Annotated in this window: 243 protein-coding genes, 2 tRNA genes and 5 pseudogenes (1 of these 250 cut by a window edge); 167 read left to right on the top strand and 83 right to left on the bottom strand. The window is 47.2% G+C overall.

All coding sequences use genetic code 11. The features are described from left to right. Positions 1-10: 10 nt before the first annotated feature. The 9 genes from D8S85_RS06825 to D8S85_RS06785 all read right to left on the bottom strand — a co-directional run bounded on the left by D8S85_RS06825 (position 11) and on the right by D8S85_RS06785 (position 9,505). Entirely contained in the window at positions 11-898 is an 888-nt protein-coding gene (locus tag D8S85_RS06825) for a hypothetical protein (protein WP_106480057.1), read from the bottom strand. A 58-nt stretch (positions 899-956) separates the two neighbouring features. Further along, positions 957-1,370 carry a molecular chaperone DnaJ gene (locus D8S85_RS06820; protein ID WP_106480056.1) on the bottom strand — a complete coding sequence of 138 codons (414 nt, stop codon included), beginning with the start codon at positions 1,368-1,370 and terminating at the stop codon, positions 957-959. 12 nt (positions 1,371-1,382) lie between these two features. Beyond that, the gene (locus D8S85_RS06815) at positions 1,383-1,772 is read right to left on the bottom strand and encodes a hypothetical protein (RefSeq protein ID WP_106480055.1); all 390 of its coding nucleotides are present in this window, start codon (positions 1,770-1,772) and stop codon (positions 1,383-1,385) included. 22 nt (positions 1,773-1,794) lie between these two features. Then, the gene (locus D8S85_RS06810; RefSeq protein WP_127074904.1) at positions 1,795-3,291 is read right to left on the bottom strand and encodes a hypothetical protein; all 1,497 of its coding nucleotides are present in this window, start codon (positions 3,289-3,291) and stop codon (positions 1,795-1,797) included. Positions 3,292-3,381: 90 nt separating this feature from the next. Then, the gene (locus D8S85_RS06805; RefSeq protein ID WP_106480053.1) at positions 3,382-3,573 is read right to left on the bottom strand and encodes a hypothetical protein; all 192 of its coding nucleotides are present in this window, start codon (positions 3,571-3,573) and stop codon (positions 3,382-3,384) included. A gap of 17 nt (positions 3,574-3,590) precedes the next feature. Continuing rightward, positions 3,591-4,208: a hypothetical protein gene (locus D8S85_RS06800; RefSeq protein ID WP_106480052.1), complete on the bottom strand. Its 618-nt coding sequence runs from the start codon at positions 4,206-4,208 to the stop codon at positions 3,591-3,593. Positions 4,209-4,420: 212 nt separating this feature from the next. Further along, entirely contained in the window at positions 4,421-5,566 is a 1,146-nt protein-coding gene (locus D8S85_RS06795; protein WP_106480051.1) for a hypothetical protein, read from the bottom strand. Between the two features lie 446 nt (positions 5,567-6,012). Beyond that, a complete protein-coding gene (locus tag D8S85_RS06790) occupies positions 6,013-7,740 on the bottom strand; it encodes an ABC transporter ATP-binding protein (RefSeq protein WP_106480050.1) in 1,728 nt (575 codons plus the stop codon). Next, positions 7,733-9,505 carry an ABC transporter ATP-binding protein gene (locus D8S85_RS06785; RefSeq protein ID WP_106480049.1) on the bottom strand — a complete coding sequence of 591 codons (1,773 nt, stop codon included), beginning with the start codon at positions 9,503-9,505 and terminating at the stop codon, positions 7,733-7,735. The genes D8S85_RS06790 and D8S85_RS06785 overlap by 8 nt, the downstream gene beginning before the upstream one ends. A gap of 274 nt (positions 9,506-9,779) precedes the next feature. Between D8S85_RS06785 and D8S85_RS06780 the strand changes: the two genes are divergently transcribed. After that, positions 9,780-9,962 carry a hypothetical protein gene (locus D8S85_RS06780; RefSeq protein WP_106480048.1) on the top strand — a complete coding sequence of 61 codons (183 nt, stop codon included), beginning with the start codon at positions 9,780-9,782 and terminating at the stop codon, positions 9,960-9,962. 231 nt (positions 9,963-10,193) lie between these two features. Further along, a complete protein-coding gene (locus tag D8S85_RS06775; RefSeq protein ID WP_106480047.1) occupies positions 10,194-10,535 on the top strand; it encodes an RNA recognition motif domain-containing protein in 342 nt (113 codons plus the stop codon). A 178-nt stretch (positions 10,536-10,713) separates the two neighbouring features. Here the strand turns inward: D8S85_RS06775 and pgl are convergent, their stop codons facing one another. Further along, a complete protein-coding gene (pgl, locus tag D8S85_RS06770; protein WP_106480046.1) occupies positions 10,714-11,412 on the bottom strand; it encodes a 6-phosphogluconolactonase in 699 nt (232 codons plus the stop codon). Between the two features lie 114 nt (positions 11,413-11,526). Further along, positions 11,527-12,873 (bottom strand): MATE family efflux transporter, encoded by a 1,347-nt coding sequence (locus D8S85_RS06765; protein ID WP_158641517.1) that lies wholly within the window; start codon positions 12,871-12,873, stop codon positions 11,527-11,529. Positions 12,874-13,087: 214 nt separating this feature from the next. Here D8S85_RS06765 and D8S85_RS06760 point away from each other — a divergent pair, with 214 nt between their 5' ends. The 16 genes from D8S85_RS06760 (at position 13,088) to atpG (ending at position 27,008) form a co-directional block, all read left to right on the top strand. Continuing rightward, positions 13,088-13,480 carry a hypothetical protein gene (locus D8S85_RS06760; protein ID WP_106480044.1) on the top strand — a complete coding sequence of 131 codons (393 nt, stop codon included), beginning with the start codon at positions 13,088-13,090 and terminating at the stop codon, positions 13,478-13,480. Positions 13,481-13,732: 252 nt separating this feature from the next. Beyond that, on the top strand, positions 13,733-14,548 hold the full coding sequence (locus D8S85_RS06755) for a MotA/TolQ/ExbB proton channel family protein (protein ID WP_106480043.1): 816 nt from the start codon (positions 13,733-13,735) through the stop codon (positions 14,546-14,548). 23 nt (positions 14,549-14,571) lie between these two features. Then, positions 14,572-15,174: an ExbD/TolR family protein gene (locus D8S85_RS06750; RefSeq protein ID WP_106480042.1), complete on the top strand. Its 603-nt coding sequence runs from the start codon at positions 14,572-14,574 to the stop codon at positions 15,172-15,174. Between the two features lie 30 nt (positions 15,175-15,204). Further along, positions 15,205-15,876: an ExbD/TolR family protein gene (locus D8S85_RS06745; RefSeq protein ID WP_106480041.1), complete on the top strand. Its 672-nt coding sequence runs from the start codon at positions 15,205-15,207 to the stop codon at positions 15,874-15,876. 4 nt (positions 15,877-15,880) lie between these two features. Beyond that, on the top strand, positions 15,881-16,702 hold the full coding sequence (locus D8S85_RS06740; protein WP_106480040.1) for an energy transducer TonB: 822 nt from the start codon (positions 15,881-15,883) through the stop codon (positions 16,700-16,702). A 95-nt stretch (positions 16,703-16,797) separates the two neighbouring features. Further along, complete coding sequence (locus D8S85_RS06735) at positions 16,798-17,736, top strand: PstS family phosphate ABC transporter substrate-binding protein (protein WP_172726480.1); 939 nt, start codon at positions 16,798-16,800, stop codon at positions 17,734-17,736. 17 nt (positions 17,737-17,753) lie between these two features. Further along, positions 17,754-19,409 (top strand): tetratricopeptide repeat protein, encoded by a 1,656-nt coding sequence (locus D8S85_RS06730; protein ID WP_106480039.1) that lies wholly within the window; start codon positions 17,754-17,756, stop codon positions 19,407-19,409. Positions 19,410-19,556: 147 nt separating this feature from the next. Beyond that, a complete protein-coding gene (locus D8S85_RS06725; protein WP_127074903.1) occupies positions 19,557-19,949 on the top strand; it encodes a hypothetical protein in 393 nt (130 codons plus the stop codon). 137 nt (positions 19,950-20,086) lie between these two features. Beyond that, positions 20,087-21,598: a F0F1 ATP synthase subunit beta gene (gene atpD / locus D8S85_RS06720; protein ID WP_106480036.1), complete on the top strand. Its 1,512-nt coding sequence runs from the start codon at positions 20,087-20,089 to the stop codon at positions 21,596-21,598. A gap of 101 nt (positions 21,599-21,699) precedes the next feature. Then, a complete protein-coding gene (gene atpC, locus D8S85_RS06715) occupies positions 21,700-21,933 on the top strand; it encodes an ATP synthase F1 subunit epsilon (RefSeq protein ID WP_106480035.1) in 234 nt (77 codons plus the stop codon). Positions 21,934-21,940: 7 nt separating this feature from the next. Continuing rightward, positions 21,941-23,074: a F0F1 ATP synthase subunit A gene (atpB, locus tag D8S85_RS06710; protein WP_106480034.1), complete on the top strand. Its 1,134-nt coding sequence runs from the start codon at positions 21,941-21,943 to the stop codon at positions 23,072-23,074. A gap of 60 nt (positions 23,075-23,134) precedes the next feature. Further along, positions 23,135-23,392 carry an ATP synthase F0 subunit C gene (gene atpE / locus D8S85_RS06705; RefSeq protein ID WP_027202959.1) on the top strand — a complete coding sequence of 86 codons (258 nt, stop codon included), beginning with the start codon at positions 23,135-23,137 and terminating at the stop codon, positions 23,390-23,392. A 9-nt stretch (positions 23,393-23,401) separates the two neighbouring features. Further along, positions 23,402-23,899, top strand: coding sequence for a F0F1 ATP synthase subunit B (gene atpF / locus D8S85_RS06700; protein ID WP_106480033.1), 498 nt, complete (start codon positions 23,402-23,404; stop codon positions 23,897-23,899). An 11-nt stretch (positions 23,900-23,910) separates the two neighbouring features. Continuing rightward, positions 23,911-24,459, top strand: coding sequence for a F0F1 ATP synthase subunit delta (locus D8S85_RS06695; protein ID WP_106480032.1), 549 nt, complete (start codon positions 23,911-23,913; stop codon positions 24,457-24,459). Positions 24,460-24,543: 84 nt separating this feature from the next. Then, complete coding sequence (atpA, locus tag D8S85_RS06690; protein ID WP_127074902.1) at positions 24,544-26,118, top strand: F0F1 ATP synthase subunit alpha; 1,575 nt, start codon at positions 24,544-24,546, stop codon at positions 26,116-26,118. Positions 26,119-26,135: 17 nt separating this feature from the next. Next, entirely contained in the window at positions 26,136-27,008 is an 873-nt protein-coding gene (atpG, locus tag D8S85_RS06685) for an ATP synthase F1 subunit gamma (RefSeq protein ID WP_106480030.1), read from the top strand. 20 nt (positions 27,009-27,028) lie between these two features. Here the strand turns inward: atpG and D8S85_RS06680 are convergent, their stop codons facing one another. After that, entirely contained in the window at positions 27,029-28,189 is a 1,161-nt protein-coding gene (locus tag D8S85_RS06680) for a DUF6051 family protein (RefSeq protein ID WP_106480029.1), read from the bottom strand. A 182-nt stretch (positions 28,190-28,371) separates the two neighbouring features. Between D8S85_RS06680 and D8S85_RS06675 the strand changes: the two genes are divergently transcribed. From D8S85_RS06675 to D8S85_RS06665, 3 genes are all read left to right on the top strand, one after another. Then, positions 28,372-29,226, top strand: a complete 855-nt coding sequence (locus D8S85_RS06675) for a LytR/AlgR family response regulator transcription factor (RefSeq protein WP_205702821.1) — start codon at positions 28,372-28,374, stop codon at positions 29,224-29,226. Continuing rightward, positions 29,219-30,052, top strand: coding sequence for a helix-turn-helix domain-containing protein (locus D8S85_RS06670; RefSeq protein ID WP_106480026.1), 834 nt, complete (start codon positions 29,219-29,221; stop codon positions 30,050-30,052). Before D8S85_RS06675 ends, D8S85_RS06670 begins: the two co-directional genes overlap by 8 nt. A 105-nt stretch (positions 30,053-30,157) precedes the next feature. Beyond that, positions 30,158-30,541, top strand: coding sequence for a VOC family protein (locus D8S85_RS06665; RefSeq protein ID WP_106480025.1), 384 nt, complete (start codon positions 30,158-30,160; stop codon positions 30,539-30,541). Positions 30,542-30,644: 103 nt separating this feature from the next. Here the strand turns inward: D8S85_RS06665 and D8S85_RS06660 are convergent, their stop codons facing one another. Further along, the gene (locus D8S85_RS06660; protein WP_106480024.1) at positions 30,645-31,796 is read right to left on the bottom strand and encodes a DUF4468 domain-containing protein; all 1,152 of its coding nucleotides are present in this window, start codon (positions 31,794-31,796) and stop codon (positions 30,645-30,647) included. A 281-nt stretch (positions 31,797-32,077) separates the two neighbouring features. Here D8S85_RS06660 and D8S85_RS06655 point away from each other — a divergent pair, with 281 nt between their 5' ends. Beyond that, the gene (locus D8S85_RS06655; RefSeq protein ID WP_106480023.1) at positions 32,078-32,491 is read left to right on the top strand and encodes a hypothetical protein; all 414 of its coding nucleotides are present in this window, start codon (positions 32,078-32,080) and stop codon (positions 32,489-32,491) included. A gap of 154 nt (positions 32,492-32,645) precedes the next feature. Here D8S85_RS06655 and D8S85_RS06650 read toward each other — a convergent pair whose 3' ends face one another. Continuing rightward, positions 32,646-34,490: a biotin/lipoyl-containing protein gene (locus D8S85_RS06650; RefSeq protein WP_106480022.1), complete on the bottom strand. Its 1,845-nt coding sequence runs from the start codon at positions 34,488-34,490 to the stop codon at positions 32,646-32,648. A gap of 200 nt (positions 34,491-34,690) precedes the next feature. On the opposite strand from D8S85_RS06650, the gene coaD reads away from it, so the two are divergent. The 8 genes from coaD (at position 34,691) to D8S85_RS06610 (ending at position 45,764) form a co-directional block, all read left to right on the top strand. Next, complete coding sequence (coaD, locus tag D8S85_RS06645) at positions 34,691-35,164, top strand: pantetheine-phosphate adenylyltransferase (RefSeq protein WP_106480021.1); 474 nt, start codon at positions 34,691-34,693, stop codon at positions 35,162-35,164. Between the two features lie 347 nt (positions 35,165-35,511). Then, positions 35,512-36,039, top strand: coding sequence for an RNA polymerase sigma factor (locus D8S85_RS06640; RefSeq protein WP_240648897.1), 528 nt, complete (start codon positions 35,512-35,514; stop codon positions 36,037-36,039). Between the two features lie 86 nt (positions 36,040-36,125). Then, positions 36,126-37,277 carry a FecR domain-containing protein gene (locus tag D8S85_RS06635; RefSeq protein WP_106480019.1) on the top strand — a complete coding sequence of 384 codons (1,152 nt, stop codon included), beginning with the start codon at positions 36,126-36,128 and terminating at the stop codon, positions 37,275-37,277. A 160-nt stretch (positions 37,278-37,437) separates the two neighbouring features. Then, positions 37,438-40,734 carry a SusC/RagA family TonB-linked outer membrane protein gene (locus tag D8S85_RS06630; protein ID WP_172726479.1) on the top strand — a complete coding sequence of 1,099 codons (3,297 nt, stop codon included), beginning with the start codon at positions 37,438-37,440 and terminating at the stop codon, positions 40,732-40,734. Positions 40,735-40,742: 8 nt separating this feature from the next. Next, on the top strand, positions 40,743-42,179 hold the full coding sequence (locus tag D8S85_RS06625; RefSeq protein WP_106480017.1) for a RagB/SusD family nutrient uptake outer membrane protein: 1,437 nt from the start codon (positions 40,743-40,745) through the stop codon (positions 42,177-42,179). Between the two features lie 19 nt (positions 42,180-42,198). Next, positions 42,199-42,975, top strand: a complete 777-nt coding sequence (locus D8S85_RS06620) for a DUF4843 domain-containing protein (protein WP_127074900.1) — start codon at positions 42,199-42,201, stop codon at positions 42,973-42,975. Between the two features lie 36 nt (positions 42,976-43,011). After that, positions 43,012-44,421 (top strand): hypothetical protein, encoded by a 1,410-nt coding sequence (locus D8S85_RS06615; protein ID WP_127074899.1) that lies wholly within the window; start codon positions 43,012-43,014, stop codon positions 44,419-44,421. Continuing rightward, complete coding sequence (locus D8S85_RS06610) at positions 44,418-45,764, top strand: TlpA disulfide reductase family protein (protein WP_106480014.1); 1,347 nt, start codon at positions 44,418-44,420, stop codon at positions 45,762-45,764. The genes D8S85_RS06615 and D8S85_RS06610 overlap by 4 nt, the downstream gene beginning before the upstream one ends. 83 nt (positions 45,765-45,847) lie before the next feature. On the opposite strand, the gene D8S85_RS06605 is transcribed toward D8S85_RS06610, so the two are convergent. From D8S85_RS06605 to D8S85_RS06590, 4 genes are all read right to left on the bottom strand, one after another. Beyond that, positions 45,848-46,438, bottom strand: a complete 591-nt coding sequence (locus tag D8S85_RS06605) for a DUF4251 domain-containing protein (protein WP_106480013.1) — start codon at positions 46,436-46,438, stop codon at positions 45,848-45,850. Positions 46,439-46,717: 279 nt separating this feature from the next. Further along, entirely contained in the window at positions 46,718-47,278 is a 561-nt protein-coding gene (locus D8S85_RS06600; protein ID WP_127074898.1) for a hypothetical protein, read from the bottom strand. A 12-nt stretch (positions 47,279-47,290) separates the two neighbouring features. After that, the gene (locus D8S85_RS06595; RefSeq protein ID WP_106480011.1) at positions 47,291-47,932 is read right to left on the bottom strand and encodes a DUF6266 family protein; all 642 of its coding nucleotides are present in this window, start codon (positions 47,930-47,932) and stop codon (positions 47,291-47,293) included. Positions 47,933-48,326: 394 nt separating this feature from the next. Further along, entirely contained in the window at positions 48,327-49,265 is a 939-nt protein-coding gene (locus tag D8S85_RS06590) for an Rpn family recombination-promoting nuclease/putative transposase (RefSeq protein WP_106480010.1), read from the bottom strand. Between the two features lie 551 nt (positions 49,266-49,816). Between D8S85_RS06590 and D8S85_RS06580 the strand changes: the two genes are divergently transcribed. Beyond that, entirely contained in the window at positions 49,817-50,392 is a 576-nt protein-coding gene (locus tag D8S85_RS06580; protein ID WP_106480008.1) for a flavin reductase family protein, read from the top strand. An 83-nt stretch (positions 50,393-50,475) separates the two neighbouring features. On the opposite strand, the gene D8S85_RS06575 is transcribed toward D8S85_RS06580, so the two are convergent. The 4 genes from D8S85_RS06575 to D8S85_RS06565 all read right to left on the bottom strand — a co-directional run bounded on the left by D8S85_RS06575 (position 50,476) and on the right by D8S85_RS06565 (position 53,539). Further along, complete coding sequence (locus tag D8S85_RS06575) at positions 50,476-51,885, bottom strand: polysaccharide deacetylase family protein (RefSeq protein WP_127074897.1); 1,410 nt, start codon at positions 51,883-51,885, stop codon at positions 50,476-50,478. A gap of 239 nt (positions 51,886-52,124) precedes the next feature. Beyond that, positions 52,125-52,727 (bottom strand): ORF6N domain-containing protein, encoded by a 603-nt coding sequence (locus D8S85_RS06570; RefSeq protein WP_106480006.1) that lies wholly within the window; start codon positions 52,725-52,727, stop codon positions 52,125-52,127. Positions 52,728-52,729: 2 nt separating this feature from the next. Further along, complete coding sequence (locus D8S85_RS21650; RefSeq protein ID WP_158641514.1) at positions 52,730-52,879, bottom strand: hypothetical protein; 150 nt, start codon at positions 52,877-52,879, stop codon at positions 52,730-52,732. A gap of 474 nt (positions 52,880-53,353) precedes the next feature. Continuing rightward, complete coding sequence (locus tag D8S85_RS06565) at positions 53,354-53,539, bottom strand: hypothetical protein (RefSeq protein ID WP_228423350.1); 186 nt, start codon at positions 53,537-53,539, stop codon at positions 53,354-53,356. Between the two features lie 107 nt (positions 53,540-53,646). Here D8S85_RS06565 and D8S85_RS06560 point away from each other — a divergent pair, with 107 nt between their 5' ends. Genes D8S85_RS06560 through D8S85_RS06545 form a run of 4 tightly spaced genes read left to right on the top strand, consistent with a single transcriptional unit; the run spans position 53,647 to position 56,863 of the window. Beyond that, entirely contained in the window at positions 53,647-54,228 is a 582-nt protein-coding gene (locus D8S85_RS06560) for a uracil-DNA glycosylase family protein (protein ID WP_181951183.1), read from the top strand. A gap of 4 nt (positions 54,229-54,232) precedes the next feature. Further along, entirely contained in the window at positions 54,233-55,015 is a 783-nt protein-coding gene (locus D8S85_RS06555) for a cysteine hydrolase family protein (RefSeq protein WP_106480004.1), read from the top strand. An 11-nt stretch (positions 55,016-55,026) separates the two neighbouring features. Next, positions 55,027-56,187, top strand: a complete 1,161-nt coding sequence (pncB, locus tag D8S85_RS06550; protein WP_106480003.1) for a nicotinate phosphoribosyltransferase — start codon at positions 55,027-55,029, stop codon at positions 56,185-56,187. Positions 56,188-56,200: 13 nt separating this feature from the next. Beyond that, on the top strand, positions 56,201-56,863 hold the full coding sequence (locus D8S85_RS06545; protein WP_106480002.1) for an HD domain-containing protein: 663 nt from the start codon (positions 56,201-56,203) through the stop codon (positions 56,861-56,863). 30 nt (positions 56,864-56,893) lie between these two features. Here the strand turns inward: D8S85_RS06545 and D8S85_RS06540 are convergent, their stop codons facing one another. The 7 genes from D8S85_RS06540 to rsfS form a co-directional block, all read right to left on the bottom strand. After that, entirely contained in the window at positions 56,894-57,592 is a 699-nt protein-coding gene (locus tag D8S85_RS06540) for an RluA family pseudouridine synthase (RefSeq protein ID WP_181951148.1), read from the bottom strand. Between the two features lie 85 nt (positions 57,593-57,677). Continuing rightward, the gene (gene panB / locus D8S85_RS06535) at positions 57,678-58,493 is read right to left on the bottom strand and encodes a 3-methyl-2-oxobutanoate hydroxymethyltransferase (RefSeq protein WP_106480001.1); all 816 of its coding nucleotides are present in this window, start codon (positions 58,491-58,493) and stop codon (positions 57,678-57,680) included. Positions 58,494-58,524: 31 nt separating this feature from the next. Beyond that, positions 58,525-59,196 carry a phosphatidylserine decarboxylase family protein gene (locus D8S85_RS06530; protein ID WP_106480000.1) on the bottom strand — a complete coding sequence of 224 codons (672 nt, stop codon included), beginning with the start codon at positions 59,194-59,196 and terminating at the stop codon, positions 58,525-58,527. Between the two features lie 36 nt (positions 59,197-59,232). Next, positions 59,233-60,048, bottom strand: a complete 816-nt coding sequence (locus D8S85_RS06525; RefSeq protein WP_106479999.1) for a phosphatidate cytidylyltransferase — start codon at positions 60,046-60,048, stop codon at positions 59,233-59,235. Then, positions 60,035-60,244, bottom strand: coding sequence for a putative signal transducing protein (locus tag D8S85_RS06520; RefSeq protein WP_106479998.1), 210 nt, complete (start codon positions 60,242-60,244; stop codon positions 60,035-60,037). The genes D8S85_RS06525 and D8S85_RS06520 overlap by 14 nt, the downstream gene beginning before the upstream one ends. Before the next feature lie 59 nt (positions 60,245-60,303). Next, positions 60,304-62,280 (bottom strand): ATP-dependent zinc metalloprotease FtsH, encoded by a 1,977-nt coding sequence (gene ftsH / locus D8S85_RS06515; RefSeq protein WP_106479997.1) that lies wholly within the window; start codon positions 62,278-62,280, stop codon positions 60,304-60,306. 8 nt (positions 62,281-62,288) lie between these two features. Then, positions 62,289-62,645, bottom strand: coding sequence for a ribosome silencing factor (gene rsfS / locus D8S85_RS06510; RefSeq protein WP_106479996.1), 357 nt, complete (start codon positions 62,643-62,645; stop codon positions 62,289-62,291). 758 nt (positions 62,646-63,403) lie between these two features. Between rsfS and D8S85_RS06505 the strand changes: the two genes are divergently transcribed. The 5 genes from D8S85_RS06505 (at position 63,404) to miaA (ending at position 66,916) form a co-directional block, all read left to right on the top strand. Further along, a complete protein-coding gene (locus D8S85_RS06505; RefSeq protein WP_106479995.1) occupies positions 63,404-64,495 on the top strand; it encodes a pyridoxal-phosphate-dependent aminotransferase family protein in 1,092 nt (363 codons plus the stop codon). Between the two features lie 165 nt (positions 64,496-64,660). Beyond that, on the top strand, positions 64,661-64,966 hold the full coding sequence (locus D8S85_RS06500) for a DUF2752 domain-containing protein (protein ID WP_106479994.1): 306 nt from the start codon (positions 64,661-64,663) through the stop codon (positions 64,964-64,966). A 10-nt stretch (positions 64,967-64,976) separates the two neighbouring features. Beyond that, complete coding sequence (locus tag D8S85_RS06495) at positions 64,977-65,303, top strand: CCC motif membrane protein (RefSeq protein ID WP_106479993.1); 327 nt, start codon at positions 64,977-64,979, stop codon at positions 65,301-65,303. A gap of 13 nt (positions 65,304-65,316) precedes the next feature. After that, complete coding sequence (locus D8S85_RS06490) at positions 65,317-65,922, top strand: IS1096 element passenger TnpR family protein (protein ID WP_106479992.1); 606 nt, start codon at positions 65,317-65,319, stop codon at positions 65,920-65,922. A gap of 94 nt (positions 65,923-66,016) precedes the next feature. Continuing rightward, on the top strand, positions 66,017-66,916 hold the full coding sequence (gene miaA / locus D8S85_RS06485; protein ID WP_106479991.1) for a tRNA (adenosine(37)-N6)-dimethylallyltransferase MiaA: 900 nt from the start codon (positions 66,017-66,019) through the stop codon (positions 66,914-66,916). Between the two features lie 132 nt (positions 66,917-67,048). Here miaA and D8S85_RS06480 read toward each other — a convergent pair whose 3' ends face one another. Then, positions 67,049-68,041 carry a DMT family transporter gene (locus D8S85_RS06480; RefSeq protein ID WP_106479990.1) on the bottom strand — a complete coding sequence of 331 codons (993 nt, stop codon included), beginning with the start codon at positions 68,039-68,041 and terminating at the stop codon, positions 67,049-67,051. A gap of 278 nt (positions 68,042-68,319) precedes the next feature. Between D8S85_RS06480 and rd the strand changes: the two genes are divergently transcribed. Then, entirely contained in the window at positions 68,320-68,484 is a 165-nt protein-coding gene (rd, locus tag D8S85_RS06475; RefSeq protein ID WP_065219960.1) for a rubredoxin, read from the top strand. Positions 68,485-68,537: 53 nt separating this feature from the next. Here the strand turns inward: rd and D8S85_RS06470 are convergent, their stop codons facing one another. Continuing rightward, entirely contained in the window at positions 68,538-70,148 is a 1,611-nt protein-coding gene (locus D8S85_RS06470; protein WP_106479989.1) for a fumarate hydratase, read from the bottom strand. A gap of 153 nt (positions 70,149-70,301) precedes the next feature. Continuing rightward, positions 70,302-72,869 (bottom strand): zinc-dependent metalloprotease, encoded by a 2,568-nt coding sequence (locus D8S85_RS06465; RefSeq protein WP_127074896.1) that lies wholly within the window; start codon positions 72,867-72,869, stop codon positions 70,302-70,304. Between the two features lie 191 nt (positions 72,870-73,060). On the opposite strand from D8S85_RS06465, the gene D8S85_RS06460 reads away from it, so the two are divergent. The 7 genes from D8S85_RS06460 (at position 73,061) to D8S85_RS06425 (ending at position 80,666) form a co-directional block, all read left to right on the top strand. Then, positions 73,061-74,302 carry a M48 family metallopeptidase gene (locus tag D8S85_RS06460; protein ID WP_106479987.1) on the top strand — a complete coding sequence of 414 codons (1,242 nt, stop codon included), beginning with the start codon at positions 73,061-73,063 and terminating at the stop codon, positions 74,300-74,302. A gap of 12 nt (positions 74,303-74,314) precedes the next feature. Next, on the top strand, positions 74,315-75,559 hold the full coding sequence (locus D8S85_RS06455) for a competence/damage-inducible protein A (RefSeq protein WP_106479986.1): 1,245 nt from the start codon (positions 74,315-74,317) through the stop codon (positions 75,557-75,559). Between the two features lie 1,093 nt (positions 75,560-76,652). Next, the gene (locus D8S85_RS06450; RefSeq protein WP_005681366.1) at positions 76,653-77,510 is read left to right on the top strand and encodes a helix-turn-helix transcriptional regulator; all 858 of its coding nucleotides are present in this window, start codon (positions 76,653-76,655) and stop codon (positions 77,508-77,510) included. Between the two features lie 105 nt (positions 77,511-77,615). Then, positions 77,616-78,476, top strand: coding sequence for an RteC domain-containing protein (locus tag D8S85_RS06445; RefSeq protein ID WP_004303821.1), 861 nt, complete (start codon positions 77,616-77,618; stop codon positions 78,474-78,476). A gap of 398 nt (positions 78,477-78,874) precedes the next feature. Continuing rightward, on the top strand, positions 78,875-79,186 hold the full coding sequence (locus D8S85_RS06435; RefSeq protein WP_004295488.1) for a helix-turn-helix domain-containing protein: 312 nt from the start codon (positions 78,875-78,877) through the stop codon (positions 79,184-79,186). Positions 79,187-79,189: 3 nt separating this feature from the next. Then, entirely contained in the window at positions 79,190-79,516 is a 327-nt protein-coding gene (locus D8S85_RS06430) for a helix-turn-helix domain-containing protein (RefSeq protein WP_004295487.1), read from the top strand. Between the two features lie 136 nt (positions 79,517-79,652). Then, positions 79,653-80,666, top strand: a complete 1,014-nt coding sequence (locus D8S85_RS06425; RefSeq protein WP_004295486.1) for a PDDEXK nuclease domain-containing protein — start codon at positions 79,653-79,655, stop codon at positions 80,664-80,666. 63 nt (positions 80,667-80,729) lie between these two features. On the opposite strand, the gene D8S85_RS06420 is transcribed toward D8S85_RS06425, so the two are convergent. From D8S85_RS06420 to D8S85_RS06400, 5 genes are all read right to left on the bottom strand, one after another. Next, positions 80,730-86,852, bottom strand: coding sequence for a helicase-related protein (locus tag D8S85_RS06420; protein ID WP_005681365.1), 6,123 nt, complete (start codon positions 86,850-86,852; stop codon positions 80,730-80,732). Beyond that, positions 86,839-87,288, bottom strand: coding sequence for a DUF1896 family protein (locus D8S85_RS06415; RefSeq protein WP_004295482.1), 450 nt, complete (start codon positions 87,286-87,288; stop codon positions 86,839-86,841). The genes D8S85_RS06420 and D8S85_RS06415 overlap by 14 nt, the downstream gene beginning before the upstream one ends. A gap of 143 nt (positions 87,289-87,431) precedes the next feature. Beyond that, entirely contained in the window at positions 87,432-89,531 is a 2,100-nt protein-coding gene (locus tag D8S85_RS06410; RefSeq protein ID WP_005681364.1) for a type IA DNA topoisomerase, read from the bottom strand. Between the two features lie 15 nt (positions 89,532-89,546). Further along, a complete protein-coding gene (locus D8S85_RS06405; RefSeq protein ID WP_005681363.1) occupies positions 89,547-89,762 on the bottom strand; it encodes a hypothetical protein in 216 nt (71 codons plus the stop codon). Between the two features lie 3 nt (positions 89,763-89,765). Continuing rightward, positions 89,766-91,223, bottom strand: a complete 1,458-nt coding sequence (locus D8S85_RS06400) for a DUF3945 domain-containing protein (protein WP_005681362.1) — start codon at positions 91,221-91,223, stop codon at positions 89,766-89,768. 87 nt (positions 91,224-91,310) lie between these two features. Here D8S85_RS06400 and D8S85_RS21465 point away from each other — a divergent pair, with 87 nt between their 5' ends. From D8S85_RS21465 to D8S85_RS06315, 18 genes are all read left to right on the top strand, one after another. Next, complete coding sequence (locus D8S85_RS21465) at positions 91,311-91,478, top strand: hypothetical protein (RefSeq protein WP_004303813.1); 168 nt, start codon at positions 91,311-91,313, stop codon at positions 91,476-91,478. 58 nt (positions 91,479-91,536) lie between these two features. Beyond that, positions 91,537-92,655, top strand: a complete 1,119-nt coding sequence (locus D8S85_RS06395; protein WP_004319196.1) for a tyrosine-type recombinase/integrase — start codon at positions 91,537-91,539, stop codon at positions 92,653-92,655. 75 nt (positions 92,656-92,730) lie between these two features. Further along, a complete protein-coding gene (locus D8S85_RS06390) occupies positions 92,731-93,222 on the top strand; it encodes a YfbM family protein (protein ID WP_127074895.1) in 492 nt (163 codons plus the stop codon). Between the two features lie 91 nt (positions 93,223-93,313). Beyond that, positions 93,314-94,207: an immunity 22 family protein gene (locus D8S85_RS06385; protein WP_004319190.1), complete on the top strand. Its 894-nt coding sequence runs from the start codon at positions 93,314-93,316 to the stop codon at positions 94,205-94,207. Positions 94,208-94,279: 72 nt separating this feature from the next. Then, positions 94,280-94,891 carry a hypothetical protein gene (locus D8S85_RS06380; RefSeq protein WP_004319185.1) on the top strand — a complete coding sequence of 204 codons (612 nt, stop codon included), beginning with the start codon at positions 94,280-94,282 and terminating at the stop codon, positions 94,889-94,891. A 45-nt stretch (positions 94,892-94,936) separates the two neighbouring features. Next, a complete protein-coding gene (locus D8S85_RS06375; protein WP_032842961.1) occupies positions 94,937-96,001 on the top strand; it encodes an ankyrin repeat domain-containing protein in 1,065 nt (354 codons plus the stop codon). A gap of 73 nt (positions 96,002-96,074) precedes the next feature. Next, a complete protein-coding gene (locus tag D8S85_RS06370; protein WP_127074894.1) occupies positions 96,075-96,581 on the top strand; it encodes a hypothetical protein in 507 nt (168 codons plus the stop codon). 74 nt (positions 96,582-96,655) lie between these two features. Then, entirely contained in the window at positions 96,656-97,093 is a 438-nt protein-coding gene (locus tag D8S85_RS06365) for a hypothetical protein (RefSeq protein WP_016212890.1), read from the top strand. Between the two features lie 80 nt (positions 97,094-97,173). After that, the gene (locus D8S85_RS06360; protein WP_004295267.1) at positions 97,174-97,737 is read left to right on the top strand and encodes a hypothetical protein; all 564 of its coding nucleotides are present in this window, start codon (positions 97,174-97,176) and stop codon (positions 97,735-97,737) included. A 68-nt stretch (positions 97,738-97,805) separates the two neighbouring features. Further along, entirely contained in the window at positions 97,806-98,474 is a 669-nt protein-coding gene (locus D8S85_RS06355) for a hypothetical protein (RefSeq protein WP_127074893.1), read from the top strand. Positions 98,475-98,581: 107 nt separating this feature from the next. Further along, positions 98,582-99,277, top strand: a complete 696-nt coding sequence (locus D8S85_RS06350; RefSeq protein ID WP_115484191.1) for an Imm19 family immunity protein — start codon at positions 98,582-98,584, stop codon at positions 99,275-99,277. Positions 99,278-99,373: 96 nt separating this feature from the next. Then, a complete protein-coding gene (locus tag D8S85_RS06345) occupies positions 99,374-99,829 on the top strand; it encodes a macro domain-containing protein (RefSeq protein ID WP_004319182.1) in 456 nt (151 codons plus the stop codon). A gap of 100 nt (positions 99,830-99,929) precedes the next feature. Next, entirely contained in the window at positions 99,930-100,181 is a 252-nt protein-coding gene (locus D8S85_RS06340; protein WP_004319180.1) for a hypothetical protein, read from the top strand. 70 nt (positions 100,182-100,251) lie between these two features. Continuing rightward, the gene (locus D8S85_RS06335) at positions 100,252-101,007 is read left to right on the top strand and encodes a DUF6630 family protein (RefSeq protein WP_004295472.1); all 756 of its coding nucleotides are present in this window, start codon (positions 100,252-100,254) and stop codon (positions 101,005-101,007) included. Between the two features lie 58 nt (positions 101,008-101,065). Then, positions 101,066-101,686, top strand: a complete 621-nt coding sequence (locus tag D8S85_RS06330; protein ID WP_004295471.1) for a hypothetical protein — start codon at positions 101,066-101,068, stop codon at positions 101,684-101,686. A gap of 65 nt (positions 101,687-101,751) precedes the next feature. Further along, positions 101,752-102,357 carry a hypothetical protein gene (locus D8S85_RS06325; RefSeq protein ID WP_004295470.1) on the top strand — a complete coding sequence of 202 codons (606 nt, stop codon included), beginning with the start codon at positions 101,752-101,754 and terminating at the stop codon, positions 102,355-102,357. 75 nt (positions 102,358-102,432) lie between these two features. Continuing rightward, positions 102,433-102,978: an imm11 family protein gene (locus D8S85_RS06320; RefSeq protein ID WP_004295469.1), complete on the top strand. Its 546-nt coding sequence runs from the start codon at positions 102,433-102,435 to the stop codon at positions 102,976-102,978. Positions 102,979-103,070: 92 nt separating this feature from the next. Further along, positions 103,071-103,661, top strand: a complete 591-nt coding sequence (locus tag D8S85_RS06315; RefSeq protein WP_004319175.1) for a DUF4948 family protein — start codon at positions 103,071-103,073, stop codon at positions 103,659-103,661. Between the two features lie 28 nt (positions 103,662-103,689). Here the strand turns inward: D8S85_RS06315 and D8S85_RS06310 are convergent, their stop codons facing one another. From D8S85_RS06310 to mobA (D8S85_RS06285), 6 genes are all read right to left on the bottom strand, one after another. After that, positions 103,690-104,076 (bottom strand): hypothetical protein, encoded by a 387-nt coding sequence (locus tag D8S85_RS06310; protein WP_004295467.1) that lies wholly within the window; start codon positions 104,074-104,076, stop codon positions 103,690-103,692. Continuing rightward, a complete protein-coding gene (locus tag D8S85_RS06305) occupies positions 104,073-104,468 on the bottom strand; it encodes a hypothetical protein (protein WP_004295466.1) in 396 nt (131 codons plus the stop codon). The genes D8S85_RS06310 and D8S85_RS06305 overlap by 4 nt, the downstream gene beginning before the upstream one ends. Before the next feature lie 4 nt (positions 104,469-104,472). Next, positions 104,473-104,754: an Imm17 family immunity protein gene (locus tag D8S85_RS06300; RefSeq protein WP_004295465.1), complete on the bottom strand. Its 282-nt coding sequence runs from the start codon at positions 104,752-104,754 to the stop codon at positions 104,473-104,475. 154 nt (positions 104,755-104,908) lie between these two features. Continuing rightward, positions 104,909-106,918: a conjugal transfer protein MobC gene (gene mobC, locus D8S85_RS06295; protein WP_127074892.1), complete on the bottom strand. Its 2,010-nt coding sequence runs from the start codon at positions 106,916-106,918 to the stop codon at positions 104,909-104,911. A 37-nt stretch (positions 106,919-106,955) separates the two neighbouring features. Beyond that, positions 106,956-108,101, bottom strand: a complete 1,146-nt coding sequence (gene mobB / locus D8S85_RS06290; protein WP_004295463.1) for a conjugal transfer protein MobB — start codon at positions 108,099-108,101, stop codon at positions 106,956-106,958. After that, a complete protein-coding gene (gene mobA, locus D8S85_RS06285; RefSeq protein ID WP_004295462.1) occupies positions 108,095-108,517 on the bottom strand; it encodes a conjugal transfer protein MobA in 423 nt (140 codons plus the stop codon). The genes mobB (D8S85_RS06290) and mobA (D8S85_RS06285) overlap by 7 nt, the downstream gene beginning before the upstream one ends. 703 nt (positions 108,518-109,220) lie before the next feature. Between mobA (D8S85_RS06285) and D8S85_RS06275 the strand changes: the two genes are divergently transcribed. The 18 genes from D8S85_RS06275 (at position 109,221) to D8S85_RS06185 (ending at position 123,965) form a co-directional block, all read left to right on the top strand. Beyond that, positions 109,221-109,973 (top strand): ParA family protein, encoded by a 753-nt coding sequence (locus D8S85_RS06275; RefSeq protein ID WP_004295460.1) that lies wholly within the window; start codon positions 109,221-109,223, stop codon positions 109,971-109,973. Between the two features lie 6 nt (positions 109,974-109,979). Continuing rightward, positions 109,980-110,402, top strand: a complete 423-nt coding sequence (locus D8S85_RS06270; RefSeq protein WP_004319163.1) for a DUF3408 domain-containing protein — start codon at positions 109,980-109,982, stop codon at positions 110,400-110,402. A gap of 41 nt (positions 110,403-110,443) precedes the next feature. Continuing rightward, positions 110,444-110,863 carry a DUF3408 domain-containing protein gene (locus D8S85_RS06265; RefSeq protein ID WP_004295458.1) on the top strand — a complete coding sequence of 140 codons (420 nt, stop codon included), beginning with the start codon at positions 110,444-110,446 and terminating at the stop codon, positions 110,861-110,863. Beyond that, positions 110,860-111,600, top strand: a complete 741-nt coding sequence (locus D8S85_RS06260; RefSeq protein ID WP_004303801.1) for a hypothetical protein — start codon at positions 110,860-110,862, stop codon at positions 111,598-111,600. Before D8S85_RS06265 ends, D8S85_RS06260 begins: the two co-directional genes overlap by 4 nt. A gap of 145 nt (positions 111,601-111,745) precedes the next feature. Beyond that, positions 111,746-112,048: a DUF4134 domain-containing protein gene (locus D8S85_RS06255; RefSeq protein WP_004303800.1), complete on the top strand. Its 303-nt coding sequence runs from the start codon at positions 111,746-111,748 to the stop codon at positions 112,046-112,048. Between the two features lie 20 nt (positions 112,049-112,068). After that, the gene (locus D8S85_RS06250) at positions 112,069-112,395 is read left to right on the top strand and encodes a DUF4133 domain-containing protein (protein ID WP_029427933.1); all 327 of its coding nucleotides are present in this window, start codon (positions 112,069-112,071) and stop codon (positions 112,393-112,395) included. Further along, entirely contained in the window at positions 112,392-114,887 is a 2,496-nt protein-coding gene (locus D8S85_RS06245; protein ID WP_127074891.1) for a TraG family conjugative transposon ATPase, read from the top strand. Before D8S85_RS06250 ends, D8S85_RS06245 begins: the two co-directional genes overlap by 4 nt. 14 nt (positions 114,888-114,901) lie before the next feature. Further along, positions 114,902-115,216: a hypothetical protein gene (locus D8S85_RS06240; protein WP_004295453.1), complete on the top strand. Its 315-nt coding sequence runs from the start codon at positions 114,902-114,904 to the stop codon at positions 115,214-115,216. A gap of 35 nt (positions 115,217-115,251) precedes the next feature. Further along, entirely contained in the window at positions 115,252-115,872 is a 621-nt protein-coding gene (locus D8S85_RS06235) for a DUF4141 domain-containing protein (protein WP_004295452.1), read from the top strand. Between the two features lie 19 nt (positions 115,873-115,891). Beyond that, on the top strand, positions 115,892-116,971 hold the full coding sequence (traJ, locus tag D8S85_RS06230; protein ID WP_005681344.1) for a conjugative transposon protein TraJ: 1,080 nt from the start codon (positions 115,892-115,894) through the stop codon (positions 116,969-116,971). Between the two features lie 11 nt (positions 116,972-116,982). Next, positions 116,983-117,606 carry a conjugative transposon protein TraK gene (gene traK, locus D8S85_RS06225; RefSeq protein ID WP_004295450.1) on the top strand — a complete coding sequence of 208 codons (624 nt, stop codon included), beginning with the start codon at positions 116,983-116,985 and terminating at the stop codon, positions 117,604-117,606. 4 nt (positions 117,607-117,610) lie between these two features. After that, positions 117,611-117,910 carry a TraL conjugative transposon family protein gene (locus D8S85_RS06220; RefSeq protein ID WP_004295449.1) on the top strand — a complete coding sequence of 100 codons (300 nt, stop codon included), beginning with the start codon at positions 117,611-117,613 and terminating at the stop codon, positions 117,908-117,910. Beyond that, complete coding sequence (gene traM / locus D8S85_RS06215) at positions 117,885-119,165, top strand: conjugative transposon protein TraM (protein WP_005681343.1); 1,281 nt, start codon at positions 117,885-117,887, stop codon at positions 119,163-119,165. Before D8S85_RS06220 ends, traM (D8S85_RS06215) begins: the two co-directional genes overlap by 26 nt. A gap of 72 nt (positions 119,166-119,237) precedes the next feature. Next, positions 119,238-120,158 (top strand): conjugative transposon protein TraN, encoded by a 921-nt coding sequence (gene traN, locus D8S85_RS06210; protein WP_004303795.1) that lies wholly within the window; start codon positions 119,238-119,240, stop codon positions 120,156-120,158. Position 120,159: 1 nt separating this feature from the next. Further along, entirely contained in the window at positions 120,160-120,744 is a 585-nt protein-coding gene (locus tag D8S85_RS06205; RefSeq protein WP_004319140.1) for a conjugal transfer protein TraO, read from the top strand. Between the two features lie 13 nt (positions 120,745-120,757). Further along, positions 120,758-121,201, top strand: a complete 444-nt coding sequence (locus D8S85_RS06200) for a DUF3872 domain-containing protein (RefSeq protein ID WP_004295445.1) — start codon at positions 120,758-120,760, stop codon at positions 121,199-121,201. Between the two features lie 63 nt (positions 121,202-121,264). Further along, a complete protein-coding gene (locus D8S85_RS06195; RefSeq protein ID WP_005681342.1) occupies positions 121,265-123,217 on the top strand; it encodes a DUF4116 domain-containing protein in 1,953 nt (650 codons plus the stop codon). Positions 123,218-123,578: 361 nt separating this feature from the next. Beyond that, a complete protein-coding gene (locus tag D8S85_RS06185; RefSeq protein ID WP_004295441.1) occupies positions 123,579-123,965 on the top strand; it encodes a hypothetical protein in 387 nt (128 codons plus the stop codon). A 56-nt stretch (positions 123,966-124,021) separates the two neighbouring features. Here D8S85_RS06185 and D8S85_RS06180 read toward each other — a convergent pair whose 3' ends face one another. The 9 genes from D8S85_RS06180 to D8S85_RS06140 are packed head-to-tail and all read right to left on the bottom strand — an operon-like array spanning position 124,022 to position 128,429. Then, positions 124,022-124,225 (bottom strand): hypothetical protein, encoded by a 204-nt coding sequence (locus tag D8S85_RS06180; RefSeq protein WP_004295440.1) that lies wholly within the window; start codon positions 124,223-124,225, stop codon positions 124,022-124,024. After that, a complete protein-coding gene (locus tag D8S85_RS06175; protein WP_004295439.1) occupies positions 124,209-124,388 on the bottom strand; it encodes a hypothetical protein in 180 nt (59 codons plus the stop codon). Before D8S85_RS06175 ends, D8S85_RS06180 begins: the two co-directional genes overlap by 17 nt. Positions 124,389-124,392: 4 nt before the next feature. Then, on the bottom strand, positions 124,393-124,659 hold the full coding sequence (locus tag D8S85_RS06170; RefSeq protein ID WP_004295438.1) for a DUF6956 domain-containing protein: 267 nt from the start codon (positions 124,657-124,659) through the stop codon (positions 124,393-124,395). Positions 124,660-124,705: 46 nt separating this feature from the next. Further along, a complete protein-coding gene (locus D8S85_RS06165) occupies positions 124,706-125,023 on the bottom strand; it encodes a hypothetical protein (RefSeq protein ID WP_004295436.1) in 318 nt (105 codons plus the stop codon). Positions 125,024-125,063: 40 nt separating this feature from the next. After that, positions 125,064-125,390 (bottom strand): hypothetical protein, encoded by a 327-nt coding sequence (locus D8S85_RS06160; protein WP_004295437.1) that lies wholly within the window; start codon positions 125,388-125,390, stop codon positions 125,064-125,066. Positions 125,391-125,430: 40 nt separating this feature from the next. Continuing rightward, positions 125,431-126,714, bottom strand: coding sequence for a PcfJ domain-containing protein (locus tag D8S85_RS06155; protein ID WP_004303775.1), 1,284 nt, complete (start codon positions 126,712-126,714; stop codon positions 125,431-125,433). Between the two features lie 2 nt (positions 126,715-126,716). Then, positions 126,717-127,127 carry a PcfK-like family protein gene (locus D8S85_RS06150; RefSeq protein WP_009132163.1) on the bottom strand — a complete coding sequence of 137 codons (411 nt, stop codon included), beginning with the start codon at positions 127,125-127,127 and terminating at the stop codon, positions 126,717-126,719. Positions 127,128-127,172: 45 nt separating this feature from the next. Further along, positions 127,173-128,165 carry a hypothetical protein gene (locus D8S85_RS06145; RefSeq protein WP_004295433.1) on the bottom strand — a complete coding sequence of 331 codons (993 nt, stop codon included), beginning with the start codon at positions 128,163-128,165 and terminating at the stop codon, positions 127,173-127,175. Between the two features lie 12 nt (positions 128,166-128,177). Beyond that, positions 128,178-128,429, bottom strand: coding sequence for a hypothetical protein (locus D8S85_RS06140; RefSeq protein WP_017141503.1), 252 nt, complete (start codon positions 128,427-128,429; stop codon positions 128,178-128,180). Positions 128,430-128,661: 232 nt separating this feature from the next. Here D8S85_RS06140 and D8S85_RS21645 point away from each other — a divergent pair, with 232 nt between their 5' ends. The 3 genes from D8S85_RS21645 (at position 128,662) to D8S85_RS06125 (ending at position 129,573) form a co-directional block, all read left to right on the top strand. Next, a complete protein-coding gene (locus tag D8S85_RS21645; RefSeq protein WP_205702820.1) occupies positions 128,662-128,880 on the top strand; it encodes a hypothetical protein in 219 nt (72 codons plus the stop codon). Positions 128,881-128,971: 91 nt separating this feature from the next. Further along, positions 128,972-129,265 carry a helix-turn-helix domain-containing protein gene (locus D8S85_RS06130; RefSeq protein ID WP_004319131.1) on the top strand — a complete coding sequence of 98 codons (294 nt, stop codon included), beginning with the start codon at positions 128,972-128,974 and terminating at the stop codon, positions 129,263-129,265. After that, the gene (locus D8S85_RS06125; protein WP_004295430.1) at positions 129,262-129,573 is read left to right on the top strand and encodes a helix-turn-helix domain-containing protein; all 312 of its coding nucleotides are present in this window, start codon (positions 129,262-129,264) and stop codon (positions 129,571-129,573) included. The genes D8S85_RS06130 and D8S85_RS06125 overlap by 4 nt, the downstream gene beginning before the upstream one ends. Positions 129,574-129,609: 36 nt before the next feature. Here D8S85_RS06125 and D8S85_RS06120 read toward each other — a convergent pair whose 3' ends face one another. Both D8S85_RS06120 and D8S85_RS06115 read right to left on the bottom strand, forming a co-directional pair. Next, positions 129,610-129,975 (bottom strand): hypothetical protein, encoded by a 366-nt coding sequence (locus tag D8S85_RS06120; RefSeq protein ID WP_004289443.1) that lies wholly within the window; start codon positions 129,973-129,975, stop codon positions 129,610-129,612. Positions 129,976-130,003: 28 nt separating this feature from the next. Continuing rightward, positions 130,004-130,252: pseudogene (locus D8S85_RS06115) on the bottom strand (tyrosine-type recombinase/integrase); the annotation flags it as partial. 279 nt (positions 130,253-130,531) lie between these two features. On the opposite strand from D8S85_RS06115, the gene D8S85_RS06110 reads away from it, so the two are divergent. The 3 genes from D8S85_RS06110 to D8S85_RS06100 all read left to right on the top strand — a co-directional run bounded on the left by D8S85_RS06110 (position 130,532) and on the right by D8S85_RS06100 (position 133,444). Next, positions 130,532-131,761 carry a site-specific integrase gene (locus D8S85_RS06110; protein WP_004292747.1) on the top strand — a complete coding sequence of 410 codons (1,230 nt, stop codon included), beginning with the start codon at positions 130,532-130,534 and terminating at the stop codon, positions 131,759-131,761. A 64-nt stretch (positions 131,762-131,825) separates the two neighbouring features. After that, the gene (locus tag D8S85_RS06105) at positions 131,826-133,037 is read left to right on the top strand and encodes a site-specific integrase (RefSeq protein ID WP_004322054.1); all 1,212 of its coding nucleotides are present in this window, start codon (positions 131,826-131,828) and stop codon (positions 133,035-133,037) included. A gap of 17 nt (positions 133,038-133,054) precedes the next feature. Beyond that, entirely contained in the window at positions 133,055-133,444 is a 390-nt protein-coding gene (locus D8S85_RS06100; RefSeq protein ID WP_004292749.1) for a hypothetical protein, read from the top strand. A 191-nt stretch (positions 133,445-133,635) separates the two neighbouring features. On the opposite strand, the gene D8S85_RS06095 is transcribed toward D8S85_RS06100, so the two are convergent. Both D8S85_RS06095 and D8S85_RS06090 read right to left on the bottom strand, forming a co-directional pair. Next, positions 133,636-133,938 carry a helix-turn-helix domain-containing protein gene (locus D8S85_RS06095; RefSeq protein WP_004292750.1) on the bottom strand — a complete coding sequence of 101 codons (303 nt, stop codon included), beginning with the start codon at positions 133,936-133,938 and terminating at the stop codon, positions 133,636-133,638. A gap of 37 nt (positions 133,939-133,975) precedes the next feature. Beyond that, positions 133,976-134,290 carry a helix-turn-helix domain-containing protein gene (locus tag D8S85_RS06090; RefSeq protein WP_004292751.1) on the bottom strand — a complete coding sequence of 105 codons (315 nt, stop codon included), beginning with the start codon at positions 134,288-134,290 and terminating at the stop codon, positions 133,976-133,978. Between the two features lie 354 nt (positions 134,291-134,644). On the opposite strand from D8S85_RS06090, the gene D8S85_RS06085 reads away from it, so the two are divergent. The 33 genes and pseudogenes from D8S85_RS06085 to D8S85_RS05915 all read left to right on the top strand — a co-directional run bounded on the left by D8S85_RS06085 (position 134,645) and on the right by D8S85_RS05915 (position 168,994). Further along, positions 134,645-135,154: a helix-turn-helix domain-containing protein gene (locus tag D8S85_RS06085; protein ID WP_004292752.1), complete on the top strand. Its 510-nt coding sequence runs from the start codon at positions 134,645-134,647 to the stop codon at positions 135,152-135,154. A gap of 8 nt (positions 135,155-135,162) precedes the next feature. Next, on the top strand, positions 135,163-135,456 hold the full coding sequence (locus tag D8S85_RS06080; protein WP_004292753.1) for a DUF3408 domain-containing protein: 294 nt from the start codon (positions 135,163-135,165) through the stop codon (positions 135,454-135,456). A 32-nt stretch (positions 135,457-135,488) separates the two neighbouring features. Next, positions 135,489-137,075: a DUF3945 domain-containing protein gene (locus D8S85_RS06075; protein WP_004292754.1), complete on the top strand. Its 1,587-nt coding sequence runs from the start codon at positions 135,489-135,491 to the stop codon at positions 137,073-137,075. A 149-nt stretch (positions 137,076-137,224) separates the two neighbouring features. Then, the gene (locus tag D8S85_RS06070) at positions 137,225-139,327 is read left to right on the top strand and encodes a type IA DNA topoisomerase (RefSeq protein ID WP_004322053.1); all 2,103 of its coding nucleotides are present in this window, start codon (positions 137,225-137,227) and stop codon (positions 139,325-139,327) included. A 237-nt stretch (positions 139,328-139,564) separates the two neighbouring features. Then, positions 139,565-140,017, top strand: coding sequence for a DUF1896 family protein (locus tag D8S85_RS06065; RefSeq protein ID WP_004292755.1), 453 nt, complete (start codon positions 139,565-139,567; stop codon positions 140,015-140,017). After that, a pseudogene (locus D8S85_RS22325) lies at positions 140,004-141,453 on the top strand (N-6 DNA methylase); the annotation flags it as partial. The gene D8S85_RS06065 and the pseudogene D8S85_RS22325, both read left to right, overlap by 14 nt. Positions 141,454-141,674: 221 nt before the next feature. Next, positions 141,675-145,829: pseudogene (locus D8S85_RS06060) on the top strand (helicase-related protein); the annotation flags it as partial. A 215-nt stretch (positions 145,830-146,044) separates the two neighbouring features. After that, on the top strand, positions 146,045-147,259 hold the full coding sequence (locus D8S85_RS06055; RefSeq protein ID WP_004292757.1) for a site-specific integrase: 1,215 nt from the start codon (positions 146,045-146,047) through the stop codon (positions 147,257-147,259). A 920-nt stretch (positions 147,260-148,179) separates the two neighbouring features. Continuing rightward, positions 148,180-148,731, top strand: coding sequence for a UpxY family transcription antiterminator (locus D8S85_RS06050; protein ID WP_004292758.1), 552 nt, complete (start codon positions 148,180-148,182; stop codon positions 148,729-148,731). Positions 148,732-148,834: 103 nt separating this feature from the next. Beyond that, positions 148,835-149,224 (top strand): hypothetical protein, encoded by a 390-nt coding sequence (locus D8S85_RS06045; protein ID WP_004292759.1) that lies wholly within the window; start codon positions 148,835-148,837, stop codon positions 149,222-149,224. Between the two features lie 19 nt (positions 149,225-149,243). Next, complete coding sequence (locus tag D8S85_RS06040) at positions 149,244-150,065, top strand: polysaccharide biosynthesis/export family protein (protein WP_004292760.1); 822 nt, start codon at positions 149,244-149,246, stop codon at positions 150,063-150,065. Between the two features lie 18 nt (positions 150,066-150,083). Further along, positions 150,084-150,860: a helix-turn-helix domain-containing protein gene (locus D8S85_RS06035; RefSeq protein ID WP_127074890.1), complete on the top strand. Its 777-nt coding sequence runs from the start codon at positions 150,084-150,086 to the stop codon at positions 150,858-150,860. Between the two features lie 24 nt (positions 150,861-150,884). After that, entirely contained in the window at positions 150,885-151,655 is a 771-nt protein-coding gene (locus tag D8S85_RS06030; protein ID WP_002578723.1) for a nucleoside phosphorylase, read from the top strand. 24 nt (positions 151,656-151,679) lie between these two features. After that, positions 151,680-152,456, top strand: a complete 777-nt coding sequence (locus tag D8S85_RS06025) for an ANT(9) family aminoglycoside nucleotidyltransferase (RefSeq protein ID WP_002578722.1) — start codon at positions 151,680-151,682, stop codon at positions 152,454-152,456. A gap of 199 nt (positions 152,457-152,655) precedes the next feature. Beyond that, positions 152,656-153,201, top strand: a complete 546-nt coding sequence (locus D8S85_RS06020) for an AAA family ATPase (protein ID WP_127074889.1) — start codon at positions 152,656-152,658, stop codon at positions 153,199-153,201. A 59-nt stretch (positions 153,202-153,260) separates the two neighbouring features. Then, complete coding sequence (locus D8S85_RS06015) at positions 153,261-154,178, top strand: aminoglycoside phosphotransferase family protein (RefSeq protein ID WP_002779679.1); 918 nt, start codon at positions 153,261-153,263, stop codon at positions 154,176-154,178. 4 nt (positions 154,179-154,182) lie between these two features. Next, a complete protein-coding gene (locus D8S85_RS06010) occupies positions 154,183-154,602 on the top strand; it encodes a pyroglutamyl-peptidase I family protein (protein ID WP_057991049.1) in 420 nt (139 codons plus the stop codon). Positions 154,603-154,758: 156 nt separating this feature from the next. Then, positions 154,759-155,304 carry an AAA family ATPase gene (locus D8S85_RS06005; protein ID WP_004292764.1) on the top strand — a complete coding sequence of 182 codons (546 nt, stop codon included), beginning with the start codon at positions 154,759-154,761 and terminating at the stop codon, positions 155,302-155,304. A 33-nt stretch (positions 155,305-155,337) separates the two neighbouring features. After that, entirely contained in the window at positions 155,338-156,216 is an 879-nt protein-coding gene (locus D8S85_RS06000; RefSeq protein ID WP_007215979.1) for a class I SAM-dependent methyltransferase, read from the top strand. 35 nt (positions 156,217-156,251) lie between these two features. Continuing rightward, positions 156,252-157,013, top strand: coding sequence for a 23S rRNA (adenine(2058)-N(6))-methyltransferase Erm(B) (erm(B), locus tag D8S85_RS05995; protein ID WP_127074888.1), 762 nt, complete (start codon positions 156,252-156,254; stop codon positions 157,011-157,013). Between the two features lie 145 nt (positions 157,014-157,158). Continuing rightward, positions 157,159-157,488, top strand: a complete 330-nt coding sequence (locus D8S85_RS05985; protein ID WP_205702830.1) for a topoisomerase DNA-binding C4 zinc finger domain-containing protein — start codon at positions 157,159-157,161, stop codon at positions 157,486-157,488. A gap of 186 nt (positions 157,489-157,674) precedes the next feature. Next, positions 157,675-158,469: an aminoglycoside O-phosphotransferase APH(3')-IIIa gene (aph(3')-IIIa, locus tag D8S85_RS05975; protein ID WP_001096887.1), complete on the top strand. Its 795-nt coding sequence runs from the start codon at positions 157,675-157,677 to the stop codon at positions 158,467-158,469. Between the two features lie 85 nt (positions 158,470-158,554). Next, positions 158,555-158,692 (top strand): annotated as a pseudogene (locus D8S85_RS05970) (hypothetical protein); the annotation flags it as partial. Between the two features lies 1 nt (position 158,693). Continuing rightward, positions 158,694-159,560, top strand: a complete 867-nt coding sequence (locus tag D8S85_RS05965) for a methyltransferase domain-containing protein (protein WP_007857419.1) — start codon at positions 158,694-158,696, stop codon at positions 159,558-159,560. Further along, entirely contained in the window at positions 159,557-159,796 is a 240-nt protein-coding gene (locus D8S85_RS22230; RefSeq protein ID WP_071585656.1) for an aspartate/glutamate racemase family protein, read from the top strand. Before D8S85_RS05965 ends, D8S85_RS22230 begins: the two co-directional genes overlap by 4 nt. Before the next feature lie 156 nt (positions 159,797-159,952). Continuing rightward, positions 159,953-160,819, top strand: coding sequence for an aminoglycoside 6-adenylyltransferase AadE (locus tag D8S85_RS05955; RefSeq protein ID WP_001255868.1), 867 nt, complete (start codon positions 159,953-159,955; stop codon positions 160,817-160,819). Between the two features lie 87 nt (positions 160,820-160,906). Next, positions 160,907-161,380 (top strand): hypothetical protein, encoded by a 474-nt coding sequence (locus D8S85_RS21640; protein ID WP_021416145.1) that lies wholly within the window; start codon positions 160,907-160,909, stop codon positions 161,378-161,380. 282 nt (positions 161,381-161,662) lie between these two features. Continuing rightward, positions 161,663-162,622, top strand: a complete 960-nt coding sequence (locus D8S85_RS05940) for a hypothetical protein (RefSeq protein ID WP_004292788.1) — start codon at positions 161,663-161,665, stop codon at positions 162,620-162,622. Next, complete coding sequence (locus D8S85_RS05935) at positions 162,619-163,383, top strand: YjbH domain-containing protein (RefSeq protein ID WP_004322045.1); 765 nt, start codon at positions 162,619-162,621, stop codon at positions 163,381-163,383. Before D8S85_RS05940 ends, D8S85_RS05935 begins: the two co-directional genes overlap by 4 nt. An 80-nt stretch (positions 163,384-163,463) precedes the next feature. Further along, complete coding sequence (locus D8S85_RS05930; RefSeq protein WP_004292790.1) at positions 163,464-164,666, top strand: beta-sandwich domain-containing protein; 1,203 nt, start codon at positions 163,464-163,466, stop codon at positions 164,664-164,666. Between the two features lie 529 nt (positions 164,667-165,195). After that, positions 165,196-167,511: a hybrid sensor histidine kinase/response regulator gene (locus tag D8S85_RS22225; protein WP_004292791.1), complete on the top strand. Its 2,316-nt coding sequence runs from the start codon at positions 165,196-165,198 to the stop codon at positions 167,509-167,511. Further along, complete coding sequence (locus D8S85_RS05920) at positions 167,499-168,800, top strand: sigma-54-dependent transcriptional regulator (RefSeq protein WP_004292796.1); 1,302 nt, start codon at positions 167,499-167,501, stop codon at positions 168,798-168,800. Before D8S85_RS22225 ends, D8S85_RS05920 begins: the two co-directional genes overlap by 13 nt. A gap of 26 nt (positions 168,801-168,826) precedes the next feature. Beyond that, positions 168,827-168,994, top strand: a complete 168-nt coding sequence (locus tag D8S85_RS05915; protein WP_008673580.1) for a hypothetical protein — start codon at positions 168,827-168,829, stop codon at positions 168,992-168,994. Positions 168,995-169,136: 142 nt separating this feature from the next. Here the strand turns inward: D8S85_RS05915 and D8S85_RS21845 are convergent, their stop codons facing one another. Next, positions 169,137-169,304 carry a hypothetical protein gene (locus D8S85_RS21845; protein ID WP_232305454.1) on the bottom strand — a complete coding sequence of 56 codons (168 nt, stop codon included), beginning with the start codon at positions 169,302-169,304 and terminating at the stop codon, positions 169,137-169,139. Positions 169,305-169,328: 24 nt separating this feature from the next. On the opposite strand from D8S85_RS21845, the gene D8S85_RS21840 reads away from it, so the two are divergent. The 3 genes from D8S85_RS21840 (at position 169,329) to D8S85_RS05900 (ending at position 172,486) form a co-directional block, all read left to right on the top strand. Further along, positions 169,329-169,703 carry an RteC domain-containing protein gene (locus D8S85_RS21840; protein WP_229070404.1) on the top strand — a complete coding sequence of 125 codons (375 nt, stop codon included), beginning with the start codon at positions 169,329-169,331 and terminating at the stop codon, positions 169,701-169,703. Between the two features lie 163 nt (positions 169,704-169,866). Next, positions 169,867-171,330 (top strand): ATP-binding protein, encoded by a 1,464-nt coding sequence (locus tag D8S85_RS05905; protein ID WP_004292801.1) that lies wholly within the window; start codon positions 169,867-169,869, stop codon positions 171,328-171,330. Position 171,331: 1 nt separating this feature from the next. After that, a complete protein-coding gene (locus tag D8S85_RS05900; protein ID WP_004292804.1) occupies positions 171,332-172,486 on the top strand; it encodes a GNAT family N-acetyltransferase in 1,155 nt (384 codons plus the stop codon). A gap of 100 nt (positions 172,487-172,586) precedes the next feature. Here the strand turns inward: D8S85_RS05900 and mobC (D8S85_RS05895) are convergent, their stop codons facing one another. The 3 genes from mobC (D8S85_RS05895) to mobA (D8S85_RS05885) all read right to left on the bottom strand — a co-directional run bounded on the left by mobC (D8S85_RS05895) (position 172,587) and on the right by mobA (D8S85_RS05885) (position 176,441). Beyond that, positions 172,587-174,596: a conjugal transfer protein MobC gene (mobC, locus tag D8S85_RS05895; protein ID WP_004292806.1), complete on the bottom strand. Its 2,010-nt coding sequence runs from the start codon at positions 174,594-174,596 to the stop codon at positions 172,587-172,589. 172 nt (positions 174,597-174,768) lie between these two features. Further along, positions 174,769-176,016, bottom strand: a complete 1,248-nt coding sequence (gene mobB, locus D8S85_RS05890; protein WP_004292807.1) for a conjugal transfer protein MobB — start codon at positions 176,014-176,016, stop codon at positions 174,769-174,771. Next, a complete protein-coding gene (gene mobA / locus D8S85_RS05885) occupies positions 175,995-176,441 on the bottom strand; it encodes a conjugal transfer protein MobA (RefSeq protein WP_004292808.1) in 447 nt (148 codons plus the stop codon). Before mobA (D8S85_RS05885) ends, mobB (D8S85_RS05890) begins: the two co-directional genes overlap by 22 nt. A 336-nt stretch (positions 176,442-176,777) precedes the next feature. On the opposite strand from mobA (D8S85_RS05885), the gene D8S85_RS21460 reads away from it, so the two are divergent. Then, complete coding sequence (locus D8S85_RS21460; protein WP_172726478.1) at positions 176,778-177,122, top strand: hypothetical protein; 345 nt, start codon at positions 176,778-176,780, stop codon at positions 177,120-177,122. Positions 177,123-177,369: 247 nt separating this feature from the next. Here D8S85_RS21460 and D8S85_RS05880 read toward each other — a convergent pair whose 3' ends face one another. Beyond that, the gene (locus D8S85_RS05880; protein ID WP_155143598.1) at positions 177,370-177,597 is read right to left on the bottom strand and encodes a hypothetical protein; all 228 of its coding nucleotides are present in this window, start codon (positions 177,595-177,597) and stop codon (positions 177,370-177,372) included. A gap of 23 nt (positions 177,598-177,620) precedes the next feature. Between D8S85_RS05880 and D8S85_RS21455 the strand changes: the two genes are divergently transcribed. From D8S85_RS21455 to D8S85_RS05775, 21 genes are all read left to right on the top strand, one after another. Beyond that, positions 177,621-178,067 (top strand): hypothetical protein, encoded by a 447-nt coding sequence (locus D8S85_RS21455; protein ID WP_155143600.1) that lies wholly within the window; start codon positions 177,621-177,623, stop codon positions 178,065-178,067. A gap of 13 nt (positions 178,068-178,080) precedes the next feature. Beyond that, on the top strand, positions 178,081-178,842 hold the full coding sequence (locus D8S85_RS05870) for a ParA family protein (protein WP_004322043.1): 762 nt from the start codon (positions 178,081-178,083) through the stop codon (positions 178,840-178,842). Positions 178,843-178,846: 4 nt separating this feature from the next. Then, on the top strand, positions 178,847-179,257 hold the full coding sequence (locus D8S85_RS05865) for a DUF3408 domain-containing protein (protein WP_004322040.1): 411 nt from the start codon (positions 178,847-178,849) through the stop codon (positions 179,255-179,257). Positions 179,258-179,286: 29 nt separating this feature from the next. Beyond that, positions 179,287-179,640 carry a DUF3408 domain-containing protein gene (locus D8S85_RS05860; protein WP_004322038.1) on the top strand — a complete coding sequence of 118 codons (354 nt, stop codon included), beginning with the start codon at positions 179,287-179,289 and terminating at the stop codon, positions 179,638-179,640. A 2-nt stretch (positions 179,641-179,642) separates the two neighbouring features. Next, positions 179,643-180,356 (top strand): hypothetical protein, encoded by a 714-nt coding sequence (locus tag D8S85_RS05855; RefSeq protein WP_004322036.1) that lies wholly within the window; start codon positions 179,643-179,645, stop codon positions 180,354-180,356. A gap of 175 nt (positions 180,357-180,531) precedes the next feature. Then, the gene (locus D8S85_RS05850; RefSeq protein WP_004322034.1) at positions 180,532-180,843 is read left to right on the top strand and encodes a DUF4134 domain-containing protein; all 312 of its coding nucleotides are present in this window, start codon (positions 180,532-180,534) and stop codon (positions 180,841-180,843) included. Positions 180,844-180,884: 41 nt separating this feature from the next. Next, positions 180,885-181,220, top strand: a complete 336-nt coding sequence (locus D8S85_RS05845) for a DUF4133 domain-containing protein (RefSeq protein ID WP_004322031.1) — start codon at positions 180,885-180,887, stop codon at positions 181,218-181,220. After that, a complete protein-coding gene (locus D8S85_RS05840; protein WP_004322029.1) occupies positions 181,217-183,721 on the top strand; it encodes a TraG family conjugative transposon ATPase in 2,505 nt (834 codons plus the stop codon). The genes D8S85_RS05845 and D8S85_RS05840 overlap by 4 nt, the downstream gene beginning before the upstream one ends. 125 nt (positions 183,722-183,846) lie before the next feature. After that, on the top strand, positions 183,847-184,260 hold the full coding sequence (locus D8S85_RS05835; RefSeq protein ID WP_004322027.1) for a DUF3876 domain-containing protein: 414 nt from the start codon (positions 183,847-183,849) through the stop codon (positions 184,258-184,260). Between the two features lie 27 nt (positions 184,261-184,287). Next, positions 184,288-184,926, top strand: a complete 639-nt coding sequence (locus tag D8S85_RS05830; protein ID WP_004322026.1) for a DUF4141 domain-containing protein — start codon at positions 184,288-184,290, stop codon at positions 184,924-184,926. Positions 184,927-184,929: 3 nt separating this feature from the next. Beyond that, a complete protein-coding gene (gene traJ, locus D8S85_RS05825; RefSeq protein ID WP_007841019.1) occupies positions 184,930-185,955 on the top strand; it encodes a conjugative transposon protein TraJ in 1,026 nt (341 codons plus the stop codon). A gap of 81 nt (positions 185,956-186,036) precedes the next feature. After that, positions 186,037-186,660, top strand: coding sequence for a conjugative transposon protein TraK (gene traK / locus D8S85_RS05820; RefSeq protein ID WP_004322024.1), 624 nt, complete (start codon positions 186,037-186,039; stop codon positions 186,658-186,660). Beyond that, a complete protein-coding gene (locus tag D8S85_RS05815; RefSeq protein WP_008761198.1) occupies positions 186,660-186,926 on the top strand; it encodes a TraL conjugative transposon family protein in 267 nt (88 codons plus the stop codon). The genes traK (D8S85_RS05820) and D8S85_RS05815 overlap by 1 nt, the downstream gene beginning before the upstream one ends. Next, positions 186,923-188,011 carry a hypothetical protein gene (locus D8S85_RS05810; protein WP_004322022.1) on the top strand — a complete coding sequence of 363 codons (1,089 nt, stop codon included), beginning with the start codon at positions 186,923-186,925 and terminating at the stop codon, positions 188,009-188,011. Before D8S85_RS05815 ends, D8S85_RS05810 begins: the two co-directional genes overlap by 4 nt. A gap of 19 nt (positions 188,012-188,030) precedes the next feature. After that, positions 188,031-189,362, top strand: a complete 1,332-nt coding sequence (traM, locus tag D8S85_RS05805; RefSeq protein ID WP_004322021.1) for a conjugative transposon protein TraM — start codon at positions 188,031-188,033, stop codon at positions 189,360-189,362. 79 nt (positions 189,363-189,441) lie between these two features. After that, complete coding sequence (gene traN, locus D8S85_RS05800; protein WP_004322020.1) at positions 189,442-190,440, top strand: conjugative transposon protein TraN; 999 nt, start codon at positions 189,442-189,444, stop codon at positions 190,438-190,440. Continuing rightward, on the top strand, positions 190,437-190,994 hold the full coding sequence (locus D8S85_RS05795) for a conjugal transfer protein TraO (RefSeq protein WP_004322018.1): 558 nt from the start codon (positions 190,437-190,439) through the stop codon (positions 190,992-190,994). Before traN (D8S85_RS05800) ends, D8S85_RS05795 begins: the two co-directional genes overlap by 4 nt. A gap of 12 nt (positions 190,995-191,006) precedes the next feature. Continuing rightward, a complete protein-coding gene (locus D8S85_RS05790) occupies positions 191,007-191,900 on the top strand; it encodes a toprim domain-containing protein (RefSeq protein WP_007841022.1) in 894 nt (297 codons plus the stop codon). A gap of 5 nt (positions 191,901-191,905) precedes the next feature. After that, entirely contained in the window at positions 191,906-192,415 is a 510-nt protein-coding gene (locus tag D8S85_RS05785; protein WP_004322015.1) for a DUF3872 domain-containing protein, read from the top strand. Continuing rightward, positions 192,412-192,933: a glycoside hydrolase family protein gene (locus D8S85_RS05780; RefSeq protein ID WP_004322014.1), complete on the top strand. Its 522-nt coding sequence runs from the start codon at positions 192,412-192,414 to the stop codon at positions 192,931-192,933. Before D8S85_RS05785 ends, D8S85_RS05780 begins: the two co-directional genes overlap by 4 nt. 94 nt (positions 192,934-193,027) lie before the next feature. Next, the gene (locus D8S85_RS05775; RefSeq protein WP_004322013.1) at positions 193,028-194,011 is read left to right on the top strand and encodes a phage exclusion protein Lit family protein; all 984 of its coding nucleotides are present in this window, start codon (positions 193,028-193,030) and stop codon (positions 194,009-194,011) included. A gap of 122 nt (positions 194,012-194,133) precedes the next feature. On the opposite strand, the gene D8S85_RS05770 is transcribed toward D8S85_RS05775, so the two are convergent. Genes D8S85_RS05770 through D8S85_RS05725 form a run of 10 tightly spaced genes read right to left on the bottom strand, consistent with a single transcriptional unit; the run spans position 194,134 to position 198,298 of the window. Then, positions 194,134-194,337 carry a hypothetical protein gene (locus D8S85_RS05770; protein ID WP_008156960.1) on the bottom strand — a complete coding sequence of 68 codons (204 nt, stop codon included), beginning with the start codon at positions 194,335-194,337 and terminating at the stop codon, positions 194,134-194,136. Positions 194,338-194,397: 60 nt separating this feature from the next. After that, on the bottom strand, positions 194,398-194,643 hold the full coding sequence (locus D8S85_RS05765; protein WP_004322012.1) for a DUF6956 domain-containing protein: 246 nt from the start codon (positions 194,641-194,643) through the stop codon (positions 194,398-194,400). Then, positions 194,640-194,858 carry a DUF3873 family protein gene (locus D8S85_RS05760; protein WP_004322011.1) on the bottom strand — a complete coding sequence of 73 codons (219 nt, stop codon included), beginning with the start codon at positions 194,856-194,858 and terminating at the stop codon, positions 194,640-194,642. The genes D8S85_RS05765 and D8S85_RS05760 overlap by 4 nt, the downstream gene beginning before the upstream one ends. 11 nt (positions 194,859-194,869) lie before the next feature. Next, complete coding sequence (locus D8S85_RS05755) at positions 194,870-195,127, bottom strand: hypothetical protein (protein WP_004322010.1); 258 nt, start codon at positions 195,125-195,127, stop codon at positions 194,870-194,872. Between the two features lie 27 nt (positions 195,128-195,154). Then, complete coding sequence (locus D8S85_RS05750) at positions 195,155-196,489, bottom strand: PcfJ domain-containing protein (RefSeq protein ID WP_004322009.1); 1,335 nt, start codon at positions 196,487-196,489, stop codon at positions 195,155-195,157. Between the two features lie 4 nt (positions 196,490-196,493). Beyond that, entirely contained in the window at positions 196,494-196,916 is a 423-nt protein-coding gene (locus D8S85_RS05745) for a PcfK-like family protein (RefSeq protein ID WP_004322008.1), read from the bottom strand. Between the two features lie 17 nt (positions 196,917-196,933). Next, positions 196,934-197,527, bottom strand: a complete 594-nt coding sequence (locus tag D8S85_RS05740) for a hypothetical protein (RefSeq protein WP_004322007.1) — start codon at positions 197,525-197,527, stop codon at positions 196,934-196,936. Positions 197,528-197,536: 9 nt separating this feature from the next. Then, a complete protein-coding gene (locus D8S85_RS05735) occupies positions 197,537-197,827 on the bottom strand; it encodes a hypothetical protein (RefSeq protein ID WP_004322006.1) in 291 nt (96 codons plus the stop codon). 19 nt (positions 197,828-197,846) lie between these two features. Next, positions 197,847-198,068 carry a hypothetical protein gene (locus D8S85_RS05730; RefSeq protein WP_004322005.1) on the bottom strand — a complete coding sequence of 74 codons (222 nt, stop codon included), beginning with the start codon at positions 198,066-198,068 and terminating at the stop codon, positions 197,847-197,849. An 11-nt stretch (positions 198,069-198,079) separates the two neighbouring features. Beyond that, the gene (locus D8S85_RS05725; RefSeq protein ID WP_004322004.1) at positions 198,080-198,298 is read right to left on the bottom strand and encodes a hypothetical protein; all 219 of its coding nucleotides are present in this window, start codon (positions 198,296-198,298) and stop codon (positions 198,080-198,082) included. A gap of 287 nt (positions 198,299-198,585) precedes the next feature. Here D8S85_RS05725 and D8S85_RS21635 point away from each other — a divergent pair, with 287 nt between their 5' ends. Further along, entirely contained in the window at positions 198,586-198,753 is a 168-nt protein-coding gene (locus D8S85_RS21635; RefSeq protein ID WP_205702819.1) for a hypothetical protein, read from the top strand. Positions 198,754-198,762: 9 nt separating this feature from the next. On the opposite strand, the gene D8S85_RS21630 is transcribed toward D8S85_RS21635, so the two are convergent. From D8S85_RS21630 to D8S85_RS05710, 3 genes and pseudogenes are all read right to left on the bottom strand, one after another. Further along, positions 198,763-199,014, bottom strand: coding sequence for a hypothetical protein (locus D8S85_RS21630; RefSeq protein WP_032850301.1), 252 nt, complete (start codon positions 199,012-199,014; stop codon positions 198,763-198,765). Positions 199,015-199,354: 340 nt separating this feature from the next. Continuing rightward, positions 199,355-200,422 (bottom strand): annotated as a pseudogene (locus D8S85_RS05715) (site-specific integrase); the annotation flags it as partial. Between the two features lie 31 nt (positions 200,423-200,453). Then, a complete protein-coding gene (locus D8S85_RS05710; RefSeq protein ID WP_004303751.1) occupies positions 200,454-201,677 on the bottom strand; it encodes a site-specific integrase in 1,224 nt (407 codons plus the stop codon). A gap of 412 nt (positions 201,678-202,089) precedes the next feature. Between D8S85_RS05710 and D8S85_RS05705 the strand changes: the two genes are divergently transcribed. Both D8S85_RS05705 and D8S85_RS05700 read left to right on the top strand, forming a co-directional pair. Next, positions 202,090-203,151, top strand: coding sequence for a hypothetical protein (locus D8S85_RS05705; RefSeq protein ID WP_106479985.1), 1,062 nt, complete (start codon positions 202,090-202,092; stop codon positions 203,149-203,151). Between the two features lie 367 nt (positions 203,152-203,518). Next, positions 203,519-204,700, top strand: a complete 1,182-nt coding sequence (locus D8S85_RS05700) for an OmpA family protein (protein WP_228423143.1) — start codon at positions 203,519-203,521, stop codon at positions 204,698-204,700. Between the two features lie 212 nt (positions 204,701-204,912). On the opposite strand, the gene D8S85_RS05695 is transcribed toward D8S85_RS05700, so the two are convergent. Further along, positions 204,913-204,986: transfer RNA gene (locus tag D8S85_RS05695), tRNA-Asp, on the bottom strand. A gap of 298 nt (positions 204,987-205,284) precedes the next feature. Here D8S85_RS05695 and gcvH point away from each other — a divergent pair. Further along, positions 205,285-205,659: a glycine cleavage system protein GcvH gene (gene gcvH / locus D8S85_RS05690; protein WP_106479984.1), complete on the top strand. Its 375-nt coding sequence runs from the start codon at positions 205,285-205,287 to the stop codon at positions 205,657-205,659. A gap of 100 nt (positions 205,660-205,759) precedes the next feature. Then, positions 205,760-207,142: a phosphoglucosamine mutase gene (gene glmM, locus D8S85_RS05685; RefSeq protein WP_106479983.1), complete on the top strand. Its 1,383-nt coding sequence runs from the start codon at positions 205,760-205,762 to the stop codon at positions 207,140-207,142. A gap of 52 nt (positions 207,143-207,194) precedes the next feature. Here the strand turns inward: glmM and D8S85_RS05680 are convergent, their stop codons facing one another. Together D8S85_RS05680 and D8S85_RS05675 are read right to left on the bottom strand one after the other, a co-directional pair. After that, complete coding sequence (locus D8S85_RS05680; protein WP_106479982.1) at positions 207,195-208,373, bottom strand: class I SAM-dependent rRNA methyltransferase; 1,179 nt, start codon at positions 208,371-208,373, stop codon at positions 207,195-207,197. 150 nt (positions 208,374-208,523) lie between these two features. Further along, positions 208,524-208,772 carry a DNA-binding protein gene (locus D8S85_RS05675; protein WP_106479981.1) on the bottom strand — a complete coding sequence of 83 codons (249 nt, stop codon included), beginning with the start codon at positions 208,770-208,772 and terminating at the stop codon, positions 208,524-208,526. A 235-nt stretch (positions 208,773-209,007) separates the two neighbouring features. On the opposite strand from D8S85_RS05675, the gene D8S85_RS05670 reads away from it, so the two are divergent. From D8S85_RS05670 to D8S85_RS05660, 3 genes are all read left to right on the top strand, one after another. Beyond that, positions 209,008-210,312 carry a DEAD/DEAH box helicase gene (locus D8S85_RS05670; RefSeq protein ID WP_106479980.1) on the top strand — a complete coding sequence of 435 codons (1,305 nt, stop codon included), beginning with the start codon at positions 209,008-209,010 and terminating at the stop codon, positions 210,310-210,312. Between the two features lie 248 nt (positions 210,313-210,560). Further along, complete coding sequence (locus D8S85_RS05665; RefSeq protein ID WP_106479978.1) at positions 210,561-211,937, top strand: tryptophanase; 1,377 nt, start codon at positions 210,561-210,563, stop codon at positions 211,935-211,937. A gap of 536 nt (positions 211,938-212,473) precedes the next feature. Then, on the top strand, positions 212,474-213,262 hold the full coding sequence (locus tag D8S85_RS05660; RefSeq protein ID WP_106479977.1) for a phosphatase PAP2 family protein: 789 nt from the start codon (positions 212,474-212,476) through the stop codon (positions 213,260-213,262). 916 nt (positions 213,263-214,178) lie between these two features. On the opposite strand, the gene D8S85_RS05655 is transcribed toward D8S85_RS05660, so the two are convergent. Then, positions 214,179-214,673: a GNAT family N-acetyltransferase gene (locus tag D8S85_RS05655; protein WP_106479976.1), complete on the bottom strand. Its 495-nt coding sequence runs from the start codon at positions 214,671-214,673 to the stop codon at positions 214,179-214,181. Between the two features lie 285 nt (positions 214,674-214,958). Between D8S85_RS05655 and D8S85_RS05650 the strand changes: the two genes are divergently transcribed. Beyond that, positions 214,959-215,588, top strand: coding sequence for a helix-turn-helix domain-containing protein (locus tag D8S85_RS05650; protein WP_158641511.1), 630 nt, complete (start codon positions 214,959-214,961; stop codon positions 215,586-215,588). 253 nt (positions 215,589-215,841) lie between these two features. On the opposite strand, the gene tpx is transcribed toward D8S85_RS05650, so the two are convergent. Beyond that, complete coding sequence (tpx, locus tag D8S85_RS05645) at positions 215,842-216,342, bottom strand: thiol peroxidase (protein ID WP_106479905.1); 501 nt, start codon at positions 216,340-216,342, stop codon at positions 215,842-215,844. Between the two features lie 261 nt (positions 216,343-216,603). On the opposite strand from tpx, the gene D8S85_RS05640 reads away from it, so the two are divergent. Both D8S85_RS05640 and D8S85_RS05635 read left to right on the top strand, forming a co-directional pair. Next, a tRNA-Arg gene (locus tag D8S85_RS05640) sits at positions 216,604-216,677 on the top strand. A gap of 150 nt (positions 216,678-216,827) precedes the next feature. After that, entirely contained in the window at positions 216,828-217,592 is a 765-nt protein-coding gene (locus tag D8S85_RS05635; RefSeq protein WP_106479904.1) for a LuxR C-terminal-related transcriptional regulator, read from the top strand. Between the two features lie 33 nt (positions 217,593-217,625). Here the strand turns inward: D8S85_RS05635 and D8S85_RS05630 are convergent, their stop codons facing one another. Both D8S85_RS05630 and D8S85_RS05625 read right to left on the bottom strand, forming a co-directional pair. Then, positions 217,626-217,928 (bottom strand): TIGR04076 family protein, encoded by a 303-nt coding sequence (locus tag D8S85_RS05630; protein ID WP_106479903.1) that lies wholly within the window; start codon positions 217,926-217,928, stop codon positions 217,626-217,628. An 81-nt stretch (positions 217,929-218,009) separates the two neighbouring features. After that, the gene (locus D8S85_RS05625; RefSeq protein ID WP_106479902.1) at positions 218,010-218,603 is read right to left on the bottom strand and encodes a hypothetical protein; all 594 of its coding nucleotides are present in this window, start codon (positions 218,601-218,603) and stop codon (positions 218,010-218,012) included. Between the two features lie 338 nt (positions 218,604-218,941). Between D8S85_RS05625 and D8S85_RS05615 the strand changes: the two genes are divergently transcribed. Beyond that, positions 218,942-220,177: a site-specific integrase gene (locus D8S85_RS05615; protein ID WP_004291422.1), complete on the top strand. Its 1,236-nt coding sequence runs from the start codon at positions 218,942-218,944 to the stop codon at positions 220,175-220,177. 11 nt (positions 220,178-220,188) lie between these two features. Next, positions 220,189-220,551 carry a hypothetical protein gene (locus D8S85_RS05610; RefSeq protein WP_004291423.1) on the top strand — a complete coding sequence of 121 codons (363 nt, stop codon included), beginning with the start codon at positions 220,189-220,191 and terminating at the stop codon, positions 220,549-220,551. Between the two features lie 77 nt (positions 220,552-220,628). Here the strand turns inward: D8S85_RS05610 and D8S85_RS05605 are convergent, their stop codons facing one another. Together D8S85_RS05605 and D8S85_RS05600 are read right to left on the bottom strand one after the other, a co-directional pair. After that, positions 220,629-220,934 (bottom strand): helix-turn-helix domain-containing protein, encoded by a 306-nt coding sequence (locus D8S85_RS05605; RefSeq protein WP_004291424.1) that lies wholly within the window; start codon positions 220,932-220,934, stop codon positions 220,629-220,631. Between the two features lie 31 nt (positions 220,935-220,965). Further along, positions 220,966-221,265 (bottom strand): helix-turn-helix domain-containing protein, encoded by a 300-nt coding sequence (locus D8S85_RS05600; RefSeq protein ID WP_004291426.1) that lies wholly within the window; start codon positions 221,263-221,265, stop codon positions 220,966-220,968. Between the two features lie 138 nt (positions 221,266-221,403). Here D8S85_RS05600 and D8S85_RS05590 point away from each other — a divergent pair, with 138 nt between their 5' ends. The 6 genes in view from D8S85_RS05590 to D8S85_RS05565 are tightly spaced (at most 60 nt apart) and all read left to right on the top strand, a layout consistent with a single transcriptional unit that may run on beyond the window. Then, entirely contained in the window at positions 221,404-221,829 is a 426-nt protein-coding gene (locus tag D8S85_RS05590; RefSeq protein ID WP_004291432.1) for a helix-turn-helix domain-containing protein, read from the top strand. A gap of 3 nt (positions 221,830-221,832) precedes the next feature. Then, on the top strand, positions 221,833-222,183 hold the full coding sequence (locus tag D8S85_RS05585; RefSeq protein ID WP_004291454.1) for a helix-turn-helix domain-containing protein: 351 nt from the start codon (positions 221,833-221,835) through the stop codon (positions 222,181-222,183). Positions 222,184-222,203: 20 nt separating this feature from the next. Next, entirely contained in the window at positions 222,204-223,775 is a 1,572-nt protein-coding gene (locus D8S85_RS05580; RefSeq protein ID WP_004291455.1) for a DUF3945 domain-containing protein, read from the top strand. A gap of 60 nt (positions 223,776-223,835) precedes the next feature. Beyond that, positions 223,836-225,923: a type IA DNA topoisomerase gene (gene topB, locus D8S85_RS05575; protein ID WP_004291456.1), complete on the top strand. Its 2,088-nt coding sequence runs from the start codon at positions 223,836-223,838 to the stop codon at positions 225,921-225,923. A 27-nt stretch (positions 225,924-225,950) separates the two neighbouring features. Continuing rightward, the gene (locus D8S85_RS05570; protein WP_004291461.1) at positions 225,951-226,538 is read left to right on the top strand and encodes a DUF1896 domain-containing protein; all 588 of its coding nucleotides are present in this window, start codon (positions 225,951-225,953) and stop codon (positions 226,536-226,538) included. Beyond that, positions 226,528-229,051: the beginning of an N-6 DNA methylase gene (locus D8S85_RS05565; RefSeq protein WP_127074885.1), read on the top strand. 3,293 nt of this gene lie beyond the right edge of the window; the window shows 2,524 of its 5,817 coding nt (coding positions 1-2,524); its start codon is at positions 226,528-226,530; its stop codon lies beyond the right edge, outside the window. Before D8S85_RS05570 ends, D8S85_RS05565 begins: the two co-directional genes overlap by 11 nt.

Below are 229,051 nucleotides of genomic sequence, written 5' to 3'. Positions count from 1 at the left end.
ATTTTGGGGCTCACGGTTCTGGTTCTTCTATAGTATAGGACAGGAAAAGATCAGTTATTTCGGACCACACATTGTCAACCTCTTTGAGTTTGATAATTGAACGGGCTGCATTTTTAAGAATTTTGTATTTATAGATACAGTTCCTCCACCAACAAAGAAGAACACCTTCTTTCGGTGCGATTAAAAGTCGTATTGCTTGGTCTAATTTTTCTTTCGAGATGGATTTTAATTGAATTTTTCGGGAAGTTTCCCGTATATCATAGATTCGAAATCCACAAGTACCCCAATAAGGAGAGAAGATAATCAATTCGTCTTTCCCGTCCACATCTATGTCGATGAAACAAAAAGTAAGATGCGTAGAATTTCCGTAGTCTATATATTCTTTGGCGGAATCAAAATGCAAGTTGTAGGCCTTGAGGCAAAGACTGTCTCGCGATTCTTTCAAGAGTTTAAAGGAGTGGGGGGTAATGATGTTTCCGCCGGGAACTCCCTCATAATCCATGCTGTCGATCGTGTGTGCTTTGTTTTTCGTGCATATCTCTGCATGTCTGTAACCATCTCCTCCGACAAAGAATTTTTTGTTCCCTTTTTCAAAACATAAGACATACGCATTACAGCAATCATCGTTTAGTGCATGTATTTCCTTGACCATGTAACCGTTTATGGGTTGCGTGTATTTTTTGAAATACAGGGTGTCTTGTTTCGAGAAACCGGGGAAATCTATGACCTTATATTTAAACATGTCTGCAAAGCATTCGAATCCGGGAGGAAGATATTTGAATCCGGTTATAAATTCCGGTTGCTTTTCCAGTGTTCCGTGGATGTGGTTGTCTCTCTCGGCGTGAAGAAAGAGACAACACAATGATAGGTACAAAAATGTTGTGATGATTCGTTTCATTGCTTATCAGTTCTAAGATGGGATATAGATTTTATCTATTGTTTCATAGGACTATGTCTTAAAAGTTTATATTCAATTCATGTTTTGCTTGTTCTTTCAACTCAAGCAATCTTTTCATGTTATGCTTGTTTTTCGTGATTTCTTGAAAGAACATTTCTGCCGTTCTGCTTTTCTCCGGGTTCATCGGGAAACGGTCCGGATGGCATTTGACTTTCAACTCATCATAAAGTTCCTCTGCATGAAAAGCACTGCTGATGGTGTTGTTGAAATCTATTTCATGATTCATGCTTTCGTTTTTGAAGCGTTGCAGCCTTTCATTCTTGGGCAAACTCTTTTTGCTTAAAACAAGAATAAGCAAAATAACAAATTCCGCTATCGCTATCCACATCCACCAATCAACTCTGCCGTCTGATACGTTATTCTGTGTATGTTGCGCCATTATATTCAAAGAATCTTGTATTGTTGTATCCATAAACCTAATAATTTATTCAGGAAGTAAAATAAAGTCTTTCAATTGCCATTTGCAGCCATAAGTCCCTTTGTCTCCATGCACTTCAAGTGTGTCCCAACCTAATATCACCAACTTCCGCACAAGGGTTTCGTCAGATAGAATCACCTTGCCGATGGTTATAATTTCTGCCCTTGTCAAGACTCTTCCCGTAAATACTTGTATCCGAAAACCGCTGTTTAACCAGCTTGAAAACTGATGCTTAAAAGCACTGTCACCTTTTGACATACTCGCTTTCAAAAGGCTGGGCGCAATCCCATTAATAAAAGCATGACGTGCCGACTCATTAAAACTTCTGATGAGTTTCGCCCGCTCACTCCGATCTTTAAACCAAGTAATGATGTTGTTCCAAGTATTTGCAAACATGATGTTTTTATTTTAAGTTTAATTATGGTATTCTTCTAAAGTTGTACGGCCAATAATTATTGGAATTGAATGTATTTGAAGGTTTAAACACATTGTTTTTTGGGGAGGGAATAGGGTAAGTTGTTTTATATAGACCGCCATTTACGTTTATACTTCCAACAAAAATTTTTTGAAGTAATAAATCTTCTGGAGAAGCTTCTTCTCTATCTAAGATATCCCTATATCCGTATACAGATGGACTCCCTTTTAACTTTGTTACTACAACTATTTGATAACTGCCATTAGGAATTGTAAGACTGAAACTTTTTCCTGCTTTAACGATGATTTCTGCAGATACTTTTCCACTATAGCATACACTTAAATCGTAGTACATATTATTAATGAACACAATGGTTGATGAAGTTATATCATATTTATTTATAGAATAGAGTTTTGCTATTGAAGCATATTCTCCTTTTTGCAAAAAATCCTTTACATATAAATCTACACATTTTTTCTTTAATATTGGTGTATATTTTTTTTCCTCGAAATCAAGAGAATGCAATAATGACATACATTCGCTATGTGAAGCAACTTTATGTATTTTGTCCATCATCAGTTCATCTTTTAATTGACTTCTTTGTTTTTGCGCTTCACCTATTAAATAAGGTGGCTTTAATTGTATGAATTCATCCCAACAATCAATAGTGTTAATACTTAAACATTTTGCAAACATTTGCTCACATAAATCTTTTAATTTCAAACTTGCTTGTTTGTATTGTTCTGAGAATTTTCCTGCATCTTTAAAATTAGTTATGAATACTTTCAATGCAGGTATGCCACCTTCAATTGCAGTATTTAAAAAACTGTTACAAATTTCGTCTGTATCATATTTGCTGTTAGGATATTTATGTATAAAATCCACTAATGTACGTTCGGAATATATATCTTTAAATTCCATTTTTTCTTTTATCACATTGTCTAGATAGCAGAATAGTGGTATCCCTATTATGATTGAAATGATAATGGCTAAGGGTATTTTAATGTCTTTGGATGTAAGTGAATCATCTTGGGGTGTATTAACTTGTTCCGTATTCGTGTCTGTAGATTTTGTTAAAGTTTCACTATCTTGCAAATCCATCTCAAACACCTCGCATTCGTAAATCTGCAAATTCCTCTTTATAAGGTTTTGAAATGAGTGTAGCAATTCTTCAGAATAAAGATAAACAAATGGAGCGTGCTCTTTTTGTAATCGATATTTGACATATTCAGTCAAAGTGTTTGTTGGAAAGATATCTCCTCGATTTTCCTCCAATGCTTCAATTTCACAAATTGCATCTTTAGCAGTATATCCTTGTTTTAAATATAGATAATAGGAGGTCACTATATTAAAAATCGTCCCTTCTGGAAACCCCCATATTAATAATTCCGGACAGTTTTTCAATTCAGAGAAGGAAAGATCCCCCGGCTGGGGAGTATATTTCATTCTTTCGGTTATCGTCTCTCGAATTATTTCTGTACGTTGGTGTAATGTCAACATATTATCTAGGTTTAATGTTGAATACTATTTTTTATTTGTAATAGTCAAGACTTGTGCTGACAGTTGTTCTTACTATCGGACAAAAAACTATCAGATGTCTCTTACAACATGGGCTGCAACTCGTTTTGCTACAGAAATCTCTGTTTTAATTTTTTCTTCAGTTTTATCATGCACTTTTTTCAAAATTTCTTCATCTGTTGAATAGAAATCATTTGCTTTTAATTGCTGATAGTATTGTTTAAATGTGGAGTAGAATGAATTTACCGAACATACATGTAACATGTTTCATATCTTTTTAATTATATTTTATTTTGATTATAATACTCTTCAATCTCTTTAACTGCTACTTTTATATCCTTTTGTTTTGCCCAACAAGCGTATTTATATTGATCTAAGATAAAATCAAAATTGCTTTTTACTGGTGATTTTATCCAATCGTCAGAAGAGAAATTCAATCCCGCTTTTATTTGTTTCTTTGTGGCAAGTAAATCTTGTAATGAAACATTATATTTCCTAGCGAAGAGAAGTTCGTTAAAACCTCCAATATTTATCAACGCCCATTTAAAATATTCTTCATCCTTAGACTTCACCTCTTCAGCATTCATTCCCTTATATTTACCAAAGGTCAAGTTGTTATTTTTATCAAGACAATTCCATTTTAGTTCATCAATGTTTTCTATAAGATTTTCAATGAGTTCCCAATTTCCACAACCACAGCATTCAATGATTTCTTCATTGGTATTACCATTCTCTGGTTTCCCATCAGTTAATCTATATCCATAGGCTTCTCCATAATATCCTTTGGGTTTTACTTTTGTTACCATATACGAAAGATGATACCATCCATTCCTTCTTACAATGAAAGGTGTTCCCTTTCCTAAGAATCGCCAAATATCAAAAATATTTTCACTATTCATTAATGTTTAAATATTTCGTTATTTTTCCACCTTTTGCTTTTATACCACTTCTTGCTTAGAGGTGGTATAAAAACTGAAATTTTACATATGCGTAAAGTTATAAAATAATTTTTAATTAAATCTAAGATTGACTGTTTATATCAGCAGACAAAGATAGCGTATAACAGTTTTCATCTATATTTTTTGCAAGACTTGCAAAAGTTTAATAATATCTATATATTAGGTATTCCTTTTATCAGAGCCGATATTATATCCATGTTTTGTCTTGTAATTCGCTGATCATTAGATATATTTTTTAATGCATCGGGAATTTCGACCAATGAACGAGAAAGGGAGATGCGTTTAGGTTCATTGATTTCTCCGAAAACATAATAGTTTTTTGCAATATCATCCGACAAATCTTGTAAAAAGGCTCGCTTGATACGTGAACATTTCTCGTAGATAGAATTGTCGGACGGGTCAGCCAAACGTCTAATGCTTTCGGCCATATCATCTAAATTGCTCCGTCCTGACACCAATCTATAGATTTCTGTCAATTCACAATGATAATACGATAAACTATTCAGGGAAATACCCCAAGGATTACACAGAAAAAGGAAATATACCGTCTTGGACAAAGGATTCATTTTTATTTCCATATTCCGATAATCGGGAAGGAATATCCTGTAATCATCGGTAATATGCAAACGACTCAGTTGTGGCAACAGCATGGGGGCAATTGTCTCGGAGAGCAAATGGAATAATCCCTTCTCTTTCAAATAACGTATTCTCTCATCAATTTCAGAAACAATGCGTGCAATATCTTCATTAAAATGTAGTTCCGGATCCTTGGATGGGGTATCATCCATATCAGGCCATCTATCATCGGTAAGAACCGTACTATATTTACGATTATCCCAAATTTTAGATAATGACGCATGCTCTATTAAAAATGCTTTCATTGTAAAACCTTTCACCATCAACGGTGTAAGCGTCATTGTATTTCCATTACCTGTCCGAGTAAGTAGCATCCCTCCTTGGCAATCCGTAGAAATATTCAATTCTGCAAATAATTTGGTAGTAACGATCGGCGTTATATTCTGACTTGTGACTGTTTCATCAATAACCGCAAGAGGCTTGAAATAGGGTAACAAATCCGTCATCTCCAGTAAAAGGGCTGGAAGATACACAAAAGTTTTACCTGCATCTGCATATATTTTTTCAATAGTAGGCAAGTTTTTCTGAATAACTCTATTCAGATTTGGAGAAAAAACAGTCTCAAGATATACTACAAGAGAAGTTGGAAAATCAAGATTTCTAGCATATCGATCATAATCAAAACTAAATGATTTTGATTCAATTATTTTCTTCAATTCCATAGCCAACCATTTGTCAAATTAACTTTACAAAGATAAACATTTTATCTCCCAAATTATATTTGACAATAGCTCTCAAGTCGCCTTGGAAAAGAAGGGAAAACAAAAGTTACTAAAATAGATGTTTGTAAAAAGACTGCAAAAGGAGGTGGGAAAGATTGAATCTATGGTGGATACACCTGTACATTTTCCAAGTACCACATGTTTTACAATTCCGGAATAAAGCATGAGCAGAATCGTTATGCAAATTTACTTCCGTATTATTACTCAAATCTTACCCAAATAAAGTAGTAAACAAACCCCAATAATCCCACTTACCCAGAGATCATTTGAAGTCCACCCGAAGCTCAACCGTTCCGGAACGGTTGAGCAACGTATGCGCGTTGGTTGAGCAACGAATAAGGGGGATTATTTCCCTAGTATTTCAGTAGGATTTCCCTAGGTTTTTATTATAAGTTAATCGGGTGGAGTAATTTTGCAAATATTCCTTTTTGCTTTTTCAAATATTCTGCCGATCCACTTTCCACTACCTGACCGTCTTTCAGTACGATTATGTTATCGGCATTGACCACGGTACGCATCCGGTGGGCGATAATCAGTACTGTTTTATCCCGTACGAGTTCGGATATCCCGGCTTGAATCTTGGTTTCGTTTTCCACGTCGAGGGAGGCGGTGGCCTCGTCAAGCAGGATGATCGGGGCATCTTTCAGCAGGGTGCGGGCGATCGAGATACGCTGGCGTTCTCCACCGGATAGAGTTTCTCCATTTTCTCCGATAATGGTTTGATAGCCTTTAGGCATCTTGCAGACGAATTCATCACATTGGGCAAGCCGTGCGGCACGTAGTACTTCCTCATCACTGGCATCCCGTTTCCCTATACGAATGTTGTCCATGATGGAGGTGTTGAAAAGAACCACGTCTTGGAACACAACGGAGTAGTTTTTCAACAAGGTTTCCGGATCGATTCGACTGATATCCTGTCCACCTAAGGTTATTTTTCCCGATTGTATGTCCCAAAAACGGGCAGCCAGTTTGGCAGCGGTGCTTTTACCGCTACCGGATGGGCCTACCAGAGCCGTCTTTTCTCCTTGTTTTGCCGTGAAAGAAACTTTATTTAAGATGGGTTTACCTTGCTCATACGAGAAGTCAACTTCTCGGAATTCGATATTGAAATTTTCAGGTTTAAAGTTCGTGTCTCCTTGTTGGATGGGGAGTGCTTCCATTTCATTCATCCGGTTGATACGGACATCCAGATAGAACAAGGCAGCGAGATTGTTCATGACTTCATTTAACGGGTTGTAAATCCGTGAACCGATCACCATGAATATCAAGTAAGTGAACAGGTCGATACTACCGTTTGCCAGCATGTCGGCCCCCACGATGATCACGCTTGCCAGCCCGAGTTTCAGGATACTTTGAGAACCGTTTACCAAGATGCCGAGGGTTAATTCGTTGCGAGTCAATATCTTTTCGTAGGAATCGATTCTCGTGTCCAGTTTTTCCAGGTAATCACGTTCTTGGTTGTAGGACTTAATCTCTTGAATCGTGTCCAGCCCTTCCTGTATATGTTCGGTTACGGCTCGTTTTTTCAGATAATTGGTTTTGTTACTTTTGAAAATTGCATTTTTCGAGATGAGGATAATGGCTATAGCCAATGGGACCACCCAGAATAGGGAGAGGGTTAGTTGCCAGTTGTAGAAAGCCATTCCGATAGCAATCAGTAACAGGCTGATGAGCGAGGCAAACAGTTGGGGGACGGTATGAGAGAACGTGTGTTCCAAATCCGTGCAGTCGTCCATGATCGTGGCGGTTAAGTCGGAAAGGTTTTTCTCCCCGAAAAATGCCAAAGGTAGTTTACGCAGTTTTTCAGCCAAGGAGATCCGTCGGTTGGCGCTTTCATCGTAGACAGTGGTGTAGGTGGCACGATACTGTAAAACGGCGATGATGTACATGACGATCATGAAGAAAATTCCTAGAAGGCTGTAATAGAGAATGTCGTGTGTTACGGATGCCGATGGAGTAAATACCGGACGGAGATAGTCTTCGAGAAACAAGAATACGAAAACGGCTGGCAACATCAGCGCGATGTCAAGCAGAACGGTGAAAAATGTTCCTTTGCAGAAGTCTTTCGCTCCTTGTGTCGAAAGGGCAAAACGTTTTTTTATAGTGTTAAGCATGGGTGACCTCCTTTCCTATGGTCCAGCGAACGGATTGCAGGTATTCGTTCCACATGTGATTGTAAATTCCTTGTTGTTGGATTAATTTGGCATGTGTTCCTTGTTCTGCTACTTTTCCTTTATCTATGACCAGAATATTGTCGGCATCGGTTATGCTCGACAAGCGGTGAGCGATCATCAGCACGGTTTTTCCTTTGGTCAATTCTTTCAGGGCTTGTTGTATCAAGTGTTCGTTTTCCGGGTCGGCAAAAGCGGTAGCCTCGTCGAGTACGATGATGGGAGCATTTTTCAAGAAGGCTCGGGCTAGTACGATACGTTGTTGTTCTCCTCCGGAAAGGTATGTCCCTTCCGAGCCAATTTTCGTGTTTAGTCCCAGGGGAAGTTTATCGATGATTTCCCGACATTGGGCCATGTCCACGGCTTTCTCGATTTCGGGTAGTGTGGCAGTGGGGTTGCCGTATTTAATGTTTTCGAGTAAGGTCGTTTTGAATAATTTCGTGTTTTGGAATACAAATGATATATTTCGCATCAATTCGTTCGGGGCGATATCTTTCACGTTGATGTTACCTATCATCACTTCTCCTTCCGTGGTTTCCCAAAAGCGGGGGACGAGTCGGGCCAAGGTGGTTTTGCCTCCACCTGATGCTCCGACGAGGGCCACTCTTTTTCCTTGGGGAATCTTGAAACTGATCCCGTCTATCGCTTTTTGTGTCGTTCCCGGATAGCGGAATGATACCCGATTAAATTGAATACTGAAGTCTTTTAATGGTTTAGGGGAGGGCGGGACGGGGAGACTTTCGTAAGAAACTAGGTTTTCGAGACGTCCGATGGCCTCACTAGCCTGTCCTAGGGCTTGGTTTAAATACATGCTTTTCATGATGCTTTGCGAGAAGACGGGAGTAATGAGAACGAATAGGAAAAAGTTAAGCAGTACCGGTGTCGGGTTTCCCGCGTGTCCGATCAATAGGATGGCCAACGGGGCTAGAAAGAACACGAAACCATTGATAATGACGGTGTAGAATGACATGGGTTTTTCCCACATTCGGGTGTAGCCGAATACCATCTTATTATAGTTTTGAATGCTTTTGTGGAAGTTTTTGAACGAGTAGATGGTTTGCTGGAAAACTTTTACCACGGGAATTCCTCTCACGTATTCCACGGCTTCCGTGTTCATTTCTTCAAGGGCAGTCATGTAGTTTTGCATGAATTGCCGCCCTTTTGTACCCATCATGAATCCCATCACGGCCATGGATATGATGACGGGAAGTATGCAGGCAAGGCCGAGTTGCCAGTCGAATGAAAAGATGAGTATGGCCGCAACGAGAGGGACGAGGAACGTGGCAGCCAGATCGGGCATCTGGTGGGCTAGAAAACTGTGGGTGATTCCCGCGTTGTCATCAATAATTTTGCGGATGCGTCCGCTGGTGTTGCTATCGAAAAAACCGAGAGGCATGTGTACGATTTTATGCATGGCTTCGCGACGCAGGTTGGATTCGACACGGAACGCAGCCAGATGCGAGGCCATCAGGGCTGCAAAGTAAAGAATCACGCTACCCACGGCCAGACCAACAGCCCACCACGCGTAAGTTGTCGTGTTGTCGGATACGATAGTTTCACCAGGGACGAGTAATTCTCTTACGATAAACCAGATCAGTATATACGGCAACATCCCTGTCAGTGCACTAAGGGCAGATAATGTCATGGATACGGGTAAAAGTGCTTTTCGATTACCCATGTATTGCTGAAGTTTTTTTAATGTATTCATGATATCTTTTCGTTTTTTCCTTCGTCATGTGGTAATATGAATTTTGTTTTAAGCAAAATTACAACTCCGGGAAGAACGGAACAATCCCTAAAAATAGTGAATCCGTAATTGGAAATCCCTGATTTATAGTAAATATGGAACTCCCTATAGGTCATTTCCCGAGTTCTGGTATATAAAAGGGAAGTATAGGATGTAACCATTTATTTTTGAGAACGTATACGAACTAGATCGTGTGGGAAATTTATCCCATGGATTAATAATAAATTAGAAGGTTATGAGAGAACGTGAAGAAAAGAAGAAGAAAGTGGCGAGTGATGATCGACGAGCCCGGGATATTCCTTCAAAACAAGACAAAAGTTGGGTTGGTGAGCAACAGATGCAACAAGAACAATTTGACAAGACCGAATTCGAGAAACGGGAAGCTAAAAGGCATCCGAGAAGAAGGATATGTCACTGATTTAGTAGCTGTTTTCGAGGGTAATATATTTTTATTACCCTCGTGTTGTTTTTACGACGTGGATTATTTGTTTATAAAGAATATTATCGTAGATTTGTCACGATTTTGAGTTTTGATTTGATCGCTACAGAGCGTTTGCCTTCGTCGTATTATTAATGTATCGTTAAGCAGACTTTTCTAGACAATATCCGACCTCAAGTATTTAAATTATTAATTTTAAAGTTTGTATTAATGAACATTTACATTTCAAATTTAAGTTACGACGTGAATGATAGTGACTTAAGAGAGTTATTCGAAGAGTACGGTGAAGTTTCTTCAGCTAAAGTTATCATGGATAGAGAAACCGGAAAGTCAAGAGGTTTCGGATTCGTGGAAATGTCTGATGATGCGCAAGGACAAAAAGCTATCGATGAATTGAATCAAGCTGAATACGATGGTAAGGTGATCAACGTGAATGTTGCAAAACCGAGAACTGATCGTCCTGCCGGTGGTCGCGGAGGTTTTAACCGTAACGGTGGCGGTCGTGATCGTCGCGGTAATGGTGGTGGCCGTGGTTTCGAGAAAAAATTCTAAAAATATCTTGGATATAGAAGAGGGGAGAAAGTAAGTCTTATTCTGTATCACGAGCTACCCCCTCCAACTTCCCCTTACACAGGGGGAGGGTTGATTACCAAGCGGTTTCCCCTCCTGTGTAGGAGGGGTTAGGGGAGGTAGTCGTTAAAAAATAGACTTGTTAGTCCCCCCCCCCTTTTTATTCTATAATCCGATCCGTGAAGAGGGTTGCTGTAGACGAGCGAGATAAGATGTAGGATGCCGGATATACTCCTTGTTTATGGATGAGATGTTCCATGATTTCCTGTTTATCTGCTCCAATAACAGGAATTAATATGGCCGAACTTTTTAAGATTGCGGTCCCTGTCATTGTGATTCTTTGTTGTCCGGTCTTTGGGTGCTGTGAAACCGCGTAAACCCGCGGGTCAGTCAGTAAATCCATCGAATCGTTGAATATGGAGGCCACGTGTCCGTCGGCCCCAATGCCTAGTATTGTACAGTCGAAACGAGGCATGTTCGAGTAGCCGGGAAGTTCCCATTTCACCATTTCCGAATATCGTTCTGCTTCGACTTTAGGTTCTTGTTCTCCCCAGATGCGATGGATGTGATCTTGAGGTATATCCAAGGGCATGAAAAGGAGACGGTCGGCATGTTTGAAATTGCTCTCGTCGTCTTCCGGCGATACGCATCGTTCGTCTACCCAGTAAAAGCGAAGAATGTCCCACGGAATGTCATTCCGGTATTCTTTTACCCATAATTTGAAGAGTTGTTGTGCCGTAGACCCTCCGGACAAGGCGATATGAAAAGGTTTCGATTTACTTTTCTTAATTACCGATATCAAAGTTCCGGTCATTGAACGTAGTGCTTCTTCGGCAGTTTTGTATGCTTCTATTTTCATGGTTATATGTAACTAGTTCGTGCCTGTTTATACGATGCAATTTACAGTTTATTCATGATATAAACAAGAAAAAAAGTTAAACCCGTTACCGATTTATGATTTGAGATTTATGATTTAAGATTCTCGTCGCAAGCGAGTGTTGCTCACTGATTTGTTGAATCTACGGATGAAGAGGGTGGCAGCAAACATGAGGCCGCCACAGAAGCCTGATAGCAGTCCGGGAGCCCCGAAATCGAGTAGGATTCCGGCAATATATGCTAGTGGTACGGCGACAAATAAATAGGAGACGAGGGCATAGATCATGGGACGCTGCACATCGGTGATACCTCGCAAGGCTCCGAGCGCGGTTACCTGTAACCCGTCGAAGATTTCAAACACGGCAACCACGAAGAATAGGTTGCGGGCTACTTTTATCACTTCAGGATCCGGGGTGAAAATGGATGCAATGGGTGCTCCGAAAAGAGCGTAAATTACCGCCGCTCCTGCCATAAAAATGACGGCAAGGCGGAAAGAGGCATGGGCGTACCGGCGCATTTTACCGATATTTCCCCGTCCGAATTCATGACTTACAAGTATGGTCGTGGCTCCGGCGATACCACTGGAAATCATGAAGGTAAGTGAAATCATGGACATGACAATTTGGTTTGCAGCGAGGGCAATGGTGCCTAGCCATCCCATCATGACGGTGATGAGGCTGAGGGATAGAAATTCCACGACCATTTGTCCGGCAATGGGGTAGCCGACTTGTAATAGTTGTTTGATTTTCCGGCTACTTGTGTTGCTAAATCGGAAGAAGCGGAATACTGGGCTATATATTTGGGAGCGATGGATGTATAGAAAAAAAGCAACAGGCATCATCAAACGGGAGATTAGCGTGGCTAGTCCCGCACCTGCAACCCCGAGGAATGGTGCGCCAAATTTGCCATATATAAATATGTAGTTTAGTAAAATATTTAGCACGTTGCATGAAATCGTGATCACCATGGCAACCTTCGTGTTTCCAACTCCTTCCATGTATTGTTTGAATGTCATGAACAGAATAAACGGGATGACCGAGAATGAAGTCAGAATATAATATCCTTTGCATAGTTCCACGACTTCAGCGGGTTGGCCCATCATGGTAAGGTAGGGCATGAGTAGGAACAAGAAAAGAGTGAGTACGAGTGACACGGTCGTGTTCAGTAAAAGTGAGTTTTGGAAAAATCCCGCGATACGTTCTTTGTCATCGAGTGCGTGAGCCTGGCCCACGAGTGGGGTAAGGCCGGTGGCAATACCCATGCCGACGACCATGGTGTTCATGATAATTGCTCCCGCTAATGACACGGCTGCCAATTCCGGGGCCCCGAGTTGTCCGACCATGATGTTGTCTGCCATTTGTACGATCGCCTGACCGGCTAATGATAGCATGATCGGAAATGCAATATTGATGTTCTGTTTGTAATACAGTGAGTTAATTCTCATGACGTAGATCTTAAAAACGGGGACAAAGATGTACATTTATTGGCATAAATAAAAATGTTCAAATGCTTTTGCAAGAAATGCAACTAAGTTCGTCATCGTTTTCGTATAACGAATAAATGAAACGCAAAAATTTGAGAAATTTAACTATATATTAAGTCAAAAAATTGCGAGGATTAGAAAATATGTGTATTTTTGATAGTGTAAATAGAGTGACATGAAAAGACTGATTTTTCGATATTTTTCGTTGTTATTCCTCTTTTTGGTAATTGGGGTTAATCTCTTTGGAAGTGAAAATTCCAAAGGGGAGATTCCTGTTCCAGATAAGGAGAATATAGAAAAAGCATCGGATAAATTTCAGGTTTCGATGAACCCATTCGATCAGCATGGGATCTTTGAACGATCGCTGGAATTTTCAAGTCGGCAAGTCGTTGCTAGTAGTAGTCGGATACAATTTTCTCTTTCATTTCATAAAAGAACAGAACTTATATCACGTAAAAGTGAATTCCAAACGTTAGAAGGAAAAAACTACAAGTATTTTTCCGATCTGTTGGGGCTTCGACATCTTCAAGGTTTTTACGTGTTCGATTTGTGCAAAATTATTATTTAGCCATTCTTCGATTTGTGCTGTCCAGTATCATGAATGTGGTATTGGTGGGTTGTGCTTGCTCATCTGAAAGCGTGTTTTGATATGATATACCGATACGTGGGTAATTTATGTGATTGTGGTATCTTTCTTCGGATACTGATGGACGAGTTATTACCCAATCGTAATCATGTTGATCCTATTGGGATTGGGTTTCTTGGCACTATACGTGGCATTATAATAATTTAAAGTATTAAATATAAAAAAGATATTTCTATGAAAAAGACTACAATAAAAGAAGGGACAAAGAGAAGTTTTAGTATTTCTGCATTTCCGATAATCATTCTGTGTTTTATTTTGGCAATGGTTATTTATCATTTCGTGTATGGTAATCCGACTAATTTTATAAATAATGACCCGAATAATCACCCGGTTCAAGGGAATTTGTTGGGTACAATTTACAAGGGGGGTATTATTGTTCCGGTTATCCAGACTTTGTTGTTCACGGTATTGACGTTAAGCGTGGAGCGATTGATTGCTTTGAAAAGAGCAAAAGGAAAAAGGAATTTGCAACGATTCGTGACCAAGGTGAAGAGTGATCTTGAGGAGGGAAATATCGAGGCTGTCCGTCAGGCTTGTGATAAACAGAAAGGTACCGTGGCAAACGTGATCAAGGCATCGCTGTCCACTTATTCGCAAGTGTCATCATGTGATACGCTGTCGAAAGAAGAGAAACAGTTGGCTGTACGAAAAGATCTGGAAGAGGCTACCATGCTTGAGTTGCCGACAATGGAACAGAATCTGGGTGTAATTGCCACGATCACGACTTTGGGGACTTTGATGGGATTACTCGGAACGGTGATCGGTATGATCAAGTCTTTTGCTGCCTTGTCATCTGCCGGGGGAACGGATTCTATCGCTCTTTCAACCGGTATTTCCGAGGCGCTTGTGAACACGGCTTTCGGTATCGCAACCGGAGCTTGTGCCGTAATTGCTTATAATTTCTTTACCAGTAAAATTGATGGAATCACGCATAGTATTGACGAGATCGGTGCTTATCTGGTACAGAGTTTCACGATTAAACAACGTTAGTATACATATTTATATTATACGTTATGAGTCAGAAAATTAAAAAGAAATCAACGTTTATCGACATGACTGCCATGAGTGACGTGACGGTGCTGTTGCTGACGTTTTTCATGCTGACTTCCACGTTCATTCAGAAAGAACCGGTGCAGGTGAACCCGCCGCAGTCGGTTTCCGAGATTAAAATTCCCGAAACCGATATTGTCTCTATTTTGGTAGAGCCGACGGGGAAGGTGTTCATGGGACTAGACAAACCACAGGATCGTGTTGAAGTGTTGAAAAAAATGGGAGAGAGTTATCAGATCGAATTTACAGATCAGGAATTGAAGAAATTCAGTCTATGTAATTCGTTCGGAGTGCCCATTCAGGGAATGAAGCAATTCCTTGCGTTATCGTCGGAAGAACAGGATAAAGTGATCATGAATTATGGAATTCCGTGTGATAGTACGAATAACCAGTTTAAATCGTGGATGCAATTTGCCCGAGAGGTGAACAAGGATTTGGTGATCGCTATCAAGGCGGATCAGAAGACTCCCTACCCGCTAATCAAGGATATTATGGCAACATTGCAAGATCTGCGAGAGAATCGTTATAACTTGATTACTTCGTTGCGCAATATGCCGGAGGTATGATAGAACCTTATAACTTGTAATTTATTTATTATGGCAGAAATACAACAAAAGGATAGCGGGGAACGCAAGAAAGGGAAACAGAAGAAATTTAATGTCCGGGTGGATTTTACCCCTATGGTGGATATGAATATGCTGCTGATTACTTTCTTCATGCTCTGCACGTCCATGAGTAAACCCCAGACCATGGAAATCAGTATGCCGAGGAAAGATTTGCTGAATGAACAGGAACAGAACAAGGTAAAGGCTTCTAAGGCAATGACTATTTTGCTAGGTAAGGAGGGGAAAGTGTATTATTATATGGGAGAACCGGATTACGAGAATCCCGAAATGGTGCAGGAAACAGATTTTTCCCCGAATGGTTTGCGTGCAATCCTGTTGGGACGTAATCAAGCGGTGATGCAGAAGATTCGGGAATTGAAACAGAAAAAAGCAAATTTGGAGATCTCGAACGAGGAGTATTTGAGAGAATCTGCCGAAATTCGGAAAGCCAAGGACTCTCCCGTCGTGTTGATCAAGGCGACTGATTTTGCAAATTACAGAAATTTAATTGATGTCCTCGATGAAATGCAGATATGTAATATCGGACGGTACGCGATTATGGATATTACTCCGGGGGATTTGCGTTTGTTACAGGATAAGACACACGACGGGTATGCCGATGATTTGAAAGAAGTGATCGAGTACCGGGAGTTAAAACCGTAAGACCATGGCAAAGGATATAAATGTAAATTCGATAGAATGGTGCGATCTGATATTCGAAGGAAAGAATAAAGATTACGGGGCTTACGAGTTGCGCAAACACTCGGCCCGACGGCACTTGACAGCCTATTTCGTGATTATTGGCTGTGTGATTCTGGCAATGGTGCTTCCGGCATTTATCCGTTTCCTGACCCCTGTTAAGACGCAGGAAAAGATGGTGACGGTAACTGAGTTGTCTGATTTGAAGATGGATTTACCGGAAGTGAAGGAAGAGAACAAGATCGTGGCAGTGAATGTTCCGCCGCCACCGACACTGAAGACAACGATTAAGTTCACGGCTCCCGTGATTAAGAAAGATGAAGAGGTGCGAGAGGAAGACGAGATCAAAACGCAGGATGAGGTGAACCAGGCGAAAGCTGCAATTTCCGTGGCGGACGTGAAGGGGAATGACGAGGAAAACGGTAAGGATATTGCCGATTTGGAAGATCACAAATTGATCGTGGCAAGTGAAGACGAGGTTTTTCAAGTGGTGGAACAAGCTCCCGAGTATCCGGGAGGTATGGCTGCTTTGATGAAATGGATCAGTAAAGAGATCAAGTATCCTGCTATTGCCCAGGAGATGAATATTGAGGGAAAAGTAATTGTGCAATTCGTGATCGGACGAGACGGGGCGGTGCGTGATGTACAAGTGTTGCGTACTGTCGACCCGACGCTGGATAAGGAAGCCGTTCGCGTGGTAAAGGCCATGCGTAAATGGATTCCCGGAAGACAGCGAGGTGAACCGGTTTCCGTGCGGTTCACCTTACCGATCACGTTTAGATTGCAATAATGAAACAAAGAATTTACGATTGATGTTTTGGATTAAAAAAAGGCGTTGGTTCGTGCAGTTGGGATCATAAATCGTAAATCATAAATCTAAAAGGTATGAATATTCGAATCGGTTTTTGGCTGTTATGCCTGATCTCCCTTGTGGCTTGTAAAGGAAAGAAGTCCGGGGAACCAGACACCTTGTTTGGCGGGGTAATTCGAGTTGCAGTCGACGAAACGCTGTCTCCCTTGGCAGAGGAAGAGATAGCTGTTTTTGAAGCTCAATATAATCAGACAGGTATTGTCCCGATATACACGAGTGAGGTAGATGCAATCACCTTGTTGTTACGCGATAGCGTGCGCTGGGTGCTGGCAACACGCCCTTTATCGGGGGACGAATTAGAGTCATTCCACAGCAATAAGTTTTTTCCGGAGTCCATTAAGATAGCTATTGATGGTGTTGCTTTGATTGTAAACAGACAAAATGCCGATTCGATATTTAACGTGAGTACTTTAAAGAAAGTATTTTCCGGTGAGATTACACGTTGGAACCAATTGTCGACAGACTCGAAATTGGGAGATATACAAGTCGTGTTTGATCATCGAAATTCCAGTACGGTACGCTACGTGCTAGATTCGATATGTGGAAGAGGTAACTTGTCTGATCGGTGTCATGCCGCCGGGACGAATCGGGATGTTATCGAGTATGTTACCCGGACTCCCGGTGCGATAGGGGTGATCGGGGTCAACTGGATCGGTGACGAACAGGATTCTTTATGTCGGGATTTTCGAAAAGAGATACAGGTAGCACGGATCAGTCGTGCAGAGTTGCCTACTTGCGGGAATAGTTATCAGCCTTACCAGTATTACCTCTATACGGGACAATATCCATTATCCCGCCCGATATACATTTTACTGAACGATCCTCGGAGTGCTCTTCCAACCGGGTTAACTTCCTTTTTCGCTGGAGCGAGAGGACAGCGGATTATTTTGAAAGCCGGATTGTTACCGGCCACGATGCCCGTGAATATCGTGAACGTGCGGGATCAACTTTAACGAATAATTTTAAGATTATGAAAACGAGATTAATTATATGCGGACTGTTTTGTTTGCTGACAACCACGAGTCTGAAGGCAACGGAGAATAAGGTCGGGATAGATCTTTATGAATCGGGGATGATCGGGGCTGCCAAAGCTTTTTTCCTGGATAATTTGAAACAACAACGAGAGGGAATTTTGCAAGCAGAAACTTGTTACTACTTGGGGGAATGTTATTGGGTGTCTGGATTCCGTGATTCTGCCGAGATGTATTACCGGAAAGGGATAGAGTTTATGCCTGACTATTCTTACAATCGAATCGGGTTGGTCGGGTTGAAATTGGGGAAGGATGTGGATGGTGAAGAGTTATTCAAGGAAGCATTTACAAATAAAAAAGACAAGAAAGATGCCGGTGTACAGTTGGCAATAGCTAGAGCTTACTTGCATGCAGGTAATATGGTAAAGGCAATGGAGCACGTGAATCAGGCGAGGGGGGTGGATGATGAGGATGGATTACCGTATTTGGTGGAAGGAGATATTCTGTCTGCACAGGGCAAGGTTGGAGATGCTTGTGCCAAATACGAAATGGCTGCTTATTTTAGTCCGGATTGCGTGGGGGCATGCTTGAAGCAGGCTCGTTTGTACATGTCTACGAATCGTTCTTTGGCACGTGAAAAGTTGGATAAAGCCCGGGAGGTATGCCCGGAGTTTTGTGGTATTTATTGTATGTTAGGGGAGTTACATGAAATGGTTGGAGATAGTAAGGCTGCTGCTGATAATTATTCAAAATTTATTCAGTCGGGGCATTATGATCAAGATAATTTGTTGCGATATGCCGGTATACTGTATTTTGATAAACAATATGAAAAGATGTTGCCCGTACTTCAATCCGTACTGAAAGTGCAACCGGAGAGTTTGGTGGCCAAGCGTTTACATGTCTATTGTCTTGCTAAACGAGAGGAGGGGGAAAAATGTCTGGAGGCCATAAAGTATTTTATCGAATCTACTCCTGAAGAGTGTCAGATTTGTCAGGATTATCTTTGTTATGCGGAGCAGTTGACCCTGAAAAAAGAATACAACGAGGCGATTACTTATTATAAAAAGGCGTTGTGTGCGGATTGTAAACGTCAGGAATTATTGAAAGATATTGCAGATCTTTTCGTGAAAAACAGGGATTTGGATTCGGCCGTGGTCTATTATCGGCAATATTTTGATTTTGTGAAGGAACCGGCCGCGGAAGATTTGTTGAAACTAGGGAAATGTTATTATAATTTGGCTTGCCAGGATTCGGTTCCGGAATTGCAAAAGGAGGAGTTGATAAAAGCAGATTCCTTATTCAAGGAGCTAAGCGTTCAAGTCCCCAATAGTTACGTGAGTTATTTTTGGCGGGCCCGGGTAAATTCCATGCTTGACCCGGAAACGACAAAAGGGTTGGCAAAACCATATTACGAGAAAGTAATAGAAATCGGGTCGGTACAGCCGGAACGTTATAAACGGGAGTTGATAGAAAGTTATAAGTACTTGGGGTATTATCATTACGTGATTGCTGATGCTATCACGACAAAAAATAATGGGAATCCAGATCCGGCAAAAGAAGAATACGGGGAGGCGAAGTTGTTTTTCTCTAAAGTATTAATGTTGGATGCTAAGGATGAAGTCGCATTGAAAGCTCTTGAGAGCATTAAGCTGTGAATCGGTATTTCATTTATTGTAAAATGGTATATAATTACCTTTATTTTTACAAAATGAAAATTTAGAATTTGTAAAAGATGGTGTTTTGGAACGAAAATTGCTTTATAAGGGAAGAGTTGTTTATTGAATATTTAAATAAATGGAATTATGAAGTGGATTTTGCGGGTGATACTAATTTTACTTTTGATGGTTTGTTTTGGCAGGCAAGCTATGCCGGAGGGCATGCCAAGAGAAAGAAGAATGGAGGTTACCGGGGAATCAATAAATAGTTCAGAGATTACAGCTACTTTTTCGACCGTGGATCTGACGGCCGTATATGATTTTTTAGAGAAGTCATTTATGTTGACGGATACCGTGGATTTACCCGAGGATGTGGAAATTCAAAAAGACAAACGAGTGAGTGCTGCAAAAGAGATGCTTGAACAAGATCTCGATGGAAAGAATAGTCATGATGCGTGGCGTGATGAAATCTTTGACTACTTGTCTATAAAGTATATCCAGGGATTTTATATTTATTGGATGAATAAGATGATTATTTAATTGGTAATAATCATACAAACGTGTAAAACGGAGTCCGGTACATGATTTGAGTATAATGTGACCGGAAGGAAACCATTTCGAGTGAATATACGTTAAAGCTAAGAGCTGGTATTTAAAGAACGTTTAAATCATATACTATGACACAGAAAGTCGGATACGTGACACAAGTGATTGGGCCTGTTGTGGACGTTATTTTTGAAGGTGGAGGGGTTGATTTACCTCCTATTTACGAGGCACTGGAGATTGAGAGGGAGAATGGCTCGAAGTTGATTGTTGAGGTGGAACAACACGTGGGGGAAGATACAGTGCGTTGTGTAGCTATGGATACAACCGACGGTTTATATCGCGGTATGAAGGTCTTGGATTTAGACCGGACGTTGACGATGCCTACGGGCGATCAGATTAAAGGACGTTTATTGAACGTAACCGGTGATGCCATTGACTACTTGGCACCATTGGATTACAAGGAGACAAATTCGATACACCGCGAAGCACCGAAATTTGAGGATTTGTCTATTAAGGAGGAGTTGTTACTTACGGGAATTAAGGTGATCGATTTGTTGGAACCTTATTCGAAAGGCGGAAAGATCGGTTTGTTTGGGGGAGCCGGAGTTGGTAAGACCGTGTTGATCATGGAGATGATTAATAATATTGCCAAAGGACATAATGGGTATTCCGTTTTTGCCGGGGTGGGAGAGCGTACTCGGGAAGGGAACGATTTGTTGCGGGAGATGATTGAGTCGGGGGTTATCAATTATGGTGATAAGTTCAAGGAAGAGATGGCAAAGGGCAAGTGGGATTTGGAGAAGGTAGATATGGAGAAGGTAAAACAGTCGCAGGCAACGTTGGTTTTCGGGCAGATGAATGAACCTCCCGGAGCACGTTTACGAGTGGCTTTGTCCGGTTTGACAGTTGCGGAAATGTTTCGGGATTCAAATGCCGGTGGAAAAGAAATTTTGTTTTTTATTGATAATATCTTCCGTTTCACGCAAGCCGGGTCGGAGGTATCGGCCCTGTTGGGACGTATGCCGTCGGCCGTCGGTTATCAACCGACATTGGCATCGGAGATGGGTAAGTTGCAGGAGCGTATAACTTCCACGAAGAATGGTTCAATTACTTCTATTCAGGCCATTTATGTCCCGGCAGACGATTTGACAGACCCGGCACCGGCTACAACGTTCAGTTTCTTGGACGCAACCACCGTGTTGAGCCGTAAGATTACCGAGTTGGGTATTTATCCGGCAGTAGATCCATTGGAATCTTCTTCGCGTATTCTTGATCCGGAAATTGTTGGGGAAGAGCATTATCAAACGGCACAACGGGTAATTGAATTATTGCAGCATTACAATGAATTGCAGGATATTATAGCCATTTTGGGTGTTGATGAATTGTCGGATTCGGATAAAGTTGTGGTGGCACGGGCTCGTCGGGCTCAGCGTTTCTTATCGCAACCCTTTCACGTGGCTGAACAATTCACGGGAATTCCCGGGGTTATGGTTCCGTTGGAAGAAACGATTCGAGGTTTCAAGATGATTCTTGATGGAGATATGGATGAATACCCGGAACAAGCGTTTATGAATGCTGGAACCATTGATGATGTGATCAAAAAAGGGAAAGAGATGATAGAACAAGCGAAGAGTAGAAATTAGGGAATGTAAAATTTGGAGTTTAGAATTTAGAATGAAAAGGTGTTGGACCTTGTGGGTAGAAATCATAAATCTAAAATTTAAAATCTAAAATCAATAAGGTTATGATTTTAAAAATAGTATCTCCGGAAAGAGTGATTTATAAAGGTGAGGTGCAAATGGTGAAATTGCCGGGTACGGTGGGTCAGTTTACCGTGTTGGAAAATCATGCGCCTTTAGTATCTACATTGACACCGGGGCAGATTGTCTATAAAGGGGCAGAGGAGGAAAAGAGCGTGCAGATTCGTGGGGGTGTAGTGGAAGTTCGGGACAATAATGTGGTGGTTTGTATAAATTAATACACCTATGAAGAATGATTTGAAATATATATTGTTGACGCTTGTTTTGTTGGTCGGAACGCTAGTTGCGGGTACGCTTGGAGTGGCTGCAATGGGTGTTAGCGGGGAAGAATCGCAATGGGATGAAAACGAGCTTGCCGTACGAGTGGATTCCGTGATGCAGCAGGAGGAACGGGAAGATAAGGCTTTTGATCCTAAAAAGACTATTTTCGAGCATTTAGGGGACGAGTATGGATGGACGATTATCGGAAAGGTAACCATTCCTCTGCCCGTGATTGTTCGGGATAATGATGGTGAATGGTATTTTTTCAGTTCTTCACGTTTGGCTGACGGGAAAACGTATAAGGGGTTTCGTGTCGCCTGGGAGGGAGCTTATGAAGGAAAGATCGTGGGGGTAGATGCTACCGGAAACGAATATCGTCCGTATGATTTTTCTATTACCAAAAACGCTTTTTCCGTGATGATTAGCGGGTTGGTCACGATGCTGATCGTGTTCTCTTTAGTTCGCTTTTATAAAAGGAAAAAATTTAAGGCTCCGCGTAAAGGAATGGGAGGTTTGGAAATGATTATTGAAATGTTGTATAAAGAAGTTATTGTCAGCGTGTTGGGTAAGGAAGCCAAGCGATATGCTCCCTATTTGTTGACCTTGTTCTTTTTTATATTTATATCCAATATGATGGGTTTGATTGCCGTATTTCCGGGAGGGGCGAATGTGATGGGAAATATGTCGATTACGCTGGTCTTGGCGTTATGCACTTTCGTGGTGATTAATGTTTCAGGAACGAAAGAGTATTGGAAAGATATATTTTGGCCGGATGTACCCGTGGGATTGAAATGTCCGGTGCCTTTGTTACCGATTATCGAAATATTCGGGGTATTCACGAAACCGGTGGCCTTGATGATACGTCTTTTCGCTAATATGTTGGGAGGACACTTGATCGTGCTGGTATTGATTTCGTTGATCTTTTTATTTAGTGTGATGGGCCAGGTGGTGTTGGGTGTTACAACGGTATTTTCCGTATTGTTTGCCGTGTTTATGAACTTGATTCACGTGTTGATCGGGTTTATTCAAGCATACGTGTTTATGTTGCTTTCAACAATCTTTATCGGGTTGGCGAGAGTGAGGAAAGTTAAAAGCTAAAAACTAAAAGTTTGAATTTAAAATCTAAAATCATTAAATCTAAAATTAATAAGTGAGGTTATGGAAAGTTTGATTTTATTGGAAGTTGCAGCAGCCGGGTTAAGTTTGGCTAAGATAGGTGCATGCGTTGGAGCAGGTTTGGCAGCTATTGCTGCGGGTATTGGTATCGGTAAGATCGGTTCTTCCGCGATGGATGCTATTGCGCGTCAGCCGGAAGAAACAAACAATATCAGAACCAATATGATCGTGATTGCGGCTTTGATCGAGGGGGTTGCTCTTTTCGCAATTATTGTTTGTTTGTTAGCATTGTTTGTATAAAAAGAAGCTATGTCATTATTTACACCGGAATTCGGATTAGTGTTTTGGATGCTGGTTGTCTTTTTGATTCTTTTCGGTATTCTGGCAAAATACGCCTGGCCGGCTATTGTCCGGATGATGGACGAGCGGGCTGATTTTATCGATAAAGGCGTAGAGTATGCCCGGGAGGCCAAGAGAGAGCGGGAAAAGGCACAAGAGGATGCCAAAAATTTGCTGACGGAAGCCCGTAAGCAACAATTAGAGGTATTGCAGCAGACGGAACGACTGAAACGGGAGATGATAGTGGAAGCCCGAAAAGCGGCAGAAAACGAGGCTAAACAAGTGAGGGAGGCAGCCAACTTGTCGATTGAGCAGGCAAAACGAGAAGCTGAATTGCAGTTGCGTAAACAAGTAGCATCTTTGTCTTTGCAAATTGCGGAGAAAGTGATGCGTAAGGACTTGGCTACTGATAAGAGTCAGATGGAGCTGATCGGTAAGTTGTTGAACGAGCTTGAGAATAAAGAATAAAGGAAGAGAGTATGGACGAAGGATTGATTGCTCGAAGGTATGCAAAAGCCGTATTTCGATACGCGCAGGAGTTAAATGCTACTGATGCAGTGTACGAGAAGATGAAATTATTCGAGAAGAATTATATCGCTCATCCCGACTTGCAGAAAGCTTTGTTAAATCCGTTGTTATCACCCGAGGATAAGGAAATGCTTCTTTCCACGGCTATTGGGATAGAGCCGGGTGAGGCGTACATCAAGGGAATCCGTTTGCTGATAAGAAACCACCGGGAGATGTATGTCAGGTCAATTTGCTTGATGTTTCAGAAGATTTACCGGGCCGCAAACGGGATTATCCGGGTGAAAATCATCACGGCGATGGAGCTGTCGGACGAGACGATGGATAAAATCAAAGAGTTCGTGCGGCGTCATACTGATAAGACAATAGAGTTTGTCCATAAAGTTGATCCCTCGATTATCGGAGGTTTTATATTGCAGATCGGGCCTCGACAGTTGGATGCCTCGCTGATGAAAGAGTTGAAGGAGATGAGTCTCCAGTTTGGATTTTCAGATTATAAATGAATCCTTTGAGGGATAAAAGAAAGTTAGCCTTGTGCGGCTGGAATTTAAAATCTAAAATCATTAAATCTAAAATCATTAAGGATTATGTTGAAAGCGAATGAAATATCAGATATTTTAGAAATGCAACTCAAGGAGGTCGATACGAAGATGGCTTTCGAAGAGGTGGGAACTGTAATGGAGGTTGGTGACGGGGTGGCCCACGTGTTCGGATTGGATAACGTGCAGGCTAACGAGTTGCTGGAATTTGAGAACGGGGTTCGTGGAGTTGCGATGAACTTGGAGGAAGATAATGTGGGAGTGATTTTGATGAATGCCGGTGATCGGGTGAAGGAAAATTACACGGTAAAACGTACGGGAAGTATTGCTTCCATAAAAGTGGGGGAGGGATTGCTCGGACGGGTGGTCAACACATTGGGAGAGCCTATCGATGGCGCCGGACCTGTTGAAGGAGAATTGCTCCAGTTGCCGTTGGAACGTAAGGCTCCGGGAGTAATCTATCGTCAGCCGGTGAAGGAACCGTTACAGACAGGGATCAAGGCGATCGATTCCATGGTGCCGATCGGACGGGGACAACGCGAGTTGATTATTGGAGACCGTCAGACCGGAAAGACCTCTATTGCCGTGGATACGATCTTGAACCAGAAAAGAAATTTCGATAACGGTGATCCGATTTATTGCATTTACGTGGCTATCGGGCAGAAAGCATCATCAGTAGCCATGTTGGTGAACACGTTGCAGGAGCGAGGTGCGATGCAGTACACGATTGTTGTTGCGGCAAACGCTTCCGATTCGGCTGCCATGCGTTACTATGCCCCCTTTGCGGGAGCGACAATCGGAGAGTATTTTCGGGACAGTGGCCGCCATGCATTAGTTGTGTATGATGATCTTTCCAAACAGGCAGTGGCTTATCGTGAGATTTCTTTGATTTTACGTCGTCCTTCCGGGCGTGAGGCTTATCCGGGAGATATATTCTATTTACATTCTCGTTTGTTGGAACGAGCAGCTCGGATGATATCCAGTGATGAGATGGCTCAGGCGATGAATGACTTGCCGGAGGCCTTGAAACCCATGGCTAAGGGAGGTGGTTCATTAACTGCATTGCCAATTATCGAGACGCAGGCGGGAGACGTGTCAGCGTATATCCCGACAAATGTTATTTCCATTACGGATGGGCAGATTTTCCTGGAGGCCGGATTGTTTAACGAAGGGGTACGTCCCGCCATTAACGTGGGTATTTCGGTATCTCGTGTCGGTGGTAATGCCCAGGTGAAAGCCATGAAGAAGATTGCCGGAACATTAAAGATCGACCAAGCTCAATACCGGGAATTGGAGGCTTTCTCTAAATTTGGAGGAGACATGGATTCTGTGACAGAAATGGTGATCGATAAAGGACGTAAGAATGCTCAATTGTTGATTCAGCCTCAACATGCACCGATGCCCGTGGAGGAGGAGATAGCCGTGATTTATTGCGGCACGCAAGGGCTGTTGCGTAACGTGGAATTGAAGCATGTAGCCGAGTTTGAGAAAATGTTCTTGGAGATATTGCGTTCCAAATACCAGAAAGAGATTTTGGAGCCCTTGCGGGAAGGGGTTTTGGATGAAAATGTATCTAAATTATTAGAAGAGGTGGCCATGGAAGTGGGACAGACCTTTAATTAGTTTATAAAGTAAAAATTATGCCATCAACACGTGAATTGAAAGGAAGGATAAATTCGGTGCATTCATCTCAAAAGATCACCGGAGCCATGAAGATGATCTCTTCTGCCCGGTTAAGGAAATCTGAGAATGCCTTGAATCACGCCCGCCCTTACATGGAACAGTTGCAAAATATACTGGATCACATCGCCAGTGAAATTAATGATTATCAGTCCCCGTTGAGTCAAAATCGTCCGCTTCAACGAGTTGCGATTGTTATGTTTGCTGCAGACGAGGGATTGTGTGGTGCTTTTAACCTACTATTGTACAAGAAATTATTGGAAACATTAAAGGAGTATGATGGTAAGGTTAAATCGCCTATTTTCGTTTATCCCGTGGGAAGAAAACTCGTGAATGATATAAAGCAGACAAAAGGAGTGGAGGTTATGCCGATTCCTGATCTTTTCGAGAAAAAGCAATATGCAGAAGGTGCAACGACATTGGCTGATGAATTAATTCGTAGTTTTTTGAAGAAGGATGTCGATCGGGTAGAAGTGATTTACGCTCATTACAAGAGCATGGGAACACAGATCATCAGTCGGGAGCAGCTGCTTCCGTGGATTCCTCGGGAAACAAAAGCCCTTTCCGATAAAGAGCGGAATAAAGTGTACATTTACGAGCCGGATTGTGAAAAGATATTGGAGACGATCTATCCGTTGGTTATTCATTCCACGATGTACAGGTACCTACTGGAAAATCAGACATCTGAACAAGCTTCTCGTATTTTGTCTATGCAAATGGCAAATGATAACGCTATTAAGTTGTTGAAAAATTTGCAACTGGAATATAACAAGTTGAGACAACAGAATATTACGGCCGAGTTGATGGACATTGTAGGTGGGTCAATCGAGTGATTTATGATATAGTAGTATCTTTACAAAAAATCAGCAACTCTATTGAATATATCTGTAAAAGATTGATAAAGCATTTTGGGCGTCGCTCCCGTGTTGGTTGGAAAGGGATTTTGATGAGAATATTCGTATGGAAAATCCAATTCTTCCAATATGGTGTCAACACATTTAGGACCTAGAGCTTGAATAACTCCTTGTGTTGGCATTACGGTATCCTTTTTGAGCGTGACAATCCGTATACGGTCTTGAATTTGTTCGAAAAATGATTCCCTGTAATTTTTCATAATCTCGGGTCGTATCATGGCTTTAAATGCTTTTTCCATGAAATCTTCTTCATATAAAACGGGGAGCATGCGATGTCCATCATTTTTTGTCATGAAATCATTCAGAAAATAGTCTTTAACTCTTCGATACGCCTCTTGATCCATAATATCTCGGGCGCTTCCGTCCATTTGACTGAATATGGAACCTCCGCAGAAGAGGAATAGTTTACAGTCATCCAATAAATGTTCCGGATTGGCAATCATCAGAATCTGTGACAGAAAGGCGCCGATGGAGTATGCGAAAATATTTATGGATGACTCCTTTTCAAACAGTGGATGCTGTCCGTTTTTTATTTCTCGGAATAGCTGCCATAGATTGAACATAGATTCTTTTCCGGATATGTAAAAGCGTAAAGGGGTGTCCGATAGACGATAGCTTAATGCCACGTTGACAAACGTGGAGTTATCCAGGTGCTTTACTTCTTGTTTACGTCGTGCCACCCAAGACATAAGGGCTCTCGGATTATACCAGTTACAGGGAGTGCGGTTCATGTGGAAAGCTATCGGGAACAAAATAACGGCCTTGCCCGTGGCTGAGGATAAATATTCAGCCCAAGTGAGGTATTTGTCCCAGTTACGCTCGTTCAGCCCGTGCAATAACAGGATGGCTTGGTTTGTTTTTCGTGATCCTTTAGGTGTGAATATGGTATATGAAAAGTTTTTATTCTCTTGAATGCTATTGTCAGGGATAGAACAAAATTCGCTTGTCGGGATCAGTTGCTGAAATTGTTCTATTTCTTTAATTCCCATGTCTTGGATAAAATGGTACGGACGAATTTCCAGGGGTTGATCTTCCAGGATAATTTTCTTATCATAAGAAAAAATAGCCTTTAATTGTTTTGTTCTAGTTGAGATATCCATAACTCTTGCGATTAATTTTAATACAAACAAACGCCACAAATTCTTGTTTTCAAAATTAATGGTGTCTACTGTAGCCTAAAGGGACAGAATCTCATATTTAGGGACGAAATTTGCTCTTTAGGGGTGAATTTTTTTACGGGAAAAATGTATCTTTGTTTGAAATATATAAAAATTAGTGAGAAATGAATGTGCTGACCCGAAAAATACCAGATTACTATTACGAGAAATCAAATTTAATACGCTTGGTATTATTCACGGCTTTTTTTGATCTAATCTTTATCAATATCTACAAGCCTTTCAGTTCTTTGACTTGGTATCCGGTATCGGAATTTAAATTTTTCCTTTTTTCGAGTTTGGTAATTCTTACCGGATTACTTACCGTTGCTATCAGTCGTGTAATCATGTATTTTTACACGAAGAAGCATGCTCTCAATTGCATAGAGTACGGGATCTGGATTGTGTTGGAAATCTTTTTTTTATCGACTTTTTACACGGTCTACTCTTGTGTTTTACGACCAGAGAGGGAGGTGATGGAAACTTTTTGGGAGGCTTCAGAAAACACGTCACTAATCCTTTTATTGCCTTACGCTATTTTAATGCTTTATTTCTCTTGGCGGGATAAGGAGCAAAAATTGCAGATGCTTGGAGAGATGAAGGGAGATGCAGGAGGTGCGAATGTTATTTCTTTTCGGGATGAGAAAGGTGAATTGCGCTTATCTATTAAACATTCGAATTTGCTTTATATAGAGTCCGCGGATAATTACGTGCGGATTTGGTATCTAAATAAAGGAGTGGTAACAAAATTCATGTTACGTAATACTCTGAAGGTAATGGAAGAAACATTTGAAGGAACGAATGTATTGAGATGCCATCGTTCCTATATGGTGAATTTCGAGCATGTTAAGGTGATTCGTCGAGAGAAAGATGGAGTTTATTTGGAATTCGGAGTTGAAAAGGTCCCCGATATCCCGATTTCAAAGACTTACAGTGAGAAGGTGACACGCTGGTTCATGTGTTATTCCTCTTCGAATGAGTAAATATCAATACAGACAGCCTTGTCGGGAGTTGTCCGGGTATGTCCAATATTATTGGATGCTGGATCTGGAGGATGTGAGTCCATCGTGCGAGCCGCATCGCCTTACACCGCAGGGATTCATGGAAATTGTTTTTTATTATAGGGATTCGTACAAACTTATTCTGTCTGATGGAGAAGAATCTCATCCACGGGCAACACTTTACGGGCAGCGAACCGAATTTATAGATATTTTACCCACGGGTAGGGTGGGATTAATGTCGGTCGTGTTTACTCCTGTGGGAGTACGTGATATTTTGCATTTACCGCTGAACGAGCTGACAAACCGCTATGTTTCTCTGGAAGAGGTGTTGGGAAGAGAGGGAAAGGATATAGAGGAGCGAATGATGAATCATTCTAGTTTTGACGAACGGGTTGATGATTTGGAAACATTTTTGTTAGATCGTTTGCAGCGAAGAAATGAATTTGAGAATAACCGGATGCGGATGGTCATGACTCGTTTATTGCGGCGTCGTGGGATGCTCAATGTGGATCAACTGGCAGGCTATGCTTGTTTGAGCAAAAAGCAATTTGAACGGGTGTTCGCGGCTAACGTAGGATTAATGCCGAAACAGTACTTACGAGTGATTCGTTTTCTACATACCGTGGAGTTTCGAAATCGAATGCCGGAGGCTGATTTGGCAACTTTGGCTTTTCATACCGGGTATTACGATGCCGCTCATCTGGCAAATGAAATTAAGACTTTGACCGGCTATACTTCGTCAACTCTTTTTCAATTGATGTGTTTTTCCGAGGATGCCGAGAGTGTTGAATGGTTTCTAGGTGAATAGAATGAAATGAGGGTTTTATCAGAACAGAGAATGTCTCTTTTTTCCAATAATTGAAGGGTGATGAGAAAGTACTTTTGTTGTGTTAATCAATAAAATAAATGCAACATGAAAACATTCGTAGCTTTTTTTGAGATTCCTGCTGTCAATATGGAGAGAGCAGTTCTGTTTTATGGGACAGTTTTCGGAGAGAAACTGGAGATTGTCGAATACGGGGAAGAGAAAATGGCTTTTATTTCTTTTGGTAATCAACACCCGGTCGGTTGTATTTTTAGTTTGAAAGGATATCAGCCAACTTCCAATAGTATTACAATCTCATTTTACACGGAAAATATGGATGAATCTTTAGCACTGGTGAGGGAAGCAGGGGGAAAAATCGTCACGGAACCTTGTGAAACTTATGAGGGAGCAAAAGATTATTTTGCTTACTTTCTAGATAGTGAGGGAAACCGGATCGGTTTGTTTACACGAAACTTTCATCCGGGAGAATAGTAATATCAATAAAGCAGGGTAGGCCATGACCGATTGTAGTAATGGCTCCTGCTTTATAAATTTACTTGGTTATTATTGATTTTAAACTCCTCTCAATAATGAATTATTTTACCCATACATTCAAAATCTCTCCGATAAACATTTTGTGCATGGCTTTACCGGCCCATTGTTTCCTTAGTTCCGGGTCAGAAATTCCGTCAATGTTGATGGTTTGAGAAATCATTTTGCGGCACTCGATAATCATCCACGCTTCTGAGAACGCCTTGCTACCGGAAGGAGTGGTGATCGGGGTTAACCCGGCCTCTTTTACCTTATCCTTGTTCTTACCGGAATTATGTCCGCAGTAATTCAAAGCTTCCCGGTAAGTTTCCGTGTAGAAAGTTAATGTGTAGGTATCTCCTTTATCCATGATGTCATAAGTATAGCGTGCGGGGCTGACAAAACAGAAGGTCACCGGTTTGTTGTACAAGTAACCAAGACCGCCCCAACTGGCTGTCATTGGATTGAATTGTTTATCGTCCCCTGCCGTGATTAACATCCAGTCCTCGGACAACATTTTGATAATATTTCCCGGAATCTTATCAGGAGCGATACGCTTGTATCCTTGTAAAGCATCTCCCGGGGTGGCAGATATGGAGGCCACGGTTTGCACGGGAGTAACTTGTTGGGTCGTTGTGGTTACGGGGGCATTTTGGACGCCGAGGCTTTTTAGTGCTCCTTCGTTTAGACTTTCTACGAGATCAATGGTTTTGATTCTAAATTTGGCAATCCGGTTGATCAGTTTGGTTTGATCTTTATTCATTGCCTGTTTATCCGTGATCCATTCTTCGGCTGCCAGTCGTTCCCGGCTATCTTCCGGGTAGAGGTAGGTGATATTGGTAACTTCCACGTTGCATTTTCCGGGCGTGCAAATAAAATTCATCCGGTAGTTTATTTTTGCCCGGTCTAAAGAGAATGTTTTATCAGCGAAAACAATGTATTCGTTTCCATAGCAGGCAATTTGTCCCTCTTCCTTGTTCGAATAGGCAACCATCCCCCAGTTCCCTTTATCTGTTTTGAAACGAGTGTTTGCCCATGCGAGGATGGCATCAAAAATTTGATCCTTAGAAAGGTTGGGGGCATTAATTTCCTGTGAAAAAACAACTTTTCCGTTTACTTCCGGTACGGCTCCAACCATGTATTTGCTTTGATCTTCTTCCTGAGCTAATGCCCACATGGGAAGAAAGCAAAGAATGAGTAATAAATTCTTCATCATGATATTCAAATTAATGTGTGTTTTAAACTAAACTAATAAAAATCGCACGTCGGCTTTCTCGTGGAGAATTATGCCGCATTCAAAGTTACAGAAATATTTCATACGTTCTTCGGCTTTTAACGAGAATTTGCAAGTGTGGCATTTTTCCTCAATTACTTCATCTTGCAGAATGTAATTACATGAAGTGTAGAGCGAATGATTTGAGAGGTTACGTGTATTTCACGATGTGATATTCATATTTTTTTCTTAATTTAGCCGTCGAATACAATAAATCAAGAAACATGGATAATAAGGTGTTAGAAAAGCTAAAAGAAGAGTATGGGGAGGATGACGACCTGATTCAGCTATATGAAGATTGGGGTGATACTCCCTACTTGCATGAAATATATCGTATACTGGATGAACATTCATCTGATTGGGTGTTGGAACGAGAATTAGGTAGTTGGGCGGCAGAATTTATTCTGGATATTTTGCAGGAACATGAGGAGGAATTAGAGGAGATGCCGGAAGCGGAACGGATTGCGTTATTTAAAGAAGAAATTGAGGAACGATATGCTGATTTCAAAAGCTGTCATCAGTTTGCACGGGTAAATAATCTCTCCATGGCGTACGAAGAAGACGAGAACACGGATTGTGAGACGTTGGATGAGTACATTGCAGAGAACGGGGAGGAGATCGGTTTTCCTAAATATTAATCCTTGCTGATCCGAGGGAAAGATTATTCGAACCTTAATTATATTACTCCTGTCTGATGGCAGGAGTTAATTTTTATGGTATATTGCTAGAATAAAAAAGTGGCAAAAGTACATTGACTTTCACCACTCATCCTTTATTATATTACTAATCCAATCAGATTTCGATCTCGATCAATTTAGCTCCGGCAGTAACGGCTTTTCCTTCTTGAACCAGGATACGTTTTACTTTTCCGGCATAATCACTTGTAATGTTGTTTTCCATTTTCATGGCTTCCAATACAAGCACGTTCTGTCCTTTACTTACAACATCCCCCGGTTTAACGAGAATCTTAAAGATGTTACCCGGCATCGGAGCTTCAACCACTTTTCCTGTTATCGGTTCTTCTTTTTGAACGTCAACGGTCTGTTGTGCTTGTTCCCCTTTATGCGTGGCCATGTAACGGGCTTCTTTCTGTTTGGTTAAGAAGTTTTTAGCGACAGCGGGGAAAAGTTCCATCAAGAGAACTTCTTTCTCGTTTTCAGCCAGTTTTACTCCTCCGAATTCTGTTAAGACAGGATTTTCCTGCATTTGATATTTTGACGTGTCATACGGGGTTTCTTCACGAGTTCCGGCAATTTTCAAACGGAACGCGGGATCCACGGGAACCGGGGTCTTCCCGTATTCACCTTTTACCAAAGCTACGAATTGATTGGACACGTTAGAATACATCGGCTTGTGATTCTTAATATCAAGGGCGCAGTTTACTGCTTGTGCTCCCACGATTTGGCTGGTAGGTGTTACCAAGGGAGGAAGACCGGCTGCCAAACGAACCGTCGGGATTAGTTTCATGGCATCTTCCAGAATATCCATGGAATTCAATTGTTTTAATTGGGCTACCATGTTGGTATACATACCTCCGGGAACCTCGGCTTTTTTCACGAGTTCATTCGGTTTCGGGAAATTGAAATAAGCTTCGATAGCATGACAAGCTTCCAACAATGCCTCTTCGTTGTTGCTCTTCGCTGCAGCGATAGCATTATCGAAGAATTTGTCAATGTTAGCCGGAAGCGTATCGGTAAGCGGGTTGAATGGATCCGGGAATTGTTTAACGGCATCAAATGCTTCCAATTCTTTGCGAATCGTGTACAACTCTTTGTTGATCTTGGCAACAGCTTCCATGTTTACATCCAATTCGATACCTAACTTCTTACAGAAGATGTAGATTAATTCGATAGCCGGAGCGGCAGGACCACCCGCGAAATTCCATATATTGGTATCAACGATGTCAACACCGTGTACGATAGCGGAAAGCACGGCACCTAGTCCGTAACCCGGGGTACAATGGGTGTGAAAATCTACAGGAATTTTTAAGTTGCTCTTGAATAATGGCATCAATTCGGCAATACGAGCCGGGTTAATCAAACCACTCATGTCTTTAATCGTGATCATGTCAGCCCCAAGAGCTTCCATTTCTTTAGCCTTATTCAAGAAATATTCGTTTGTGAACACGGGTGCGGGATTCTTTTTCCCTTTCAGTTTGTCCATCAAACTTAATTTCGGGTACTTCGGATCGATCGTGTAACAAACTGCACAATCGGCGATTCCACCGTATTTTTTCACGTATTTGATGGTCGATTTCACGTTGTTCACGTCGTTCAATGCATCGAAAATACGCATGATTCCTAAACCAGATTCGATAGCGTTTTTACAGAATCCCTCGATAATTTCATCCGTGTAAGGAGCGTAACCAAATAAATTACGACCTCTGGAAAGGGCGGTCAACTTGGAAACATCACCAATAACGGCTTTGATTTTTTCCAAACGATCCCATGGATTTTCATTCAAGTAACGCATTACGGAATCAGGAACAGCTCCTCCCCATACTTCCATCGCGTAGAACTTAGCATCCTTGTAAAAAGGTAATACGCGGTCCACTTGACTTTGGTTCATTCGAGTCGCAAATGAAGATTGTTGACCATCTCTAAGTGTAAGATCTCTAATTAGTAGTTTTCGTGCCATGTTTTATTAAAATTAATTGTTACGTGTTTTTTTATTTTGCATCAAATCTATTCAAAAAAAAATAATTTTCCTAATAATGTACTTGGAATATCAGAGAAAAACTAACAATTTTTTTGAATCGTCAAAAATATGATTTTAATTTGTAACTTGAGATCGGATGTTTTATTCGTAACTCTAGTGAAATTTTAATAAAGTACGTCATGGAGAGAATCGCAGTATTTCCGGGATCCTTTGATCCGTTCACAATCGGACACGAAGAAATCGTGAAACGTGGATTGAAAATGTTTGATAAAATCGTTATTGCCGTGGGGATTAATGCGGTTAAAAAAGAGTTCTTGGATGTAGATACCCGGATTGCCATTATTCGTAAAGTTTTTGAAGGTGTTGATAATGTTGTTGTTATGAGTTATTCCGGTTTGACAGTAGATTTTTGCGAGCAAATGGGAGCGAATTTCATTATTCGCGGTTTACGTACGGCTGCTGATTTTGAGTATGAACGTGCTGTCGGCCAGGCAAACAAAGCGATGGATTCTTCCGTGGAAACCGTATTCCTTTTAACTTCTCCCGAACATACTTTTATCAGTTCCACCATCGTGCGCGATATATTCATGAATGGTGGAAATGCCAATAAATTTTTACCAACGAACGTAACCATAGAGGATTTGTGTCAATAAAAGATAAGTTGGAACATTTTAGGGTGTTTTTTCATATATACCAAGAGTATTAGATACTGGTACGAGGAATTTGTCTTGTCTTTTGGAGAATAAGAACGTAGTGGTCTGCTGGTATGAAACCTCAATAAACGATCGTTTATTGATATACAAATTTATATTATTTTTTGAAACCTGTAAAAAGATGCTGTTCTTTTTAATAGCTAATTATTAACACGTTCAAAATTTTTTATTACAATAAAATAGGTGAACACATGCCCCTCAATAAACGATCGTTTATTGAGAGTGTATTTATATAGTAATGAAGTTAGGTATAATGGATGACCGAGTTAGATAAAATATTGCAACTCTTGAAAAAAGGAGATCGACGAGGGTTAGAACTATTGTTCAACCATTTTTATAAACCATTGGTATTTTATGCCATGAATTTTCTTGCGCAACAGGAGGAGGCTGAGGATGCCGTACAAGAAGTTTTTATTAAGTTTTGGGAAGGAAAGCGTTTTCACGCTATAAAAAATAGTCTGCGTCCTTACCTATATCAATCCGTGCGTAATTATTGTTTAAATTTGTTGCAAGGGAAAAAAGTGGTTCTTACAGAGTCCATCGGTTCGGGAATGGATATGGCTGAAAACGAATATTTGGATGAATCGGAATGGAATACCCGTATTGATCAATTATATAAAGCGATAGATCGTTTACCCGATCGGACGCGAGAAATTTTTAAAAGAATCGTGCTGGACGGGAAACGGCATAAAGAAGTTGCAGAAGAATTTGAAATTTCTGTAACCACGGTAAAAACTCTTTTAGCAAGAGCATTAGCGGTTTTACGAGCCGAGTTAAACGAAAAAACATATTCGATTTTGTTACTCTTCGTGTAATTTTTTTGATTTTTTCTTCAAATTTTTGTCATCTATTTTTTCTTTTCTCCTGTCATAAGTATAGAACCAATGGAGAATAAATCATCATGTTACCAGAAAATATAGTACAATTGGCTTTGAAATCTCGTAAAGAGGGATTGACTGCAGAAGAACGAGAGTTTTTGAATCAGTGGCTTTTGGAGAACGTGGAATTGCAGGAAGAACTTCACCAGTTGGTAGAGTGTGGTTCTGTGGTACAGGCTGCTCGTTTGTTTGAGAATATTCAGATTAGAAATGCTTGGCAAAATGTGGAACAAAAACTTTCTTCCCGACCGGGTTGGAAAAAACGTCATTTGACTATTCGTTGGAGTGTCGCTGCAACAGTAGTGATTATGCTGACTGCGGGATGGTTTTTGTTTAGACAATCACCTGTAAGAACCGAGCCGGAGAAGTTAGCGCGAATAACCCCGGGGAGTTTGAAAGCCATCTGGGTGTTAGAAGGTGGTGAGAAATATGAATTAAGCGAAAATCTGGGACGTGATATCACGAACAGCGGAGGAGTCACGATAGGTAAAAATTCTTTGAATACATTGGTAATTCAAGAGGGAAACAGCAGACAAAGGAGTACCGTGAGAGTTCCGGAAGGGGGAGAATACCGCGTGGTTTTGAGTGATGGAACGAAAGTATGGATCAACTCGGGAAGTGAATTGACTTTCCCAATGAACTTTGAAAAAGGAGAACGGGTGGTGGAATTAAAAGGAGAGGCTTATTTCGATGTGATTAAAAGTAAAGAATGGCCTTTTATCGTGCGTACTTGTCGCTCCAGCGTGAAAGTATTGGGAACCTCTTTCAATGTTTGCAGTTATGAAGGAGATGCTCTTGAACAAGTAACCCTGGAACAAGGTGGTGTGGAAGTGAAACATCACGACGAGACATACCTTTTACATCCGGGAGAGCAGTTTGAATTAGACACGAGAAACGAAGAGATTGAAGTGAAACCTGTAAACGTGAAACTATATACCTCATGGATTGATGGTATGTTCCGTTTTCATAATATGCCACTGGATTTATTGACAGTGAAATTGGAACGTTGGTATAATGTGCATTTTGTTTTTTCGAATGAAGTTTGTAAAAACTACCGTTTCACTGGGGCTATTCGAAAAGACGTAGACTTTAATGAATTTATCCGTTTGATAGAACGGACAACAAATGTAAAATTTATTATAAAGCAGAAGAATATAATAATACAAGAAAAATAAAAAGCAGGAAGTACGGCCATACTCCCCGCTTTATTTAAATAAGATTCATGCTCTTTTTCAAAAGCATGAGAGTACTAATTTCAAATACAAAAGTATGAAAAAAAAGAGAAACACTTGGTATCGTTACGGGAAAATACCATGTAAAAAAAGTTTATGTATCATGAGATTAACATTATTACTAATGATCGGTTTTGTGTTTCAGCTATCAGCGACGGGAGTGGCACAAAGCGTGAAGATCGAAAAGCAGCTTCAATCCTTAGAAACTGTATTTGAACAGGTCGAATCACAGACAGGTTTGTTGATCATGTTCAGTAATAACGAATTGGACGTGAATCGTAAAGTGTCTCTTGATATTCGTAAATACACCTTGGAAGAATTATTTCGCAAAGTGTTAGAGGGTACGAACATGGATTTTGACTTGGAACAGAATTACGTGGTCATCCGTCCGGCTCGTCCGGTTGCTGTACGTGATAGTGTGGTAAAGACGAATCAAATAAAAGGAGTTGTCGTGGATGCCCGCGGGGAACCTCTCCCGGGTGTAACCGTTGTGGCCAAACGCGGGGAGATTCTCGTTACAGGAGCGGCTTCCGACGGGAGTGGTCGGTTTGAGATCGTGGTTCCGGTTGATATTCGAGAACTTTCTTTCACTTTCGTGGGGTATAAAACTGCGGTTGTTCCGGTAGAATTGAATAAGGAAATGACCGTACGTATGGAAGAAGAGGTGAGCGAGGTCGATGAGGTCGTAGTGACCGGTTATTTCACGAAATCTAAATCCAGTTACACGGGAGCCGTGAAAAGTGTTACCGCCGAGCAATTGAAAACGGTCTCCGGGACAAACGTTGTTGCCGCTTTGGCCGCCTTGACACCCGGTTTGAATCTAGTTGAAAGAAGTGAACTGGGGTCAAACCCGAATCATGTTCCCGAATTATTGTTACGGGGAATGAGTTCATTTTCGGATGGTTCCACTCAAGTGAATCAACCAACGATCGTGCTGGATGGAGTTGAAATCAGTATGCAGGATTTGTACGATTTGGATATTAACGAGATTGAAAATATTACCGTATTAAAAGATGCATCAGCAACGGCCCTTTACGGATCACGTGCTGCCAGTGGGGTAATCGTGGTGGAGAGAAAGAAATTGGCCGAGGGGAGTATGCGGGTATCTTATAATTTTACGGGAAACGTGCAATTCCCTTACTTGAAAGATTATAATGTGTTGAATGCCGCCCAGAAACTGGAATACGAACGTTTGGCGGGATTGTATTCAACCGAGGTGCAAAAAGATCCTTGGGGAAATATTACAAATGAGGGAGAACAATATGCATTGGACAAATTGTATAATGAACGTTACCAGGAAGTGCAACGGGGTGTTGACACGGATTGGTTGTCGCAGCCGGCGCGCACGGCTTTCTCTCACGATCACTCCCTACGTTTGTATGGCGGGGCTTCCAATGTCCGTTACGAATTATCCGGACGTTTCAATAACGTGCAGGGAGTGATGAAAGAAGACTATCGTCGTCGTTATAATCTGGGGTTTAAATTGGAATACCATCTACAGAATAAGTTGACCATGGCCAACCGGACGACCTACAGTGAGGTGAATTACAAGCAATCTCCTTACGGCTCTTTCTCCAAGTACGTGGAAATGAATCCTTACGATCGGATCTATAACGAGTTCGGGGAGTATAACAGGAATCTATCTTGGGATATGGATAACCCGTTGTACGAGGCTAGTTTAGGGAATTATGATATTTCTAAAGATAAATCATTCTCGAACACCACGGATTTCCGTTTGGAGATCAACAAATTGTTTCGCTTGTCGGGAAACTTTAATATTACCGTGTCCAATTCCAACAACGAAGTGTTCAAATCTCCCGATTCTCAGGATTTTAAAACGGAAACCGAACTTTCTAAAAAAGGTTCATTGACCCAGAAAAATGAAAGTGGCGTGTCTTATGCCGGAACGCTGACAGGTGCGTTTAATTTGATGACCGATAATAATAGTTTATACAGTGTGAATGCGGGTGTGGAAATCAGGAAGGAAACCAGCGAGTCTTCCACCATGACAGGAGTGGGCTTTTATGATGATGCGTTGAATTTCATGGGGCAGGCCGCTGGTTATTCAGATAAAACGGATCAAAAACCGACCGGAACTCAAGCTATCAGCACGGAATTGGGATTCTTCGTGAATGCCAACTATATGTATAATAACCGTTATTATGCAGACGTGGTTTATCGGGTGACCGGATCATCCAAATTTGGAGCCAACAACCGTTATGGTAACTTCTGGTCGGCCGGATTGGGATGGAACATACACAATGAAAGCTTTGTTACTTCCAGCAAAATTGATATTCTGAAAATCCGGGGAAGTTTGGGATACACGGGTAAGGTAAATTTCTCTCCTTTCCAGGCAATGACCATGTATCAATTCTCCGGGGATCTGGAATATTTAAACGGGATAGGAGCTGTTCCGCAAGATATCGGTAATGAAGATTTAGGTTGGGAACGGGAGTTATCGTATAACCTCGGGACGGACATCAGTCTTTTCAATCGTCGGTTGAATTTTACGTTTGACATTTACTTGAAAAAAACTACCGATCTGGTATTGGATGCCTCTCGTGCCCCCTCTACCGGAACAACTTCAGCCAAAGAAAATATTGGAGAGATGGAGAACAAAGGATTGGAATTCCAAGTGGATGGTATGCTTGTGCAGAAAAATGATTTCTATTGGCAGGTTGCTGCTACCGGAAGTATGAACCGGAACCGGATATTGAAAATAAACAGCGCCCTAAAAAAAGCGAATGAAGATGCCAATAAAGTGGACTCAAAAACTCCGTTGGCACAGTATGAGGAAGGGGAATCTACCACGGCATTGAAGGTGGTTAAATCGGCAGGGATTGACCCGGCAACAGGACAAGAAGTATTTATAAAATTGAACGGGGAGAGAACTTTCGAGTATTCAGCGGATGACAAATTTGTGATCGGGGATACCGAGCCGAGATTCCGGGGGACAGTTTCCACCAATTTGTTCTACAAAGGTTTCAGCCTCTATCTGTTAGGTCGTTACGAATGTGGTGCTTACCTGTACAACGAGACTCGTGCCACGAAAGTGGAAGGTGCAAACCCGAAAAAGAATGCGGATAAACGGGTGTTTGATAGTCGTTGGAAGAATCCGGGAGATATTGCTTTTTACAAGGATATTGCCGATTCCGACGGGTGGGGGACGAATCCGAAACATTCCGATCGTTTCGTGGAAAAAGAAAATGTATTCACGTTAGAAACGGTAAATTTCGGTTATGAATTCGGACAGAATATCTGTTCCAAAATTGGGGTTCGGAATTTACGTGTTGGAGTGAATATGACTGATATTGTGCGTTGGTCAAACGTGAAAGTTGAGCGGGGAACAATCTATCTATATAGTAACGGGTTTGAATTTACGCTTAGTACAACATTTTAAAAGGAAAGATGATGAAAATAAGATTTAGAAATATAATGATACTTTTAGTCTTGTTCGTCGGGGGAAGTTCTTGTGACAGCTTTTTGGACGTGCAACCTAAAGGAGAAGTACTGGAAGGCGATTTGTTGAAAGATGCGAAGGGATTTGAGAATGCCCTCTATGGGGTTTATGCCAAAATGGGGACAGCAGGACTTTACGGGCAGAATTTGAGTTATTACGCCTTGGACTTGATGGCTCAATATTATACTTCCTCAAATAATGAAGAGGCAGAGCCGCTCATGCTATATGACTATAAAAATACGAAAGTGGAAGATCGTTTCTACAATATCTGGTGTGAGATGTATTCCAATATCGCGTATGCAAATAATGTCTTGGAGCATTTGGAACATTTTTCTCCTTCGGATATGCAATTTTATAATATTTATAAAGGAGAGGCTTTGGGACTACGGGGATTCATGCATTTTGACCTCTTGCGTATTTTCAGTGAGCAGATCACGGAAAACGAGGGGGCTGACGGGATTCCTTATTCTACCCGGTTCTCGTTGTTCGCTCCAGACATGCTGAAAGCTAAAGACGTGTATAAACGGATTGTCGCGGATTTGAAATCGGCAGAACAACTGTTGGATGACGAGGAGTTATATGCATCGGCCTCTTCGAATGCCAATTTCCTGAAAGACCAAAATATCCATTTTAATTTGCAGGCTGTGCAAGCAACACTAGCAAGAGTTTACCTGACAGAAGGCGTATTGGATAGTGCGTTATATTATGCGCGACAAGTGATACAGACTCCCGGACTTTCTTTATTGGATTACACGGAGATCACCGGGGATATGGCGGGAAAATTGTCATCCAAGGAAACCGTGTTCGGGATTTATTCCAAGAGCTTTGCTGAGCCGGTGATCAAGGTATTACACAATTCTCAAACGGCATATTCTCTTGAAATGCGTTACAATATTCAACAATTGTACCAAGTTGATGGGATTGGGAATGATTATCGTTGGAGCGCATGGTACACGTATAATGACGTGACTAAAAAATGGAAGTTAGATAAATTGACGGATTCTTACGTGTTGAACAATAACGAAAATTCCCGTCCGGCGGGACAAATTCGCGGGATCAATATGATTCGTTTGTCTGAAATGTATTATATTGCGGCAGAGAGTGCTTTGAAATTAGGACATTATGACCAAGCCCTCGATTATTTTAATGAATTGCTGGAAAGTCGGGGGCTGGTAGCTCTGGACGAAAGAACCCCGGCTGAAACTTTGACGATTGACAAGATCACGGATGACCGGTATAAAGAGTTTGCCGGGGAAGGCCAGTCTTTCTACCATATGAAACGGTTGAATCTGGATATTTTGAACGTGGAGGGTAAAATTATACCCGCTGACAAGAAAGTTTACGTGGTGGATATTCCGTCACAGGAGTTTGAATTTAGAAGATGAAATCGTAAATAAGAAACATATGAGAAAAATAACATATATAATTACCAGTTGCTTGTTCGTGTTGTTCGGTACAGGACTGACTTCTTGCAACGAACAAGATTATAAATTGTTCGACTCTTCCCGTACCGGAATTTACTTCACGGAGGATAGCGTGGTATACTCTTTCGGGGTGACAAAATTGGAAGTCACTTCCCATGAGATGGAACTTCCCGTGAAAATAATGGGGGCTCCGGTGAAAGAAGAACGCTCTTTCAAGGTGGAGGTTGTGGCCGACAAAACGACAGCTAAAGCGGGAGAACATTATATGATACCAACGGAGTTAATTATTAAAGCGGATTCTGTGAATGGAGTACTTCCGGTGACTATCTTGCGAGAAGATTTAGGGAGTGATACCTATTGGCAGGTAGCTTTCCGTTTGGTATCAACAGATGATTTTGAGCCGGAAAATGAGATACTGACCGTGGCAATAGCCTCTTTCAATAACATCGTGGAACCGCCTCAATGGAAAGATTGGCAAGGTAATTTAACATGGCCTAATCATAAATTAGGAGTGTGGGACCCGGTGAAATGGGTGAAGTTCATGGAATACTTCCGGGCGATGGAGCAAAGTGCCCCGGCCACGTATAAAGGCATGGTTGAAATGTACGGTCCGGATTTGGAAAAAGTTCAATACGGGTGGATGGACGAGTATAATTACGCGGCAACCAAGTATATCTTGATTCCCATGTATGATTTCTTTGAAGCAAATCCGGAATTATTGGAAAGCGGGCGAAATGACATCCCGAAACCGTATTGATAGAATGAATGATATATGTAATAAAAACAGATGATTATGAAGTTGAAATATTTATATATATGGTTAATGGGCCTATTGGCAATCGGTTGTTTTGATGATGACACGACGGTTGACACGGTTCGGATATCCGAAGTGGCTATTGATACCAATAGTTTGCAGAAAGAATATAACCGGGATAAAAATCAGACGCTGGTGATTGACATCACCCCTTATGTAACTCAAAAGGAAAAAAATCTTCCTTTGACATTCCAATGGGATATGGATTACAAGTTTTATTCAGATTCATCGGTTTTGTACGTGGACTGTCAGGAGTTAGGTACTTTCCCGATGCGGGTAAAAGTAAGTAACGAACATAGTAGTGCCTTCTACGAGTTCAAGTTGCATATTAATTCGCCTTACGAAGAGGGAATTGCCGTGTTGAGTGAAAGTAATGACGGGACGGGGATGCTTTCATTCATGCGTCAGATGGCTGATGGAAGCATGGGGGATTTTGAAATGCGTTGCTTGTCAACGAATAATCACGGAATTGTATTCCCGAAATCACCCACGGATATGTCGAAAAGATTATCCCAACTATTTATCAGTTATAAAAATGATCCATCTATTTATATGGTAAATGCCAAAACGCTCGAACTGGAGAATATCGTAACAGCTACCGAGTTTTCAGATTTTGTCCCCGTGGCAATGATGATGCTGGACAACACGGCTCGTACGGCAATCGCTCTGTCCGAGAATGGAAAAGTGTATAATTTGGCCAGTATGGAGGGATTAATACTCTCTCATACGGTGTTGAAATCTACCTATTCTTTGGTACACCACGGTTATTTTGACGACTATAACCCCGCGTATTATCTGTGGGATACGGATTTGCATACAATATGTTATTATAACGGATATACGGTTAACGATTGTTCCCAATTCGGTGCAATTTGGGATGAAAATCATGAGGTGGTTGCAATATTTGAGAATGAGAAACGATCGTCATTTACCGTATTGACACGTAAGAATGGTGAGATTTGGAAAACCTCTTTAGGTAATTATATCTACCTGCAAGATCCTGATACTTATCAGTCTGTAGGTATTGATTATCGAGATGTACAAAGAGTGATTGCCAATCCGGTTCTTGAAAAAGAGAATCCGAAAGTAGCCAGTCCTTCTTACCAATGCTTGTTCTACGCGCAAGGTAATAGGATTTATCGTTGGTACTACTCTTCTTCTTCCTTCCCGACCGAATCGTGGGCGACAATTGATGACACTCCTAATGCCGAGATCACGACAATGGCAGTTAGCCCGGATGAATCTCAAGTGTACGTGGGAGCTTATCGCTCGGATGAATCCGGTGAAAACGGGTATATCTATATCTACGACACGAGGACCGGGCGTTTGATCAATTCTTACAAAAACGTGGCCTACAAGCCGATAAAAATAATGTATAAAGTAAAATGAAACATATAATCAGTATTCTTCTTCTGCTTGCAACCATCGGTTGCGGGCAGAAAGGACCCGCCGAGATTACCGGAAGGGTAAGTCCGGGAGAATATTCGGAATATCAATTATTTTTGATTGATGGAAACAAGAGAGATTCTTTATCGGTTGAAAATCAAACAGGACTTTTTTCACTCCAACTGGATGGTGACACATCTCGGATCGTAACATTGATGGGAGTCGTGGGAACCGGACAAAATAAGTGGCCGTTTGAACAGGCATTATATATTGAACCGGGAACAAAAGTTGAACTTGATATTCAATTCAAAAATCGGAGGGTAGAAATGGCCGTGGATAAAAAGGATCGGAACAACGCGGCATTGATAACCTATAATCGTTTTTACCTGGATAAAAGTCGATCGATATGGGATAACCCGCCCGTTGCGAACGAGCTAAAAAATAGTATGGGTGAAATCTATATTCGTGTGAATGACGTGATAGAAGAATTCCGGCCTGCCAATATGACGGAAAGCTACCTGCGAATACAAGCTTATTTGTTTTTTATACAAGCTCTGGATGGAGTGACTTATATGTATTCCCGAAATGGAGAGGCGTTACCCGATGGTATGAATGAACTGATTCCCCCGGTCTACGAGGTTTTGGATGATCCCATGGCTTTACGTTTTTATAACACGAATTCTTTCGTGTTCAATTACCTGAAAAAAGAACGTGAGACACCGGAGGAACAGATTCAACTATTGAAAGAACGTTTTACAGTACCATCTATCGTGTTATCTGTGAGTCGTTTGGTGTTGCAAAATTTCGTGGCAAATTATAACTATAAAAACAATTTTGAAGAAGGTTTGCTGCGTTTGAAAAATATGGCGGCAGAACTAGGGGAAGAAGGGGAGAAGCTGGTAAAAAATTTCGAATCCAAAAAGTATTCCATGGAAGGAGCGGCTTTGCCTGACGTGATGCTGGAGGACGTGGATGGTCAAATGCATAAACTAGCGGATTTTCGGGGAAAATACCTTTACATAGACCTGTGGGCTTCATGGTGTGGCCCGTGTTGTCAGGAAGTTCCCTACTTGCAGAAACTGGAAAAACAGCTAAATAATCCCATGGTGGAATTTATCAGTATCTCGCTCGATACGAACAAAAAAGCATGGAAGGAAAAGATGAAACAATTAAACATGCACGGTCACCAATATATCGTGACCGGAGATCAATTTGCCACGATGATGAATATCAAAGGAATACCCCATTTCCTGCTTTATAGTAAAGCGGGTACCTTGATGCAGTACAAGGCGGAGCACCCCTCCTCAGGCGATAGAATACGAAATGTATTGGTCCGGTTAAAATAAAAAAAAGGTTCCGTAAGGAGCCTTTTTTCACACGAATGTGACTGAGTAATTGAATATTAAACGAGAATCTTTCTATTGCTTGCTTAAAAACTGAATCCACTCTGGAAAATGTTTGACTGGCTGTAAGGAACCAAGTTCCCGGAAAACGTTAACTCGTTTCCATTCGTGTTTGAATTTACGGTTACTGTAGAGTAATTACTCCCGTAGCCGAGGCGAACGGTAACTTGAGCGAATAAAGCGGCGCCCATCACGTTGAACGTGTAAGTGATATTCCCGTTTTTGTCAACTCTTTCGTTAATACTGGAAGGCCAGCCGGTGAGCGTGATCCCGCCTAAGCCGTTCGGTCCGGGGTTAAACCCGTTAAATGCCAGCTGCAAGGAAACTTGATTGTTGTCCATGGCCACGAAGTTCAAGTTGTTCGTTACGGGAATGGCTGCCCCGAAATTGTTGAACAACGTGTTGGCTTGTAATACCCAACTGTTACTTTTAAGGGCTTTTACCGCATCTTGGTAGGCGATCATATTTTGTTGTTCGCGTACCATTCTGTTATGCATCCTCATGCATTCCCTGTGAGCTCTTCTTTTTGCCCGTAGTTCTTTTTTGCTTTGTGCTTGCATCGCAAAATCACTGAACAGGAATGTAGTCATTGCCAATAAAAAAATAATTTTTTTCATAGCGTCTCTTTTTTATTTTATTTTGATTAGTTTAGTTTACGAATTGACATATCCTCTCACCATCTTCTGCTAGTCCTTGAAAGAATGACTAATAGAATATTCAAATTCTATGGCGTATACGTCACGAAATCGGACAGGGTTATCCTTATCTCTTTAAAAAAGATTAATTTTATAAAGCTGGTCTTACAGGAAGGTTATCTTGTTACTACTCTTCACTTTTCAACACGCCCAAAGTCGGGGAGGACTTTTGACCGTCAGCGGTGGTTGCGAAACCGTAAATTACCAGATGATGGGAATCCCAATCTTGGGGAGCTCCCAGGTTGCTTCTCCGGCCTCGGCTCTGGTTCCCAATATCACTTTTCGGCTCCGACCAACCTGGGTTTCGTAGATTGCCCCGTGTAAACAGTCGTTTTTATACATATAAGGCATTAACGGCTGTTTTTTCCACCGGAAGATGACCCGGTGGCCGGCATGGTCAATTTCTGCCTCGATTACAGGTAAAGCCAAGGGACCGTCGGAAATGGCCAGTTGTAGCGGGTCAATCGTTACGTTTAACTCGTCATCGACTTCAACTTTCCCCATATTTAGAGCCAAAAAACGGTTAGATGCATCCTTTCTTGAAGAAGTGCAGAATCCGGAGGCTAAGATCGGGGTCAGGTGGTGTTTGAAGAGCGATATGGTTTTCATGCGGGTTCTTTGCTTTAATTGTTGAAGCGTCTTTGCGTCTTTCCGGGAGAAAATTTTCGCTCTTGCCACTTGTTTGCCTTTCAGCTTGTAGCTGGTCACGTTACCCACGGTTCCCGATAGGTTTTCGAATATAGTAGATTCAAAAATTGCCATAATACCTTCGTGTTAAGATTTCGTCACTTGAAAATGAATTCCGGGAGAGAAGTTTTTCAAATCATCCCGTCCGAAGAAACAGTATAAATGTGCGGTTTGCCATTCACCTTCCGGTAGGGTAACCCGTGCGTAACCATCTTTTCGTAGAGTATTAGTATCTTCCAGTAATACTGGAGTATAAGGCTCGTTGTCAAATATTACGGCCACCATTAACCGGTCTGTGGATTGTGCGGTGATCGAGCTGGAGTTATCCGTCCAATACAGTTCTGCAACATGGGGTTGGGTCTGTTTCGTCGTGATCCCGAAAGGTAATTGTTGACTACCGTCCGAAAACTCCAGGCGGGAATAGTCGATGTAATGGTTCGCCCCGAACAGGTTCATGTTTTTACCCAAGAACCAGTGATACCCTGAACGTTTCTCGTTATACCGGGCCGCTAGGTTACAAATTTCTTTTAGTAGGCTACCATCCAGTGCTTTATACATGGTTTGCGCTCCCGGAAGTTTTGCCCGTTGCATCTGTTGTTTCTCGCTTTTCGGATTGCTTACCTTTTTTGGCCTTTTCCGGATAAACGTTTCGTTACCCACCCGGTAAATGATGTATTTATCCAGCTTTCCAGATATGCCGTCCAGTAAAGAGTCTTTCAATGATGCCATACTTTTTTATTTTTCAAGTTCGGTTTATAAACGTGACCAACCCTAGTTCACAAAGTGATTCAATCTTTATTGTAATCTATACATGTATATAAATCGATATAAAGATAATATATTAAATTTATAAAAACAATAAAATAATAATTTATTTTTATTATAAATAGAGTTGAATGGGAAATAAATGGGAGTTGAATAGGAGTTGGTATATTAAAAATACGATAAAAATTCATGTAAGATATCATATATTTTATGGAATAGGGGATTAAATGTTTTAGATCGTGGGAGTTTTGGCGTATCAAGTAAAAAATCCCCGGACAAATAATTCCGGGGATTTTAATATGCTAGTTATTTGTATTTTGGGGTTGTATTTCTTTTAAATGAGGGTGAAATTTCTGGTTTAAAATGGGAGTTCTTCTTTTTTTAATCCTGTTAGTAAAAGAATATTTTCGATGGACATACCCATTTCTTTTGCTTGTTTCGCTATCGTCAAGGCTTTCTTTTTTTCTCCTTCAGCCAACCCTTCAGCCAACCCTTCAGCCTTTCCTTCGGCTAACCCTTCGGCTTTCCCTTCTGCTAATCCTTCAACCTTTCCTTCCGCTTTTCCTTCAATCCAACCGGATTGGATCACGCTGCGTTGATATTGTAGGGCGCTCAAATGTGCTTCATAGTTGGCACGTTCTTTGGGACTAAGATGGTCAAGACGTAGTAATTCTCGGGCTTCGGATAATCCGCTAGTCTTTGTGTTGTCGGCAATTTCACCTGTTTTCAGGAAAGCAATCCATTCGTCAAGGGGAGTTTTAGCCAGTTTATCAAACTCGTTGACACGTAGCACGTAGTATTCAGGAAAAAGATCTCCAGCATTTTCTCTGATGAATTGTTCTCGTTGTCGTAAAGATAGTTTAAGGGTGTCATGTTTATGAATTCCCTCGAAAGAAGTGTTCCCGTGATACACGTAGTCTTCCCCTTGTCCCAGGTCAAAGTACACGATGTTTATGGAATATACTTTTTTTACTTGCGAGTAGGGTTCTCCTTTCGTGATGTATTCGGTAATAGCCTTTGATACTCCATACAACATACGATGAAAATAGTCCAGCTCCCGGTTGTTCTGTACTTCGATAATAACGAGTTCTCCTTTACTGTTTTCAGCCAGCATATCGACCCTGTTGAATTTATCTTCAGCATGTTGCTGGTTGCCCTCGCTTTCCAGCATACGATCAATTTTGATACGTTCACCCAGTAACGTGGAGAGGAATCCCTCGAGAATCACGAAGTTTGATTTTTGTCTTAACAATCGTTTGGTTGCCCAGTCGAATCGTACATAATTTTCTCGTGCCATGGCAGATAGGTATTTTATTTGAATATATGACAAATATACGCATAATTGTAACACGAAAGGTCACGGCCGAGTGATAATATTTTTTGATAGAGCCTATCGCGAAACTTGGAACGTAATGATAGCAAAGAAGAGGGGAAATCCTAAAATCCCCTCTTCTGTTTTCCCATAAGCATATTTTTATTTGTGCTTTTTGTTTTTTAGAGGTGTTTCGTGTGTCATTTCTTCAGCTAAATAAGACGGAACATCTTTTTTGTTCTTGCTTTTTTTCGGTTTTTTGTTTCCGGCTGCACCCATGATAAAATCTCCTATAATTTAAGTGTTAAATATTTAAGTGATCGAATGAGTAGAGATCGGTTATTAAAAAATAGCTGGTCCTATTCATTTGATGGAATAGCAAAGGGTGTGCCAGACGGCTTGTCAGTGACACGATAAGACGACTTGTCGGTTTCGCGTGTCGGATTGGCAGTACACGGAAATGGACGGAATGGATAAAAAAGGTCTTTTTTTAGCAGACCTTTTCCTTTATCTTTGCACTCATAAAATAGATTGACATGAAACATAACTGGAAACCGGGAAATATGATTTATCCTTTACCCGCCGTGTTGGTGAGTTGCGGGAGTGAGCCGAGTGAATATAACGTGCTGACGGTGGCATGGGTGGGAACATTGTGTACGAATCCTCCCATGTGTTATATTTCGGTGCGGCCGGAGCGATATTCGTACCCGATTATTCAGAAAAATATGGAGTTCGTGATTAACTTGACCACGAAGGATATGGCATACGCCACGGATTGGTGTGGGGTACGTTCCGGGAAGGATTATAATAAGTTTGAGGAGATGAAACTAACACCGGGAAAGGCAGAGGTGGTGAAGGCCCCGATTGTTGAGGAGTCTCCGGTGTCGATCGAGTGCCGGGTGAAGGAAATTATTCCTTTGGGATCACATCATATGTTTGTTGCAGAGGTGGTGAACGTGCAGGCAGATGATTGTTATTTGGATAAGGATAGCGGTAGGTTTGAGTTGGCGAGTGCTGATCCGTTGGTGTATCTGCATGGTGGGTATTTTGAACTGGGAGAAAAAATTGGTAAATTCGGGTGGTCCGTGGAGAAGAAAAGGAAAAAGAGATAGTAAATAGAATTGCCTCTAACTCGTGTTTCACATAAATCTCTTTCGTTGGTTTCACTGCCACCTCTTTTGAGATATTCCCTTATTTATTCAATTCTTTCTAATAAGGCTTTTTTCTGGGGAGAATCTTTTAACATATTCACGAAATATGATGCATCGCATTTATTCATGAATGTTGGATTCTTTTCATACTCTTCTATAAAATGTGTGGCATGTTCAAGAAGATATTTGCGGCAATCAATATTTATCATGAGACTTTCTTTATAGTCAGCCCATGATAACCCTGTGATTGTATTATCAGTTGTGATTGATGTGATGTCTGTTTGGGATATGCCTTCCAGGTTTAGAGTAATAGAGGGGTAATAGAAATAGGCTCCTGTTGGAATATCTATTTTTATTTTTAGGGTGTGCGCGTCAATTTGTATTTTTTGTATGGTACTGTGTACACGGTAATAATTGTATTCATAATATTCCTCTAGGCTGGTGAACCACATCGAATCGTTCCCGTCTTTACCATATTGATCGTTTAGCCATAAAAAGAATTCGACCCAGTCTGTTCCCGTGCCATGAACTCCCACGCAAACGGCCTCTCGCTCTTTTTCATCCCGTGATAATTGTGATTCAATGAATTTTTTTGTATCTGCAATGCTTGAAAACATTCGGTTTATTACTTGTCCTTGTAAATCATTCTCTACTCGGGAGGGGTATAGTTTCACTGTTTGTGCCTGTGCCGTTATGATTTGAATTGGGCTGTATTTTTGTGCGGCTATAATATAAGCCTTATTCCCGTTGGGTTCAGACAGCATTTTGCAACCTCTTCCAGACAGGTGTAGCAGTATGCTGTCCTGGCTATATTCAAAATGTGTGACGATTGAATCTATATTGCTAATAGTATTTGTGTTAACATCATGAAAAGCAATACTTGTTCCATAATTTATCATTTCCGCGAGATCTTCCCAAATTAATCCGGATTTCATGGAAAAACGATAATTATTTTGTGTAACCTCTGGCGAGACATTGGGAATTACATTCATGAAAGCCCATTCCGGTGCTAGTGTCGTTGTAAAAGAAAATCTTACCTCGTTTCCGGCTCCATCTGTAGAACCTAGTGTTTTTCCAAGGTAGTACACGTCAGGTGGTAAATCTTCGTTTAAATAGTGTCGAGTATTATAATAATAATTCTTACTTATTGGGCGTCCGTTTATTGCAGCCCAAGTGTAACAGTATGCAGCGTGTTTGCAGTCGTCTTGAGTTAGGGTGAATAACCAAGATTTGTTGTATTTCAAATAAGGAATTGAAATATTAGCATGATTGGGGATGGTTGTTTTAGTTTGGATCGTGATTTCTGTCGAAAAATTTTGACTTTCTTTGTGAAATGGATAGAGATACTGGGAAATTTTTAAATTTTCAGGATCCTTTTCTTTATATAGTTTATTGCGCTTTACACACGAGCAGGTTATAAATGATACTAGTAAAAAGAATATTATTTTTTCCATAATGCTGCCCCTTTTTATTTGCTATTGTTTTTTTATTTGATTGAACGTGTTGGTAGGCTAAAGACAACCTAGGAAACTTAATTCCGTTTACCAAGAATTAAATATGGGATATTTAAAGCATTACAAATATGAGAAAAAACGCTCAAACAAACAAATGAATTGTTCCAAAATTGGGTAAATTACAACTAATTTTAATGGAATTGCTTGGCATTGTTTGTTTTTTATAGCTGTTATTGCAACTATGGTTGGTGTGTTCTATTGTTTTCGCAACCTGGTAATCTGTACCCGATCCGGTTTCTTTTTTTGAGGGGCTGATCTTTTACTTGCAATTGAGCCAAGGTTTGATTTATTAATTCGAGTTGAATTCGGGTATCATCGTTAATGTCGTTGTAATCTGCAAACACGTCTTCAAGGTATTCCTTGAGTTCTTTCATCTCTTGTTGAAGGAGCGAGATTCTGTCCGTAGGTGGGGTAAGTACCATTTTTCGAACAGCAACAAATGCACGCATGATTCCCCTATTTATTTCAATAGCGGTCTTAGAATTGAGGACGCTACTAAGCATTGCTACTCCTAGTTCTGTAAAAGCGAAAGGGGGATATTTTATATTGACTCCTCGTCCTTTTTTCAAGGTCGCAAATTGCGTCCTTGAAAGTTCGGTTATTTCTTCTTTTGTGAGCTCAAACATAAAGTCATCACCTTCAAATCTGTCCATATTTCGCCTTACAGCTTCTTTGAGCCGCTTTGTTTCTGTCCCGTACATTTCTGCAAGGTCGAAATCCAACATCACCTTTTGTCCCCGGATCTCGTATATTTTACTTTGAATAACTTGTAAGTTGCCCATGCTTAAATGATTTCTATTTTTCCGTTACACATGAAAATTGATTTATATATCCCGTCAATTATTGCGGAGTGTTGTTTTATCCGGTAGCCTTCATCACTCGTGAAATAGTCTACGAGTTCGGCGTCTAGTTTATAGAATTCTTGTAAGGTCATATATTTTACGATATAAATTTGAACTGAACAATTATGAGTATATTTATTTCTTATAGTTAGCTTGCATTCTTTTTATAGAATGCATAAAACCAGTAAATTTCATCCTCGGAATGAAAAGAATATTGCGAACAGTGTGTCTTCTTTGTTATATATTTTCATTCTCCAACCTTGTCTTGATTTATATGTATCAGCACAAATTAAAGCTTTTTTTATTTATCTCTCTCTATTGGTTTTGAGAGAGAATTTTGTCGGTATAGAAATAGCTTCTGTATTTGCAGAATTATTATTAAAGTTTGAAACAAAGATAACATAAAATAGGGTTTTAGCAGCATAAAATAAATAATAAAAGAAATTCCATAAATATAGTAGATGTGACTAGAAAGAGAGAAACATGGACGTTCCGTGAATTTACAAATCCAGTGAGCCATTGAAAAAGCAAGAGTTCGAGACGAAGATCGTCCTATTGTGCATGAATTAAATCCTTGTATTTATAGCTGTTACTGCAGCTACAGCTGGTGTGTTATTTTCTCTTTCATCAGAATTTGTAGGATTTGCTTTGATGTACCAGTTGAGAAAATCATATTTTCTTATACCTTTGTAGTAGATCTCAAGGTAAAGGCTGATAAATTCATTTTTGATTTTTTTCTGTCTAAACTTGATGGGTTCTTTGATTTTCTTGGAGGCGTTTTGTTATTTGGTTTTACCGAGTGACAAAGTAGTAATTTTTGACAAGAAATAGTGAATTTTATTATTGGTAAATGAATGATATTCAGAGTAAAATAGAAAAACACCCATTGCAACCCTTCCTACCGGCAAATGCTCGATTACTCATGTTGGGAAGTTTTCCACCACCAAGAGCACGTTGGTCGATGGAGTTTTACTACCCGAACTTGCAAAATGATATGTGGAGGATATACGGGTTGTTGTTTTTCGGGGATAAAGATTATTTTTTAGAAAAGGGGAAAAAAGCGTTTAGCCGGGAACGGTTAGTCGCTTTTTTGGAAGAAACGGGGGTAGCCTTGTTTGATACGGCGATGGAAGTGATTCGTCAACGGGGAAATGCTTCCGATCAGTTTTTGGAAATTGTTACTCCCGTGGACTTGGAGGCTGTTCTGGAACGAATCCCTGAATGTAAGGCAATTGTGACCACGGGACAAAAGGCGACAGATACGTTGTTGGCTATGGTGAGGGTGAAGGCGCCTAAGGTGGGTGGTTTCAGTGATTTTGAATACAAGGGGAGGGCTTTACGGTTGTACCGGATGCCTTCGTCTTCACGAGCCTACCCGAAGCCTTTGGGGGAGAAAGCGGCAGAATATCGGATAATGTTTCATGATTTAGGAATGTTGTAAGGAAATGAAGACGGTATTGTTGATAGTGGATATGCAAAACGATTTTTGTCTGCCTTCCGGTTCGCTTTACGTGCCTGGAGCAGAGAAAGACGTGGAGAGGTTAAGTCGGTTGATTAAGAAAAAGACGACGGTTATAGATAAGATTATTCTTACTGCAGATGAACATCACGTGATGGATATTGCTCACCCGTCTTATTGGAGAAACAAGCAGGGTATGCATCCGGCACCTTTTACGACTATTTCGTGGTGGGAGGTGTTGTCGGGTGAGTGGATTCCTTTCGGGGATAAAGATAAGGTCGTTGATTATTTACGCCGATTGATTGAACAAGGGGAGTACAAGCATACGATTTGGCCGGAGCATTGTTTATATGGAAGCGAGGGGGCGGCTATAACACCCGTGTTAATGGAGGCCCTGACGTGTTGGGCTAGAGAGGGAAAATATTACGAGGTGGTAGAGAAAGGATTGAATCCTTCGACTGAATTTTTCGGTGCTTTCCGGGCAAATATTCCTTTGGCGGGTGCTGTCGACACGGAATTTAACGTGAAATTGAAAGATGAGCTTGAGATGTATGATGTGATTTGGTTGGCCGGAGAGGCAAAGAGTCACTGTGTGGCAAACACGTTGAAGCAAATGTTTGATTATCCTGAAATTATTCGACGTTTGGTAATTTTGGAGGATTGTATGAGTAATATTTCGGGTTGCGAGGATTTAGCTATCTCCATTTACGAGAAGGCTGCTTGTATGGGTGCTCGCTTTGTGACATCAGAATCTTTGTTGTATTCATAAAATAGATGCGGATGATTATTCATGATTTTTTAGATAATGATTTGTACAAGTTCACGGTGATGAATGCAATACAAAAAAAGTTTCCGGATTCGGAAGTCGTTTATCGTTTCGTGAACAGGGGAAATACGAGTTTTCCTCCCGGTTTTGCCGATGCTTTAAGAGAAGAGGTGGAGTCTATGGCGGGAGTGGTACTTTCCAAGGAAAACGAAAAATTCATGCGAGCGAAGTGTTATTATTTTGATTCGGTATTTTTTGATCTTTTGAAAGGTTTTCGTTTTAATCCCGCCGAGGTACAGGTGAGTCAGGAGGGGGGAGAGTTGAACGTGGAAATTCGAGGTTTGTGGTACCGAACCGTGTTGTGGGAAGTGCCTTTGATGGCGATGATTTCTGAATTGTACTTTCGGATGACCGGACAAGTGGCCCGTGATTTGGAACGAAATGCCACGGAGAAAGCAAAAGCTTTTGCGGGTATAAAAGCGGAGATTTCAGAATTCGGTACTCGACGAAGATTTTCTTTTGACGTACAGGATCGGGTGATCGGCATTTTAAAGGAAAATATGAAGGGCTTGTTGAACGGGACGAGTAACGTGTATTTTGCCATGAAATATGATCTGACTCCGATGGGAACTCACCCGCACGAATGGTTCATGTATCATGGAGCACATTTCGGTTACCGGTCGGCGAATGCTTTGGCATTGGAGAATTGGGTAGATGTTTACGATGGTTACTTGGGAATCGCTTTGACAGACACCTATACTTCTGATAATTTTTTCAATAGTTTTGACACGAAGTATGCCAAGTTGTTTGACGGCCTGCGCTGGGATAGTGGCGACCCTTTGGAATTCACGGAGAAAGCATTGAAACATTATCGGAAGCATCGGGTGGACCCGAAGAGTAAGACGATCGTGTATAGTGATGCGTTGGATTTGGACGGGGTAAAGAAGATTAAGACTTTCGTGGACGGACGTTTGCACGATGTATACGGGATTGGAACGTATCTCACGAATGACGTGGGGGTTACACCATTAAATATGGTGATTAAGTTATTTGAATGTCGTCCGAAAGGGAGTGAGGTGTTTTTACCTGCCGTGAAGTTGTCGGATGTCGAGGGGAAACATACAGGCTACCCGGATGAGGTTGATTTATGTTTGAAAATGTTAAGATTGAAATAATAAAAGAATATTTATGTTAGTTACGTACGAGGATATACGAAATGACGAGAGTATAAAGTGTTATATCACGGAGGCGGATAAGGCGTTGTCTGCTTTAGGATACACGGAACATTCATTTCCCCACGTGGTGAAAGCGGCGACAATGGCGGAGATGATTTTATTAACTTTGAATTACCCGAAGCGGACTGCCGAGTTAGCTAAGATTGCCGGGTATATGCACGATATTGGAAATATCGTGAATCGGATTGATCATGCCCAGAGCGGGGCCGTGATGGCTTTCCGGTTGTTGGATCGGATGGGAATGGACCCCGCGGAGATTGCCATGGTCATCAGTGCTATCGGTAATCATGACGAGAGTACGGCTGCTGCCGTGAATCCGATCGCTGCCGCTTTGATTTTAGCCGACAAAACAGACGTGCGGAGAAGTCGGGTGCGTAATCACGACTTCGCAAGTTTTGATATCCATGATCGGGTGAATTATGCCGTGGAGGAATCCAAGATTTATTTTAACGAGGATAATTCGGCTATTATTTTGGATTTGAAAATTGATACATCTATTTCGGCAGTGATGGATTATTTTGAAATATTTTTGGGTCGAATGATGTTGAGCCGGAAGGCTGCCGAATTTTTGAATATTAGTTTTGAACTGGTGATTAATGGTCAAAGGTTGTTATAGATAAAGAGCCCGATTTCCCGGGCTCTTTTTTTATGATTCCAAATTCTCGTAGAAGAATTTCCAAAGCGTGTCGTTCAAGGGTGGGGGAGCGACGATGGTGATCTTTTCTTGTTTCACCGGGTGGGTGAACGTGATGGATCGGGCATGGAGGCTGATTCCACCACCTTCATTGGAACGGGGAAAACCGTATTTCAAGTCCCCTTTGATGGGACATCCTATCTTGGCCAGTTGGCAACGAATCTGGTGATGGCGTCCCGTACAAAGTTTTACTTCCAACAAATAGTAACGTTGGCCGCATCCCAATAATTTATATTCGAGGATGGCTTCTTTTGCTCCACTTTTGGGTTTATTATAAGCGTAGGATTTGTTTTTTTCAGCGTCTCGCACCATGTAGTGGGTTAGTCTGGCATGGTCTTCTTCTGGAAGATTGCCAACAATTGCCCAATATATTTTGGTGATTTCCTGATCATGTTCCTGAAACATTTTGTTCAGCCGTACTAATGCTTTGCTGGTTTTGGCGAACAATACAACTCCGCTTACAGGGCGATCTACCCGGTGAGGAATCCCGAGATAAACATCTCCCGGTTTGTTGTACTTCTCTTTGATGTATGCTTTAACACGCTCGCTGAGAGGTTCGTCTCCCGTTTGGTCTGCCTGCACGATATCGGAATTCTTTTTATTGATGGCGATAATGTGATTGTCTTCGTATAATATCTCCAAATTCTTCATGTTGTGTTAATTTAGAATTTAGAATTTAAAATTTAGAATGAATACTTATTTTCATTTTAAATTCTAAATTCTAAACTTTACATTTTTAATATTGTTCTCTCTCGTTCGGGAAATTACCGCTTTTCACGTCGTTGATATAATTGCCCACGGCCCCCGTTATTTCGGCGTATAGGTTGTGATAACGACGTAAGAAACGGGGCGAAAATTCTTGATTGATACCTAACATATCGTGAATTACAAGAACTTGTCCGTCAACGCTACCCCCGGCACCGATTCCGATGATCGGGATGGTTAGTTCTTTGGCAACCTGCGCTGCCAGTTTTGCCGGAATCTTTTCCAGTACGATGGCGAAACATCCGGCCTCTTCCAAAAGGTGTGCGTCTTCGATCAGTTTTTTAGCTTCCGCGTCTTCTTGGGCGCGTACCACGTACGTGCCGAATTTATGGATGCTTTGCGGTGTCAGTCCGAGATGTCCCATGACCGGGATTCCGGCAGACAGAATACGGGTTACGGATTCAACGACTTCTCGTCCTCCCTCCAGTTTCACCGCGTCGGCACTCGTTTCCTTCATGATACGGATAGCCGAACAAAGAGCTTCTTTGCTATTTCCTTGATAACTACCAAAAGGCAGGTCTACGACAACCAACGCACGATCTACACCTCTCACCACGGATGCCCCGTGATAGATCATCTGATCCAGCGTGATCGGTAGGGTTGTTTCGTTCCCGGCCATCACGTTAGAAGCGGAGTCTCCAACCAGGATCACGTCGATACCGGCGTTGTCAATAATTTGAGCCATGGAGAAATCATAGGCCGTTAACATGCTTATCTTTTCACCCTTGAGTTTCATTTCTGATAACACGTGGGTTGTTACTCTTTTTACTTTTTTTTGAACAGACATAGTGATAATGATTTACGAATCCTTGAGCTGATTATTTGGATTCGGGTTTTTGAAACGTTCCGATAAGGGTTTGTGATCCGGTTACTTTTTGGCCGAGTTTGACATCGATTTCAGTTCCCAATGGCAGGTATAGATCTACCCGAGAACCGAATTTGATGAATCCGGCATGTTCGTCCTGACGGGCTACACCCCCGACCGGAGCGTATGAAACAATACGTTTAGCCATGGCTCCGGCAATTTGTCGCATCACGATTTCTTGTCCGTTGGTAGTCTCGATGGCAATGGTTGTTCTTTCGTTTTCCGTGGAAGACTTGGGCAGGTATGCTGCCATATATCTTCCCGGGTGATATTTGAAAAATTTGATTATTCCGTTAACAGGAAACCAGTTGATGTGAACATTGAAGATGTTCATGAAAATGGAAACCTGTATACATTGTTTTTTCAAGTATTCGGGTTCGAAGGTTTCTTCTATGACCACGATTTTCCCGTCAGCTGGAGCAAGAATTGTATTATCTTTTACAATAATGTGTCTATTGGGGAAACGGAAAAAGTTAACCATCAAGAGATACAAGATGCTACTGACGATTAGTACCGCCCGGAAAACAATGATGTTCGGGATGAAGGCATACACGAGTACATTGATGAAAGCAAAAAGTACAAATGCTTTAAACAATAATATATGACCTGCTTTATGTATCTTCATAGTTATTTCGTTACGTTAGTAAAACAGCGGGCAAAGTTAATACATGAATTCCATATAAACAAAAATAGCAGGAATTGTGAATATAATTGCGTCGAATCTATCCAGTATTCCCCCGTGTCCCGGTAGTATGTTGCCGGAATCTTTGATCTCGATACTGCGTTTGAACAAGGATTCCAGCAAGTCTCCGTATATTCCGAAGATGACCACGATGCACGAAATTATAGCCGTATCCCGAATCGTGTACCCCTCGATGTAAGGAGATACGCATAAACCCACGATAATGGTCATTAGTCCTCCACCGATAGCTCCTTCCCATGATTTTTTAGGTGATATTCTGGGAAAAAGTTTATGTTTCCCAAGCAATGAGCCGGAGAGGTAGGCGAAAGTGTCGTTTACCCATACGAGCAGGAATGGGAAGAAGATAATTTCCGGCATCCATTTCCCCGAGGTCATGTATGGGAGGTAAATCAGCAAGGTAAAAGGTAAACTAATATATAACAAGGCGTAGTAAGAGAACGCTATGTTTTGGAATCCATTCCCTTTTTTTCGATAGAGTTCACAGATGGACATGATGAAGGTCAGCAGGAAAAAATAGAGATAGCCTTCTTTATAATTCATGTAGTTGTGTAGAAAACCCTCGGTGAAAAGGACGCTTCCGCAAAGAATGCAGAAGAACAGGTTCACGTGGATGTTCATGTGTTTCGCCATCCGGCTGAATTCCATCAAGCCAAGAATGTTGATAATAAAGAACAGAATATAAAAACAAATGGGGTGTATGAAAATACACCCTGTTAGTACTACGACAAACAGCAGGCCGCTGATTGCTCGTTTTAAAAAATTACTCACGATCATAATAGTCTTTAATAACTTTCTTGGCTTCTTCCTGATTATCCCGGCTGACCATCACGTTGATGTCGCCGAAGGTTTTGTAAGAAGAATCTTTTTGATTCAAAATTACGGCAGGAAATCCCGCCTCGTCCAGCAAATCTTTCACGATTCCTGCATCGAGTTCTTGCGTTGTTGTGAAAACAGATACCCAATTTTCCATAATCTTCGGTTTTTAGTTTATACTGTTTTTTCTTGTCGGGGAATCCTGCAGTCTTACTGTTACAACTCTTCCGGCTGTTGAGTTTCTTCTTCCTCTGTCCACGGACGTTTCCCGAGAATATTCTCCAAGTCATCACTAAAGATCACTTCCCGTTCAATCAGCAATTCTGCCACTTGACGATGTTGTTCCCTATGATCGTTTAATAGTTGCTTTGCCCGTTCATAAGCGGCAGTAACCATATCTTTTACCTCGGCATCAATCAATTCTGCTGTTTTCTCTGAATAGGGCTTGGTGAAACTGAAATCGCTCTGACCTGTGGAATCATAGTAACTCAACATACCTACTTTGTCGCTCATCCCGTAGATGGATACCATGGCGTAAGCCTGTTTCGTTGCACGTTCCAAGTCATTTTGTGCCCCCGTGGATATTTCCCCGAACACGATTTCCTCGGCAGCTCGCCCACCCAGCACGGAACACATCTGGTCAAGCAATTGGTCTTTCGTGGTAATTTGGCGTTCCTGCGGCAAGTACCAAGCGGCTCCCAAGGCTTTCCCTCGTGGTACGATGGTTACTTTCAATAGTGGATGGGCGTGTTGTAGTAACCACGATACGGTGGCGTGTCCGGCTTCGTGATAAGCAATCGCTTTCTTTTCACTTGGTTTGATGACTTTGCTGCGGTTTTCAAGTCCGCCCACGATACGGTCAATTGAGTCCAGGAAATCCTGTTTTTCCACGGCCGATTTATTTTTTCGGGCTGCAATCAAGGCTGCTTCGTTTGCCACGTTAGCTATATCTGCTCCGGAGAATCCCGGGGTTTGTTTTGCCAAAAAGGCGTAGTCAATGTCTTCGGCGAGTTTCAATGGTTTCAAGTGAACCTTGAAAATCTCTTCCCGGTCTTTTAATTCCGGAAGATCCACGTATATCTGGCGGTCGAAACGTCCGGCACGCAACAAGGCGCTGTCCAAGATGTCAGCCCTGTTCGTGGCTGCCAGTATGATGACTCCCGAGTTTGTTTCGAAACCGTCCATTTCGGTCAACAATTGGTTCAATGTGTTTTCTCGTTCATCATTGGCTCCCATGTTCGGGTTTTTGCCTCTTGCCCGACCGATGGCGTCAATCTCGTCAATAAAGATGATGCAAGGAGCTTTTTCTTTGGCCTGTTTGAACAAGTCTCGTACACGGGAAGCCCCCACTCCGACGAACATTTCCACGAAGTCCGATCCCGACATGGAGAAGAACGGTACGTTAGCCTCTCCTGCCATAGCTTTTGCCATCAAGGTTTTACCGGTTCCCGGAGGCCCTACTAACAAGGCTCCCTTTGGAATTTTTCCTCCTAATTTGGTGTATTTATCCGGGGATTTGAGAAAAGATACGATCTCTTCCACCTCTTGTTTGGCTTCGGCTAATCCGGCAACATCTTTGAACGTAATTTTTATATTGGATTCTTTGTCAAACAATTTTGCTTTGGATTTCCCGACATTAAAAATGCCACCGCCACCACCGCCACCGGCTCCCTTGCTCATGCGTCGCATGAAGAATATCCAGATTCCCACGAAAATAGCGATGGGCAGGAATAGTGTGATGACTTCTCCCCACCAGTTAAAATCGTCTTTATAATCGACAAACACGTTGGATGCCTCTTCCGGGTATTCTTTTTGCGCGTCTTGTAAATTCTTTTCGAATTGCTCCAGTGTTCCGAAAGGCACGTAGTATTGCGGACCTACACTTTTCTGGTTAAATCCTTTTGCCACTAGGTCGCTGTGGGCTTCCACTTTCTCTGGTTTTAAGGTGATTTCGGCTTTACCGCCATTTCTGACGATGTAAATATCTTTTACCTCACCTTTCGCTAAAAGATCTGTTTTGAATTTCTGCCAAGAAATCCGTTCCGGATTCGAGGGCATACTGAAAAATTGAATCCCGATAATGAAAGCGGCGATGATGATAAATGACCAGTAGCCGCCGAATTTCGGGCCTTTATTGTTTTTCCCACCGACAGGGGGAAAGTTGAAACTATCCTTTTTGTTATTTTCTGCCATATTTAATTTTAATTTTCTTCTACATTCGTTATTTCCGCATCAGCCCAAAAATCTTCAAGTTGATAATAATCTCGTTGTTCTTTTTGAAATATATGTACAACCACATTTCCGTAGTCCAATACAACCCACTGGGCTTGTTGTTCTCCTTCCACGTGTAATGGTTTTTCTCCCAATTTTTCGTTGGCTTCGTCGTAGACAGAGTCTGTAAGACTGGTCACGTGTGTGTTGGAAGTTCCATGACATATTACGAAAAAACTACAGAAACAGTTCTCAATTCTTCTTAAATCAATTTTTACAATGTCAACAGCTTTATTTTCGTTCAGCGTTTCAATAATTTGTTCCACTAATTTTTCTACTCCACTCATTCTTTCTTTAAAAACTAATTTCTAATTAAAGTACAAATATACATTTTAATATTTAATCCAAACGTGTTTTGCGAGTACACTTCATTGTTTTTTATACAAAAAATGTACCTGTAATTTGCGTTTCCAGTTATTATGACGAATTGGCATAAAATAAGTTTGTTTTTTTGTTTTGATTTCCTTTTCCGCGATAAAAGTATAATATATGTTTTCATCTTGGGTTATATGAAAAGTATTAACGCGATAGAATTACAAATCATTATTACTAGCGGATCACTTCCGGGTATAAAGTTTTCAGTAAGCTTATAAATCCTTGATAAAACGCTATTCCGTATAGCGTTTTAATAGGGTTTTAATAGCGTTCTAATAGCGTTTTACATGGTAGTGATCCGGATGTAGTCATGTATTTATTTTCATTTAGTGTATAAAATCGGGTTTAATGCCGGATTATTTTGCTTTGATTACTTGTTCAGATTTTTTCTAACTCTTTGAGTGGTAACTCTTCTTAGGCGACTTGGGGTTATATCGAATTCTTGTTGCCATGTATTTTTATTCCGGAAAAAAGTTGGAAACATGATAGAATCTGAAATTATTACTATATTTGGAATGGCGGAAATAATTCGGTACGCGAAAGTGCTAGAAGATGTTTTTCTCCATTAATTTGTTGAGTAATACATGTTTGTTTCCTTGTGTTTGGGAAAGGATGGAATGAAAAAGTGAATGATTAAGAGTTAAGAAAATTAAATATTAGTTCAAAAGAGATGGAAAAATATCTTATACCGTTAGTACCGGGACCTGTTGCTGTTCCCCAGGAGATTTTGAAAGTTGCTGCCACGAATTTCGGGTCTGCCGATTTTGAGCCGGAGTATCTGGCGCTGTACAAGGATACGGAAAAATTGTTGCAGAAGATGATGGAAACCCGTAATCGGGTGGTGATTCAGACGGGAGAAGGTATGTTGGTGTTGTGGACGGCCTTGAAAAGCACGTTAAAACCGGGGGATCGGGTGCTGGTGCTTTCTACCGGATTGTTCGGTGAGGGATTTGGCGATATGGCCAAGGCGTTGGGGTGCGAGATTCAGGTGCTGGATTTTGGCTATGATGAAACGATCCATGATTTTGATGCCGTGGAGAAAGCGATCGTGGAGTTCAAGCCCAAAATGATCACGATGGTGCAGAACGAAACTCCTAGTGGGACGACGAATCCGGTGAAAGAAATTGGTGATTTGAAAGTGAAGTACGGTGTACCGTTGCTTTGCGTGGACATCGTTTCCGGTCTGGGTGGAACCCCGATTCACGTGGACGATTGGCACGTGGATTTCGCGTTGGGTGGTTCGCAAAAATGTCTTTCGGCCCCGGCTAATATGTCATTCCTTTCGGTGAGTGAAGAGGCGTGGAAAATTGTGGAGGAGGTGAATTATGCCGGGTATGAGGCATTGTTACCTTTCCGGAATGTAACCGAAACCGGGTACTTCCCGTACACGCCCTACTGGCAGGGAACAGCCCAATTGCATAAGGCTTGCGAGCTGATTTTCGAAGAAGGGTTGGAGAGTTGTATCGCTCGTCACGAGAAGGTGGCTGCCTACTGCCGTGAACGGATTAAGGAGATGGGATTGAAGATCTACCCCGTGGAAGGAGCAGTGTGTTCTCCGACCGTGACTGCGGTTTACGTGCCGGAACATATGACTTGGGAGCGCTTGGATTCGGAATTGAGAGTGCAGGGGATGGTCGTGGGAGGCAATTATGGTAAATTGGCCGGGAAAGTATTCCGGATCGGTCACATGGGCTCTCAAGCGAATATTAACCTGATCAAGGAGGCGATGGATATATTGGAAACGGTGGTTCATGATATTTAAAATTTAAGGAATAAATCGTGGGGGGTGACGGAGAAAGGAAAGATTTACCGAATACCACGGCTACGCTTGTTTAAGGGGCGTTGTCCGTGGTGTTTGTCGGTTGTTATCCTAGTTGTCGTTTTTGCTGTATGTGTTTCGTAAACCCTCCTTTACTCGACATGATGGATGTATGAATTGAGTTTTTGGGCATGGTTGGAAGAACATCAATTACCTTGTTTGTTAAAGGGTGTTTTCGGGATTGAGTGTCCAGGATGCGGTTTCCAGACTGCGGTGTTATTGCTCTTGAAAGGTGAGTTGTGGGAATCCGTGAAAACCTATCCGGGGTTGATTCCCTTGGCCGTGTTCGTGGGGCTTGCCATAGCGCATTTTATGGGAGTAAAAAAAATTGCCCCCGGTGTAATAAAATTTGCAGGTTTTGTTTGCTTGCTAATAATTTTAATTTCATATTTGCTCAAATTAATAATTCATTAAAATTGTGACCATGGAGATAACGGAAATGAAGAAAAAAGATCTTCCTAATGCTACAGCGGTGCTGGTTTTGGGAATTTTGTCTCTGGTGTTTTGCTGGTGTTACGGATTTGTCGGGTTGATACTGGGAATCCTGGCGGTGGCTATTGCTTCCGCTCCTAGGAAAGCTTATTTGGAACACCCGGAGGAGTACACGGAGATTTCCTATAAAAATCTTAGTGCCGGACGAGTTTGTGGTATTATTGGAATCTGTGTGGCGTTGGCTGTTGTTGCTTTCGTGATTTTAGTGGTACTGGGTGTAACGGCGCTAGGCGTCGGTTCGGCATTGATGTTAGGTTAAAATGAAATAACATATGGACTACAGATTTGAAATCAGTTTACCGACTAGTTCGGATTTTAGATGTGAGATTGCTGTTGGCGGAGAACAGACATTTCAACAATTTCACGATAAAATAGTTGAAACGTTGAATTATGACAGTTCTCAAATGGCTTCTTTTTTCACGCTTGATCGGATGGGAAACCGGGTGAAAGAGATTGCATTGATGGATATGACGATGGAGGACGAGGAGAGCGAAACGCTTGTCATGGATAACACGAAGATCAGTGATATCATCAAACCGGGATGTCTTGAATTGGAATATGTGTATGATTTCTTCTCTAACAAATATTTTAAGGTAGAGTATGCCGGGGAATACATTCGTGATTCTTCCGACGTGATGCCTGTTTGTATTGCTTGTGAAGGGAATATTCCAGAACAGTTCTCTTATGAGGATGGACGTGCTGATTGGGAGTTTGACAAGCCGGAAGAGGAGTACGAGGGCGATTACGATGATAGTTTCATGGAAGAGTTCGGCAATGGAGATTATGACGACGAGGATCGTCAGGACCGGGGTGGTGATGACGATTACTATCGTGACGAGCGTTACGAGAGTTTGGATGATTATATAGATAGACTTTAATAATTTTAGATTTTAGGTTTTAAATTTTAGATTGCGGCCGCACAAGGCTTATTTTTTCAATTTAAAATCTAAAATCATTAAATCTAAAATTAATATGGGGACGTTAATCGTATTGCTTGGGCCGACAGGAGTGGGGAAAACAGATTTGAGTATTGAGTTGGCCAAGATGTATGGGACGTCGATTATTTCATGTGATTCCCGACAGATTTACAAGGAAATGTATATAGGAACTGCCGTGCCGGAACGAGAGCAACTGGAGGCAGTTCCTCATTTTTTTATACAAACGGAGTCTGTACAGAATTATTTTAACTGTTGGGAATTTGAGCAACAGGCTCTCGGGAAGATACGGGAGTTGTTAAAGACGAAGAAGGTGGTGATCATGGCGGGTGGTTCCATGATGTATATTGATGCCGTGTGTAAGGGAATTGATGAAATGCCTACGATTGACGAGGAAGTTCGTTTTTCCGTGAAGGAGATGTTTGAACGGGATGGAATCGAGGCGTTGCGGTTGTTGTTGAAAAAATTGGATCCAGTGTCCTATACCACGGTTGACTTAAAGAATGCCAAACGGATTATGCACGCGTTGGAGGTTTGTCTGATGACCGGAAAGCCTTATTCTTCTTTTTTGACCGGAAGCGTGAAGGAGCGGGAGTTTAACATCGTGAAGATCGGGTTGAACCGGGAAAGGGAAGAGTTATTCGACCGGATCAATCGTCGGGTGGATCAAATGGTGGATGCCGGGATGGAGGAGGAAGCCCGCGAACTTTTTCCTTTGCGGCATTTGAATGCCTTGAATACGGTCGGGTATAAAGAGTGGTTTGATTATTTTGAGGGTAAGTTTGATCGAGAGGAAGCCATCCGGCTCATAAAGCGAAATACTCGCCGATATGCTAAAAAGCAACTTACCTGGTATCGTAATGATCCCGATATTCATTGGTTTCATCCTGATCAAAAAGATGAAATCAAACGATTTCTTTCAAGTGTTATTCCTTAGGTTTTAGATTCCAGTCGTGCGGGGCTTGTTGATTTGGGATTTTAGATTGAACCCCCTCTAGCTCCCCCTTGGAAAGGGGGAGGATGCGCTCCATTGTTACATTGAGTGGAGAAGTTTTTTATTTTCAATTATTTAGTCTGTCATGTATTGTTTTGAACGATTTTCTTCTACTCGTTTGGGTGGCATGATTAAAATTAGTAGGGAACCTAGGATAATGATGCAGGCTAGGATGTAATCTCTCGTGTCCAAATCGGGGCGTAGGTCAATGGAGTAGACTGCGATCCATGCCTCCAAACCGAAAGTTAACATGGGTTGAAATGCCCGGAAGGTCATGAAGATTTCTGCCGTTGCTGTTTGTAGGGTGGCGTAGTATAAATAGGTGGAGAGTGAGGTGAGTAAAAAGCCTGTCACGCAGGCGGCTATAATCGTCATTGGATGGAATATTGCCGAGAGTTTAGGCAGGTAGAGCATTGAAAATGGAACAGCCATAAGTTCTTTGGCGAAATAGTGTTCCACAAGGGCAATTAGGATTAGAAACAGTATTGCTGATATTCCACCCCAGAACATGGTGAATCCGGAGATTCCACATTTTTGGCGTACGGAGGTGTTGGGACTGGCAATCGTGGTTTTCTCGACAACGACGGCTCGAGTACAGCTTGCTAGGACGGCGAGGAAAATGAGAATGGAGACTCGTAGTTGCATGGTTTCCGGGAGGGTCCGAATGAATAGGATAATACCAATTGTGATCACGAGCATTCCCGCGATGTCACTGCTGTGAGGTTTTCTCTTGAAAAAGATGTAGGCCAATATTGCCGTTATAACGACTTCAACGTTGATTAACAGACTGGTTTCGGTACTGGAGATATATAGATAAACCGCTGCCAGAAAGAAATTCCGGAATATTTGTAGCAGAGTGTATAACCATGAATAACCGATGCCTGCTTTCCAGCCTTCCACGGTTACGGGTTTCCGGATAAGTAATAGCGCGACTCCCCCGGCAAAAATTTGCATGGAGGCGAACACGAGAATGTTGGCCTCGTAGTTTAACAAGCAAAAACGGGTGATGACACTGATTATTGACCATGTTATGACTGATAGTAAGGCATATAAAGAACCAATTTTCATATTTTTTGTTGTTTCTCTCCGGATATAACGATTTGGCGAGAAAAAGGTTTTTTATCAAAATAAAATATACCTTTGTTTTAGTATTTATAACAACGTGGTACGGGGTTTAATACATGATAGTATTGAAACCTAAAAATAAGAAGACATGATTTCCAGTCGGGAATTTTTTGATAACCATTTTCGTGATGCCCCGTATAAATACTTAAATTTATTGAAAAAATTCATGTGATGTATAGTGAGTTTATTTTTTTTGTTGATAACTTTAAATAATGAAGACTATGAAAAAGTACATTTGCACAGTATGTAGTTATATCTACGATCCGGCAGTTGGTGATCCAGATGGTGGAATCGCACCTGGAACTGCATTTGAGGATATTCCGGAAGATTGGGTTTGTCCGCTTTGTGGTGTTGGTAAAGAGGATTTCGAACCGGTAGAAGAGTGAGAAAGTTGAAAGCTAAAAATAGAGGCGAATCTCAGGATTCGCCTCTATTTTTATTAGTGTGCCCATTCGGCAAAGAAGTCATTTCCCTTGTCATCCACGATGATGAACGCGGGGAAGTTTTCTACCCGTATTTTCCGGATTGCTTCCATTCCCAATTCTTCAAAGGCAACGATTTCTACTGATTTGATGCTTTCCTTAGCCAAGATGGCTGCCGGTCCACCGATTGATCCCAGGTAGAATCCACCGTGTTTTTTACAAGCGTCTGTAACGGCTTGTGAACGGTTTCCTTTGGCAACCATGATCATTGAACCGCCATGGTCTTGGAATAGATCAACGTAGGGGTCCATGCGTCCTGCCGTGGTAGGTCCGAAACTTCCGGAAGCCATTCCTTTCGGGGTTTTAGCAGGTCCAGCATAGTAAATCGGATGATTCTTAAAGTATTCCGGCATGGGTTTGCCTTCATCTAGCATGGCTTTGATGCGGGCGTGTGCGATATCGCGAGCAACGATAAGTGTCCCGGATAAGTTCAGACGGGTTTTAACCGGATATTTTCTTAGTTCTTTCAATACTTCTTCCATCGGTTGGTCGAGATCGATGTTCACGGCAGGTGCTAATGCGGGGTTCTCTGCCGGTAAGAAACGAGCCGGGTTCTTTTCCAATTGTTCCAAGAAGATACCGTCTTCCGTGATTTTAGCTTTGATGTTCCGGTCTGCACTACAACTTACACCGATACCCACGGGGCAGGATGCCGCATGACGAGGCATACGGATGACACGCACGTCGTGTACCCAGTATTTACCACCGAATTGGGCCCCAATGCCCATGTCTTGGCAGATTTTCTGAATTTTGGATTCCCATTCCAGATCGCGGAATGCCTGACCGCCATCATTTCCTTCGGTCGGAAGATTGTCGTAATATCCCGCGGAAGCTTTTTTCACGGTTGTCAGACAGGCCTCGGCAGAGGTCCCACCTATAACTACTGCCAAATGGTAGGGAGGACAGGCTGATGTCCCCAAGTCTTTCACTTTGTCCTTGATGAATTTGGTCAGTGCTTCCTCGGTCAACAGGGCTTTGGTTTGTTGGTACAAGAATGTCTTGTTTGCAGAGCCACCGCCTTTGGTGATGAAGAGGAACTCGTATTTATTCCCTTGAGTGGCATATAGGTCGATTTGAGCCGGTAGGTTTGTACCACTGTTTTTCTCGTCGAACATGGTGTAGGGAACTACTTGGGAATAACGTAGGTTATGATCTCGGTAAGTTTCGAAGACTCCCTTGCTGATGGCTTCCGCATCATTACCATCGGTCCACACGTTTTCTCCTTTCTTGCCGATTGCGATAGCGGTACCCGTGTCTTGACAAGTGGGGAGTTCTCCTGCAGCGGCAACCACTTGGTTCATCAACATGGTATGCGCTACGAATTTGTCATTATCACTGGCTTCGGGATCTTTTAGTATATTGGCCAATTTTTGCAAGTGTGAGGCGCGTAGGTAAAAAGAAACATCTGTATAGGCTTCACGGGCAAGTAATTCAAGCCCTTCTTTTTGAATTTTCAATATTTTGCGTCCTTCCACTTCAATGGTTTTCACGTAGTCTTTTGTCAGTAAGCGATATTCAGTACTGTCTTTTTGAATTGGAAATGGTTCTTGATACTTGAATTCTGCCATAATTCTTTATTGTTTTAGTGTTGTTAATATTTTTATTTCTATAACAGAAAAATTTCTTTAATATGTCGCAACGAAATTAGAATTAATAAATGAGAAGTCCAATAAAAAAGCCGGACAAATTTGGTCCGGCTTTTATGGATATTAGGCTAATGGCTAGTCTTTGAATAACTTGTCGATAGTCATGATTTGGTAATCATAGAATGCACGGGTAGTGGCATTTCCAGTTCCCCGTTTTTCCTTGTAAAGAGCTTGTACTTTTTTCAACAATGATAACATGGCAGGACGTCCTACGGATGCAGGAAGTGTTGCAGCATTCATTGTCAAGCGGAAGTAGTCATATTCTCCCAGGTTACATGAAGCATGGCTACAAAGTTTATGTTGGCTATTTACGCTGTTTTCTAAAGTTGCCAATGCCTCGGTCGGATCGATAGAAGTAAGTCTTTTCGGTGCTGCGGCTGCGGGGGCAGCTTGAAGGCCACTCAGTTGGCTGGCAATGCTTACTAAAGCTGTTTGCAAGTTCATTTCTTCGTGTGAAAGTGAACGGGATGCAAGAGTCGGAGCCATGAGTAATTTGTAAGCGTCATTTACATAAGCATCAAGTTTGTAAGCGTCTTTTTGACCGGAACGTTCTCCCTCGTATATACTACCAAGAGTGCCCGCGTTGAAGATCTTACCTACCACTGCGTATTGTAATTTATCATACATGTTCGGATTTAATTCCAATTTTTCTCTCAGGTCATTCGTGATCAACCACTTCGTGCAGGTAGTTACCTCGTTTACTAACCATTTGATTGCTTCTTGCTGTTTGTCTTTCGGGATGTATTTTTTAGCTACACCACCTTTGCCGTCTTGTACGAGGTCTGAGAATTCAACACCACCGGGGTAGGCTAGTACGTGACCGAGCATCCGTTGGTACTGGCTTAGGATTCCATTATAATACATTTTTATGTCTTTGTAGGAGGCTCCCGGCTTGCTACACCATTGTTCCAAGTTGCTCATGATGATTTTGAGGTTCTTGATGCAAAGTGAATTGGCTTTCACGTGATCATTCCCTAAATCTTCAGTCTGGTCTGTCGGGTCAAGTGTCTGCGGGAATTGCTGTGCCCCAAAACGATACATCGGATCGTCAGATTTTTCTTCGATCCAGCTGTTTAATGTTGCCACTTCGGCTTCCGGGGTGTTTGCGTTCGGAATGATTCGGTAACCCCAGTTGATAGCGTAAATGTCATATACTCCTAAAACGGGCGGAACTAGGTTTACACCGCGTTCGTAGTCACCGGGTTGAGCCACGTAGTTGTTACGGGCATAGTCCATGATACTCGGGGTGGTTCCGTATTTTTTCGTGAACGACGGGCTGCGCAAAGAGTCCACGGGGAAAGAGTAGCTTGCTCCCATGTTGTGCATCAGACCTAACGTGTGTCCGATTTCGTGTGATGCCACGTAACGCAAAGATTCATTCATCACATCATCGCTGAATACTTCTGTACGAACGCGAGGGTCAACGGCTCCTGTCTGAACGAAACGCCAGTCGTGTACAAGAGAAACCACGTTGTGATACCAAATCACGTCAGCCACGAGAATCTCACCGCAACGAGGGTCCACATAACTCGGTCCCATTGCATTAGCAGTAGGTGTTACGGCGTAACGCACGCAGTTATAACGAATGTCGTCCGGGTCGAAGTTAGGATCATCGGTCGGGTAATCTTTGGCGATAACTACATTTTTGAAACCTGCTTTTTCGAAAGCGATGTTCCAGTCCTCGATACCTTGTTTTACGGCACCTCTCCATTTTTCAGGGAAAGCGTTGTCCACGTAGAATACGATCGGTTTTACCGGTTCCACGAGTTCTCCGCGCAAGTAGGCGGCCATGTCTTTTGGCTCGATTCTCCAACGGTGGATGAATTCGAAATCTTCCACGCGGTCTTTGTCGCTCGTGTAGAAGTTCCGGGGAGTGCTGAAATAACCGACACGTCTGTCTTTGTAACGCATGGGCATGGGATCTTTGTCCAACTCAACAACAGAACGACGAACAACAAGGGTAAGAGGGCTGTTTTGTCCGTTGTAGTTCATTTGAGAGGAGATTTCCATGTTGCGGGGGAAGTTTTTCACCTCTTTTATACGAGATGCGGAAGGGTCGAACATGGCACTTGGTTTTTTACCTGTCATTGGACTGGAAGCCATCGGGGTAATACATTTTTCATCTCGTCCGAAGAATGCAGTCACGTCGATCAATAACGTGTCTCCCTTGGAGGCTTTCACTTCGAACGTTTTCATGATCGGATCATTGAAGTTTCGTTTGAAAGAGGGAGCAATCGGATCACCTTCTCTTAGCACGTCTTCGCAAAGCACGGAGTGCATGTACACGTTCGTGGAATCTGTAGAGAAACGTACCATGAACGGATCGTCGATCATCTGACCTGCCACGAAATCGGTGGGGGCACTGGTTTCAGAAAGACGGTTGGCGATCAAGTAAATTTTGTCCAAGTTACGAGCTTGGATAGCCCACATTAAAATTCCTTTCGGGGTGTAATAGGCATCAATAACACCCGGTAGGTGTTTAGCTCCTTTCACTTGCTTGTCGAAAGCGGATTCTTTAGGTGCAGGAGGTGTTGCGGTTTGTTCGGTTTTCGCTTTTTTCTTTTTTTTCTTGAATGGGAAAGCTTGTGCCGTGGATCCTGCAAGTAATGACAGGGCGACAACCGCGAGTAAAATTTTCCTCATAGTTCTCTTCGTTTAATTAATTATATCTCGTTTATTAGATTTGTGTGCCTACATTTTATGTGCAATGTTTTCAATAGCGGACGAAGATATGTAAAAAAGAATTGAATTTATCTTACCGTTTTGTTAAAGTTTTATTTGAAAAGCGATTATTATTATACCTTTGCAGGTGATGAATCTTAAAAACAGATAAAATGAGTTCCGAAATTATATTTTCTATCATTGTTGTTTTCCTGTGTTTGGATTTCATGTTGGAGAGAGTATTGGAGTCTTTGAATTCCAAACACATGTCTCCCGTCTTACCTGATAGTTTGAAGGGAATTTATGACGAGAAGGAGTACAGTCGTTTTCAATCCTACAAGCGGGAAAATGGGCGGTTGGATTGTTGGAGTTCCGGGGTCGGATTTGGCGTGATGATTGTATTTCTTGTGGCAGGAGGTTTCGGGTGGTATAATAGTTGGGTGGTTTCTCTGACGGATAGTGTGGTTTGGCAAACGATTTTTTTCGTGATGGGGCTTTCCGTGGCTTCTACCGTGTTGGATATACCTTTTGATTATTACGCGACTTTCAGAATAGAGGAAAAGTATGGTTTTAACAAAACGACGAGGCGGGTTTACTGGTTGGATGCGGTGAAAGAGTTGTTCCTTTCGTTGGTGCTGGGTGGGGTGTTATTGGCGCTTGTGGTGTGGTTCTACACGTGGGCAGGGACTTATTTCTGGCTGTATGCTTGGGGAGCTGTTACTCTGTTTTCCGTGTTTATGGCCATGTTTTACTCGCAGCTGATCGTGCCTTTGTTTAACAAGCAGACTCCTTTACAAGAAGGTTCGTTGAGGGATAAGATACAGAATTTTGCGGAAAAAGTCGGGTTTAAATTGGATAATATATACGTGATTGACGGGTCGAAACGCTCCACGAAAGCAAATGCTTATTTCACGGGGCTGGGGCCTAAGAAGCGGGTCGTGTTGTATGATACGCTGATTGACGAGTTGACGGAAGAGGAAATTGTGGCCGTGTTGGCTCATGAGGTCGGGCATTACAAGAAACGGCATACGTTGCGTTCTATGGTGGTTTCCGTGATACAAATGGGGGTGCTTTTCTGGTTGTTTTCCTTGTGCGTGAATAACGCGGCATTGTCAGAGGCACTGGGTGGAGATCGGGCATACTTCCAGTTGGGATTAATCGCTTTTGCCATTTTGTATTCTCCCGTGAATTTGATTTTAGGAATCGGTATGAACGTGTGGTCTCGGAGTAACGAGTACGAGGCAGATGCTTTCGCGGCCCGATATTACGAGGGTGATTATCTGGTGTCCGGTTTGAAGAAAATATCGGTGAAGTCATTAAGTAACTTGACGCCCCATCCCTTGTACGAGTATATCTATTATTCTCACCCATCGTTATTGAAACGGATAGATGCAATAAAACGTATTCACAAATAAAAATATAAACGAATGAAAGCTATTATTATTACTATCGGGGATGAAATTTTGCTGGGGCAAATTCTGGACACGAATTCACAATATATTTCAAAGCAATTGACTCGCTTGGGTGCCGAAGTGGCGAATGTTTTGTCTATAGCCGATCAGCGGGAGGAGATTTGGCGGTGGGTGGATTACGCGATGAAACAGGCGGAACTGGTTATCGTGACCGGGGGATTGGGACCGACAAAGGATGACGTGACGAAAAAGGTGTTGGCAGAATATTTTGATACACGCTTGGTGATGAATGAAGAGGTGTTGAGATGGATCGAGAAGTTGTTGGAGAACGGGGGAATGAGGATGAACGAGGGGAATCGTAGTCAGGCTATCTTACCGGAATCGGCCAAGGTGCTATACAATCGCAAAGGAACGGCTTCCGGGATGTGGTTTGAAAGGGACGGAAAGATATTGGTGTCTCTGCCGGGTGTTCCTTTTGAGATGGAGGATTTGATGATTCAGCGTGTGATTCCGGAATTGCAGCGTTTGTACCCACATTTGCATCTGGATTACAGGATGTTGAAAGTGTATGATATCCCGGAATCGGAGTTGGCTCTTTTGTTGGAGAGATGGGAAGAACATTTGCCGGAAGGGTTCAGCCTAGCTTACCTGCCGTCGCCGGGATTTGTGAAGTTGCGTCTGACGGCTAAGGGAGATCAGGTTTTTAACTTGGATGCTCGCTATGATAGCTTGAAAGAGGCTCTTGAAGGACAACGTTATACGGAAGGAGAGAATGGTGGGACGGAACGGGAACTTGGAGAATTACTGATGTTGAAAGGAAAGACGATTGCCACGGCAGAAAGTTGTACGGGTGGAAATATTGCGACTCAGCTCACGTCGATAGCTGGGGCTTCGGCGTACTTCAAGGGAAGTGTGGTGGCGTATGCCAATGACGTGAAGGAACGAGTGTTGGGAGTTCGTCCTGAAACTTTAGAACAATTCGGGGCGGTTAGTGAACCTGTAGTACGACAGATGGCAGAAGGAGTTCGTCGTTTAATCGGGACGGATTATGCCGTTTCTACTTCCGGTATTGCCGGGCCAACCGGAGGTACGGTGGAAAAACCGGTAGGAACCGTGTGGATTGGGGTTGCCGGACCGGAAAGAACGATTGCCCGCAAGTTCGTATTCTCGTTTACCCGTGAAAGAAATATTGGTAAGGCCACGATGAAGGCAATTGAAATGGTTATCGAAGAAGTGCGTAACGGGGCTGTAAATAAATGAATTATATACAAGTTTATAGTCCATGAACACCCTTTCCCTCCTTTCGGGGTGCTCCCTCTATAAACGAGGGAGAGTTGAGCTATGGGGGAGGGGTGATTACCAAGCGGTTTCCCCTCCTGTGCAAGGAGGGGTTAGGGGAGGTAGTCATTAAAAGAGTGACTTCTTAGACACTCCCTTGGAGGGGTTAGTGACAGAGGAGTTTGAGTGTAAAGACAAAGTTCGCGCTTATTTGCTGTAAAATGGTATATAATTACCTCGTTTTTTATACTATCACTGCAAAGGAATTAGAATTATTTTAGGTAGTTATATACGCTTTTGTTGTGAGATGTTAACTCCTACATGCAAGAAGGAATATTTACCATTCGTAATCCAATGGATAAGGAATCCATTTCCAAGACAAGCGCCAATCAATTTCGCCTCGAAGACATATCGCGGACGTTCCCGAACGTCTTTGTAACGTCTTTGATACGTCTTTGATGCGTCTTTAATCCCTAAGAACATCGAATATGCCACGGAAGATAAACGTGTATTACTTAGGAAAAGTTTACTTCATATTTCGTTGTGAAGTGGTATATAAGTGCCTAAATGAATTGTTTATAAAGTGGATTTGCCGTGAATCATTGTGAAAAGGCGGTTCACGGTAAACTTTTTTGTGTTTCATGTCCCTATTTTGGGAATATAAATTGCATTTTTCACTAAAATAGCAGGGCCGTGACGGTTACCCGCTTTTTTGTATTTGGCAGGATTTTTTCTATATTTGATGTAGTCTGAAGGTATTTAATTGACTACAAATAGATTAAAAGAAACTCGCATGAGAATAGGCAACGGATAAGAAATTGGTAAAGTGCTTTGATACACTATATTTCTCATGCTGTCAAACAACTCTTATTTGTTTGCAAATATAATATTATTGCAGGTAAAAATCAAAAATAACGAGGTTTATTTTCATTTTTGCCTGCTGATATTTGTTCCGGATTGTCGGATGCGATATATTTGTAATTAGGATTCGTACCGTGTTCCAAGCGGTTCATAAGTAACGACTTGCGGAGCTTTGGCAACAAGGGGATGCGGCTCCGTTTTATAGAAATGACTTATGCAAACCGACTTATCCATTTACAACAGTCTTCGCCCTTCCTTTATAGAAGGCGTTCACGCCGTGAAGTTCAATGCTTTGTCGGCGGTCATATCGCGTTACCGGGATTATGCCCGCAGTTCCGAACAAATAAAAGCGTACTCGGGAGATTCTCTTCTGATGCGGGACATTGCCTCCTTGCTTGACGAAGCACCCCGTCCCATAACGGGGGAATACCAGGATTTCACCCCGTTCCTGCTTCTTCTGATGCTTTCGGAGGAGTTTCATGCCGTCCATTACGTCGAGCGTCTTGTAACGTGGTATTTCGGCTACTGTTGTGTCGATGAACTGCGGACGGTCTGCACCATTCTGTTCCAGTGTTCCTACCCGCATCACGACACGCTGCGGCTGCGGTTTAAGAATTACCTGCGTGAAGCCCGTAAGACATTGGGTATGCCCGTTGAATGTAACGCTGCTGTCATGCTGAAAATGCTCGACGCCTCTTATGAACATCTCACTCCCGCCGATGTCGGGGAGTTCGAGGAGCTGTTGCACCTGGGGGACGATTACGAGTTCATCTCCCGTGTCAAATCGAATTATCTTGCCTCGGATAACGTCACGGAACTCGCCGGGGTTTGCGGGTATTCCAGCACGATTACCTTCCGCCGGCGTTTCCAGCGGGTTTTCGGCTGCTCGGCCTCCTCGTGGTTACGTCAGCGCCGTATCGAACGTATCGGGGAGTTGCTGCGGACGACACACTACACGTTGCAGGAAATAGCCTACATGTGCGGTTTCTCCGCCCAATCCCACTTTACGGACTTTTGCAAGCGGAATATGGGGAGCAATCCCACTTCCATCCGCCAGGAAGGCCGGATCTGACATTAAAATCGGCCTCGTGATAAAAAAACGAAGAGAAAGATAAAAATCGTAATCCGCCGGTTTTTCGATTCGCTAACTTTATACGCGAAAGTAACAAGACGGATTATGATTGCATTTATAGAAAAATTAAACAGCGAAGTCCTGCGGAGTATCGAACGTATCGAATCGCGGGATACCGACGTGTTGAAAAAGTCGCTTGAAGCGTCACGTGTCCTGGGAGAAGCGTTCGACCGTTTGAAACAATATATCATCGGCTACCGTTTTCAAAACGATGACGAGGAAATAAAGTTCTTCAAAGAAATCAAACCCCGTCTTTTTTGCCGTCTGATCTATTACCGCAAGCTCTACAATATCGAGATGAACCGTCCGGTAGGAAGTATCGAGGCACAACGGGAGTACCTGGACGCCCATGTTCGGGCCATCAACGCGTACACGCAGAAACGCCTTGACTTTATCCGCTATTTCCGCAGCGGCGCTACACACCTGGACAGCCTCTATTTCCTGCGCGGGCAGACCGACACGGAGCAATACCTGGAAACCTTCTACTATGAACTCGACCCGCAGTTTTCGACAAACGCGGATTTCAAGGTGGCGAAAATCCTGGCCAACGATATGTTGTCGGTTTATCTTATGGGCGAATTGGAATCACTGGAGAGCACGAACCTCCGGAACATGGTTCTGCCATTGTCTGACGTGCGTCCGACATGGCAGGACTCGAAGACGGATCTGACGGAACTTATTTACCTGCTCGACAGTAAAGGCTGTTTCGGCAATGTGCCACTCACGCAACTTGCCAGCTACATTTCCAACGCTTTCAACGTACACCTCGACATGAACCTTTCGAGGACATTCTGCGATATGAAAATCCGAAACAACCCGACACCGTGGCTTGACAAGGCGAAAGAGGCCCTGCTTAAACGTATGCAGACGTGGAAGCGAAACAAGAAAAACGGCAATTCCGAGTAGAATATGAACCGGTAAAGCACTCTATTCCTTATAGAAACACTGATAATCAGCGTTGTATATAACAAAAGAACCGAGGTCGGTTTTCCCCCGTAACTCTCGAAAGGAACTTTCCCGAACGCCCGTATTTGCACCCGTATAAGGAGCCGATACGGGTGTTCCGTTGTAGCCCCGTCCGGATTAGAACACCGTTAAGCGTTGAATCACAGTATTCTATCGCATTTCTGCCCATAAAAATACCGAGTACGGGCCGCGGATTTCGGTAAAAAACACTGCCTTCTTCACCGCATGAACCGTTGAGAATCAGTTCACTGCAAATTATCAAAAAAAAGTCGTACCGACCTCGTTTTAAGCTGTCCATATAAGCCCGACCTTTGTAACAGACTAAAAAACAAAGGAGTATGAAAATCATAGTGATCGGTTCGCGAGCCTATAACGAGCTTGTCGGGCGTATAGAGAAAATAGAGGCTGCAATCGCCTCTCTCCCTGAAAAGGGGCGTGCATGGAATAAGGAGTATATAAACGACGAATGGATGGACGGCGAGCAGGTCTGCCGTTACCTGGGTATCAGCGGGCGTACCCTTCAACGCCTCCGCTCGGATCACGTGATCACCTATTCGGCCATCAACCGGAAGCTGTATTATTCCCTCACGGAAATCCGCCGTGTGCTGAAGGAGCGTTCCGTGCGGCGCAAGAACCAACCAAAGGAGTAGGCCATGTTTCTGGACAAGGAATATTTCGACGGATGGATGCAGCGGCTCTCGGAACGGCTGGAACGTATCGAGAAGCTGTGCGCGGGGGACGTGGAGCAACCGCTTTCCATCCTGCCTGACGGGGAGCGTCTTCTGGACAATTACGACCTGTGCCGTATGCTCAATATCAGCAAGCGCACACTCCAGCGTTACCGCACCTCGGGAGAGCTGCCTTACGAGATGATCTATCACAAGACCTTCTACCGGGAATCGGACGTCCTGCGGTTCATCGAGCGTAACTTCAGTAATTTCCGCAAGCTGAAAAAGGATCGTCCTGCCGGTTCCGGTTAGGCCCTGTCCCGAGAGTCCGGCGTCATGGAAAAACGCGGAGATACATGGAATAAGGCACGACAAGGCGGTACAACCGCTCGATATTTGCCGTAAAATCAGTATGTTTGCTGAATGAAGCCTATATAATAATGAAGCAATGAAAGAAACTGATAAAATATATCCTGCCGACAAAGGGGAGGAAGAGCTGCTGCATAATGTGCGCCATATCTTGCAGGAAGCGCGCGCGAAGGTGATACATCATGTCAATTCGACCCTCGTGAGGGCTTACTGGCAGGTAGGGAAATACATAGTGGAGTACGAGCAGCAGGGAACCGACCGTGCCGGATATGGCAAGGCTGTCATCAACACCCTTTCCAGGCGGCTCGTGGCGGAGTTCGGAAACGGGTTCACGGCCACCAACCTGCGGTACATGAGGCAGTTTTACCAGTGCTACCCGAAATATCACACGCTGTGTGATAAATTGAGCTGGTCGCATTGCCGCACGCTTCTCAAGGTGTCGGGCGATGCCGCCCGTGATTTTTACCTGCACGAGTGCGTCAAGGAAAACTGGAGTGTCCGGCAGCTCGACCGCCAAATCAACACGCTTTTCTATGACCGCCTGCTGGCCAGCCGAGACAAGAAAGCTGTGAAAGAGGAGATTTCCCGTACCGAACCCGGACGTGTCGAACCCAAAGAGATCATCCGCGACCCGTATATCCTGGAGTTTCTCGGTATCCCGCAGGGAGAGCATTTTCTGGAAACCGATCTGGAGCAACTGCTCATCAGCCGCTTGCAGCGCTTGATGCTCGAACTCGGGAAAGGCTTCGCCTTCGTCGCGCGACAGAAGCGTATCTCCTTCGATGACAAGCATTTCTACATCGACCTGGTCTTTTACAATTACCTGGCCCGTTGTTTCGTTTTAATAGACCTTAAATCCGGGGAGCTGACCCATCAGGATTTGGGGCAGATGCAGATGTATGTCAATTACTACACCCGTGAGTTGATGAATCCCGGGGATAACCCTCCGGTGGGTATCGTCCTCTGCGCGGAGAAAAACGACGCGGTCGTCCGTTATACGCTGCCCGAAGATGAAAAGCAGGTCTTCGCCGCCCAGTACATGACCTATCTTCCCACGCAGGAGGAGCTGCAAACACTCTTGCAGGAAGTGTGACGACAACGCTCACGGACATATGAAAAAAGCCGATGGAAATCTGTACTTCCGTCGGCTTTTCGTTTACATCTTGATCCCTTTCTTCGCAGGGCCGTTCTCCGGCGGGCTGCCCACGCCCGCGATCACGATGCGCCCCCCGGAGGCGTCGGCAATCTGCCGCAGCCGGGAAGGAATACGGGCCGCCGTGTTGTCTTCCTTCGGGAGCTCTTCCGCCGTGTCATGCCGTTCCCGGCACACGTCGTTATCCTCCTCCGCCTCCTTTCCCTCGCTCTCTTCTATCGGTTTGAGGCTTTGCTGTATCCTGCGGTCTATTTCCGTCAGGTCAGCTTTTAGGGCCGTCAGTTCGGGCTCCTTGCGCCAGGAACTTTCCACCACTTCCCGCAGGACGGGAATATCTTTCTCCAGTTCCTCATTCTTTTTCCGGAATTTCTCCAGTGTCGGCTCGATGGTCGCGAGCGCGTGGATGAAGTTCATCGCCGCCAGTCGCGGGTCGGAGGCGATATTCCCGTAGTTATACTGGTATAGATAATCCCCTTCACCCCGGACATAAAAACGGTTCTGCACCAGGTCGAGCCCGTCTTTCCCGGTCGTTTCGCTCTGGACGAGCAGCTCGAACCCGTAGAGGCTCCCGATGGGTTCGAGCCTGTCGAGCGTGCGTGCCGTTTCGGCGATATGGTTGAGCTGTTTCCCGATGAGCTTGGGGTCGGAGGTTTCCAGCCCGTTCAGTTTCACGGGATTGCGGTACGAGCCGTCCTCGTTGAACTCGACGCGGGCCTTGAAGTGTTCCAGATCCTTGCCGATACGCCGTATCAGGTCGTTGTTCTTCTCTATCTTCTCCGTGATCTGCTCCAGCTTGTAGCGGCTCGATGATTTGCCGCGCACGAATGCCTGGCGTTCGCTTTCGAGCGTGGCAATCTTCTTCTCCAGGCGGGCTTTGTCCAGCAGGTCTGTATTTCCCGAGAGGACGGCGACATACTCGGAAAAATTCATGCCGCTCTTTTCGTCGATGGCCCCCTCGTCGATGGTACGGCTTCCCATGTTGTTGGTCTTGAGCTGGCGGATGAACAGTTGCTTGTTGTGCAACAGCCCGAACTTGTAGGCGTCGAGCGACTTCTCGACGGCGTATAATATCACGTCCACCTTGTTGTCGGCATGGAGTTTGGCGATCTCGTTCCCGGTGCGTATTCCCCGCCCGTCGCGCTGCTCCAGGTCGCTGGGACGCCAGGGGCAGTCCAGGTGGTGTATCGCCACGCAGCGTTTCTGCGCGTTCACTCCCGTCCCGAGCATCTCGGTCGATCCGAAGAGTACGCGGATTTTTCCGGTGTTCATACCGGCGATCATCTCCTTGCGCGCTTTTTCCGAGGTCGCCTCCTGGATGAACCGCACCTCGCTTTGGGGTATGCCGTAATCCTCCGCGAGTTTACGCCGTATCTCGGAATAGACGTTCCACCCCGCTCCGGGTTTGTAGGTTCCCAGGTCGGAGAATACGAACTGCGTACCTTTGTACGCCTCGAAACGGCGGTAGTAACCGGCAATCATACGGGCGCAGTGGCTCGCCTTGTTGTCCACGTGGTCGCTGTATAGTTCGGGGTCTATCATACGCATATCGAGCGACATCTTGCGGGCGTAGTCTGTGGCAATGAGCATTTTCGCCTTTTCCTCCCGCTCCGAGAGCGGCAGGCGGCCCAGGAGCGTGGCATCGCCCGATTTGGCGAACTGCACCAGTCGTTCTATGAACTCCGTCTGCTGGGGTGTCGGCGGGATATTGTGCAATATCTCGTTCTTTTGCGGTCGGTCGATCCCTATATCCTCCGCCGAGCGGTAATCTGTAATCTCGGAGTAGAACATGGCCAGTTCGGGAACCTTGATGAAATATCGGAACCGTTCTTTCTGCACGACCTCGTTGGTCACGGAAAACTCGTAGTCGATGGTTTTCTTGGCAAATATGGCCGCCCAGGCATCGAAGGTGCGGATATTCTGACGCTCCAGCTCCTTCGGGCGCAGGTACTTGAAAAGCAGGTACAGTTCCGTGAGCGAGTTGGAGATGGTCGTTCCCGAGAGGAACGTCGCCCCCAGGTCGCGGCCCGTGCGCTGCTGTATGGTACGCAGCGCGAAAAGCATGTTGAGCGCCCGCTGCGACCCCTCGGGATTTCCGAGGCCCGCCACCCGGTCATGCCGGGTCGTGAAAGTCAGGTTCTTGAATTTATGGCTCTCGTCCACGTAGAGGTGGTCGATACCCATGAGGCGGAAGTCCACGGCGTCGTCCTTGCGTGTTTCCAGCGCGTGCGCCACCTTCTGCAACTTGGCTTCCAGGTTGGCCTTGCGTTTCTGACACCCTTTCATCATGGCGCGGGAAACGTCCCTGCCTTGTGCTTTGAGCACTTCGAGGTTCTCCTCCACACAGTCCAGCTCGGCCTGCAATATCTCCTGCTGTATCTCCGGAGACTGGGGTATCATGCCGAACTGTTCGTGCGAGAGGATCACGGCGTCCCAGTCGTTGTTGCGTATCTCCCGGAAGATGCGCTCACGCTTCCGGGGCGTGAAATCCTCCTTGCCCGGGTAGAGGACTTTGGCCATCGGGTAAGCGGTACAGAACGTCCGGGCTATTTCATGGATGTTGGCTTTCAGCCCGATAATCATGGGTTTATTGGCCAGCCCGAGGCGTTTCTTCTCGTAGGCCCCGCAGCACATGATGAGGGTCTTTCCGCCGCCCACCTCGTGGTCGATTATCCCGCCGCCGAGCAGTTTGTCCATCCATATCGCGTCCTTCTGGCTGTCATACAGATTGTCTATTCCCAGCCCCTTGAGGTCGAGGTCGGGGAATTCCTGGTGCGTCCCGTCGTACTTCGGGCGCACGTAACAGTTGAAAGTACGGTTATAGAGGTCTGTCAGGCGGTCTTTGAAGTCGGACGACTGCTCGCGCAGCCATTCGGGGAAAGCACCCCGGATCTCGTCTATCTTGCTGTTGGCGAGCTGTATGGCCTCCCCGTCACGCACTTTGACCTCCCGCCGTTCGCCGTCCACCCATTTGAGGACGGTCTTGGTGATGTCGGGCGAAGTGTTTTGCAGGGCGTGTTTCAAAAGGTGCAGGCCGTTGTACTTACGGGTCTGCGCGCTGACGGCATACTGCTCCGTGATCTTCACGTTCGTCGCTTCCGCCTTCACGCCGTACTCGTCCAGGTTGGAGGCGAAGGTGATCTTCACCTCCGTATCGAAGAGCGAGGAGGCGAAACGCTCGTAAACACCTTTTGGAATCCACCGTTCGCCCAGGTTGAAGTCCAGGTCGTCGAAAGCGATGGGTTTGGGCGTCGCCTCGCGCAGAGCCTCCAGCGATTCCCGGGCCGGGGCGTGGTCGGGATTCTCCCGCAGGAACGCCTCGATCCGTTCGGCTTTCCCGATGACATTGCCGGCGATGAACTTGTCGGCAACCTCGTAGCCGTCCGTTTCCGGGTTGTAATAGATACGTCCTTTCAGTTCCCCGAGTATTCCCTCCACGGTAGTTCCCGTGAGCGAGGCCATGTAGTGCGGTTCCACCCGGCCGTACTTGTTCAGGCTGGCCACAAGGGCCTCCGAAGCGTCGTCGGCGTGCGTGATCTCATCGGGATTGAAGGCCACGGGACGCTCGAAGATGTCGGCTTTGCGTGCCTTGCCGTCGATGTAACGCTCCAGCGATAGAATCTCCGTCCCCCGCGCGTCCATCTTGATCAGGTCGAGGTTGCGTTTGTCATTGAGCCGTCCGAAGCGTTCGGTGAAATTGTCGTAAAGCCGGTTGAGCATCTCCCGCAGGGCGGGGTTCGCCGTCAGCGTTTCCGCCTCGTTGTTATAAAGGTGGTAATAGGCATCGCGTATCTCGATATACATGGAGGCTTTCGTCCGTTGTGCAGGCGTGAGTTCCAGCGGGTGGAACATGGGTTGCAGGGATTCAATCCCCCGCAGGTAGCCGACCCGGTTTTGTCCGTCCGTGACGAGTGTCCCTTCGCGGAAATAGGGGGCGACCTCACCCTCGAACGGGCGGGGTTTCATATCCGCCTCCCGTATCTGCGGCATTTCTTTACCGGGTTCTTCCTCCTCCGGATTGTCCGGCGTGTCGAACAGGCTGCCCGTTCTCGGCGTACCGGCGGCTTGTTTCCGTCTGTCTTTCGGGGCTTCCGTCGGGGGGCGTACCGCCTGCCGTTCCCGCTGTTCCGGGGTTTCCTGCTGCCGGGCGTTTTGCCGGCGCAATTCCGCCCTCCGTTCCGGGGTAAGCGACATCATCATCTCGTAAAAGCCGTTGATCGGCGGGTTGTCCTCCCAGTTCAGGGAGGCATACAAGTCTTCGGGATCACGCTCCGGTGGCGTCGTTTTCGGCATTTCGCTCTTCTGTTCCTCCGGAGAGGAGGCCGGGGCGAATAACGAGGGTTGCCGGGGCGTCTTCCGCTTTGCTCCCCGGCGGCTGTTCCTTTTCTTGGATATACCGAGTTCTGCCTGCCGCCGCTCCTCGGCGCTGAAGCCGAACAGATCGTAGAGCGTCAGCAACGGTTCCTGCTGCACGTTTACCGGTTCGGCAGCTTGGGTGGCAGGTACGGGAGCCGCCGTTTCCACCGTGTCGAAAAGCGACCCGGCGAAGCCCTCCTGCGGTTTCGGTTCCGTTGTTCCGCCCACGTGCTGCACGGGAGTATCTGCCATGCCGAAATCTTCGGGTTTCGGCGGGTGCTGCTCCCACAAGCGATTCTCCCGCTCTTTCGACCAGGCCCCGAAGTCGGCCAGATCCTCTCCGGTCGGTTCTCCGGCGGGAGTGGCGGCAGAATCCGGTAACGCTTGTCCGGGTTTGTTTTCGATTCGGGTAATCTCCCCGGTTTCGGTATCGACATGGTAGCCCTGCGCCGCCATTTCGGCGACGACGCGGCGTTTTTCCTCCTCTTCCCGCTGCTGCTGAAGGTTACGGGCGTCGGCTATAATCTCCTTGACGATTTCTCCGGCAAGGCGGGGCTCGTGTCTTTCGGCACGCTGGCGTTCCGCCTGACGGGGACGGGACAATTCCCGCTCCGGTGTACCGGGTGTCTGTTCCGGAGCATGTTCCAGGCAATAACTCTCGTTGAAATGCCGGTTGAAATCCTCTGAGAGCATACGCCGCATCTCCCGGTCGATGCCGTCCACGCCCTCCGCGTGGGTGAACTCCATCGCCGGTTTGCCGTAGGGGTCTTTGCCTACTTTGGCCTCGGTATGGATCACCCTGTCGAACGACTGGAAAAGGTTGTTTATCCGGATGCCGTTCGACAGCTTGCGGGATTCGATGAAATCCCGCTGCCGTTCGGACAGTTCCCCCGTGGCGGCTTTCTTTTGCAGGATAACCAGGTCGCTGCCGACCTCCGTCCCCGCGTGTTCTGTAAAGAGGTTGTTCGGCAGCCGGATGGCCGATACGGGCTCGCAGCGGTTCATCAGCCACTCGCGCACGGGGCGTCCCTGCTCGGCGTTCAATACTCCCTGCGAGGTGATGAATGCCACCAGGCCGCCCTCGCGTACCATATCGACGGACTTCATGAAAAAATAGTTGTGCAGCGCCCGTGTGCCTTGCCGCCGCACGGGGTCGGTATGGGTGGAGAAGAACGGGTCGAAGAGCGCCACGTCCCCGAAAGGGATGTTGCTCACGGCCACGTCGTAGTAACCGGCGTATTTGGGTTCGATACGTTCGAATCCCTGTACCCGCACCCGTTTTTCGGGGTGCAGGTGCTTCAGGATCAACCCCGTGGCGGGGTCTTTCTCGAAGCAGGTGATCTCCGCGTAGGGGTCGTGGAAATCCACGGCATTGACGAAAACCCCCGTTCCCGCGCTGGGGTCAAGAATACGTTGGGGGGCGATCCGCGTATCCCATATCGCCTCCACGATGGCGTCTGCCACTTTCGGGGGCGTGTAAAAAGCCGTCAGGACGGAGTTCTTGATCCCGTCCATGTAGCGCTTGTATTCCCGTTCGTCGGGGGTGTTCGCCCTGATGACCTCTTGCAACTCGGCCACGAGCGTTGCCATGCCGTCCTTGTCCGGTTTCCCGGTGGGGTTTTCCAGCACTTCCTTGATGGCGCCGAAGCCGCTGTATGCGCCGAGTGTCCTTTCTTCTTCGGGAGTCGGCGCCCGCCGTTCCCTGTCGAGCGTGAAGGCCGTCTTCAGCGCGTCGATATTCTGGCGGAGGTGGGTTTTCTTATTGAATGCCATCTTCGAGAAGTATTTGGACGGTTCCCGTCAGTTCGGTATAGAACAGTTCATAGTCGGGCGTGTCGGCGAAGTCGTCCGTGAGGTCGTACTTCTCCAGCACCCCGCGGCAGAGGGGCAGCAGGCGTAGAGCCGCCTGCCGGGCGGTATCCTCGGGAATCTCCGCCTCGAATTCCCTCCAGAGGATGTTTACCAGCGTGTTGTAGGGTGAAAAGTGCAGTCCGCGGCAGAGTTCCTCGCGGGCAATTTCTTCGGCCTCGATGTGGTTGCAGCCCGAACGGATCGCCTCGCTGTACGCTTGGGCGGCGCTGTCGGCCCGCTCGGCGATGAACTCACTTTCGGCGATGAGTTCCGGGTGGCTGTCCTTGAGGTAGGATAGTAACGAAAGTCCGTAATAGGACAATTCCCCCGTGGGGGTATGGTGTTGCTTGTCTGGCATGATAAGAATTTTTAGTGGTCGTTGATAATCGGGGAAGAGAAAGGCGCCCCGGGTTCCCACCCGAAGCGCCGACCACTGAAAAAATCCTTATCAAACAAGCGTATCTCGTTATGACAGGTCTTTTCCAGTGGCAAAGGTAACGATTATTTCCGTTTGTTCCTCTTTCCCTGCCTGGGAGTATCGCGCGGTTCGAAAACGAACGAGGTCTTGAACTGGTCATCGAGCGTGAGGGCCGCGTCGAACGTCCCGCCGCCGTTTTTGACGAATCCCCGGATCGTGCCGGTTTTGCCTTTGGTCAGCAGTTCCGCGAGCTGCTTGTCGGTCAGCTCCTTGCGGGCCACGGTTCTCCATACGGTCAGGCCGCAATCGGGATTCTGACACTTGGCGAGTTTGGGATAGAACACCACGGGCCTGCCGCAACGCGGGCAGGCTGTGTCACTCTCCGCGCCGTCGATTCTTGCTTCCAGCAGTTCTTTGGCGATTTGCGAGGCGAAGACCTCGATACCGCGATGGAACGTCGGGGCGTCCATCTCCCCGGTGGCGATCTTCGAGAGGGCCAGTTCCCAGCCGCCCGTCATGGCGACATCGGCGATCTTCTTGTCCCTGACCACGGCATACACGGCCAGTCCCTTGTCCGTGGGTACAAGCGACTTTTTCTCTCGCCTGACATACTCGCGGGCAAAGAGCGTTTCGATGATGGCGGCACGGGTGGCGGGCGTGCCGATGCCGGCATCCTTCATCGCCTCGCGTTCGGCCTCGTCGGACAGTTCGCGTCCGGCGGTTTCCATCGCCGCCAGCAGGCTCGATTCCGTGTGAAGGGGGCGCGGCCGGGTCTGTTTCTGTTCCGTGACGCATCCCTTGACGGGCAGCTCGTCGCCTTGCACGATGTCGGGAAGGAGGGTCATGTCCTCCTCTTTCTCCTCGACAGGTTCATTCAGGACGGCCCGCCAGCCCGTCTCGACCATGATACTGCCGCGGGCCGTGAAATCATGTCCCGCGCTTTGCAGGGTAAGGGAAGTGTTTTCTTTCACGCAGGCCCCGGAAAAGGTTTCGAGCATCCGCCCCGCGACCATCTCATAGACGATGCGGTGGTCGGCATCCAGTTCGGAAGGGAGGTTCTCGGTGGGAAGCAGCGCGTGGTGGTCGGCGATCTTTTCGTTGTCCACGCTTCGGCGGGAGAGAGATGCGGTATCCATCCTGCCCGCGTATTCCGCGAAACGGGGATAGCGTGTCATGTTCCCGATGAGTGCCGGAATCTCCTCGGCCACATCTTCCGATATATAGCGTGAGCCGGTACGGGGATAAGTGATGAACTTCTTCTCGTAAAGCGACTGGGCGATGTCGAGCGTTTTTTCTGCCGAAAAACCATACCGACTGTTGGCCTCTTTCTGGAGTGTCGTCAGGTCGTACAAGAGAGGCGGCTGTTCCCTGGCCTCCTTGCGCTCCACGTTCACGACGCGTACCGTTCGGGCGCCGATAACCTCGGCGCGGGCTGCTTCCGCCTTCTCCCTGCCGTCGAATTTCTCCGTGGAGAGGACGGTGAACTCCGTGCCCTCCTTTGCCGTGGAGAGCTTCAGCCGGAAATAGGCGGCGGGCTTGAACGCCTTGTTCTCCAGGTAACGGGAGCAGATGATCGCCAGCGTGGGGGTCTGCACCCGTCCGAGCGACCAGACACCCCGCCCGGCAGCCACGGCAAGCGCTTGCGAGGCGTTGATACCGACGATCCAGTCGGCTTCGCTGCGGGCTTTGGCCGAGAGGTAGAGGTTGTCGTATTCGTTGCCGGGGCGGAGGTGTTGTAACCCCTCGCGAATGGCCCGGTCGGTCAGGCTGCTGATCCATAACCGCACGAAAGGGGTGCGGCATTCCAGGTAAGAGTAGATGTAGCGGAAGATCAGCTCCCCTTCACGCCCCGCGTCGGTCGCGACGATGATGCGCTCGGCCATGCCGAACAATTCCCGGAGAATACCGAGCTGCTTCACGACACCCGGGTCGGCCTTATACTCTTTACCCTCCCGAACCTGCCGGGGCAGGAGGATGAACGATGATGGCAGGATAGGCAGGTTTTCCCGGCGGAAACCCGCGATGCCATACTGTTGGGGCATTGCCAGCCCGACCAGGTGGCCGAAGGCCCAGGTTACGGCGTAGCCGTTTCCCTCGATAAAACCGTCTTTACGGTTCGTGGCTCCCACGATGGCGGCGATCTCACGCGCCACCGAGGGCTTTTCTGCGATAATTACTTGCATGATGATTCGGATTTTTCAGTGGTTGTTTTCTTGTTGTTCTTCTTCTTTCTCTTTTTCCGGACGGGCGATCAGCCGGCGGTCGTAATAGACATGGTTGCCGTTCCCGTCGTAATACAGCCGTCCGTCGTCCGCCTTCTCCGGGGGGCTGCGTTTACCCGGCCGGAGGTACAAGGCAGCCAGCGCCGCGATCAGGAGCGGCATGGCTCCGGCCTGCATGTAGAACCATTTCATACGTTATACCTTGGCACCTTTGGAGTTGCTCTTTTTGCTGCTGCGGTAATTTTTCTTCTGCGCCGGGGTGGCCTCCTGCTGTCCCTGCTTGAGCGGCTCTTTCACACCTTTGACCGCTTCGACGGTCTTGCCCTCGGAATTGACGGCGACCTGGGTACGGCTTTCAACGGCGGGTTTGACCTCCGCCCCCTGCCGTTTCGCACGGTCGGGATTCCAGCGGAAGAAGTCCATCTTGTTACGCTCGAAGTTGGGCTTGACCCAGGCGTTGAACGGCTCACCCTGCCCGTCCTTGACCATGCCCTTGATGTAGAAAGCCTTGACATCCGCCCGCTTGGAGGGATCATTCACCGCTTCCGTCCACTGGTCATAAGCCTCTTTGGGCACGGAGGCTTTGAGGATTGTCCGGTGAATCGTGAGCGTGGGCTGTCGTTCGGAGGCCGTAGTTTCCTGCCGTCCGTTTTTCTCGGCGGCCTTCTGGCGGTAAATCTCCTTGTTCTCCTGGGCGTAGCGGTTGCGATCCAAACCGTCGTAGGTAAAGGAATAGTTACGTTCGGCCGCGTCGATTTGGATATAGGCATCCCGCTTATAACCCGCGCGGGTGGTATATCCTTCGAGCAACACCTTGCCGCCGCCGTAGAAATCCATCTGCTTGCCTTCCGAGAGGTCGGCCTCCTTGATGCGGGCACGTTTTTCGAGTAACGAAACGGGCATGGGTTCCAGCGTGTTCGTCCATTTGTCTATCGACACGTAGCAGGGCGTGAGCTTGCCCGGCTCCAGCTCCAGGTCGATCACTTTCCCGGCATGACGGGTGTTCATCAGGTTCGTTTTCGCCTCCTCATCGAGCAGCACCCCGTGGAAGGGGGCGTCGAGGTCGGGTCGTTCCTGCCAGTAATGCGGCACGACGCGCAGCGAGCCGTCCGCCTGCTCTTCGAGCGACACGCGCCCTTTGGTGGAAACACGCATCCCGTTCTCCAGTTCGGGGTTCATCTCCACCAGCCCGTTGGATTTATGTCCGTAAGACATGGCTTTCAGGTGCGGCTCGATGTCCTCCATGCGGATACCTTTCTTCTCCATATCCGCCAGGTCTATCTTCGTGACGTCCAGCGGCTCGAACTGCCGCTGCTCCTGCGTCTGGAGCCGTTCGGAGGGGTCGATACGGTAATTTTCCAGAATCTCCGGGTCGAAGTCGATGCGGATAAGTTTGTTCAGGGCATTCTCCGTCATGACGAAGATACCCGTGTGGACGGGGTTCTGGGCCTGTTCCATGAACTTTTTGAAGAAGGCTTCGAGGGCTGAATCCTGCGTGTTCACGTTCAGCAGGCTCGCCACGTTCTGATCCGTGGGGTCGGCGGTCTGGATATTGCCGTCCTGATCCACGCCGGTAACGGCTTGTAGTCGTCCGTCGTCGGCATTCTGAACGAGCATGACTTGTTTAGCGTCGTTCTTTACGTTTTCGTCCATAATTACGAGTGTTTTTAGTTAGCACCAATAGCGATGCGGGAACGAAAGTAAGGGGAACCGGCTGAACGTAAAAGAGTTGGAAAGGCTATGGAAGCATCGGGCACAGAAGTGGCCGCTTGTGGCGCAGGGCAGAGGAAATCGGAGAAACGGAGTGCCGGGAAGGACGGATTTGGCAGAGGGTATTTTCGTGGCTCCTCACCTTATTTGTCAGGTAGTCGGGATCTATTGTTAAATGTCAATAAAGCGCATGGATAACCCGTGTTTTTTTATAAATTTGCGAAAACGGGTTTCAATATCCGACAAAACGTGAGGCATGGAAATATATACCCCAAAAACCAAGATCAAACTTTCTCCGGTGATAAGAAACGGGAGAGAATTTGTCGAAGTGACTTTCGGTAATGACAATGACATCCGCTTGTCGCTGTCGAAGGAAGAAAACGTACTGCTTGTCGGCGGCAGGGCTTATCTGCCGGCAGAAGATTTCGTGCTTGCCGAGTTCTTCGACCGCTATGTAAAAATGGCGTTTATAGACTATTCTGCCATCAAGGAAACCGCACCCCGTAAAGAGGAAGACAAACGGCCGCCACTGCCGGAAGGCTATCTGGAAAAACTTCAGCAAGTGCGTTACAGTGACCATACCGTAAGGGTATATACCTCCTATTTCCGCGATTTCCAACAGCATTTCGAGGGGCGTAAGATTGAAACGGTTACTCCCGGCGAGATAAACGACTACCTGCTGTATCTCATCCACGAGAAAAACATATCCTCCTGCCAGCAAAACCAGCGTATCAACGCCATCAAGTTCTATTACGAGAAAGTTCTCGGTCAGGAACGGCGGTGTTACAAGGTGAACCGTGCCAAACGGGAGAAGACGCTGCCCGACGTGTTGAGCAAGGAGGAAATAAAGAAAATACTCGACGTGACGGTGACAGACCTGCGTTTCTTCTGTATGTTCTCCATACTCTATTCCGCAGGGTTGCGCATCAGCGAACTGCTGGAACTGAAACCCGGCGACATCAACGAATCCCGCTCCCTGATACGGGTGCGGCAGGGTAAAGGGAAAAAAGACCGCTACACCCTGCTGTCAAGACCGTTGATGAAAAAGCTGACGGAATATAACAGACTATACAAACCGAAAGTGTGGCTTTTTGAACACAGACCGGGAGAACCTTTCACCGAGAGTATCGTGTCGAAACGGCTGAAGGCAGCGGCCCGGGAAGCGGGAATCACGAAACGGATTTATCCGCACCTGCTGCGCCATTCGTTCGCCACTCACCTGCTGGAGCAGGGAACCGACATCAAGATAGTGAAAGAGCTTATGGGACATAACAATATCAAGACGACAGAAAGGTATGTCCACATAGCCGACACTTTCAAAAGCAATATCAAAAGCCCGTTGGACGATCTGTTGATGGAGGAAGACGAGGTCTGATACTTAAAGAAAATAACAGCCAAATCGGCTGATAGTATAACATTATCAATAAATTAAACAATAGGAGAATTAATTATGTCAAGATTAGGTGTTTTATATGCTTTGAAAGAAGATGAACTGAACAAACTTCGTTCCTTACCACATGACGAACGATATGACTATATGTTAGAGGAAATAGAGGAAACTTTATTGGAAACGCCTCGTGGTTGTGAGTTGGATAAAGCATGGGAAGGTATCCAATATTGTCTTGGTGGTGGCGAGTGGGATGAGGAAAATTCTGTTCCGACAAACATTGTGTTCGGTGGAGAGTTTTTAGTTGAAACAGAAGATGAAATCATTACTCTGAAAACTCATTCAGAGGTAAAACAAATAGTTGTTTATTTACATCAAAATAATCTGCAAGAAATTATACGAAAGAATTTTCCATTGATAAATGAACAAGAATATTCATTGCCTAAAAATGATGATACCTTGAATTATCTTTTAGGTTGGAGTGGAGATATTCAATCGTTTTATGAGAATGCTCAAAAAGAAGGTTGTTCAGTTATCTTTACGGTTGATTTGTAACAAAAACAGAAAATATTGATAACAAGCACCTATTCCGCCTAAACGGCGGCAAGCTGCATCCCATTAGTCGCTTGAAAAATAAAAAAAGAAAATGAGTAAGATAATGATATGGGTCGGTCAATTCGATTCCGAAGCTGACGTTGAGAAATATATGGATCAATCGGCTTTCCGTCAATGGTGGAAAGATTATGATGAAGACAATAAGGAACTTCGTTGCCAGTTCTGTAAGGAGCTTGGTGTAATGAACTATGATGAGGATTTTCTTATTATGAAATTCACATCTGACGGCTTGGCAGGATTACTTAACCTTATTCCTGCTGATACCCAAAAGATAAGTCTGTCGATGGCTGATAAAAATATTACAATGGCAAATGCTGTTATCTGCTATAATTGTCGTGAGGGTATATCTCCTAAGAAGGCAGAGAATGCCACAACCATGACTTATCTTGGTACGTTTGAGTTTGAACTGTCGCCTGAAGGTGTACAAGGGTCTAATGCTGGATTAGAATATATGATTTGGATTGGCACAACCGATAAAAGTCGGGAAGAATTTATGGAGTATTTCAATCAAGATGAATACATGAAAGAAATACGAGATTACAAAGAAAGTCGTACAAAGAAACGCCCAAATCCGGAACATCGCTGTCAGTTCTGTAAAGACATTAATATAAAGTATTACTATCCAGAATTTCTAACTGTGGAAATTAAGGATGAACCCGAAAATCCTTTTAATCTTGTTAGAATGATGATTGATAACAAACTTGTCCTTGACTGGTATATTGAGTCCGATATTGATGAATACCACATAAAGCCATCAAATTGTATTGTGTGCTATATACCCAATGGTTTCAAGGACAACAAAAGGAATCAGAAAATCTTTATTAAGAAGAAAAATTATGATTCATATGAAACACCTAAAAAATTTGTGGATGAATTAGACAGTTACAACGGTATTCAATATTTGGAAACTTATATTGCAGAATAAAGCGACTAACAAACGGATAATTTCCCTTAAAGGTCGATTATCCACTGGACATTACCGATTAACAATGACAATATGAAATGGTATAAAATATACTTGAATGGAGAAAATCGAATATGGAAGAAATGTATTACATATTCGTGGGAGTTTATATATGAAGATAAAGAAATTAATTTTCAAAGAATTATAGATTCATCTTCATCGGAAAGGTATCAGATAAAAGCTCTTATCAAAGGTAAGGGGCTAATCGCTAAAAGTATATCTGGATTTGGGCAAATAAGAATGCCAGAATTTGCTGAAGTCAGCCATTTGTTTCTTGTCAGAGAAGATATATTGAATATAAACGAATTGTCCTCCATAAAAGGAATTTCTTTAAAAAGGGTTTCAGTATATGGAGATTTCCCACTTGATTATATGGCAATTATTTTTAATGAAGTAATTGATTGTGTTGACAATATTCATTCCAAACGAGAAGAATTTGAATGCATGAGTACACTTGTGTTAGATATGTCTAAAATACCTTCATCTGTAGATGGGTTCTTTTTAAAAGGGTGGAATAAATACGGTTTTTATAAAAACATTGTCAATGAAAATATGAAAATGCAATTACTTCATTTGTATAAGGCAAATGAGTTTTTAAAATTTAAAGAAATAGAAATAAATGGCACATCGGTAACAAATGGATAAATCTCCGTAAGAGAGATTATCCGCCGAACATTATAAACTCAATAGATGAATAATAAAGAAATTTATATAAAACTGGAAAAAGCAGTTGGCGATAACAACGTGCAGGAAGTGTCGAATATACTCGACCAACATTCAGATCTAGATTTGAATGATGAGAATTTATATACGCTTCATCCACCTTTATGCCGAGCTGCAAAGAAAGGTTTTTATGAAATTTGCAAGACTTTAATTCAATATGGAGCCGATGTAAATTGTATTAAAGATAGATTATTTTCTCCTTTATGGGGTGCTTCGTCTGGAAACCATTTAGAAATAGTCAAATTATTGATAGAAAATGGCGCAGATATAAATGCTTATGAAAGTTCTACAACAGCAGCTTTGAATGAAGCTGCCGCTAAAGGGCATTTTGAGATTGTTCGCTATCTTATAGAGAAAGGTGCGGACATAAATAGGCTTACTACAACTCTACTTTTTTCTCCTCTTGATTGGTCTATTAGTAGTGGACATAACGAAATAAGCCTTTTTCTGAAGGAAAAGGGTGCGTTGTCCAATATCAACCACGATTATGTATGGTCTGAAGTAGGTGGTGGCATATCCCAACATATAGACTGGAATATTGGCAGAGTTATTCCTAACAAATTCAATGAAACGGAAAATGGTGTATTCAATAGGCTTGCGGTTGTTAATAGAGGTAACAATTCGTTATTGTTCAGTGTAGGAAATTTCCAATATACCCAGCCTTATGTGGAGTTTGTTATTGTGCTTCCGTTTGGCTGGAATCCATACTCTAAAATGGAGAAGACACAGTTCCCTTATATGGTAATGAAAGAATTGACGAACCAAGTCCGTAACGGAAGAACATTCTCTGATGGAGATTTTATATCCAAAACAGAGAAAGGGTTCAACGCAATCTCTTGGTCGGAGAAATTGGCTGGATTCTATGTCGTAGATTATAACTACTCTGATACAGCGAATCAATATGATAACAAAGAGGATATGGTTACTCTTTATACGCTTATTCCTGTAAAAGCTACTAAAAAGGGATATAGCGAACACTCTTTAGAAAAATTGAAGTCTAAGAAATTGAAAGCGATTGAATTGAGTTTATAACAAGCGGATTAATCTTCTAAAAACTCGATTATCCGCCAGACATTATCGGTCAAACAATAAAAAGAAAAAGTTTATGAAACTACGAGAAGAAATAGAACCTAAAATTATTCAAATAGAAAAAATATGTCCGCAAATATCGAGGTTACTACGTGGGTATGATAGTGAAAAGGACAATAAATGTTTGAATATAATAAAGAAAATTTCTGAATTAACTCACAAAGTTATTACTAAAGATATTCTTTCTGAATATATGGAAGATGACTCTATTTGTATGGTTACTCTTAGGCTTTCAATAGGGACTCCACCATTACTCCATATTCCATTATCGTGTGACGAACTTCTTGAAATCATACAAAGAATACATTCTAAGAATTATGTCGAATATAAAGTTAAGGCTTTTCCTGAAGATGAACTTTGGTGGGTTCTGTCACACGATTATTATGTTCCGTTATTGGAAAAAAACATGGAATTATCAGAACCTTCGCTTATTCGTGAAATGCTATATCAAGAAACTGTATTTGACAGTTTGCGGTATAAGCCGGAAGAAGTACTTGAAAAAATTTTAGGTGTAATGAAATAGACCGATAACAAACAGCAAACCGACTGAATAAGCGGAACGCTGTCAAACATTACCGTTCATAAAAAATAAATGGAATGAATAAAATAGAGTCATTTAAATATATTCGCCCAATTTCTCCGGGTACAACATCATGTTACTCTGTTGGAGATATTCTTCCTATTGAAATTTTATGGGAATGTAATGGAAAGGTGTATAATCGGAAACAAGAAAAAGGTGGTTTGTGCGCTATTTTATTAGAACATGATAATGTAGTCGGTGTTGTTGAGAATCCATATACAGGTGGATTCAATTTAGCTTATGTATTGAACGGAGCAAATCAGGTAGTTTGGAATGTGTCTGATTTGTTTATTGCTACTTACGGGAATCTATATTATGGTAGAGCACTACATTTCGTTGATGTGAGAGTTGAAAATGGAATTTTATACTTTTTCATCAATATATCAAATTGCGATTTTCGCTTTTCAATTAATGTAAAAACAGGAGAAATAGGGCAATTAATAGAAACAAGATAACAGAACGATAACAATCGGCTAAACCTCCCTTAATGGTCGGTTAGCCACCGGACATTATAATAAATAAAAATCAAAGCATTATGGCAAAATATGAGTTGGGGGCAATTTATAAAATTAATGGTCGAAGTGGTGAATTGTATTATGTAAGACTTTTGACAAACGACTGTTATGGCGTTTTTTCATCATTAGAAGGCGAACTGAATGAAGAGACATTTGCTCAAACCCATTATCGTCTCTATTTTAGCTGTAACTCTTTTCCTATAAAACGAGGTATATGGGAAAAAGTCGTATCATCTCCAAACTGTACAGATATTGCACGGTGGCAACGCCCTCAATATTTAGCTAATTTTGCTAATTTCAACATGAAATTATTTCTTGATCAATGTAGAGTTTTTCATGAAGATGGGAACCTTTATCAATGTGAAAGTAAAGAGGAGTTTATTAGATTAGTAAAATCCGGTAAGATTTTATTTTGTTTTAATACTTATGAAATTATACCAGACTTTCTAATGAGGTATTACAAGGATTTCCCCAATAGCTATATTGTAAATAAAGATTTTATCCATAGTGGAACTTTGGAATACCAAAAAGAACAAACAAATGTATTAAAAGAATTAGGCTTTGATATTGGAAACTTATTATAACAAGCGGCTGAACATTCCTATAAAGGTTAGTTAGCCACCAAACATTAGACACCTCTAAATAAAATTATATGGTTGATAAAAAAGAAATATTGAATCAAATAGTGAATGTGTTGGAAAAACCTTTCGTTACACATGGTTTTCGATATGTACGAGGTGGTCGCTTTGTACGAAAGCTATCTGATGGAAACACAGAACAGCAATATCATATAACTTTCAGGAAGAAATACGGCTGTTTTCTTATGTCAATCGAGCTTATTGTTCAAAATAAAGTGCTATTAAAAGATTTTGATGTTTTATACAGAGAAACCTTAATCTTTGGATACCGGAATTTTGAAGATAATTTTCGGGATGAATGTATAAAAATGGTATTGAAACAAAAGTATGTAACTTTATGCGGACTTGGGGATTGGAGAGAACTTAAAGAGGAAAATGAATCGCTGGAAAGTTTCAATGCCAGATTTCGCCTCTGGTCACCCCCTTATTTTGAAGATTTGAAGGATTTGAATAACATTTTGGAAAAAGAAGGAAGTCCCACATGGCAAGAGCAATGTTTGACCAGCATAAATCTGTCTTTGAAATTTTTCAAGAAAACAGAAGATATAAACTGGATTATAAACAATACAGAATATCAAGGACTGTTCCTATTAAAGCAAATGGGGCGAGTTGAAGAAGTTGAAAATAAGTACAATTCGTTACTTGAAAAAAGAGGAAATATGGGAATAACACAGAAAGCATAGAGTATTTCTATAAATTATTAATGAATAAAGGTGTCTAACAAGCGGCTCAACCGCCCCAAAGGTCGGTTATCTACCAACCATTAGTTGCGGTCAAAAACGAAATAAAAATGAATGTAATATCAGAAAAAGAATATTCGTTTTCAAATGCGCTTTTTTGGAACGTAATGTTACATCATCATATTCGAGCCTTTGATGAAGAAAGGGATGCGAATTTTGATGAAGTATGGGATGAAGAACTTGTACCAACATTGTTGGATGAAAAGAAGTACAAGAAATATTGGTGTTGGCTATCTCAAATTGATTTGAAAACATCCGAAAATCAAGGTGAAATAGAAAACCCAAGAACTCTAACACTTCCTATCGGCAGCGATATTGTATTGACAATAGAATTTCATCCTTGCTGTACATATTATTTTTTGAATGACACTTTAATCGGGGAAGTTAGTGGCAACTTTCACTTGAAGTATCTCACATATTCGGAATTAATGAGGATTACAAAAGAGATATATGGAGATGTACTGTTTCATTTACTCTTACCTTTGTCTGCAATCAAAGAAAAGGAAAAAGATACAGCACTTTTTGAGATTGTCCAACGATTGCAACAAATTCCCTTATTTAAGGAACATTCCGAATATATAGGTAAATGTATCTTGAACGGATTATTAGTATCCAACTCTGACATACAGGAAAATTCCAAGATAGGAACGATATGTACAAGTAATCATTCGTATAGAAATGCTTTGATATATAATGATGAAAAGCAGGAAATAAAGGAGCTAAATATTCTTTTGTCAAAGTTATAAATTTGCAACTAACACGTGAATAAATCTCCCCGAATGGTCGATTATTCACCGAACATTATCTGCCCAGAATAATTAACAATAAAAAAGAAAAAAACAATGATTAGGTATATTGAAAAAGGCGACATATTCCGTATTGATGGAGTGAGCAGTTATGCGCATGGTTGTAATTGTGCCGGTGCAATGGGTAAAGGCATTGCCGTACAGTTCAAAAGCAAATATCCAGATATGTATCTTGAATATAAGCAGTTGTGCAAAGAAAATAAGTTTTGCCCCGGTGATGTTTTTGATTATGATTATGGCAATGGACATATATATAACCTTGGTACTCAAGCAACGTGGCGAACACGAGCTAAAATAGAGTATATCGAAAAGGCACTGATACAGATGCTTGAGTTAGCCAGTGGTGATAATGTAACGGCAATAGCCTTACCTGCAATCGGTGCTGGATTAGGAGGATTAAAATGGGATGATGTAAAAGCAATTATAGAGACAGTTTCAAATGATTATCCTAATGTTGATTTGTATGTAGTTGAAACTTATCAAAGCGAATAAAGGCAGATAACAAGCGTATCAATCTCCCTAAAGGACGATTATTCGCCGAACATTATCGTTTAATATGGTAAGTAGAAAAGAAACAGTAAAAAGTTGTTGTGTGAATATACTTGATGATGTAAAAAGAATATTAGCGCAACCTTTTGAATGTAGGAAGACTTCTCTTCCTGATGGTGCATTACATAATGTACAAAAAGAATTGGAAAATATGATTAATGCGATTGATAAAGATATTTACTCGTTTACACCAAGTTATGGCAAATATCTAATAGATTGTTGGCTTGGAGATGAATTAGTAGATAAACTTCTTGATGTTTCTTGTCAATATGAAAAACTAATTAAGTTGAAATAAACGATAGCATACGGATTAATCTTCCAAAGGTCGATTATCCAACAAACATTATCGGTCTAAAAATTAAAATATGGATAGTAAACTTCAATTATTCGCTAAAGTGTTATTAAAAGAACACTATGATGAATTTTTAGAAATGATTCAGTTGTTCAATATAGATAAGAGAACCTTTGTCCTTCAACATAGGAAAATGTTTGAAAAGGGATGGTACGATACAAGCTCTGAAGACAATGAATTTAGTGAAGTAGATATTATGCTTTGTTTTGCTATAGTTTCTCACAGAATGGCAGTTATTGATTGGAGTGGTGAAGAATATTCAGGGCAGGTTAAGCGTTCCATTACGATGATGTTAAAGAATTATGGGATAGAACGTTTCTTATGGAACACTAAAAAGTTTGAGGATTCTTTGGATTGGGACAAAATTCGCCGAGGTGACTATTTGCCTTTGTTGTTCCAAGCTATGAACAAGCAACTTAACAGAGGCGGTTATTCCATTGTGTTTTGTGATACAAAATCGGATTGTTTTCGTTATGCAATATTACCAACTGCCGAGTTTGTGCAATTTGAGAATACGGAATTAGATGATTATCTGACAATCATTAGTCCTAAGATTTACAATATATATCTTGCAGACAAGGGAAATGAATTGCCTAAAATTATGCTGTACTTAAAAAAGAAATTTTCTGTTCCACTAAGTGAAATCAAGGAATTTTGTTCAAGAGATAAAATTTTACTTGGAATAGGGAACTCTATAATTGTGGATGAATATCGAAAAGAAATTGAACAACTTGGAGGCAAGATTGAAACAGAAGAAATAGACCGATAACAAACAGCAAACCGATTGAATAAGCGGAACGCTGCCGAACATTAGCAACCCCAAAAAGATGAAAATGATTGGAGAAACTATAAGAACTGAATTTGAAGCATTGAAAAATGACTTTGAAACCATAAGGCAACAAATAGAAGACGATGTTGTCAGGACTGAGTTGTATAAGGGCGAGTTTTATGAACTTACTCCATATTCCTATCAGCGTAATGGTTGCAAACAAGGAAAACCTGTAAAGCGTCCTGATACAATAAAAAGCACCAAAAATCTTTGTATCTACGGATTTAATAACCAAAATCAAATCGTAGAAGTTAAGGTTGGTTGTTCTATTGAAAATCAGTTTTATCACACTTTCCTGTATTATACAGACAATCTTGTGAAAAGTATTCTATACGATAATGGAAAACATTTGATGAATGTATGCCATTACTTTTTTGAGGGCGGAAAGCTGAAACGGTCACAGTTATGTGGTAGGTATGGTTGCCGTGAAGAGAATTATATCTATAAAGAAAATGCTTTGACACATATTGAAGTCAAACAATATGATATTGAGGGTAATAGTGGTAATGATTTAATTCATATATTCCAATATCAAGACGATGGGGCTTTAGAAAGTATTACCAAATCATTTCCAAATGGATATTCTGAAATAATCTATAAAACGAAAAGAGGTTGCTAACAAGCGGCTTAACTACCCCTGAAAGGTCGGTTAGCCACCAAACATTAATATTAAAAGGAAACACTATGATACCTGATAAATTGAAAGATGATTTTAATTCATTGAGAAATATGTTTGATGAATTGAAAAGAGAAATTGATAAGAATGTTGTAAGGGAAGAGAATTACAAAGGTGAGTTCTACGAAATATCCCCTTATTCTTATCAAAGAAACAGGTTTAAGCAAGGGAAAATAGTTGGAAATGTAACTTCTCTCAAAACAACTAATAACCTATTTACTTATTATTTCGATGTAAAAAATCAAATTATAGAAATCCGAGAGGGCTTGGAACTTAAAAATCAATTCTATTACACCTTTTTCATTTATGAAAAGGAACTCATGAAAACTATTGCATATGATAATAGCAAACGTATTGTGAATGTCCGATATTATCTATATGGAAGTAATGGTAAAATAGAGAAAATGTATTCAAAGGGTTCTCGTGGAAGTAGAGAAGAAACATATTTTTATGAAAATGACCGCCTACAAAAAATAGTTATAAGACAATTTGATAGAAATGATATTGAACAGGATACGTTACAACATTCATTTGATTATAAGTCTAATGGAGAATTAAAATCTATTATTCTTTCGACAGAATTATATTCTGAAACAATCTATCAGGAAACATAAATTTAATATTAACAAGCCGGGATAACGGACTAACGCCGTTCCCCGTCAAACCATTATCAATTACAGTACGACAATATGAACTTTTACTTAATAGGTAGTTTAGAAGGATTTAACGATTTACGTTTTCCAAATGTGGAAGATTGGCAAAATTGTATGGGACATGCTGAAGGTTTACTAAAGCAGTGGAATCCTCCTGAGATGGAATATATATGGAAAAAAAGTAATAGACATAAACATTTTGATTTATCACAATTTTGTAATCCTCTATTAACTATTAGCGACAAAGCATTAAGTATTTTAGAAAATATTCTTATCAAAAATGGAGAAATTCTTGATATAAAGTCGCCAAAAGGTTTTTATTTTTTTCATTGTACCAATATAATAGATGCTTTGATTGAAAAAGAATCAGATATAGTGTGGTTAGATAAAGAAAGAGGATGGGTGAGTTGTATAAATAAATTTGTGTTGGATAAAAATAAAATCCAAGAGCAAACTATTTTCAGACTTCCGAATGTAAATTGTCGCTATACTTTTTATGGGGAGGAATTTAAGAACCTTGTATTGAAACATCATCTTCAAGGAATACATTTTGATAGATACGAAACTATTATTATAAAATGAATGATTGTTTTAAAGTTTGTAGTTAAAGTATTGATAACACGCACATCAATCACTTAAACAGTGATTATCTGCATCCTATTAAACATTAGAAAATGAGAACACCAATCATAATCCTGTTATTTGTAATCCTGCTTGCCGCAAGCTGCGGAGAGCCTCCCATGCCGCCGTCGGACGAGGAAATGATACGCCATTTCACCACGCACGAGGTGGCGTTCCGTAAGGTGTACGAAATCATGGCAGAGAGTTCAGAAGGTAGTTTTCACTACCCGCCGCTTTCTCCGGAAGAGGTCATTATACTTGATTCAACAGAACAAAGCGATACATTCCATGAAACGAATGACGAACAAGACATTCCGGTATATGGACTGTTGAAGCCGGAGCGAATCCTACTCGACTCCTTGTTATCAGAGATTGGATGCGGTTTTATCCTTGTTGATCGCAGGGAATGGGGAACGGCAGATTCGGTATATGTGAGCCTTGTTATGCCGTACTACTCCCACGGCATCGTGGATGCGGGAACGTCCAAGAGTTTCGTTTACGATCCCGGATTGAGAAGCCGTCGGAATATCCGTATCACCGAATATGGCGACCTGAACGAGATCTACCGCAGGACGTACAACGACACCACGCTTTACAAACCCATCAAGGGAAACTGGTACATCGAGTTAGACCATTCGATATAACGGCCCGGAGTTCGTATCAAAGCTTGTTTCACTTTTTGTCAAGAAGATACATCATAAAGCAGATAATGGCTATCGCAAGGAAAAATAACAGAACCGCAAGGAGTTCGTTAAACCTGCACTTGGCATAGTGAGACATCACTGCTTTGCCTCGCCATTTGTAAATCCTGCTGACGAGCGACATAACGGCAAATGTGACAATGCTAAAAACGACACATGGCAACAATGCCGACACACCTGGAAAAAGCCGGATAGTAACAGTCATCATAGGGAATATCAAAAGAGCGAAGATATAAATCGAGAGCATCATTTCGCCATCGACCCTGCCTGTTCGTCTTGCTTGTTCCAATTTCTCCCCCATCCACCAGAGGTAGTCCCAGAGATAGAACCGTTGCTTATTCTCCTGCCGTTTCATCATGCCCAATGTATAAATCCGAGGTGGAACATCAGCGCTACATTTGCCACGATCAGGGCGATAGCGATAAGAACTATTTTGGCGAGCTTCCTGCCGGGATGTTTCATCTTCCCGTAATGTTCACGGAGCGCTTCACGCCGTCCGGCTGTATAGCGTAGCTTGCAGAATAAATCGGGAAGAAAGCAGAGAGGAATCACTATGGCCAAACCAATCATCCAGCCGAAAAGGCGCAATATCGGCGGAACCCCAAGCGGTATGAGTAGGACGAAGAGCCAGCACCAAAACAGTAGCATACGTCCGTTGAGATTGGTACGCTCCCTTTCGTGCCATATCTCGGCTACATACCACATATAGTCGATGAAGCAGATCCGGTATTTGCGATTGTCCTTTTCCATACCGTTATCTCCATACAAAGAAACCAACCAATATAAGTATAATCAGAACGCTGACCAACACAATCTGAACCCTGCGGCGTGTTTCAGGCTTGCAATCGTCAAATAACCACAGTTTGCTGTTAAACTGCCAATGACACGCCCATTTCCAACGGAACAGCAACCCTGCAAGCCATAGGGCAAGCAACCCGACACCAAACAGCAACCCGTATTTCGGGTGAGCCTGCAACCACTCGAAAAACGCTTCCGCCTTGCTGTTCATTGCTTCGTATATATCGGTAACTGTCATACTTATAATTAAAAGGATTCCGAACACAAAAATAATGTTTTCTGTTCACATAATCACTACTTTATGCTCCAAAACACCGGCTGTGCGGTTATAAAACCAAGAAACAGCCCCCGTTAAGGTAACGGAGGGTGTTTGCGGGGGTGTTTGTGTTCATTTAGTTCTGTTCCGGCAGGAGCTTGCAAAGCACCGGGTCGTTCTTGATACGTTCCAGTTCCTCGGCGACGATGCGGCCGGCCTCTGCCTTGATACGTTCGTAGTTTTCCTGCACGACCTGTTTCATGTGATCCGTCCCGTTCTCGTCCGTGAAATCGGTAATTTGTGGTATCTTCTTGTACCGGGCCGTTTCCGCTTTCACTTTTTCGTTGTCCACGACAATCTCGCAGTGGAAAATCTTCTGCTCGATACGTTCGTCGAAATTGTCCGCCACAGCCCCGACGAACATTCCCTGCGTGAGCGTCGAGATCTTCGAGGCCGGGATCAGGCTGTCCAGCTGCGTGGATATGGATGTCGATTTGTCGCTGCGGCTCAACGTCATGCTCTGCCGCTTCTGCAATACCTTACCGAACCGTTCCGAGAGTGTCTTGGCCGTTTCACCTACGACCTGCCCGGAGAAGATGTTGCCCACCGTGTTCATCACGACGGCGGCCTCCTTGTCCCCGTAGTCCCTCTTCAACTGTGAAAAATCCTGGAAGCACAGCAGCACGGCGACCTTGTTGCTTCTGGCCGTGGCGATCAGGTTGTCGAGTCCCTTGAAGTAGATTGTCGGCAGCTCGTCGATGATGATGCCCGATTTGAGCTGGCCTTTCTTATTTATGAGCTTGACAATCCGGGAATTATACAATCCCAAAGCCGCTCCGTAAATGTTTTGCCTGTCGGGATTGTTCCCCACGCAGAGTATCTTGGGATCGTTCGGGTTATTGATGTCGAGCGTGAAGTCATCGCCCGACATGACCCAATATAGCTGGGGCGAAATCATGCGGGAAAGCGGAATTTTGGCCGATGCTATCTGGCCCTGGAGCTGGTCTTGAGCGCCTCCGAGCCAGGCATCCATAAAGGGGCTGAGGTAGTTTTCGAGTTCCGGGTAGGATGTCAGAATCGGGAAAATATCCTCGTACCGCTTGTTCAGGAACTCGATGGCGTGCGGGAAGGTACAATACCGCCCGTTGTCGTAGATGCGCAGGAACCAGATCACGGCCGCGAAAAGGATAATGGGGCTTTCCACAAAAAAATCGCCCTGCTTCTGCACCCAGCTTCGGTTCAGGTTGAGCATGATGGTATAGGCGCTCTCGTAGGCGTCCGAAATATCGGTCATGAAGTCCGGGTGAATGGGGTTACAGCGGTGCGAGCGGCGCGGGTCGTCGAAATTTATGACGTAGAAAGTCGGGATTTTCTTGTAACCTTTCTGGTGATTCAGCAGGTGGTTGTAAGCGATTTCCGAAAGATCGGGAAACTTGTAGTCATAGATGTATTGGGTATAGCCCTTTTCGATTTGCTGTTTAATAAACTGGTTTACAACACAATAACTCTTCCAGCTGCCCGGGCTTCCCATGCAGATGCAAGCCCTTTGCGGGTTTACAACGTTGGCGAACCCGTTGTTCCACTGTTTGTTATAGTAAAATTTCGTCGGCAGATTTATGGAGTACTCGTTCTCGATCAGGCGTGTTTCCTGCTGGAATGATTCGTTCTCGTTATTGAAAGGGTCATCCATGAGATTGTTCTTCAGCAGGCGGGACATCCACACGCCGCCCATCAAGAGGCAGATATACCCGGCCGATAGGGTCAGTATGTAGAAAGCCGCGTTCGCCGCTGCCGTCAGCGGCAAGTCCAGCAGCCACCAGTTGAAGAAGAACAGCACGCCTCCCGTGGCCAGCGATGCCGTGATTTTCCGCCAGGTAATTTTCTCCTCTTTTACTCCTTTTGTCCCGAGGCATGAAAGGGCGAGGAACACTACGGCGAAAAGTTTCGTCCATAGTATATTCCGGAACAGCCCCGCGGTGCGGTCGAAGTTCAGCAGAATCCTATCGACCACGCCGATATTGATTCCCCATTCCCGTATCTGCCCGTAGCAGAACCAGTAGATGTTGATAACCACGAACAAGATACTCAATGCCCGCATGAAATCCATTGTTTTAGCAAGACCCCGAAGGTCGTCTTCCTGTTGCATAACCGTAAGATTTAATAAATGAATGATAATTGAGATGTTATACTTTCCTCCGTCGTGAGGTATTCCGCTTCCGTTGCCCGTCCCGTCCGGCAGGCGCTTGTTTCGGGGACAAGCCCCTCGTGTTTTCCCCGGGATTCCGTTTTCCGCCGAAGCGCAGCTCGAAGGCGTTGGCCGAGTATGCCTTTCCCAGCCGTGATCCGTTCACGACCGTCCGTGTTTCGTGGTCAATGAACGTCACACCCACGATGCGGCCGTTTTCGTTGCGTCGTATGTAGAGATCCACCCGGGCTCCCCGCAGGCGTTCGCGCAGTTCTTCCTCCGTGGGTTCTCCCCGAAGCGCTTTATCGACCCGGCCACGGATTTGCCTCCTCGTGTCGTCCTTCCCGAACCGTTCGGCGCTACGCTCCATGTGCCGTTCCAGCCCGTCATACCCGACCTCTTTACCGAACAGTGAGGATTTGAGCGGCGCGGCCACTGCCTTGTCCCCGTTCTCGTCCAGCAGCGTGTAGAGCAATCCCCGGTAGGGGGTTCCGTTCCGCTCTCCCCGGACTTCCTCTATACCTATATTATATAAGGACAGCAATGCCCGGAACTCGCCGAGGGTCTGGAAGCGGTATGTCGCCACGGCCGGTTTTATTACCGCTGCCACCTGGCGTTTCAGGTCGCCCCGCGTGTAATCGGCGGGGACGATCCCTTGCCCTTTCTCCCGCCTTCTCCCTTTGGCGGGATGCAGTCCGTACTCCCGTTCCAGTTCCTCGGTAACGGCCACGCTGCGTTCGTTGCGCCTGCTGTCGTTTATCTTGCGCCCGTCCTGGGCCACCTGCACCGACACGATATGGATATGCTCCCGTCCGATGTCGGTATGCTTGAATACGATATAAGGTTGTCCTCCCCAGCCCATGCGCTCCATGTAGGCCCCGGCTATCTCCGCGAGCTGCCCGTCGTCAAGGCGGTCTTCGGGAGCCGGGTTGAGCGATACGTGCACGACGGGTTTTTCCGTCCGGTAGTGCGAGGGCATCCAGCGCAGGAGGTCTTCTGCCGTCGCGGCCACGTTGAAGCGCCCATCCGCCGGCTCCCTCACGATGTGGGTCAGCAGTACTTTCCCGTCGCCCCGATCGACTTTCTCCTGGTTGTACGCCAGCGCGCCGTACACGTCTTTTCCGGTGGTGATATTGGCTACCATCGCTGTTTGAACTCTTCGGAGAGCGACACGACCTGCTGCCCGACGGCCGCCAGTTCACGTGTCGCTCTCTCCAGTTTATAGAGCAGCGCGAGTGTTTTCTTCTCGGAAAAATGCGCGTGCAGCTCCTTCACCACCTGGTTGTAATTCGTTCCCACGGCACGGAATTGGGCGTGGAAAGCGGTCAGCTTCGCCACGTATTCGAGCGTTCCCCGGTCGGTCTTTACCACCCGGAACGCCTCGTTGAACACTCTCGCTTTGATAAAAGCGGCTTTGGACAATAGCCCGGACTGCTCGTAAAGGTCGAGGAAACGGGCATGTTCCACGGCTGAAAAGTTTACCGAAAAGCGGTAAACGGCCGGGTCGTTTTTCGCGGGTCGTCCCCCTTTGCCCCCTCGGGGCTTTCTGTTCTTTTCCATCGCATCGAAATTTTAAGGAGAGGCCAGAGCCCCACCGGTTCCTGAAAATTCCGATCCCTTCGCGGCCTGCCGCCCTTCTGAAAAGCACCGACTCCGGAGGTGCTTTCTCCCCCTTGCGGGCAAGCTGTTTTCTGCTGCAAAACGAGAATCGTGCAGCAGAAAACACAGCTTGCTATTTGCCCTTTGCAAATACCTTCTGCCCGCTCGCGGACAGAACATTGAAAGAGCCGCCGTAAAACGGGGCAAGGACGGCTTCATTAGCGTCGGGATCGTTCACGAGGCAAAGATACCGACCTATTCAATCACTTGTGCCATAAGCGATTACGCCACTTGCGTCCACTTTGACGCCACACGCGGCCATAGCGGAAAAAGAGCATACAACCCGTGTTTTTAAGGGTTTACTTTGCACGTGAGAACGGATACGGGCAATGACACATCCCCCTGTCCGCACACGTGTGGACGGATGCAGAAAACATCGTGTGCAGAGGAAAAAGCGGGTCTTTGTCCGGATAAGCAAATGCGGTTGCGCATGAGTATAAAATCGGACACGCGCCCATGCACCGGCATACCGGCGTAACAGCCTGCCAGCGCACCAGCATATATGCGTGCCGGCATACCAGCATAAAATCTCATGCCGTCACTTGTCCGGATACGTGAAGAGATGAACGATTACCCGATTGTATAACTAAAAACGCATGGAACAATGAAAGAGAAAACGAAATTCGTGGCCTTCTCCACCCAGAAAGGCGGAGCGGGCAAAACCACCCTCACGGTGCTGGCAGCCTCTTACCTGCACTATGTAAAGGGTTTCAATGTCGCGGTCATCGACTGCGATTATCCCCAACACTCCATCGTGGAGATGCGGGAACGTGACCTGAAGCTTGCCCTCGAAGACGAACATTACAAGAGGTTAGCTTACGAACAATTCACCCGGCTTCAAAAGAAAGCCTATCCTGTCGTGGAAAGCAACACGAAAGAGGCGTTGGCCGATGCCGACTACCTCCTGCCGCAAGGTGATTTCGATTATGTGTTCTTCGACCTTCCCGGTACGATCAATAACGAGGATCTGATTCATTCCCTGGCCGGAATGGATTATCTCGTCGCCCCGATCAGTGCCGACCGGGTTGTCATGGAAAGCACCCTGAATTACGCGGTTGTGGTAAAGGAGCATATCATGGGCCGCGAGAAGTCCCGGATGAAAGGGCTGTATATGCTATGGAACATGGTGGACGGACGTGAAAAGACAGAGTTATATCAGGTTTACGAGGCGGTAATGAAAGAGCTGGGTCTTCCTGTTCTGAAGACCTTCCTGCCTGACACCAAGCGTTTTCGTCGTGAGCAGAACGCCAGCCGTCGCTCTGTCTTCCGCTCCACGCTCTTCCCGGCAGACCGTTCTTTGATCCGGGGCAGCAACCTGGATAAACTCGTGGATGAATTGATCGAACTGTTAAAGTAGGATCTTATGAGCGGAAAAGAACATGACGACGGTTTGGACGCTTCCTTCATCATCAGCCAGGCCAAAAGCCGAAACCGGCCATTACATCCTTACACGCCGGAAAAAGAGGAGGAGGCATCGGCTCTATCGGAACCGTCCGGCGAGGCCGCCGCCTCGCCGGCTACGAAAGAGGAGGGACGCCGCCGAAGAGGGAAAGGCCAGGATTACGAGCGTCTTTTTATCCGGAACGCCCCCTCCAATACCCGAAGCGGCAAAACGGTGTATATCCGCAAGGAGTTTCACGAGCGTATAACCCGGATAGTGCAGGTTATCGGTAAGAACGAACTCTCGCTGTATAGCTACCTGGACAATGTGCTGGAGCAGCATTTCGCGACCTATCAGGAGGAAATTTCGGAACTCTACAAGAAACGGAACTCCGATATTTTTTAGTTATGAACCCAATATTTACAACCTATTAAAAACAATCCATCATGTCAGACAAAGCAATTATTTTATCTGTTATCCTGGCGGCCGTCCTTTGCGTCGCCGTGCCCTTCATCTTCCGCGTGTGCCGCTACCGGCGCAGGATGAAAACCCTTATCGTCCCCGACGGCCCTTCGGGGGAGGTCGCCGTGGGGACTGTCCCCACCCCCGAGGCCGAGTACCTGGCCCGTTACATCTGCCTGCTGCGGCTGCCTTTCGCCGGTAACAAGCACGTGAAGATACGTCCGTCGTATCACGAGCGTATCCGCGAGATCACCCGTGTCATCGGTCGTGGCGACGTGACGATCACGGCCTACGTGGACAAGGTTCTCAAGGCGCACCTGGACGATAACCGGGAAACCATCGAGCGGCTTTTCGAGGAACGCGAGGCCGTGGCCTCCCGGCAACCCAAAGCGGAGGAGCGATGAACGGGGCGTTGTGGCTGCTGCCCCTCTTTGCCGTGGGGTATGCCTTGTGGGCGTTTTTCCGCCTGCGGCGGATGGAACGTAACGAACCGGCAGACGGGATCGTTGCCGAAGACACGCCCTGCCGGCAGGAGATCATCGGCAGGAGCCGCTTTGTCCTCGACCCGCGCCACTCCCGGCCACAAGCTGCCGTAGAATCTGAAACTGAAAAAGTTACGGAAAAAGCCGATATATTTGTGCCCACGAATGTACCCGAACACCCCCGGCAGATTCCGCCGGAAGACCTGGATGAAGTGTTCGGTGTCGCTCCCGAGGGGGAGCCTAACGAACCTCTGGAAATCGACTTTCCGCTGTACGATGAATCTTTCCCGGATGCGGACGCGGAGGAGCCGGATTATGACGAGGATGAAGACGACACCGAAGAGCTGCCCCTTTTGGGCCGCTCGCTTGCCCAGGGGGTTAGTTTTGAACAGATGGGCGAAGCCTACCGCCACGTGGTACATGATCCACCTTCAACAGACGAGCAAAGGGAGGAAACGGGACGTGTCCTCCTGGGCCTGAAACAGACCGACATGTTCGAGGTCATCGTTTCGGGCCGCCCCGACGGGAACGACAGGGTAAAATCCCTGATCGACACCTACCTCTCGGCCTTTCACCGGCGTATGTCCGAGAGGTCTGCGGAAAGCCCATCTCCGCAGGGTTCGGTTCCCACGGGTTTCGACGTCCGTGAGTTTGTTTAACCCCATAATGACATCACGATGAAAGAAAAAGACTACGGGTAGCACGTGAGGCTATCCTCGAACCACTGAAAAAATCCGAATCAAGAAGTTTAACCCGGTGCGGGGCCTATCCATCCCCGCGCCACAATTCAAACATTATCGAGTTATGAGAAAGAACAAGATTCTTCTTCCGGCGGCATTTCTCTTTGCCGCCATCTCCTCCGCTTTCGCGCAGGGCAACGGCATCGCCGGCATTACGGAGGCTACCAACATGGTAACCAGCTACTTCGATCCCGGAACGAAGCTCATCTACGCGATTGGGGCTGTGGTCGGCCTTATCGGCGGGATCAAGGTCTATAACAAGTTTTCGAGCGGCGACCCCGACACGTCGAAGACCGCCGCGAGCTGGTTCGGCGCGTGTATTTTCCTGATTGTCGCCGCGACGATCCTACGCTCTTTCTTCTTGTAGTCCAACCTGTCATGCAAATAATTATGGAATATGGAATCAACAAGGGAATCGGCAAGAGCGTGGAGTTCCGGGGCCTGAAGGCGCAGTACCTCTTCATCTTCGCGGGCGGCCTGCTGGCCGTCTTCGTGGTGTTCGTCATCCTCTACATGGCAGGGGTCGATCAGTGGGTATGTATCGCTTTCGGCGTTGCGGCGGCTTCGGTGCTGGTCTGGCTTACCTTCCGCCTGAACGCCCGTTACGGGGAACACGGGCTGATGAAGCTGTTCGCCGCGCGCCGGCATCCCCGCTACCTGCTCAACCGCAAGTCCCTGCGCCGGTTGCTGAAAAGAAAGGGGGGCCGCGTATGAGAAACATCTTGAAAGCCACCACGCTGGAAAGCAAGTTCCCGCTCCTGGCCGTGGAAGGCGGTTGTATCATCAGCAAGGACGCGGACATAACGGTCGCCTATCGGGTCGAACTCCCGGAGCTGTTCACCGTCACGTCCGCCGAGTACGAGGCGATCCACGCCGCCTGGTGCAAGGCCCTGAAGGTCTTGCCCGAATACAGCGTGGTACACAAGCAGGACTGGTTCATCCGCGAGCGTTACCGCCCGGCCACGGGCGAGGGGGACATGAGTTTCCTCTCCCGCAGTTACGAGCGGCATTTCAACGAGCGTCCGTTCCTGACCCACGCCTGCTTCCTCTACCTGACGAAAACGACGAGGGAGCGTATGCACATGCGTTCAGACTTCTCGACCCTCTGCCGGGGCAACATCATTCCCAAAGAGGTAAACCGGGAATCGGCGACAAAATTCCTGGAGGCGGCGGAACAGTTCGAGCGTATTCTGAACGATTCGGGTTTCCTGACCTTTGTCCGCCTCACGGGGGACGAGATCACGGGTACGGCGGATTGTCCGGGCCTGCTGGAACGGTACTTTTCCCTCTCGCTCTCGGAGACGACTTCTCTTCAGGACATCGAGCTGGGGGCCGAGGTTCTGCGCGTGGGCAACAAACGGGTGTGCCTGCACACGCTCTCGGACACGGAAGACCTGCCGGGGCGCGTGGGTACGGATACCCGTTACGAGCGTCTTTCCACCGACCGTTCGGACTGCCTGCTGTCGTTCGCGGCCCCCGTGGGGCTTCTGCTTTCCTGCGACCACCTTTACAACCAGTACGTGTTCCTGGAAGACAGCGACGAAAACCTGCGTATGTTCGAGAAACGTGCGCGTAACATGCAGTCCCTTTCCCGCTACTCCCGCGGAAACCAGATAAACAAGGAGTGGATCGACCAGTATCTCAACGAGGCGCACTCGTTCGGTCTTCAATCCGTCCGGGCCCATTTCAACGTGCTGGCCTGGTCGGACGACGTGCAGGAGCTCCGGCATATCCGCAATGATGTGGGCAGCCAGCTCGCTCTGATGGAGTGCCGCCCGCGCCACAACACCGTGGACGCCGCCACGCTCTACTGGGCGGGTATGCCGGGCAACGCGGGGGATTTCCCCGCCGAGGAATCGTTCTACACGTTCATCGAGCCCGCAGTCTGTTTCTTCACGGAGGAAACCAACTATAAATCCTCGTCCAGCCCTTTCGGCATCAAGCTGTGCGACCGCGTAAGCGGCAGGCCCCTGCACCTGGACATCTCGGACGAACCGATGAAAAAAGGGATCATTACGAATAGGAATAAATTCGTGTTAGGCGGCTCTGGGTCAGGCAAGTCGTTCTTTATGAATCATTTAGTCCGCCAATACTGGGAGCAGGGCACGCATGTCGTGCTGGTGGATACCGGTAACAGCTACCAGGGTCTTTGCGAGCTGATCCGGCGTAAGACCAAAGGTGAGGACGGCGTGTATTTTACCTATACCGAGGAACATCCCATCAGTTTCAACCCGTTCTACACCGACGACTACTATTTCGACGTGGAGAAGAAGGACAGCATCAAGACGCTGCTGCTGACACTCTGGAAAACCGAGGACGACAAGATCACGAAGACCGAGAGCGGCGAGCTGGGCAGTGCCGTGAACGCCTATATCGAGCGTATCCGCGCCGACCGGAATATCGTGCCGTGTTTTGACAGTTTCTACGAGTACCTGCGGGACGACTACCGCCGCGAGCTGGAGGAGCGGGAGATCCGGGTCAGCCGCGAGGATTTCAACATCGACAACATGCTCATCACCCTGCGGCAATATTACAAGGGCGGACGCTACGACTTCCTTTTGAACTCCCGGGCCAACATCGACCTGCTCTCGAAGCGCTTCGTGGTCTTCGAGGTGGATTCCATCAAGGAAAACAAGGAGCTTTTTCCCGTGGTCACCATTATCATCATGGAGGCTTTCATAAACAAGATGAGACGGCTCAAGGGGGTACGCAAACAGCTCATCGTCGAGGAGGCCTGGAAGGCGCTCTCTACGGCCAATATGGCTGAATATCTGCGTTATATGTATAAAACCGTCCGCAAATACTACGGTGAGGCCATCGTTGTGACGCAGGAGGTCGAGGACATCATTTCCAGCCCGGTGGTCAAGGAGGCGATCATCAACAACTCGGACTGCAAGATCCTGCTCGACCAGCGCAAGTTCATGAACCGTTTCGACGCGATTCAGTCCTTGTTGGGGCTGACCGACAAGGAGAAGGCGCAGATTCTCTCGATCAACCAGTCCAACAACCCTTCCCGTAAATACAAGGAGGTCTGGATCGGTCTGGGCGGCGTTCAGTCGGCGGTCTATGCCACGGAGGTCAGCGTCCCGGAGTACCTGGCCTACACGACCGAGGAAACGGAGAAAGTGGAGGTACAGCGGCTTGCCGGCGAGCTGGGCGGTGATATAGAACTGGCGATCAGGCAGCTCGCCGAGGGCAAACGTTAAAGGGAGGGCAGGCCATGTATCGCAAGTGTATCGGATCAGACCCCACGGCGGCGCGTTTGGACTTCGCGCTGTACGAGGTGGCGGGCGAGTGGGAAAGCCGCTCGGGTTCTCCCCGGGTTCGCATCTACCGCAACCCGGGACGCCGGGGCGGCGGTTTTTACGTGGAGGTGTCCTACAAGGACGGGACACGCTTCTCCCGTCCCGTGAGGAAGTATTGGGGAGGTATCCGTTACTTCGACCTCTACGGGTATGTCGCCCTGGCCTACGATGTGGGGCGCGAGGTGCTCCAGCTCTCCGCCTACGGGGATTATTACCGGGCGTCGGAATGACCGCCCAAGTATTCACGAATTAAATAATGAAAAGGATGAAACGATTGATTTTAACGCTGTTCGTGGGGCTTCTTTGCTTCACGTACCAGGCAAAAGCGCAGTGGACGGTCATCGACCCGTCGAACCTCGTTCAGAACATCAAGAGCGCGGTTCAAAGCTCGACCACGGCGACCAACATGGTCAAGTCGCTGCAAGAGAGTATCAAGATTTATAACCAGAGCAAGGCTTACTACGACGCCCTCAAATCGGTGCATAACATCATCAAGGATGCCCGGAAGGTGAAGCTGACGCTCGAAATGGTCAGCGAGATCACGGAAATCTACACCTCGGGATTCAACCGTATGGTTTCAGACCCGAACTTCACGGTGGACGAGCTGGCGGCGATCTCGGCGGGTTACGCCCGGCTGCTGGAGGAGGGCGGTGCGCTGGTGGCGGAACTCAAGACGGTCATAACCGGCGGCAACGGCCTCTCGCTCTCGGACAAGGAGCGGATGGACGTGGTGGATCAGGTTTACACGAAGATGCTGGAGTACCGCAACCTCACGCGCTATTACACGCGCAAGACCATCTCCGTGTCCTTCATCCGCAGCCGCGAAAAGGGCGACGCGCACCGGGTGCTGGCACTTTACGGGAACCCGAACGACAGATATTGGTAACCTGAAAACGGAGGCAGTCATGGATTTCGACAATTTACACCAGGTTCTCCGGAACCTGTATCAGGAGATGATGCCGCTATGCGGCGACATGATCGGGGTGGCGAAAGGTATCGCCGGCCTGGGTGCGCTCTTTTACGTGGCTTACCGGGTATGGAAGGCACTGGCCAGCGCGGAGCCTATCGACGTGTTCCCGCTCCTGCGGCCTTTCGCCATCGGCTTGTGCGTGATGTTCTTTCCCACCGTGGTTCTGGGGACGATCAACGCTGTGATGTCGCCCGTGGTGCAGGGCACGCACGCCATACTGGAGGGGCAGACATTGGATTTGCAGGCATACCAGCAACAGAAGGACGATTTGGAAGCCGAGGCCCGCAGGCGCGAGGGCAAGGCTTGGTTAGTGGACGACGAGGTGTATGAACAACGGCTTGCGGATATGGGTATCACGGATTTGGGCGAGATTATCAGCATGTGGGCCGAACGCACGTGGTACGACATCAAGGCCGGTTTCCGGCAGCTTGTCCGGGACTTCTTCGAGTTGTTGTTCAACGCCGCGGGGCTTACCATCGACACGCTGCGGACATTCTTTTTAGTCGTGCTGTCGATTCTGGGGCCCTTGTCGTTCGCCCTCTCCATTTACGACGGCTTCCACTCGACGCTCGCGAGTTGGATTTCCCGCTATATCAGCGTGTACCTTTGGCTTCCCATCGCCGACCTGTTCTCCGCGGTGCTGGCCAAGATCCAGACGTTGATGCTCCAGGCGGACGTCCTGGCCCTGCAAGACCCCAACTACATTCCCGACAGCGGCAGCGGTGTCTATATTATCTTTTTGATTATAGGTATCATAGGCTATTTCACGATCCCCACCGTTGCCGAGTGGGTGATCCAGTCGGGCGGAGCCGGCGGGGCTATGGGCGGTATCAACAAGGCCGGGGCATTCGCCACGGGTGTCGCGGGCGGTATCGCCGGCAACATGATCGGCCGCACGTTCGGGCGTCGCGGCGGTGGCGGTTCCTCCTCCGGTAACGGCGGCGGTGGCCCGGCTTCGGGCAGTGCCCCCAACGGGCGCAACCTGGCAACACAAGGTAACAGTAATCATTCATAACAATTTGGACAATGGAATTCAAGTCATTAAAAAACATCGAAACAAGTTTCAGGCAGATTCGGCTTTTCGGTATCGTGTTCCTCTGCCTGTGCGCGCTGGTATCCGTGTTCAGCGTGGTCGCGAGCTTCCGTTTCGCCGAAAAGCAGCGCGAGAAGATCTACGTCCTGGACGGGGGCAAGTCGCTGATGCTGGCGCTATCGCAGGATTTGAGCCAGAACCGCCCCGTGGAGGCGCGCGAACATATCCGGCGTTTTCACGAGTTGTTCTTTACCCTCTCGCCCGACCGTGCGGCCATCGAGAGCAACATCAACCGCGCGCTGTTCCTGGTCGATAAGAGCGCCTTCGCCTATTACCAGGACATGCAGGAGAAAGGTTACTACAACCGTGTGGTGTCGGGGAACATCAGCCAGCGTATCGAGGTGGACTCCGTGGTGTGCGACTTCAACGCCTATCCCTACCGGGCCATGACCTATGCCCGGCAAATGATTGTCCGCGAGAGCAACATCACCGAGCGTTCGCTGGTCACGCGCTGCGAGCTGATCAACTCGGGGCGTTCGGACAATAACCCGCAGGGTTTCATCATGGAGAAATTCGAGATTCTGGAGAACCGCGATTTACGTACATTAAAAAGATAAGGCTATGGCAAAGAAGAGAATAAAGGCTTTCGGGGAGTGGGTCGAAGACCACCTGCGCCGCGCTTGCGGGGCACTCTCGCCCGATAAGCGGATTATCGTGATCCTCACGCTGCTCTTGTTCTTTTCCGTCTTGTCGCTCTACTTTACCGTGTCTTCCATCTACCGCTTCGGCAAGGGAGCCGGGGAACGGATGCAGATACGGCATATCGAGCGGCTGGAACTGGAATTAAGACAACGGCAGGAGGCCGACAGTGTAAAACATCTAAAAGATTTCAATTATGACGACGAACGAAAAACAGAATAAACAGCCGGAGGCGGGGAAAAAGGAACTCACGCCCCGGCAGATACAGATGCGGAAGAAGATGGTGGTCTTCCCGCTCTTTTTCCTGGCCTTTGCCGGGTGCATGTGGCTGATCTTCTCCCCCGGCGAAAAAGAACGGGAGGAGCCTTCGGCGGGTTTCAACACGGAGCTGCCGACCCCGGAATCGGAGGGTATCCTCTCGGACAAGCGTGATGCCTACGTGCAGGAGGAGATGCGGCGCAGGGAGCGGGAAAAGATGCGCTCCTTGCAGGATTTCGCGTTCGGGATGGAGGACGAGGAGGAAGAGCCCGTCATGCCCGCTGCCGTGCCGGATAAGTCTTCCGGCTCTGCCGGCGGTTCGTCGGGAGCTTTCCGGACTTCCCGTGCCGCCTATGCCGACATCAACCGCCAGTTAGGCAGTTTCTACGAGGACACCGCCGGTGAAACGGGGGAAGAGCGCGAGATGCAGGCCCGCATCGAGGAACTGGAACGCCGCCTGGAAGAACAGCAGGCGCAGAAAACGGCCCAGGAGGAGCAGGTGGCGCTGCTGGAGAAGTCCTACGAGATCGCCGCCCGCTACATGAATGGCGGTCAGGCCCCTGAAGCCCCGCGTCAGAAAGCCTCCGTTTCCGGCAAGGCTTCCGTGCAGCCCGTGCGCCAGGTGCGCCGTAACATCGTGTCGCTGCTCGCCGCCCCGCTGCCCGATTCGGTCTTCGCCCGTGAGTTCGTCAAGCCCCGGAACTGGGGTTTCAACACGGTGGGGAGCGACCTTCGCGAGCCCGAGCGCAACAGTATCCGCGCCGCCGTGCAGCAAACCGTGACGCTCACCGATGGCGGGGAGGTTACTTTCCGGCTGCTGGAACCGATGATGGCGGGAGATCTGCTCATCCCCTCGGGTACGCCCGTAACGGGGGCGGCGAGGATCAACGGCGAACGGCTGACGGTCAAGGTCAGCGCTGTCCAGCACGGCGGGGCGGTCGTTCCGGTCGATCTGTCGGTCTATGACACGAACGGCAACGAGGGTATTCCCGTGCCGGGGTCGGAAGAACTCAATGCCGTGAAGGAGATCGCCGCCAATATGGGCGCGGGCATGGGCAGCAGTATCACGATCACGGACGATGCCGGTTCGCAACTGCTCTCCGACCTGGGGCGCAGCGCCATCCAGGGCGTGTCGCAATACGTGAGCAAGAAGATGCGCTCGGTCAAGGTCACGCTCAAGGCCGGTTACAGCGTCCTGCTGCTCCCGCCCCTTCAATAAGGGTACAAACGACGTACTTCCGTACACCACTGAAAAAATCCATTTTTATCAACAATCAAAAAATTATCGAGTATGAAAAAGATTCTTCTGGCACTCGCTTTTATCGGGTGCATGTTCGCTGCCCACGCGCAGGAAAAGCCCTCCACGGGCGATTTGTACGACGGTCTTACCCGTCCGCTGACTTTCAACCGGGTTATCCCGCCCTACGCGCTGGAGGTGACGTTCAGCAAGACCGTGCATGTGATTTTCCCCTCGGCCATCCGTTACGTCGATCTGGGGTCTTCGGATCTTCTGGCGGCGAAAGCCGATGGCACGGAAAACGTGCTGCGTGTAAAGGCGGCCCTGCGTGATTTCTCGCGCGAGAGCAACCTTTCGGTCATTACCGAGGACGGGGCCTATTACAGCTTCAATGTCAAGTATGCCGACGAGCCGGTGAAACTGTCGGTCGAGATGGCGGACTTCCTGCATGACGGGGAGGCGGTAAACCGCCCCAATAACGCGCTGGACATCTATTTGCAGGAGTTGGGATGCGAATCTCCGCTGCTGGTCAAACTGATCATGCAGTCCATTTACAAGAATGACCGCCGCGAGATCAAGCATATCGGTTGCAAGCGTTTCGGGGTACAATACCTCCTCAAAGGTATCTACGTGCATAACGACCTGCTTTATTTCCACCTCCAACTGAAAAACTCCTCCAACGTGCCTTTCAACGTGGACTACCTGACGTTCAAGATTACGGACAAGAAGGTGGCCAAACGCACGGCCATCCAGGAGCAGGTCGTATGGCCCGTGCGTGCGTACAACAACGTGCAGGTCATCGGCGGCAAGCGTACCGAGCGCATGGTCTTCACGCTCCCGAAGTTCACGCTGGCCGACGACAAGCAGCTGGTCGTGGAACTGCACGAGCAGCAGGGCGGGCGACACCAGACTTTCACGGTGGAGAATGCCGACCTGGTGCGCGCACGTGTTATCAACGAGTTAAAGGTAAAGTGATATGAAACGGGCGATATTCATTCTCACGCTGGGGTTATGCCTCCTCCTTTCGGACGGGGCGCACGCCCAGCGTGCCCTGCCCGCCATGCGCGGGCTGGAAATACGGGGAGGCATGGCCGACGGCTTCTATACCCGGGACAGCCGCAGCGAAACGGGCTACTGGTTCGGGCTGGCCATGAGCCGCTACGCGAAGAATGCCGACAAGTGGGTGTTCGGCGCGGAGTTCCTGAACCGTTATTACCCCTACAAGTCGGAACGTATCCCGGTGGCGCAGTTCACGGCCGAGGGAGGTTACTATTACAAGTTCCTCGCCGACCCGTCCAGGACTTTTTTCTTCTACCTCGGCGGCTCGGCGCTGGCCGGTTACGAGAGTGTGAACCGGGGCGAAAGGCGGCTCTATGACGGCTCTACGCTCCGCCACCGCGACCGTTTCCTCTATGGCGGGGCCGTCACGCTGGAGGTCGATGCGTACCTGACCGACAGGATTATCCTCTCGCTGACGGGGCGTGAGCGTATCCTATGGGGCACTACAACGGGACATTTCCACGCGCAGTTCGGCCTGGGCGTGAAATTCATAATCCATTAAACTTGCAAGCGACATGAAAAAGATGAAAAAGATATTGGCCCTGGCGGTCTGGATCGCCGCCCTGGGTCTTTTATGCGCATCCTGCGACAACGGGCTGGATATACAGCAGGCGTACACGTTCTCTCTGGAAACGATGCCCGTTCAGAAGCGAATCTCCGTTGGTGAAACCGCTGAAATCCGCTGCACGCTCGTGCGGGAGGGGAGATATGACGGCGCACGTTACACGATCCGCTATTTCCAGCCCGACGGGCGCGGTGAGTTGAGGATGGACGACGGTACGGTGTTCCTGCCCAACGACCGCTATCCGCTCGACCGTGAGGTGTTCCGCCTCTATTACACATCGCGCAGCGATGACCAGCAGACCATCGACGTCTATGTCGAGGACAACACGGGTCAGGTCGTGAAGACCTCCTTCACGTTCCAGAGCGAGAACGGGACGGAGGAAACGGAACGATAACGGAATATGTCTAACCAAGAGAAGCGCCCGTCACCCGGGCGCTTTCCATAAATACTGAAAACCATGACAGAGCAAGAGAGAATAGATATAGCCTATCTCGATACGGGGGTGTACGAGAACCCGTGGCGTGAGAACCTTTTCGAGACGCTGCCCGAGGATCGGAAAACGGCGGAGGTCTGCCGTTTCGCCATCAAGAAATCGGCTTTCAACATCGAGTTCGTTCCCGAAGCGATGAAAACGCCGGAACTTTGTCTTGCCGCGGCCGGCTACCGGGGCGAAACACTGAAATTCGTCCCTGACCGTCTGAAGACACCGAAAATGTGCCGTGCCGCCGTCGATAGCAACAGCTACGCGCTGTATTACGTTCCGGAGGGGTTGAAGACCCCCGAACTGTGCATGGCGGCCGTGAAGCGCAACGGCCTGGTGCTGGAGGCCGTTCCCGGGGAATTGAGGACGCCGCAAATATGCCGTGCGGCGTTGAAAGCGGTGGACAGTGCCGATTACAAGATACTCCCTTACATTCCGTATCCCGATATATGCCTGGAAGGGCTGAAAAAATTCGGGATGTCGTTCGTGGACAAGTTCGAGATTTTCGCCTCCATTGCCCCGGAGGTCATGACCGGGGAGCTGGCCCTTCACGGCGTGGGGATGGACGCGTCCTGCCTTTCGCTCGTGCCGGTGGAACTGCGCACGGAGGCAGTCTGCCTGCGTGCCGTCAGTGGGGACGGCATCCTGCTCCATGAAGTGCCGGAGGAATTACGCACGGAACGGGTCTGCGAGGCTGCCGTGTCCTCGAACTACCTGGCACTGGAGTACGTTCCGAAGCATCTGAAAACCGACCGTCTGTGCGAGATAGCGCTGGAGCGCGATCCCCTGGCCATCCGCTTTTTCAACCCCGAACAGCTCACGCCGGAGGTCTGCAACCGGGCGTTGGCCCGTGCCGACGACCTGCGTGTCCTCCGCTATATCCCTTTCGAGGATATACACATGAAGGCGTTGGGGTTCTATTGCACGAATTACGAGAAGACCTTCGATTTTTTGCAGCACATGAACCCGGCACACGTCACGCCGAAAGTGGCCCGGGAAATTTTCGCCCTGGAGCCGGAGCTGTTCTACAACCTTCCCGACCACGCCAAGAACGAGGAGATGTGCCGCCGGGCCGTCGGGCACGACGGGAGCTACCTGCAATATGTCCCCGAGAAGTGGAAAACGCCGGAGTTGTGCATGGAGGCCATACGGCGCAGTCCCTATGCCATCGCCCACCTGCCCGAGAGCATGAAAAGCCCGGATCTATACATGAGCCTGGTGCGGGAGAACCCGCAAAACCTGAAAGGCGTCCCCCGCGAAGCCCGGACGCCGGAGATGAGCCGGGAGGCTTTCGAGCGTACCTACGGGAAGGACAAAACCGATTTCTCGGTTATCAGCGCGTTGAGCGACCCCGCCCTGGTCTTGCAGGTGTTCCGCGAGCAGGACGACCCGCAGAAGATACACCGGTTGATGAGTGTCCTGCACCTGAACCGCCGGCTTGTAACGGAGGAGGTGGCGTTGGAGGCCGTTCGCAAGGATGCGGGGGTGCTGTATGACATTCCCCAGACGGCCATCACGCCGCTCGTGGCCGATACGGCCGTGCGGGGCGACCCGAGGATGATCCAGTGGGTTCCGAGGGAGCTTCGCACGGCGGATCTGTGCCTCTATGCCGAGGCCGCCCATCCAGAGTTGCGGGTTTACGTTCCCGACGAGATAGCGAAGGGACGTAATATCTATTCGTTCCACCGTCAGGTGGACGCGAAATTGCGGCAGCCGCTCGAATACGAACAATACAAGACCCTCTACTCGGGCGGCGCGGTGCGTGTGAACAACGTGTGGACGTCGGTTGCGGGTGAGATTGATTGCTGCGAGGTGCGTTACGACCGTAAGACGGAGAAACTCAAACTGCGGATCGTCGAACCGCCCAGGGAGAAGAAGGCGCAGCCGAAGGTCGCGCCCCGCAAACCCGCCCGGGGGCCGAAATTGTAGGACGGCGGGTAGTTCTTTGGCAGGAAGGTTGTTAAAAATCGCACGTGTTGTCGCCGATACCCGGATGAAATCGTTATATTTGCAATCGAATCCTCCGGCGGCGTGCCGCCGGGCGATTTACATACGGAAGGAACACATTATGGTGGGGCATTGAAAACAGCCAAATTTTAATCCGCTCGCAAAATAATGGGTAGTTCTCTTCTTTATCGTCGTGTCTATATGCGTCAAGCGTATGCGATAGCGGCGTGGGGAGAAATTATCTATCGAGTGGATGGGTGCTTGGCTGTACCTCAATGCCGGTATTTAACGTATTCTCACGCCTTTTTCGTATGGTATTTGTCTGAACCTAAAGAAAAGCGATATGGAAACGAAATCGACAAATGAGGTAAAGGGTGATTACGACCGGGTATCGGCGAGTGAATGCCTGGGGTCGCTAATCGAGTTGCACGGGATTGTTATGGAAGACGATCTGTTCGTCATTCCCGATGCGGATGGCACGGCAGTATTATACAATGACGGGAAGATACGTTTTGACGAGATCGCCGACATCGAGGTCGGCTCGGTGTTCGTGGGCATCCTGCTCCGCAACGGCTATCTGTTCTACCTTTCCCGTACCGAACCGCTCAAGACGTGCATATACACGCATGGCGGGTGGGGTTCAATCTCTGAAATTTCTCCCCGTGGCATTGCCGGACATATCGGGCGTGAACTGCACGGGAAGCTGGGCGACCATACGGCGGTCGATTGACGGGAAACAAAAAAATCGGACGGTTGTTATCGTCCGATTTTTTTCGCGTCGTATTTTCACGGCCGTTGCCTGCCGTGTTCCCGTTTCCGCCTTTGCAGGGCGAGCAGTTGCCGCAACATGTAGGCATGGTTTTCCCCCACGGTATGCCCCGAGGGCATCAGGTAAGGACTTGCGAGGCACTCCCGGCATTGGCGTACCGCCTCTTTTAAGTCGGTAACGGTTATTTCCGCTCCCGTGATGTCTTTAATCTTTGTTTCCATTCTTGTCCTGTTTTTTGGGTTCGTACCAACTGTCCCGGTAATTTTCTCCCACGAGCGAGAAAATTCCGCTCATGCCGCTTTCAGCGGCGAAATTTTTGGCTTCCCATATACCGGAAAACTCTCCCAGCAGCCGGTAGCCGATGAATAATTTGTACTTGCGCATGATTTTATCGTTTTTCCAGGTTGATAATCGGTGTGTTCTTTTGCAGCCATTCCTTCACGCTGTCCATGTTGTATTCGGATGTGATAACCGCCGTTCGGTCGTCGATTTCGGTGAAGCGCGTAGTTTCATACCCGTCGATCCACTGCTTCAGCGTGGCAACGCCCCACACCTGCGGGTCGTCGAACATGGTGTTGAGCCGCCCGATACCCTCGCCGAAGGTTACGAGCAGCGTTTCATAGGAGATTTCCTTGTTTACTTCATTCGTTTTCATATTCTCGCTTTTTACGGGCGGCTTTTGCCGCCCCGAAATTTTTTAATCAGACAAGTTCCACTCTAACCCTGCTCATGTTCGCCCAGAACACGCCGTTGCAGTAGTAGGCGTAGCCGTTATGCCAGTTGCTCCTGCGGCGTATCACGTCCTGCTCGGGTGGTCGTATCTCGATACTCGTGGTGTAGATGTTGTGTCCCACGGTAATGACGAGGTTGCACCTTCGCCATATCTCGGAATGGGTTTTGAACCCGTTTTTCCCCTCGACGAGCGCAAGGGCCGTCTTGACTGCTTCCCGAACTTCCCAATCCCACTCCCCGAAGGGTTTGAGCGGGCGTGCCATGTAGCTTTTATAGATGATTTTCATTGTTATATTTTTTTGTAGGGCGGCTTTCGCCGCCCCGATTTTATAATTCGACAATCCTTTCCACTCTGCCGTACAACATGGAGCGTATGCTCGTCTTGTCCACGCCCTTGTATTCCGTGTAATGCCCGTACTGCTTTACCACGAATGTTTTCAGTACATCGACAAAGTTGAAACGATACCCTAAAAGCGGAATGGAGTCCTTGAAATAGGTGTTATGGTTTACCTCACGGGTAATCCAGTCTTTCTCCTCACGGGTGAGCGTTCCCCCGTCATTGAGCCGTTTGCGTAATATGTACGCTTTTGAGCCTGCAAGGCTTTCGAGTGCGGGAACGTCCCACGACACGAATTTATATGCTATTTGGTTCATTCTATTTTGTTTTTGCGGGCGGCTTTCGCCGCCCCGATTTTTATGCTGTCATTCGTTTCCGTATAAGGGACATGTTCCCCTTCATCAGTTTCAGTATTTGCCCGTGGTATGGGGTATTCTTGTTACACACGCCACGGCTCTGCACGACCTCCATGCGTTTTAGGGACACCTCTATCGTTTCGATACGTTTGCCGTCGATTGTAGCCGAGAGTATGAGCGAGTCGGCTTTCAGATAGTATTCGTTGGTAAACACGCAGTGGTGCATGGCCTCGCCCTCCTGCCGTATGGCTTCAACGCTGTCCAATACCTTGATGCGGATTTCCCCGTCGGAAAACTCCACTCCGAAAAACCGTCCTTTGGCTTTGACAAACGAGGCTTCCTGTTCCAACGCCTTGCGCCGTTCCTCCTGCCGCCGTTCCATTTGCATGTGCCGCCGTTTTTTAGCCATGTAGAGGTCATGCGCTGCGGGCAGGTCTGCGGGACACACGAAATGGGCGTTATGCAGGTCTTTCCCGAAAAATCGCAGCAGATCGATGTAGTCGCACCATTCCGTCGGTTTCCCGATAGCGTACCCGTTACGGATGGCGATACGGATGGCCGGCCAATAGTCTGCGATATTGCGGGAGGAACGGGCGAAAAATCGCACGAGTGCCGTTTGTCCCGCTTTAAGCAGCGTTTCGGCCTTGTTCTCCGAGAGCAGCAGGTGGATAAGGTCGAAAGGGGTTACATCGGGGAGTTGTTTGCCGTAACCGCTTCGGCGCAGTTCGGGGATAAGCCGTTGCCGGGGATAGATGCGTGTGGGCGTGATGTTGTATTTCCCGTCGTTCTCCGCCCGCAGTTCCAATGCGCTCGACCAACTCCACCCGTGAACGAAGAAGCCCATCGGGCGCAGCCGTGCGAAGGTTGCGGAGCGTCCGTCGGGGGCAATCCACCGCTGTACGGCTTCGATATGGGTGTAAACGGGCGTCTGTCCCACTTTCGCCCAACACTCGATATAGACGAAGCGCAGGACTTGAAAACCCTTGCAGCGGGTTACGATGCACAAATACTCGTAATCGTTGAACTTGCGGCGCAGGGTGGTTTCCACTTTCAGCGTGGTGTGGCAGTGCGGACACTCGCACCCTAACAGATTGTCCGTGAGTTCTCCGTTTTCGCTCTGCCACGTGTGGCCGCACTCGGTGCAGGTGATAAGTCCTTTCGGCGTGCGGCGTCCGATATGCTCGATGCAGTTCTTGTACCCCCATTCGATTTGTGCGGGGGTAAGCGGCGGCAGGTGTTTGCTTGCCGCCACGACGTTCTGTTGGAATTTTGTTCTCGGTTTCATAACTAAAATAGACTGGGCATTAGTTTGTTATCTTCGATTTTCTTGGGTTTGGACTTGGCTTTCGCCAACTTGGCGTAGGCTTCGCTCTCGGCCTTCCGTATGGCGTTCCGCCGTGCCTCGGCTTTTTCCTCCTCGGTCAGTTCGACGGTGTGATTGACCACTACCTTGCAACTGACGGGTTTGCCGATGTCGATGTCCTCCTCGTCGTAATAGTGGAGTGCCATAGAGTATATTTCCTCGTCGGCAAACCCGTTGCAACCGCTCTGCCGTACTTGGTTGATGATGAAAGTGCAGCAATCGTCAATGTTCTTTTTCGGGTTGGCGTATCGGGGTGCGAAAAGTTCGTCCTCCCGTGCCCGTGCGTCGAGATAGTTCTGTATCGTCAGTTTGAAATAATCTGTTCCTTGTGCCATGATTTTTTGGTATTGTGGGGCGGCGAGCCACCCCGTGTTCAACATTTATTCGTCCTTTCCGAGAAGCCGTCGCACCTCGTCCTCTTTGGTCTTTTGGAAAATCCATCCCGCTTTCTTCTGCCCGTCATGCGTCAGCCGTGCGTTGAAGCGTCCCCCGAGTGCGTGAAGGGCGTCCTTGACGGGCTTGGTGTCCCCGAATACGGCTATCGCCTTCTCGGAATAGTCCACGATGATAAACCCGCCTTGCACGCTCGTTTCAGTGCGTTCCGCCCGTTTTTCGTCTTTCGGCTCGGGCAGACATATATTCTCCTCGTTTCCTGCGATATATGCCAGCCTGTCGATGTACCCTTCACGGGTGTAGTGGGTCAGTTTGCAGACACTCCACCCGTATTTCGGACTTTTGCCGAGCGTGAAAACGGGATAGCGGTGTTCGTTCTTGGGGTCGTATTCGGAGAGGTGCGCCGTTTGCGGGAAATTGGCCGCCGCCTTTCTCAACTCCCCGAAGCCGTTGCGAGAGGTGGCCGAAAAGCCGAGAATGACGGTACGCACGCTTCGGGTGGTCGAACACTCGTAAGAGGGGTCAGTGTATTCCGTTTCGTTGAGTTCGGCGATGATTACGCCCTGCACCCCTTCGGGCATGATGCGGCGTAACCTCTGCGCTCCTATTTCCGCTATGCGGTCATGCTCGGCTTTCTCTTTGGCGGCGGCGATGGCCTGCGCCGTGGCTTGCTCTTCCGCCTGCCTCACGAGCAAAGCCACCTCGAAAGCGTCCATGAACTCGGGGTTCACGTCGTCGTAGTACCTGCCGATACCGAATGTTTGCGAGAGGGGTCGCAAAATGTCCGTTTGGCTGATTTCCTTTGTTTCGGTATCGACCATGTGGTACACGTAGCCACGGGCGGTGTGTTCCACCTTGTAAACGACGTAACGCTTTCTGCTCGCACCCGCACCGATACCGATGATTACCTGGTTTTCCTTGACTACCTGCACCTGCGTGTCCGTGGTAGTCGCTCCGAATAATGAAATGTACTTTGTCATACCTGTAAAAATTTAGAAGATGTGAGTGAATAGGAAATAGAAAAAGCCGGTTAGAGCCACGAGAGAAACAAGGCAGGAGAAAATGCCCCGCAGGATGTCATAACAGAACGTGAAGCCCAAAACGACCCAAATAAAGTCGATACCCCACACGTGGAAGCCCAAAGTCACCGCCCCGACCTTTACCGCCAACCCGACCTTTGCCTTTATGCCAAGTGGAAGGTTGGAGGATTTCTGTTTCCATTTATTTTTCTCTTCGTTTCTCATAACCTTTGACTTTTTTTTATGCCGTAGCGGAGCCGGTATGGATGGAATCTGTTTCGGTAGCATCAAAAGGTGTCGGGGATAGCTGCTGCAAGATTTTGTCGGAAAATACGCTCGCCCGCAGGGAAAGAGGAAGATTTTGCGGCAAACCGCCCCGCGGCCCGATCTTGCAGCAGCGTGAGCCCCGTAACTACCTTTGCTACTGACAACAGATTTCCATACCGCGCTCCGCGGCATGAAAAAAAAGAGAGGAAAAGGTTATGGGGGAGAAACGGGGAGAAAACGATATGCCGTGAACGCTCGCGAAAGTCGGTTCACGGCTCACCCTGCATGGAATGATAAATCGCCCGCGAACATTTCCTTTCACGGGCGATTGGCGTATCGGAACGTGCCGATCCCGTATCGGCGGAGGATCGTTTCCGCCGGACGTGGCGCCACTCGCTGCCACTTTTAAGACGGATACGTCCATATACCACTGGCTGATAACAAGATACTGTTCATTTGTGTACTTTTGGGCATCCGGGAAACAAAAAATGAAACAGAACATGGAAATAATAAGTATGGACGTGAAGGCTTTCGACGCGCTGGCAGGGCACGTGGAAGCCATTGAAAGAAAAGCCGAGGCGTTATGCCGCAGGCAAGAGGACGTGAGTTTGAAAAAATGGCTGGACAACCAGGATGTCTGTGACGTGCTGGGTATATCGAAACGTACCCTGCAAACCTACCGGGAGAAAGGGTTGCTGCCTTTCAGCCGCATCCGTCACAAAATCTTCTACAAACCGGAAGATGTCGGGAAACTGCTGCAATCGTCGCACTATCCTAATACCGCCGCGTTATGAGCCATTATTTCATCGACAAGCACGATCCGCGTGTGGCGGATCTCTTCCGGCGCTTGGAAAAGGCCGGCAAGGCACTGGATAAACTGGAATCCTCCGGAGGCCGGACACTCAAGGGAGAGCGGTTCGTCACCGACGAGGAATTGTCCCGGCTGCTGAAAATCAGCAGGCGTACATTGCAGGAATACCGCACGGCGCGGATCATTCCCTATTATTTGATTCAGGGCAAGGTACTATACATGGAATCCGAGATACAGAAATTCCTGGAAGATTCCCGGAAGAAATGTATCGGGGGACAGGAATGGGTATAAAAGAAGAACGGCCAAAACGTTGGCCGTTCTTCTTTTTCAGTTCAATATCGTGTTCATGCCGGGGAGCTGCCAGACGACAGCGGTCGTCGTGGCCCTTCGGACAAGCCACCGTCGGAAGGCTTCGGCATTCCCGGATTTTAAGCGGAAAGCCAGCGCGGCGATCATTTCGAGCGAATACAGCTCGACAATACCGCCGTCACGGTTGCGCTCCCGGCGGTAAACCCTCTCCTCACAGAGTATGCCGCTTTTGAGTATGGAGCGGATGTTGCTCCCCACGGCAGGAACGAAGACTCCGAACAGGTCGGCAATCTGGTGGCGCGTGAGCCATACACGGTTCTCCGGCGCGTGGATTTCCACCCGCCCGTTTTCAATGCTGATAGGTTCTCTTGTCGTCATAGTCATACAAATTTATCAATTTTTGTTATACTGTTCAACCGTTTACCGTTATAATATCTGCCGTTTCCGGTTCGTCCTCCTCGTAGAGATTTATTTTCCGGCCTTTGGTCTGTTCTTTCAGCCGTTTCATGTCCTCGTCCACCTTGCGGTCGGTCACTTTGGCGTAAATCTGCGTGGTGGAAATGCTCTTGTGTCCCATCATGCGGCTGACAGTTTCGATAGGCACACCCAACGAGAGCGTGATATGTGTCCCGAAATTGTGCCTCGCGAGGTGGGAACTCATTAGCATAGCAACATCAAATAGAACAGCGCGTTAGAAACATAATCTGTTAGAAATGAGCTACATTTCATTATCTGGCACACCTTTCTGAAACGGATTCAGACGGAATGCCGAATCGGTTCCGTTTCTTAACCGTTAACAGGTTGTTTCGGAAACCTGCCGTGTTAACCGGATGATTGAAAAAAGTTCTCCGACGGGTTGTTTTTCTATGATACTCAGTATTTTGCGTAGCGATGAACGCTTACATTCATAATAACTTTGCACTCAAAAAAATGTAGGCGTATGAAAATTGAGAAATTCAAGGTCTTGCTGTTTTTGAAGAAGACCGAACCCGACAAGTCGGGCAAAGCTCCCATCATGGGACGCATCACATTGAACCGGACGGTGGCGCAGTTCAGCACCAAGCTCTCGTGCACGCCCAAGCTGTGGAACGTGCGTGAAAACCGTCTGGAAGGAAAGAGCCGCGAGGCGGTGGAGACCAATGCGAAAATCGAGAAACTGCTGCTGGCCATCCATGCGGCATTCAATGAATTGCAGGAACGGAAACGCGATTTCGGCGCTGCGGACGTGAGGAACCTTTTCCAGGGAAGCATGGAAACCCAGATGACCCTGCTCCGGCTGTTCGACCGGCACATCGAGGAAACGAGGGAGCGCATCGGCATCGATGTGTGCGCGTCCTCCATGAGCACCTACCATTATGCGCGGAAAACGCTCGGCGAGTTTGTCAGGAAAAAATACAAGGTGAAGGACATCGCCTTCGGTGCGTTGAACGAACAGTTCATTCGGGAATACCAGTCCTATATCGAAGTAAAATGCGGGTATTCCAACCAGACCTCACGGCATCATCTGGCCCTGCTGAAACGGATCTGCCGGATAGCGTACAAGGAAGGGTTCTCCGAGCGGTACCATTTCCTGCATTTCAAGATACCCAAGCAGAAGGAGACCACCCCGAAGGCGTTGAGCCGCGAGGACTTCGAGAAGCTGCGTGACTTGGAAATCCCGGAAAAGCGCCGCTCCCTCGTCCTTACGAGGGACCTGTTCCTGTTTGCCTGTTATGCCGGAACCGCCTATGCGGACACCATATCCATTACCCGCGAGAACCTCTTCACCGACGATGAAGGCAGCCTGTGGTTGAAATACCGACGGAAAAAGAACGAACTGACGGCGCGCGTCAAACTGCTACCCGAGGCCATTGCCCTGATAGAGAAATACCGGGACGATTTGCGGGAGACCCTGTTCCCTAACCAGCTGTACAGTACGCTTCGGGCGAACATGAAAATCCTGCGCGTGCTGGCCGGACTGACGACCGAACTCGTCTATCATATGGGAAGGCACTCGTTTGCCTCGCTTGTCACGCTCGAAGAGGGCGTGCCCATCGAGACCATCAGCAAGATGCTGGGACATAACAATATAAAGACGACCCAGATCTATGCCCGAGTCACCCCGAAAAAGCTGTTCGAGGACATGGACCGCTTCATTGAGGCGACCAAAGACCTTGAACTGGTTTTATGAGAAAGGGTTGTAAAAACGAGATTGGAAAAAAATAAATGTAGAACATCAGCTAAAATGAACCATCATGCGTAGCACTTTCAAGATATTGCCCTATATCAATAGGAAAAGAATCAAGTCCGACGGCACGACCGCCGTCCTTTGCCGTGTGTCCATCGACGGCAAAAGCATCCTCATCACGACCGGCATCTTCTGCCGTCCGGAGGATTGGAACAGCCAGACGGGAACCATCCGCCAGCCCCGCGAGAACAACCGCCTCGCAGAATTCCGCCTGAATCTCGAACGGGCTTATGACCGCCTCCTGAAAGAACAGGGCGCAGTCAGCGCCGAACTGCTGAAAAACGCCGTGACAGGTGTGGCGACCATTCCCCAGACCCTTCTCAAAGGCGGCGAAGCGGAGCGGGAACGGCTCAGGCTGCGTGCCGAACAAATCCATTCGACTTCCACGTTCCGGCAGTCGAAGACCACGCAGCTCAACCTGCAACAGTTCCTCCAGTCCCGTGGCCTGGAGGACATCGCCTTTTCCGACATCACGGAGGAGTTCGGCCATTCGTTCAAACTGTTCCTGAAAAAGGAACTGGGTTATGCCTCCGGGCATGTGAACCACTGCCTGTGCTGGCTGAACCGCCTTATCTATATTGCGGTGGATGAGGGCGTGCTCCGGTGCAACCCCTTGGAGGACGTGCATTATGAGAAGAAGGACCCGCCCAAGATGCGCCACATCAGCCGCAGCGAGCTGAAACGCCTTATGGCCACGCCGATGCCGGATCCCAAGGTGGAGCTGGCCCGCCGCATGTTCATCTTCTCCTCGCTGACCGGTCTGGCGTACGCGGACGTGTATAACCTGTACCCCCGACACATCGGCAAAACTTCTGAGGGCAGGCTCTATATCCGCAAGCCGAGGGAAAAGACCGAGGTGGAGACCTTCGTCCCCCTGCACCCGGCCGCTCGGCAGATTCTGGAACTGTACAATACCACGGACGACACCCGTCCCGTGTTCCCCCTGCCCAAGCGGGACATCCTTTGGTACGACATTCACGGGCTGGGTGTCATGCTGGGCATCCAGAAGAACCTTTCCCATCACGCCGCAAGGCACACCTTCGGTACCCTTTTGGTCTCCGAGGGCATTTCCATAGAAAGCGCGGCGAAGATGATGGGCCATGCCGACATCAACAGCACCCAGATTTATGCGCAGATTACCGACTGCAAGATATCGAAGGACATGGACCGTCTGATGGAACGGCGCAACAGCCGGAACGAAATGCCAATGGATGAATAACAAAAAAGTCAGGAATCATGGAACGTTACATTATCACTTTGGACGAACACGGCACACTTCACGTGCCGGATGTTTCCGCAACAGCCATCTGGATGAATGAACCGGAACTGATGGAACTGTTCGGCGTGGTTGCCCTCACGCTCCGGGCGGCGATAAAGGCCGTGTACAAGAGCGGCATCCTGAATCCCGGCGAAGCGGAACGTCGTGTCCGCCAAGCGGACGGGTACGGGATGGACGTGCTGTACGGCCTCCCGTTGGTCATTGCCCTTGCCTTCCGCCTTCATACCTGCGGGGCAAAACGTCTGCGAGAACGGGTCATCGGAAAATTCACTTGCCACGGTGGACGGAATACCGCCCGCCTGTTCATCTTTCCGGTCAGTCCGCATTGGCAAATGGTGCGGAATTGACCGTATTATCAACTCACGCACAATAAAGCGGCGCATCATGAGAGGATTATCTCCCGTGATGCGCCGCTTTCGTACATTCCTACAGGTGGCCGGGTCATTTGCAAGTGTTTTTTGCAAATACCGGAAAGGGTGGTCCACTTTTCAATGCGTACACGACTTCTACCGCCACCTACATTTTTCCCATGTCCTTCTCAGGTTCCGATACGGAATGCCTCCCGATAACCCTCCATCAGCAGCCGTTCGATATCCGACTCCCGGTACAGGATTTTCCCTCCCAGCTGGATATAAGACATGCGCCCCGCATCCCGGTATTCCTGCAATGTCCGGCGGCAGGTCTTCAACAATTTGGCCACTTCCCGGTCTGTCAGGTAGCGTTCCCCGCCCAATACGGGGCGGTAGTTTTCGGCCAATAATTCAATGTGGTCCAATGCGTGCTCCAGCATTCTGAACAGCGCGGCCATCTGTCCGCTTTCCCTTGTCATCAATTCGTTCATTGTCAGTCTGATTTAAGTGATACTCATTTAACCTTCCTCAAATAGTTTTTCCTTTCAAGGCCGCCAGGGTGCGGCGTTCCTCCACCAGCGGCACGATGCGCCGCACGTCCTCCGCCCGGTAGAACATCTTGCGCACAATCTGTGAGTAAGCCAGCGTGCCGTTGTCGCGCAGCGTCTGCAAGGTGCGCGGGCTGATTTGCAGGATCTGGCACACCTCCGTGCTGTCCAGCCATTCACTGAGGCGTTTCTCCTCCGCCTTGCGGCAGAACCTGTCCACCATTCCGGCCAGCCGGTTGAAACGCGCCATCAATTCCTCAAAAGTCTTTTGCTCGATTACGATTACATTTTCCATAAGATTACCGTTTAATTGTGATTATGCCGCAAAGTAAACGGAATTACGGGCAGAGTCCACCGCTTGTCAGGCGCGTGGCAGCATTTGGCGTTGTCGTGGCAGCCGTTGGCGTTCTTCGGGTACATCTATCTCCCCATCATTCCTGTTCCAGTCCCTGCCCCACACCTTATATATAATATATGGTAAGGCAAGACACCTTATGTACCTTGAGGGATGGAAACAGCGGCATAAAAGCTTTTTCAGACCTGCCGGACGGGACTTTTCAAAAAAATCATTGCCGACTCGGTAACGACTATGGAAAACGCCTCTTGCACAATACCGATTTTTGCAGCGTAATCATCAACAAGGAACGATATGGACACAGAGAAAGTGAAACAGAACCCGGCCGTGGAAGCGGCGGGAAGCAGTGGCGGGCAAGCCGCAAGAATCTTCAAGAAGGAGAATATCCCGAAGACGGCGGAAACGGTCGGGCGGGACACCTTCGAGGAATGGATGGGACGCATCATGGAACGTTTCGACCGCCAGGACCGGATCATCTCGGTGCTGGTGAACAAGGATGCCGCCGGAGTGAAGTACCTGGACGGGGAACGGTTGTACGACAACCAGGACCTGTGCGAGATGCTGAGGACAAGCAAACGGTCGCTGCAACGCTTCCGAAGCAAGTACAGGCTCCGTTACCAACGGATTGGTCACAAGACCTATTACAAGGAATCGGACGTGCTGGAGTTCATCAGCCAAAATATGGAGGAAGTGCTGCAAGGCGGTACCAAGGTGCTCCGCATGAAAGAGCAACCCGGCATGGAAGCCCCAAAGAACAAATCCGGCAAAAGACCGGGCCACAAGAAGTATTCACCTAAAAAATAAAAGTAAAAATGATGGCAACGGAAAAAGAAAACATGGCCATGACGGCTGAAACCAGAGAACAGAAACCGAGTATGGCCACCTGCAAGGAAGCCTTGGCGGATTACAGGCGGATTTACCTGCCCGTGCCTGCCATTGAAGACCGCAAGCCGGTATTCCTCAGCAAGGAGACCCGTGACAGGCTGGACCGGATAGTCCGGTTGTTCGGTGAGCGGAAAATGAGCGTTTCAGGATTGACGGAAAACATCGTCCGCCGCCACTTGGAAATATATGAGAAGGAAATAGACGAATGGCGCAAGCTGTGATTTTGATAACCCATTAAAAAACATCAAAAAAAATGGAACAGAAAAAGAAAAAGCAAGAGGACGTGCTGGTCGTCCGCGACGAGAAAACGGGCGAGATCAGCGTGGTCGCCGGGCTGGACGGCAAGGGCTACCCCAATACGAAGCCCGCGAAGCCGGAACACTCGCAGGACTTCCTGCGCTTCGACCGCCACGGGGACATGGTGGACAATTTCTTCAAGAACTTCTACCGCCAGTGCAAGGAGCCGACGCGCTTCGGCTTCTATCGGGTGGCGGCGGATGCGGTGGACACGCTGCTTCCCGTCATCAAGGACTTCCTGAAAGACCCCGTGGCAAACGCGGAGATACTTGCCTCGCACAAGGTGGACACCGCCAAGTACCAGCAACAAGCAGAAACAGAGAATGTCAAACAAGAAAAAAATAACAACGAACCCATTAAAAAGACAGAAGAAATGGAAAAGAAAGAAGAACTGAAACAAGAGAAGGATGTTCAGCAGCCACAGGTAGCTGAAACACAGGAGAAGCCTAATCTGATAGCGGACGACCAAGTAAACTGGGAGGAACTGCGCAAGTGCGGCATTGACAAGGAGAAACTCTCGGAAAAGGACCTAAAAGCCCTGATGAACTACGGCAAGACGGGATTAGTGACGGTAAAGCCGACCTTCGGCTATGAGAGTTACGAATTGCAGGCCCGATTGTCTTTCCAGAAGATGGAGGACGGCTATCTGAAGCTGACACCCCATTTTATCCGCAATGAACCACGCCTTGACATCCCCCACAGGGGCTACACCTTCACCGAAGAGGACAAGAAGACGTTGAAACGCACGGGCAACCTCGGCAAGCCCGTCAACTTCGCCAACGAGAAGACAGGTGAAATCAAGCCCCACTACATCAGCATCGACCGCCTGACGAATGAAATCGTGGACATCCCTGCCGACAAGGTGCGCATCCCTAACAAAATCGGACAGACCAACCTGTCAAGGGAAGAGCAGGACATCCTACGTGCGGGATTGCCTTTGCCCAAGGAAGTGATGCTCTCCAACGGGCGCAAGTTCCAAGCCTTGTTGCAGGTGAACGCCGACAAGCGCGATGTGGAGTTCGTGCCGGGACAACCGAGGCAGCAGCAATCCCAGCGTCAGGGAAACGGCCAAGGTAAGGCGCAGGACAATTCCAATTCGCCCCAACAGTCACAAGGTGAAGAAGATGGGAATAACCAGCAACGCCGTAACCGCTCGTGGACAAACGAGGACGGGAGCATCCGCCCCATCAAGAAATGGAAAGACGATGTGTTTACCGACCAGCAGATAGCCGACTACGTGGCGGGCAAGACGGTGGTGCTCGCCAATGCGAAGGACGACCAAGGCCAGCCCTGCACGAAGTACCTGAAGTTCAACTTCGAGAAAGGCCGACCGCTGACCTACTCGCAGAACCCCGACCTCGCGCAGACCGTCGCACCGTCCAACGAGAGCCGGACACAGCTCGCCGTGAACAACGAAGGGAAGACCAACGAAGCGACCAAACACGTGAAAGAGCCGTTGCAGCAGGGTCAGACCACGCCGAAGAATGATGCGCAGCAGAAGCAGCAGGCCAAGAAATCCAAAGGCATGAAAGTATCTTCCTGATTGCCGCCACTAAATCCATCCGATAAGTATTGACGGGCTGAAACGGGGAACATGCACCGCCTTGTGCGCATATCCCACAAACAATGCCGTGCCCCGTTTCATCCCCATTAAAGACAAAAGTATCAACGAATAAAAAAACAGAGAAAGACATGATTACCATATTGGCAGAAAAACCGAGCGTCGCCCGTGAGATAGCACGGATTGTCGGCGCGATGAAAAGGGAAGAAGGGTATTTCACCGGGAACGGCTACCACGTGACATGGGCGCTGGGGCATCTGGTGCAGCTTGCCCTGCCAGACGGCTACGGCATCAAGGGCTTCCGGCGCGACAGCCTGCCTGTCATTCCTAAAAACTTCGAGCTTATACCCCGACAGGTAAAAACGGACAAGGGCTACAAGGCGGACGCGGCGGCGGTGAAGCAAATCAAGGTGATAACCAAGCTGTGGAACGAAAGCGATGGCATCATCGTGGCGACCGACTGCGCCCGTGAAGGCGAACTGATTTTCAGGTATTTGTATTCCTATATCGGCTGCACCCTGCCGTTCCAAAGGCTGTGGATAAGCTCGCTGACAGATGCCGCCATCCGCAAGGGATTAAAGAAACTGAAGGACGGCCGCGAATACGACAACCTCTATCAAGCCGCCAAAGCCCGCAGCGAAGCCGACTGGCTGGTAGGCATCAACGGCACACAGGCGTTGTCGGTGGCCGCCGGGCGCGGCACGTATTCCGTGGGACGGGTGCAGACACCCACGCTGACGATGGTCTGCCAACGTTTTTGGGAGAACAAGCGTTTCCAGCCCGAACCGGTATACCAGCTCCATTTCACCACGCCGTCGGTGAGCGTGGATGAGGTCGTGAAGTTCGCCTCGGTGGAGAAATGGAAGGACAAGGAGGAAGCCGCCATACTATATAATAAGGTAAAGGAACAGATGGCAGCAACCGTTACCAAAGTCGAAAAGAGGGAAAAGATAGAGAACCCTCCGCTCCTGTACGACCTGACCACGCTACAAAAGAAGGCGAACACGAGGCACGGCTTCACGGCGGAACAGACGCTCGCCCTCGTGCAGAAGCTCTACGAGGCGAAGCTCGTCACCTATCCGAGAACATCAAGCCGCTACATCCCGGAGGACGTGTTTGACGAAGTGCCCATGCTGTTCGACCGTCTGGCAACCCATTCTTCCTTTGCGGAGAAGATTGGAGCCTTGGACGGACTGAACCGCCGCAGCGTGGACGCCTCGAAAGTGACCGACCACCATGCCCTGTTGGTGACACCCAACCGTCCATTGGCGCTCTACAAGGACGAGCAGACCATCTACGACATGATTGTGGGGCGCATGGTGGAAGCGTTCTCCCCGGAGTGCGTCAAGGACACGACCACCGTCCGGGCGGAGTGTGAGGGCATAGCGTTCGAGACAAAAGGCTGCATCGTGCGCAAGGCGGGCTGGCGGTCGGTCTATGGCGAGGACAACATAGACACCGTTTTGCCCGACTGGAAAGAAGGTGATATATTGGCAATGAGCGGCTGTTCGATGAGTTCGGGCATGACACGCCCGAAGCCGTTGCATACCGAAAGCACCCTGCTGGCGGCGATGGAGACCGCCGGGCGCGAGGGCTTGGAGGACGAGGAAGCGCGGCAGGCGTTGAAGGACTGCGGCATCGGCACGCCCGCCACCCGTGCCGCCATCATCGAGACCCTGCTCAAAAGGGAATACATGGTGCGCGTGAAGAAGTCGCTCGTGCCGACGGAGAAAGGGCTTGCCCTGTATTCCATCGTCAGGGGCATGGACATCGCCGACGTGGAGATGACGGGACGCTGGGAGGCGGAACTGGCGGAGATAGAAAAAGGCAGGATGCCGCACGAGGCATTCATCCGCGACATTGAAAGCTATACCCGGAAAATCACCACGGAACTGCTTGCCTCGGACAAGCTGTTCGGGCACAAGGCATCGGACTGTGCCTGCCCCAAGTGCGGCAAGGGTACGATGCAGTTCTACGGCAAGGTGGTGCGCTGCGACAACCCGGACTGCGCCCTGCCCGTGTTCCGCCAGATGGCGGGCAGGACGCTCACCGACGCGGAAATGAACGAACTGCTGGCAAAAGGCAGCACGGGTGTCCTCAACGGCTTCAAGAGCAGGCAGGGCAAGCCGTTCAGCGCAATGGTCACATTCGATGCGGATTTCAATACAAAATTCGTGTTTCCCGAAGCCAAAGGCACAAAAAAATTCACTAACAGGAAAGGAGGAAGAAAATAATACGTACCTTTTAATAAAGTAAGCTGCATCTCGGAATAAAAAATAAGCGAGCTTATTTTGTTCTCCCCTCGATTTGCATTACTTTTGCCACTGATTCATGTCATAATCTGTTTCAATTCGTTGATACTCGTTATTCACATGGATTTAGTGGCGGCACTCGGAGGGATACCGGGTGCCTTTTTTCTTCTTTCCTATCCATTCCACAATCTGATTTTTCACCACTAAATCCATCAGAAAATGAAACAGAACAAGAAAACCGTCCCAGCGGAACTGTCCTACTACGGGCTGTACCTGCTGGACTACCTGAGAAAATACCATCCCGACAAAGTTTCCGACACGTACCTTATTGCAGAGAGGGAGGAAGCTGCCGCCACCACCTTTGAAAAAGAAAGGTCGGCAGGAAGTACGGTCGAGTATGCCCACGAGGAAGCCATGCGCGTCCTGCTGCACGGGCTGCACTTCTCGCCCTACGCCCTGCTGCGCGAGGTCGTGGAAAACGAGTTCGCCGACGAGGTGGCGGAATCCGGCCGCGAGGCGTTCTGCAACGAGCTTTATCCCTACTTGACAAACCTGTTCGCCGGTTACGACACGTCGGACGACACCTTCGCCCTGTCGCCCGGACACGACCTGCTCTACACGGAGCTGGTGGGAACCGTCATGCTTTATCTGGAGTCCTATGGCGTTCAATAGGAAACAGAAGATGCGCGACAACATCGAGGCGGTACGCACGGCGTTCACGCTGGACCGGGAGCGGCGCACACCCACCGAGAGGGAACGTGCGCTATTAGAGCGTTACTGCGGCTTCGGGGGCCTGAAGTGCATCCTGAACCCGGCAAGGGAACTGGCGGACGCCGCGCGTTGGGCGAAGTCCGACCTCGAACTGTTCGCGCCTACGGTGGAACTGCACCGAATCATTAGAGAGAACAGCAAGGATGAAACGGAGTACAAACGCTACGTGGACTCGCTTAAAGCCTCGGTGCTGACGGCGTTCTACACCCCGAAAGCAATAACCGACACCATCGCGGACGTGCTGCACGACAAGAAGGTGCGCCCCAACCTCGTGCTGGAGCCGTCAGCGGGCATGGGCGCGTTCATCGGCTCGGTGCTGTCGGACAACCCGCAGGCGGAGGTGATGGCCTTCGAGAAAGACCTGCTGACGGGCAAGATGCTGGGACACCTGTACCCGCAGCAGAAGATACGCACGGAGGGCTTCGAGAAGATAGAAAAGCCGTTCCTGAACCGTTTTGACCTTGCCATATCCAACATCCCTTTCGGGGACATCGCGGTGTTCGACCCGGAATATGCCAACGGCTCGGTGTTCAAGAAGATAGCGGCAAGGAAGGTGCATACCTATTTCTTCCTGAAAGGGCTGGACGCGGTGCGTGACGGCGGCATCGTGGCGTTCATCACCTCGCAGGGGGTATTGAATACGGAAAGCAACGGCGGCACACGCTACATGATGACAAGGAAAGCGGACTTGGTGTCCGCCATCCGCCTGCCGAACAACCTGTTCACGGAAGATGCCAACACGGAGGTGGGGTGTGACCTGATAATCCTGCAAAAGAATGAAGGCAAGGAGGAACTTTCCGAGGAAGACAAGAGGTTGGGCGATGTGGTAAAGAGCAACCACACGAACATTGTTTCCAACGGGTATTTCCTCGACCACCCGGAACGCATCATCCATACCGACGCGAAAAGGGACACCGACCCTTACGGTAAGCCCGCTATGGTTTATACGCACAGCGGTGGTGTGGAGGGCATCGCAACGGATTTGTACCAAATGCTGTCGGCGGACTTGTCGGCACGGCTGGACTTGGAACGCTATAATGGCATCAAGGAAAAAAGGCAGGAGACTCGGCAGACGATTGTCGTACAACCTATGCAGACGGAGGCGAAAAAAGAAGAAAAGTCGGTACAGTTGAAAGCGGAACCGGTGCAAGCCGTGGCTCAGGAGGTGGAAAGCAAACGCCCCGAAGCCCCGGTTATGGACTTGTACGACCTGTTCGGCTACACGCAGGAAGAGCGGCGGTTGGCGGAACGGGGGCTGAAACCGGAACGGAAGAAAAGCGGTAAGTCCAAAGGGAAGAAAGCCGTACAGCCAACATTGTTCTCCCTCCCGAAGAGCGGAAAGGAGGAAGCGGCGAAAAAAGAAAGCGGAAAAGTGAAAGCCAAATCCACAGAAGCGGCTTCCGACATCACGTCCTTGACTCCGGAAGAAGCGCAGGAAATGGAGGAAATTATCCGCAACAGGATGGATGTGCCGCAAGCGTCCCGACAGGAAACCGTTTCTGCCACTTCACCCGATGTGAAAGACGCTTCCGAAACCACAGAGGACGATGACCCGGAGGATGCCATCTACCGCAGTCTGGACTGGGAGACCAACCCGCCCATCAACGGCTTCTATGAAATGATGATGTCGCTCACGCCGGAACGCCGGGCGGAACTGCGCCGCCTCGGTCGGGAGAAGATGGATGCCAATGCAGCCAAACAGGCGGAAAGGGCGGCGGAGGCGAAAAAAGAAGAAAGACAGGCTACGGAAATGGAGCAACCATCGTCCGTGCGCCCATTTTATCCCGTTGAGAACGGTTTTGAGGCGGAAGGGAAAGCGCAAATCGAGCGTGTGGAAAGGGAAATGCGCGAGGAAGAAGCCGCCTTGACACCCGAAGAACGGCAACGCCGGAAAGAGGAAGCGATGATGCCACGCCCGTTCAAGGGCATCATGGAGCCGCACTTGAAAGACGGCTCTCTGGTATGGGAACACACAGGCGGCGTCCGCTTCCAAATCGGGGTGCTGAGGGATGTCACCAGGTACGGGGCGACTTTCCAGCCGCTCGACATGGAGGGGATGCAGGCGCAGAAGGCACAGTTGTACATCGACCTGCGTAACACCTACGAGCGGCTCTACGTCCACGAAGCGGAGAACCACGAGGAAAACGCCCTGCTGCGCCGCAACCTGAACACCTACTACGATGAGTTCGTCATGCGCTACGGCAACCTGAACGCCAAGCACAACGCAAAGTTCATCCTGATGGACGCTTCGGGGCGCAACATGCTCTCGTTGGAGCGCGGCGAGGACGGGCAGTTTGTCAAGGCGGACATCTTCGACCGTCCCGTTTCCTTTTCGCAGGAAACATTGGTCGAAGTGGAATCGCCCGAAGAAGCCCTGTCCGCCTCGCTCAACCTGTACGGCGGCGTGAACCTGCCCTACATGGAATCCCTCTGCGACCTGCCGCAAGCGGAGATGCTGGAAGCCCTGAAAGGGCGGGTGTTCTACAACCCGTTGGCGGAGGGCTACGAGATTGCCGACCGCTTCATCGCCGGGAACGTGGTGCAGAAAGTCGCCGACGTGGAGGGCTGGATTAGGGAACACGAGGGACACGCAATGCTGCCGCAGGCGCAGGAGTCATTGGCGGCTTTGCGCGAGAATGTGCCCGAACAAATCCCCTTCGAGGACTTGGACTTCAACTTCGGGGAGCGTTGGATACCCACGGGCGTGTATGCCGCCTACATGAGCCGCCTGTTCGACACGGACGTGCGGATAACCTACTCGGAAAGCCTTGACGAGTATTCCGTGAACTGTGCCTGCAAGACGATGAAAATCACAGACGAGTTTCTGGTAAAGGGCTATTACCGCAACTACGACGGCATGAACCTGCTGAAACACGCGCTGCACAACACCTGCCCGGACATGATGAAAAGCATCGGCAAGGACGAAAACGGGAACGACATCAAGGTGCGCGACAGCGAGGGCATCCAGCTCGCCAACGCGAAGATTGACGAAATCCGAAACGGCTTCACCGAATGGCTGGAAGAACAGTCGCCGGAGTTCAAGAAACGCCTGACAGATATGTACAACGGCAAGTTCAACTGCTTCGTGCGCCCGAAGTACGACGGCTCGCACCAGAAGTTCCCGGGCTTGGACCTGAAAGGCTTGGGCATAAAGGACTTGTACCCCTCGCAGAAGGATTGCGTATGGATGGTGAAACAGAACGGCGGCGGCATAGGCGACCAGGAAGTTGGCGGCGGCAAGACGCTGATAATGTGCGTCGCCTCCTACGAGATGAAGCGTCTGGGCTTGGCGCACAAGCCGATGATTATCGGGTTGAAAGCCAACGTGAGGGAGATTGCCGAGACCTACCGCAAGGCTTACCCCAACGCCCGCATCCTCTACGCCTCGGAGAAGGACTTTTCCGCCGCCAACCGGGTGCGCTTCTTCAACGACATCAAGAACAACGATTGGGATTGCGTCATCATGTCGCACGACCAGTTCGGAAAGATCCCGCAGTCGCCGGAGTTGCAGCAGCGCATCTTGCAGGCGGAACTGGACACGGTGGAGGAAAACCTTGAGGTATTGCGTAGTCAGGGCAAGGACGTGTCACGCGCCATGCTGCGGGGCTTGGAGAAACGCAAGTTCAACCTGCAAGCCAAATTGGAAAAGGTGGAACACGCCATCAAGACGAGGGCGGACGACGTGGCGGACTTCAAGCAGATGGGCATCGACCACCTCTTTGTCGATGAGAGCCACCAATTCAAGAACCTGACGTTCAACACGCGCCACGACCGAGTGGCGGGGCTGGGCAACTCCGAGGGGAGCCAGAAGGCGCTGAACCTGCTGTTCGCCATCCGCACCATACAGGAACGGACGGGCAGGGATTTGGGAGCCACGTTCCTCTCCGGCACGACCATATCCAATAGCCTCACGGAGTTATATCTGCTGTTCAAGTACCTGCGCCCGAAGGCGTTGGAGAAGCAGGACATCCGCTGTTTCGACGCATGGGCGGCGATATTCGCTAAGAAGACGACCGACTTTGAGTTCAACGTAACGAACAGCATCGTGCAGAAGGAACGTTTCCGCTACTTTATTAAAGTACCCGAACTGGCGGCGTTCTACAACGAGATAACCGACTACCGCACGGCGGAGGACATTGGCGTGGAACGTCCGAAGAAGAACGAGATACTGCACCACATTCCGCCCACGCCCGACCAAGAGGTGTTTATCGGAAAGCTGATGCAGTTCGCCAAGTCCGGCGATGCGACTATCTTAGGCAGGCCGCCGCTGTCGGAAACAGAGGAAAAGGCGAAGATGCTCATCGCCACGGACTATGCCCGGAAGATGGCATTGGACATGCGCATGATTGACCCGAATTACGAAGACCACCCCGACAACAAGGCGAGCCATTGCGCCAAGATGATAGCGGAATACTATCATAAATACGATGCGCAGAGGGGTACGCAGTTCGTGTTCAGCGACCTCGGTACATTCCAGCCGGGCGGCGGATGGAGCGTCTATACCGAAATCAAGCGCAAGCTGGTGGAGGACTACGGCATACCCGCCCATGAAATCCGCTTCATTCAGGAGTGCAAGACCGAGAAGGCAAGGAAGGCGGTCATCGAGGCGATGAACGAGGGGCAGGTGCGTGTGCTGTTCGGATCGACGAGTATGCTCGGCACGGGTGTGAATGCCCAGCGCAGGGCGGTCGCCATCCATCACCTCGACACGCCGTGGCGGCCGTCCGACCTCGCCCAGCGTGACGGACGGGCGGTCAGGAAAGGCAACGAGATTGCCAAGCTGTACGCGGACAACAAGGTGGACGTCATCATCTATGCCGTGGAGAAGTCGCTGGACTCGTACAAGTTCAACTTGTTGCACTGCAAGCAGACGTTCATATCGCAGTTGAAGTCCGGCGCGATGGGCGCACGAACCATCGACGAGGGGGCGATGGACGAGAAGTCGGGCATGAACTTCTCAGAATACATGGCGATACTGTCGGGCAACACGGACTTGCTGGACAAGGCGAAGCTCGAAAAGAAAATCGCCTCGCTGGAGGGTGAGCGCAAGTCGTTCAACAGGGGCAAGCGCGATTCTGAACTGAAGCTGGAAAGCAAGACAACCGCTCTGCGCAACAACCAAGCCATTATCGCCGCCATGACGGAGGATTGGGAGAAGTTCACCGCTGCCGCACAGATCGACAAGGACGGAAACCGGCTCAACCTGATAAAGATTGACGGGCTGGACACCACCGATGAAAAGGCCATCGGAAAGCGGTTGCAGGATATAGCCAAGAACGCCACGACAGGCGGAGTACCCCAGCGTATCGGTGAATTGTACGGCTTCCCCATCAAGGTGGTGAGCGAGCGGACGCTCAGCGAGGGGTTGGAGTTCATCGACAACCGTTTCCATGTCGAGGGTAACTACAAGTACACCTACAACAACGGGCATTTGGCGATGGCGGACACCCATGCCGCCGCCTTGAACTTCCTCAATGCGTTGGAGCGTATCCCGGCGATTATCAAGCAGTACGAGGAAAAGAACGAGGTGCTGGAGCGTGAGATACCGCAGTTGCAGGAGATAGCGGGCAAGACGTGGAAGAAGGAGGAGGAACTGAAACAACTGAAATCCGAACTTTCCGCTCTTGACCGCAAGATACAGTTGGAACTGGCTCCTAAACAAGAGCCAGTACTGGAAGAAGACGGAAAGGGAAAAGAATCCCAGAAAGAAAGTCTCCATGCCGGGGTATCTCATGAAATCGTCCCGACTCCGCCATCAGACAGGCACACTTGGCATATCCGTCCGGAAATGCAAACGGAGGCACCTTTACCGCAGGTAAAGAAAGTGAGGATTTGAGGCGCTTGGATAAAAACAGTTAAGGGGCATACGGGAGGACAACCGTATGTCCCCGGCTCACTTATATTTTATCAGCAAAAAAAACGATTATTATGGCAACAATAAAAATCAAGTTCAGGTCCTCTTCGGTCGCAGGCAAAGAGGGCACGTTATGTTATCAAGTGATACACGGGCGGCAGACCCGCCTGATTAGTACGGGGTATAAATTGCACCTTTATGAATGGGACAAGGAAGCGGGCAAAATCCGCAGCGTGAAAGGCAATCCGGACCGGGAACGCTATCTGGAAGCCTTGCGTTTCCGTATGGAGGAAGACCAGAAACGGTTGAACGGCATTATCCGGAAGCTGGAACAGTCAGGGAAACTTTCTTCCGAGCAGATAGTCCTTGCCTATCACAGTCCGGAAGGACATGACGACTGTTTCTTTGTCTATGCCCGGAAAGTCATCGACCAGACCAAACGCATGGGGAAAGAGCGGACATCCGAAGTCTATGCCAGTTCACTCAACAGTTTCATCCGTTTCCGGGGCGAAGCGGGAGATGTACCTTTGGATGCGATGGATTCCGTCATGATGATGGAATACGAGGCTTACCTGAAGCAGAACGGGAAATGCCCGAATACGGTATCTTTTTACTTGCGCAATCTGCGTACCTTATATAATAGGGCATCGGAGGAAGGATTGGTGGAAAACCGCAGTCCGTTCCGCCATGTCCATACGGGAGTTGAGAAGACGGTCAAAAGGGGCGTATCCTCAGAAATCATCGGACGGATCAAGAATCTGGATTTGGAATTATATCCGGCCTTGGCTTTCGCCCGGAACCTGTTCCTGCTCTGCTTTTATCTTCGCGGCATGTCTTTCGTGGACTTGGCTTTCTTGAAAAAGAAAGATTTGCAAAACGGCGTGCTTGTCTATCGGCGGCACAAGACCGACCAACAGCTTTGCATCAAATGGGAGCAGCCCATGCAGGAAATTGTCCGGAAATACACAAATCCGGATTCTCCTTACCTTCTTCCCATCATCAAGGTGCCGGGAGAAAAGGAAAGACGGCAATACCTGAATGCCTCGCATGTGATGAACAAGCGGTTGCAAAAGATTGGCCGGATGGTTGAATGTCCCATCAAGCTCACGTTTTATGTCGCAAGGCATGGGTGGGCCAGCATCGCCAAGAGTCAGAATGTGCCCGTGCCTGTCATCAGCGAGGCGTTAGGGCATGATTCGGAAGATACGACCCGCATCTATTTGGCCCTACTGGATTCTTCGGTGGTGGACAAAGCCAACAGCAAGGTCATCCGGTCTATTGGCAGATAAGAATGATTGGGTACCCCCAAACACATTTTGTAAGTTGAGAGATTCCCCTTGAACCTTTCCCGTTCAGGGGGATTTTTGTTGGACAAAGTGGTAAATCTCTCTTTAAGAGATGTTTCGCACGCCGCAAAATTACAAAAAATACTGCAATCCACACAGGATGAATCCTGAAAATTACGTTTTGGGCGAACCTTCCCACAGGATTTGTTCGACAAAAGAAGAAGAATTGTTTGACAAATAAAAGTGTATGAATTAACAAACTGTTTATTTTCAAATAAATAGCAGGTTGGATACATCTCTTAAAGAGAGATGTACCGATTCAAGGCCTGAGAGCGCGATGTACATTCTGTAGTGGTAGCCTCATTAAAGGTACAGCTATCCTTTGTATATAAGCGGATTAGGGGGGGAATAAAATGCGAATCGACAAGAAAACCGTTGGGAAAAAGGCTTGGCGGTAGAAAGTGGATTTGTTCGACAAATCGGTGTATCTCTCCGTAAGAGATGTATTTCGCATGCAAAGTTACACACAATTGTTGGGAAAACGGTGATAAATACCAAAAAAGTTAAGAAATGAATAGTTTCCAATACGTCCTTAAAAAGGATTTGTCGAACAGTTGTTTGACAAATTGTAATTATTACATTTTATACTTCATTGGATATCACCTAATTATCTCCAATTGCTAAACATGATACATCTCTTACGGAGAGATGTACCGATAATGTACATGATTTCGAGTCTACCAAAGTACGATTGAGGTCATGCCGAAATAAGATAATGATAGCATATATAATGCTGGGGAATTTCCCCGAACTTTTGGATAATACCGTTGTAACTACATGTGTTTCAATATATAATAAACACTTGGAGGAGTCGGAAATGTATCCCTTCACCAACTAAGGCGTAAGGCTATCCATTTATTATCATGGACGAAATACTACCTATAGAGGATAAACTGCACTGGTATGCCATGCGTGACCTCAAACGCAGACATGCCAAATTGCCCGCCTACAAGATGTTCGAGAACTTGAAGGTGCAGTGTTTCACTCCTATGGTGCATCGTTTGGTCGTAGTTGGTGGCAAGCGGGTGGATCAGGAAGTGCCTTTCATGCAGGACTTGCTTTTCGTGAAAGACACGAGGGAGCATCTTGATGCCATTGTGGAGAGTACCCCCAAGCTTCAATACCGTTACAAGCTCGGTGTACAGCACACTCCTATCATCGTCCCTGTCGCAGATATGGAACGTTTCATCAAGGCGGTAGAAGCCAGTGATAATCCTAAGTTCTATTCCCCTGACGAGGTGACACCGGAGATGAGAAACCGGAAAATCCGCATCATCGGCGGGCAGTTGGACGGATATACGGGCACATTGGTGACCACACGTGGTTCGAAGACAAAAAGGCTGCTGGTGGAACTGCCCACCTTGTTGGCTGCCTCCATAGAAGTAGAAGCGGAGTATATTCAGCTTATTCCATGAGGATATGAACCGATTGTAAATTTTTCCCTAACAAACAGGAAAAATCAATCCCCCTTGCGACCGAAAATTAATGCTATTATAAATTGATTTAATCACAATTTCAATGAACAGGTTCGGCATAGAGCTTGGCAAGTTGATGGAGAATCATCTGTCAGACATACTTTTCAGTGAGCGTTCCAATAGAGAGCATATTCATCTGTACCGTGTTGATAATTATTGGGTGGCATTCGAACGTTCTGCTTTTCACCTTTGTCACATCTATACGAAATCGGTTATTAATGCGATGAAAGTGTTTCGTGTGCCCCTCCCTATTGTTGTGACAAGTGTAGAGGACAGGGAAATGCCATTTGCCGTAGGTGACATGGAGTGTATGAAAAGAACATTTGTAGAAAGGATATACAAGACAGGAAAGCCAGTTGACGGCAAATCATTCAATGAATGGCACTACCAAAACACCATAGTATTTCAAGACACAGGCTATAGAAGGTCTTAAACAAAGAAAAATCAGGAATATGAGTATAAATAAAGTATTTTACATCTTGCTCATTGTCGCAAGTACAGTGACACTGGGCTCGTGCGGTTCTTCCAAGGAAGTAGTTTATTTCCAGGATTTGAGACCCGGGGAAACAGAAATCAAGTTGCCTGAAGTGAAAGCCATTACAGTCCGACCGGAGGATAAGATTTCCATTATCGTCAACAGCCGTGACCCCCAGTTGACGGACTTGTTCAACCTGCCTTATGTGTCCAGGCAATTGGGTCAGTCTTTAAGGACAAATGGCGTGACGGCTTCAAGCAATCAAGGAGTATCCGCTTATACCGTAGATGCCAACGGTAAGATAGATTTTCCTGTACTTGGCAAGATACACGTGGCCGGAATGAAGCGGGAAGAAATCGCCGAATGTATCAAGAACGAATTGATAAAGGAGAATTTGGTGAAAGACCCTGTCGTGACCGTGGAATTTGCCAATCTCTGCATATCCGTGTTGGGCGAGGTGAACAGTCCGGGACGTTTCAGCATTGACCGGGACAGGCTGACCATACTCGATGCACTCAGCATGGCAGGCGACCTGACCATCTACGGAAACCGTTCCAAGGTGATGGTGTTACGGCAAGAAGGGGATGTGCAACGGGTGTACGGACTGAACCTCACTTCCGGCGAACACATCTATTCTTCACCCGCCTATTATCTGCAACAGAATGACGTGGTGTATGTGGAACCCAATGAAGTGAAAGCCCGTCAATCTACCGTCAACGGCAACAACGTGCGTTCCACCTCGTTCTGGATTTCGCTGGCATCGTTGCTGACTTCTGTGGCCATCCTCATTTTTAATTAATCACGTCCAATCTAAATATTGTATATCGTGGCAACTCAAAACAATATATCCAAACCTAAACAGAAGGAACTTGCGGAGAAGATAGGTGTTTCCGCTTCCCAGTTGAGCCGCATTGTCAGCGGCGAAACGAGAACGGTCAGCAGTGATATTCTCATAGGTGTGGCAAAGGAATTTAAGGTATCGACAGACTATATACTGGGCTTGTCCACCGTGAGCGTCCGTAAAAGCTACGATATTTCTGAATTAGGCTTGTCCGAGGGAGCCGTGAGGGGGCTCGTGACGGGTGCTGTTGATGTGCAAATCCTCAACCGCCTGTTGGAACACAGGAATTTTCCTAAGCTGATAGATTTGATACGGATTTATTTTCAGGACACAGCGGCAAAAGGCATAACAGCAAGAAACCAGCTTATCGAGATAGCAACGGCTTCCCTGTCCGACCTGATGAAAGAACACCCGGAACACCGGGCGGAAGCAAAGCAGGATTTACAGCTTTTGAACGCCCAGAAGATGGGGGAACATGAGGCGGAGATTGAGAAAATCAAAAATGTGTTCCTGGCTATCCTGCGGGATATTAAGAAAGATATTGAAAACGGGGAACAGCCGGGAGAAGCTGTGACCGCCGCGATGTTCCAAGCCATGCGGGACGCATTGGCGGAACAGAAGCAAAACCCGCTTTCCATTGACGATGTAGCGGCGATGGTTGCCGGACAGATCGGACAGCTTACGCCGATGGATGAAGAAACTGCCGACCTGTTCAAGCAGTTGGCAAAAAAGATGATGAAAGGAATAGAATAATAGCCTGTTATTCGAGATAATAATATGCCATTAGTAAAGCATGACTACCCTGTTTTAGAGTACGATACCGCATCAAAAGCTGTTTTTCAGCCGGGAAATGGGAAAAAATGTTTTCCTGCAAAAGCAGTGTTTGCTTTTTTAGGAGACGAGGTTGAAAATTATGCACATACCCATGATGGAATACAGATAGATGAATTTGAAAGTGCAACAAGACGATATCCTATTTATGAATGTCTTTATAATCAGGAGAAAATATGTCTATGTCCGGCTCCTGTGGGAAGTGCTGCTGCCGTCCAAGTTTTAGAATATTTAATTGCAGGGGGTGTAACAAAGATTATTTCCGTCGGCTCCTGCGGCGTATTGGAAGACATCCCGGAAAATAGATTTTTGATACCTGTTTCTGCATTGAGAGATGAGGGAACATCTTACCATTATCTTCCTCCCTCCCGAGAAGTAGAGATTTCAAAGGCTGGTATAAATGCGATTGAATCTGCTTTAAGCCAAAAGAATATACCATATTGGGAAGTTAAAACATGGACAACAGACGGTTTTTATCGAGAAACAGTAGAAATGGTTCAGTATCGGAAAGAAGAGGGATGTCAAGTAGTAGAAATGGAATGTTCCGCATTGGCGGCGTGTGCAAAATTTAGAAAAGTTACATGGGCTATGCTGCTTTTTTCAGCCGATACTCTTGCAGACCCTCATAAATACCAAGAAAGAGAATGGGGAAAAACAAGTATATCCATAGCCTTAGAATTAGCCTTAGACGCTGTTTTATCAGTTGTTGAGGAGTAAAAATAAATACATATAGGAGTTACAATGAATATAAATGAATTTCCACAACAAGTAAATCAAGTTATTTCAATAGCAGAAACCATATTACAAGGTCAAATATTGGGGATATATTTATATGGTTCAGCAACAATGAATGGGCTGCGTCCAGATAGTGATATAGATATACTGATAATTACTAAACAAGAATTGAGTAATTCAATCAGAGCAGATCTAACAAAGCAATTATTGAAAATTTCTGGCTCCGTAGGCTGTATTGAAAAAAGACCTTTAGAGGTAACTATTATCAATCAATCTGATATTGTTCCGTTGCAATTTCCGCCAAAATGTCAGTATATGTATGGTGAATGGCTAAGGGGAGAGATGGAAGCAGGAGAATATCCGCAAGCCTGCAATGACCCAGATATAATGATTTTATTATGGCAAGCAAGAAAAAATAGCATAACTTTGAAGGGGGCGGAAAGCAAAGAGCTTATTCCCGCTATCCCATTTCACGAAATTAAAAAAGCAATTCGGTTTTCTTTACCTGGTTTGATTTCCAGCTTTAAGGGTGATGAAAGAAATGTGTTATTAACCTTATCACGAATGTGGTTTACTTTAGTAACAGAAGAAATCACGACAAAAGATGTTGCCGCAAAATGGGTAATTTTAAAATTGCCGGAGAGATTTCCCCCCCTGCTAACAACGGCAAAGGAAGCTTATTTGGGAAATTTGTCTGATGAATGGGAGACAGTAGAAAAGGAAGCGATGGCACTTGTAGAATATATGAAAAAACAAATTGAGGAATTACTTAGAACAGAGTAGCAAAGTTAGCGGGGCCAATCAACGGTCAAGATGAACGGCGCATAAATGCGCCGCCGTTGACAGTCCCGCCCGTCTTTGTTGATGGGCAATCAAGGCGGGAAAGCCCTAAAATGGCTTCCCGCCCATTTCAATCTTGAGAGAAGAAACGCTCCAAAATCAGAAAGAGAGCGGTAAATCTGAATTGCGAGGGAGAATGTAGATGAATCAAGGAAGAATTATTGTGATTACAGGTTCGCCGGGAACAGGAAAGACAACAACTGCGTCGATTGTCGCAAAAGAATCGAACATGGATAAATCTGTGCATATGCACACAGACGACTTTTTTCATTATTTAAGCAAAGGAGCAATACCGCCGCATTTACCAGAGTCCAACGAACAAAATTTAGTTGTCATTGAAGCCTTTTTAGAAGCTGCAAAGCGCTATGCCCGCGGCGGATATGATGTAATTGTAGATGGAATTGTCGGGCCGTGGTTTTTAGAACCATGGAGAGCCCTTGTTCGAGAAGATTATGAAGTACACTATATTGTTTTAAGAGCCAGTAAAGAAGAAACTATGAAACGAGCTGTGGAACGTTCAAAATTAGACAGAAAAACAAATGTTGAATTAGTAGAAACAATGTGGGAGCAATTTTGTAATTTGGGGATATATGAATCGAGTGTTGTAGATACGACCAATTATTCCATTCAAGAAACTGTTTCCGCAGTACAAGAAAAAATCGCAAGTAGGGCAGCGTTGTTGTCTTAGATTTTTTTGCTTTTTTGTGGTATATTATCCTCAGACAGAGCTAAAAGAGAGAGCGGAACATGAAAAGCGATTATTCAAAAGAAAGCATCACAGAGTTTTTAAGCCGAAAGTACGGTGAGGATATAAGGCTTTTTCCGATAAAAGAAGGGCAGGAGTCACAGGCGTATTGGTTTTCGCGTGGCGGCAGAGAATATGTCGTGCGCATAAATTCAAATATGGAAGGCTTCAAAAAAGACAAATACGCCTATGAGCACTTCCGCTCGGATAGAGTTCCTATTCCAGAGGTTGTTGAAACAGGCAACTTTGACGGCACGCACTACTTCTGCATCAGCGTAAAAGCGGACGGGATTACATATGAGGACTCCGATGAAGAAACGGTTGTGCGACTGCTCGGCGATATTACGGATGTAACCGAAGCAATATCGCGAACCGATATATCAGGCACTTCCGGCTGCGGCGTGTTTGACAGCGATACGGGAAACGCTCCGTTTTACAGCTGGAGAGAATATCTTGCGGAGGTATTCGAGAGAGACTGGACGGCGGTAAGCAGGAGCTATGTTAACCTCTCACTCATCGACGAGCTTCTCGCGGCATATCGTGAGCTTATATCTTATTGCCCGGAAGAAAGAGCGCTGTTCCACGGGGATTTCGGCTCGAATAATGTTATCGTAGGCAAAAAATCGAGGATAAGTGGCGTTATAGACTGGGACTGCGCGGCTTACGGGGACTTTCTTTACGACATCGCGACCGCGTATTTTTGGCGGACATGGCTCATGTGCATGGAAAAAACTGCGGCGTATTGGGAGAGAAAATACTCTCACCTGCCGAGATATACCGAGCGAATTTTATGCTATGAGCTGCGGATAGGGCTGACGGAAATATACGAAAACGCTGTCGAAAACGATACTGAGACAACAGAGTGGCTTCAAAACAGGTGCCGCGAGATTTTGAGAGAATACAGACAAAGAAAGGCATGATAAAATGAGAATACTGTTCACAGGCTTTGACCCGTTCGGGGGAGAGAAAATCAATCCTGCGGGAGAAGCCGTAAAAATGATGAAAAACGAAATACAAGGCGCGGAAATTTTAAAGCTCGAAGTGCCGACGGTGTTTGGAAAGGCAGGAGAGGTTCTTAAAAAAGCGGTGGAGCAATACAGACCCGACGCGGTGGTGTGCGTAGGTCAAGCCGGAGGGAGAGCCGCCATTACTCCCGAGATGATAACCGTGAACATAATGGACGCGCGCATTCCCGACAACGCCGGAAACAAGCCGTGCCACGAGCTTATAATAAAAGAGGGAAGAGAAGCGTATTTTTCCTCACTTCCGGTGAAGGATATCGAGAAAAATCTAAATGATAACGGAATTCCGTCGTCGGTATCGTATGGAGCGGACAACGAGTAAAAGAGTGACCGCCGAGATAACCCATTGCTCGGCGGTGTTCCTTTCCAAGTTAATTGCGTGATATAGATTGAAAAGTGGATAGATTTATGATATAGTGGATAGATTTATGATATAATGAGTTATCAACAAATCGGAATTTGTGGAGGTAAAATATAGATGAATCAAGGTAGAATTATTGTAATCACAGGTGCGCCGGGGACAGGAAAAACTACAACGGCATCTGCTGTTGCAAAAGAATCAGATTTGGAAAAGTCTGTGCATATGCACACAGATGACTTTTATCATTATTTGAGTAAAGGGGCAATACCACCGCATTTGCCAGAATCAAATGAGCAAAATTTGATTGTCATTGAAGCGTTTTTAGAAGCTGCGAAGCGATATGCTCGTGGGGGATATGATGTAATTGTTGACGGTATTATCGGACCGTGGTTTTTAAAGCCGTGGCAAAGTCTTGTTCGGGAACATTATGAGGTGCATTATATTATTTTAAGGGCAAGTAAGGAAGAAACCTTAAAGCGGGCTGTTGAACGCTCAAAGTTAGACCGAAAGACAAATATCGAATTGGTAGAAACCATGTGGGAGCAATTTTGCAATCTGGGAATATATGAATCGAATGTTGTAGATACGACCAATTATTCCATTCAAGAAACTGTTTCCGCAGTACAAGAAAAAATCGCAAGTAGGGCAGCATTGTTGTCTTAGATTGTTTTGGTGCAATTCCCATTTATCGAGCAGATGAAGTTGGGGAGCCGCCTGGAGGCGGCGGTGCCGAAGGATAAAATAGGAGATGTTAAGGTTATGAATAATGAATACGATAATGAGAAGTTTTTTGAAGAATATGCAAAGATGTCCCGCAGTAAAGAGGGGTTAAAAGCTGCTGGTGAATGGCATCAATTAAAACCTTTGTTTCCTTCGTTAGAAGGAAAATCTGTTCTTGACTTGGGGTGCGGATATGGCTGGCACTGCAAGTTCGCAGAAGAACAAGGAGCTACAAAAATATTAGGGATCGATTTAAGTAAGAAAATGATTGAGGAAGCCCAAAAGCGCAATTCAGGAAATCAAATTGAATATCGTATTAGCGGATTAGAGGAATATGACTATCCAGAAAATGAATGGGATTGTGTTATATCTAATTTAGCTCTGCACTATATAGAGGACATAGTGGAAATATTTCAAAAAGTGTATAGGACATTAAAACCAGGTGGAATTTTTCTTTTTAATATCGAACACCCTGTTTTTACCGCAGGAGTTGGGCAGGATTGGATTTATACAGATGATGGGAAACCGCAATATTGGGCGATTGATAATTACTTTATAACAGGAGAACGAAATACACATTTTTTAGGATGTGATGTAGTAAAACAACATCACACACTTACACAGATTATAATGGGATTGCTGAACAATGGGTTTGAGCTTAAAGTTGTAGAGGAAGCAGACTTTTTAGAAGAATTTGATCCACGCTATAACGAAGAAGGTGTATCAGAACTTGATGAACAATTTGAGCGGTTGCCAGACGGACACGAAGCAAAACGCAGTTACTATTTAGGCTTCCGACAAGCACAAAGTGAAGCAAGACCAAACATTGTTATTAGTCTATTGAAGTTAAATTAGATGCTAAAAATTTGTAATTAAGAAGGAGTGATTACATGAACAAAAATATAAAATATTCTCAAAACTTTAATATAAAATATTCTCAAAACTTTTTAACGAGTGAAAAAGTACTCAACCAAATAATAAAACAATTGAATTTAAAAGAAACCGATACCGTTTACGAAATTGGAACAGGTAAAGGGCATTTAACGACGAAACTGGCTAAAATAAGTAAACAGGTAACGTCTATTGAATTAGACAGTCATCTATTCAACTTATCGTCAGAAAAATTAAAACTGAATACTCGTGTCACTTTAATTCACCAAGATATTCTACAGTTTCAATTCCCTAACAAACAGAGGTATAAAATTGTTGGGAGTATTCCTTACCATTTAAGCACACAAATTATTAAAAAAGTGGTTTTTGAAAGCCATGCGTCTGACATCTATCTGATTGTTGCAGAAGGATTCTACAAGCGTACCTTGGATATTCACCGAACACTAGGGTTGCTCTTGCACACTCAAGTCTCGATTCAGCAATTGCTTAAGCTGCCAGCGGAATGCTTTCATCCTAAACCAAAAGTAAACAGTGTCTTAATAAAACTTACCCGCCATACCACAGATGTTCCAGATAAATATTGGAAGCTATATACGTACTTTGTTTCAAAATGGGTCAATCGAGAATATCGTCAACTGTTTACTAAAAATCAGTTTCATCAAGCAATGAAACACGCCAAAGTAAACAATTTAAGTACCGTTACTTATGAGCAAGTATTGTCTATTTTTAATAGTTATCTATTATTTAACGGGAGGAAATAATTCTATGAGTCGCTTTTGTAAATTTGGAAAGTTACACGTTACTAAAGGGAATGTAGATAAATTATTAGGTATACTACTGACAGCTTCCAAGGAGCTAAAGAGGTCCCTAGCGCCTACGGGGAATTTGTATCGATAAGGGGTACAAATTCCCACTAAGCGCTCGGGACCCCTTGTAGGAAAATGTCCTAAGTGTGGCAACAATATTGTATTAAAAAAATCGTTTTATGGTTGTTCAAATTATCCTGAATGTAACTTTTTTATGTTTGAAGCAGGGTTCTCTTTAATGTTTGTAAAAGCAAATTCGGGAACAGACGATAAATATTATATTGCGGGTCATGTTTTTCGTATAGTTTCATGTTTAAATCAAGTGTTATTTGCATGTAATAATGCTTATTGTATCAACGAAAAGAAAGCTATAAAACTGCTTGAAACTTTTGAACATAAACCTGAAAAATATACCGAGAAGGTATCATAATTGTGGTTTCAAAATCGGCTCCGTCGATACTATGTTATACGCCAACTTTGAAAACAACTTTGAAAAAGCTGTTTTCTGGTATTTAAGGTTTTAGAATGCAAGGAACAGTGAATTGGAGTTCGTCTTGTTATAATTAGCTTCTTGGGGTATCTTTAAATACTGTAGAAAAGAGGAAGGAAATAATAAATGGCTAAAATGAGAATATCACCGGAATTGAAAAAACTGATCGAAAAATACCGCTGCGTAAAAGATACGGAAGGAATGTCTCCTGCTAAGGTATATAAGCTGGTGGGAGAAAATGAAAACCTATATTTAAAAATGACGGACAGCCGGTATAAAGGGACCACCTATGATGTGGAACGGGAAAAGGACATGATGCTATGGCTGGAAGGAAAGCTGCCTGTTCCAAAGGTCCTGCACTTTGAACGGCATGATGGCTGGAGCAATCTGCTCATGAGTGAGGCCGATGGCGTCCTTTGCTCGGAAGAGTATGAAGATGAACAAAGCCCTGAAAAGATTATCGAGCTGTATGCGGAGTGCATCAGGCTCTTTCACTCCATCGACATATCGGATTGTCCCTATACGAATAGCTTAGACAGCCGCTTAGCCGAATTGGATTACTTACTGAATAACGATCTGGCCGATGTGGATTGCGAAAACTGGGAAGAAGACACTCCATTTAAAGATCCGCGCGAGCTGTATGATTTTTTAAAGACGGAAAAGCCCGAAGAGGAACTTGTCTTTTCCCACGGCGACCTGGGAGACAGCAACATCTTTGTGAAAGATGGCAAAGTAAGTGGCTTTATTGATCTTGGGAGAAGCGGCAGGGCGGACAAGTGGTATGACATTGCCTTCTGCGTCCGGTCGATCAGGGAGGATATCGGGGAAGAACAGTATGTCGAGCTATTTTTTGACTTACTGGGGATCAAGCCTGATTGGGAGAAAATAAAATATTATATTTTACTGGATGAATTGTTTTAGTACCTAGATTTAGATGTCTAAAAAGCTTTAACTACAAGCTTTTTAGACATCTAATCTTTTCTGAAGTACATCCGCAACTGTCCATTTATTAAACCAATTAAAGCTTGCAAAACGTGTAAATCTTTTTGATTATTCTTTAGAAGAATTACAAGCCGTTCATGAGTATTGGCGGTCAATGAATCGCTATTCAAAACAAGTTTTGAATAAAGAGAAAGTGGCTTAATATGGCAAATATAGTCAATTTTACTGACAAACAATTTGAAAATCGCTTAAATGATAATTTAGAAGAATTGGTTCAAGGAAAAAAAGCGGTTGAATCGCCAACCGCTTTTTTACTTGGTGGGCAACCAGGGTCAGGGAAAACGAGTTTGCGATCAGCAATTCTTGAAGAAACACAAGGGAATGTTATTGTCATTGATAAAGAGGGGTTAAAAGCTGCTGGTGAATGGCATCAATTAAAACCTTTGTTTCCTTCGTTAGAAGGAAAATCTGTTCTTGACTTGGGGTGCGGATATGGCTGGCACTGCAAGTTCGCAGAAGAACAAGGAGCTACAAAAATATTAGGGATCGATTTAAGTAAGAAAATGATTGAGGAAGCCCAAAAGCGCAATTCAGGAAATCAAATTGAATATCGTATTAGCGGATTAGAGGAATATGACTATCCAGAAAATGAATGGGATTGTGTTATATCTAATTTAGCTCTGCACTATATAGAGGACATAGTGGAAATATTTCAAAAAGTGTATAGGACATTAAAACCAGGTGGAATTTTTCTTTTTAATATCGAACACCCTGTTTTTACCGCAGGAGTTGGGCAGGATTGGATTTATACAGATGATGGGAAACCGCAATATTGGGCGATTGATAATTACTTTATAACAGGAGAACGAAATACACATTTTTTAGGATGTGATGTAGTAAAACAACATCACACACTTACACAGATTATAATGGGATTGCTGAACAATGGGTTTGAGCTTAAAGTTGTAGAGGAAGCAGAACCGCCTAAAGAGATGATGGATATTCCGGGTATGGAAGATGAACTTCGCCGCCCGATGATGTTACTTGTAAAGGCGATAGCGAAAAAATAATATCTCTATTAGGAAAACTGATATACCCCAATTTAGAGAATGGCATAGTAATTCCTAGTGATAAAGAGAAAATGATTGCACTGGCAAATAAATACATTGAAAAAGAAAATGTAGATGCACTCATTCTCGCCTGTACGGAGCTGCCACTTGCCATAAAGCCCGAAGATGTTAATGTGCCAATCGTGAATACAACCCAAGTACATATCAATGCAATTTACCAATATGCAATTCGATAAAAATAGCAAAGCCAGCCGAGCCAGTCAACGGTCAAGATGAACGGCGCATTTCATGCGCCGCCGTTGACAGCCCCGCCCGTCTTTGCTAAAGGGTAATCAAGGCGGGAAAGCCCTAAAATGGCTTCACACCTATTTCAATAATTGGAGGAGATAAAAATGAGATCAGAAAAGGAAGTTTATGATATTGTTTTGAATTTTGCAAAAACAGACAAACGCATTCGCATGGTTACTTTGGAAGGATCTAGAACAAATACAAATATTCCGCCTGATGATTTTCAGGATTTTGATATTACTTTTTTTGTTACGGATATGGACAGCTTCACAAGTGATGATAAATGGCTAGATATATTTGGTGAAAGGTTGATTCTGCAAAAGCCGGAAGATATGGAATTATTTCCAGCTGTAGAAAAGGGATTTTCATATTTAATGCTGTTTACTGATGATGTTAAGATAGATTTAACTTTGCTGCCGCTGGAACTGATAGACGAGTATTTTACATGGGATAAACTGGTAAAGTTACTGTTGGATAAAGACAACCGTATCGTAAAGCCGCCAATACCAACGGATATAGACTACCACTTGCAGAAGCCTACTCAAAGAATGTTTGACGATTGCTGTAATGAATTTTGGAATACTACAACATATGTAGTAAAGGGCTTATGCCGCAAAGAAATTCTTTTTGCTATTGACCATATGAATGATATAGTACGAAAAGAATTGCTTCGCATGATTTCCTGGCTGATTGGTATCAAACAGGGATTTCATTTCAGTTTGGGAAAAAACTATAAATTTATGAAGCAATATGTCCCAGAGGAATTGTGGGAACGACTTATGTCCACTTATAATATGGATTCCTATCCCCATATGTGGGAATCCTTTGAACAATGTATGGCATTGTTCCGGGAGGTTTCGTCAGAAGTGGCATGCCAGTTGGATTACCAGTATCCACTATATGATGAAAAAATCAGTAATTATGTGATTCGGCAAAAGAAAAAATATGGCATTGAAGATGATAACAAATAAAATTTTTTCAATCGAAAAAATTTATTTTGATTATTCAATTTTGAAAAACTGAATACCTCAAAATCAGAAAGAGCGCGGACAAGCACTTTGAGGGATTGGCCGCCTTGTCCACCCATCCAGCGGGGCGGCGGGCGGCGGTCAAGGCCGGGTGTAACCCCGTTCATTTCAGCCTTGACGGTTGCCCGCTGTCCTGCTACTTTTCCGGGAGTGTGGCCACAACTTCGGGACACTTTGTCCACAAGTCGGAGCGTAGGACGAGGGACGGGGGCTTTCATATACCTGCCGCCGTTCTCTGAAAACAGGCCGATTTTTTGCTCATTCCCATTCGCAAAAATTCAGCCTGTTTTCCTGCCGGAGCAAACGGGGCGCAAGAAGCACCGCACCCCGTTTCCCCCGTCAGCCACGCCAGCAGGTATAACACACTACACTTTGCAAGCAAAGTCGTGTGCCAAAGGGGGCACCCCTTTGGAAACCCCGGACAACAAAACAGGCGGTATGCTGCCCTCTCCGGGAGCATACCGCCGTTTGTTGTCAGCAGCCCGTTTCACGGTCTGCGTGTAGTTCCTTGTAAACTGACCTAAGGTGGAAGCTAAAACAAAGTTTTATCATGAAGGATTATATTTGGACTAATGAAAGTGTGAATAAATGATTGGGAAAAATAAACCTTTCACCTCTTTTCTGGTGAAAGACTGAAAGGCACTTTGTGCGAGTGTCGTTTCAATGTGAGCCATCTTAGAGTAAAATCAGGATGGCTCACATTGGGTTAAAAGGATGAAGAGAAACTTGCGTTTCGTAGAAAATGTGGTAAAAGGTATCAGATGAAAGATGACCGGGATATGAACTATGACATCAATTAACAATAAAACAATTACGAGCGTATATGAAAAAATGAAAGCTTACGAGAGAATAAGCAAGAAACTGTTCATTTTGCTATTCATGCTGGTCTTTTATGGGTATTCATCCATAATTGCACAGCCGTCCATACCCGCTGGTCAGGTAGATATATTTGTAGGGGCGGATTTCAACTACCGGGATTTGTTTCACAATGGGAAAATATATGAGATTTTGCTGAATCTGACTCCCGGTGTGAAATGGAACATGGGCAAGGGGTGGCAGGCGGCAGCACAGGCATTAGTGCCGGTGTATAACGACTATGGCGACCGATACAAGAAAGTACGGTTGAACATGGCGGTGTTATCTAAAGAGGCGCATTGGCGATCCCGGTGGTTCCTGAAAGCAAGCGGCGGCTTGTTCGGCAGGGAGCGGTATGGATTGGACTTGAAAGGGATGTATGTCGTAAACCGCTGGTTGGCATTGGAAGTGCAGGCTGGATTAACCGGCTATTGTTCAATGGCAGTGGACTGGGAAGCAAGTACCCCCAAACGGATTACCGCCTTGCTGGGCACCGATGTCTATCTGAACAAATGGAATACGCAGTTCCGCGCAAGGGGCGGACGTTTCCTCTATGAAGATTATGGAGCCATAGTTGAAGCCATGCGGCATTTCAACCACTGTACGGTCGGATTGTACGGCGAGTATAGCAACGAGGGCGGCAAGAATGCCGGTTTTAAGGTGGTGATGATGATACCGCCTTACAAGCGGAAACGGCGCACTGTCAATTTCCGTCCGGCTTCTAATTTCCGCCTGACATACAGTATGGAAGGTGACGCCTATGCCAACAAAATGTACACGACCGACCCGGAGGAGAACGAACGCGAGGGCTGGTTTGACCGCAATGCCCTGCAATGGGGCAGCAACACCATGAAGCCGGACTTCTCGGAAAAGGAAGGAGGGCGGAAATGAGAAGATTATTGATTGGCCTCCTTGTCGTGATGGGCTGCATTCCGATATTGAGGGCGCAAGAGTATTCGGGCGTTACCGGCATGATCCACGTGCCCACGGCGGAAATGGCGACAGAGGGAGAAGCCCGTATCGGTTTCTTCTTCCTGAATCAGGAATTTCTTCCTGACACCTACCAGTATGAAGGAGAGAAATTCAACACGACCAACCATTTTCTGGCCATCACCCCCTTCCCTTGGATAGAAATAGCGTATGTCTGTACCATACTGAAGGGGATTGACAACGATGGCCATGTCGGACATAATAAGAAAGACCGGTACTTTCACCTGAAAGTGCGTCCGCTGAAAGAAGGCAAATGGTGGCCTGCAATTGCCATAGGCACCCAGGATCCCGGCAGCAAGGTGAACGAGTCCTATGCCGAAGGCAAATATCCGGTCAACGACTACTTCCAGAATTATTATATAGCCGCCAGCAAACACGTCATGTACAGGCGGAATGAATTTGGTTTTCATTTGACCTACCGCTATTTTACATCGGATTTCAATGCCAAATGGCGGGGCATAGCCGCCGGTATCACCTATCGCCCGTCCTTTGCCAGAAACCTTCGGGCAACGATAGAATATACCGGTGACGATATCAACATCGGCGCAGACTGTTTGTTGTGGAAACACCTCTTTTTGCAGGCAACCTTGCAGAATGGGAAACATTTCACAGGTGGCCTGTGTTTCAAGTTAAACCTGTTGGGCAAGACCCACCCTGATTGAAGACACAAACAATACGGATATAACTACTAGAATACAGAATTTCAAAATAACCTAATTTAATCGTTTAATTATTTTTAGAAATGGAAAATCTTAGAAATCTATCAAGATGGGGAATGTTCGCATTCCTTAGTGTGGCTTTGTGCACCAGTTTCGTAGGGTGCAGTGACGATGATCCGGATTACAGCAACGTGACGCCGCCCACGGTGTCCGTATCGCACAGTATCAGCGGGCGTGTCACCGGCATGGACGGCAACGGCCTTTCGGCTACCGTGAGCATGAACGGCGAATCGACACAGACCGGCGCAGATGGCACGTTCACTTTTGACGATGTGGATGCCGGAAGTTATACCCTGACGGCTTCCGCTCCGGGGAAACAGTCCAAGGAAACAACCGTCACCGTTGCAGAAAGCGGAAGCGGAGCCAATGTCGTATGGAACGTGTCATTGCCCAATGAAGGCACGACCATTGAAGTAGCCGCCAACGGCGATACGGAGGCCAACGTGACTTCAGAGACCATCGAAGGCAATGACGAGGGCGCGGTCACAGTGGCTGTCACCGTACCCGAGACGGCGGAATTGCCTGCGGGAAGTTCCATCGTGGTTACCCCGCTTTACACGCTGGATGAAGCCGAAGCCAATACCCGTGCCACTTCCCGTGCTGCCGAAAGCGTCATGCTGATTGGTACAAGCGTGGCTTGCACCGATGCGAACGCCACGCTTTCAAGTCCCATCGAATTGGCTTACGATGTGGATGCGGAAGTGGCGCAATCCATCACGGCACAGAAATACGTGAACGGGCAATGGGTGGATGCAGAATATACTGTAGAAGGCGGACAAGTAATCGTGTTTGCCGACCAGTTCACTTCCTATACGTTGCTCTTTGGAGCGGATGTGACTTCTTCCTCCACAAGCACGCCGTTGGCCTTTGAACAAGACCTGTGGGACAACCTGTATGGATCGGGTGACATGACCGTTGGTTCGGCCTCGTTCACTTATCACATCGGAACGGAAATCACTTCGTCCGGGACCAGTCGGATAACCGCTTACCTGATTGAGATTCTGGCCCGCATTGCCGGCGCAGGTGTCACTACGGCTACGGGAACTTACCCCATCAATGTGACCTTGCCCGTCGGTACGGCCTTGCACGTGGCAGGTACTCAACAAGTGACCACTTTGACCGTCTCCGCATTGAACCGTTCCGTCAGTGGAAGACAATACGGTGATGTGGCAGTCGTGACAACCTCTTACAACAGAAACCATAATGGAGGGACGAGTGACAATTGATTGTTGTTTCTCACCTTGTAGACAGATATATTAAAAAGCACTGTCTGCAATTACCTGCAAGTAGTTATAATAGCCGCCCGGAATCAGGACGGCTATTTTTGTAGCTGTATCCGAAGCAGGAAAGAAATCGTAAGTTTTCGGGAACCACAGGTACAACCTTTGCATGTGAAATGGCGACTGCAACTATGAACCCAAATGTTGTAGTCGCCATTGTTTTGTTGTACCTGTATGCAAGTAGTTGCATTGTCTATCAGACTCTCTGTGCATTTTGCATTGTCTGCACTCTTGCCGGATGTTGTAATATCCGTTCGTTCGGATGCCTGCGTTACGCTTGCATAATCCCAATGACTATTTTACAATCAAACACCCGTCATGGTGCGGCTCAATTTGTTTTGAATCGTTCTAAAAAAATAATTATTCATAAACTCTGAACCGGTCGCATGGATTGTGGTTGATAATTTCTATTTTTGCCCATAAACGAGGTAGCACATTCTGATGAGAGAATGCACTACGGATAATATGACTAGCAATGAAAGTATCCTTGACACAAAAGATATATGCCGGGAACTTCCTGTTGCTGGCCGCCATAGTCGGAATGGTGGTTATCCTCTTTCGTGAGCGTAGCCGGATGCGGGAGATAGATTTCGAAGTGCATGACCTGCAATCGGTACGGAATGACATCCATGCCGCACACCTTCACATCACCGAGCTTTCCCTGCTGGGCGAGAGCCTGATCAGCCAAGAAAATGCAGATACGGCAAACTATCGCCAGAAACGGCTGTCCACAGACAGCCTGCTGCTGGCCTTGAAGCCCCGGTGCAGGCAGCATGTACGTCCCGAACAGATAGACACGCTCCGGCACCTGCTTGCCGACAAGGAAATGCACTTGTTCCGTGTCGTGGAAGCCATCGGGATACAGGATGCTGCTGACAGTCTGCTTGTCCACCATCTGCCCAAAGTGGCGGAACGTGCCACCCGCATACGCACCGTGAGGAAAAGAAGGGACAATATACTGGGAGCGTTGGGCGCCAAGAAAACCGTCCGGGTTTTGCCTTCCGCCGGAGAACTGCACGCATTCAGTGACAGCCTGATTGCCATGCAGCAGGAAGGGACGGAGGATATGGAAACCAGTGCCGACAGCCTGTACGCCCGCAATCTGGCATTGAACGCCCGGCTGAACCACCTCATCAAGAATCTGGACAGGCAAGTGCAGGAAGCCTTCTTTCAGCGTGAGCATAAGATAATGGAAGCGCAAAGCCGTTCCACGCTCCTGCTCACCTCTACCTTGTCCACCGCCATCCTCCTTTTAATCCTGTTCCACATCGCCATCCACCGGGAAATCCGCCGCAATCATGGCGAAAAAAAGAAACGCGAAGAACTTATCGGCGAATTGCAGGCGAGCAATGAGAAGAACCGGCAATTGCTGCAATTCCGTCACAACCTGATGCAGACTGTCAGCCATGAAATGCGCACGGCCCTGACGGCGATAAGCGGCAATGCAGAACTCCTGCTCCGGGATGAAGCCCTGGAAGACCGGGTACGCCACATATTAACCGTGCGTGAATCTGCCAGCCGCATGGCTTCCATGACCACCGAGCTGCTGGAATTTTTCAGGCTGGAGATCCATAAAGAAAAGCTGCATATCCGTCCATTCCGCTCCGAGTCAATAGCAACTGTGTTGGAAACGGAGTTCGCCCCTTTGGCTGAAGCCAAAGGAATCGAATTCGTGACTGACAACCAGACGACAGAAGTGCTGGGAGGCGATAAGGAGCGCATATTGCGCATCGGAAGCAACCTGCTCTCCAATGCGGTCAAGTTTACCCGCAGCGGTCGCATTACACTCTGCACGGACTATAAGGACGGCAACTTCATCCTGTACGTGCAGGATACCGGGACGGGCATCCCGGAAGAAAAGCAGGAACAGATTTTCGCCCCCTTCGAACGTCTGGGCAATGCTGTGACTCAGGACGGCTTCGGGCTGGGCCTTGCCATTGTGACCAATCTCGTACAGCTGATGCAGGGTTCTGCTTCCGTACAGAGCAAACCTGGCATAGGAAGCCGCTTCACCGTTGTCCTGCCGCTGCCGAAAGCCGAAGAAGTACCGGAAGAAGAGAAGTCAATGGATGTCCGTCCTTCACTGGCCGGATGTTCCGTGCTGGCCATAGACAACGACCCGGTGACGCTCCGCCTGATGCGCGAGATGTACCTTCAATGTGGCGTTTCATGCGACAACTGCCTTACGTTGGCCGAGCTGACCGACAGGATACGGAGCAAGGATTATGACCTGTTGATAACAGACTTGAGAATGCCGGAAGCGAACGGCTACGAGATTCTGGAACTGCTGCGCATGTCCGACATCGGCAATTCCCGTGAACTTCCCATCGTGGCAGCTACTGCGGCCGGCTATGTATCGGAGGAGGAACTGAAAGAAGCCGGATTTTCCGGATTGCTTCCCAAGCCGTTTTCCATAGACGAACTGATGGAGGCGACACGGCACTGCATCCGTGAAAGAGGGAACCGGCAGCCGGACTTCTCCGCCCTGTTGGCTTTCGGCGACAAGCGGAAAACATTGGAGCAGCTGATTGCCGAAACGGAGAAAGAGATAGAGGAAGTCCGGAAGGCATCCGAAAGGAAAGACTTGACAGCCTTGAACAGCTGGGTACACCATTTGAGGAGCTCATGGATGGTGATACGGACGGAACGCCCCTTGCAGAAGTTGCACGAAGCCATCCACAAGGAACCGTACTCGGACGAAGAAGTCGCCTATGCAGCCCGTGCCGTGTTGGAACAAGGAGAAACCATCATAGAAGCCGCCAGAAAGGAGATGAAGAAATGGGAAAGATAATCGTAGTGGAAGACAACCTTGTGTACAGCAGGTATGTCTGCAATTTTTTGGAAGAAAACGGATACCGGACAGTCAGTACCTCCGATTGCACCGGTGCCCGGAAACTGTTTTCAATGCTGGAAGATGACGACATCGTGCTTGCCGACCTCCGGTTGCCTGACGGTGACGGCATCCTGTTGCTTGAAGAACTGCGCCGCGAGGGGAAGCACAATCCCTACGTCATCATGACGGATTATGCGGAAGTGCCTACCGCCGTGCGTTCCATGAAATCCGGAGCGGAAGACTATATCCCCAAGAAACTGCTGACCAGCCAGCTTCCCGCCATGCTCCAAGACTTGCAGAAAAGGCAGTCATTCCATGAGGAACCCCTGTTCATAAGGGAGAGCGAAGCCTACCAGAAAGTATTCGGACGTCTCCACGTCCTAGCCAAAGCCGACATCTGCGTGATGGTTCGGGGTGAGAACGGTACAGGAAAGAAACATATCGCTGAAAAGATACATGCCCAAAGCGACCGTGCGGACAAACCGTTCGTGACAGTGGACTGCGGGCTGTTATCCGAAAGTCTGGCCGCTTCCGCCTTGTTTGGGCATGAAAAAGGGGCTTTTACCGGGGCGGTCGGGCGCAAGGAAGGCTATTGGTCGGAAGCCGAGGGAGGAACGTTGTTCCTGGATGAGATAGGCAACCTTCCCCTCGGCGTACAGCAGATGCTGCTCTGCGCCATACAGGACAGGCGTTACCGTCCTGTCGGCGGCACAAAAGACAGGAAAGCCAACGTGCGCATCATCACCGCAACGAACGAGAATCTGGAAGAAGCCATATCGGAAAGGCGTTTCCGCCGGGACCTGTATTTCCGATTGAGTGAGTACACCGTGAAAGTACCCCCGCTCAGGGAATGCCCGGAAGACATCCTGCCGCTTGCTGAATTCTTCCGGGAACTTTACAACCAAGAGCATGGCAGACAGGTAAAAGGTTTCGATGCGGAGGCGAAGAAACGGTTGCTGGCCCATGACTGGCCGGGAAACGTACGGGAACTGAAACAGGCGGTCCAATCCGCCGTGCTTTTTGCCCAAGGGGAATTGGTGACGGCGGAAGAATTGAACTTGGATGAGTCCGGAAAGCCTTCCGATCCTGACATTGCCTTGAAAGGGGAATGCATGGAAAAGAAGCGGATATGCCAGGCTTTGGAAAAGGCCGGGCATAATCGGAAAGAGGCCGCCAGACTGCTGGGCATAAGCCGGAGCACGCTGTACGAGAAAATGGACCTGTATGGGATTCAGACGAAGAGGTGACATGGCAGGGGAAAGGACGAAACGGAATGGAAAAAAGCGGAAAGAAAGGGCGGTACTGTGTACGAAAAACGGACACCTGTCCGGAAGTCGGACACGGGAAGGAGGCTGCCTATTCTTCCTTAAAACAAATTTTCGTCTGCCAAGAGCTTGATTTGCAAGAAATTGCATACAAGTTCATCACCATAACATTGTAATTGGACTATCATTTGCTCCTATGGATGTATGTGCGCACATTTCATCCGAGTAAAAACAAAAAATTAGGAACAAATGGAACATCTCACCTTGACGGAAACCGAGTTTTTCCGTCTGATAAGCAATCCCGACAGCCGCACCGGGTTACGCACGGCCTACGATGAGTTTACACAAAGGGTCATCCAACTCTGTCTCATCCCGCCCGAAAGCGGACATCCGGTACACGCCCTGAGCTATGCGGAAACGGAGCTGCAATACCATGAGGCCCTGCAAGGCAGGAGCCATGAGAGCGAACTGAATCTGCATGTACACAAGGCCCTTGCCTTTGTGCGCAAGATGCTACGGTTCCTTGCCCGGGAATACCATCCGTTGCCGCCCTCCCACATGTTTACCGGCGAGAAAACCGGCGCCCCTCCTTCTGATGCCCCTCCGATATGTTGGACAGGCAGCATATCCGACCTAGTGGAATTATTGTACGGGCTCGACACCCTGAAATGTATCAACGGCGGAGAAACCGGTATCCAGGAACTGATGGTCCATTTCTCCCGATTCTTCGGCATGGAGTTGAAGCCCAGTCAGTGCTACAACGCCTATGTGGATATCCGTCGTCGGAAAAATGACAGCCGTACCTATTTCTTCGACCGGGCTTCCGAAAAGCTGAACGAGCGAATCGTGAAAGACGATGAGCGGGAACGGGCACGCAAGAGATGAAAGTTTTTCTGTCTGATTCATGACCGGGAACAAGGTGTATGGGTAGAAGCCCCTTGCTCCCGGTTTCTTTTTCCTGTTCTAGCAATGACAATTTGCAAGAAAATGCTCCAAAATTTCGTATCTGTCGGTCAAATGATTATTTTTGCCCTCCAAACGATTACGCATGAATATAACCAATATAGACGACATACGCAAACTGGCCTCCGGCGATGAAGGGGGACGGACAGAATACAAGCTGATCACCGGGCAGTTGGAGCGCGGCATGGAGACACTGTGCGCCTTCCTCAACGGCGAGGGCGGTACGGTACTGTTCGGCGTGGCTGACAACGGGAAAATCACCGGTCAGGAAGTGAGCGACAAGACGAAACGGGAAATTGCGGAAGCCATCCGCCTATTCGAGCCGTTTGCCACGATAACGGTCTCATACGCAAACATTCCCGACACGGACAAACAGGTCATTGCCTTATATGCTGAGGAACAACGCTATATGCGTCCGTTCACATATAAAGGCAGGGCTTACCAGCGGATAGAAAGCGTGACGTCTGTCATGCCGCAGGACAAGTACAACCACCTGCTGATGCAAAGGGGCGGCAAATACAGTTGGGAGGCAATCCCCAACCCCGACCTGCAAATCAGCGACCTCGACGAGAATGTCATCATCGGTGCGGTACGCGCCGGAATCAACTGCGGACGCCTGCCGGAAACCACCATTCGCGAAGAAATACCCGCCATCCTTGAAAAATTCGACCTGTTGCATGACGGGAAGCTGAACAATGCCGCCGCCGTACTGTTCGGGCGCAATCTGTACGACTATCCCCAATGCCTGTTGCGAATGGCAAGGTTCAGAGGCACAAGCAAAGAGGAATTCATAGACAACCAAAGACAGCAAGGGAACATCTACGCGCTATTGGACGCTGCCATGTCGTTTTTTTTCAAGCACCTGTCCTTGTCGGGTAAAATAGAGGGGCTGTACCGTGAAGAAAAGCTGAGCATACCTTACAAGGCATTGAGGGAATGTTGCATCAACGCCTTTTGTCACAGAGCCTACCACCGTCCGGGCGGTTCGGTGGGCATCGCCATTTATGACGACCGCGTGGAAATAGAGAGCAGCGGCGCGTTCCCTCCCGACATGACCCTTGAAAAACTGCTTGGCGGACACAGTTCAGAGCCGCCCAACCTCATCATAGCCAACGTGCTTTACAAAAGCGAGTTGCTGGAAAGCTGGGGTCGCGGCATCAGCCTGATGATAGACGAGTGCCGCCGTGCCGGCATACCCGACCCGGAATTCCACACGGACGGGAGTTCCGTATGGGTGGTATTCCGCTATGAGATGGAAACGGCTGGACAAGCATCCGACAAGCATCCGACAAGTACCCGACAAGCACCCGACAAGTACCCGACAAGCATCGTCCGGCTCATTGAACTGATAGGGGAACACACTTGCTCGCTGAAAGAAATGATGGGAATGATGGAACTGAAGGACAGGGAGAATTTCTTGGGCAATTACCTTAACCCGTCTATGGAAGCCGGATTGGTGGAACCGCTCTATCCTGACCAGCCGAAACATCCCAAGCAGAAATACAGGCTCACCGAACAAGGAAAGGCTTTGCTGGAAAGGGGTGAGTAACATGGTGAAGAAGAAAAGGAAACACGGCGGACACTACTGCAAGGTATGCGGCTGCCACAAGTCCAACGAGAGCTTCTCGGGCAGAGGACACGCGCTGCACATCTGCAAGGAATGCCAGTCGCTTCCAAAGGACGAACAGGCGGACATGATGCGCTGCAACGAGGTGGAACGCGCCGCGTTCCGCTTCCCCATGAGGCGGCAGGACTGGGAACTGCTGGAAAAATATGCCAAGAAGTACAAGGACAGGGAGTCGGGAAAATTCGCGCAGGAGATGCTGGACATGAAACGGGGCGTTTTTGTGCCGGAAGAGGACGATGAAGAAGCGGATGAATGGAACAACGACATTTTTCAGGTAGCGGAAACCCCGTTTTCGGAATTGGAGGAAGACACCCGTACCGCCATGGAGGAACTACTGGAGGACAACATCAACGAGTACATGATACACAAGGACTATATCCCCGAAGGGAAGGACTTGCAGGACATAGCCGATTGGGTGTTGAAGGAAACCAATGACACGTTTTACTTGAAAGCCGTTCCCGATGACGCCTACCGCAGGCTGGTGGATGATACCGTCCGGAAGATGGTCAAGGAGTGGAAAGACGACGGCTTGGAGATAAAGACCTACGCCGAGTCGCTCACGATCATGGAAACGGAACGGCTCGTCATCCGCAAAATCACCCGCAAGGACACGGGCGCGTTGCTCGCCCTCATGGGCAAGTCGGAAGTCATGTACGCATGGGAACACGGCTTTGACAAGAAGGAGGTGCGCCAATGGGTGAACCGCCAGTTCTCCCGTTACCGCAAGGACGGCTACGGGTATTTCGCCCTTGTGTTGAAAGACGGGGGCAAACTTATCGGACAGGCCGGGCTGATGAAAAGCGTGATAAACGGGAATGAAGCGGTGGAACTCGGCTACATCCTGGACAATGCGTATTGGCACAACGGCTATGCCACGGAAGCCGCCCGAAGATGCCTGCGGTACGCTTTCGAGAAACTGGGCTTGCAAGAGGTCTATTGCAGCATCCGTCCCGAAAACACGTCCTCCATCCGTGTGGCGGAAGCCATTGCCATGAAACCTTGCGGCAGCCATACCATTATATACAATGGAAAAGAAATGCCCCATCTGCTGTATAAAACGGAGAAACCAATGCAGTAATTTTCATTTCAATTGTCAATCAACGAGAAAAGGACAATCCTTAACCCGGTCTGAACATCCAGCCAAGTTAAGGATTTTCCTTTTTTCGCCTATGGCGTTTTTACTTGCCCTGCAAGAGGTGTTGCAGTTCCGGGTCGGACTGGATGCGCTGCAACTCGTCGGCGACAATCTGCCGCACTTCCGCCTTGATGCGGTTGTAGTTCTCCTGTATCATTTCCTTCATGCGGTCGTTGCCGTCGGCATCGGTGAAGTCCGTGATGACGGGGATGGGCTTGTAAGCCTGTTCCTCGCGCTTCACCTTCTCCACGTCCACCACAATCTCGCAATGAAAGATTTTCTGCTCGATGCGCTCGTTGAAGTTGTCGGCCACCGCGCCCACGAACATGCCCTGCGTCAGCGTGGAAATCTTGCTCGCGGGTATCAGGCTCTCCATCTGCGTGTTGATGGAGGTGGACTTGTCCTCCCGGTTGATGGTGACGCTCTGCCGCTTCTGCAAGATTTTGCCGAAACGCTCGGAAAGCGTTTTGGCGGTCTCACCAACGACTTGACCCGAAAAGATGTTTCCCACCGTGTTCATCACGACCGCCGCTTCTTTGTCCCCATAATCGCGTTTCAACTGCGAAAAGTCCTGAAAGCCGAGGCAGACCGCCACCTTGTTGCTTCGGGCAGTGGCGATAAGATTATCCAATCCCTTGAAGTAAATCGTAGGCAGCTCGTCGATGATTACCGCCGACTTCAGCTTGCCCTTCTTGTTAATGAGCTTGACAATTCGGGAATTGTACAGACCCAACGCCGCGCCGTAGATGTTCTGACGGTCGGGATTATTGCCGACGCAGAGAATCTTAGGCTCATCCGGGTTGTTAATATCCAACGTAAACTCACTGTCTGACATGACCCAATAAAGCTGTGGGGAAATCATGCGCGAGAGCGGTATCTTCGCTGATGCGATTTGCCCCATCAACTGCTCGGCTGCACCTCCCTGCCAAGCGTCCATAAAGGGCGAAAGATAGTTTTCCAACTCCGGATAGCTGGTGAGAATAGGGAAAACATCCTCATAACGTCTGTTCAGCAACTCAATGGCGTGTGGGAAGGTGCAATACTTTCCATCCTGATAAATCCGTAAAAACCAGATAATACTGGCAAAAAGTATAATCGGACTCTCCACGAAGAAGTCGCCTTGCTTTTGCACCCAAGTTTTGTTCAAATTTAATAAAATGGTATAGGCACTTTCGTAGGCATCGGTGATGTCCTCCATGAAATCCGGGTGAATGGGATTGCAGCGGTGGCTCCGGCGCGGGTCGTCGAAGTTAATGACGTAGAACTTCGGCTTGACCTTGTAGCCGTCGCCGTGGTTCATCAGGTGGTTGTAAGCGATGGTGGAAAGGTCGCTGAACTTGAAGTCATAGATGTACATCGAGTAAGATTTTTCAATCATCTGCTTGATAAAGCTGTTTACCACGGCATACGACTTTCCGCTGCCCGGAGTGCCCAATACGATGGAAGCGCGGAACGGGTTTACCACGTTGATGTACCCGTCGTTCCACTTCTTCCTGTAATAGAAGCGCGTAGGCAGGTTCACCGAATACTCGTTCTCCATGAGGCGCGTCTCCTGCATGAAGCTCTCGTTTTCCACGTTGAACACGTCATCCATGAGGTTGGTGCGCAAGAGGCGGCTCATCCACGTGCCGGACATCAGGAGGCAGACATAGCCCGCCGCCATCGAAGCGGCATAGAAGGCTACGTTGGCTTCCACGGGCAGCGGCAGGGAGAGCATCCACCAGTTCAGGAAGAACAGGGCCAGCCCTGCGGCAAGCACCGTCCAAATCCTGCCCCACGTGATTTTTTCCTCCTTCACGCCCTTTGTACCCAAGCAAGAGAGAGCCAATAGCAACAGCGCAAAAAGTTTTGTGTAAAGGATATGGTGGAACAGTCCGGCGGTGCGGTCGAAATTGACCAGCACCCGGTCCACGACACCGATGTCGATGCCCCACAGCCTTACGGCTTCATACCCGTACCAATAGAGGTGGACGACCACCAGAATAATGCTCACGGCGCGGAGAAAGTCCATGATTTTCGCCAACGCCCTCAAATCGTCTTCCTGTTGTGACATAAATCTGTTTCTGTTTTTAAGTTGAACAATATGTCCGCAAGGCTTTCCCCGGACATAAGCATACCTCAAGTCCGACCTGAGCCTATCTCAAGTCCGAGGTGAGGCTACCAAAGGTCTGACCTTAGATAGCCAAAGGTCTGACCTTTGCTTGGATGCCCTGCGGACGGATAATTTATAATCCCAAACCCTTCCGGCGTTTCTTCCGCTTGCGTTTGAGTTCGCGCTCGAAGGCGGCTTCTTCCGCCTGTGCGCCCGATGCGTCGCCGCCAAGCAAGCCCAAGCCCGTGGAATGGCTCTCGCCGTGTTCCACATAGGTATGGGCTTCCGCCTGCGGTTCGTCCCGTGTAAGGGTGAACGGCATCGGCGGCGTGTCCGCATACGGCAAAGTGAAGTGCTCCTGCAAGGCGTTGGCGGAAAATTCCCTGCCCAGCCGGGAGCCGTTCAGCACACAGCCCGTGCGGTGGTCGATGAAGGTCGCCCCGTAGATGCGCCCCCCGTCCGTGTGGCGGAACACCACATCCACGCCCTTCGCTTTGAGCAGGGCGACAAATTCATCCTTGCGGTACGTCCTGTCCAATACGGCAGCGACGGTCTTGCGCGTCATGTCCGCCAGACGCTTGTCGCGGATTTGGGCATTGGGATACTCAAACCTGCGCAGCACGGCTTCATAGCCGACGGACTTCCCGATGCAGGATGCCTTGAAGGGATTGCCGACCTTGTTCCCGCCATCATCGGTGGCGGAATAGACCAGTCCGTGATACTCGCGTCCGTTCACCATGCCACGGGCTTCCTCCACAGTGACGTTGTAGAGGGAGAGCAAGGCGCGGTATTCGCCCATTGTCCGGAACTTGTAGGTAGCCATCACCGCCTTGACGGTGTTCGACACCTGACGCTTCACGTCTCCCTGCGAGGCATCCACCTTGCGCAAGGAATTGTCGTTACGGTGCTGCCTGCGGTCGGCGGGGTGCAGACCGTACTTGCGTTCCAGCTCCGTGGTGATGCGCTTGCTGCGGCGATGGATGAAATCCTTGTTCAACCGCCTGCCATTCTCGTCCACATTGACGGAGACGATATGCAGGTGGTGGCGGTTGATGTCCTCATGTTTGAAAATTAGATAAGGCTGGTCGCCGTAGCCCAGCTTCTCCAGATACTCCCGCGCGAGACTTTCCATCTCCATGTCCGTCAGGCGGTCGTCGGGATGCGGATTAAGGGAGATATGGATGACCTTGTTCCGTGTGCGGACGTTCTCCGGCATGTACCGTTTGAAATCCTGTTCGGCACGGGCGATGTCCACCCGTCCGCTGCCATCGTCGAAGACCTTGTTCCCGGCGAGCAGCTTCCCCTCGCCCTCGTTCACTTTCATGCCGTTGTAAGCCAACGCCCCGTACAGCGACGTGCCTACCGTGATTTTTGCGACCATCTTTCCTGAAACTCCCTTGAAAGTTCAACGACCTGCCGCGTGATTGCGGCCAGTTCCTTCGTGCATTGCTCCAGCTTGTAGAGCAATGCCATCGCCTTTTTCTCCGAGAAATGGCAGCGCAGCTCCTTGACCGTCTGGTTATAGTTGTTCCCCACCATGCGGTACTGCGCATGGAAAGCGGACAGCTTCGTGCAGTAGTCGAGCAGCGTCTTGTCCGTGACCAGTACCCGGAACGGCTGTCCGAAGAAGTGCGCCTTCAGGAACACCGCCCTCGCCTCCACGCCGGACTTGCCGTGCATAGCGAGGAACCTGAGCCATTCCCCGTCGTCGAAACGCACCATCACGCAGTGCGACTTGCGGCTTTCCCGTGGATGCCGCCCCCACTTGGGACTGTCAGTCCCGTTCTTTTTCTTGTTCTCGTTCATATTACAATGGATTTAGTGGTGTCACGGCATAAGCGTAGCTTCGGCAACCGCACCGCAGGTGGAAACAGGCTTCCCGACTTCGGAGAGGAAGCCCTCCCCGTGAGGGGCAAGGTCGTTTCGGGAGTAACCCGAAACCCTTTGAGTTACTCAAAGGACACCTTGCTGTGTCTTTGAGGACACAAAAATCCGTGGTAAACGGATTGGGGATAGACCTGCCATTACCCATTTATAAGGCATCGGTCGCCCGATACCTTTCTGCTGCCCAAAAGAAGGACGGAGCCGGGGTCTGCGGTGCGCGCTTTCGGCTTTGCCCTGCCGCTTGGGTGCAAAGGTAGGGTGTTTTCCAAGTCTGAAATACGGCTCAAAAACGCCACAAGCTGCCACGACAGCGCCAAATGCTGCCACGCAAGTGAAAAAAACATAGTTGCCTGCCTGTCCGTTTTCAGATTTGCGAACCGGAAGGCATTCTTGCCCGCCTGCCAGTTCACCTGCCTGCCTGTCAGTCTGCTTGCCCTTGTGCCTGCCTGCCGGCACGCTGGCATACAGGCATTGGAGCGGGGAAATGCCAAAGAGCATAAACCAGCCAAACAAAGAAACTGTTGGAAAGCGATGGAGGAATGTGCTAAGATGTCCACGAGACTACATTTAGCACAAGTGAAAAAGAGTTCTTCATGTTTGTAGTCAATATGTTTGCGAATCCGCAAGCATTCTTGCCCGCCAGCCTGCTCACCTGCCTGCCAGTCTGCTTGCCCTTGTGCCTGCCTGCCGGCATACAGGCATTGGAGTGCTGAAATGCCAAAGAGCGAAAATCAGCCAAGCAAGAAAACTATTGGAAAGCGATTGGTAGGAATGAATTAAGATGTTCATGAGTCCACATTGGCCACAATAGAAAAAGTTCTACCTATTTGTGGCCAATATGCCTGCGAACCTACAAGCTAGCATTCTTCCTTGCCAGGTGGCAGGCATTCTTGCCCGCCTGCCAGTTCACCTGCCTGCCAGTCTGCTTGCCCTTGTGCCTGCCTGCCGGCACGCTGGCATACAGGCATCGGAATGGTGAAAATGCCAAATAACGGCCACAAGCCAAACGCAAGATGAGTGGCGATAAGGCCGGGTAAAGAACGCCACAAGCTGCCACGACAACGCCAAATGCTGCCACGCAACGGCAAAAGGATACAACCTTTGAGAAAGCCCCTTTCCTTTGCAGGCGAAACGGTCGGCACGCCTGCCTGCTTCCGGGCTGACATCCTTGCCAACCTGCCTGCCAGTCCGCCAGCCCTTGTGCCTGCCGGCACACAGGCATACAGGCAAAGGCTTGGTGGAAAGGCAAAGGGCGGATGCCGTTTCAATGGGCCAAACGCCAGGAAAAGCGGTGGAAAGGGTGGCCAAAGAACGCCACAAGCTGCCACGACAACGCCAAATGCTGCCACGCAACAGCAAAGAGACACAACCTTGGCGAAAGTCATTTTCCTTTGCAGGCGGAATGGTCGGTATGCCTGCCCTTATGCTTGCCTGCCGGCACACAGGCATGGATGGGAACAGGCATACCGGGAGGGATGCCGGACTGCCTGCTCGCTTACCGGGCGGATGGCTGCCGACCGGACCAAGAAACGGATGTCTAACAAATAAAAAAGAAGAAAGCATGAAAAAAGAACCTTTGTTCATCGCCTTCTCCACCCAGAAGGGAGGAGCAGGCAAAACGACACTCACCGTACTGATGGCGAGTTACCTGTATTACGTGAAGGGATATGACGTGGCGGTCGTGGACTGCGACTATCCCCAGTTCAGCATCAAGGACATGCGCGAACGCGACTTGAAAAGTATCGAGCGCAACCCGTACCTGCGCAAGCTGGCATACGAGCAGTTCAAGCGCATCGGCAAACGCGCCTACCCGATTGTGGGGAGCCGTCCCGGCAACGCGATTGAAACGGTCAGGCCATTTGTCGAGTCGGCGACACCGCCCGACTTCATCTTCTTCGACCTGACGGGTACGGTGAACAACCTCGACCTGATCCGGACAGTAGCGACGATGGACTACATCTTCTGCCCGATAGCCGCAGACCGTTTCATCATGGAAAGCTCGCTGAAGTACGCGGGCGTCATCAACGACACGCTGATCACTACCGGCAAGTCGAACATCAAGGGCATCCGCCTCTTGTGGAACATGGTGGACAAGCGCGAGAAGACCGACCTGTACGACATCTATGACAAGGTGATAGCCGGGATGGGGCTTGAAGTGCTGGACACCAGTCTGCCCGACAGCAAGCGTTTCCGCAAGGAAGGCTCTGAGGAAGGCGACCGCCCGTTTTTCCGCTCCACGCTGCTGCCGCCGGACAAGGCATTGGCGAAAGGGAGCGGCATCGATGCCCTCGCGGAAGAAATACTCGGCATCGTAAAGCGTTGAACCGATGGCCAAGAAACTCGATGTCGATATTGACCCCGGCAAGTTCCTGGATTCGTTCCGTCCGGAAATGCCCGCGCCCGCCTCCCCGGGGAGCCTCGGAACAGATGGCAACACTTCCGCAAAGGAGGCCAGGCTGGCGGAAAAACCGAAAGCAAAGGTGGGCAAGGATGCCACGGAAAAGGAAGAGGAATACCTGGAACGCTTCCTCCATGCACCGAGAATCCCCGTGTGTTCGGGCAAGACCGCCTACATCCGCAAAAGCTACCACGAGCGGATACAGCGTATCGTGCAGGTCATCGGGAAGAACGGGCTTACGTTGTCGGTCTATGTGGACCGTGTGCTGGAGCAGCACTTCCGCGAATACGAGGAAGTGATCCGCCGACTTTACAAGAAAAATTACGAGGACATTTATTGATTTTATTCACCCTAAAAAACGAAAACAAGATGGGATTTTTCAATTCGAGAATGAAAAAGAAGGGGAATGGCAACCCGAAGGCGGACACTCCCCAAGTGAACAATCTGGAAAAGGCGGACGTAGTCATCCACATTGTGGACGACACCCAATTAGAAAAAGCGGCGGTGTTCCTCCGCTATCTGACGCCCAGACAAGGAGCGCACCGCCAGTGCATTTACCTCAGCCGTGAGATGCACGGGAAGCTGTCCCGCATTGTGCGGACACTGGGCGGGAACGGCAGCACCATTGGCGGGTACATCGAGAATGTGCTGGAAGAGCACTTGCAAACCTATGGGGACGACATCAATGCCCTGTTACGCCGTGAAACCTCGCAACCGCTCTGACGATGGCCGAGCTGCTCATCGTGCTGATGATGGCCTTCAACCTATGGATGGTCATCTACCTGACTTGGGAACGCCGGGAAGAAAACGTACCCAAGGAGGACAAGGAAAAGGATGTGGGCGCACCGGAAAGGTCCGGCGACATCATGGGGAAAAGCCTGTTCCGGATGCCTGAACGAAAACCGCAGGCTGCTGCACCGATGTCCAATGCCACCGTGCAAGCCCCCGGCGAGGAGGTGGACGAGAAGGACGTGGCCTTTGACGATGAAACTGCCTCCCCCAATAGCCGGCTTTCGGGAGCCAGGCCGTCGCGCCAAGTGCCCGACGAGGAACTGGACGAGGTGTTTGCCGACAAGCGTGTTTCCGACATCGGGGCGGAATATGACGAAGACGGAGATGATGACGGCGAGCCTCATGAAGCGGGAGGCATGACCTTCGAGGACATCGACCTTGCCATGCGGACGGTGAAGAAACCGAAAGCCACGAAAGAGGAACGCCGTCACGCCGGAATGGTGTTCTGCGACATGAAGGGCAACGAACTGTTCGCGATGATAGAAAAGAGTTCGGAAGCGACCCGCAGGAAACTGGACGAGCTGATGGACTACTATCTGGACTCCGTGTCGGCGGCGCAGGCAAACACTACACCGGTGATTATGCCCAAGAAAGCGCCCGCAGTTCCGGACAACTTCGAGGACTTCAACATCCGCGACTATGTATAACAAGTAAAAACGTAACAGCAATGCGAAAAAAGAAAATCGACTACGGCTAAACCATCGGCTTGCCACCGAGACCACTAAATCCCAAAAGCCGGCTTCATCCAAAGCCGCAAGAATTAAAACAAGTATCAACCGCCAATGGGAACATCCAACCCGGAGGCACAAAACAGAAAAGATTATGACAAAGACATTGAAGAAAAAGCAAATCATCCTCGCGGCCCTCCTGCTGGCTGCCAACATCCAAGTTTTCGCGCAAGGCAACGGCATGGCGGGCATCACCGAAGCCACCAGCATGGTCACTTCCTACTTTGACCCGGCGACGAAACTCATCTACGCCATCGGCGCGGTCGTCGGGCTTATCGGAGGCATCAAGGTGTACGGCAAATTCAGCGCCGGCGACCCCGACACCTCGAAGACCGCCGCAAGCTGGTTCGGCGCGTGTATCTTCCTGATTGTAAGCGCGACCATCCTGCGCTCGTTCTTCCTCTAACAAACGGGTATCCTATACATATATAATAAGGTATAAGGACAATGGCTGAGTACCCCATCAACAAGGGCATCGGCCGTCCGGTGGAGTTCAAGGGCCTGAAGGCGCAGTACCTGTTCCTGTTCGCGGGCGGGCTGCTCGCCGCCTTCATCCTCTTCATCATCCTCTACATGGCAGGCGCGGGCCAGTGGCTCTGCATCGGCTTCGGCGCGGTATCCGCCTCGTCGCTCGTGTGGCTCACGTTCCGGCTGAACGCGAAGTACGGCGAACACGGGCTGATGAAGTTGGGCGCGGCACGGATGCGCCCACGCCATGTGCTCCACCGCAGACGGGTGTCCAATCTGTTAAGACGAAAAAAGAAGAAAGGAAGAAACGTATGAGAAACATCATGAAAGCCACCACGCTGGAAAGCCGCTTCCCCCTGCTTTCGGTGGAACACGGGTGCATCGTCTCGAAAGACGCGGACATCACCGCCGCCTTCGAGGTGGAGCTTCCGGAGGTCTATACCGTCACGGCGGAGGAATACGAGGGCATCCACGCCACGTGGTGCAAGGCAATCAAGGTACTGCCCGACCATTCGGTGCTGCACAAGCAAGACTGGTACGTGAAGGAACGGTACCGCCCCGACCTCGGCAAGGAGGGCATGGGCTTCCTCGCCCGCAGCTACGAGATGCACTTCAACGAGCGCCCGTTCCTGCACCACAAGTGCTACCTGTTCCTGACGAAGACTACGAAGGAGCGCATGAGGCAGCAGAGCAACTGGAATACGCTGTGCCGGGGGCATATCGTACCGAAAGAAATACAGGACAAGGAGACGGCGGTGAAGTTCATCGAGGCGGTGGAGCAGTTCGCGCGTATCCTGAACGATTCGGGGCATATCAAATTGCGCCGCCTCTCCGATGACGAGCTTACAGGCACGGACAAGGAGACGGGCATCATAGGCAGGTACTTCGCCCTGTCGCTGGGCAACGCGGACTGTCTGGAGGACATCGAGATGACGGCAAGGGAAATGCGCGTCGGCGACAACCGCCTGTGCCTGCACACCCTGTCGGACACGGAGGACCTGCCCGCAGCGGTGGCCACGGACTGCCGTTACGAAAGGCTGTCCACCGACCGCTCGGACTGCCGCCTGTCCTTCGCCGCGCCGCTGGGACTGCTGCTGCCCTGCAACCACATCTACAACCAGTATGTCTTCATCGGCAACAGCGACGAGGAACTGCGCCGCTTCGAGAAAACGGCGAGGAACATGCAGTCGCTCTCCCGGTACAGCCGCCAGAACGCCATCAACCGCGAGTGGATTGAAGAATACCTGAACGAAGCGCACTCGCAGGGGCTGAAGTCCGTCCGCGCCCACTTCAACGTGATGGCGTGGAGCGACGACGCGGAGGAGCTGAAACGCATCAAGAACGACGTGGGCAGCCAGATGGCAAGCATGGGCTGTGTGCCGCGCCACAACACGACGGACTGCCCGACGCTGTTCTGGGCGGGCATCCCCGGCAACGCGGCGGACTTCCCGGCGGAAGAGTCGTTCCACACGTTCATAGAGCAGGCGGTGTGCCTCTTCGCGGGCGAGACCAACTACAAGGACTCTCCGTCCGCCTTCGGCATCCGCATGGCGGACCGCATCAGCGGCAAGCCCCTGCACATCGACATCTCCGACCTGCCGATGAAGCGCGGCGTGACGACCAACCGCAACAAGTTCGTATTGGGTCCTTCGGGCAGCGGCAAATCGTTCTTCATGAACCATCTGGTCAGACAATACTATGAGCAAGGCTCCCATGTGGTGCTGGTCGATACGGGCAACTCCTACCAAGGGCTGTGCGAGATGATACACCGCAAGACCAAGGGAAAGGACGGGGTTTATTATACCTATACGGAGGACAACCCGATTTCCTTTAATCCGTTCTACACGGAGGACAAGGTGTATGACATCGAAAAGAGGGAAAGTATCAAGACTTTGTTGCTGACGCTGTGGAAGAAGGACAATGAGCCTGCTACCCGTGCGGAGGAGGTTGCACTTTCCAATGCCGTGTCGCAGTACATAGGACGTATTAAGGAAGACAACAGCATTGTCCCATGCTTCAACACGTTCTACGAGTTTATAGACACGGATTATCGCAAGGTATTGGAAGATAAGAAAGTGCGTGAAAAGGACTTTGACATTGCCAGTTTCCTGAATGTGCTGGAGCCGTACTACAAGGGCGGTGAATATAATTACCTGCTTAATTCGGACAAGGAACTGGACTTGCTACACAAGCGGTTCATCGTCTTTGAAATCGACCAGATAAAAGAGCACGCCATCTTGTTCCCGGTTACGACAATCATCATTATGGAGTTGTTCATCAACAAGATGCGCCGTCTGCAAGGTATCAGAAAGATGATAATAATTGAAGAGGCTTGGAAGGCGATTGCTTCGGCGAATATGGCTTCCTATGTAAAGTATCTTTATAAGACGGTCAGAAAGTATTTCGGCGAGGCAATAGTGGTGACGCAGGAGGTGGACGACATCATCAGCTCGCCCATCGTCAAGGAGTCCATCATCAACAACTCGGACTGCAAGATACTGCTCGACCAGCGGAAGTTCATGAACCGCTTCGACCAGATACAGGGATTGCTGGGGCTGACGGAAAAGGAGAAGTCGCAGATACTTTCCATCAACCAGTCCAACGATTCGTCCAGACGATACAAGGAGGTGTGGATAGGCTTAGGCGGCACACAGTCGGCGGTGTACGCCACGGAGGTGTCCATACACGAATACCTTGCCTATACAACGGAGGAAACGGAGAAGATGGAAGTCCGCGAACTGGCGGGGAAGCTGGGCAGCGACATGGAAGCCGCCATACGGCAGATTGCGGAGAAACGTATGGACGAAGAAAAGTAACCGATGGAAACATCACCCGACCACAGACGGCGTTTGAGGCCACCTTATACGGCATATAAGGGTGTATCAAACGGCGTATGAGGTCAAGACACATTTTATCAACAAAAAAACAAGAATTGAAGATTATGAACATTGAACTGACAAAGACACAACGGCTGCTGCTTTGCGGCGGTCTGATAGGCTTGGCGTCGCTGATGCTGCAAGCCTGCGAGACGGTAATGAAAGAAAACGAAGACATCCGCGAGAAGATTTGCGGCAACTGGCAGAGCGTGGAGGGCAAGCCCGACATATTGGTGTACAAGGAGGGCGCACTTTACAAGGTGACGCTGTTCCGCAGGGCGGGCGTCCACCGGAAACTGAAGCCGGAGACCTACCTGCTGCAAAGGGAGGCGGACGGTAACCTCTACCTGAACACGGGCTTCCGCATCGACGTGGCATACAACGAGGAAACGGACATCCTGTCCTTTTCGCCTAACGGCGACTATATCCGGGTGAACACGGATGAAACAGCCAATGGCGAAAAGAAGAAAGAACAATAAGAATGTACCACTAAATCCAATGTGAATATGAGACAAAAACTGAAAATGCCATTGGTGGCAGCCTGCCTGTGCCTTGCAGGTGCAGGCACGGCAAACGCCCAATGGGTGGTGTCCGACCCGACGAACCTCGCGCAGAGCATCATCAACTCCGCCAAGGAGATGGTGGAAACGGCGGGCACGAAAGCCAACACGCTCAACGGCTTCTTGGAAACCAAGAAAGTGTTTGAGCAGGGAAAGAAGTATTACGACGCGCTGAAATCCGTACATGACGTGGTGAAGGGCGGCGTGAAGGTGTCGAAAAGCATCGGGTTGGTGATGGAAATATCAGAAATCTATGTGGATAACTACCAGAAGATGCTCTCTGATGAGAACTACACGCCGGAAGAGCTTGCCGCCATATCGTCGGGCTACACCATGCTGATAGACGAGAGTTCGGACGTGCTGCAAGACCTGAAGAACGTGGTGAACGTGACGGGGATGTCGCTCACGGACGCGGAACGGCTGGCGATTATCGACAACGCCTACCGCAGCCTGATGAACTACCGCAACCTCGTGCGCTACTACACGAACAAGACCATATCGGTGTCCTACCTCCGGGCAAGGAAGAAGAACGACATGGACCGGGTGATAGGACTCTACGGAAACCCCAACGAAAAATACTGGTAAGTTATGGGAGAGTTCGACAACCTTCACCAGATACTCCTTTCGCTCTACGACGAGATGATGCCGCTGTGCGCGGACATGACGGGCGTGGCGAAAGGGCTTGCCGGGCTGGGCGCGTTGTTCTACGTGGCGGTGCGCGTGTGGCAGTCGCTCGCCCGCGCCGAGGCGATAGACGTGTACCCGCTGCTCCGCCCGTTTGCGCTCGGTTTGTGCATCCTGTTCTTCCCGACCATCGTGTTGGGTACGATGAACAGCGTGTTAAGCCCCATCGTGCAGGGCGTACACGGCATCCTCGAAGAACAGACCTTCGACATGAACGAGTACCGGGAGCAGAAAGACAAACTGGAATACGAGGCGATGATGCGCAACCCGGAGACCGCCTACCTCGCCAGTGATGAGGAATTTGACCGCCAGTTGGACGAGCTGGGCTGGTCGCCCTCGGACTTGGTGACGATGACGGGGATGTACATGGACCGGGCGGCGTACAACATCAAGAAGACGGTGCGTGACTGGTTCCGGGAACTGCTGGAACTGATGTTCGCCGCAGCCGCGCTCATCATCGACACGCTCAGGACGTTCTTCCTCGTGGTGCTGAGCATCCTGGGACCGGTAGCCTTCGCCTTTGCCGTATGGGACGGCTTCCACTCGACGCTCTCGGCGTGGTTCAGCCGCTACATACAGATTTACCTGTGGCTTCCCGTGTCGGATTTGTTCAGCACCATACTGGCGAAGATACAGATTCTGATGTTGCAGAACGACATACAAGCGATGCAGACCGACCCGAACTTCTCGGTGGAGGCGAGCAACGGGGTGTACATCGTGTTCCTCATCATCGGCATCGTGGGCTACTTCACCATCCCGACGGTGGCAGGCTGGATCATCCAAGCAGGTGGCGGCATAGGCAGCTACAACAAGAACATCAACACCGCCGGGGCTTTGGGCGGCAGCGTGGCGGGAGCCGCCGCAGGAAACGTGGCAGGCCGCGCGGGCAAGCTCATCAAGGGAACGGCGGGAAAGCTGTTCCGAAGATAGGCATTCCGGACAATCCGTTTCCGTGAGTTGCCCGACCCTTAAAAACGGATTATTGAACAATTAAAAGACGAAAAGAAGAAAATGGAATTCAAATCACTCAAGAACATCGAGACGAGTTTCCGGCAGATACGTCTGTTCGGCATCGTCTATACGGCGGCCTGCGCCCTCGTGGTGGTCTGCTCGGTGGTGTGCGCCTTCCGCTTCGCCGAGGCGCAACGGCAGAAGATATACGTCCTCGATGGAGGCAAGAGTCTTATGCTCGCGCTCTCGCAGGACCTGTCGCAGAACCGCCCGGCGGAAGCCAGGGAACACGTGCGCCGCTTCCACGAACTGTTTTTCACCCTCTCGCCGGAGAAAAGCGCGATAGAGCACAACGTGAAACGCGCCCTGCTCTTGGCAGACAAGAGCGCGTACAACTATTACGCCGACTTCGCCGAAAAGGGCTTCTACAACCGCATCATCGCCGGGAACATCAACCAAGTGTTGCAGGTGGACAGCGTGGTGTGCAATTTCGACCGCTATCCCTACGAGGCGCGGACATACGCCCGTCAGATGATTATCCGCGAGAGCAACGTGACGGAACGGACATTAGTAACCGCCTGCCGCCTGCTCAACGCGAGCCGCTCGGACGACAACCCAAACGGCTTCACCATCGAGGGCTTCACGGTATTGGAGAACAAGGACATCCGGACGATTGAAAGATAATGCGTATGGGAAAGATGAAAAATCTCATTGAAAAGTGGACCACCGGGCTGAAAGGTTGGTTACGCAATAGGCTGGACGCCCTGCCGCCCAAAGCACGGCTTAGGATAGTCCTTGCGGCATTTGCCGTGTTCGCCTCGCTCTGTCTCTACATGACTGCCGCCGCAATCATCGGCTTCGGCAAAGGGGAAGAGGCATTGGAGATACGGCACATCGAGAAGTTAGAAATATATAATAAGGTGTATCACTCAAATTTGAATCCACAATGAAATTATCAGATTGGATATGGGAAAAGATGGAAAACTTGCAGGATGCCGGATTCCGATGGAAACCGACCTTGAAGTTCTGCCATCAGGTGCTTCGCTTGGATTACAATGCCATTGCCGATTCCATCGTAAGGAACGGGCATCGCCCGGCAATTACGGAAGAGCAGGCAAAAATACTCTGGGATTACCGTTTCTTCCGGAATCTGGACCAGACGGAACGCAGCGGCTGGCACAAGGTTATGGATGTACTGCAACAAACCGATTGGGGCAAACAGCAGGTCTGGTTGTTGTCCGGATTGAAAATGGGGAATGAAACACTTCCCCAAAAACTGAATGCCATGTACACGCTGCTTTGTAGTGCCCATACGGGTAAAAGCCATACCCTATGTCCTCTGCCCAATCCGGAAGAAGTGGCTACCGCCCATAAGCTGGTAGGGTATTGCATGAAGGACGAGGAACTCGACTACTTGAAGCGGCTTGCCCTGCATGGGGAATATCCGGGAGACCTGACCGCCATCAGGCATGGTCTGATGGATATGTACCAAAAGATAGAGGACCTCGAATGGGAACGGGCCAAGGAAATGCGTGCGGACAATCACTGGTCGGCGGACTCCATCGATGCGGCCATCCAGGAGGAAAAAGGACGGATTATGCGCAGTGCCTCCGATTTGTACGAGCAGAAAGTGCAGGGCAAGTTCCCGGACGACTATCGGAAAGCCCTGCACCGGGAACGGATGGTGCTTCATGGACTCTCTCAAAAGGGATGGGACGGGCAGACAAAAATTCCGAAACCTCTGTTGGTCAAGTATGGGTTGGCGGAATCATTCGGAAAAATAAGCGATGCGTTGATGGATTACATTATCCGTTGTGACATGGGAGACGATACTTATCCCAAGCATATGGTAGGGCATCATAACCGCATCATCAAAGAACAGTCCCGGATAGGATTGGAACGCTTGGAACACAGGTTGTTTCCGGATAAAAACAAACCAAAGCTCCATCCGGCTTCTTTGGGTACGCATAAAATGCCCATTCGCTTACAGAATCAGGTAAGCAAAGAGAATAAAGGTATAAAAATCAGACTTTGACAAGCTAATTGAACTGATGATGGAAACAAAAGAACAGAAGAATGAATCAAGAACAAAAGAGAAAAAGCCGCTGACGGAACAACAGCGTCAGCAAAGGCAGAAGATGCTGGTCTATCCGCTGATGGTGCTGCTGTTCGCCGGGTGTATGTGGCTCATCTTCGCGCCGTCCTCCGAGGACAAGGAGAAAGAACGGCAGGGACAGGGATTCAACACGGACATGCCCATGCCCGAAGACTCCAAAATCATCGGGGACAAGGCGAAAGCCTACGAGCAGCAGGATTTGGAAAACAAGCGGAAGGAACGCCGGGGCATGGTGGGCGACCTCTCCGCGTTCTGGAACGACAGCGACGGTGACACGCCAACGGACGATGCCGACACTTCGGACGATTACCGCCTGACACGGACGGAAACGACCGACGGGGAAACGGCGGACGAAAGACAGGCGGGCATCCGCACTTCCGCTGCCGCCTACCAACGGCTGAACACCTCGCTGGGCACGTTCTACGAGCCGCCGAAGGAGGACACGGAAAAGGAGGAACTCCGGGAGCGCATCGACGAACTGGAAGCCATGCTGGTGGCGCAGGATAGCAAGCCTTCCACGATGGAGGAACAGGTCGCCCTGTTGGAAAAGTCCTATGAGCTGGCGGCGAAGTACCAGAATGACAACAATGCCGGACAAGCCGCACAGCCCGATGAAACGGGAGGTTCTGTGAGTACAGGCGAAAAGAGCATGAAGGCAGAACCCGTAAGCGATGTAAGGCGGACGGTGGTGTCCGCCCTGCCGCAGCCCATGACAGACTCGGCGTTCATCGCGGACTATTCGGGGGAACGCAACTACGGCTTCCACACCGCCATCGGTGCGGAGGAAACGACGGGGAAGAACACCATCGCCGCCTGTGTGCAGGGCGACCAGACGCTGACGGACGGGCAGACGGTGAAGCTCCGGCTGCTGGAGCCGATGCGCGTGTCGGGGCGCGTCATCCCCCGGAACACGCTCCTTGTGGGCGCGGCACGGTTGCAGGGCGAAAGGCTCGGCATCGGCATCACCTCGCTGGAACACGGGGGAAACATCATCCCGGTAGAACTGGAGGTGTACGACAGCGACGGGCAGGCGGGCATCTTCATACCCGGCTCGATGGAGATAGACGCGGCAAAGGAAATCGGGGCGAACATGGGCAGCTCGCTCGGAAGCAGCATCAACATATCGACCGACGCGGGGGCGCAGCTCGCCTCCGACTTGGGGCGAGGGGCGATACAGGGCATCTCGCAGTACATCTCGAAAAGGATGCGCACGGTCAAGGTACATCTGAAGTCAGGGTACAGGGTATTGCTCTACCAAGAAAAGGAATGAACAGTCCAAAAACATAAAGGCAAAAAAAGAAAAAATAATCAACAAACTAATTTTTATTTACCACTAAATCCAACGTAAAATGAGTATCAAGAAAGTAATGACAATGTTTGCCCTGCTGATGGGCATCGCCTGTGCGAGCTACGCGCAGGGAGTGACGAACGACAGCACTGCCACCGCCAAGGAGGACGGGCTGGAACTGGTGAAGGACGTCTATCCGCAGACGGAGGAGGACGGCGACCTGTACCACGGTCTGACGAAAAAGCTGATGTTCGACCGCATGATACCGCCGCACGGCTTGGAAGTCACGTATGACAAGACCGTCCACATCCTGTTTCCGGCGGCGGTGCGCTACGTGGACTTGGGTTCGCCCAACCTGATAGCGGGCAAGGCGGACGGTGCGGAGAACGTCATCCGTGTGAAGGCGACGGTCAAGAATTTCCGCAACGAGACGAACATGAGCGTCATCACGGAGGACGGGTCATTTTACACATTTAATGTGAAATACGCCGATGAGCCGCTTATCCTGAACGTGGAAATGAAGGACTTTATCCACGACGGCAGCACGGTGAACCGACCGAACAACGCGCAGGAAATCTACCTGAAGGAACTGGGCAGCGAAAGCCCGATGCTGGTACACCTCATCATGAAGTCGCTGCACAAGGAGGACAAGCGCAAGGTGAAGCACATCGGCTGCAAGCGTTTCGGCATCCAGTACCTGCTGAAAGGGATTTATGTCCACAATGACCTGCTGTATTTCTACACGGAGATAAAGAACCAAAGCAATGTGCCGTTTGACGTGGACTACATCACGTTCAAGATTGTGGACAAGAAGGTGGCGAAGCGTACCGCCATGCAGGAACAGGTGCTGTTCCCGCTCCGCGCCTACAACTACGCCGTCCGTGTAGCCGGGAAGCGGTCCGAACGCACGGTGTTCTGCCTTCCGAAGTTCACCATCCCCGACGGCAAGCAGCTCGTGGTGGAGATGAACGAGAAGGACGGCGGACGCCACCAGACGTTTACCGTGGAGAACGAGGACTTGGTACAGGCTGAAACCATCAACGAACTGCGCGTGCGATGAAAGGAAAGGTACTGTTTATTGTAACGCTTCTGTTCGTCCTCCTGGCAGGACGGGCGGAAGCCCAACGGTGCCTGCCGAAGATGCGGGGCATCGAGTTGAGAGCCGGGCTGAACGAGGCGGACGGCTATGTGCTGGGAGCCATGCTTTCGAGCTACGCGAAAGGTGGGAACAAGTGGGTGTACGGGCTGGAATACCTGAAAACCAGCCACGGATACCGGAGTACGACCATCCCTGCGGCACAGTTCACGGCGGAGGGCGGTTACTACTACAACTTCCTCTCGGACGCGAAAAAGGTGGTGTTCTTCTACGCTGGCGCGTCAGCCCTTGCCGGGTACGAGACGGTGAACTGGGGCGGAAAGACGCTGTACGACGGGGCGAGGCTGAACAACAAGGACGCCTTTGTCTATGGCTGCGCCGCCACGCTGGAAATGGAGCTGTACCTCGTGGACTTCATTGCGCTGACGGCCTCGCTGCGTGAACGCTTCCTGTGGGGCGGCAGCATGGGCGTGTGCCACACGGAATACGGGATAGGCGTGAAGTTCATCATCAACTGAATGTGCGCCTATATGGATATAGAAGCGATGAAACGCTATCCGCTGGAGGACTTCCTTGCACGGCTGGGGCATCATCCCGTGCAAAGACGTGCCAACGCCATCTGGTACAGGTCGCCGTACCGGGAGGAACACACGCCTTCCTTCAAGGTAAACCCGGAAAAGAACCTCTGGTTTGATTTTGGCGAGGGCAAGGGCGGTAACATCTTCGCCCTTGCGGGGGAGTTCATCCAAAGCGGCGACTTCCTCACACAGGCGAGGTATGTGGCGGAGGTGGCGGACATGCCGTTGCAGGACTATGAGCAACGCCGCACCCCCGAAGTGCGGCAACCAGCCGGACACAGCTTCGAGGACGTGGAAGTGCTGCCCTTGCAGAGCCGGGCGTTACTCCATTACCTGCAAGAAAGGGGCATACCGTCCGCCATAGCCATCGCGAACTGCAAGGAGATGCGCTACTCCACGCACGGGAAACGGTATTTCGCCGTGGCTTTCGGCAACTGCGGTGGCGGCTACGAGATACGCAACCCGTTCTTCAAGGGCTGTGTGCCGCCAAAGGACGTCACCCTGCTGCCGTCAGGCTCTGCCGTTTGCAACGTGTACGAGGGCTTCGTGGACTACCTTTCCGCCCGTGCATTAGGCATCGGCGGCGGGGAGGACCACCTTGTCCTCAACTCGGTGTCCAATGTGGCGAGGGCGTACCGGCATCTGGACGGCTACGGAACGGTGCGGTGCCACCTTGACAACGACGAAGCCGGGCGGCGGACATTGGAAGCCCTGCGCACACGTTACGGCGAAAGGGTGTCGGACTGCTCCGGCATCTACGGCGGATGCAAGGACTTGAACGAGTATCTGCAAAGCCGTCTGAAACAAAACGAGAAGAACAACAAGAACATCAAACTTAAAATGTAACGGTTATGAACATGAACAAATTAAACAATACACGGAAAGTGAAAAGAAACATAGTAAAATCATTGGCAACCCTTTGTCTGGGGCTGCTCTCTGTATGCTTCACCGCCTGCGATGACGATTTGGACGTGACGCAAGCCTATCCGTTCACGGTGGAAGCCATGCCCGTGCCGAAGGAACTGGCGCAGGGCGAGACGGCGGAAATCCGTTGCGAACTGGTACGCGAGGGCGAGTTTGACGGGGCGGTCTATACCATCCGCTATTTCCAATACGACGGGGAGGGCACGTTGAAGCTGGATAACGGCTTGGTGTTGCAGCCCAACGACCGCTACCTGCTGGAGAACGAAAAATTCCGCCTATATTACACCTCGGAGTGCGACGAGTCGCAAAGCCTGACCATCACGGTGGAGGACAATTTCGGCAATGCCTGCGAGTGGGAATTGGAGTTCAACAACGACTCGGACGCGGAAACGGAGGGAGGCGTCGCTGTGTCTGACACCTTGAACGCCAGCCGATGATGCGCAAGGCGTTGCTCCTGCTGCTGGCGGCTGCCCTCTGTGGCAGCCTGCCGGCACAAGACACGGACAGCATGGCGGAACTGCTGGCATCGTTTAACAATCATCCCAAGGCTGACATCGCCGTTGAACTGATAAAAAAGTACGAGGGACTGCACGACCGTTCCGATTACCCCTACTACGGCTACGGGCATCGCAGGTTGCCCAACGAAAACCTTTCCTATGACATGACGGAGGCGGAAGCCGAAGCCCTGCTCCGCAAGGATTTGGCGGTGCGCTACAAGCTGTTCCGCAAATTTGGTAAAGATGCCTTGCTTCTTACCGTATTAAGTTTCAATGTGGGTCAAGGGGTATTGCTTGGTCACGGCGGACACCCGAAAAGCAAACTCATCCGCAAGCTGGAAGCCGGGAATCGAGACATTTACCGTGAATATATCGCTTACTGCCGGTACAAAGGAAAGCAGCACGCCATGCTATTCAATCGAAGAAAAACAGAATTTGCGTTGCTATATATTCCGTGATATGATTAAAATTCCTTGCGGTAAATAATTTCGCAAGGAATTTTTGCTTCCAATACAAATAAACATATTATCTTTACAAATAAATTTTCGAAAAATGAAAGAGCCGAAAGAAATCTATTATTTACCTGTAGAACAGTTATCTGATGATGTTATTCAATATATTGAAAAAGTTTTTGAGTTATTAGATGCTGTAAAAAATGATTGCAATAGCAATAATTTTTCTCGCCGATTTACTTTCATAAGAGATGAGAAAGCTATTAGTGATGTTGCGGAAATTAAAAAAGATAATAATAAATTAAATCATATATATATCAACGAAAATTTCTGTCAGTATTTATGGTCTGTTTGTGTCTATCTTATCGCATATTTTGAAAATGTTATACATATCCCTATGATGGATGCTGTTGGTATTAATAAAAATGGATATAAGCCCAATATGATAGATGTAGAATATGGCAATGATTGTTTTTTCAGAGGACGGCAATTATTACATAACTTTAATAGAGATGCATATTGGGTTACTCCAAATATCTGTAATCCGCAGCAATTTGAAAATATTATAAGCCATGCGAATGATGTCTATTGTGCTGCAATAGCATTTATATATGCTCACGAGTTTTCACATAATTATTTGGGGCATACACAAATACAGCAAACGCTTTCTCGTTCAATAAATGATGAAATTGCAGCAGATGATATGGCAATTAGCTTTATTCAAACTGAATATAACTCTGCATGGGGAAGAACCTATAAGGCAGGAATTGCAACTACATTAGCAGCCCTTTTATTAATGGGAGAGGATTCTATTTCTGGTGGTGGAACCCATCCAGATATGGATGTTCGAATAGAAAATTTGGTTACTAAACTGGAATTGCACGAAATGGATCTTCTTTGGGGCTATTTAGGGGTTGCTTTAAGATTATGGCTTCTTGTTTTTGATGGCTTATCCATCAAAGAGGATATGCAGCAACCGGGGTTTGGTTCATACAAAGAGATATATTTATATTATATAGAAAAATTAAAGATTGTCAGGCAACAACGTTATCCTACAATTATCAAACCAGACTGGGATATATAATTAATGACTTCATTGGATTTTTCCATCTTATCGAAGATGGGGGCAACGGTTTCTTTGCTACTTTCTTATCCGCCGACCTGCTCATGAAAGAAAGTAGCGGGCGGCAAGCCTGCCGCCCGATTTTACCGCTTTATCCTTTGCAGCACACGCTCAAGTGTGCGCTCGGCAATGGGGCGTGTGTCCTTGTTCCAAAGGTTATACCCGTGTACGGATATTCCCACGCTCCGCAAATCTCGGATATAACCGGACGCTTCATCTTGCGTGGGCAGGTAAACGAACTGCACCCATGCGTCCCTGCCGTCTGTCAGTATGAAATAGTATTTCATTTCGCTTGTTTTTTCAGTTGTTACGAATGGAGTGTGGGCGGTGTTTCCACCGCCACGCACTCAAAATTCCTTTATGTCGGCGATAGCCGTGCAGCGTGTGAGCCATTCCTTTACGCAGGGCATGTTGTATTCGGAAGTGATGACTGCCGTATGCCCGTTTATCTGCGTAAACCTCGTACTTTCATAGTCCTCCACCCATCCTTTGAGGCTGTCCGTTCCCCATGCGTCCGCATCGGCGAACATATTGTCCAAAACCTTGATAGGGTCGCTGAACGTCACTATCAGCGTTTCATATCCTGCGCTCATCGTCTGCCCTCCTTCGCTTTAATCCATTCGTCACGCAACCGCCTGCACTCGTCCAATGTGGGTTTCACGCAGGAGAACAGTTCTCCCGTTGTGGTGTCCCGATAGTCATATTGGTACATCGTGCGGACTTTGCGCCCGATTTTCAGTTGGAATTTCTCGTATTTCTCACCTGCCGTGCAGGTGCTTACTCCGTTAATAGTCATTCTTGTTGTCATAGCCTTATCAATTAAAATTCAACAATCAGTAATCTGTTCTCCAAACATTGGTCGGGGTCGGATGCCTTTTTCTGTGTCACCCACAGATGGTGTGCGCCATACCCGAATGCGAAAAGGGCGTTGAAAAGTTTCTTTCGGGCGAACACCTCCATTACCCCCCTTACATCCTGCTCGTCCTTTGTCAGTACAAGCGTGTTCAACAATTCGATGAACATTTCAGGCAGTTTCTCGTGCCACCCGAAAATCATGTTTTCTATTCTCACTTCCATATCAATAAGTATTAAGTTGTTAAACGATTACGCTGCTTCTTTCATCCGTTTCCGTATCTGCTCGGCATTGTCCTCCACCAATTTGATGATGCGGTCGTGGTATTCGGTGTTGGAGTTGCATACGCCACGGCTCTGCACCACTTTTAATGTCCGCAAGTCCACCTCCACTGTCTCGATGCGTCGCTCGTCTATCCGTGCGGAAAGTATCAGGGAGTTCTCATTGTTGTAGTAGGCGTTGGCATAGACGCAATGGTGCATGGCTTTCCCCTCCTCGTAGAACTCGTCCACGCTTTGCAGCACCTTGACGATGATTAGACCGTCCGTCAGTACAAGGTTGAGGAATGCGGCTTTCTTTCGGATATACTCGTCTTTCTCTTTCGCCATTTCTTCCAGACGCTTCCGCTCACGCTCCAACCGCTCGGCTTCCCACTCCCTGTGTTGCTGCTGCCGTTCACGCTCCAATTGGACTTGCCGTTTCCCCATATACAGGTCGTGAGCCGCCTTGAAATCGGGCGGGCATATGAAACGGGGGTTGCGCAAATCTTTTCCCAATCTCTCTAAGAGATATACGAGGTCGCACCACAATGAGATGTCGGTTATGGCATATTTATTCCGCATGGCTATCTTGTACGAGTTCCAACATCTGTCAAGTACCTGCGGACGGGAGAGGAAATAGCGCAAGTGTTCGATGTTGCCCGACTTCAGCAATGTTTCCGCACGGCTGTCCGAAAGGATAGCCTTGAAGAAGTCGTAAGGCAGTATGCCGTGCAGGTTGCCGTCAAAGCCATTTCGCTTAATTTCGGGGATAATCCGTCGGCGTGGATAGGTGCATATCGGGTCAATGTCATACACCTTATGCTGGTTGTTCCTGCGGATTTCCATCGGGCTGTCCTCGTTCCACAAGTCGTAGTAGAGAAGTGAAAAGCCACGCAACCTTGCCACTGTCTCGGACTTGCCGTCAGGAGCAATCCACCGCTGTGCCACCTCAAAGATGGAATACTCCGCCTTTTGCCCGACTTTCTGACGGCTCCTGACGAAAAAGAAACGTATTACCTGGTAGCCTTTGCAGGTGGTGATGATGGAGAAATACTCGTTGTCCACGAACACCCTCTTTCGGGTGTCCGTGATTTCCAATGCCGTGCCGCAGTTCGGGCAGGTGCATCCGCAAAGCGTGTCGGCAAGGCTGTGTCCGCTTTTCCATGCGTGTCCGCACTCCGTGCAGGTAATGACGCCTTTTGCAGTCCGCCTGCCGTAGTGCTTGAAACAATGGTGGAAAGCGTAGGTTCTCTGTGCGTTTGTCAGTTCGGGCAGGGTTGCGCTCAGACGGATGACTTCTTTCTGTATGGGTGTCTTGGGTTTCATAGGTTCAGAATAATGAAAGTTCAACTTGTTGTGCGTTTGTCTTTTGGTTCGCCTTAGCCTTGTTCCGGTTTTGCATCTTGCGCAGTTCCTCGTCTTGGTATTGGCGGATGGCTCTCTGCCTTGCTTCCGCCTTTTCCTCGTCCGTCAGTTCAACTCCGCATACCATGACTTGGCACGGGATTGGTTTGCCGATGTCGATGTCGTCCTCGTCAAAATAGTGTACCGCTTGCGACAAGACTTCCCCTGCGGTAACGCCTATGCCGTTGCCTCCATTGCATTGGCTTTTCGCCCAATGCAACAAATAGGTGATGCAATCGTCCATGTTCTTGTTCGGCTTGCTGTAACTTGCTGCAAACAGCTTGTCCTCCGCCGCACGGCTGTCCAAATAGGCTTGGATGGTCCGCTTGAAATGGTCTGTTCCGTTCATATCTGTATGTATTTTAGTTATTTGAAAAATTCTCCGTTGGATAAAAACTCGTATTCGTTGGCTTCGCAATCACGCTCAAAGGCTTCCTCGTTGCTAGCATATTCCACATCATCCCTGCAAAAGCGGAAAAAGCTGTCGATGCAGTCATTCATCAAGTCATACAAGTTCGTATGCTTGTCGGGGACTTTCAGAAAGTCGTATATGGGTTTCAGTATGTCCATGTCCGCACAATAACCCGTCAGCACACAATCATTGGTTACGGATATCCGACTTCTGCGCTGTTTGTGGAAGTCCTTTTTGTGCCAATAGGTCTTGGGCTTGAAAAGGTTGTGCCAATAGTTGTTCACGATGAATTTCAGCAACCGCACACCGCACAGTTCTTCCTCTTCCCCGCTGTAATTTGAGATGAATTGGAAATTATAGGTACAGGCATCATAATTCCACCTGCTTACCTTTACCTTGAAAATCTCCTCAAAGGCTTTCAACGTTGCCCTGTTGTCGGATGCGTCATATTCAAAGCCTTTCAACCACTTCCAATAGGCGTTCTCTTTCGCCTTGTCCGAAAGCTCGTCCACCTTGTAAACTTCGTATTTCCTCGTTTCCGTTCTCATAACTTTGCTCTATTGTTCGTCCAACATATTGTGATAAAACAACTCGTCATCCCGTCCGTAGATTTCCATCGTAGGGTTGTTGTCGTTTTCCGCAGGGGACAGTCCTTCCACCGTTTCGGGGTTCAATTCGTAGTCGCAATAGATGACGTTCTCGTCCATACCGATATGGCTGTTCACGTCTTTATCTTCCCATGAAAGAATGATGGATTTGGCTTCTTCATAGCTGTTCGCTTTGATGGAGAAGCGGGTACGTTCCCAGCAAGTTACCTTGCAATCCATATAAAAGTCAAAAGTTTCCATTGTCTGTAATTTAAGATGGTTATACGGTTTTCTGTAAAATCTCTATGTGGTATTGGGGCGGGCATTCCAAGATGAGAAAGGCGATGAAGTCCTTTCTTGCCTCCTTGTTCAACTCGTGGTACAACCTCCTGAATGAGGAAAAGTTACCGTTGATGCACACCTCTACCATATACTCGAAGATGTTGTCCACCTCGTAATACCTGCATTGTTGTGCCACTGTCTTGCTGTGTCTTTTCGCCATATCCGTATGAATTAAAGGGTTAATAACCAAATGAAAATTCCGATAGCTGCCACTACTGAAAGCAGGGCGGTGAGGATGCCGAACATGAAGTTCAACATACCCAGCAGGATTTCCCCTGCGATGCCCACCGCCAAACCTCCTGCGCAAAGGGTAATGCCCCATGCTGCTCTCACCATTGCGGACAATACGCTCCGCATAGCCTTTCCGATGTCGTTCAATGTCATTCTCATATCTTCCAATTTTTAGATTGTTGTTACTTGTCTTGCTCGGATGGGGAGGTCGGGTCGAGTCCTTTTTCTTTTCGCCTCTCCGTATGTCCGATGTCTCCTTGTGACGTCTTCCGACCGCGCACCGGTCGTTTTCGTTTCAGGGGAAAAAGCAAAGGTCAGGGGAGTAGGTTCAGCAAATTTTTTCGACAGAATACTACCTGAGCCTGCGAAGTGTGGAGATTGTGGCTAAAAAATTTGTGTTCCTAATCCCGTCTTTACCTTTGCCCCTGCAACGAAAATGACCACTGATGCCGTCTGGAATGGCGACATGGGGACATTGGCATACACTTGGAGAGACGGAAAGGAAAAGGGGGAAGTATGTGAAATGGCGCAACGCGCCACAGGAAAATCGAAAGGGCGGCGCAACTGACAAGGGAAAGCCTCGCTTTCCTGCCGCCGTGACGGAAGTCCCGTGACCGTCATTGTCATGCGGGCATGGCTTGCGGTCGCGGGTGTTCCTCCGGCGGCATCTGTCTGAAAATGGTCTTGCCTGCCATTGCTCCGATTGGCAACGGCAGGGCAAGACGGTTGGAAGACAGGCCACACATGACAGCCGGGAATAGTCGCAGGAGCAGATTCACGCTTGCCGTGTCCTGCATCCGGCGGCATTTCCGGCTGACAACGGAAACGAAAAAAGAAAAACGAATAAGACGGTCTTGGCCGTTCAGCACAAGCACATAAAAGAAGTGTCCGCGACGATGGCAGTGTCACTGGTGACATTGTGGTCGTCGTGGGCTTTTCTTTGCTTGTGCTGCTTCTGAAATGGGCTTGCGCACATCAAGCCGGAAGCCGTTTTCAGAACAGGAAAAATGATGGAGGATAAAATTTGCGGGCGAAATAAAATTGCGGGAAATTTTGCAAAGACGGGGACTGTTTTGTACCTTTGCAAAAAGTAAGGACGTTCTTTCGCTTGATGCAAAATGAGGCAGATTATAGAAGTTCGCTGGTTTCTAAACCGTTAACAAGTCTGTTTTGTTTCTCTGTTAATTATCTCATAGCTTGAAAGATACAATTTTTATTGTGTCTTGCCTTGTGAAAGGTCATGTCGAAGCCGTATGTCCGTCCCAGTTCTCTGGTGAGCTTGATGAGATACCCCCGGCAATAGAGGTTGAAAATCCTGTCGCTTTTACGCTCGTGGCGGTATTTCTCGATGATCTGCAACGGCACGTTCAGCAGGCGGATGGCCGAGGGCGTTTCGGTCTTCTGGCGCCGGATGTGTATCCAGTACGTTCCGTCGTCCGACTGCGTGATGTCTTTTTCGGACAAGCGTTTCAGGTCGGCGTAGGACAACCCCGTGAAGGTAGCGAAGAGAAACCAGTCCCGCACCCGCTGGAGGTTGGGTTTATCGACGGGAGTTTCCATCAGCTTTTTGAGGTCTTCGAGTTTCAAATGGCGGCTCTTGCGCCGGGGCAGTTCCGGGTGCAGCTTCCCGTAAGGGTCGCGCCGGAGTGTACCCTGACTGACAGCCCGCTTGGTCATTTTCTTCAACCGGTAAAGATGCTCGTGTACTGTCTTGGGTTTCATTTCACGATCTGTACGTAGGAATATTTCAAAATCATCGTAGAACTCCCGGTCAAGGCTCCGCAACGCTACATCCTCCTTTTCCTTCCTTTTTTTCACGAAGGAGGCTAAAATATTATAGGAGTTCTCGTAACTTTCATAGGTTTCTTCCTTGCGATCCACGCCGACACGCTTGCGGAACTCCTCGTTATGCTCGCGGAACAAGGCAAGGAGGGTGAACGGTTTCTGCCCGATTCCTTCCACGGCGTTTTTGACCAGCTCGGCCGTCACGAAACCGAGGCTTTTACGAATATGACGGTAATGCCCGGTGATTTTTTCGGTCAGTTTCTCTATTGCCAGGTTTACCGTTCGGGCGTTCTCGCTTCGTCCGTTCGCCCTTTTGGTTTCCGGATTCCAAAGCGATGGATCGACAAACGCGTTGATATTGATCGGGGCCGACTTGGCGTCGATGCTTACCTTGCATAACAATTTACATGTTCCGTCCTTGCGGACTTTCGTGCGGTTGATGTAGAACAGCAGGGAGAACGTGCTGCGACGTTTTATCTCTTTATTATTCGTTTCCATAATCGTTGTGAATTTGATTGTCAATGATAGATTAAATAGCTACGGAGAAGCGGCCGGCAATCTTTTCCTCTAAAGACCGGGTATCCATGTCGATCTTGTCATCGGTCACTTTGGCGTAAATCTGCGTCGTGGAAATGCGGCTATGCCCCAGCATTTTACTGACGGTTTCAAGCGGGACACCATGCGAAAGCGTGATCTCGGTGGCGTAGGTATGGCGTCCGCAGTGAAAGACGAGCTTCCGTTCAATTCCGCAAATGGCGGCAATACGTTTCAGTGTCCGGTTGAGTTCGTTGTTGCTGTACATCGGCAGCAGTTTTCCTTCCGGGGCCATATCCCGGTACTTGTCGAGGATGAGCAACGGTATGTCGAGCAATGGCACTTCATAGTCGATTTTCGTCTTCTTGCGGGCGGTCTTGATCCATACCTCACCGTCCTCGGCCACTTCCAGATCCTCCGTCGTCAGGCGGCACATGTCCCCGTAAGGGATACCCGTGTAGCAGGAGAAGAGGAACAGGTCGCGGATATGGTAGAGTTTCGGGTCGTGCAGGGGTGTGGTCATCAGCCGTTGTAACTCCGCTGCGGTAAGGTATTTCTGTTCCCGCTCGGGATGTTCGGCTTCATAACCCGCGAACGGGTCGGCAGTGATAATCCCTTCCGCGATGGCTTCCCCGACAATCGTGTTCAACCGTGTGACAAGCAACACGATAGTTCCCAGGGCAAAGCGGCGCTCCGTGCGTAGGTAGAGGTCATAGTTGTCGATGAATGAACGGTTCAGGGCCGTGAAAGGAACATCCGACAACTTGTATTTCTCCTGGATGAAAGCGGCCACACAGTTACAAGCATAGCGGTAAGATTGCGCTGTTCCCTTTTCCCGGTTCACGCCGACACGTTTTTCGAAATGTTCGATGAACGTCCGGAAATAACCCAACAGGGTTTCCTGCCCGAAAGCCGTCCCCAACAACAGATTCCTTATTTCTTCAGCCGTTACATTCTCACGGGTGGCTGACAGTTCGTCATAAATGGAAATGGCTGAAGCTCGCAAATCGTCCAGTTGCCGGTTGATTTCCCGCGCGGCGTTACTTTTACCCGTGGCACGTCCGGATGCCCACAGTGCAGCGGGTACGGACATTTTCGCACTAAAAGCCGCTTCTGAAAATTTGCCGACAACAAGTTTCGCCATGACCGGGCAATGTCCCTCGTCATTCATTTCGCTCTTTTTGAGGTAGAACGTAACCGTTACATCCGTCTGTTTCATAACTCTATTTTTTATGTTGCAAAATTACTTGATATAGAGTTATTTACAGTTATGAAAATTATAGCGGAACAAAGAATAAAACCCCGGATGCCGGTAACATAACCTGTATTTCCATGAAAAACGGAAAAAAACGGTTATCTTTACGGGCAAAATATAGGGTTCTTTGCATGGTGAACGGTAAAACCGCAGGTGGTTAAGCGTTATTTTGCCGGATTATCCGGGGCTAAAAAAGGCAACGGATAAGTAGCAAATCTTTCTCTTAACCTTTCATTATCCTGCATTTTAGCGATTTGGAAAGGTATAGAAGAATTTGGCTTAACTCTCCTCAATACCAAACACTTACTTTATTTATCCAAATTTTGCCGTTTTTTTGCGAGTTCTTGTTATATTTGAAGAAAAATGAATCTTCGCTATGAAAAAGTGTATATTGTTGCTGTTTTTCATTATTCTTTGTTCGTATTCTTACTCTCAGATGGGTGGAGAACAATATTTTGTTGATATATACGGTGATTTGCGTTATGAATCCCGAGATGGATTTCAAGCATCGCTTTCCACGAATATTTTCGGGGATAAGGTTTACAAGGATAACCGGGGAAACAAGGTAAAGTATTCGAAGACGATGTGGGAGAGGGTGCCAGGGAAGGATAGACCTTGTTTTGAAGATTTCTTGTTTTCGGAACTGATACATAAATACTGTAATCGGAGAAATGTAAATGAAGTGTATGAAATCGATATTTTTGGAGATGCGCAATACAGAAGCAATCAAGGGCTGTCTATGACTTTAAAACGGAATATCATGGGCGAATTGGAATACTCTAGCAACGAGTTCCGGGCAACGTTAGGAAAAGATATTTTTGAAAATGTAATATACAAGGATAACCGGGGGAACAAAGTGACTTATTCAAAAGAGTTTCTTGGCAAGCTCCGGAGAGGAGGGCATAAAGGAGACAGTGATGTTGAAGAGTTTTTGTTGTTAGGATTGGCCAAAGATGTCGGAAAAAAGAAAAATTACACGGAAGAGTACACCGTGGATATATTCGGAAATGTTGAATACAAGAATAGCGAGGGGCGTAGGGTTTCGATAAAGAAAGATATGTTTGATGGTTTCGAGTACAAGGATAACCAGGGTGTTAGTCTTTCTATCCGGAAGGATATTTTTGATCATGTGCAAGTAAATGATGGCAGGGGAAATAACGTGGACATCGGGAGGGATATTTTCGGAGATCTTCAGGTGAAAGATAATAAGGGGAATAAGTGGAGTGTGGAACGGGATATATTTGGGGATTTGAAGTTCCGTCATAATTATAAAGAGTGTGCAACTTTGAAGAAGAATATTTTTGACGAGAGGGAATATTCTGATAACAAGGGAAATAAAGTTAAGTATTCGAAAGAGTCATGGGATAGGATGATAAAAAAATATGGGGATGATGAGAAAATTTTTTCTATGTTATTGAGAAAATTTTTTCTTCATTAAGGTCTTATTGTTGTGTGACAGGGATTTTGTCATGTACATGGCGACAATCGTATTGTGATCTGTCAATACGGCATGTGTTTGTTAGAGAAAGGTTGATTTGTGATTATTTTTTTTATATCCTTTATTTAAGCGATATAGATGTATTTGTGTCTTATGTTGTGTTTTATCGGTAAAAAGGTGTTGTTTTTGGTATAATTTTTGTTAATAAAATTCTTGTTTGAGTAGATATAAAGTTAATTAAAATTTTTAACGTGATTTTTCCCTATGAAGGTGTAACATTTTTGAAGGAAGTCACGTATTTAGAATGTTTTTAAGATTGACTTAGATATATAACAAGCAAACAATGGTTAACAAACAGATGATGAATATGAAAAAGACTTTTATGTTGTTATTTGTAGCGATTTTGCCGTTATTGGCTAGCGCACAAAAGGAAGAGGTTAAAGTGACTGTGGTAGAAGAGGAATCTACGACTCCATGGCGTGGTTTCGTTACCAATGGATTTTGGGATAACTGGTTTATCTCAATAGGTGCCGGTGGACAAGTTTATTTTGGAGAATGTGATAGCAAAGATGATTTCGGGCGTCGGATTACCCCGGCATTTGATTTCTCTGTGGGGAAATGGTTGATGCCGACATTAGGAGTTCGGGCTCAAGTGGGCGGTTTCACCTTAAAAGGTTTAACGGCTAATCCTGCTAATATTTACGCTAAGGGGCCTTCTCGTGTAGATGGGTATTACAAACAAAAATGGCAACAATTTAACGTGCATGTTGATGGATTGTTGAATCTTTCTAACTGGATTGGCGGTTATCGTACGGATCGTTTTTACGAAGCTGTTCCGTTTGCTGGTTTTGGTATGATTCATGGTTGTTCTTCTTTGGATAACACGAAATTCATGTTTGTGGCAGGTTTGATCAATAAAATGCGTTTATCTAACGCTTTTGATTTTAATATCGAAATCAAGGGTAATTTGGTACCTCAGGGATTTGACGGAGAAACCGGCGGTAGCAAGGGAGAAGGTATTTTGGGTGTAACAGCCGGGTTTACTTATAGATTCAACCAACGTAATTTTAGAAGAGAAAAACCGACAGAAATCATTTCTACGGGTGTTTCACCAGAAATGTTAAGTGCTGCAGAGGCTAAACTAGCAGAGCAAATTCGTCGTGCAGATCGTTTACAAGATGAGTTGAACCAAGCTCGTAAGGCTCAACCGCAAACTGTTAAAGAAGTGAAGGCTGCTCCATTGGCTATTTTCTTCAGTATCAATAAGGCAGATATTTCCAAAAAGGAAATGATTAACTTGAAGTACTACGCTGAGGTTATCAAGAGCAATCCGAATCAGGTTTACAAAGTTACCGGATATGCAGACAAAGCAACTGGTACTCCTGCTTACAATCAGAAATTGAGTGAAAAACGTGCACAAAACGTGGCAGACGCTTTAGTGAAAAAATTTGGTGTTAAGGCCAGTCAATTGCAAGTTGTTGGTAAAGGTGGTGTTGATAACCTTTACGAGGGAGGAGTTCAATTGAGCCGTGCGGTTATTGTTGAGTAATATTAAGACAACATAACTACTAACCATTACATTTTAAAGGGGGTGATTTTTAAGCCTCCTGCAAATTTTTGCCAAAGGAAATCGTGATAAAATGTATTTTATTGCGGTTTTCTTTTTTTTTGCACGGGTAAAATTAATAGCTGATTCGAATGTTTTCTTTTTTCACTTTAATAGAAAAATGCCTGTTAGTCGATCGACTAACAGGCATTTTGCGGTTCGGACGGGACTCGAACCCGCGACCCCATGCGTGACAGGCATGTATTCTAACCAGCTGAACTACCGAACCTTTTCGCATCAAGTAACCGTTGTTACTCTCAATTGCGGTGCAAAGATAGATAGTTTTTCTTATTATACAATATTTCGGTTCTGAAAAAATGGGGAAAATTACATTTTTATTGCAGAAGAAAATATTCTTGAGGGCCCGAAAATAAAGGGATACGGATTGTTTGTATTGAGAATGAATGGGTTATTAATAAAAGTGATAAAGTGTAGACTAAAATTTCAATTTACGGTTTTGGAGTGTAATTTTTTCCTTATATTTGTGGCACATAATAATTGTCAAATTTAATTTAACTTATAAGATAATGAACGTACCTGCAGAATTAAAGTACACTAAAGAACACGAATGGATTCGTGTTGAGGGTGAAGAAGCATATGTTGGAATTACTGACTATGCACAAAGTCAATTAGGTGATATCGTGTTTGTTGAGGTTGAAACTGAAGGTGACAACCTGGAGGCTGGAGATACTTTCGGTAGTATTGAGGCTGTAAAGACTGTTTCTGATTTGTATATGCCGGTTGCCGGAGAGGTATTGGAATTCAATTCAGAATTGGAAGATCAACCTGACTTGGTAAACAAAGATCCTTATGGAAAAGGTTGGATTATCAAGGTGAAAATTGAAGACGAAGCACAATTAGATGGATTGTTAAACGCAGACGCTTATAAGGCATCTATCTAATTTTATTGATAAAGAGGGGACTGTATGTGTTATCTCAAAAGGGTAACGAATACAGTCCCTTTATTTTTGTTTATGGTTGCACATTTCAATTTTAAATTTTATGACATTAATTAAATCTATATCTGGTATCCGGGGAACAGTAGGTGGACGTCCGGGTGATAACTTGACCCCCTTGGATATTGTTAAGTTTGTTTCGGCTTATGCTACTTGGTTGAAGACTGGGGCTGGGAAGAAGAGGGCTAAAATCGTGTTGGGACGTGATGCTCGTATTTCCGGGGATATGTATGCTAAATTGGTTGAAGCTACCTTGTCCGGTTTGGGGCATGATGTGGTTAATATTGGTTTGGCGACAACTCCAACCACGGAGATTGCCGTTACCGCGGAACAGGCTGATGGAGGTATTATTTTGACGGCGAGTCACAACCCGAAGCAATGGAATGCTCTAAAATTATTGAATAACCGGGGAGAATTCCTTTCTGCTGAGGATGGAGCTCAAGTGCTACAAATGGCAGAGCAAGAATCGTTTGAATATGCAGAGGTGGATGAGTTGGGTACAATTACTTGTAAGGATTATACAGATTATCATATTCAACACGTGTTGGACTTGAAACTCGTGAACCGAGAAGCTATTGCTAAGTCAAACTTGAAAGTTGTTGTAGATGCGGTGAATTCCGTGGGTGGGACCGTGATTCCCGCCTTGTTAAAAGCTTTGGGAGTGAAAGAGGTTGTCGAGTTGAATTGTGATCCCACGGGGCATTTTGCTCATAATCCGGAACCCATTCCGGAGAATTTGACCCAGATTTCAGAAAAGATTAAGGAGTGTGGAGCGGATTTAGGTATCGTGGTCGATCCGGATGTTGACCGTTTAGCATTAGTTTGTGAGAACGGGGAGATGTTCGTGGAGGAATACACGCTGGTAGCTGTTGCTGATTATGTGTTGAAACATACACCGGGAAATACGGTTTCTAATCTTTCTTCTTCCCGTGCTTTACGGGATGTAACGTTAGCTCATGGACAACAATATAACGCTGCGGCCGTGGGTGAGGTGAACGTGGTGACCAAGATGAAAGAGACAAATACGGTGATTGGTGGTGAAGGAAATGGTGGCGTTATCTATCCAGAAAGCCATTACGGACGTGATGCTTTGGTAGGCGTTGGCTTATTCCTTTCTCACTTTGTGGCAGAAGGAAAGAGTATGACGGCTTTAAAAGCAACTTACCCGCAATATTTTATCTCGAAAAATAAACTAACGCTTTCTCCTGATATGGATGTGGATAAGATATTGGAGGGATTGAAAGAGAAATATGCTTCGGAAGAGATCACTGATATCGATGGTGTGAAAATTGATTTCAAAGATGGTTGGGTACATCTGCGTAAATCTAATACAGAACCGATTATACGGATTTATTCTGAGTCGAAAGATGAAGCGGCAGCCAATCGATTGGCAGAAGAAGTTATAAAGGTGGCCAAAAGCCTGTATTAGCAAAGGGAGGTGTCAAAACTCTTTCAATCAAAAAATGAGTTTTGACACTCTTTTATTCCACGTATAGTACCAATCCCTTCAAATATTCTCCTTCGGGGTGGTAGATGCTGATCGGGTGATCGGCAGGTTGTGTTAATTGGTGTAAGATTTTAACTTTCCTGCCTGTATTGGCTGCTGCGGTGAAAACCGTTTGACGGAAAAGGTCTTTTGTCATGACTTGTGAACAAGAGAAGGTAAAGATTAATCCACCGGGTTTTACAACTTCGATACCTTTACGATTTAGTTTTTTATATCCTTGAATGGCATTGTCTAACACATTCTGGTGTTTAGCAAATGCGGGTGGATCAAGAATGATCAAGTCATATTTATTGTGTGATTTATCAAGGAATTTAAAGGCATCTTCCACGAAAGCTTCATGGCGAGTGTCTCCGGGGAAATTGAGTTCCACGTTTTGGTTGGTTAATTCGATGGCTCTGGCCGAGGCATCCACCGAATGTACTAGTTTTGCCCCACCCCGCATGGCGTAGAATGAGAATCCTCCCGTGTAACAGAACATATTGAGGACGTTCTTGTCGTGGGCATATTGTTCCAGTAAACGTCGATTTTCCCGTTGATCGACAAAGAAGCCGGTTTTTTGACCTTCCAGCCAGTCTACGTTGAATTTTAATCCGTTTTCGATGGCAATAAAGTTATCGGTGTGACCGTACAAATAGCCGTTCTTGGGGTTAAGTCCCGCTTTAAAAGGAAGAGTTCCTTCCGATTTGTCATATATGGCAATGAGTTTGTCACTCATGACTTCTAACAGGGCTTTTGAGATGTCTTCCCGGGCTTTATACATTCCCACGGAATGGAATTGCACAACGGCAACTCCCGCGTAATAATCAATGACAAGTCCCGAAAGGTCATCGCCTTCCCCGTGAACAAGGCGGTACACGTTGTTATTCGGATTAGTTGCTAAACCGATAATTACACGAGTCTGGTAGGCTTGACGGATACGTTCCACCCAGAAATCATAGTCAATTTTCTCTTCCTTGAATGTGAGAACACGCACGGCAATACTTCCTATCTGGTAGTGACCTGTGGCGAGATATTCGTCATCGCTGTTATACACTTGAACGACGTCTCCCTCTTGCACGTCACCCTTGATTTTGGCTATTGCTCCCGAGAAGACCCACGGGTGAAGTCTGTATAAAGATCTTTCTTTACCGGCTTTTAGGACTATTTTGCTCATAATTATTCATGTCGCCTTGCGACGTTACTGGTTACAGATTGACAAGTAGCAGGATTGCCTGTGACTTGATGGGACAAAAGTAGATAAAAAAGTGGTAAAAAAATACCGGGAACACTATTTTACTGTTTCCCGGTGTTAAAATCTTTATTGCTACACGTTCAAAAGTTCTCTTGCCTTGTCTAGAATGGCCGTGTCGTCCAGAATGACGAGTCCGCCGTCAGGTCCTTGTTCAACATGTATGCCTGCGCTTGATCCCCCGTTGTCATAATTATCAGCTCCGAAGTAGTTACGTACGGTGTCTGTGCTGATACCTAAGTCTTCTGCAATTCTCTGCATACTTCCATGAGGTAGCATGTCTTTGATTTTTCTCAGCTCGTTAAAAGTAATAGTATAAGTCATAACGTAGTAATTTTAGAGGTTTTATGTGCAATAAATTTAGAAATATATTTTGATAAAAACAAATGAAAAGTTTATTATTTGCATTTTTGTTACAAATGTAATTTTTGTTATTGTGCTGAATGTTAGATGTTTGTTTTGTGTATTTAGATGCAATTTATTTTATAAATAAATTTATTTCGTGTAAGGCACTACTTTTTGTACCTTTGTAACCGTATAGTTTTAAAACGTAACATGTATGGGATTTCAGAATTTGAATGTAAGTAAGCAGATATTGATGGCATTGGAAGAGGCTGGTTTCGAGAACCCGACTCCTATTCAGGAAGAAGTATTTTCGGTCAGTCGCTCCGGGAGGGATTTGATTGGCATTGCCCAGACCGGTACAGGAAAGACGTTGGCTTACTTGATCCCGATGTTGATGAAATTACATTATGCGCAAGGGTTGGTGCCTCGGGCATTGGTGATTGTTCCCACGCGGGAATTGGTGGTGCAGGTGTGCGAGAGTGTTGAGTTGTTGACGGAATTTATGGATATTCGTTGCGTGGGTGTGTACGGGGGAACGAATATTCGGACACAGCAGGATCGAGTGTTTGAAGGTGTGGACTTGCTTGTGGCTACTCCGGGGCGTTTCATGGATATATACTATAATGGCATTATTCGTACGAAAATGATTAAGACAGTCGTGGTGGATGAGGCCGATCGGTTGATGGACTTAGGTTTCTTGCCGCAGTTGAAAGGGATTTTCGAGGTTTTGCCGGAGAAACATCAAACGATGTTGTTTTCCGCTACATTCTCGGAGGCGGTGGAGAGTCTGTCGCATGATTTTTTGAAAGACCCGGTGCGAGTGGAAGTGGCTCGTCAAGCAACTCCCGTGGCCAACGTGAAACAGTATCGTTATGATGTACCGAATATTTCTACCAAGATCAATTTATTGAAGTTGTTGCTTGCCGACAAGGAGAACTTCAAGAAAGTGATGATTTTTACCGAGACGAAGAAAAATGCGGATCGTATAGTGGAGCGTTTGGCTGATCACTGGAAAGGTGAGTTAAGTGTTATTCACTCGAATAAGGCTCAGAATACTCGTCTGAAGGCTTTGAGGGCATTTAAAGAGGGGGAGACTCGTATCATGGTAGCCTCTGATGTGGCAGCTCGTGGTATTGACGTGCAGGACGTGAGTCATGTGATTAATTTTGATATACCTTCTTTGGCGGAAGAGTACGTGCATCGAATCGGGCGTACGGCTCGTGCAGGAAAAGAAGGGGCTGCTATCAGTTTCGTGTCGGAAGTTGAGGAAGATCGTTTCATGGATATTGAACGTCTGATCAATCAAGAAGTTGAAATACTTGATTTGCCAGAAAAGTTGGAAATTTCTCAGTTGTTGCTGGAAGAAGAACAGGTGCAGACAAATAATATTGTCTACCAGCGAGGAAAACCGCAAGGAGGCGGGGCTTTTCATGCTAAAAAGGCGAAAAATACATACACAGCCGAAGATAACCGGAGAAACGTGATGAAGAAACGAATGGCAAAGAAAAAGAAAAAGTAATAAAAAAAAGATCAAGAAATTCTTGGTCTTTTTTTTTATTTTTCTCAAATTTGCTACGATGAAAGATAAAAGTATCATATTAGTAAGTAAACTTTTCTTGAATATTAAGAAACGCGACACCTTTGTTGATTGAAGGTGATGGTTTTTATATCCCCACTTACATGCTTATTTTTTATGACCATTCGGTCATTCTTTGAGAATTATATTACAATTAATTTATATCATTAACTATTTAAAGTTTAAAGATTATGGAATTACCTTTTGCAGAATCGTGGAAGATTAAAATGGTAGAACCCATTCGTAAAAGTACTCGTGAAGAGAGAGAACAATGGATTAAAGAGGCTCATTATAACGTATTCCAATTACGTGCAGAACATGTGTATATAGACTTGTTGACAGATTCGGGAACCGGCTCAATGAGTGACCGTCAGTGGGCAGGTATGATGTTGGGTGATGAAAGTTATGCAGGTGCATCTTCTTTCTTTAACTTGAAAAACATGATTACCCGTTTGACAGGATTTGATTACGTGATCCCGACTCACCAGGGACGTGCAGCCGAGAACGTGCTTTTCTCTTATCTCGTAAAGGAGGGTGATATCGTGCCGGGTAACTCTCATTTTGACACGACGAAAGGTCATATTGAGGGGCGTAAGGCTATCGCTTGGGACGTGACAATCGATGAGGCAAAAGATACCCAGTTGGAAATTCCTTTTAAAGGAAATCTTGACCCGAAAAAATTGGAAGCGGTATTGGCAGAACATGCTGATAAGATTCCGTTTATCATTGTAACGATAACGAATAACACGGCTGGTGGACAACCTGTTTCTATGAAAAATATCAAGGAAGTTCGTGCTATAGCTGACAAATATGGCAAACGAGTAGTGTTCGACTCGGCTCGTTTTGCTGAAAATGCATACTTTATCAAAACTCGTGAGGAAGGTTATCAGAACAAGACGATTAAAGAGATCGTGAAAGAAATGTTCGATAATGCTGACGGTATGACCATGAGTGCGAAGAAAGATGCTATCGTGAATATGGGTGGATTCATTGCAACTCGTCATCAAGATTGGTACGATGGAGCTAAAGGTTTCTGCGTACAGTTCGAAGGTTACCTGACATACGGGGGTATGAATGGTCGCGATATGAATGCTTTGGCTATCGGTTTGGATGAAAATACCGAATTCGATAATTTGGAAACTCGTATTAAGCAAGTAGAGTATTTGGCAAAACGTTTGGATGAATTCGGAATTCCTTATCAACGTCCTGCCGGAGGTCATGCCTTGTTTATTGACGCTCCGAAAGTGTTGACTCATGTACCGAAGGAAGAATTCCCGGCTCAAACGTTGACTGTCGAGTTGTATTTGGAAGCCGGTATCCGCGGCTGTGAGATCGGGTATATCTTGGCTGATCGTGATCCGGTAACTCGAGAGAATCGTTTTGGTGGTTTGGATCTTCTCCGTTTGGCTATTCCGAGAAGAGTATACACGAATAACCACATGGACGTGATCGCTGTTGCTTTGAAGAATGTATTTGATCGTCGTGAGCAGATTACTCGTGGTTTCCGGATTACTTGGGAAGCACCGTTAATGCGTCACTTCACTGTTCAATTGGAGCGTGCTAAATAATAATCAAGAAGGGGTGTTTAAACCCCTTCTTTTATTTTAAATATTTATCGGTTTGGCTTAACCGATTGAGAAATAAACTTTTCGTACTATTTCCTGCAATTTGCATTACTATGCTGTCAAATAATTCTTTCATCTGTAGATAAATAGTTTTTTTGAACACGCAAAATATAGGTATTCGTTTTGAAAAATAATCTTTAAGATTAGCCATTCTCAACACATATCGCTATCTTTGCTGCATTAAAACATTAATAACCAGTAATACAAATTAAGAAAAGAGATAATTTTAACATAACATATTAATAGCGTTTACTATTATTCGATATACTCTGAAAATTTGGCGATTAGATGATGTATAGACACGAATAAGTTCAGTGAACGCCTACGCTATGCGTGGGTGGAACTTATCGTCTATACGGGTTACGCCAAATACCTCAGAGTTAGATAAGTGAAGCTCACGCTTCATTTTTCTTGCGCTGAGGTATTTATCGTTTTACCCGTATTATCAAGATTATGGTTTGCGCATAAAAACAGCGTAGATGAAAATTTATTATTTCGAGAAAGTTAGCTTATTTATAATAGGCTTTCTTACGTATTGTGTCGTACCTGCACATGCGCAAGTTCAAAAGCAGGATAGCCTTCACCAAACTGTATCTCTCCAACATGTTACAGATGATACACATAATTTAAGGCTTAAGGAAGTATTAATTCCAACTGCAGTGATTGGTGCTTCCGCACTGTTTGTTCATAATGGATGGTTAACCAAACAAAGGGAAAATGTTCAAAACGTCCTTTCTGCCAAAGGAAAATATAAATTCAAACTTGATGATCATAGCCAATATGCTCCCATGGTGGCTGTCTATGGATTGAATTTATGTGGGATAAAGGGGAAGCATGGATTTAAGGATAGAACAATAATCCTTGCAATGTCTTATGCAACAGTTGGTATTCTTGTCAATACTATGAAATTTGTCTTTAAGGAAAAAAGACCGGATAGCAATGCCCGTAATTCGTTCCCTTCGGGGCATACTGCCACGGCATTTATGGGTGCTGAATTTCTTTATAAAGAGTACAAGGATGTTTCGCCGTGGATTGGATATACTGGATATGCGGTTGCAGCTACTACCGGATATTTGAGAATATATAATAATCGACACTACATCAACGATGTGATTGCGGGGGCTTGTATAGGAATAACCAGTGTAAAGCTTACTTATTGGCTATACTCTAAATGTTTCAAAAAGGCTAAATGTAATAAGGCAACTTTTGCAAGTGTGCCATATTACTCTTCGGATGGCTGGGGAATGAATATGTGTATCGTATTCTGAGATTTCGAGAACGATTTTTTATCCCTTCGGGACATTCGGTGAATTTTTGTATCTTCGGGGGGAGGGTGGCTGAAAGTCGTTCCCTCCGGGAGTACAAAGAGATTGCCCTTGAACCCGCTTACGAAGCATGAAGGTGGAGATTGTTTCCTCAACGGTGTAGTCGCTTGACCTTGCTGCAGATTTTAAAGCCCATGCCTACTTTGCCTTTCCTCCCATAAGTTTTTGATAGCAGCGGTTTTCATACACACGAATTCTATCAACAGTATGGTTGATTCGATGAGCTTCAATACTCTTGCCCGAAGCACGGTTATTCTTTATGTCCAACTTGCAACTGAATATTTGCTTTCGCCATTCACTGTAAGGCGGGTACATCAGGGGTAGGTTGCCGTTGGGCTTGGCGTGGCTTTTCTTCCTCTGGAATAACACATTGAATATACTTCGCAAACTCCCGACCGAAAAGCTAAAAATGAAAAATATGATAATTATCTGAAAAGTCAATATGATTGGTGTTAAGTAATTCCGGTTACTGGATTGCTAAAATGCCGTTTTGAGCAGAGTGCGGTAAACAATCAGTTTCTACACTATTACCCATTTTTGACAGAGTGAAACACAGTGATTTGATAGCCTTCATTGACTGCTTATAACACTGTTTGTCTGTGGTTTTACATTTCTCAAACGACTCATAAAAAGTGATTTTATCAACTTGAAAATGTGCGTCTTATGAGTAACGAATTGAGATCCTTATTTCTGATAAATCATTCATAAGCATAAATTTTAATTTGTAAATATTAATATTTAGATCAAGTTATATTTCATTTTTATGCTACATGAATATTAATTACTTATAACAAAATGATTTAGCTTGTTTATATTTCTCGTATTGGCATTTCTTTCATAATCCCAATCTTATAGTTCGTTAAATGGATGATATTCTCTTTTTCATTTTTATTAATGCTAATGATTCGTTTTGAAAGTTCAACCATTTTTCTATCTTGCATGGCATATAGCCTAATTTAGAATATAATAGGATACCTTTTGTGTTCGTGTTAAAACATGAAAGATAAAGTCTTGAAATACCGTATTTTTCTATGGCAATTTGCTCCATAGTATGAATTAGGTATTTGCCGATTCCAAGATTCCGATAGTTAGCATCTATCACTACATTTCCTATTGAGGCATATTGACTTTTCTTTACCTCATAGAAATTTGCAAACCCAACAATAATGTTGTTAAATAATATAACTGTGGAATCGAATCGGCTATTAATGGCAAATTCTAATTGACGTTCAGTCAATGGATATTCAGCTTTAGGAAACATAAAAAACAATTCTTCCTCATCTTTAGGAAACTGACATATTCTTTTAAGATCACTAACTTCAACAGTCCTATGCGATAAATAATTTGTTTCCATAATATAAATTTATTACGTATATATTTGTAATGCAAAGATATAGTCGAAAGATTAAATAGTGAAATTAACTATGCTAAAGAATAGCCTTATTGGTGGATTTATTATCTTTACACTTTACAAATGGAAAGCAACATGACAACTAAATCCTCATTCGTTTCATCGCATCCGTTTCACATCTTTGATACAGAAGATAGTATCGACTATTCTGAACGGAACCAACATTTTATCCAATGTTTGAAAGCATTTGAGGCTTTTATGGATATTGATGCTTATATTCTTGATTATATGAATAAAAAGATACTGTATGTTACAAAAGGAAGCTCGCTCTTTTTTGAAAATACTTTGGATGACATCCAAAGAGAAGGGTATCTATATTTTGAGAAATTTATACACGAGAAGGATATTGAGGCAAGAGCTCCTTGTAATAGAAGGGTTTTTGAATATTTCTATTCTTTACCATTGAATAAGAGATTGAATTTCAACGGTTATTATACATATGATTTGAGAGTCAGGGATAGAAGAGGTAAAATGGTTCTGATAAACCAAAAGATAACCATACTTGATTTAACCAATGACGGTATAATAAGATTGACACTTTGTGTTATCAGCTATCCTACCGCAGAAAAGCCGGGCAATGCCTATTTGAAACTGAACGACAATTCCGTTGTTTGGCAATATATACCATCTATAGATAAGTTTGTGGAAGTAAAAACCCAAAGACTTACCTCAAAGGCAATGATGATTTTGAAACTCGCAAGTAATGGAAAAACTGAGACTGAAATGGCCGGAATTCTTGGAATATCACTTCCCACAGTTAAATACCATAAGAAAAAGATATTTGCACGTATTGGAGTGAAAAATACTGCCGAAGCCATTCAATGGATGAATAACCAAAAGAAATTGGTTAAAAGATAGACGATTAGTTGATATATAAAAATAGTTGTTTACCTTTGTAATGAGTTATTTGAAGCGATGGAAAAACATCGTAAACTAAAGTAGTTTGCTCATTTTTATATCGTTACCCATTACGGACTTTCTTTTTTTATAGTATTACTATTCAGTAGATTGCAATTTAATTTGAATGTGCTTCTCATAAGACGAAACGTAATGAATATTATTTCAGTACGATTCGCTACGTTTCGTCCATATTTGTTATCTCGCTACCTATTTATTTTAAGCTAGCTAATGCAGCATCGTAGTTCGGTTCGTGAGTGATTTCCGGAACGAGTTCTTCGTAGATAATTTTTCCATTCTCGTCGATAACGACAACAGAACGAGCCAATAAACCGGCTAAAGGTCCGTCTACCATTTCAATCCCATATTTTTCACCGAAAGCGTGGTCTCTGAATGCAGAAAGAGGAATTACTTTGTCAATTCCCTCTGTGGTGCAGAAACGAGCATGTGCGAAAGGAAGATCCTTCGAGATGGCCAATACAATGGTATTGTTCATTTCTGCTGCAAGTTTATTGAATGTGCGTACGGATGTTGCGCATACGCTAGTGTCAAGACTGGGGAAAATATTTAGGACAATACGTTTACCTTTTTCGCTTGCCAAGGTTAATTCGGATAAATCTGTTTTCACTAATGAGAAATCGGGAGCTACTGAACCGACTGAAGGTAAATTACCTTTTGTGTGTATGCTATTACCTGCGAGTGTTATTTTTGCCATAGTGTTTTAAATTTTAGTGTTTGACTTATTATTGTTTTTCAAATATATAATTTTATTTTTCTCCCACAAAAAGAAAATTCACAACTTATTTTACGAGAGTTGGAAAATAAAGTTTTACGAAAGCGAATGAAATTTTGTCTTTGTTAAATGTATTATGGATAATAATGCGGAGGGTTCATTTTAATCTAAAAAAATATGAGCGAATGTTTGTATTTATAGGAGAAAGCACTATCTTTGCACCGTTAAAATTGAATGACACTTGGTTCGGTAGCTCAGCTGGATAGAGCAACGGCCTTCTAAGCCGTAGGTCTTGGGTTCGAATCCCAACCGGATCACTAGAGGGAGAATTTATAGGTTCTCCCTTTTTTCTTATAAACAGGATATTACGTTGTAAAGGTGGGATCAGAGAGGCAGTTCTATAGTATTTCTTTAGAAAGTCAAATAGAAATAGAGAAACGAAAAAATTTATCGCTTATCTTTGTCGCATGACGACCAATAATATAACTCCCGAAGAATTATGGGCAAGACAGCAGATCAGCCCACTGGATGTGGACTATGATTTGTGGAATGAACGCAGGGCATCTATACAGACATTTTCGCGAATAAGCCAAAGCTGCATCTTTACCGTAGATGTTTTCAAAGAACGATACGATTTTGCATCCGATAATTTTGCGACTATCTTCGGATATAACCCTACATGGATAAAGACGATTCGGAAGCAGGGGGATTTATTGGAGGAACGGATTCACCCGGACGACCGGGCACAGCTCGTCGAACACCAGATTGAACACGGGCAGTTCATCTATTCACTTCCGCGGGAGCAAAGAAATGATTATCAGCAGATATTTCAGTTTCGTATGCTAAATGTCCGGCAGAAATATGTGAATGTAATCAGTCGTCACCAAGTGATTCAGAAAGACAAGAAGGGAAAGGCGTGGATAATTATGGGAGTAATGGATCTTTCTCCCGATCAAACTCCGATGGAGCGAATCAAGCGAACAGTTATAAATCGCAAGACGGGTGAGATACTTGCATCGACAGTTGTTCCGTCAAATCAACAATTAACCAAGCGGGAAAAGGAAATACTTTTATTAATCCGACGGGGCTTTTTGAGCAAGGAGATTGCTTTTAAATTGAACCTTAGTATTTACACGGTAAACAATCACCGCAAGAATATATTGGCAAAACTGAATGTCGATAACGTGATCGAAGCCATTAACCGGGCAGAAAGTTACGGCATTCTCTATTAACTAAGCATTAGCGTTTTATCTTCATGTAGATCATTACTCAATCACTTCAATATAAAAACTGACAGGACGAAAGCCATCGTTACACGAAATCATTGCCGAGTGCGGATTCTTCATCCAGCCGTCATAGAAGTTACCGCCTCCATTGGCTAATTCTGTAACAAAATAATTCATTGAATTCCATGCGCTTTCACATAGTTCTTCCGGTTTCTGCCCATCAACTGAAATAAAAGTTGTACCTTCTTCAATATCACAAGTGTGTTCAATAGGATTTTCGTACATAGCCGACAAATCACTATGTTGCACCTTTCTTATGGCTGTTATTTTAATCTTTTTCATTTTCAATATTTATCACATATGATAATATACAAGTTTACTTATTTACCTCACTTTGCAGAGCTGCTTTGAACGTATTTTCCATTACGACAACCAATCCAAGCTATTGGGCAACGGATTGTTTTTTCTCCATTGTTCCAGTTCTTCGTAACTGCGAACTCCGCCCACGAAAACAGCATGATAGATTTCTATGCTGGGAATCTGTACACCGTCCGGTACATCAAATTTGATTTGGAGGATGGTTTGCTTGATTTCAGGAGTAAGTCGATTTGTAATGGCAGCTGTTATTTTTTCTATCACACCATCATATTTTGAGCCTTTGCGAATATGAATCATGTCGAACTTCCATGTATTTCCGTTCTCGTCTTCGTAAATGGCGTGCCATTCGATGCATTCTTCTTCTGTCTGAATCAGATTCTTATAGTGGACTTCCTTTAAAGAGAGTCGTTCGGCAAGTTTCTGCATTACAGAAAAACTGGCTCCAATATCTAGTGTCTCGGTATAGATATGCAGGTCTATATCCCTACTTTTTGCCAACAGACCGGATTTGAGTGAGCCTACCAAATGAACAATTGCCCCAATGTGCTCCCATGCGGGAATAATACCGGTGTGTTCCAGTATTTTCCAGGCAGTTTGCTGATTGTATCGGGCAAGTTCAAGAATATCCATATCATTCATTTTCAGTGTGCAAAGTTACTACAAAAAAGTGAAATGCGGAAAGATATAGTGATAGAATTGAGTTACAAGGGTTTTGGTTGAAGTGGCGATAATCCGTGAAGCCATTACAATCCCTGCCGAAGCCAAATCCTGACGCCGCTACGTTACTTGTTCGTAACCATGCCCGAAAATGCGACAAACGGGTACGAATAGCGAAACAAGGCTCTAAGGAATAGTGAGTTATCCATAACTCATGCGAAAAATCAGGTTACGGAAAAAGATTGCGCCGTTCCTCCCCGTTTTGCGTACCAACACCGGACTCTTCACCAACTAATTTTGAAACCCAAAAATTAAGGACAATGAAGAGTACATTTTCAGTAATCTACTACCTCAAGCGTCAGGTAGTGAAAAAGGACGGGACAGTTCCCGTCATGGGACGCATCACGGTGGACGGCAGCCAGACACAGTTCAGCTGCAAACTGACTGTCGATCCGAAACTGTGGGACACCAAAGGTGGACGTGTCACGGGCAGAAGCACGGCGGCACTCGAAACGAACCGTATGCTTGACAAGATGCGGGTACGCATCAACAGGCATTATCAGGAAATCATGGAGCGTGACAACTTCGTCACGGCGGAGAAGGTGAAGAACGCCTTTCTCGGACTGGAACACCGCTACCACACGCTGATGCAGGTGTTCCGCCAGCACAACGAGGACTACGAGAAGCAGGTGGAGGCAGGCATGAAAGCCAAAGGCACGCTGCTGAAGTACCGCACCGTTTACAAGCACATGCAAGAGTTCCTCGACATCCGCTACCATGTGAAGGACATCGCCCTAAAAGAGCTTACCCCGGCTTTCATCTCCGACTTCGAGATGTTCCTGCGCACGGACAAGCACTGCTGCACCAATACCGTGTGGCTGTACGTCTGCCCGTTACGGACGATGGTATTCATCGCCATCAACAACGAGTGGCTGACGCGCGACCCGTTCCGCGAGTATGAAATCAAGAAGGAGGAAACAACACGCAGTTTCCTGACCAAAGATGAGATCCGCCTGCTGATGGAGGGGAAACTGAAAAACGCCAAACAGGAATTGTACCGCGACCTCTACCTGTTCTGCGCCTTCACGGGGCTGTCGTTCGCGGATATGCGCAACCTTACGGAAGAGAATATCCGCACCTACTTCGACGAACACGAGTGGATAAACATCAACCGCCAGAAAACGGGCGTGGTGTCCAACATCCGCCTGCTCGACATCGCCAACCGCATAATCGGCAAATACCGGGGACTGTGCGGGGACGGCAGGATATTTCCCGTTCCGCATTATAACACGTGCCTTGCCGGTATCCGTGCCGTCGCCAAGCGTTGCGGCATCACCAAGCATATCACGTGGCATCAGAGCCGCCACACGGCAGCCACGACGATATTCCTCTCCAACGGTGTTCCCATCGAAACGGTCAGCTCCATGCTCGGACACAAGAGCATAAAGACGACGCAGATTTACGCAAAGATAACCAAAGAGAAGCTCAATCAGGACATGGAGAACCTTGCCGCAAGATTGAACGGCGTCGAGGAATTTGCAGGTTGCACCATCTAAAAAGAAAAGCCATGAAACGTGACACAATCATCATCGAGGACAAGGCAGTCAGCGTAACCGGTAACGACGTGTGGATGACCGCCACCGAAATAGCCGGATTGTTCCATACGACCGTCCCGGCAGTGAACGCCGCCATCAGAGCCGTCCGCAAGTCGGACGTGCTGAACGACTACGAGGTGTGCCGCTACATGCAGCTTGAAAACGGGCTGCACGCGGACGTGTACGCCCTTGAAATCATCATCCCGGTCGCTTTCAGGGTGAATACCTACAACACCCACCTGTTCCGCACATGGCTGGTGGGAAAGGCACTCTCACAAGAGAAACGGCAGACATACGTGATGTTCATACAGAACGGAAAAGCCGGGTATTGCTGATTGCACATACCCCATAAGACAAGTAAACGGGTAGCACCACAAAAGGTGTCACCCGTTTACTTTTTCATGAAACCGCCTCACTCCAGCGGCTTGCGGTAGTTCGCTTCCAGTACCCCGCGCAGCCCCGTTTCCGGGTAAAGCACCTTCCCTCCCAAAAGTATGAAGGGCAACACGCGGTTGTTGCGGTATTCCTGCAAGGTGCGCCGGCTCACACGGAGCAGTTCCGACACCTCGCCGTCCGTCAGGTAACGTTCCCCGTCCAGCGGAGGACGGTAGCTTTCCAGAAATGCGGACAGCCATTTCGAGCCTTTGCGCATATCCTGCACCACAGAGGCTATCGGCTCGTCTTCCATCGTAAAAACATCGTTGTTCTCGTTCATCATAACTTCGGATTCAGTGGGTGAATAAATCAAATCATCTGCCGTGCGGATAGAGCGTGCCGACAAGCGGTATCAGCCGCTTCACCTCCTCTGGCTTGTAATAGAACCTGCGGTTTATCTGCGAGTAGCCGATAAGCCGCCTGTCACGCAGCGTCTGCAACGTGCGCGGGCTTATTCTCAACTGCCCGCAGACCTCCTCGCCCGTGAGCCATCTTTCCATGCGCCCCGTGTCGCTTTTGCGCCTCAGGGCGGCGACCTTCTCCGAGAGTGCGCCGAATGCCGCCACCATCATCTCGAAAGTCTTTTTCTCGATAGATACTATTTCCATATTCATGTCATTTAGAGTTTGCCGCAAAGGTAACGAAACGGCATACAAGACGTATCGTTTTCCGCTGAAAGGCTGCCTGTTGCGCCGTTTGACCGGGTTACGGAGCCATCTTCCGCAAAAATCTTACGTGAGTCACGTAGTGAGTTGTTAAAGCCCCTTTTGTTTATTGCCGAATTTTGTCGCAGAAACAAAAAGAAAGGACTGAACATGAAAGTGATAACAATGGAAAGTTCCGCCTACAAGGAGATGATGGCGCAGATTGCGAACATCGCAGGGTACATCCGCGAGGCAAGGGACGAGAAGAAACGGAAGCGGGAAACCGAAGACAAGCTGCTTGACACGGCACAGGCGGCGAAGATGCTCAACGTGAGCAAGCGCACCATGCAGCGTATGCGCACCGACCACCGTATCGAGTATGTGGTGGTACGCGGAAGCTGCCGCTACCGCCTTTCCGAGATACTGCGGCTATTGGAGGACAACACAGTAAGGAACGAGGAAGGGACAATAGACACCCTGTTCCACAACCACACGCTGCGCACGGGCGGCAAACCAAAAGGAAGGAGGACATAGGTCATGGAACTGCTCACACGAAACAACTTCGAGGGCTGGATGCAGAAGCTGATGGAACGGCTCGACCGTCAGGACGAACTGCTGCTGGCGATGAAGGCTGAGGGGAAACAGCCCACTATCACGGAAAGCATCCGCCTTTTCGACAATCAGGATTTGTGCATGTTGCTCCAGATAAGCAAACGCACCCTCCAACGCTACCGCAGCGTAGGCGCATTGCCCTACAAGACGCTGGGCAAGAAGACCTATTACAGCGAGGAGGACGTGCTGACATTCCTTTCCAACCATATCAAGGACTTCAAAAAGGAAGATATAGCCTTCTACAAGGCTCGTATCCATAATTTCTTTCATAAATAACCCATTAAAACATTTTTCAGATGGCAAAGAAAAAAGACGAAAAGGACGTGCTGGTAGTCCGTGACGAGAAGACAGGCGAGATCAGCGTGGTAGCCGGGCTGAACGCGGACGGCACACCCAAGCGCACCCCCGCAAAAGCGGAGAACGCGCAGAGTTTCCTGCAATTCGACCGACATGGCGACGTGCTGGACAACTTCTTCAAGAACTTCTTCCGGCAGTGCAAGGAACCCAGCCGCTTCGGTTTCTACCGCATTGCGGCAGACCAAGCTGAAAATCTCTTAGAGGTGATGAAGCAACTGCTGAAAGACCCCGAAGCGAACAAGGAGCTGCTCGCCCCTCACAAGGTGGACACCTCCGACTATGAGAAGAAGGTGCAGGAAGAGATGGCAGCACAACAGACAGAGAAACAAGAACCTCAAAAACAGGAGAACATGGAACAACGGAAAGAACAGCAACAGGACAAATCCGAACAGATGCAGGGCAAACGTGGCTACCAGCCCATCGACGAGAGTAAAATCAACTGGCAGGAGCTGGAGGACAGATGGGGCGTAAAGCGGGACAACCTTGAAAAGTCCGGCGACCTTACGAAGATGCTCAACTATGGCAAGTCCGACTTGGTAAAGGTCAAACCGACCTTCGGCGGCGAATCATTCGAGCTGGACGCCCGCCTCTCCTTCAAGAAGGACGGTGAGGGAAACATCAGCCTCGTGCCGCACTTCATCCGCAAGGAGCAGAAGCTGGATGAGTACAAGGAACACAAATTCTCCGACAATGACCGGAAGAACCTCCGCGAAACGGGCAATCTCGGTAGGGTCGTGGACATTGTGGACAGGGAAACGGGCGAGATCATCCCCTCCTACATCAGCATCGACCGCAAGACGAATGAAATCACGGACATTCCGGCAAGCAGGGTGCGCATCCCGGAGCGCATCGGCAAGACGGAAATCACCACGCAGGAGCGGGACATGCTCCGCGCCGGACTGCCCGTACGCGACAAGCTCATCGAGCGCAACGACGGCAGAAAGTTCGTCACCACCCTGCAAGTGAACGTGGAGCAGCGCGGCGTGGAGTTCGTGCCGGGAACCGGCAAGTCGCCCCGTACCGCACAGACACAGGAAACCAAAGGCGACACATCGAAAAGTCAGGCGCAGGGCGGGGAAAATGCCGCACAGACCAAGAAGGAGCAACGCCGCAACACGTGGACGAACGAGGACGGCAGCATCCGCCCCATCAGCAAATGGAGCGGCGTGAGCTTCACCGACCAGCAGAAAGCCGACTATGTGGCGGGTAAAGCCGTGAAGCTGGAGAACGTGACCGACAAGCAGGGCTTCCATGCCACGATGTATATCAAGTTCAACCCGGAGAAGGGACGCCCGTACCGCTACGACACGAACCCTGACAATGCACAGCAGGTTGCTCCGTCCAACGAGAGCCGCACGCAGGTGGCGGTGAACAACGATGGCAAGACCAACGAGGCTACAAAGAATCTGAGAGAGCCGTTGCAGAAAGGTCAGACCAACCCGAAGGACGCCCGCCAGCAACAGCAGCAGGAGAAGCCGCAGAAGAAAACGGGCAAGGGCATGAAAATGTAATCCCGTGTCCGCCACTGAATCCAAAATAAAATCCAAAGTATCAACAAAAAAGAAGAAGACATGAAGACAATCATTGCAGAAAAGCCCTCCGTGGCACGTGAAATCGCCCGCATCGTGGGCGCGACAAAGAGAGAGGAAGGATATTTCGAGGGAGGCGGTTATGCCGTGACATGGGCATTCGGACACCTCGTTCAGCTTGCCATGCCCGACGGCTACGGCGTGCGCGGATTTGTCCGTGACAACCTCCCGATTATTCCCGACACATTCACGCTCGTCCCCCGTCAGGTCAGGACGGAGAAAGGTTACAAGCCCGACAGCGGCGTGGTGTCGCAGATAAAAGTCATCAAAAGACTGTTCGACACAAGCGAACATATCATCGTGGCGACCGATGCCGGACGCGAGGGAGAGCTTATCTTCCGCTACCTCTACCACTATACGGGTTGCACCACTCCTTTCGTGCGCCTGTGGATCAGCTCTCTCACCGACAAAGCTATCCGCGAGGGACTGCGGAAACTCGAAGACGGCAGCAAATACGACAACCTCTACCTCGCCGCCAAAGCGCGGAGCGAATCCGACTGGCTCGTGGGCATCAACGGCACACAGGCGTTATCCATCGCCGCCGGACACGGCACGTATTCCGTGGGGCGGGTGCAGACACCAACGTTGGCTATGGTATGTGAACGCTACTGGGAGAACCGCCGCTTTACGTCCGAAGCATTCTGGCAGCTCCATATCGCAACGGACGGTTGCGACGGCGAAGTCGTGAAATTCTCATCCTCCGAGAAATGGAAAGAGAAAGAACCGGCGATGGAACTATATAATAAGGTAAAGGCGGCAGGTTGCGCCACTGTCACGAAAGCCGAGCGCAAGGAGAAGACGGAGGAAACTCCCTTGCTCTACGACCTGACCACGCTCCAGAAAGAAGCCAACGCCAAGCACGGCTTCACGGCGGAACAGACGCTTGAAATCGCGCAGAAACTCTACGAAAAGAAGTTGATAACCTATCCGAGAACGGGAAGCCGCTACATCCCCGAAGACGTGTTTGCCGAAATTCCCAAACTGCTCGCTTTCATCGGCACACAGCCCGAATGGAAAGACAAGGTGCGGGCAAAAGCCGCCCCGACACGCCGCAGCGTGGACGACGGCAAGGTGACAGACCACCATGCCCTGCTCGTCACGGGTGAGAAACCGCTCTTCCTCTCCAAAGAGGACAATACCATCTATCAGATGATTGCCGGGCGCATGGTCGAGGCATTCTCTGAGAAATGCGTCAAGGATGTGACCACTGTCACGGCGGAATGTGCCGGAGTGGAGTTTACCGTAAAAGGCAGCGTCGTGAAGCAAACCGGATGGCGTGCCGTCTATGGCGAGGAAAAAGAGGAAATTACCATCCCCGGCTGGCAGGAAGGCGACACGCTGACACCGAAAGGCTCGTCCATTACCGAAGGAAAGACCAAACCCAAGCCGCTGCATACCGAAGCCACCCTGCTCTCGGCAATGGAAACGGCGGGCAAGGAAATTGAGGACGACGCACTGCGGCAGGCGATGAAGGACTGTGGCATCGGTACTCCCGCCACACGCGCCTCCATCATCGAAACGCTTTTCAAGCGCGGTTACATGGAACGCTGCAAGAAGTCGCTTGTTCCCACCGAAAAAGGACTTGCCCTCAATTCCGTCGTCAAGACGATGCGCATCGCCGATGTTGCCATGACGGGCGAATGGGAAAAGGAGCTGGCGCGTATCGAGCGCGGGGAACTGTCCGACGACACCTTCCGCAAGGAGATAGAGGCGTACACACGTGAGATAACCTCCGAACTGATCTCGTGCGACAAGCTCTTCGGCAGCCGTGACTCCGGCTGCGCGTGTCCCAAGTGTGGCACGGGCAGGATGCGGTTCTACGGCAAGGTGGTACGCTGCGACAACACGGAGTGCGGACTGCCCGTGTTCCGGCTGAAAGCGGGACGCACCCTGTCCGACGATGAAATCAAAGACCTGCTCACCGAAGGGCATACCAAGCTGCTCAAAGGGTTCAAGAGCAAACAGGGCAAGAGTTTCGATGCTGTTGTCGCCTTTGACGGGGAATATAACACGACTTTTGTGTTCCCGGAGGCTAAAAAGGACAAGAAATTTTCAGGACGGAAGAAATAGTATTAACTTTGCCACTTGTTCAGAGTAATGAATTGTTCTTCGATACCGGATTACACTCATACTTTGGATTTAGTGGTGGCACTCGGAGGGATACCGAGTGCCTTTTTCTTCCTTTTTCCAACCGATTATCCCGTTAATTATCAATCCGCTAAATCCAAAGTAATGAACAACAAGAAGAAAAACGAGGGTCAGACCGACTTTTCCTATTACGGTCTGTACCTGCTGGACTATCTCCGCACGAACAAGTTTGAACAGGCTGACGACACCGCTTTCATACGGGAACGGGCCGACCGTGCCGCCGAAACGTATGAGAGGGCACGGCTTGAAGGCTATCCCGCCGATGGTGCGCAGGAACTGGCGATGGACACGCTGCTGCGCGGGCTGCATTATTCCCGTTACGCCATCCTCCGCGAAGTCGTGGAAAACGAGTTTGCCGATGAAGTGCCGGAAGAGAAGCGTGAAGCCTTTGTCCTGAAACTGCTGCCGCTTGTCGGCAACGTGTTCTCCGTCTATGACCTCTCGGATGACAATTTCGCCCTGTCTTCCGATTACGACCTGCTCTACACGGAGCTGACGGGAGCAACCGTCCTTTACTTAGACGAATATGGCGTTTAACCGCAAACAGAAACTGCGGGACAACATCGAGGCGATACGGACGGCATTCATCCTTGACAGGGAAAATAGGACAGCGACAACCGAAGAGCGTGCCATACTTCAAAGGTACTGCGGTTTCGGCGGTCTGAAATGTATCCTCAACCCTGCAAAGGAACTGACGGATGCCGTCCGGTGGGCGAAATCCGACCTCGAACTGTTCGCCCCGACGGTGGAGCTGCACAGGCTTATCCGTGAGAACAGCAAGGACGAAACAGAGTACAAGCGGTTTGTGGATTCGCTGAAAGCGTCCGTGCTGACCGCTTTCTACACCCCCAAAGAGATAACCGACACCATCGCGGACGTGCTGGCAGATTACAGCGTCCGCCCCGCCCGTATGCTCGAACCGTCGGCAGGTGTCGGCGTGTTCGTGGATTCCATGCTGCGGCACAGCCCCAATGCGGATGTGATGGCTTTCGAGAAGGATCTGCTCACGGGTACAATCTTGAGGCATCTCTATCCCGACCAGAAAATGCGCACCTGCGGTTTTGAGAAAATCGAAAGACCGTTCAACAATTATTTCGACTTGGCGGTGTCCAACATTCCGTTCGGTGACATTGCCGTGTTCGACGCGGAGTTTCAGCGGAGCGACTCTTTCGGCAGACGCTCCGCCCAGAAAACCATCCACAACTATTTCTTTCTCAAAGGACTGGATGCCGTGCGTGACGGCGGTATCGTGGCGTTCATCACCTCGCAAGGGGTATTGAATAGCACCAAGACCTCCGTGCGTAACGAGCTGTTCAGTCAGGCCAATCTGGTATCCGCGATACGCCTGCCCAACAACCTGTTCACGGACAACGCGGGCACGGAGGTGGGCAGTGACCTGATTGTCCTGCAAAAGAACCTCAGCAAGAAGGAAATGTCGCAGGACGAGCGGCTGATGACCGTGATACAGACGGACACGAAAACCGCCCTGACCGACAACGCCTATTTCATCCACCACCCGGAACGCATCGTGCATACGATGGCGAAACTTGACACAGACCCCTACGGGAAGCCCGCTATGGTTTATCTGCACGAGGGCAAGGCAGCAGGCATCGCCGGGGATTTGCGCCGTATGCTCGACGAGGATTTCCATTACAGGCTTGCCATGCGCTTGTATTCGGGTTCAATCCGGCAGGCAGGAACGGAAGAAAAAGTTGCCGTTCAAAATAAAGTAGAGCGTCCTGCCATAAAATTGGAAACAGTATCCTCGGCGCAGACGGTGGAAACTCCGACAGAAAAGCCGCAACCCGCAGATGAAAAGCCGGAGATAGAACCGCGCCCGCAATATTCCGCAGGCGTGCAGCTCACCCTGCTTGACCTCTGGGGGATGACGGAAGAGGTCAGCCAACCGAAAACCTCCAAAAAGAAAAAGACGGTGAAAAAGGCAGTTACGGCAAAGTCCACTCCGCCCAAACCGAAAGTCACGGTTACACCGACAGCTCCAACTGCAAAACCCGCAATGGAGAATAAGGAGGTGAAAGCGGAGAACACCGCCAAGCCTGCCGACCCGGACGACATCTATGCCACACTGGACTGGGATACCAATCCTCCCATCAACGGTTTCTATGAAATGATGATGGGTTTGACGCCGGAGCGTAGGAAAGAACTTCGGGAACTGGCAAGGCAGCATAAAGAGAAACAAGTGGCGGAAAAGACGGAAGTGAAAGCCGTGCCGGAAACTTCCCGTGAGCAGCCACGACAGGAGGAAACACAGCCGGAGGCAGTCGCCGCACCTGCCGTTACAGATACCCCATCGGAAGCGGTGGGGACTTTCCTTTTCCCCGACATCGAAGCGGAAAAGCCGAAGGAGGAAGTCGTGGACCTTTCTCCGCGTGCCTACCACCGCACGCCGGAGATGCACCTGCGCGAAGGGTCGCTGGTGGCTGACCGGGGGCGTCATAACATCGGCTACCTGAAAGACATCACGCCATACGGGGCGACATTCCAGCCGCTCGACCTGAAAGGATACCAGAAGGAAAAGGCGTTGTTGTATGTGTCGCTGCGTGACGCCTACGAGCGTCTGTACCGTTATGAATCGCTCCGGCGCGAGGCAAATGTTCCGTGGCGAGAGCATCTGAATACCTGTTACGATGAGTTTGTCATGCGCTACGGCAACCTCAACGCCAAGCAGAACGTGAAGTTAGTGATGATGGATGCGGGCGGGCGCGACATCCTTTCGCTGGAACGGATGGAAAACGGAAAGTTCGTCAAGGCGGACATCTTCGAGCATCCTGTTTCCTTCGCGGTGGAGAGCCATGCCAACGTAGGCTCTCCCGAAGAAGCCCTGTCTGCGTCGCTCAACAAATATGGTACGGTCAATCTCGACTATATGCGGGAGATAACCGACAGCACGGCGGAGGATTTGCTCACTGCCCTGCAAGGGCGCATCTACTACAATCCGCTCGTGACCGGTTACGAAATCAAAGACCGTTTCATCGCCGGAAATGTCATAGAGAAAGCGGAACGCATAGAGGCATGGATGGGTGACAATC

The sequence above is a fragment of the Butyricimonas faecalis genome (assembly GCF_003991565.1).
Classification (GTDB): domain Bacteria; phylum Bacteroidota; class Bacteroidia; order Bacteroidales; family Marinifilaceae; genus Butyricimonas; species Butyricimonas faecalis.
Note: the sequence above shows the minus strand (reverse complement) of the source record. Positions and strands in the feature narration are given on the sequence as shown.

Bases quoted from the DNA above. Each gene is read 5' to 3' on its own strand.
- D8S85_RS06825 (WP_106480057.1), bottom strand. From the start codon at position 898: ATGAAACGAATCATCACAACATTTTTGTACCTATCATTGTGTTGTCTC.
- D8S85_RS06820 (WP_106480056.1), bottom strand. From the start codon at position 1,370: ATGGATACAACAATACAAGATTCTTTGAATATAATGGCGCAACATACA.
- D8S85_RS06815 (WP_106480055.1), bottom strand. From the start codon at position 1,772: ATGTTTGCAAATACTTGGAACAACATCATTACTTGGTTTAAAGATCGG.
- D8S85_RS06810 (WP_127074904.1), bottom strand. From the start codon at position 3,291: ATGTTGACATTACACCAACGTACAGAAATAATTCGAGAGACGATAACC.
- D8S85_RS06805 (WP_106480053.1), bottom strand. From the start codon at position 3,573: ATGTTACATGTATGTTCGGTAAATTCATTCTACTCCACATTTAAACAA.
- D8S85_RS06800 (WP_106480052.1), bottom strand. From the start codon at position 4,208: ATGAATAGTGAAAATATTTTTGATATTTGGCGATTCTTAGGAAAGGGA.
- D8S85_RS06795 (WP_106480051.1), bottom strand. From the start codon at position 5,566: ATGGAATTGAAGAAAATAATTGAATCAAAATCATTTAGTTTTGATTAT.
- D8S85_RS06790 (WP_106480050.1), bottom strand. From the start codon at position 7,740: ATGCTTAACACTATAAAAAAACGTTTTGCCCTTTCGACACAAGGAGCG.
- D8S85_RS06785 (WP_106480049.1), bottom strand. From the start codon at position 9,505: ATGAATACATTAAAAAAACTTCAGCAATACATGGGTAATCGAAAAGCA.
- D8S85_RS06780 (WP_106480048.1), top strand. From the start codon at position 9,780: ATGAGAGAACGTGAAGAAAAGAAGAAGAAAGTGGCGAGTGATGATCGA.
- D8S85_RS06775 (WP_106480047.1), top strand. From the start codon at position 10,194: ATGAACATTTACATTTCAAATTTAAGTTACGACGTGAATGATAGTGAC.
- pgl (WP_106480046.1), bottom strand. From the start codon at position 11,412: ATGAAAATAGAAGCATACAAAACTGCCGAAGAAGCACTACGTTCAATG.
- D8S85_RS06765 (WP_158641517.1), bottom strand. From the start codon at position 12,873: ATGAGAATTAACTCACTGTATTACAAACAGAACATCAATATTGCATTT.
- D8S85_RS06760 (WP_106480044.1), top strand. From the start codon at position 13,088: ATGAAAAGACTGATTTTTCGATATTTTTCGTTGTTATTCCTCTTTTTG.
- D8S85_RS06755 (WP_106480043.1), top strand. From the start codon at position 13,733: ATGAAAAAGACTACAATAAAAGAAGGGACAAAGAGAAGTTTTAGTATT.
- D8S85_RS06750 (WP_106480042.1), top strand. From the start codon at position 14,572: ATGAGTCAGAAAATTAAAAAGAAATCAACGTTTATCGACATGACTGCC.
- D8S85_RS06745 (WP_106480041.1), top strand. From the start codon at position 15,205: ATGGCAGAAATACAACAAAAGGATAGCGGGGAACGCAAGAAAGGGAAA.
- D8S85_RS06740 (WP_106480040.1), top strand. From the start codon at position 15,881: ATGGCAAAGGATATAAATGTAAATTCGATAGAATGGTGCGATCTGATA.
- D8S85_RS06735 (WP_172726480.1), top strand. From the start codon at position 16,798: ATGAATATTCGAATCGGTTTTTGGCTGTTATGCCTGATCTCCCTTGTG.
- D8S85_RS06730 (WP_106480039.1), top strand. From the start codon at position 17,754: ATGAAAACGAGATTAATTATATGCGGACTGTTTTGTTTGCTGACAACC.
- D8S85_RS06725 (WP_127074903.1), top strand. From the start codon at position 19,557: ATGAAGTGGATTTTGCGGGTGATACTAATTTTACTTTTGATGGTTTGT.
- atpD (WP_106480036.1), top strand. From the start codon at position 20,087: ATGACACAGAAAGTCGGATACGTGACACAAGTGATTGGGCCTGTTGTG.
- atpC (WP_106480035.1), top strand. From the start codon at position 21,700: ATGATTTTAAAAATAGTATCTCCGGAAAGAGTGATTTATAAAGGTGAG.
- atpB (WP_106480034.1), top strand. From the start codon at position 21,941: ATGAAGAATGATTTGAAATATATATTGTTGACGCTTGTTTTGTTGGTC.
- atpE (WP_027202959.1), top strand. From the start codon at position 23,135: ATGGAAAGTTTGATTTTATTGGAAGTTGCAGCAGCCGGGTTAAGTTTG.
- atpF (WP_106480033.1), top strand. From the start codon at position 23,402: ATGTCATTATTTACACCGGAATTCGGATTAGTGTTTTGGATGCTGGTT.
- D8S85_RS06695 (WP_106480032.1), top strand. From the start codon at position 23,911: ATGGACGAAGGATTGATTGCTCGAAGGTATGCAAAAGCCGTATTTCGA.
- atpA (WP_127074902.1), top strand. From the start codon at position 24,544: ATGTTGAAAGCGAATGAAATATCAGATATTTTAGAAATGCAACTCAAG.
- atpG (WP_106480030.1), top strand. From the start codon at position 26,136: ATGCCATCAACACGTGAATTGAAAGGAAGGATAAATTCGGTGCATTCA.
- D8S85_RS06680 (WP_106480029.1), bottom strand. From the start codon at position 28,189: ATGGATATCTCAACTAGAACAAAACAATTAAAGGCTATTTTTTCTTAT.
- D8S85_RS06675 (WP_205702821.1), top strand. From the start codon at position 28,372: ATGAATGTGCTGACCCGAAAAATACCAGATTACTATTACGAGAAATCA.
- D8S85_RS06670 (WP_106480026.1), top strand. From the start codon at position 29,219: ATGAGTAAATATCAATACAGACAGCCTTGTCGGGAGTTGTCCGGGTAT.
- D8S85_RS06665 (WP_106480025.1), top strand. From the start codon at position 30,158: ATGAAAACATTCGTAGCTTTTTTTGAGATTCCTGCTGTCAATATGGAG.
- D8S85_RS06660 (WP_106480024.1), bottom strand. From the start codon at position 31,796: ATGATGAAGAATTTATTACTCATTCTTTGCTTTCTTCCCATGTGGGCA.
- D8S85_RS06655 (WP_106480023.1), top strand. From the start codon at position 32,078: ATGGATAATAAGGTGTTAGAAAAGCTAAAAGAAGAGTATGGGGAGGAT.
- D8S85_RS06650 (WP_106480022.1), bottom strand. From the start codon at position 34,490: ATGGCACGAAAACTACTAATTAGAGATCTTACACTTAGAGATGGTCAA.
- coaD (WP_106480021.1), top strand. From the start codon at position 34,691: ATGGAGAGAATCGCAGTATTTCCGGGATCCTTTGATCCGTTCACAATC.
- D8S85_RS06635 (WP_106480019.1), top strand. From the start codon at position 36,126: ATGTTACCAGAAAATATAGTACAATTGGCTTTGAAATCTCGTAAAGAG.
- D8S85_RS06630 (WP_172726479.1), top strand. From the start codon at position 37,438: ATGAGATTAACATTATTACTAATGATCGGTTTTGTGTTTCAGCTATCA.
- D8S85_RS06625 (WP_106480017.1), top strand. From the start codon at position 40,743: ATGATGAAAATAAGATTTAGAAATATAATGATACTTTTAGTCTTGTTC.
- D8S85_RS06620 (WP_127074900.1), top strand. From the start codon at position 42,199: ATGAGAAAAATAACATATATAATTACCAGTTGCTTGTTCGTGTTGTTC.
- D8S85_RS06615 (WP_127074899.1), top strand. From the start codon at position 43,012: ATGAAGTTGAAATATTTATATATATGGTTAATGGGCCTATTGGCAATC.
- D8S85_RS06610 (WP_106480014.1), top strand. From the start codon at position 44,418: ATGAAACATATAATCAGTATTCTTCTTCTGCTTGCAACCATCGGTTGC.
- D8S85_RS06605 (WP_106480013.1), bottom strand. From the start codon at position 46,438: ATGAAAAAAATTATTTTTTTATTGGCAATGACTACATTCCTGTTCAGT.
- D8S85_RS06600 (WP_127074898.1), bottom strand. From the start codon at position 47,278: ATGGCAATTTTTGAATCTACTATATTCGAAAACCTATCGGGAACCGTG.
- D8S85_RS06595 (WP_106480011.1), bottom strand. From the start codon at position 47,932: ATGGCATCATTGAAAGACTCTTTACTGGACGGCATATCTGGAAAGCTG.
- D8S85_RS06590 (WP_106480010.1), bottom strand. From the start codon at position 49,265: ATGGCACGAGAAAATTATGTACGATTCGACTGGGCAACCAAACGATTG.
- D8S85_RS06580 (WP_106480008.1), top strand. From the start codon at position 49,817: ATGAAACATAACTGGAAACCGGGAAATATGATTTATCCTTTACCCGCC.
- D8S85_RS06575 (WP_127074897.1), bottom strand. From the start codon at position 51,885: ATGGAAAAAATAATATTCTTTTTACTAGTATCATTTATAACCTGCTCG.
- D8S85_RS06570 (WP_106480006.1), bottom strand. From the start codon at position 52,727: ATGGGCAACTTACAAGTTATTCAAAGTAAAATATACGAGATCCGGGGA.
- D8S85_RS21650 (WP_158641514.1), bottom strand. From the start codon at position 52,879: ATGACCTTACAAGAATTCTATAAACTAGACGCCGAACTCGTAGACTAT.
- D8S85_RS06555 (WP_106480004.1), top strand. From the start codon at position 54,233: ATGAAGACGGTATTGTTGATAGTGGATATGCAAAACGATTTTTGTCTG.
- pncB (WP_106480003.1), top strand. From the start codon at position 55,027: ATGATTATTCATGATTTTTTAGATAATGATTTGTACAAGTTCACGGTG.
- D8S85_RS06545 (WP_106480002.1), top strand. From the start codon at position 56,201: ATGTTAGTTACGTACGAGGATATACGAAATGACGAGAGTATAAAGTGT.
- D8S85_RS06540 (WP_181951148.1), bottom strand. From the start codon at position 57,592: ATGAAGAATTTGGAGATATTATACGAAGACAATCACATTATCGCCATC.
- panB (WP_106480001.1), bottom strand. From the start codon at position 58,493: ATGTCTGTTCAAAAAAAAGTAAAAAGAGTAACAACCCACGTGTTATCA.
- D8S85_RS06530 (WP_106480000.1), bottom strand. From the start codon at position 59,196: ATGAAGATACATAAAGCAGGTCATATATTATTGTTTAAAGCATTTGTA.
- D8S85_RS06525 (WP_106479999.1), bottom strand. From the start codon at position 60,048: ATGATCGTGAGTAATTTTTTAAAACGAGCAATCAGCGGCCTGCTGTTT.
- D8S85_RS06520 (WP_106479998.1), bottom strand. From the start codon at position 60,244: ATGGAAAATTGGGTATCTGTTTTCACAACAACGCAAGAACTCGATGCA.
- ftsH (WP_106479997.1), bottom strand. From the start codon at position 62,280: ATGGCAGAAAATAACAAAAAGGATAGTTTCAACTTTCCCCCTGTCGGT.
- rsfS (WP_106479996.1), bottom strand. From the start codon at position 62,645: ATGAGTGGAGTAGAAAAATTAGTGGAACAAATTATTGAAACGCTGAAC.
- D8S85_RS06505 (WP_106479995.1), top strand. From the start codon at position 63,404: ATGGAAAAATATCTTATACCGTTAGTACCGGGACCTGTTGCTGTTCCC.
- D8S85_RS06500 (WP_106479994.1), top strand. From the start codon at position 64,661: ATGTATGAATTGAGTTTTTGGGCATGGTTGGAAGAACATCAATTACCT.
- D8S85_RS06495 (WP_106479993.1), top strand. From the start codon at position 64,977: ATGGAGATAACGGAAATGAAGAAAAAAGATCTTCCTAATGCTACAGCG.
- D8S85_RS06490 (WP_106479992.1), top strand. From the start codon at position 65,317: ATGGACTACAGATTTGAAATCAGTTTACCGACTAGTTCGGATTTTAGA.
- miaA (WP_106479991.1), top strand. From the start codon at position 66,017: ATGGGGACGTTAATCGTATTGCTTGGGCCGACAGGAGTGGGGAAAACA.
- D8S85_RS06480 (WP_106479990.1), bottom strand. From the start codon at position 68,041: ATGAAAATTGGTTCTTTATATGCCTTACTATCAGTCATAACATGGTCA.
- rd (WP_065219960.1), top strand. From the start codon at position 68,320: ATGAAAAAGTACATTTGCACAGTATGTAGTTATATCTACGATCCGGCA.
- D8S85_RS06470 (WP_106479989.1), bottom strand. From the start codon at position 70,148: ATGGCAGAATTCAAGTATCAAGAACCATTTCCAATTCAAAAAGACAGT.
- D8S85_RS06465 (WP_127074896.1), bottom strand. From the start codon at position 72,869: ATGAGGAAAATTTTACTCGCGGTTGTCGCCCTGTCATTACTTGCAGGA.
- D8S85_RS06460 (WP_106479987.1), top strand. From the start codon at position 73,061: ATGAGTTCCGAAATTATATTTTCTATCATTGTTGTTTTCCTGTGTTTG.
- D8S85_RS06455 (WP_106479986.1), top strand. From the start codon at position 74,315: ATGAAAGCTATTATTATTACTATCGGGGATGAAATTTTGCTGGGGCAA.
- D8S85_RS06450 (WP_005681366.1), top strand. From the start codon at position 76,653: ATGCAAACCGACTTATCCATTTACAACAGTCTTCGCCCTTCCTTTATA.
- D8S85_RS06445 (WP_004303821.1), top strand. From the start codon at position 77,616: ATGATTGCATTTATAGAAAAATTAAACAGCGAAGTCCTGCGGAGTATC.
- D8S85_RS06435 (WP_004295488.1), top strand. From the start codon at position 78,875: ATGAAAATCATAGTGATCGGTTCGCGAGCCTATAACGAGCTTGTCGGG.
- D8S85_RS06430 (WP_004295487.1), top strand. From the start codon at position 79,190: ATGTTTCTGGACAAGGAATATTTCGACGGATGGATGCAGCGGCTCTCG.
- D8S85_RS06425 (WP_004295486.1), top strand. From the start codon at position 79,653: ATGAAAGAAACTGATAAAATATATCCTGCCGACAAAGGGGAGGAAGAG.
- D8S85_RS06420 (WP_005681365.1), bottom strand. From the start codon at position 86,852: ATGGCATTCAATAAGAAAACCCACCTCCGCCAGAATATCGACGCGCTG.
- D8S85_RS06415 (WP_004295482.1), bottom strand. From the start codon at position 87,288: ATGCCAGACAAGCAACACCATACCCCCACGGGGGAATTGTCCTATTAC.
- D8S85_RS06410 (WP_005681364.1), bottom strand. From the start codon at position 89,531: ATGCAAGTAATTATCGCAGAAAAGCCCTCGGTGGCGCGTGAGATCGCC.
- D8S85_RS06405 (WP_005681363.1), bottom strand. From the start codon at position 89,762: ATGAAATGGTTCTACATGCAGGCCGGAGCCATGCCGCTCCTGATCGCG.
- D8S85_RS06400 (WP_005681362.1), bottom strand. From the start codon at position 91,223: ATGGACGAAAACGTAAAGAACGACGCTAAACAAGTCATGCTCGTTCAG.
- D8S85_RS21465 (WP_004303813.1), top strand. From the start codon at position 91,311: ATGGAAGCATCGGGCACAGAAGTGGCCGCTTGTGGCGCAGGGCAGAGG.
- D8S85_RS06395 (WP_004319196.1), top strand. From the start codon at position 91,537: ATGGAAATATATACCCCAAAAACCAAGATCAAACTTTCTCCGGTGATA.
- D8S85_RS06390 (WP_127074895.1), top strand. From the start codon at position 92,731: ATGTCAAGATTAGGTGTTTTATATGCTTTGAAAGAAGATGAACTGAAC.
- D8S85_RS06385 (WP_004319190.1), top strand. From the start codon at position 93,314: ATGAGTAAGATAATGATATGGGTCGGTCAATTCGATTCCGAAGCTGAC.
- D8S85_RS06380 (WP_004319185.1), top strand. From the start codon at position 94,280: ATGAAATGGTATAAAATATACTTGAATGGAGAAAATCGAATATGGAAG.
- D8S85_RS06375 (WP_032842961.1), top strand. From the start codon at position 94,937: ATGAATAATAAAGAAATTTATATAAAACTGGAAAAAGCAGTTGGCGAT.
- D8S85_RS06370 (WP_127074894.1), top strand. From the start codon at position 96,075: ATGAAACTACGAGAAGAAATAGAACCTAAAATTATTCAAATAGAAAAA.
- D8S85_RS06365 (WP_016212890.1), top strand. From the start codon at position 96,656: ATGAATAAAATAGAGTCATTTAAATATATTCGCCCAATTTCTCCGGGT.
- D8S85_RS06360 (WP_004295267.1), top strand. From the start codon at position 97,174: ATGGCAAAATATGAGTTGGGGGCAATTTATAAAATTAATGGTCGAAGT.
- D8S85_RS06355 (WP_127074893.1), top strand. From the start codon at position 97,806: ATGGTTGATAAAAAAGAAATATTGAATCAAATAGTGAATGTGTTGGAA.
- D8S85_RS06350 (WP_115484191.1), top strand. From the start codon at position 98,582: ATGAATGTAATATCAGAAAAAGAATATTCGTTTTCAAATGCGCTTTTT.
- D8S85_RS06345 (WP_004319182.1), top strand. From the start codon at position 99,374: ATGATTAGGTATATTGAAAAAGGCGACATATTCCGTATTGATGGAGTG.
- D8S85_RS06335 (WP_004295472.1), top strand. From the start codon at position 100,252: ATGGATAGTAAACTTCAATTATTCGCTAAAGTGTTATTAAAAGAACAC.
- D8S85_RS06330 (WP_004295471.1), top strand. From the start codon at position 101,066: ATGAAAATGATTGGAGAAACTATAAGAACTGAATTTGAAGCATTGAAA.
- D8S85_RS06325 (WP_004295470.1), top strand. From the start codon at position 101,752: ATGATACCTGATAAATTGAAAGATGATTTTAATTCATTGAGAAATATG.
- D8S85_RS06320 (WP_004295469.1), top strand. From the start codon at position 102,433: ATGAACTTTTACTTAATAGGTAGTTTAGAAGGATTTAACGATTTACGT.
- D8S85_RS06315 (WP_004319175.1), top strand. From the start codon at position 103,071: ATGAGAACACCAATCATAATCCTGTTATTTGTAATCCTGCTTGCCGCA.
- D8S85_RS06310 (WP_004295467.1), bottom strand. From the start codon at position 104,076: ATGATGAAACGGCAGGAGAATAAGCAACGGTTCTATCTCTGGGACTAC.
- D8S85_RS06305 (WP_004295466.1), bottom strand. From the start codon at position 104,468: ATGGAAAAGGACAATCGCAAATACCGGATCTGCTTCATCGACTATATG.
- D8S85_RS06300 (WP_004295465.1), bottom strand. From the start codon at position 104,754: ATGACAGTTACCGATATATACGAAGCAATGAACAGCAAGGCGGAAGCG.
- mobC (WP_127074892.1), bottom strand. From the start codon at position 106,918: ATGCAACAGGAAGACGACCTTCGGGGTCTTGCTAAAACAATGGATTTC.
- mobB (WP_004295463.1), bottom strand. From the start codon at position 108,101: ATGGTAGCCAATATCACCACCGGAAAAGACGTGTACGGCGCGCTGGCG.
- mobA (WP_004295462.1), bottom strand. From the start codon at position 108,517: ATGGAAAAGAACAGAAAGCCCCGAGGGGGCAAAGGGGGACGACCCGCG.
- D8S85_RS06275 (WP_004295460.1), top strand. From the start codon at position 109,221: ATGAAAGAGAAAACGAAATTCGTGGCCTTCTCCACCCAGAAAGGCGGA.
- D8S85_RS06270 (WP_004319163.1), top strand. From the start codon at position 109,980: ATGAGCGGAAAAGAACATGACGACGGTTTGGACGCTTCCTTCATCATC.
- D8S85_RS06265 (WP_004295458.1), top strand. From the start codon at position 110,444: ATGTCAGACAAAGCAATTATTTTATCTGTTATCCTGGCGGCCGTCCTT.
- D8S85_RS06260 (WP_004303801.1), top strand. From the start codon at position 110,860: ATGAACGGGGCGTTGTGGCTGCTGCCCCTCTTTGCCGTGGGGTATGCC.
- D8S85_RS06255 (WP_004303800.1), top strand. From the start codon at position 111,746: ATGAGAAAGAACAAGATTCTTCTTCCGGCGGCATTTCTCTTTGCCGCC.
- D8S85_RS06245 (WP_127074891.1), top strand. From the start codon at position 112,392: ATGAGAAACATCTTGAAAGCCACCACGCTGGAAAGCAAGTTCCCGCTC.
- D8S85_RS06240 (WP_004295453.1), top strand. From the start codon at position 114,902: ATGTATCGCAAGTGTATCGGATCAGACCCCACGGCGGCGCGTTTGGAC.
- D8S85_RS06235 (WP_004295452.1), top strand. From the start codon at position 115,252: ATGAAACGATTGATTTTAACGCTGTTCGTGGGGCTTCTTTGCTTCACG.
- traJ (WP_005681344.1), top strand. From the start codon at position 115,892: ATGGATTTCGACAATTTACACCAGGTTCTCCGGAACCTGTATCAGGAG.
- traK (WP_004295450.1), top strand. From the start codon at position 116,983: ATGGAATTCAAGTCATTAAAAAACATCGAAACAAGTTTCAGGCAGATT.
- D8S85_RS06220 (WP_004295449.1), top strand. From the start codon at position 117,611: ATGGCAAAGAAGAGAATAAAGGCTTTCGGGGAGTGGGTCGAAGACCAC.
- traM (WP_005681343.1), top strand. From the start codon at position 117,885: ATGACGACGAACGAAAAACAGAATAAACAGCCGGAGGCGGGGAAAAAG.
- traN (WP_004303795.1), top strand. From the start codon at position 119,238: ATGAAAAAGATTCTTCTGGCACTCGCTTTTATCGGGTGCATGTTCGCT.
- D8S85_RS06205 (WP_004319140.1), top strand. From the start codon at position 120,160: ATGAAACGGGCGATATTCATTCTCACGCTGGGGTTATGCCTCCTCCTT.
- D8S85_RS06200 (WP_004295445.1), top strand. From the start codon at position 120,758: ATGAAAAAGATGAAAAAGATATTGGCCCTGGCGGTCTGGATCGCCGCC.
- D8S85_RS06195 (WP_005681342.1), top strand. From the start codon at position 121,265: ATGACAGAGCAAGAGAGAATAGATATAGCCTATCTCGATACGGGGGTG.
- D8S85_RS06185 (WP_004295441.1), top strand. From the start codon at position 123,579: ATGGAAACGAAATCGACAAATGAGGTAAAGGGTGATTACGACCGGGTA.
- D8S85_RS06180 (WP_004295440.1), bottom strand. From the start codon at position 124,225: ATGGAAACAAAGATTAAAGACATCACGGGAGCGGAAATAACCGTTACC.
- D8S85_RS06175 (WP_004295439.1), bottom strand. From the start codon at position 124,388: ATGCGCAAGTACAAATTATTCATCGGCTACCGGCTGCTGGGAGAGTTT.
- D8S85_RS06170 (WP_004295438.1), bottom strand. From the start codon at position 124,659: ATGAAAACGAATGAAGTAAACAAGGAAATCTCCTATGAAACGCTGCTC.
- D8S85_RS06165 (WP_004295436.1), bottom strand. From the start codon at position 125,023: ATGAAAATCATCTATAAAAGCTACATGGCACGCCCGCTCAAACCCTTC.
- D8S85_RS06160 (WP_004295437.1), bottom strand. From the start codon at position 125,390: ATGAACCAAATAGCATATAAATTCGTGTCGTGGGACGTTCCCGCACTC.
- D8S85_RS06155 (WP_004303775.1), bottom strand. From the start codon at position 126,714: ATGAAACCGAGAACAAAATTCCAACAGAACGTCGTGGCGGCAAGCAAA.
- D8S85_RS06150 (WP_009132163.1), bottom strand. From the start codon at position 127,127: ATGGCACAAGGAACAGATTATTTCAAACTGACGATACAGAACTATCTC.
- D8S85_RS06145 (WP_004295433.1), bottom strand. From the start codon at position 128,165: ATGACAAAGTACATTTCATTATTCGGAGCGACTACCACGGACACGCAG.
- D8S85_RS06140 (WP_017141503.1), bottom strand. From the start codon at position 128,429: ATGAGAAACGAAGAGAAAAATAAATGGAAACAGAAATCCTCCAACCTT.
- D8S85_RS21645 (WP_205702820.1), top strand. From the start codon at position 128,662: ATGAAAAAAAAGAGAGGAAAAGGTTATGGGGGAGAAACGGGGAGAAAA.
- D8S85_RS06130 (WP_004319131.1), top strand. From the start codon at position 128,972: ATGGAAATAATAAGTATGGACGTGAAGGCTTTCGACGCGCTGGCAGGG.
- D8S85_RS06125 (WP_004295430.1), top strand. From the start codon at position 129,262: ATGAGCCATTATTTCATCGACAAGCACGATCCGCGTGTGGCGGATCTC.
- D8S85_RS06120 (WP_004289443.1), bottom strand. From the start codon at position 129,975: ATGACTATGACGACAAGAGAACCTATCAGCATTGAAAACGGGCGGGTG.
- D8S85_RS06110 (WP_004292747.1), top strand. From the start codon at position 130,532: ATGAAAATTGAGAAATTCAAGGTCTTGCTGTTTTTGAAGAAGACCGAA.
- D8S85_RS06105 (WP_004322054.1), top strand. From the start codon at position 131,826: ATGCGTAGCACTTTCAAGATATTGCCCTATATCAATAGGAAAAGAATC.
- D8S85_RS06100 (WP_004292749.1), top strand. From the start codon at position 133,055: ATGGAACGTTACATTATCACTTTGGACGAACACGGCACACTTCACGTG.
- D8S85_RS06095 (WP_004292750.1), bottom strand. From the start codon at position 133,938: ATGAACGAATTGATGACAAGGGAAAGCGGACAGATGGCCGCGCTGTTC.
- D8S85_RS06090 (WP_004292751.1), bottom strand. From the start codon at position 134,290: ATGGAAAATGTAATCGTAATCGAGCAAAAGACTTTTGAGGAATTGATG.
- D8S85_RS06085 (WP_004292752.1), top strand. From the start codon at position 134,645: ATGGACACAGAGAAAGTGAAACAGAACCCGGCCGTGGAAGCGGCGGGA.
- D8S85_RS06080 (WP_004292753.1), top strand. From the start codon at position 135,163: ATGATGGCAACGGAAAAAGAAAACATGGCCATGACGGCTGAAACCAGA.
- D8S85_RS06075 (WP_004292754.1), top strand. From the start codon at position 135,489: ATGGAACAGAAAAAGAAAAAGCAAGAGGACGTGCTGGTCGTCCGCGAC.
- D8S85_RS06070 (WP_004322053.1), top strand. From the start codon at position 137,225: ATGATTACCATATTGGCAGAAAAACCGAGCGTCGCCCGTGAGATAGCA.
- D8S85_RS06065 (WP_004292755.1), top strand. From the start codon at position 139,565: ATGAAACAGAACAAGAAAACCGTCCCAGCGGAACTGTCCTACTACGGG.
- D8S85_RS06055 (WP_004292757.1), top strand. From the start codon at position 146,045: ATGGCAACAATAAAAATCAAGTTCAGGTCCTCTTCGGTCGCAGGCAAA.
- D8S85_RS06050 (WP_004292758.1), top strand. From the start codon at position 148,180: ATGGACGAAATACTACCTATAGAGGATAAACTGCACTGGTATGCCATG.
- D8S85_RS06045 (WP_004292759.1), top strand. From the start codon at position 148,835: ATGAACAGGTTCGGCATAGAGCTTGGCAAGTTGATGGAGAATCATCTG.
- D8S85_RS06040 (WP_004292760.1), top strand. From the start codon at position 149,244: ATGAGTATAAATAAAGTATTTTACATCTTGCTCATTGTCGCAAGTACA.
- D8S85_RS06030 (WP_002578723.1), top strand. From the start codon at position 150,885: ATGCCATTAGTAAAGCATGACTACCCTGTTTTAGAGTACGATACCGCA.
- D8S85_RS06025 (WP_002578722.1), top strand. From the start codon at position 151,680: ATGAATATAAATGAATTTCCACAACAAGTAAATCAAGTTATTTCAATA.
- D8S85_RS06020 (WP_127074889.1), top strand. From the start codon at position 152,656: ATGAATCAAGGAAGAATTATTGTGATTACAGGTTCGCCGGGAACAGGA.
- D8S85_RS06015 (WP_002779679.1), top strand. From the start codon at position 153,261: ATGAAAAGCGATTATTCAAAAGAAAGCATCACAGAGTTTTTAAGCCGA.
- D8S85_RS06010 (WP_057991049.1), top strand. From the start codon at position 154,183: ATGAGAATACTGTTCACAGGCTTTGACCCGTTCGGGGGAGAGAAAATC.
- D8S85_RS06005 (WP_004292764.1), top strand. From the start codon at position 154,759: ATGAATCAAGGTAGAATTATTGTAATCACAGGTGCGCCGGGGACAGGA.
- D8S85_RS06000 (WP_007215979.1), top strand. From the start codon at position 155,338: ATGAAGTTGGGGAGCCGCCTGGAGGCGGCGGTGCCGAAGGATAAAATA.
- D8S85_RS05965 (WP_007857419.1), top strand. From the start codon at position 158,694: ATGGCAAATATAGTCAATTTTACTGACAAACAATTTGAAAATCGCTTA.
- D8S85_RS05955 (WP_001255868.1), top strand. From the start codon at position 159,953: ATGAGATCAGAAAAGGAAGTTTATGATATTGTTTTGAATTTTGCAAAA.
- D8S85_RS05940 (WP_004292788.1), top strand. From the start codon at position 161,663: ATGACATCAATTAACAATAAAACAATTACGAGCGTATATGAAAAAATG.
- D8S85_RS05935 (WP_004322045.1), top strand. From the start codon at position 162,619: ATGAGAAGATTATTGATTGGCCTCCTTGTCGTGATGGGCTGCATTCCG.
- D8S85_RS05930 (WP_004292790.1), top strand. From the start codon at position 163,464: ATGGAAAATCTTAGAAATCTATCAAGATGGGGAATGTTCGCATTCCTT.
- D8S85_RS22225 (WP_004292791.1), top strand. From the start codon at position 165,196: ATGAAAGTATCCTTGACACAAAAGATATATGCCGGGAACTTCCTGTTG.
- D8S85_RS05920 (WP_004292796.1), top strand. From the start codon at position 167,499: ATGGGAAAGATAATCGTAGTGGAAGACAACCTTGTGTACAGCAGGTAT.
- D8S85_RS05915 (WP_008673580.1), top strand. From the start codon at position 168,827: ATGGAAAAAAGCGGAAAGAAAGGGCGGTACTGTGTACGAAAAACGGAC.
- D8S85_RS21840 (WP_229070404.1), top strand. From the start codon at position 169,329: ATGCTACGGTTCCTTGCCCGGGAATACCATCCGTTGCCGCCCTCCCAC.
- D8S85_RS05905 (WP_004292801.1), top strand. From the start codon at position 169,867: ATGAATATAACCAATATAGACGACATACGCAAACTGGCCTCCGGCGAT.
- D8S85_RS05900 (WP_004292804.1), top strand. From the start codon at position 171,332: ATGGTGAAGAAGAAAAGGAAACACGGCGGACACTACTGCAAGGTATGC.
- mobC (WP_004292806.1), bottom strand. From the start codon at position 174,596: ATGTCACAACAGGAAGACGATTTGAGGGCGTTGGCGAAAATCATGGAC.
- mobB (WP_004292807.1), bottom strand. From the start codon at position 176,016: ATGGTCGCAAAAATCACGGTAGGCACGTCGCTGTACGGGGCGTTGGCT.
- mobA (WP_004292808.1), bottom strand. From the start codon at position 176,441: ATGAACGAGAACAAGAAAAAGAACGGGACTGACAGTCCCAAGTGGGGG.
- D8S85_RS05870 (WP_004322043.1), top strand. From the start codon at position 178,081: ATGAAAAAAGAACCTTTGTTCATCGCCTTCTCCACCCAGAAGGGAGGA.
- D8S85_RS05865 (WP_004322040.1), top strand. From the start codon at position 178,847: ATGGCCAAGAAACTCGATGTCGATATTGACCCCGGCAAGTTCCTGGAT.
- D8S85_RS05860 (WP_004322038.1), top strand. From the start codon at position 179,287: ATGGGATTTTTCAATTCGAGAATGAAAAAGAAGGGGAATGGCAACCCG.
- D8S85_RS05855 (WP_004322036.1), top strand. From the start codon at position 179,643: ATGGCCGAGCTGCTCATCGTGCTGATGATGGCCTTCAACCTATGGATG.
- D8S85_RS05850 (WP_004322034.1), top strand. From the start codon at position 180,532: ATGACAAAGACATTGAAGAAAAAGCAAATCATCCTCGCGGCCCTCCTG.
- D8S85_RS05845 (WP_004322031.1), top strand. From the start codon at position 180,885: ATGGCTGAGTACCCCATCAACAAGGGCATCGGCCGTCCGGTGGAGTTC.
- D8S85_RS05840 (WP_004322029.1), top strand. From the start codon at position 181,217: ATGAGAAACATCATGAAAGCCACCACGCTGGAAAGCCGCTTCCCCCTG.
- D8S85_RS05835 (WP_004322027.1), top strand. From the start codon at position 183,847: ATGAACATTGAACTGACAAAGACACAACGGCTGCTGCTTTGCGGCGGT.
- D8S85_RS05830 (WP_004322026.1), top strand. From the start codon at position 184,288: ATGAGACAAAAACTGAAAATGCCATTGGTGGCAGCCTGCCTGTGCCTT.
- traJ (WP_007841019.1), top strand. From the start codon at position 184,930: ATGGGAGAGTTCGACAACCTTCACCAGATACTCCTTTCGCTCTACGAC.
- traK (WP_004322024.1), top strand. From the start codon at position 186,037: ATGGAATTCAAATCACTCAAGAACATCGAGACGAGTTTCCGGCAGATA.
- D8S85_RS05815 (WP_008761198.1), top strand. From the start codon at position 186,660: ATGCGTATGGGAAAGATGAAAAATCTCATTGAAAAGTGGACCACCGGG.
- D8S85_RS05810 (WP_004322022.1), top strand. From the start codon at position 186,923: ATGAAATTATCAGATTGGATATGGGAAAAGATGGAAAACTTGCAGGAT.
- traM (WP_004322021.1), top strand. From the start codon at position 188,031: ATGGAAACAAAAGAACAGAAGAATGAATCAAGAACAAAAGAGAAAAAG.
- traN (WP_004322020.1), top strand. From the start codon at position 189,442: ATGAGTATCAAGAAAGTAATGACAATGTTTGCCCTGCTGATGGGCATC.
- D8S85_RS05795 (WP_004322018.1), top strand. From the start codon at position 190,437: ATGAAAGGAAAGGTACTGTTTATTGTAACGCTTCTGTTCGTCCTCCTG.
- D8S85_RS05790 (WP_007841022.1), top strand. From the start codon at position 191,007: ATGGATATAGAAGCGATGAAACGCTATCCGCTGGAGGACTTCCTTGCA.
- D8S85_RS05785 (WP_004322015.1), top strand. From the start codon at position 191,906: ATGAACATGAACAAATTAAACAATACACGGAAAGTGAAAAGAAACATA.
- D8S85_RS05780 (WP_004322014.1), top strand. From the start codon at position 192,412: ATGATGCGCAAGGCGTTGCTCCTGCTGCTGGCGGCTGCCCTCTGTGGC.
- D8S85_RS05775 (WP_004322013.1), top strand. From the start codon at position 193,028: ATGAAAGAGCCGAAAGAAATCTATTATTTACCTGTAGAACAGTTATCT.
- D8S85_RS05770 (WP_008156960.1), bottom strand. From the start codon at position 194,337: ATGAAATACTATTTCATACTGACAGACGGCAGGGACGCATGGGTGCAG.
- D8S85_RS05765 (WP_004322012.1), bottom strand. From the start codon at position 194,643: ATGAGCGCAGGATATGAAACGCTGATAGTGACGTTCAGCGACCCTATC.
- D8S85_RS05760 (WP_004322011.1), bottom strand. From the start codon at position 194,858: ATGACAACAAGAATGACTATTAACGGAGTAAGCACCTGCACGGCAGGT.
- D8S85_RS05755 (WP_004322010.1), bottom strand. From the start codon at position 195,127: ATGGAAGTGAGAATAGAAAACATGATTTTCGGGTGGCACGAGAAACTG.
- D8S85_RS05750 (WP_004322009.1), bottom strand. From the start codon at position 196,489: ATGAAACCCAAGACACCCATACAGAAAGAAGTCATCCGTCTGAGCGCA.
- D8S85_RS05745 (WP_004322008.1), bottom strand. From the start codon at position 196,916: ATGAACGGAACAGACCATTTCAAGCGGACCATCCAAGCCTATTTGGAC.
- D8S85_RS05740 (WP_004322007.1), bottom strand. From the start codon at position 197,527: ATGAGAACGGAAACGAGGAAATACGAAGTTTACAAGGTGGACGAGCTT.
- D8S85_RS05735 (WP_004322006.1), bottom strand. From the start codon at position 197,827: ATGGAAACTTTTGACTTTTATATGGATTGCAAGGTAACTTGCTGGGAA.
- D8S85_RS05730 (WP_004322005.1), bottom strand. From the start codon at position 198,068: ATGGCGAAAAGACACAGCAAGACAGTGGCACAACAATGCAGGTATTAC.
- D8S85_RS05725 (WP_004322004.1), bottom strand. From the start codon at position 198,298: ATGAGAATGACATTGAACGACATCGGAAAGGCTATGCGGAGCGTATTG.
- D8S85_RS21635 (WP_205702819.1), top strand. From the start codon at position 198,586: ATGCCGTCTGGAATGGCGACATGGGGACATTGGCATACACTTGGAGAG.
- D8S85_RS05710 (WP_004303751.1), bottom strand. From the start codon at position 201,677: ATGAAACAGACGGATGTAACGGTTACGTTCTACCTCAAAAAGAGCGAA.
- D8S85_RS05705 (WP_106479985.1), top strand. From the start codon at position 202,090: ATGAAAAAGTGTATATTGTTGCTGTTTTTCATTATTCTTTGTTCGTAT.
- D8S85_RS05700 (WP_228423143.1), top strand. From the start codon at position 203,519: ATGAAAAAGACTTTTATGTTGTTATTTGTAGCGATTTTGCCGTTATTG.
- gcvH (WP_106479984.1), top strand. From the start codon at position 205,285: ATGAACGTACCTGCAGAATTAAAGTACACTAAAGAACACGAATGGATT.
- glmM (WP_106479983.1), top strand. From the start codon at position 205,760: ATGACATTAATTAAATCTATATCTGGTATCCGGGGAACAGTAGGTGGA.
- D8S85_RS05680 (WP_106479982.1), bottom strand. From the start codon at position 208,373: ATGAGCAAAATAGTCCTAAAAGCCGGTAAAGAAAGATCTTTATACAGA.
- D8S85_RS05675 (WP_106479981.1), bottom strand. From the start codon at position 208,772: ATGACTTATACTATTACTTTTAACGAGCTGAGAAAAATCAAAGACATG.
- D8S85_RS05670 (WP_106479980.1), top strand. From the start codon at position 209,008: ATGGGATTTCAGAATTTGAATGTAAGTAAGCAGATATTGATGGCATTG.
- D8S85_RS05665 (WP_106479978.1), top strand. From the start codon at position 210,561: ATGGAATTACCTTTTGCAGAATCGTGGAAGATTAAAATGGTAGAACCC.
- D8S85_RS05660 (WP_106479977.1), top strand. From the start codon at position 212,474: ATGAAAATTTATTATTTCGAGAAAGTTAGCTTATTTATAATAGGCTTT.
- D8S85_RS05655 (WP_106479976.1), bottom strand. From the start codon at position 214,673: ATGGAAACAAATTATTTATCGCATAGGACTGTTGAAGTTAGTGATCTT.
- D8S85_RS05650 (WP_158641511.1), top strand. From the start codon at position 214,959: ATGAATAAAAAGATACTGTATGTTACAAAAGGAAGCTCGCTCTTTTTT.
- tpx (WP_106479905.1), bottom strand. From the start codon at position 216,342: ATGGCAAAAATAACACTCGCAGGTAATAGCATACACACAAAAGGTAAT.
- D8S85_RS05635 (WP_106479904.1), top strand. From the start codon at position 216,828: ATGACGACCAATAATATAACTCCCGAAGAATTATGGGCAAGACAGCAG.
- D8S85_RS05630 (WP_106479903.1), bottom strand. From the start codon at position 217,928: ATGAAAAAGATTAAAATAACAGCCATAAGAAAGGTGCAACATAGTGAT.
- D8S85_RS05625 (WP_106479902.1), bottom strand. From the start codon at position 218,603: ATGAATGATATGGATATTCTTGAACTTGCCCGATACAATCAGCAAACT.
- D8S85_RS05615 (WP_004291422.1), top strand. From the start codon at position 218,942: ATGAAGAGTACATTTTCAGTAATCTACTACCTCAAGCGTCAGGTAGTG.
- D8S85_RS05610 (WP_004291423.1), top strand. From the start codon at position 220,189: ATGAAACGTGACACAATCATCATCGAGGACAAGGCAGTCAGCGTAACC.
- D8S85_RS05605 (WP_004291424.1), bottom strand. From the start codon at position 220,934: ATGATGAACGAGAACAACGATGTTTTTACGATGGAAGACGAGCCGATA.
- D8S85_RS05600 (WP_004291426.1), bottom strand. From the start codon at position 221,265: ATGAATATGGAAATAGTATCTATCGAGAAAAAGACTTTCGAGATGATG.
- D8S85_RS05585 (WP_004291454.1), top strand. From the start codon at position 221,833: ATGGAACTGCTCACACGAAACAACTTCGAGGGCTGGATGCAGAAGCTG.
- D8S85_RS05580 (WP_004291455.1), top strand. From the start codon at position 222,204: ATGGCAAAGAAAAAAGACGAAAAGGACGTGCTGGTAGTCCGTGACGAG.
- topB (WP_004291456.1), top strand. From the start codon at position 223,836: ATGAAGACAATCATTGCAGAAAAGCCCTCCGTGGCACGTGAAATCGCC.
- D8S85_RS05570 (WP_004291461.1), top strand. From the start codon at position 225,951: ATGAATTGTTCTTCGATACCGGATTACACTCATACTTTGGATTTAGTG.